The organism is Pseudomaricurvus alkylphenolicus (assembly GCF_011683955.1).
Classification (GTDB): domain Bacteria; phylum Pseudomonadota; class Gammaproteobacteria; order Pseudomonadales; family Cellvibrionaceae; genus Pseudomaricurvus; species Pseudomaricurvus alkylphenolicus.
The window spans coordinates 461,374-692,059 of record NZ_JAAQPI010000002.1 but is presented as its reverse complement, the minus strand read 5'-3'; the positions used below and the strand labels follow the sequence as shown (position 1 = coordinate 692,059).

Below are 230,686 nucleotides of genomic sequence, written 5' to 3'. Positions count from 1 at the left end.
CAACGGATTCCACACTGACGAAACCGTCAAGCGAATGCGTCTGGCAGGTTGGCAGATCCGACAGGTTATCTGCACAGTAGGAAGACCAGTTACCATCGCCATCGACAAACTGATACTGGCCATCGCGAGCACCATACAGGAAGGTGCCTCGTTCAGAACCGAAGACACGCTCTGAGGCACGGTAGCCGACTTCTACTGAGCGAATCGGCCCCCAGTCCAGATCAAATTCAAAATCGATCTTGTAGCTGTCAATTTCATCGGTGTAGGTATGTGGATACTCTTCGTAACGGGAGAGACGCATAGTATCCAGGTCAGTAAAGTCGGTGCTGAAAACGGCGTTTGGTGTTTCATCGCCGTTACCGGAGTAGGTCAGGGTCTGGCCATTGACTTCTTCCCAAGTATCCTGAGTCAGTGGATTGCCGTTGCTATCCAGACCCGTTGCCGTACCAAACTGGTAGGCATGCATAGTGGCCAGGCGGTCTTTACGGGTTTTTTCACCCTCACTGTGGGAGATATCCAGAGCAACGCGTGCGCGGTCTGTAATATTCCACTCCAGATTGAGGCCGTAGCTGTCGGCGTCCGCCTCGGTAGACTGGTCTTCGGTACGGGCTTCAAACCAGGGGCTGGAGTCGCCTGCCGTTTTCGGGTCAGTGATGGTAACGGTACCACCGTTCACAACTCCGCCGGAGATGTCTGCATCGCTCAGGGCGAAGGTATCGAGATTACTGCCGAGGCCACCCACGGTGATTCCGTGGCGGAAATCCTCAGATTCCAGCTCGGTTTTGAAGTAGTTAACTTCCGCTTTGAAATTTTCGTTAGGTTCCCAGACAACGTGTGCCAGGTAACCGTCGCGGATGTCATTACCGGTACCGGCCTGCCATTGAAAGGCACGTGCACGTTGCTCATCAACGCCGTCGCCGTCAACATCGCCGCTGCGGAAACCGATCTGTCCGTCCGCACCGGCGCGAGAACCGACAAAATTGTTTGGCTGCTCCAAGTGCGAATAGCCCAGGCTCACACCCAGGGTATCGTCCATGAATTTACCCATATACGACAGGCTGTAGCGTTCACCGCTTTCATCCGCACCCACATCTCCGGCGGCATCGTTAAAGGATGCACGGATATTGGCAGCAAAGTTGTGCTCTTTTTCTGCCAGCAGTGGATTGGCCGTTTTGAGTTCGACGGTGGCGGCCACGCCGCCTTCAATATGAGAAGCTTTGGGAGACTTATAGACAGCAGCCTGTGTAATCAACTCGGCGGGATACTGGTCAAAGGACATCCAGCGACTGTTTTCGGTGTAGGAACTGGTGGAAGCCTGTTCGCGACCATTGAGTGTGGTCTGGATAAAGTCGCCATTCATACCACGCACGTTAAGTTGTGAGGATTGTCCTGAATCACGTACTGTGGTTACACCTGGAATCCGTCCAAGGGCATCGGCAATAGACTGATCGGGCAAAGCGCCCATAGCACCGGCGTCTACCAGATCGGCAATAGTATCGGCTTCGCGCTTGGCGTCCAGCGAGTTAACGATACTGCGACGAATACCAAGTACTTCGATTTCTTCAATCGCCGCACTCATCTGCTCATCTTCGGTCGTCTCGGTCTGCGCCCAAACGGAAGTGGATGCTGCACTGGCGGCAATGGCCATAGACAGTAAGGTGGGTGCAAAACGTAGGTTTTTCTGTGACATCTCAGACATCCTCTCTTTGGAATGGCGTTGTTATGTTGTGAAGACATGTTAAGCGCGGTGGATCTGGCAAAACAATTGCTTGCATACGTATTCAGTCTTCCCCCCCTGCCGGCAACTTTTTTCACACCCGGCGGGGCGCCATTCAAGCCTGCTTCAGATACTGAAACTCCTTGTTTTATAAATACTTAGCGAATTTCACTTTTGAATCTTGGTGACTAAAAAGCGACGAATTTTTGTGTTTTCAGACCCTGCAAAAATGCATACGTATGTAGTCCCTTGCGGCTCAATTGAGCATTCACGTATCGTTTTAGCCTGAACACCGGAGTGCGATCTCGAAGCGCTCCGTAGAAAAATTATAGATCTGAATCAAGAGTGTTGGAGCGTAATCTATGGTGCAGGATAACTGGTGGCAGGGAGCGGTAATCTATCAGGTGTACCCACGCAGCCTGTACGATACCAATGGTGATGGTATCGGAGATATCGCCGGGATCATTGAAAAGATGGACTACATCGCCAGCCTTGGTGTGGATGCCATCTGGGTATCCCCCTTCTTTAAGTCTCCCATGAAAGACTTTGGCTACGATATTAGTGATTATCGGGATATCGATCCTATTTTTGGCACCCTGAAAGACTTTGACGACCTCATCGAGTGTGCCCACTCAGCAGGCGTAAAAGTGATTATCGACCAGGTACTCAGCCACACATCCGATCAACATGCCTGGTTTCAGGAAAGCCGCCAGAGCCGCGACAACGACAAGTCGGACTGGTATGTCTGGGCGGATGCCAATGAAGACGGGGGGCCTCCGAACAACTGGCTATCCATTTTTGGTGGCGGCGCCTGGCAATGGGAACCTCGCCGCGGTCAATACTTCCTGCATAACTTCCTCGACAGCCAGCCAGACTTGAATTATCACAACCCGGATGTCCAGCAGCAGATGCTGGAAGAAGTGGAGTTCTGGCTCAAGCGCGGTGTGGACGGGCTGCGTCTTGATGCGATCAATTTCTGCTTCCATGACGCTCAGTTGCGGGACAATCCTCCGAAGCCACCGCAAGAGCGCCAGGGTCGAGGCTTTAGTGAAGATAACCCCTATGCATTCCAGTACCACTACTACAACAACACGCAACCGGAAAACCTGGCGTTTCTGGAACGACTGCGCCAACGGCTGAATCGCTATCCGGGTGCGGTTGCCCTCGGTGAAATCTCTTCGGAGGATTCATTGGCCACCATGGCAGAGTACACCGAAGGGGATCATCGACTACACACGGCGTACAGTTTTGAATTATTGGTGGATGACTTCTCTGCCGACTATATTCGTTCAACGGTGGAAACATTGGAGCGTCGAATGGAAGGCGGCTGGCCCTGCTGGGCGGTTGGCAATCACGATGTCGCTCGGGTGATGAGCCGCTGGGGTAACGGCCAGCATAGCGAACAACTGCCTAAAATGATCAACGCCATGCTGGGATCGCTGCGCGGAGCGGTGTGCAGTTACCAGGGTGAGGAGCTGGGTTTGCCGGAAGCGGAGATTCCTTTTGAGCAGTTACAAGATCCCTACGGCATCGCATTCTGGCCCAATTTTAAAGGCCGGGACGGTTGTCGCACGCCTCTGCCCTGGCAGAGTGGCGAAACCAATGGTGGCTTTGGCACTACCGCCCCCTGGCTGCCGGTGCCACAATCCCATCGTGAAATCGCGGTGGATGTACAGGACAGTCAGCCCGATTCGACATTAAACCATTACAGACAGTTTCAACGCTGGCGTAAACAACAGATTGCCCTGCGCCTGGGAGACATTGAGTTTATGGATTCAGCGGATAACGTTCTGATGTTCCTGCGTCGACACCCGGAGCAGCAAGTTCTGGCGTGTTTTAACTTCAACAATTCAGCGATTCGTGTGGAGCTTCCTGCTGCGGTTAAATCAATGACCGGGCATGGTGGTTATGAATTGACTGTAGAAAATGCCGGCGTGCAATTGCCACCATTCGGAATATTTTTTGGGACGCTTTGACTGAGTGCCTAAACCAAAAAGCCCCGCATCCGAATGGAAGCGGGGCTTTTTTGTGTCCCTAAAATCGGGCTACTGGCAATTACGCCTGAGGACCGGCAGCCTCAATTTCAGCGCTGACGTTAAACTTCTTGATGTTCTCGGCGAACAGTCCTGCGAGCTTGCCTGCCGCATCATCGTAAGCACTTTTGTCAGACCAGGCTTCACGCGGGTTCAGGTACTTGCTGTCGACACCGGGAACCTCGGTAGGAATCTGCAGGTTCATGGTTTCCAGAGTCTCGGTGGCAACACCTTCCAGTGAACCGTTCTGACAAGCCGCTACGACGGCACGGGTGACAGGGATCGGGAAGCGCGAACCTTCGCCGCCAGGACCACCGCTGCCGCCGGTCCAGCCAGTGTTAACCAGGTATACGTTAGCATCGAACTCTTCAACACGCTTCATCAACAGCTCAGCGTATTCACGGGCAGGACGCGGCATAAACGGAGCACCGAAACAGGTGGAGAAAGCCGGGTTGATACCTGCGGCCGCGCCCATCTCAGTCGAGCCAACGCGAGCGGTGTAACCGGACAGGAAGTGGTAAGCCGCGGCTTCTTTGGACAGGATGGATACCGGAGGAATAACACCGGATACATCACAAGTCAGGAAAATAACGTTCTTGGGCTCACCGGCGCGGTTTTCTTCCACTCGCAGCTCAACGTGCTCCAGCGGGTAAGAACAGCGGCCGTTTTCTGTCAGGCTGGTGTCGGAGTAATCGGGTACACGCTGGTCATTGTGAACAACGTTTTCCACGATGGCGCCAAAGCGGATCGCATCCCAGATAACAGGTTCGTTTTTCTGTGACAGATCGATGGTCTTGGCGTAGCAGCCACCTTCCATGTTAAAGACAGCGCCCTTGGCCCAACCGTGCTCGTCGTCACCGATCAGGTAACGCTCAGGGTCAGCGGACAGAGTGGTCTTGCCGGTACCGGACAGACCGAAGAACAAGCAGGTGTCGCCTTCTTTGCCGACGTTGGCGGAACAGTGCATAGGCAGCACGTCTTTCTCAGGCAGCAGGAAGTTCTGTACAGCGAACATGGCTTTCTTCATTTCGCCGGCGTACTTGATGCCTGCCAGCAGTACCTTGCGAGCTGCAAAATTGACAATAACGACAGCTTCTGAGTTGGTGCCATCGCGCTCGGGCTCGCAGACAAAGTTGGCGGCGTGGAGAATGTTCCATTCTTCCTTAGCCTTGGGGTTGTAGTTGGCAGTACGGATAAACATGTTACGGCCGAACAGATTGTGCCAGGCGGTTTCGGTGGTCACTTTAACCGGCAGGTAGTGATCGGCATCTTCCGCAACGTGCAGATGGGAAACGAAGGTGTCCACCTGGGCAACGTGCTCTTCCACACGGCTCCACAGAGTATCAAACTTGTCGGCGGCGAAAGGACGGTTTACAGAACCCCAATCGATGCTTTCTGAGGTGGAGGGCTCGTCCACGGTGAAGCGGTCAGCGGGGGAACGACCGGTGCGCTTGCCGGTTTCACAAACCAGGGCACCGCTGTGGGCAAGGTAACCCTCACCGCGTTGCAGCGCCTGTTCGACCAACTCGGCAGAGGTGAGGTCGGTGTATACGGTCGGAGCCGTGTCATCAATCTGTGTCATTCGTTTGTAGTCCTGTCAGCTTGTGGCCTGTTGGCCTTTCGCAGCGGCCCTCATCGAATTGATTTGGAGCTGAAAAAGGCAGTCTGTATATCGTTATATCCCCCCCGGATGCATTGCCCGAGGGTTGGTCTGAATTTTGGGGGCGCTATTATGTCAGAAAACCAAATGCGAATCGATCCCGTATTGCCGCTTTTTTAATCAGCCCTGGAAGCGGCGGTCTGGTCAGTGAATGGGAGATTCCCTGTCGCCGAAAATCTCCTCCAGATCGGTACTCCCAAAGGCATATACCTGGTTACAGAACTGGCAGTTAATAGAGATCATATCCTGCTCACTCAGCAGCGCCTCAACTTCCTTGCGCCCCAGGGATACCAGGGCATTGGCGGAGCGCTCGCGAGAGCAGCTGCACTCAAACCGGACACCGACGGGGTCAAACATTCGGACTTCTTCTTCATTAAAAAGGCGATAGAGCAGATCGGCGTGATCCAGTTGCAGCAACTCTTCATTCTTGACCGTATCGGCCAACTGAGTCGCGGTTTCCCAGTGGTCCTGGTTTTCTTCTGCGCTGGCGCTGATTTGACGAGGCAGGGCCTGTAACATCAGGCCGCTGGAGGCCTGGTCGTCCGATGCCAGCCAAAACCGGGTCGCCAGTTGTTCGGATTGAGCAAAATAGTGCTCCAGACAGCCACTGAGATGAGGGCTATCCATAGGCACGATACCCTGGTAGCGCTCTCCCTTGTCGGGATCAATGATAATGGCGAGCATACCGGTACCGAGCAGCTGCTGCAGATTGGCGGACTCCAAGCCGCTGAAATCAGCGCCTTCGGCGGTTTGTACCACTGCCCTGACGGCCTTATGGTGGCTGCATTCGGCCATGATCAATGACAGCGGACCATCGCCACGGGCCTGCAAGGTCAGAATGCCATCGAATTTGAGTGTACTGGACAGCAGGCTCACTGCCGCCACGAATTCACCCAGCAGTGCCTGCACCAATGGGGGTAAACCCGGGTTATTAGCCAACACCTGTCGGTAGGTATCTTTCAAGGTGACCACTTCCCCGCGGATGTCGGTGTGGTCAAACAGGAATCGGTGCATCAAATCGGAACTGGACATGACTTTGGCTCGGTGCTGTATAGGCGGAATCGCGGGCGGCGATTCTACCACGGCAGATTTCCCGACCGCCAGATCACAGCAAGGCAGCGACCCGGCGATCAACGGGAATTGGCGGCACCGGGACAATGCTGCTGTATCTGCTGGCGAAAGGCCTCGGCCCTGCGCTCGCGCTCCTTCTCGGAGACAACCTCCTCACTGCCATCAGCCCTCCGAAACACGACCCGCCCCTGCATGCCCTTCAAAGCTCGGCGGGCACGCTCACACTGATTTTCGTGTTTTTGCCGCTGGAGTTGTTGCTGTTGTTGCTGCTGTTGTTCGTGTGCCAATTCGGCATCGGTCTTCTTTCGAAACAGGCGCTCCATTTTGGTGCGCTCGCGATTGCTCTCATCCACATTCACCGGTTTGAGATCATCAGAGATGTCCTCTGCCTCAGCTTGGGAGGGTCTCTTGTCGCTGTAATGAACGCGCCCCTGGTCATCCACCCACCGGTAAACTTCGGCCTTTATTGCCGCGCCAGGAAGAAGTACCAGCAACACGGCTGTCGTGATCAGTAAACGAGTAGACATAATGGACACCTTGAAATTAGCGAAGCCCCTGGGGCTCGGATTCAGATGTCAATTGACAGCCGTTGGCCCTGGGAACGCGATAGCGTGCAAGGATTTGAGCCTCGGTTGCCACCGCTTCAGCATGGTTAATGACCATCTGGTAGCCCTGATCATCCAGCAGTGTCGTAAACTCATGCTGGTTTTCGAGCACCAGACGGCAAAATTGCTCAAAGTCGCGAATAGGCTCGCCATTCACACTGCTGAGAATCCAGTTCTTCCAGTCGTGGTAGCCCAGATTCACATCGGCGGCTAACACCTTCAAGGCTACCACCAACTCTTGCTTCTCGGTACTGGAGCGACTATTTCGTGCATGGAGAAAGGATACGGGCGCCTGGCGATGCCAATCCCGCCCCCAGCGTTTGATCAGGTTCATATTGAGCGGTACAAACACCACGCCACCGTAGATAAGGTATTGTGGAATCTGCTCGAATTGCTGTGGTCGCACCAGGCTGTAGTTGCGATGGCCGGGGGCCACTTGCAAGGTAACCTTCATTTCCTCGCCGGCACGCACCAGATAGATGTCGACGTTGTCACCCCGGTGGTATTGGTCTATGGCATATTTGAAATTTGTCCGCAGGTTCTTGCGAAATTCAATGCTGCTGTCATCGGCAATTTTGTAGCCGTCAATGGCAACGATAACGTCATTGGGAAGCAATTTGCCGTCTGCAGGAGATCCCTCAAAGACATGTGCCACCAGCATTCCACCTCTGCGATCGGCGACACCATAGGCCTGCCGCATGGCCGGGCTGTCAAGCTCCTGAGATCGAAAGCCCAAGTCCGGGAAACCATCATGCTGGCCATCCTCAGCGTCCTTGAGCACATGTTTTATCACGCTTGGTGGCACAAAGTAGCCAAGGTTTTCTGCCCTTCCGCTGGTGTTTGCCTGCATGACCACACCGGCAATGCGATTATCGACTATCACCGGCCCGCCGCTATTGCCTGGATTGATGGCCGCATCGATCTGCCCTGCCAACAGGTAGCCGCCTGCGTGGGCGTAAAACTGATGTTCCACCCGGGACAATATGCCCTTGGTGATACTTAGGGTGGTGCCGCCAAAAGGATATCCAAATACGGACACCTCCTGCAGGGGCTCCGGCAGATCACCTATTTTCAGGGGCCGCAGCCCCTTGAAAAAGGATGGGTCCTCCACCTCTAAAAGGGCCAGATCTGCCTCGTGGGAGACAAAGGCGACCCGAGCCAGATATTTACGCGGATCGCCGTGCTTCTGCGCCTGGATATAGGTGGCATCAGCCACCACATGCGCATTGGTGAGGATTCGATTGCCTCTGATCACCGAGCCTGAGCCACTGCTCTGCTTCGCATTGAGCAGACTCCAGGGGGTAAAGTAGTCGGGCGGCGTGGAGGTCGTATGGATTTTGACCACTGCGTCCTTCAATCGCTCGATCTTTTTCGCGGTATCAGCGGCCACAGCTCCTTTGGACAGTCCAGATATGATCAGGACCAACAGGGCGAACCGGGAAAGACTGATAGAGTACTTCTTGGATTCCATAGGTGTTCCTTTCTTACGTCCTTCTTGCATCCTTTAACAGACAGCAGCACTAATCACCGGTGGCAGTGTCCTGCTCTCGAAAGCGGTGAATCTGGCGCCGCTGCTTTTTAGTGGGTCGGCGCTCGGTTTGAATGCCTGTGCCCCGCAACGCCTTGCGTTGGTCTGCCTCGGCCTGACGCTTGGCAATGCTCTGCTCGGTTTCCTTGTAAAGCAATGCCGCTTCCGGGGCACCACGGCGCTGATCAGACAGTGCCACCACTTCCACGGTCTTTTCGTCCCAGCCCTGGCGGATCGTCAGGCTCACACCGGTTTCGATTTCCTTGCTGGGTTTGATCCGTTGCCCCTCACAATGCACTTTGCCGCCATCGATCGCCTGCTTGGCGAGGCTGCGAGTTTTAAAGAATCGGGCCGCCCATAACCATTTGTCGATGCGCACACGCTGAAGTTCCGAAGCGCTCATACGGGCATAACCTCGTCGAAGTGATGAATGGCCGGATAGGCTTCTATATTTCGGTGCTCACGCTGGCTGTCGGGCTGATGCAGGCACAACAGGTGCCGAATCCCAAACTCTCGGGCGGAATCCAGGATTCTTACCGTATCATCAATAAACAGTGTGCGCTGGGGATCGAAGGGCTCTCTCTGGCGCAGTTGCTGCCAGAAGGCCTGGGCTTCCTTGGGTTGCTGAAACTCGTGAGAGGAAATCACCATATGCAGCCAGCGATCTATCTCCGTCACCTCCAGCTTGAGCCCCAGACTTTGAGGGTGGGCATTGGTAATCAATACCAATCGCTTATCCTGCCGCTGTAACGCCTGCAGAAACTCCACCACAAAAGGGCGAATCTGGATTTTATGCTGGATTTCCTGCTTCAGCGATAGAACATCCATTCCCAGAAACTCGGACCAGTACTCAAGGCAATACCAGTTCAGGGTGCCTTCGTGAGCTTTGATATGGGCGCTGAGCTTCTCCAACGCCTCAGCCTCAGTGATGCCATAGTGCTCGGCATAGCGCCTTGGCAGGTGGGTGAGCCAGAAGTAGTTGTCAAAATGCAAATCCAACAAGGTGCCGTCCATATCCAGCAGAACGGTATCTATGTTTTTCCAGTCAATCATGGTGCTTTTCAGTCGCTGCAGTCAGCGGCCAGTATGCCTGAAAAATGTCGATCATGTCGCCGTAGCGGGAGGAGAAAAGCTCGATATAATGGCGCTTTTACCCGGAGTCTGATGTGCCTCTACCTCCTCTGAGAGCCGAATCCCTGCTAGACCAGGTTATTGAACTGTGCCGAAAAGCCGGAGAGGCCATTTTGGAGGTCTACCACCACAGCGAGGGCTTTGATGTTGATACTAAATCCGATGATTCGCCGGTGACCGCAGCAGACCTGGCTGCTCACTCGATACTGGAACCGGGGCTACAGTCACTCTTGCCCAATGTTCCCGTGCTTTCCGAAGAAGGCACCATTCCCGACTACGAGGTGCGCCGACAGTGGCCACAATACTGGCTGATAGACCCACTGGACGGTACCAAAGAGTTTGTCAATCGCAACGGCGAATTCACCGTTAATGTTGCCTTTGTGCATGAGGGACGGCCTATTCTGGGTGTTGTCCATGTCCCGGTAACAGATGTGACTTATGGCGGCTATACAGACTCGACCGGCAAGGGGGTGGCATTCAAATGCGAACAGGGCCAGCGCCATGCTCTCCAAAGCCGCTCTGTTGAAGGTCTGGGCACCAGGGAGCGGCCGGTCATGGTTGTCGCCAGCCGCAATCACGGAGCGGCCGAGGTAGTGGCACTGTTGAACAGAGTCGGCGAACAATTGGGGGAAGTAAATACCCGCAGCCTGGGCAGCTCTCTCAAGCTGTGCCTGATCGCCGAAGGTGCGGCAGACCTCTATCCGCGACTGGCGCCCACCTGTGAGTGGGATACCGCCGCTGCTCAGGCCATCGTTGAAGCTGCCGGCGGAGCGGTGCTGAATGATCATTTTGAACCGCTGCAGTGCAACCAGGGCGAGAGTTTGCTGAATCCTCACTTCTTCGTGGTGGGAGACCCTCAGTTTGATTGGGCGGGGATTTTAGAGAGCTGATTAACCAGCTGAGGGCTCTAATTAACCAGCTGAGGGCTCTAAGTTAACCAGCTGAGGGCTCCTACCTGTAAAACACTCTGACGTTCTTGAGTAAAAACCGGGGAAATGCGGCCAAAAACCACCTGTAATGGGTGTTGGGCGCGACTTTCCTGCAACCGCTGTCTATGCTGAATGAAGGGCATCACGATGGTCGAGGTGCCCGGCAGCTCTGGGGAAAGCGTTATGAGTCACTCTGCAGCCACCTCTTTGGTCAATGTTGACGACCACAATTCCAGTGTTATGCGCGAACAGTTAATTCGAGAAATCACCGGCCTGGAGCGCAGGCTTGAACAATTGAAAATCAGCGATGGTCTGGTGGATTTTTCCCTGGAACAGACCTACAAGGAAATGATCCACTCCCGCCGGGAAATGCTCACCTCCCTGCCCATGGCCGGAGTCCGCTAAACAGCCCACTACCTGTACCGGGCCTTTGTCTTCAAGCGCCTGCCCTCGATGAGGGCAAGACGTGTTTATTGTGCCGAATAGATAACAGAGGCGACAAAAACGTTAACTGGTTCACGGAAAATTTGCCGCAGATCGATACTATACATGCTGTGAATTTGCTTCTCACACCGAACTAGTCAAACAAAGCTTCTCGCCCACAACAAAAAACCAATGGATTGACGCAGAGCACTGCGGAGGCGTGACCCATGATAGCTGGCAACCCTTCTCAAGCAGTAGAGCCTATACGCAAGGACGCGTTTACCACTCATTACCATAATCTTCGTGTCTCCCAGTCAGCCAGCGCCGACGAAATTCGCCGCGCCTACAAACAGCTGTGCCAGAAACATCACCCAGATAAGGCGCCCGGAGATGAGCGCCAGGTCAGACGCTTCCAATGTATCCACCGGGCCTATAGCGTTCTGTCTGACGAACACCAGCGCCGCTTGCATGACCAGTGGATTGAACGTCGACGTCGCCGTTGCGCGCCAACGCGTGCAAGTATCCCCTCCAGGGCACTCCCAGGCGACAGAGTCGCCGGTCTTCCCAACCCTACGCGCAAAGCGAACCTGCAACCCTACCGCGAAGTACTCACCACTCTGGAGGCCCATCGCCGCAGGCTTAGCGAAACCGCCCGGCAGCGAGCCCTGCGAGATGTGGAGGTTGCCGAGGCTCTCTCCAGGCAGCAACAAGCGCTGGAGAATCAAACGCTGGTGCGGGACCAATCGTTGCACCAGCCGTTGACTGACAACTCCAATCGGCGCCTGGTCATGATTGTCGCTGGACTGTCATTTGCCGTGCTGGCCCTTTGGCCGGTGACGGGAACACAGGACAATATCGACCATTATTCCCCTTCTCCCTCCGTGGTTACCCCGGCGGTCAGCAAACCTGTAATCGAGAAACCCATCGAACCCCTTGAGCACTCCGATGCCTGGGTTGCGGAAAATATCTTTTAGCCACGCATATTCGATCCCAATCCCAGCCTTGATCATTGAGTAATTTGGTCATTTTGATGGTCTATATTGGCGCTTCGTTACTCAAACTGGTGTTTGCCCGCAAGGACGATTATGCTTCAGACAACATTGCTGAAGGACCCAACCATGCCCGCCCCCGGCCCTGCAACCCGCCTCTGCCGATCATTATGGCTGCTGGTCCTGTGTTTACCGTTGGGTCTATCGCTGGGCCTTTATGCTTCCAAGGCCGCTGCCCTGACCATTATGGTGCTGGACAACCAGGGCGAACCGTTTGAGGGTGCCGTGGTTGAACTCCAGCACCCGAGCCTGACCCCCGCGGCCAATCCAGCCCAGGCCTCTATGGATCAGGTGAATAAACAGTTCAAACCACATGTGCTGGCCGTTCAGCAGGGCACTCCCGTAGTGTTTCCCAATTCCGATTCAATCAAACACCACGTCTATTCCTTTTCTGCCGCAAAACGTTTTCAGCTCAAGCTCTACAAGGAGCAACAACCCGATCCACTGATCTTCGACAAACCGGGTATCGTCGCTCTGGGGTGCAATGTTCACGACTGGATGGTGGGGTATATTTACGTTTCGCGTTCCCCCCAGTTCAGTCGCACCGATGAGAAAGGTCAGGCACACTTCGAAGTCCCAGACGGCAGTTATCAACTACAGGTGTGGCATCCACGTTTTCAGACGGACGATGTCAGTCGCCAGAAGCAAGTGGAAGGCAGCACAGGCGGCGTACAGGTCTACCAACTGCAGCACCCTTTGCATCCGAAGCTGAACAACGAGGCCGACGAGTTTGATGTTTACTGAACAGACCTCGCTGCAAAACAAAATTCTGGCAATCGTGGTGCTGATTCTGGTGCTCATCACCGCGCTGGTTTCGGTAACAACACTGTGGTCTGCCTACCAGCATTCCAGATCGCAATTGCAACAGAATTTCAACACCTCGCGGCAGGTGTTTCTCTACAAACTCAAGAACGATGGCAACACCCTCAGCGGCGCCCTGCAAAATGCCGCCAAAGACTTTAACACCAAGCAACTGATTGCCAGTGGACGTGAAGACCCGGAATCTTTGCAGGCTGTGATGGTCAGCCAGCAGGGTCGTGCCGGTGCCGACTTTACCCAGGTTTTCGACCAGCAAGAAGAGCCCTTGCTATCCAACGGAGGCCCCACAGGTTTGAGTCCTGCTGGCTTTGTTGAGGATGAAATCCACCTGCGTGGTGCCGATGGCCAGGTTTACCTGGTGGGCGCCAGCGGCGTTAAATTTTTGGAACAGCAGCCCAGCGTCGATGCCTGGCTGCTGATGGGCATCAACCTGCGGCGAATGATCGACGAACAGGTCCAAAAGCTGACGGGATTTGACGTTCATGTGTACGATGGAGATCGCTACGTGGTCGGCACCTCACCGATCAGCGCCAGCGATATCAACCACACTCTGAGCAGCCTTCCATTGGATACCAACAGCGAAGTGGATATCGGTGATCAAGCCCATATCGCTTTCCGCTTCCAGTCCAACCCCGAACACGGTGACGATATTTCATTTGTGTTCACGATCAAATCAAGCAGCGCCTTTCTGAATTTCACGCAACTCAGTGCACAAGTGGTATTGGAGCTGGCGCTGGCCATTGTGGCTGCGTTCTTTCTGTCTTTGTATCTATCGCGCAGTGTCACGCGACCGCTGCGAACCCTGGCCGACGTCGCCAAACGTATTGCAGGCGGCGATTACCACAGCCCAATCCCGTCGTTTAAGACCACGGAGGTACGGCACCTTTCCCAGGCCTTCGAAGGCATGCAGGCGGGTATTAACGCCCGTGAACAGGAAATCAACCAGCTCGCTTACTATGACTCCTTAACTGACTTGCCCAACCGCAACAGTTTTATTCGTACACTGCAGGACAAAATCGCCAGTGAGCCCGGGAAACCTTTCGCAGTAATGATGCTGGATCTGGACCGTTTTAAGGAAATCAACGATACCATTGGCCACAATTTCGGCGACCAATTGTTGAAACTCATCGCCTGTCGCCTCGAATCCCTGAGTCTTGCCGATGCTTTCTACGCCCACGTGGGCGGTGACGAATTCGCCATACTACTGCGCGATATCGACGGCTATGACGTCACTGCCGTAGTCAATCAATACACCAACCTGTTTGATCTGCCGTTCGACGTGGAAGGTGTTCATCTGGACGTCGATGCGAGTTTCGGATTGGCGCTTTATCCACAACACTCAGACAGTGCCTATGGCATGATGCAGTGCGCGGACATCGCTCTCTACAAGTGTAAAGAAAGTCATCACTCCAGCCTGACTTATCAGAGCGATTTCAACACGCTCTCCATCAAGCGGCTGAATTTGATGTCTGAGCTGCGTCTTGCCATCGAAAAAGATCAGCTGCAATTGTTTTACCAACCAAAATTGTGTTTACACACTCAGCACATCGTCAGTGTTGAATCACTGGTACGCTGGGTCCATCCCGAGCACGGCTTTATTAATCCTGACGACTTTATTCCACTGGCCGAACAAAGTGGCACCATTCGCGAGCTGACCCACTGGGCTATCAGCACCGCATTAAGACAACATTGCGAATGGCGTAAACAGGGTATTCGCCTGCGTTTCGCGGTGAATATTTCCGCACTGGATCTGGTGGATCTGTCGCTGCCCGCCTACGTCTCACAGCAACTCAGTGAGCATCGCGTGGATGCTCAATACCTGACGTTGGAGGTGACAGAAAGCGCCGTTATGAATGAGCCGGATGCGGCCATACGCGCGCTGGACATGCTTCGGCGCATGGGCATCAAACTGTCCATCGATGACTTTGGTACCGGTTATTCGTCTATGGCTTATCTAAAGCAAATGCCGGTGTCTGAACTCAAGGTGGACAAAGCCTTTGTTATGGATATGGCCAACAACAGTGACGATGCCAAGATCGTCAAGTCAACGGTCGACCTGGCACACAATCTGGGATTGTCCGTGGTTGCGGAAGGAGTTGAAGACGAACTGGCACTGGATATACTGCGTCAGTATCGAGTGGAGTTTGCTCAAGGCTATTTTATCGCCAAACCGATGAAACCCGCTGATTTTCAACAATGGATCGAACAGACCACCTACTGGAACCACGCTGATGAGGAATGCTCCTAAGGCCCAGCCCCTATTGTTCGCAGCCTGGTTGTGTTGCCTGTCGTCGATGGCTGTCGCGAAACTGCCGGAGGGTTTGGAGCTTAGCGGTTTCGCTCAACTTTCCTGGTCCAGCCACAGTAACGACACCCCCTGGCTGGGTAGTTGGTTGCGAGAAGGCACCGGCGTCACACGTTTTGACGAAGACGAAAACGGCTTGCAGTTCAACCAGGCGTTACTGGAAGCCAGTTACGATGTCAGTGATCACTGGAGTGCTCACCTGAGCCTGCTGGGTTACGACGATGGCGACCAGAGCCTTGGCGTTACCGAGGCCCATCTGGATTGGTCTCCTCTTGGTGACGGCTGGAAGCAACGCCTGCGTATCGGATTATTCTACCCGGTGATGTCGCTGGAAAATGTTGGCCCGGGCTGGCACAGCCCCTACACCTATACGTTTTCTGCGATCAACAGCTGGTTAGGCGAAGAATTAAGGGTAGCCGGTGCCGAATATCAATGGACCCGCCCGGGACGACGCTACAATTCTCCCCATACCTACACACTGGTGGGCTCCGTGTTCGCTCACAATGACGGCAATGGCACATTGTTGGCCTGGCGCGGCTGGGCGCTGCATGATCGCCAGACGCTGGCCGGTGAACGGGTGGCCTTTGCAAACTATTTGTCTTTCCGCGGCATGCTTGAGCGGCAGCCAAATTGGGTGGAGCCCCTTAAGGAAACTGACGATCGACCGGGTTATTACCTGGGCGGCCACTGGCGCTATCAGGGGCAAAGTGATGTGCGTCTCTATTACTATGATAATCGAGGTGACGGCGGCACCCTGGAGCCATCAGGTCAATATGCCTGGAACACCCGCTTCACCTCCCTGGCCTGGCAATACCGCTTTAATCGCCAGACCCGGCTCCTGGCCCAGTGGATGCAAGGAGCCACCGAGATGGGCAATCCGACGGTGGAGCTGGACTTCAGCTCCTGGTACCTGATGCTGAGCCACCGCTATCAAAAGCACCGCCTTAGCCTGCGTTACGATTGGTTCGACACCACCGAAACGGACCACTACCCCATGGATCCCAACGACAGCCAGGGCGACGCCTGGACGCTCACCTGGCGCTACCCGATCAATAAACACCTGCAGGTGGGCGCTGAATATCTGGAGGTCACCAGCGACAATGAAAATCGTAGGTTGTGGTATTGGCCCACCGAGGAGACTCAACGCCAACTGCAGCTGGTGCTAAGAGTTGGATTCTGATTTCTGAGAGTCCCCCCCTTCTGGCGCCTGTCACCCTTTTACGCATAAAATAGCCGCTCGGAGAGCTAATCCCCAGAGTCATCAGGATAATAATGAAGAATGTGGATCGAGACGTGGGCCACGTCTACGAACAATACCACAGCCAGATAAAACGCTTCCTGCAATCCAATCTGCGTTCCAATGAGGACGCGGAGGATCTGACGCAGGAGACTTTTTTGCGTTTTCAGAAACACCGTGACTCTGTGGACATGGCGCAATCAAAGAACTTTCTGTTCACGATTGCCCGCAACCTGATGATCGATCGTATTCGACACCGCAAGGTCAGCGAGGTAGATCCCGAAGCCGAAGTCGATGACATGATGGATCCGGTTTCGTCCGTGGAACGACAGGTGAGTGGACAGCAGGAGTATGATGCACTTTGCGCAGCAATAGAAAATTTGCCTCCAAAATGTCGGCGAGTATTTATTCTGCGAAAGTTTTATCACTTTTCCCACAAGGAGATTGCGGAAAAACTGGACTTATCCGTAAGTACTATAGAGAAACACCTGGTGGCCGGACTGGCCCGCTGCCAGGCCCATATGAAGAAGCACCGGCAGTCCGGCGAGCATGAGCAATAGATACATCAGGTAACCAGAGACCCACGATGGTGGACGCAGTGGAAGACACGGACAACATCCAGGACCAGGCTAGGCACTGGGTGATCAGATTGGATGGCGGCGAATTCAGCGCTGAGGACCAGACTCGCCTGGACAAATGGTTGCAAGACAGTGAGCAGCACCGCCAGGCCTTTGAAGAGGCACAAGCAGCCTGGGGCCTGATCGATGACTTCGCCGCATTGCCCGAGGCCCGTTCCAACCAGCTGCAAACGATGATTGACGCCGAGGGGATAGACGCGTTTGACCTCTATAGCATCCAGGCGCCGCCAGGCGTCGAATTCCTGAGCGATGAGCTAACGGCTCAGGTTTCTGCTTCCAATTTTGATGCACAGGAACAACCGGGCACTCTGGAGCAGCCGGCTATTCAAGCCGTCGCCCGACCGGCTGCAGGCATTGCCGACATCTCCGGTCCACGCAGCCACGCGTGGCGTCAAATGGCAACAGCAGCCGTTGTTGTACTGATGATCAGCTTCGGCTTCTATCAATTTGCGCCTCTGCCTGAGGGGCACTATCGCACGGATCGGGGCCAACAACTGACCCATGTACTGGAAGATGGCTCCACAATCACACTTAACACCGACAGTTATCTGGTGGTGGACTTCAGCGAAGATCAACGTCGGTTGGAATTGCGTTCCGGTGAGGCCTTCTTTGAGGTCGCCCACGACAGCAACCGACCCTTTGTCGTGGAAGCGGAAGGTGGTGCTGTGACCGCCGTCGGTACGGCATTCTGTGTCTATGATCGGGGTGATGACGTACAGGTGACGGTTACCGAGGGCATAGTCGAGGTCAGCGCGAGCGATTCCGGATTGACATCCTCAGAACAGCAACGTCTGTCGCTGAACCAGTCGCTGGTGTACCGCAGCGAATCTGAAGGCATCCATCTGGGACGGGTTACCGAACGCCCACCCCAAGAGGTCAGCCAGCGTCTGGCCTGGCGCCAACAAAAACTCTATTTTGACAACACCTCTTTGCAGTCATTCGTAGAACAGCTAAACCGCTATGGCGACGGCCGTATTGTCATTATGGATCCGGCTCTACAAGACCTTAGAATCGGCGGCGTATTTCCCACTGGCGATACAAAAACCGCACTTGCGGCTCTGGAAACCTCTTTTGATGTAGACGCGGTGGGCGTTACGCCTTACCTTACACTGCTCTACAAGAAAGAACCTGAGCACCAGTGAGCCCCACTCCGAACCCGGATTTTCTTAGAACACTTTTATTGACTCTTGCCCTCGGCAGTCTCACCGCGGGGCCGGTGCCAGTCTGGTCGGCGTCTGCCCAGCCCGGCCCGAACGCGAGCAGGCAGGCGCTTGTTCGCTTCGATATTCCCAGCCAACCACTCTCAAGCGCACTGCCACTGTTTATCCAACAATCCGGAGTGGACGCACTGATTTACGCCCACAGGGATCTCGGTGGTGCCATCAGCCAGGAGCTCATTGGAGAATTCCCCCTGTTGGATGCGTTGCAACATCTGCTGAGCGCCACTCGTCTCCAGGTTGAGGTATTGGGTGAGGGAGCCCTTGTCATTCGCCCAGGCAGTGGCAGGACCGCGCCACGCCCGCAGCGCGGTTCAGCTCCATTGCCGGCTGAACCGGCGGCAGAGGTCAGCCGCAGCAATCTGATAGAAGAGATCGTAACTATCGGAACCCGTGTCAGGGGCCATACTTCCTCCCAGGCTTCGGTGCCGGTTGATATCGTTGCCGGTGACATGCTGCAGCAGATTGGCACCTTCGGCCTGGGTGAGCGATTGCAGAGCCTGGCCCCCTCGTTCAACTTTTCTCGCACCACGGTCAGTGACGGCACCGACTTTGTGCGACCGGCGACGCTGCGCGGCTTAAGCCCGGACCAAATGCTGGTGCTGGTCAATGGCAAGCGTCGACACTCTCAGGCCCAGATTAACATTCAGCAGTCCGTTGGCCGCGGCTCTTCGGGTACCGATATCAACGCCATCCCACTGGTGGCCATTGAACGCGTAGAGGTGCTGCGTGATGGTGCCGCCGCCCAGTACGGCTCCGATGCCATTGCCGGGGTGATTAACATTGTTCTGAAGAATCGCTCCGAAGGCACCGAGCTTCAAGCCAGCTACGGCCAGAGCAAGGCCGGCGATGGCAATACCGCCGATCTCAATGTAAATACCGGTTGGACAATCGGCGAAGGGGGTTACTTTAACCTGAGCCTGCAATCGCTGCGCCGTCAACAGAGTAATCGAGCCGGTCTCGACCAACGCTTTGAACCTCCCCAGGTGAGTATGCGCATCGGTGAGGCAGAAAACGATTTTCAGGCGCTGTTTTTTAATGGCGCCCTGGATGTATCAGCGGGACAAGCCTATTGGTTTGGCGGTCTGTCACAGCGCGAAGGCCAATCGGCCGGTTTTTATCGCGCGGCTGGCGCCAGCCCCGAACAACCTCCCGTAAGCTCACGTTATGTTCCCGTATTATTCCCTCAGGGTTTCTTGCCGCTGCAGCAGGTTGAGGTCGATGACGAAAGCCTGACTCTGGGTTGGATCATGGAATTCTCCGAGCAATGGCAAATGGATGCCAGCCTGAGCTATGGCCGCAATCGCTTCACCCAGGGCACTCAGCGCTCCGTCAATGTCTCCCTGGGGGTCGACAGCCCAACATCAGCGGATAACGGTTATCTTGAATTCCAGCAATTGAGTGCCAACTGGGACCTGCGTGGCCAACTCAAAGGCTACTTGGCAACTCCCCTCTACCTGGCAGCGGGCGTTGAATACCGGGAGGAACAATACCGGGTGCGCAAGGGTGAATTTGCTTCCTATGCCTATGGGCCGGACGACAATTTCGACGTGTTTATCCCAAGCCCACTGGATCCCTGCCCCAATTGGCCCGATCCGGATGCCTGCCCGGACGGCAGTGAGCGCAACCCAGCCCAGGCTGGCATGCAGGCGTTCCCTGGATTTCGCTCCAATGTCAACGCCGATCGCGACAGCCTGGCGTTTTACCTGGATGCCGAAACTGATGTTACTGACAGGTTGCGACTGGGCGGCGCGCTTCGATTGGAGCGCTACGAAGACGTTGGGGCCAATGGCACGGGTAAATTGTCGTTTCGCTTTCAGGGCAATGATCGACTGGCGCTGCGGGGCGCCATTTCCAGTGGTTTTCGGGCACCCGGGCTCAATCAACGCGCCTTCACCAACGTGCTCACCAACATTGGCCCAGACCTGCTGACCGATACCCTGCACTCCGCTGAAGGCAGTGCCGCAAACACCGCACTGGGCGTACAACCACTGCAGGAAGAACGCTCCACCCATCTGAGCATGGGGCTGGTATGGACGCCCAAGAGTGCACTGAATGTCACCCTCGACTGGTACTATATCGACATTGAAGACCGCATTGTGATGACCGACGTCATCGCCGCAGACAGCGTCAGTTGCATCCTCGGCTCCCAGTGCGCGCTTGATCAGGTTTTGCAGGCCCTTAACCGGAATGTGGGTGCCGTGCAGTTTTTTACCAATGCTATAGATACCCAAACCCAAGGTGCCGATCTGGTCATCAGCGGCGATTGGGATCTGGGCATTCACGGGCTGTTACACCTGAACGCAACGGCTCACTACAATAAAACAGAAGTTAAGAATATATCCCCTCCGGCAGGTATTGAGGCCAAAGTTTTGTTTTCAGACGCCCAGGTGGACTTGATTGAAACCGGGCAACCGCGCCAGCGCTTGTCTCTGGTCGCCGATTGGGCCCTGGACCAATGGCAGGTCCGGCTTATGCTCAACCGTTACGGCAAAGTAAAGACCTCTTACTTTACAGAGCCTTCTCTCGGAGTCGATGTACCGGGCGCCGAAGACGAAGTCCATAAAAGTGGGGCCGCCTGGCTCACGGATGTCGATATCAGTTATCAGATTACCCCTTCCATCCGGGTTGCCATCGGCGCCAACAACCTTTTTGATGTGCAACCGGATAAATTGGCCTCCGACAGCGTGCCTTCGTTTATTACTGGCGGCAGTTTTGTCTATCCCTGGGAATCGACACCTTTTGGCATTCAGGGGGCTTTTTACTACACCCGTTTACAAGGGCAGTTCTGACCACCATCCGCTGTTTTTTGCTGTGAAATATCCATGTTTCCCCAAAAAGTTGAATTAGCAACTTTATCTTCAAATCTCTTCATTTCCGGCGAAAAGCTTTCAATTTCACTTCAAAAACCCTGAGTCCTCGCAATTTTGTTGCTCATGTCAATCTCCAGAAACGAATTTTGGTGCCATGGAAACCGCATCGTGACCGCTCGTCCATAGAGGATTTTTTCCGCTTCTTCGTAGTTACCGGAACAGGCCATCGAAAGGGGAGAGATCTCCCTGGCCAAATAAAAGTGATAACACCGATGTACACTGTGAGGAGACACTATGAGTCTGACCCCATCTTTTGCCACCCCTTCTTTTGCTAAAAGCCCACTGGCCCGAGCTATCATGCTGTCCGTGCTGGCAACCGGATTGACCGCAAACACGAGCCTGGTGGCCGGCGAGACCGAAATGGTACCGGGCCTCGAAATCGAAGAAGTGATTACCGTGGGTACCCGCGTACCGGGGCGTACCGCCACGGAAACCCCAGTCCCCGTAGACGTGATTAACAGCGACGCCATCGGTCGTACCGGAGCCACAGAAACCGGCGCACTGCTGCAGAAGCTGGCACCTTCCTTCAACTTCTCGCGCACTACGGTGAGTGACGGTACCGATATTGTTCGACCGGCAACGCTGCGTGGCCTCGGCCCCGATCAGGTGCTGGTGCTCGTCAACGGCAAACGCCGTCACTCCCAGGCACAAATCAATATTCAGCAGACTGTCGGCAGAGGCTCCTCCGGAACCGACATCAACTCCATCCCCACCAGCGCCATCGAGCGCATCGAAGTTCTGCGTGACGGCGCCGCCGCACAATACGGCTCCGATGCCATCGCCGGTGTTATCAACATTATTCTCAAGTCCCAGACTGAAACCACCGATGTCGGCGCCTACGTTGGCCAAACCAGCGAGAATGATGGCGACACGCTCACGCTGAATGCCAATACCGGTTTTGATATTGGCGATGGTGGCTACATCAACGTCACCGCTGAGGTTCGCGACCGCGATGCCACCAACCGCGCCCACGGTGATAACCGCTTCGAAGACGAACGTGTCAGCATGCGCATTGGCGATGCCGACTCTGAAAACGAGTATCTGTTCGTCAACGCCATGTTGCCCCTCGGCGAGGGCGAGCTCTATGCCTTTGGCGGTGTATCCCGCCGCGAAGGTGTCTCTGGCGGGTTCTATCGTTTCGCGGATTCTTCCCGCAATGTCAACGCGCTGTTCCCGAATGGGTTTCTGCCGTTGCAAACCACTCGGGTGGAAGACGACTCCTTCAGCTTTGGTTACCGCACCCAGTTGATCGGCGATTGGAACATGGACGCCAGCTTCACCTACGGCCGTAACGAATTTGAAAACGGCACCCAGCAGTCCGTCAATGTATCCCTGGGCGCCGACAGTCCCACCTCTGCCGATAACGGTGCGATCATCTTCGAACAAAAGACATTCAACCTGGACATAACCGGTGAGCTGTCGGTGGGCCTTCCGGACACTCTGTACGTCGCCGGTGGCGTTGAATACCGCGATGAGAGCTATGAAATCAACGAAGGTGATTTCCACTCATACGCCTATGGACCCAACGATGATTTCAGTGTGCCCATCTACGCGCCGGATGCTCCCACGGAACTGGCGCCCGCCGGCATGCAGGCCTACCCCGGTTTCCGTCCGGAAGTCACCACCAGTGAATCCCGAGACAACTACGCCCTGTATCTCGATGCGGAAACCAGCCTCACCGACGCCCTGTTGGTGGGCGCCGCCGTCCGCTATGAGGACTATAGCGATGTGGGCCCGAATACGACGGGCAAGCTGTCGTTCCGCTGGGATGTATTGGATGACTTCGCTCTGCGTGGTGCCATCTCTACCGGCTTCCGTGCGCCGGGCCTGAACCAGCGTGCCTTCACCTCTCTGTTCACCAACCTCGGTCCCAATGGACTGGCTCAAACCCTGCACGCACCTGAAGGTAGTGACGTCGCCCTGGCGCTGGGTGTGGATGAGCTCAAGGAGGAAACCTCCTTTAACACCAGTCTGGGATTTGTCTGGAACTGGGAAGAGCTCACGCTGACCGTCGATGCCTACTACGCAGAGATTGATGACCGCATTGTCTTGTCCGGCAATATCGTTCCCGAAGGCGGAGATTGTTCCGTGATTGGCAGCTGCCCGATTCGCGAAGCACTGGATCCACTGGGTTACGCCCAGACCCAGTTCTTTACCAACGCCATCGACACCAAAACCACCGGTGTTGATCTGGTGGCTGACTATGGTCTCGAATTGGACAGCTGGGGCAGCCTTGTCATTACCGGCGTGGTTCATTACAACCGCACCACGGTCGAAAATATCAACGCTCCGGATGGTATCGCCGAGCATATGATCTTTGACGAAGCCCAAGTGGACCTCACCGAAACCGGCCAGCCACGCCAGCGCTTCAGCCTCTCGTTTGCCTGGAACAAGGAAAACTGGGATGCCAATCTGCGCTTCAACCGCTACGGCAAGATCAAGACCTCCTACTTTACCGAGAGCCTGACCGGTGATGTGCCCATCGATGTGGATGGTGATGGTAGTGACGATTTCGTCGACACCGCGCGCAATGTCGGTGGTGTTTGGATCGCCGATTTGGATGTGAGCTACAACTTCGACAATGGCCTGCGTGTCACCGTCGGTGCTGACAACCTGTTCGACGAATACCCGGACAAGCTCAAGGTTGCAGCTGATGGTACACCGCTGACCGTTCCCGGCCTGATTACCGGTGGCAGCTTCTCCTACCCCTGGGAAGCCAGCCCCTTCGGCATCAATGGTCGCTTTGTTTACGGGCGCGTCAATTACTCATTCTAAATAGTCCGTCGCTATTGGCAGTCGCCAATCTGCATAGGCCAGGGCGGGGTTCTCCCGCCCTTTTTTCCTACATTTGTCCTCCGTTGCCCCTGCAGCCGCCCCCCTTGGCGACATAACCCTGCACTGTCTACACTAGTGAAGAGAGTGTATCGGCAAATCAATTATCGGACTGAACGGAATCGTGAAACTTCCATTGAGCTATAGGAGACGGTTGGGTTTGCTGTTTCTGTGTGCAGGCACAACTTCCTTCGCCGAGTCCAGGGTAGAACCGGACGAACTCTTTGCACTTTCACTCAAGGAGCTGACAGAGGTGGAAATCTCCACCGGAAGCCTGTACGGCAGTACCCTCAAAGACGCTCCTTCAGCGATTACTGTCATCCACCGTGAAGACATAGAACTGTCAGGTGCGCGAAATCTGGCTACGTTAATGGAACAACACGTTCCTGGCCTGTTGATCATGAACCACTCCGAGGGCAACAAGATCGGTCTCAGAGGCCATATCGCCGCCGAAAACTACAAACTTTTGTTACTGGTAAATGGTAAGAACCTCACCAATATGGTGTATGAAGGGGTCATTACCGAAATCGATCAATGGGAATTGGGTGATATCGAACGGGTCGAAGTGGTGAGCGGACCAGGCTCAGTGACCTATGGAACCGGTGCCATCGCGGGAGTCATCAATATCATCACAAAAAGTGCGAAGAACACAGTTCCCGCACTATCGGTCGGCGTTAGCTATAACGATACCTACAACAGCAAAGGCGTCAATCTTCAATACTCTCGGGCCTCTGACGACTGGGGGCTCTATTCGTATCTTTCTTACCGCGAAACCGAGGGCTTTGGCTCCCCTGATTACTTTAAACTCAATCCTGGCGAACCCAGCGACAATCGCCATATTGGCAAGGGGCCTGACGCCAGCGCCCCGCCACAGGATTATCTGGCCGACAGCCGCGGCCGTCCTCAGATCAAAGCGCATGTCGGCATTAACAAAGGCGACAGTTTCTCCGCCTGGTTGCGCTACACACAATCGGGACAAACCCGGTTCTTTACCGAGAAACAATGGAAGTTTGATGAGGAAGGCAACCCGGTAAAGACCGATAATGCGAACCGCTCGCAAACTCGCAGCCTGGCGCTGTCGATGGACTATCGCCATGAGCTGTCCAATAACAGTGTGTTGAATACCTCCCTGACGCTGGATTCACAGGAATATATCCGTTACCGCTACCTCAACCAGGGCGGAGCCAACAATATCAAAGACTATGCCTTCGCCCAGGACAGGATAACCGCCTCGGCATTGTATGATTTTCAACCGAACGAAAAGCTGAACGTGATCGCCGGCTATGAATACACTCATATTGACGTCGGCGCTCCCTGGGGCAAGAGCAGGGACCACCTCTGGATCAGGGAAGGTACGCACATCATCAGCAGCTGGGACAACAGCGTCTACACCCGCAATCCGGATCTCCTGGGACGTCCAAATCCCGATGATTTTCTGGAAGTCGGCCATGGGCTGAGTGTCGAGACGCACAGTCATTTGCTGGAGTCGCAATACGTTCTGTCAGATAGGCATAAGCTCTTCTACGCACATCGATTGGACTTCCCCAGCATTGCCGAAAGGATGTTCTCGCCAAGACTGTCCCTGGTGACGACATTGAACACCAATAGCACGCTGGTCACCTCAATTCAGCGCGCGCAGCGCATGATGCCATTGCGAGCTCAGTATCTGAACAATATTTCCGAAAACAGTTCGAAACTTGAAACCATCGACAGCCTGGAGCTTTCCTATACCGGCACTCTCACGGAGTCGACGTCGGTGAATCTTCGGGCTTATTACAATGACATCAAGGCGGTGGGATTTACCGGCAGTGAACTGGAGTTTTTAACAGACTATGAGCTATTTGGGTTTGAATTCAGTGCCACCTACCAGCGTGATAACCTGAAAGTCAGCCTGAGCCACGTGTTTTTGGAGCCCTTGGATGTCAACATGAACGACGATTTGAAAACGGGGAGCTCCAGAAACAATATCTCCTTCTCCGACTACTACTATTTTACTCGCAGGGGGATTCCCATCTTATTGGAGAGCTATGGTGACGGCCTGAACAATTGGCCGAAAAATATTACCAAGCTTATAGTCACCCGATCTTTCCTGAATCACCGTTTAAAAGCTCAGTTCAACGCCCAGATCTATTGGGATTTCGAGGGCTCATTCGATGAAATGAGGATGTACCAGACAGCCTATGACAGCTTCGACCGAAATACCTTGTCTGCCGCAGAGCAGTTGCAATTTGATCAACAATTTGAGGACTTCAAACAGGAAAGGTTGCTATTGGAAAATCAGGATGCCTTTGAGCTTGACTACAATTTGAGCGCGTCTCTGGTTTATCGCTGGTCAAACGCGAGCTCGCGAGACGTGCAGATCAAGGTCTTCGTGGAGAATCTCTTGCGCTCCAGCTACCGCTACAACGTCAGTACCGGCTCCAATCAAACAGCTCCTGAACGTCTGGAGTTTCTGGACAAGCCACGGGTGTTCGGTGCTTCTGTTCAAATGAGTTTCTAGACGATCTCTGGCCGCAAGCCTGAAATTCAGCGGGAGGGGTAATTAACGCCGGGGAGCACCATACCGGGAACGAAAAAAGGCTAGTAGGTGTTAACCTGCTAGCCTTTTAATTCGTACAAATCATGGTGCCCAGAGGCGGAATCGAACCACCGACACGGGGATTTTCAATCCCCTGCTCTACCGACTGAGCTATCTGGGCTTGGTCCTTTTCGACGCCAGGGCGTCTTCAGGAGGCGCGTATTAAACCTGTTGATCCCGATGGAGTCAAGGCTTAAATCACTGTTTTTGCCCACTTTTTTACTCACCTCCGCGGAAGGGGATAAATCGGTGTCGTTCTACCAGATTCAACCATCCTGCGACGGTGGCACGTACCCCTCTGCCGCATCGTAATCTCCACCCGAGAAAAACTTTTCCATCTGCTCACTCAGATAGGTACGTGCTGTCATGTCCATCATATTGAGGTGCTTTTCATTGATCAGCATCGTCTGGTGATGCATCCAGTCATTCCAGGCCTTTTGAGAAATAGTGTCGAAGAGCTCCTGCCCTTTGGCCCCCGGATAGGGCGGCGCCTGCAAGCCGGGTAATTCCTGTTGATATTTGCGGCAGAATACGGTGCGTGTCATAACGTTTATACATCCTGATGATTAAGGCCAGCGAGCTAGGCTACGGGTGCCAGCAAGCGGAGTTTTTCGAGCAACAGCTTGACCGGTGCCGCCAGCCCCAGATTGGCGGGTTGGTCTACATCATACCAACAAATGGCACGCTCCCCGACCGCTGAGATTTCGTCATTGAGATCCACAACCACCGGCGTGATATCGAGGTGATAGTGACTGAAGGTGTGGCGAAAGCCATCCCAGATTTCGCTAACGCGGGCAGTATCCCCGTACGTATCGTAGCAATGTTGCTGGACATCATGCTCCAGCGCCAGCTCTGGAAAACTCCACAAACCACCCCAGATGCCGCTGGCTGGGCGTTGCTCCAGCAGCCAGTCTCCTGCCGGATTTCGCAGCATCAGCAATTGCACTGTCTTGATCGGTTTATCCTTCTTGGGCTTCTTGCCGGGAAAGCGTTCAGGCTCGCCTTGCTGCAATGCCAGGCAAGAGCTATTCAATGGGCATTGATTACAGTCCGGTTTGCTGCGACGACAGACTATAGCCCCGAGATCCATCATAGCCTGAGTGTAATGATCGAATCGCTTTTTCGGAGTGTGAGCGTCTGCCAGCTGCCAAAGTCGGGACAGCACCTCGGACTTGCCGGGCCAGCCCTCAACGGCAAAATGCCGGGCGAGTACCCGTTTGACATTGCCGTCCAGAATAGGGGCTCTCAAGCCCATGGAAAGGCTGGCTATGGCCCCGGCGGTGGAGCGGCCAATACCGGGTAATGCTTCCAACAAATCAACATCTGTGGGGAATTCACCGTTGTATTGTTCGGTGACCGTCTGAGCGCATTTGTGCAGATTGCGGGCTCTGGCGTAGTAACCCAGCCCCGTCCAGAGGTGCAGAACATCATCTTGAGAGGCCGCGGCCAAATCTTCCACCGTCGGATAGTGCTCCATAAAGCGCTCAAAATATGGAATCACTGTCGCGACCTGAGTTTGCTGCAACATGATTTCCGAGACCCAAACCCGATAAGGGTTGACCTGTTGCTGCCAAGGCAGGTGTGTACGACCATACTGATCAAACCAGGCCAGGACCCGTGGTGCAAAATTCTTGAGTGTTGGCACAGCTGTCGCTTTTGTGTTGGCCGGCATCAGCGCTCCTCTAGGCTCTTTAAGGCATTTTCTTCGGGACCTATGACCCCTGCTGCAATCACGTGCGCAGTGTACCAAGCCAAGGGCATCACACAAATAAAACCCCAACATCAGTGCTATTTACAGCAATATTCATTGCAGTTACAAATAAGAATGCTTATCATCTGCGACCAGAAAAATGGCGTCCTATTGCTCAGCCCTGATTACGGCGCCGGACACTCGCATGTGGACAACGGCTGTCGATGAGGACACCATGAAAAAAAATTTGCTTCTCTTCAAAAAACTGATCTGTGGCGCATTGATTGCCGGCACCGCCTTTATCACCGGATGTGGTATGGGAGGTGATGGCTCGGCGACTCAGGCCGACCAGGCTACAACAATAACCGTGTACTCCTCACGCAAGGAACACTTGCTAAAACCCCTATTCGATCAGTACACCGCCGAAACCGGTGTTCAGATTCGTTACATCACCGATAAGGCTGGCGCTCTGATCCAACGACTCAGAGCAGAAGGCGCAACCACACCGGCAGATATGCTGATCACCGTCGATGTCGGTAATTTATGGCAGGCCACAGAACTCGGTTTATTGCAGCCAACCGAATCCACAACTCTGGACGCCAATATCCCGGCAGAACTGCGTGAATCCGAAAACCGCTGGGTTGGTCTCTCAGTGCGTGCCCGCACCATGGTATACAGTACCGATCGTGTGACTGAAGGTGAGCTGACCACCTATGAAGCCCTGGCCGCAGACACCTGGAGCGATCGTCTGTGCCTGCGCACCTCAAAGAAGGTTTACAACCAGTCCCTGGTTGCCAGCATGATTGACACTCTCGGTGCGGAACAGACAGAAACTGTTGTTCGAGGCTGGGTGGACAATCTGGCGACTGCACCCTTCTCCAATGACACCAAAGCCATGGAAGCCGTTATGGCGGGGCAGTGCGATGTCACCATAGTGAACACCTACTACTTTGGCCGCCTGAAGAAAAAGCAGCCTGACGCCGCCCTGGCGCTGTTCTGGCCTAACCAGGCAGACCGCGGTGTGCATATCAATGTTTCCGGAGGCGGTATCACCAAGCACGCGAAACAGCCGGAAGCCGCACGCAAGTTGCTGGAATGGCTGTCCAGCCCGGAAGCCCAGCGCAAACTGGCTGAGAACAATCAGGAATACCCCGCCAATGGTGGCGTGAAGCCCTCTGCGGAAGTGGCTTCCTGGGGCGAGTTCAAAGCCGACGCCATGCACGTGGAGGCTGCAGGACGCCTGCAGGCGGAAGCCGTCAAATTGATGGACCGCGCCGGCTATCTGTAATTGAATTCCCCTGCTTTGACTCAATTGCCCCGTACTGCCAGCGCCCACCGCTGGCGAGCGCGGTTGTGGCAACTGCCAACGCTGATGACAGCGGCATTGGTGCTGATGCCCATTACCGTGATCTTTCTGAGTTGGGGCAGTGACCAGACCGAAATCTGGCAACATTTGATCGAAACCCAGCTCGGCCGGCTACTGAAAAATACTCTGTTTCTGCTGCTGGGGGTCGGTATCTGGGTCATGCTGCTGGGGGTCAGCCTCGCCTGGCTGGTGGCATTGTGCGAGTTTCCCGGTCGCCGCTACCTGGATTGGGCTTTGATGCTGCCACTGGCCATCCCGACCTATGTCGTGGCTTTTGTCGCTCTGGGGCTGATGACCTATAGCGGCCCGCTGCACAGCTTGATCCGTGCCACCTTTGGTGAAGACGCCTGGTTCCCCGATATTCGCGGTCCGATTGGGGTGATCGCGGTGATGACCTGTGTGCTCTACCCCTATGTCTATATGCTGGCCCGCAGCGCCTTTCTGTCCCAGGGGCGCAACCTCATGGATGCCTCAAGACTGCTTGGGGTGAGCCCTTGGCGCAGCTTTTTTCGAGTGGCCCTGCCGATGGCACGCCCGGCTATTGCCGCGGGTACCTCACTGGCGCTGATGGAGACCCTTGCCGATTTTGGCGCGGTGGCAGTATTCAACTACGATACCTTTACCACGGCCATCTATAAGTCCTGGTTTGGGTTTTTCAGTCTGACAGCCGCTGCTCAGCTGGCCTCACTGCTATTGCTGTTTGTCGCCCTGGCGCTTTATACCGAACAACGGGCCAGGGGCGACGGCCGCTTGCATCAAAACCCCCGTCGTCAGCAAAGCGAGCGCTATCAGCTTCGAGGCAGCCGAGCCTGGCTGGCCAGCGGATATTGCAGCGTCGTGGTCCTCGTCGCTTTCTTGGTGCCCGTATTGCAATTACTGGCTTGGGTATGGGAAACCCGCGCCCAGGATATCAACGAGATTTATTGGAAACTCGTCGCTCACACCTTCAGTTTAGGGGGCATGGCCTCCCTGATCGCCGTGACTCTGGCGCTGCTGGTGGCCTATCACCAACGCTTGCAGAAACGCCACCATAACAACACCACAGAGCGATTGGCCACTCTGGGCTACGCCCTGCCGGGCTCCGTTCTGGCGGTAGGAATTATGCTCGCTTTTGCCTCGATTGATGCCGGGGTGATCAACCCTGTTCGGCAGTGGCTGGGACTGGCGCCAGCCCAGATTCTGCTCGGCAGCTTGTTCGCGCTGGTGCTTGCCTATGTGGTTCGGTTCTTCTCGGTCGCCTTTGGCCCCATCCAGTCGGGCTTCGCGCGAATCAAACCCAGTTATCAGGAAGCTGCGCAGATGTTAGGGTCTTCCCACTGGCAGGTTCTCAAACGCATCTACGTTCCACTGCTGACCCCCGGCATCTTTACCGCGCTGTTGCTGGTATTTGTGGATACCATGAAAGAGATGCCCGCCACTCTGCTCTTGAGACCCTTTGGCTGGGACACACTGGCAGTGCGAATCTATGAAATGACCTCCGAGGGGGAGTGGGAGCGCGCCGCCCTGCCCGCTCTGACGCTGGTGCTCATCAGTATTCCACCGGTGGTCATCATGATCCGTCGCAGCCGGGCCGTCAGCTGAACGAACGCCGTTCCCCAGTCAACCAAAACCCGTTACACTACGCGGTTTTAGGCCCTCAGCTGGCTGAATTCACAGAATTAACCCGAATTTGCGAGGAATACACCATGAGCGAAGTTCGCAACGAACTTAAGTACCTGTCCAGCCACGAGTGGGCTCGTGTAGAGGAAGACGGCACGGTTACCATCGGCATCACTGATCACGCCCAGGACAGCCTCGGCGACGTGGTTTATGTGGAAACTCCGGATGTCGGCAGCACCGTCAGTGCTGGCGAAGAGGCCGGCGTGGTTGAATCTGTCAAGGCAGCCTCGGACATTTACTCGCTGGTCAGCGGCGAAGTGATCGCTGTCAACGAAGCTTTGGAGGATGCACCGGAAACCGTCAATGAGTCGCCCTATGACGATGGCTGGTTCTTCAAAGTCAAGCCTACCGATCTGTCTGAGCTGGAAAAGGCGCTGGACGCTGAGGGTTACCAAGCCGTCTGTGAAGAAGACTAAGTACAAACTCCCATAGCACTGGAGTGGGTCAGCCGGTAGCAGCAGTCGCCACCGGCTGTTGGCGGCCCGCCGGCCTTACTTCTGCAGCACCAGCTGATTGAAGTAAAGATCCACCAGCTCGCTTTCTCCGTCTTCGGTCTCAAGAATATTGTGTATCGCCGCCAGGGCTTCCTGACGCAGAATTTCCTTTCCTTCCTGAGTGTCGAGGTTTTCTTCGCTCTGACGACTGAACAGCAAGATCAGATCATTGCGGATATAGGGCATGTGGTGACGGATGGAGTTGGCTCCGCTGGCACTGGACACCCTTACCGACAGCTCCGCCTTAAGGTAACGCAATCGCCCTTTACCCCCATAATTGACAACAAACGGGGGTTTTAGCGGAATATAAATGGCTTTTTGCAATACCGCCGCGCCTTCGCCACCTTCCTCCTGTGAAATTGCAGTGCCCGCCATCAGTGCCAGCATCAACGCCATCGCCCATCCAGTTGCCTGTTTCGCTAACACCTTACCAATGCTCCTTTTTGTCTATCCATTTTAAGGCGGTCTGATGAACCTGCCCCTGTTCTGTCCTCTATGATACCCGGTTCACTTGTGTTGTGTCGTTATTTCCCCTAGTGTAGCGCCAGTTTTTCAGACCCCAAAATTAAACCTCGATCTATGTTGAAAGGCTTTATCTGCCTGCTGCTATTTCAGCTACTGGGCGAAGCAGCGGTCGAATTGACTCGCAGCCCGGTACCCGGTCCGGTAGCCGGTATGCTTCTGCTCTTGGTGTGGCTGCTGATCAGCGGTGGCCCCAGCGATGATTTGAGCAACACCAGCCACTCGCTGGTGCAGTACCTCAGCTTGTTCTTTTTGCCCGCCGGCGTGGGTTTGTTCTTTCTTCCAGAGCATATTAGCGCTCAATGGCCCGCCATAGGCGCCGCTATGGTTGCGGGTACCCTGCTGTCTATGCTGTTCACCGGCTGGTTAGTGAAACGCCTGAGCGGAAAACGCGCGGCTTCGGGAGAGGGTTGAAGTTCTGGACAGTTTGCTCAATCAAATGCTCGAACTGGGGAGAAGTTTGCTTCATAAGCCTCTGTTTGGACTGCTATTAACACTGGCAGTTTATCAACTGGCGCTACTGCTTTATGAGCGTTGTGGCAAGCGCGCGTTTCTGCACCCGGTGGCGACCAGCGCCCTGGTGATTGCTCTGTTGCTGAAGTACTGGGGGGTACCTTACGCCCACTACCTGCAGGGAAACAAATTACTGGAGCTGTTGCTTGGTCCCACCACGGTTGCCCTGGCCATTCCCCTCTATAAGGAATTTCAACATCTGCGCCAATTGGCTCTGCCGGTCACACTCACCGTCATCATAGGCGGGCTCTTTGCCACCGCCAGTGCCCTGGCTATTGCCTGGTGGGTGGGCGCGTCCGATCAGGCATTACTTGCCCTGGCTCCAAAGACCATCACCACGCCTATGGCGATGGGCGTTGCGGAAAGTCTGGGCGCTCTGACGACACTGACAACGGGCGCAGTAGTGTTCACCGGCGTCATTGGTGTATTGCTCAGCCCAGTGGTTTTTTACGTGTTGCAACTCAAAGATCCCAGACTGCAAGGTGTTGTGCTGGGGCTCAACGCACACGGAGTCGGTACCGCCCGCAGCTTTGAGATGGGTGCTTCTGCCGGAGCCTTTGCCACACTCACCATGTGTTTATGCGGTAGCTTTCTGTCATTGACACTGCCTTATTTGATCCCCCTGGTTATCCATTAAGTCAGCATTTAGTGGATTGCGTTGATATTCGTCAAGGCACACCTCTCGATAGAGACTAAAGTAATCCCCAGATGTAAATTCTGACGATTGACACAAGTTTCACTTGCAGAGAGAAGCTGGATTTTCTATCTTGCTGGGACGGACTAAATTTGTCCGCCGATCATTTATAGTCAACAACCATAGCCATGAGCTAGACAACAAGAATTACCAAAAGCGTTAAGGAAGTAGTGCCATGCTTGAAAACTGTCAATCAGCCAAAGAACGTTGGGGCGGAGTCAGCGAGATTATTGATCGCTGGTTACAGGAACGACAGGAGTTGCTGGTTCGGTACTGTGGCCTTTCTGACGCCCCGGATAGCAGCGATGCCGCGCAGCAGCTGCAATCTGTCTGCCAGATACTGGTGGACTATGTCTCCGCCGGTCACTTTGAAGTCTATGACAAATTGATCAAGGAAGGCCGCGAATTCGAAGATGAGACTGCGCTGGAAGAAGCCAGCAAGCTATTCACTGCCATTGACCAGACAACCGAATTTGCTCTGGACTTTAATGACAAATACCTCGAAACCGACGATCTGGAAGCCCTGGCGCCGGACCTCTCCAAACTGGGCGAAGTGCTGGCGGTCCGCTTTGAAGCCGAAGACCGCATGATTGAGGTCCTTCATATCGCACACAAGGATCTGGTTGCCTGATCCCAATCCAATAACGCCTTTTCTTTTTTGATTCCCTGCCGATACAATCTGCAGGCGCCAACTCACTTGGGGTCGGCGCCGCTCTCGTACAGTATCGGGGATTCCCTATGATGAGTTCAGTCCAAACCTCCGGGGTTCTGCAGTGTTGCCGACAACTCTGCTATGGCCTCACGCTGGTGGTGCTGATCGTCGGTTGCAGTGACGGAATCGCTCCCAACTCGAGCTTCGAGGTCGCCGTCAAGGGAGCCCAGTCCGCATCAATATCGGATGATGGCAAACATACCATTGTGGGCTCTATTCACCACGGTGGCAGCCTATGGCGCAATGCCGATGGAGAACGCCTGTATAATTGGAATCACAAGCAGGGCGAATACACTACACTCCTGGCCAGTGACATCTCTGCTGACGGACGCTGGGGCATTACTGCAGGCCCCGAAGCAATCGTGCTCTGGGACACCAAAAGCGGTCAATCCCTGCGCTATTGGACGGCCCCGGACGAAATACTTTCCATCGCGCTGAGTGCTGACGGCCAACAAGCGCTGCTGGGACTGGAGAGTCACGGGGCCGTACTATTCAAACTGCACCAGGGTCGCATGGGCCATTCCTTTCCTCACGACAATCGGGTCAGGAGCGTGGACTTCAGCCGCGACGGAAGCCTGGCGATCACCGGATCAGAGGACTATACCGCCGCCGTCTGGGACGTGAGCAGCGGCCGCAAACTGCATGAGGTTGAGCATGAGGACGATGTGCAAATGGTGGCACTCAGTCCGGATGGCAGGCTCGCTCTCTCAGCCGCCAAATATGATCGGGCACTGGTGTGGGAAACCGCCACTGGCAAAGTTCTGGGTGAGGTTCCCCTGGCCGCAGAGAAGCTCCGGCGTGGTGTGCGTTTTACGGCGGCCCGCTTCAGCGACGATGGTAAACAATTACTTACTGGTCGCCCGGATCAGATAGTGCAGCTGTGGGATACAACCAGCCTCACTCCACTGGCCAAGTGGAAGGTGCCCAAGAGAGATGCGTGGAAGCCGACCAGTGCCGCCATCGTCGCCGTGGGCTTCGATACTAAGGGCGGTTATGTGGCCGTCGCCTCCAACGGTTTTGTCCACCGCCTCAAGCGCTGAACGCCAGCGTAGGGTATCAAATAGATTGTCCAAGTAATTCATCGACCAACTTGCCCAGTAAGATCAATGCCCGTTCTAATTCAAGGCACCAGGGCCGCGCCAGGCTCAGGCGCAAGTTGTGACCATACTGGGCACCGCCAAAAACTGCCCCAGGCATAAAGGCGATACCTTTCGCCAGAGCCCGCTCCAGCAACTCCATCGCCGACAAGTTCTCAGGTAGAGACAGCCACAGTAGATAACCTCCCAGGGGTTGACTGACCTGAGTCCCCTCCGGAAACTCCCTGGCAATCAAATGCCGGGCACGCTCCAGGTTTTGCGCATACTCTTGACGAACACGAATCAGGTGCTTGTCAAAATGGCCGCTCTGCAGATAGTCCGTCAACTGTAGTTGAGGCAAAGCAGCGGTACCGGTAGTCGTGGCTCGCTGGCGCTCCATCAATCGTTCACGCTGAGTACCGGCAACAACCCAACCCAGCCTCAAGCCGGGAGACAGCGATTTCGAAAACGATGAACAATAGATCACCCGGTTGTCCGTATCCTCTGCCCTAAGAGGCACAGGTCGATCGCATTCCCGGTGCCACAACTCACCGAAGATATCGTCCTCAATAATAGTAAAATCGGCTTGCCTGGCCAGAGCCAGCATCTGTCGGCGGGCATCAACTGGCATCAGGCTACCGCTGGGATTACTGAACGAAGGCGCGCAGAGAAAGGCCTTGATTGGCCACCTTTGCGTGGCGGCGGTCAATGCCCCGACATCCGCCCCGCGGTCCACATGACTCTCAATTCTGACCACTTTCAAACCCAGACTCTCCGAAGCCTGCAGAAAGCCGTAGTAACAGGGTGACTCCACTGCGATCACATCACCCGGCTGTGTCAGCGACTGCAGAGTGATCAGTACCGCCTCCTGACAGCCGTTGGTGATCACCACGTCATCGGGTTCGATCAGACAACCGAGCCGACTCATATGCAACGCGATTTGACGGCGTAGCTGCGGTTCCCCCGGAGAACTGCAGAGCTTGAGTGTGCCATCGAATTGATTGCGCAATATCCGGTTGGCTGAAGCTTTGAGCTGGCTGGCAGGCTGCAATTTGGGATCGGGAAGCGCGAGATCCAGGTGAACGCAATCCCTGGAACGGGTAAGCGCAAAAATGCGGGCAAGCGTAGCACTCATATGCAGGCGTGTCGGTTTGATGCTCTGACCCGGCCCCGGGATTGATGGCGAGCGGGTTAGCGGAGGAGAAACATAAAACCCGGACTTGTGTCGCGATTCGACCAGACCATCGCGCTCCAGACACTGATAGGCGCTGACAGCAGTAGAAACGCTAACGCCCAGACGCGACGACAACTGTCTGACAGAAGGCATCCGCTCACCGTAACGGTATACCCCCTGTTCAATCTGGGCACGTAATTCCAGAGCAATGTTCCGGTAAAGCGTCATCCGTCGTCCCCGTCTGTACTGCATTGATTTTCAACTATCTGTATCTGTATCGCATCACTGTGGATTTGTAAACTTCAATCCATGTTTCCCCACCATTGAAAACAGGAGCAGCAGCCAATGCCATTGCCCATTTATCAGATTGATGCCTTTACCTCACATCGCTTTCAAGGAAATCCAGCGGCAGTGGTTGTCCTGGACAGGTGGCTCGAGCAGGAGCTGATGCAAGCGATTGCGGCAGAAAACAACCTCGCCGAAACCGCGTTTATCTGTGGGGATGTCTCAGACGGCGATTTTGGTATTCGGTGGTTTACCCCCAGCCAGGAAGTAGACTTATGCGGTCATGCCACTCTGGCCAGTGCCTGGGTGCTATACCGGAAGATGCAGTGGCAAGCCCCCGCCATTCGCTTCCAGAGCCGAAGTGGAGAACTGATGGTGACCCGAGAGGGCCAGGGTTTGGCACTGGACTTTCCCGCTCGACCGCCAGTGGATGCAGCCTTGCCAATAGGCTTGTTGGACGCTCTGGGAGTGAAACAGACCGTTTATACTGGTCAGGCTCGCGACTGGTTGGTGGTTTTGGAATCCGAACAGGAAGTAGCCCGCCTTCAACCTGACTTCGGCGCCTTGCTGTCCTGTACCTCACAAGCCGTGATCGTGACAGCAAGGGGAGAAGAGTGTGACTTTGTCTCGCGCTTTTTCGCCCCGGGTGTGGGAATCAATGAAGACCCTGTCACCGGATCAGCCCATTGTACGTTGGTCCCCTATTGGGCAGATCAATTGGACAAGTCCGAACTCTTCGGCCGGCAGATTTCTGCTCGCCAGGGAGAGCTGCGCTGTCGACTGACACCCGCCGAGGCTCAGTTCAGGGTTATGATGTGGGGAGAAGCCGTGCTTTATTTGGAGGGCACCATAGAAGTGGGATGATGCTCGCCTGAATGGTTAGAGAGGCAGATCTTGAACGGTGAAATCGATTCAAGCGCTGGTGTCCTGTCAGGTTAATTCGTGGAGATTGGCCCAATTTATTTCATCGAATTAGCCAGACAGGACACCGGCCTTGGCGTAAATTACTGAGCGTTAGCCTTAAGCAGCTCTATCTCAAACACCAGAGTTGCATTAGGGCCTATGTCTCCGCCTGCACCGGCGGGGCCGTATGCCAGATCAGAGGGAATATAGACTTCCCACTTGGAGCCCTCCGCCATCAGCAGTAAGGCCTCGGTCCAACCGGGAATAACCTGGGTCACACCAAACGTCGCCGGTTCACCGCGGCGGTATGAACTGTCAAATTCTGTACCATCCAGCAAGGTGCCCCGGTAATGCACAGAAACCTGACTGCTCTTATTGGGTTTGTTGCCATTACCAGGTGTCAGCACTTTGTACTGTAGACCGGAGGGCGTTATTTTTACGCCATCCTTCTTGGCATTGGCGGCCAAAAAGGCCTCGCCTTCTTTACGGTTGGCATCACCCACAACCTTCATCGCTTCGTTATGTTTGGCTCGTTGCATGTCCTGCAGCGCCCGCATAGCGCTTTGCATTTCCTCCTCAGTCAGCGCCGGCTGCCGTCCCTCCAATGCGTCGCTGAGAGCTTTGGCCATGACTTCAACATTGACTTCTACCTGATCACTCCTGAACTTCTGACCAATGTTGTAGCCGAAGATGTAACTGACGCGGTCAGTGACCGTCTCCAGCTCATTTGCCCCCACGACTGGGGTAGCGGCGAACAACACTGCGGCAGTGCTGCTCAAAATCAGTTGTTTTAACATGCTGTATTCCTAATTAGGGATATTTCGTGACCGTCGCTGACGACTCAGGTCATTCTCGGCAATGAACCTCAACAAACCCATCACCGGCAAAGGCGGTGCTTGGACCGCGACTTTCCGGTGTTGTTCAAATTTGCTCCGGGCCCGTTATCATTGCTGTTCCAACATCTCCGAGCGCTGGTCCATTAGCTGTTGCACGTTGCGGGCATCGTCCATCATCTTCTGCACCTGGTCTGGAGAGACGGTGAGAGGCAATGGTACCCCAGGCAGATCATTGTCAGTAGCCGGCTGAGACTTTTTTTGTTGTTCCGACTGTTTTTGAGGTAACCCCTGAATGAGATTGGTATCGGGATTGATATCCAGAGATTGGGCATCAATACCTTCAGGGGGGGTATCGGAGTAGCGCCATGATCCGTCTTTATCTCGCCATTTGTAGACTCGGGTTGGTGCCGAACTGTCGCCGCTGAAGTCCGGCAATGCCTGGTTCACCCCACCGGTTAACCGCTGCCATAGCGCAGATGGATACCAATCCGGATTGATTGTCATCCAGGGTTGACCATCCGGACGCTTGAGAAAAAAAGGAGCAACCAACCCCACGACCAGAATCAGTAACATGGATTTGATCATCCACTTCATCACAACGTCTCCCAAATCTCTGCAAGATGAACTGCATCAAACTCAACCATTCATTGTCGAACGGAAGCCGTCACAGAACCAGTTTTTTTTGCAATTTTGCTGGCTTTATTCTGACCAAGACATACAATTCTTCATCAAAGATGGGTATTATTCGCCCACCTAATTATTACCAGCCGATACCTGAAAAAAACTAGAGGAAATGCTCCATGGCAGCTCGCAAAAAAGTACTCGATCCCGTTGTCGATCTGGAATCGCAAATCGCCAAGCTCAAAGTTCAACTGGATAAAGCACGGGCCAAAAAAGCCAGCGATGCCAGCAAAGCGGTAGCAAAGGCTACTAAAGCCAGTACCGCCGCTCAGAAAAAACTGGCAGCACTTCGTACCAAACAGAATGCTGCTCAGGCGACTGCCAAATCCAAGAAAACCGCTGCGGCAAAAAAGCAGCTGGAAAAAGCCAAGTCCGCACTGGCTACTCAAAAAGACCTGGCCGCCGCTGCCAAGGCAGCTGTCGCTGATGCCAAAAACAGTTTGAAGTCTATTACCGAAGCGAATAAAGGCGCTGCCGCAATCGACAAAGTCGTTAACAAGCTGCAGAAGGAGCAAGCTAAAGTTGCCGCCAAGGCTGCCAAAGCTCAGGCGAAGAAGGATGCCGCTGCCGCCAAAGCCGCCGCCAAGAAAGAGGCCGCCGCCAAGAAAGCCGCTGCTAAAAAAGAAGCCGCCGCTGCCAAAAAGGCCGCTGCCGCAGCCAAAGCTGCAGCGAAGAAGGAAGCCGCAGCCAAAAAAGCCGCTGCTAAAAAGACTGCTGCCAAGAAAGCTACCGTGAAGAAAAGCGCGGCTAAGAAAGCACCGGCCAAAAAGGCCAGCGCCAAGCCGGCGGCCAAGAAGAGCGCCGCAAAGAAAGCCACCAAGGCACCCGCTAAAAAAGCGGCCGCAAAAGCTCCCGCTAAGAAGGCAGCCGTCAAGAAAACTGCAGCCAAGCCCGCCGCCAAAAAAACCACAGCTAAAAAAGCCCCGGTGAAGAAGGCGGCAGCCAAAGCGGCTCCTGCCAAGAAGGCAGCTCCCAAGAAAACCACAGCCAAGAAAGCTGCTCCTAAGAAAGCTGCTCCCAAGAAGGCTGCCGCTCCAGCTGCCCCTAAAGCCGAAGCCAAGCCGGCAGTGAAGAAAGCAGCGGCCAAGAAGCCGGCGGTTGCGAAACCCGCTGTCAAAAAAGCCGAAGTGAAGAGCGAAGCTCCCAAGGCTCCTGCAAAAGCTCCTGAGACCAAGCCGGCACCGGTAGTTGCCCCTCCAGCGGCGCAAAAGCCTGTAGAAGTTAAACCTGCTGCGCCTGCTCCCAAAGTTGAAGCACCTGCTGCTCCCAAGGTCAGCGAGAAGCCAGTAGAAAAAGCGGCGGCACCCGTTGTCGAAAAGCCCGCCGTTGAGAGCAAGCCAGCAGCCCCGGCAGCTGCAGAAAAGCCAGTTGAGAAACCTGCGGCCGAGTCCAAGCCCATCAGCCCCAGCCTGTTTGGCGGTGACCTCTAAGCCAATGCGCAGCCCCTCTCTTTAATCTTCGAGGCCCGGATATAAGGCCCAAGGCCCCGGAAGCACAACCTGCTTCCGGGGCCTTTGTATGTAAGCCTCCTTTGATTAATTACCTTGCGCTATGGTCCACACCGCTGCATATCTCCCTCAGTGTGGGCAGATGCTGCAATGCAGATTGGCCCAGGATCTGGCGGGTGTATTCCCAGGTCAAACCAGTTGCCCCGTAAGCCTCCTGATCGGCTACCAATGATTCAAGCTGATTTAATTCTGCCCGTTCCGCCCGAATCTCCCAACTCTGCAACCGTTTCCGCCAGGCAGCCCAACTGCCCTGTTTTGACAGGGATCTACGCCATAATCTGAGGGGCGCTACCAACCCACAGTGCCACCTGTTCGCTCTTCTCTGCCCCTGTCGCAACAACTTCGTATCAAAGGTTCTTCCGCTCTGATCCAACCACAGGCACCAAAGTAATAGGCAAATGTTCACACCATGCCCGTCCTGCAAACGCAGGCACAGAGACTCCATACCCGGCGCTGCATACAACCTAATGCTGTATTGCCAGAGGCCACTGCTTGAATTGTTGCTCTCCGGGAACTCGTTTGTGCTGGGGTTCATGGCCGTATTGGGTTGGGATAAGAGTTGGAATCATCGCCGTGGAGGCATGATAGAATGCCCGCCATGATTACACTACACGACGTAAACTTACAGCGCGGCAGCAAAATTCTCCTGCAAGAGGCGCAGCTCAGACTCCATGATGGCCATAAGGTGGGCCTGGTCGGTGCAAACGGAACCGGTAAGAGTACGCTGTTCAAGATGCTCAGTGGTGAACTTGCCGCCGACCAGGGGGAATGCAATATCCCCTCGGGTTGGCGCATTGCCCATATGGCGCAGGAGGTCTCTCACAGCGATCTAAGCGCTCTGGATTATGTGCTTGACGGTGATGCACGCTTTCGCCAGTTACAGGCCGAGATAGAACAAGGCGGCCAAAACGGACAGTGTGGTGAGCAGCTGGGACGACTGTACGCAGAGTTCGAGTCAATTGATGGATATACTGCAGAGACCCGCGCCCAATCTTTGATGAATGGCCTTGGATTTGCCGCCACAGACGGAGAGCGACCCGTGCGGGATTTTTCCGGAGGCTGGCGTATTCGCCTGAATCTCGCACAGGCATTGATGTGCCCGGCAGACCTGCTGTTACTCGATGAGCCCACCAACCACTTGGACCTGGATACGACCTGGTGGCTGGAACAGCGGTTGCAGCAATTCAAGGGGACGCTACTGATTATCTCCCATGACCGGGACTTTCTCGACAGTACGGTGAACCATATCGTGCACATCGAGCATCAGAAACTCAATCTCTACAGTGGCAGCTATTCCTCCTTTGAGCGCCAGCGCGCAGAACGCCTCGCCCAACAGCAACAGATGTTTGAACGCCAGCAAACCCAGATTGCCGAGATTGAGCGCTTTGTGGCCCGCTTTCGAGCGAAAGCCACCAAAGCCCGGCAGGCTCAGAGCCGGCTTAAGGCACTGGAGCGCCTTGAACGTATCGCCCCTGCGCATGTGGATTCACCCTTCCAGTTTCAAATTCCCTGCGCGGATAAGACCTCACAACCCCTTCTGCAACTGGTGGATGCCAGTATCGGTTACGACGCCAGCCCGATTTTGTCATCGGTGAACCTTCGGATCGAACCCGACAGCCGACTGGGGCTACTGGGGCCCAACGGAGCCGGCAAATCCACCCTGATAAAAGCGCTGGTAGGTGAGTTACCTCTGATTGGCGGGCAGCGAACCGCGGGCGAGAACCTGGCTGTGGGCTATTTCAATCAGCACCAATTGGAATCACTGGATTTGCATGCCAGCGCGGCCCTTCACATCCAGCGGCTCTCCCCCTCAGTAAGAGAGCAGGAGGTCCGAAATTTCCTGGGTGGGTTCGGTTTTCACGGAGACCGTGCCTTTGAAGTGATTCAGCACTTTTCCGGTGGCGAAAAGGCCCGGCTTGCGTTGGCGTTGATTGCCTGGCAAAAGCCCAATTTATTACTGCTGGACGAGCCTACCAACCACCTGGACCTGGATATGCGTGAGGCCCTGACCCTGGCGCTGCAAACCTATCCGGGTGCCGTGCTGGTTATCTCCCACGACCGGCATCTGCTGCGCAATACCGTGGATGAGTTTTGGTTAATTGCCGATGGCCGCGCAGACCAGTTCGACGGTGACCTGGATGATTACCACAGGTGGCTCGATAATCGTGAAGATACGCCGCCAGCCAGTGAGGAAAAATCAGAACCTCGCCAGGACCGGCGCGAACAGCGCCAACAAGCGGCGGCTCAGCGCAAGCAACTGCAGCCCCTGCGCAAAAAGCTTCAGGCAGCTGAACGTCAGGTGGACAAATGGCAAACCCAATGTGACGAAATTGAGCAGCAATTGGCCGACACCAGCCTCTATGACGCCGATCGCAAAGATGACCTTCAAGGCTTGCTTAAGCGCCAGGGCGAACTTCGCCAGCGGTTGGATACCGCGGAAGAAGAATGGATGTTGTTGAGCGAGGAGTACGAAATGCTGGAGCAGCAGGTTCGGGAAGGATAGTAAAGAATCCGCCTTCCCGATAAACGCCTATCAGGCCAATTCCAGCACCTTGTTAACCAGTTTGCTGATGCCGGCGTTGGCTTCGCTGATGCGACCGGCCAGCATATAGGCTGCGGTGGTGACCAGCTTGCGCTCAGCATCTACGGCAATCTCTTCCACCGGAGTGTCGACGTGCTTCGCCCCCATGCACTCCACAGCAGCGGCGGTATCGGCATCATTGCCAATGGTGCAGCTCACACCCTCTCCCAGAAGAGCGGCAGACATGACCGGTGAAATGCAAATCAGACCAACTGGCTTGTTCTGTGCTGCCATAGCGCCGGTGAAGGCCTTTAGATCTTCATTGACCGTCATATCACTGCCGTTAACGGCAAAGTCACACAGATTCTTGGCTGCGCCAAAACCGCCGGGAACGACCATGGCATCAAAATCATCAGCACTGGCCTTCTTCAGATCCTGAACAGCCCCGCGAGCAATACGAGCCGCTTCCACCAGCACGCGCCGGGTTTCTCCCTCAGCCACCTCCCCGGTCAGATGATTCACCACATGCAGTTGCTCAATATCCGGCGCGAAGCATTGCACTTCGGCTCCCTGCTGATCCAAACACAGTAACGTCAGAACAGCCTCGTGAATTTCAGAACCGTCATAAACACCGCTGCCGGCCAGAATTACTGCTACCTTCTTTGACATAAGACAAACCCTCTCATCGTTGAGGACCCACCGGTCCCGTTAATGTGTCATATTGTAGGGATTCAGGTATCGCTGTCCAAGGAGATTGAGCATGGTTCCTTCAATGTTACTGGTGGTGATTGATCCCACTACCGAGCAGCAACCGGCGTTAAAACGGGGAGAACAATTGGCGGTGGATTGTGGCGCTCGCCTGCATCTGTTTTGTTGCGACTATCAGGAAGATATTTCGCAGTTCGCATCGCGCAAGGACGCCAAACACCATACGCTCTGCCAAAGCCGGGAGCGCCTGGAACAACTGGCCAGGCCCCTGCGCGAAGAAGGTCTTTCAGTAACCACCGAGGCCTACTGGAACCACAACTGGGAGCAATCGGTTATTCACGCCTGTGCCCGAATTGGCGCGGATATGGTGATCAAAACCAGCTTTCCTCACAGCCGCTTGGAACGCCAGCTGACTCATACCTCGGACTATTCCTTGTTGCGCCACGCCCCCTGCGCGACCTTGCTGATCCACGACCAAAGTCCGTGGCTGCAGCAGCGGATATTGGCCGCTGTTACGATTGATACCGGCGACGTGGAACACGATCTGCTGAACAATGCCATTATCACGGAAGCGCAGCGTTTAGCGTTGGCAACCCGTTCGGAATTGCATCTGGTGGCAGCTCTGGATGCAACCGCAGATATGGCCGATATTTTGGGCCTGATGCAGGATGAAGAAGAAAAAACAGATGATGAGGACTTGCTCAGTCAACGCTTTGGCGTAGACCGGGACCGTATTCACATCCACCAAGGCTCGGCGAAAGACGTGATTGTGGATGTGGCCAATAACCTCAATATTGACGCCCTGGTGATGGGCACCGTAGCACGCAAAGGCTTGCAGGCCGCTTTGCTCGGCAACACCGCGGAAAAAGTACTGGATGCCGTGGATATGGATGTTCTGACGGTTAACTGAACGGATACCGGGGCCTGCAGGCCCCGGTGAATGCAGTCTCATTATCTGCCTGAAGGCAGACTATCAACGCTCCTGCATGGTTTTTACCTGGGCACTGATTTCCGCGACGACACGGCGATTGGCAGCTCTGCCCTCAGCTGTGTCATTGCTGGCGATGGGCTGTTCTTCTCCGTAGCCTTTACCACTGACGCGACTGGCTTCAATGCCGTATTCAGTGACCAAAACTTTGGCGACCGCATCTGCACGGCGCTGAGACAGCTGCTTGTTGTAGTCGGCAGCACCGCGGGCATCGGTATGACCCTGAACCTCGACTTGGGTATTGGCGTATTGGTTCATGAAATCAGCCACCTGACGGATCTCTTCGAAGAACTCGGGTTTGACCACGTCACTGTCGTTGTCAAAGTTAACCCGCAGCTCAATGGAGACCTTCTCGGTCAATACCAGGGGGCAGCCTTTTGCATCCACCTTCAGGTTACGAGCGGTGTTCGGGCACTCATCCATGTAGTCATAGACGCCATCGCGATCACTGTCGAGTGGACAGCCACGACCGTCAACGGGCGCCCCGGCTGGGGTATTGGGGCAGGCATCCGCACTGTCCAGAACACCATCGCCATCGCTGTCGATCTCGCGAGTGACAGGCGTCGCAGTTGCACTCTTGCCCAGAGCGTAGTTAAGCCCCAGCTGCAATCCAAAATCGGTATCTTCGTGGTCGAGACTGTTAAAAGCACGCAGATCGCCGCGGAAGCCAAGGCGATCAGTGAGTGCTCGCTTAACGCCAAGCCCTAGATTGATACGAGTTTCGTCTACCTCGTCAAAGTTATCGGGGTCAAAGGTCATATCACCGACACCTGCGACCAGAAAAGGCGTCCAGTCGCCGCGTTTCGCAAAATGGTAAAGCGCGTCAAGTCGATACTCAGTGGCGTCAACATCGATATTGAGGTCTTCAGCCTCGGTACTGGCCTCCGTCCACCAGGCTTCCAGGGTCCACCTGGGATTGATCACGTATCCCAATCCCAACCCCAGGAAAGCGTCATCATCGATATCACGCTCACCGTCAAAGAGGTGGTAACCGAGCGCGCCGTTAAGTTCGAATTGGTGGTCATCCGCATAAACGCCTGCGGAGGTGATAACGGTGGTCAGGCCGATGACTGCGGCCAACCGGTTTAGCTTGATCATGGAGTTGCTCCTTGCTCTTTGATTTTGTGTTCTTGTTGTTTGGCGCCCGCTTTGGTGAGGGGCGCGATAGGGTTCCAAATATCCTCAAGACTCCTGACGCAAAGCCGCCATGAATTGATCGGCGGCCGCAATGGAAGTCTCCATATCTTTGATCAATACCGCCACCTCACGCTTGAGGTTGCTAAATTCGCCCTTGAGTGAGGCGATGGCCCGGGCGTTGAGATTGTGTTTCAGATACAGTGTTTGATCTCGCAATGTATCCAGCACCGGTGCCATTTTCTTCTCCGCTGCACGCATTGCTGTCAGCATGGTTTGGTAACGCCGGCGAGTGTCTCGCAGCTTCGATTCACTTTGACGACGGAGACTTTTGTTGCTGTATTGCTCCAGCTCATCAGACCATTCATCGAACAGGGCCTCCGCCACATTTTCCACACCGTCGATGCGGGCACTCAGGGCCTCGGCACGCGACAGGCTGTCTTCGTATTCATCATTGATCAGGTTATAGGTTTTTTCCAGTTCGCCACCGTCAAAGTTCAGTTCGTGGGTAAAGCGCTCCAACGCGGAAGAAAACTGCTCCTTGGCATCCACTTGCGCTTCTCGCACCTCTTCGATCCGGTCGACGAGGATGTCGCGCTTGTGAAAGCCGACCTTTTCCATGGCGCCGTAGTAAGCACTTTCACATCCGGCCAGTGTCAACAGCAGCGACACCCCCAGAAGAATTCGTTTTGTCATGACGAGCTTCCCTTTCTTGATTTCAGGCTGAGGAGCACTGGCTCCCGGTGCGGGCAGTATGGGCTGCAATACCAATGGCGGCAAGTGACAGCGGTGTGAAGGCCGGCATTACCTGCGTTAAGACAAGAATATTGTAGAAGGATTTGAGTCGCCCCCACAGAGGGGGCGGGACTGTTTTAACAGGATTTTACAAACAGTAAATCCCAAACTCCGTGGCCAAGTCGTTCGCCACGCTTTTCAAACTTGGTGATGGGACGGTGATCAGGCCTGGGTGAATACTGGTATTCACCGGCACAGTTTTCGATACCTTCGGTCGCCGACAGAACTTCCATCATGTGTTCCGCGTAGGGCTCCCAGTCGGTGGCCATGTGAATCATGCCACCGGGTTTGAGCTTGGAGAGAATATTCTGAACAAACGCCGGTTGAACAATACGCCGTTTATTGTGCTTTTTCTTGTGCCAGGGATCCGGAAAATACAGCTGGAAGCGATCCAGGCTGGCGTCCGCAATGCAGTCTTCAAGCACATCAATGGCATCTGCCATATAGACGCGCAGGTTGGATACTTCCTGTTTGCCGGCATTATTAATCAAAGCGCCAACGCCCGGCGGGTGCACCTCGATACCGATAAAGTCCTTATCTGCTTCAGCCTGGGCCATCTGCAATAGGGAGTCCCCCATACCGAAACCAATCTCCAGTACGACGGGGGCCTGACGACCAAAGGTGTCTTGCGCAATCAGGGGGCCATCAAACAGGCTCAGCCCAAATTGAGGCCAATAGGAATCAAAGGCTTTCTTTTGGCCCACGGTAATGCGGCCGCCCCGAATAACATAGCTGCGAATGGACTTCTTCTTGTATTCGGGTTTGATTTCGTAGGTTTCTGACATGATCTTGCGGGAATTGAGATTACAAATTTGAGATTACTGAAGCGCCTGCTACCGGGGTCAGATCGGTGACGTTGGCATTCGCCAGGAGGCAACAAAAAGGCAAATCCAACCGACCATAAAGCTGACCCCTCCCAGTGGCGTGACAGGTCCTAACCAGCGTGGACCGCCCAGTGCCAGGGCATAGAGACTGCCGGAAAATAGCAGTATGCCTACGACAAAGGCGATCCCCGCCCATAGGAACATACCCGATTCGGGAAAACGCAGCAGTAACAGGGCAACCAGTATCAGAGCCAATGTGTGGTAAAACTGGTATTGCACGCCGGTCTGGAAGGCGGAGAGCATGGCCGCATCCACCCGCCCCTTAAGCCCGTGGGCGGCGAATGCACCAAGGACGACAGCCAGCAATCCGCTAACAGAAGCCAATACCAGTAGCTGTTTCGCCATTTCGTGAGGCTCCGATAAAAGCCGCGTATTGTAGTGCGATGATCAGAAAAAGGACAGACACAAAAACGCCGCTGAATCAGCGGCGTTCGGGAGATAATGCCGTTTGTCCGGATGACTCCGAACTGCTGTCAGGCTTCCATCGCCACACGCACCTTTTTCATGGCGTTTTTCTCAAGTTGGCGAATACGCTCGGCAGACACCCCATACTGGGCAGCCAACTCATGCAATGTGGCTTTGTCTTCGTTTAACCAGCGTTGCTGAATGATATCCCGGGAACGGTCATCCAGGCCCTCCAGAGCTTGTGTAAGGCTGTTAACGCTGCTTTCTTGCCAGTCCGCCTGCTCCAGCTGGTGGGCGGGGTCAAAGCGCTTGTCTTCCAGATAGTGAGCCGGTGCCTGGTAGGCGGTGTCATCGTCGTCATCCGCGCCAGCGTCAAAGGCCGCATCGTAGGCCGACAGGCGACCTTCCATCTCGCGAACCTGTTTAACATCGACGTTAAGATCGCTGGCTACAGCCTCGGCTTCGTCATTGGTGAGCCAGGCCAGGCGTTTTTTGGCACCACGCAGGTTGAAGAACAGTTTGCGCTGGGCCTTGGTGGTCGCCACTTTAACAATACGCCAGTTGCGCAGAATGAACTCGTGCATCTCGGCTTTAATCCAGTGCACCGCAAAGGACACCAGACGAACGCCTTTTTCCGGGTTGAAGCGCTTGACCGCTTTCATCAACCCTACGTTGCCTTCCTGGATCAGGTCAGCCTGAGAGAGGCCATAGCCGGAATAGGTTTTGGCAATATGCACGACGAATCGCAGGTGGGCCATAACCAGGCGCCGCGCGGCGTCCAGGTCCTGATGGTAGTAGAGCTCTTCCGCCAGACGCTTTTCTTCTTCGGCGGACAGAACGGCAAAGCCGTTAACGGCCTGTACATACGCGTTGAGGTTCGCCCCCGGTGCGAGTACTCCTACAGGCTGCAGGCTGGTTCCCATGGATTCGTCTCCAATGAAATTTGTCAAAAAAACGGACTGAGTTTAGCACTCCTTGGATTAGAGCGCTAACTCTGGCAAAAGTTTCCGGTTAATTGTTTAAATTCAAGCAGTTAAGAATTGTTAACAGCTCTCGATATAGAGTTGAAGGTGGTCAATTGGGGGTCAAGACTGCCAAACCCAGGGAGAGAACGGGGGTCATCAGGGCTCAATCGCACCCAAATGTCGCCCCACTGCCAACCAGGCACCCAACCACCCGACCAGGGTTCCCGTAAGCACCAGCAGCAGACTTCCGGAAAATCCCAGCCCCTGAAGACTGTAATCACTTTGATAGCTGCTGGCCAGGGAGGCTACGGCCCCCGAGAGGGAAAACAGAAGTACAAGTACCATCACCAGCGCCAGTAAACCACCCCCAAGGCCATACCAAAGCCCCGTGTAAAGGAACGGACGACGTACAAAGGCATCGCTGCCTCCGACCAGTTTGATGATGGTGATTTCATCGCGCCGGTTCTCAATAGCCAGTCGGATGGTATTACCGATCACCAGCACTACCCCCAGGGCCAATAGCGCCCCAACCACCAGAGCAATACGCTCTCCCAGGGTCAGTATGCCTTGCAACCGCTCGATCCAGGCCCGATCGAACAGGACCTCATCCACAATTTTTAACTGCGCCAGCTGCTCACCCAGCAACCCGAGATCCGCGGCACTGATCCCCGCTGCAGGGGTCAGAAGCAACGTCGGAGGAAGGGGGTTGTTGTCGAGGCCGCTCAACGCACTGCCCATGCCGGATTCCATCTCGAACTGCCGCAGTGCCTGCTCTGGACTGACATACTCGAGGGCAGCAACATCTTGCCGAAGGCGCAGTTTTTGCTGCAACGCCTCCACCGCCTGGGGGCGAGCTCTCTGGTTAAGAAACAGGGTAATCTGGGGAGCGCCGTCCCAGCGCTGGCCAATCACTTTGAGGTTATCGAGACTGGTAAATAATGTCGCCGGCAGAGCCAGGGCCACAGCGATAACCAGCCAGGTCATGAGGCTTTGCAGTGGGGTGCTCAAGAGCCTTTTTAGGCTGTCCCTGGCGCTGAATCGATGATGGTCCAGATAGCTTTGCCAGCGGTCGCGTAGCTGGTTGCGATGCATGACCGCTCCTTCCGTACGCCTGGCGCGGGTCTGTGGGCGGCGGTCCTCGCCTGAGCGATCAGGCGTTTTCTGTGTTCGCTGCACCTTGCAACTCCCCGTCGTGAACCAGCTCTCCCTTGGACAAACCCAATACCCGCCGCTTGAGACGACGAATCAGGTCGATATCGTGGCTGGCGATCATGACAGAGACACCGACATCATTGAACTGCCGAAATAAAGTCATGATTTCGCTGGAAAGCGCGGGATCGAGGTTACCGGTGGGTTCATCCGCCAGCAACAGGCGGGGCTTGTTCACCACCGCTCTGGCGATACCCACCCGTTGTTGTTCGCCGCCAGACAAAACGATGGGATTCTGCTTTTCTTTTGTCAACAGCCCCACTTTGTCCAGCGCGGCCCTCACGCGCCGAGCCGCCTCCCTGGGGTGGTAACCCTCGATCACCAGGGGCAAGGCCACATTGTCATAGACGCTGCGATCAAACAGCAGCTGGTGATTCTGGAACACCACCCCAATACGTCGCCGCAACAGGGGAATCTGACTGGCCGGCAAACGATTGAGGTTTTGGCCGTTCACCAGAACTTGTCCCTGGGTAGCTCGCTCCATCAGCATTATCAGCTTTAGCAGCGTGCTCTTGCCCGCACCTGAGTGCCCGGTGAGAAACACCATTTCTCCGGCTCCCACCTCAAAGCTGACACGGCTCAGGGCCTCGTAGCCCCCGGCATAGCGCATGCTTACCTGGTCAAAGCGAATCACTGTTGCTAGGTCTCATCACTGAACAGTGCCTGGACGAACGCATCGGCTTCAAACGGTTGCAGATCGTCAATCCCTTCGCCCACACCAATAAAGCGCACTGGAATACCGAATTTCTGGCTCAGGGCAAAGATCACCCCTCCTTTTGCAGTCCCATCCAGTTTGGTCAGAGCCATGCCGGTGACCTTGGCGGCATCGATAAACTGCTCGGCCTGATTGAGGGCGTTCTGGCCTGTACCGGCATCAAGTACCAACAGCACCTCGTGAGGTGCCGTATTATCAAGCTTGGCCATCACGCGCTTGACCTTGGACAGCTCTTCCATAAGGTTGGCCTTGTTATGAAGGCGCCCGGCGGTATCGGCGATCACCACGTCCACGCCCTTGGCTTGTGCCGAGGCCACCGCATCGTAAATCACCGAAGCGCTGTCCGCGCCGGTGTGCTGCGCCACAACCGGCACCTGATTGCGCTCGCCCCAGACCTGCAGCTGCTCGACCGCTGCTGCCCGGAAGGTGTCTCCCGCCGCCAGCATCACACTCTTACCCTGCCCCTGGAAACGTCGGGCCAGTTTGCCAATGGTGGTGGTTTTACCCACACCATTGACACCAACGACTAAGATGACATAGGGCTTCTTTTCCTCAAGCTGAAGAGGGGATTCCACTTTCTTCAAAAGCTCCATTAACGATTCCTTCAGCGCTTCGTAGAGCGCCTGAGGATCCGATAATTGCTTTCTTTCCACCCGCTCGGTCAGCTTGTCAATAATGTCGGTGGTCGCCTCCAGGCCCACATCAGCAACCAGCAGCTGGGTTTCTATCTCTTCCAGCAGGTCGTCATCGATCTCTTTCTTGCCCAGGAACAGCAGCCCCAGGCCCTCAGCAAAATTGGCGCTGGTACGTGACAACCCGGCTTTGATACGCGCCCAGATGCTTTCCTTGCTTTTGGGTTTTTCCTTTTCACCCAGCGATACCGGCGCGGATTCGACCGCGCGCTCCGCCTCAGCACTCTCCGGGATCGTTGCCTGTGGCGTCGGATCTGGCGGTTGCTGAGTGTCACTGCTCTGGGTATCCGAGGTCACCTCAGGTCGGTTAAACCGCGAGAAGAACCCCTTTTTCGGGGGAGGCTCATTACCGGAACCGGATTCTGGGGCGTGTTCGCCGTTTACGGCCGGGGTCGTCTCCGCTTCCTGCCCGGACTGGCTGCTTTTGCCGTCCTTTTTGAATCGATCAAAGAAACTACTGCTCACGCTGGTCCTCAAGGCTGTACAATCCCAGCCACATATTCAAAAGCATGCATTCTACCGGCTAAGAGAGGCCGGGGGCAGCCCCCGATTCAACATCAAGCTTGAGGTACATCGTTGAAAAACTCCCGACGAGCTGCCGCCAGGGCCGGCAAGCGTGGCGGCGGCCAGGCCGGAAATGGTCAAATGAGAATTATTGGAGGGCAGTGGCGCGGTCGAAAATTGCCAATAGTCACCGCCCAGGGACTTCGTCCAACCGGGGATCGCATTCGAGAGACGCTGTTTAATTGGCTGGCACCCGACCTTCCCGGTGCACGCTGCCTGGACCTGTTTGCCGGTTCCGGCGCCCTGGGGCTGGAGGCACTTTCGCGGGGAGCTCATGAGGTGACTCTGGTGGAGTTAAACCCCGAGGCGGCACAGCAGCTGCGGGACAACCTGGCCATGCTGGGCCGAAATAACCCACAAGATCTCCAGGCGCGGGTGATTCAGGCTGACTCTCTGCAATGGCTAGAGACACAGCCTCCTACCCCTTACGACGTGCTATTTATAGACCCCCCCTTTGGGGCCGACCTGTGGTCAACCAGTATTGATGCATTGGAGCAACACGGCTGGCTCAGTCATCAGGCTGCAATTTATTTGGAATCTCCGGCAGATACACTGATCACAGTACCAAAGGACTGGGACTTGCACCGAGAGAAACGTGCAGGAGAGGTTTGTTACCGGCTCTATTACCGGCAAGTTTGAGCATAAGTGGCCTAAATACCCAACAGAAAGACCGCAGGGGTTTTGTGCTACCGTCGCAAATTGTTTACTATCGCGCCTCCCAAAGGATTATTGACGATATTGATCCGGCACAAAGTGAGAGATTTTCCAATGAAACACGTGGTATATCCCGGCACCTTTGATCCTATTACCAATGGCCATATCGATCTGGTTGAGCGCGCCTGCCGACTGTTCGACAAGGTAACGGTCGCCATTGCTGCCAGTACCAAGAAGAACCCTCTGTTCACCCTGGAAGAGCGGGTTGAACAAGTCAACAAAGTCCTGGCCCACCTGGACAATGTCGACATTTGCGGCTTCGACATATTGCTGGCCGATCTGGTCAAACAGAAGCAGGCCAACGGCGTACTCCGCGGTTTGCGGGCGGTATCGGACTTTGAATACGAATTTCAGCTGGCCAACATGAACCGCGCCCTGATGCCGGAGATGGAAAGCCTGTTTCTGACGCCTGCAGAGCACCTTTCCTACATATCTTCCTCCCTGGTGCGGGAGATCGCCTCTCTGGGCGGGGATGTGTCAAAATTTGTCCACCCCTTGATCGCCGAAGACTTGAAGGTCAAATTCGGCTGATCGCCAGCGTTGCTGTCAGGCTGATTAAGCCCCGTTCAGGGGCTTAATTGAGCGCGCTATTCAATGGTTTGCTTGTAACCGGCCTGCGTGCATCCCAGACAGCGCACAAAGGTGGCTTTCCCCGGCCCCACAACCAAGGTGTCGGCTGCCTGCATCATATTGCCTCCAGCGGCGGAAAATGGCAGCGATACCACCCACACGGCGGAACCGACGATCGTGGTAGCCAGTAGTACAGGCCGAACCACCAGAAGATCCGTGGTCATAGCCAGTGCAGAGGGGTCTTCTTCCACCTTGTTGATACCCTCCTCCCCCAGACTCAAGGGGCTGATGGCCAAGCAACTCGCCAGGACCAAAGCCTTATACCTGCGCATATGTCTCAACACAATTATCTCCTTATTCCAGTGTGATTCGGTCAATTCTGTATCCGGTGCCAAGTAAAGTGTAGCAGCAACAGACCCGGATTATGGCAGCTCAGCGCTGGCAGTGACTACAGTAGACCGTGGACCGCTGCCCCAGGCGTATTTCTTTGAGAGGTCGATCACACTCTCTGCAGGGCTTACCGGTTCGGCCGTACACCAAGAGCTGTTGTTGGAAGTAACCCGGCTTGCCATCCCCGCCAACAAAGTCCCGAAGGGTTGTTCCGCCCTGCTCAATGGCACGAGCCAACACAGCTTTGATTTCGCTGGCCAAACGTCGATAGCGTTCTTTGGAGATTCTGCCAGCCGCCGAAGTGGGCCGAATTCCCGCGCTGAACAAGGCTTCATTGGCGTAGATATTTCCCACTCCCACCACTATCTTGCTGTCCATAATAAAGGTTTTGACCGCCTGTTTGCGCTTACGTGAACGCTGATAGAGAAGGTCACCGCTGAAGGTGTCGCTGAGGGGCTCCGGACCCAGATGCTCGATCAGGGGATGATGTTCCGGCTCCTCCTCTGTAAACAAAACGGCTCCAAAGCGACGGGGGTCATTTAGACGAAGCACGGCTTTGGCACCAAAATCGATATCGACATGATCATGGTAGCCAGCGTCTTCGCGGCGCGACACGATGCGCAGACTGCCAGACATTCCCAAGTGCAGTATCAGAGTTCCCGTGGAAAATCCCAGTAGTAAGTACTTACCTCTGCGCAAAACAGCCTGGAGCTTTCTGCCTTCCAGCTGACTGGCAAGATCATCGGGTACGGGCCAGCGCAAGCTTGGCTGCCGCACAGTCACCGCCTGCACCGGTCGACCAAGAATGTGGGGCTCGATGCCCCGCCGGGTTGTTTCCACTTCTGGCAGTTCTGGCATGTCGATTTTCCTGTAAATAAAAAACCCGGCGCATGGCCGGGTTTTTCAGAGGCAAAAGTAAGAAAGGCTCTTACTTGATTTTGCCTTCCTTATACATAACGTGCTTACGAACCACTGGATCGTATTTTTTGATTTCCATCTTTTCTGGAGTGTTGCGCTTGTTCTTATCGGTCGTGTAGAAGTGACCGGTACCAGCACTGGAGTTCAGACGGATTTTTTCGCGTGCACCTTTAGCCATGATTCAGCTCCTTATACCTTCTCACCGCGAGCGCGGATGTCGCTCAGTACGGACTCAATGCCCTTCTTGTCGATGATGCGCATGCCTTTAGAGGATACACGCAGCTTAACAAAGCGCTTCTCGGACTCTACCCAGAAACGGTGAGAGTGCAGGTTAGGCAAAAAACGACGCTTGGTGTGGTTTTTTGCGTGGGATACATTGTTACCGGTTACTGGACGCTTACCAGTGACCTGACATACCTTAGACATCTTATTGCCTCGTTTAAACAGATCATCGCTGCCTTGGCAGCAATTAAATAAAACTTCAGTCGAAATCAGCGACTCAATTGCCTTCTATACCGCCTTCAAACTGGGCCAAACCCTGCTGAAACCGAGAAGGGTTGAAGCCCTGAGTCAAGCAACAAGCTTCAAACAAAATTGGGGTCCGTCGCAGAGAGCGGCGTTTTATACCAGAACGATGGATCAATAGCAAATAATCAGCCGGTTTTTTGCTCAGCGCCACGCTCAAACATTGGTCCGGACAGCTGTGCCCCAAGCGGCCCAATTGCAGTAAAGGCTACAATAGCCCTCGCTCGGCAAAAGACACCACCTCGCCATCCCCGACGACCAGATGATCCAGTACGCGAATATCCACCAGGGCCAGCGCCTGTTGCAGCCGTTGTGTAATGCGCCTGTCGGCCTGGCTGGGCTGGGCCTCACCAGATGGATGGTTGTGAGCCAGTATCACCGCCGCCGCATTGGCCTCCAGAGCGGTTTTCACCACTTCCCGCGGGTATACGCTGGTGCCGTCTATGGTGCCCTGAAACAGTTCCTGGTAACGCAGCAGGCGATGGCGGTTATCCAGCAACAGCAAACTGAAAACCTCTCTGGGTTGGTGTCGCATTTCCGCTGTCAGGTAGGCGCGTACGGCTTCCGGGCTGTCAAAGAGGGTACTGGATTGCATGATTTCTGCTAAATGCCGTCGCCCCATCTCCAGCACCGCCTGCAGTTGGGCAAACTTGGCCTGTCCTAACCCTCGTGCACCACAGAATTGGTCCTGATCGGCCTCCAGTATTGGCCTCAGGCCGCCAAACTGGGCCAGCAGCTCTCTGGCCAGGTCCACTGCCGATCTTCCGGCACAACCTGTGCGCAGGAAAATGGCCAATAATTCGGCATCAGAGAGTACCGACGCCCCTTTTTCCAGTAATTTTTCCCGTGGCCGCTCCTGTGCGGGCCAATCGCGAATACTCATTATCAACATCCCTGTGATGAGCGATCCATATTTCCTATAATGCTGCCATTATTGCGTCAGATATTTTCACCCATTTCGTCGTAATGCTATCTTTAGTGCCACTAATTATGTTGCAGGTCAGAACAAAGCATGAGTTCACTCACCAATAAACAGATACTGCTGGGCGTTACAGGCGGCATTGCCGCGTACAAGAGCGCCGAGCTTATCCGGCGTCTCCAGGATCAGGGCGCCAGTGTCAGGGTGATCATGACGCCTGCTGCGCAGGAATTTATCACCCCTTTGACGCTACAGGCTCTTTCGGGCAATCCCGTCCATACCACTTTGCTCGATCCGGAAGCCGAGGCGGGAATGGGGCACATCGAGCTTGCCCGCTGGGCGGACTTGCTGCTGGTGGCTCCGGCATCCGCCGACTTTATCGCCCGCCTGGTACAGGGCCAGGGTGATGACCTGCTGACCACCGCCTGTCTCGCAACCCCGGCTCCTCTGTGCCTCGCTCCCGCCATGAACCAGGGCATGTGGAGTAATCTGGCCACTCAGGACAACCTCAAATGCCTGGCGGAGCGCGGGATTCGTTGTTTTGGTCCGGCCGAAGGCAGCCAGGCCTGTGGCGACGTGGGGCCGGGCCGAATGCTCGAGCCCGACCAGTTGGTAGAACTGGCAGCCGCTCAGTTTGAATCCGGCATTCTGGCGGGCAGATCCGTCGTGATCACCGCGGGGCCCACTCGCGAGGCTATAGACCCTGTCCGTTATATCAGTAATCACAGCTCTGGAAAAATGGGTTATGCGCTGGCCGAAGCCGCCCGTGACGCCGGTGCCAGAGTGACATTGATCAGTGGCCCCACCCGGCTGCCTGAGCCCGAGCGATGCCGGTTTGTGGCTGTTGATAGTGCCGAGCAAATGTACCAAGCCAGTCTTGATGCTCTCTCGGATTGCGATATGTTTATTGCCTCCGCCGCCGTGGCCGATTACAGGCCGGCAAACGCAGCTGAGCAAAAAATCAAGAAAACCGGTCAAGACACGATGGTTCTGGAACTGGTTAAAAACCCGGACATCGTAACGGCTGTTGCTGCCAGTGATAATCGCCCTTTTACGGTTGGTTTTGCCGCTGAAACCCAGGATGTGACCAGCTATGCCCGGGACAAACTGGTACGTAAAAAGCTCGACGTTGTGATTGCCAACGATGTCTCCCGCGGCGATATCGGCTTTAATAGTGATGATAACGAAGTAACGATTGTCTGGCCCGAAAACGAGGAGAGCCTGTCACCGCGCAGTAAAACTCAGCTTGCCCGGGATTTGATTGTCAGGCTGGCGCAGGCCGTAAACTCCGATTAACCGAGCGGGTTAATCCGCTAGACGAGACCAGGGTGTACCGCCACCCCAACCTGGTATTTGAAAAAGGAATTCAGAGTGGTTCTGAAAAAGAAGCTCAGAGAAGCCCCCGCCGCCACTCGTCGGCTGCCCCTCGTAACCATTTTATGCCTTCTTTTAGTTGTATCCCTGGTGATTGGCAGCGGTCTGTGGAGCTATGACCGCTGGATTATCAAAGAACAGGATCAGCGCCTGAGGGACCTGACCGCCCAACAGGCCCAACAAAGGGCTTCCGATGTTGCCATCTATCTCAAACAACAACAGAAACAACTGGCGCAGTTCGCCAAGCGAGGCTCGTTACGGCAGGGATTACAAAATAATGATCAGCAACTGCTGCAATCTCTGTCCCAGAGTCTGGGGTCGGCGTTTGATCAACTGATGTCAATTCGAGTGCTCGACTTAAGACGCAATAACCTGCTATCGGGCACCCCAGGGCCTCTCAGCTTTACTGAGCTGGATATGATCAACCGCGCCGAACAGGGAAAAGCCGTTCCACCGGAGGCACTCAGAAAAGACAAGGGCTGGTCCCTGCTGCTGATTGCCCCCGTCATCGCTGACGGATCAGAAGAGCCGATTGGCACTCTGTTGCTGACGTTAACCACCGATGATTTGTTCAAGCGTATTGCTGCCATGCAGCCTGGATTGGGTCAGACCCAGCTCTATCGCAGTGCCAAGCTCAAACCACTGTTGATTTATCAGAGCGGGGAGGGAAACAAGGCACTGAGCGCAACCAGCAGTATTTCCGACAGCGTCTGGCAGATTCAGTTTTCCCCTTCCAGAAAACTGGCGGATCAAGTGGCCATGAGCCCGGTGCTGCTATTGACAGCACATGCCTTGGTAGGGGCGATTCTGCTCGCCTTGGGTTACTGGTTGACAGGGCGTGTAGATCCTGCACGTCAGCCATTGCCTCCATCCAGGCCCGCAGCGGCTCCAAAACCCAAAGCGGAGGCTGTACCTGAACAGACCGCGGCTGAAGAGAACATCAGTAACCCGATTTATCAGGAACAGGATATTCTCGATATCCAACTGGCTGAAGAGGATGAAGGCCTGCTGGGGCTTGAAGAACGTGAACGCCCGCAAGCCGCCGTAGCATCTTCTCCCCCTGTAACGGAGAACTTACCGGCACATATTTTTCGCGCCTATGACATCCGCGGTATCGCGGAGACTGAAATCACGCCGACTCTGGCCAGGAAAGTGGGTACGGCGCTGGGCAGTATGGCGCTGGATGCCGGTGAAAGTTGCATGTTTGTCGCCCGTGATGGTCGTCTTCACAGCCCGGAACTGACCGACGAGCTCGTCAGTGGCATCCTTAGCAGCGGTTGTAACGCGATCAACCTGGGAGCCGTGCCCACGCCTCTGATGTATTTTGCCACTTGTGAATTACCGGAAAGCAGCAGTGGCGTTATGGTGACCGCCAGCCACAACAGCGGCGAGTACAACGGCTTTAAGATGGTCATTGCCGGTAAAACACTGCTGGATGACGGTGTGCTGGCAGTGAAGTCCAGAATTGAACAGGGCGAGTTACGCAGCGGTCAGGGCGAGGAGTCCTCACAGCAGGTTATCCCTGAGTATATAGACCGGGTCTTCTCAGACGTGGCTCTGGCCGGCGACGTAAAACTGGTCATCGACGCGGGTAATGGCATTACCGGCGAAGTCGCACCGCTACTGTTCGAAGAACTCGGCTGTGACGTTGAACCGCTGTACTGCAACGTCGACGGCAACTTTCCGAACCACGACCCGGACCCCACGGTGGAGGAGAATCTCTCAGACCTTATCGAAGCGGTTAAGACCTCGGGCGCTGATTTGGGCCTGGCGCTGGATGGGGATGGTGACAGATTGGTGATTGTCACCCCAGGCGGACAAATTATCTGGCCCGACCGCCTGCTGATGCTGTTCGCCAAAGATATCGTCTCACGCAATCCCGGCGCTGATGTACTCTTCGATGTAAAATGCACCCGTGAACTGAACTCCCTTGTCAGCAGCTATGGCGGCCGCCCGATCATGTGGAAAACCGGCCACTCGCAAATGAAAACTAAAATGCAGGAAACCGGAGCCCTGATCGGCGGAGAACTATCGGGGCATATCTTCATCAAAGACCGCTGGTATGGTTTTGATGACGGTATGTACGCCTGCGCACGGCTGCTGGAAATCATGACATTGAGAGACCAGGATATAGACTCTCTGTTTGATGGCTTTCCAGCCTTGCCGTCAACGCCCGAGCTTAGAGTTCCGATCGCCGAAGACCGTAAGTTCGCTGTGGTCCAGGAATTGATCAGTAACGGCAACTTTCAGAATGGCAAACCCATTACACTGGACGGATTGCGAGTGGATTTTGCCAAAGGCTGGGGGTTGGTGAGGGCCTCAAACACTTCCGCTGCACTGACGCTGCGCTTTGAAGCAGAAACCGAAGCTGTGTTGGAACAGGTCCAGCAGCTGTTTAAACGTGAGCTATTGAAGATCGATAGCGAACTCGATCTCCCTTTTTAAATTAGAAACACACTAAAGCAGGTTTACCATGTCACTTACCCGCGATGATGCCATCAACGTAGCCAATGTTTTGACTGAGGCTTTACCCTATATTCAGCGCTTTACCAATCGTACCGTCGTGGTCAAGTTCGGTGGCAACGCCATGGTGGACGAAGCATTGCAAAACAGCTTCGCCCGGGACGTTGTACTGATGAAGCTGGTCGGCATGAATCCTATTGTTGTTCACGGTGGTGGCCCACAGATTGGTGATTTGCTCAACAAGCTCAATATTCACTCCGAATTTGTCGATGGAATGCGAGTCACGGACAGCGCCACCATGGATGTTGTCGAAATGGTGTTGGGCGCTTCTGTTAACAAGCAGATTGTAAATCTGATCAATCGCAATGGAGGCCAGGCCATTGGCGTAACCGGCAAAGACGGGCAACTGATCCGCGCCCGCCAACTCAAAGTTACCCGCAACAGCCCGGATATGGAAGCGCCTGAAATCATCGATATTGGTCATGTGGGTGAGGTTTCCTCCATCAATACCTCTGTGATCGATATGCTACTGAACAGTGACTTTATCCCGGTCATTGCACCCATAGGTGTGGACCGCGAAGGTAACTCCTATAACATCAATGCTGATCTGGTAGCCGGCAAAATTGCAGAAGTGCTGCAGGCCGAGAAGCTTATGCTGCTAACCAACGTTGCCGGCCTGCAAGACAAGTCGGGCAAGGTGTTGACCGGCCTCACCACCCGGGAGGTGGATGCCCTGATCGAGGATGGCACCATTTACGGGGGTATGCTGCCCAAAATCGGTTGCGCACTGGATGCCGTCAAAGGGGGTGTCACCAGCGCCCACATTATTGATGGCCGGGTAAATCACGCCGTATTGCTTGAAATCTTTACCGACGAAGGGGTGGGAACACTGATCACCAATAAGCAATAACCCCTTATTGACATTGAGGAAATTGGCCAGGGCAAATGGTCAATTTCCAGAATCTCTGTATTGATGCCGCTCCTCTAACTCGCTAGGATAGCGTGTGCGTACTTGAGCCGCTGAGATATTCAGACCCGAGGAAGCAGCTAACCGGCAGGCCGGCAATCAAGGATTTATCAAACGCAGGATTTACGACGCTTTCGCTATTCGAGGCGAAGGGGGAGTTATTGTTTACAAGGCCAAGCAAGCAACATTATGAGCAAACCCAGCACCAAAGTTTCCCGCCGACAGCAAATTCTCGAGTCTCTGGCACACATGTTGGAAGTGTCCCCTGGAGCCCGTATCACCACGGCCGCTCTGGCCAAGGAAGTCGGGGTATCGGAAGCTGCTCTATACCGTCATTTTCCCAGCAAATCCAAGATGTTTGAGGGGCTGATCGAGTTTATTGAGGAGACCCTTTTCACCCGCATTAACCTGATCATCAATGATGAATCCTCCGCACTGGCCCGCTGCAACAAGATCATTTATCTCCTGTTAACCTTTACCGAACGCAACCCTGGCATAACACGATTGCTTACCGGAGACGCACTGACCGGTGAAACTGAGCGCCTGAGAGCACGGGTAGCCCAACTGTTCGATCGGCTCGAAACCCAAATCAAGCAGATTTTGAGAGAAGCCGAGATCCGGGAAGGGGTTCGCCCGACATTGCCTGTCACCGCCGCCGCCAATCTGTTGATGGCAACGGCGGAAGGACGCATCGCGCAGTTTGTGCGCAGCGAGTTCAAGCGCCCTCCCACCGAATCCTGGGAAGAGCAGTGGCCGGTATTGGTCAATGGCTTTTTTCGCGAAGCCCTGCAACCTATCAATTAGGCAATCAGGTCAAAAATCAGCCAGCCGAGCTTGCTATCCCTTAGTGGCTGTGGGGTTGCTCGCGCGATCTAAGGGAATTGCTGTTTGCCACGACATATTGATCTACACTTTAACAGTACCATCAGGCGCTGAAGCGGTCGGAATTATGCCGGGAACGATTCTTGTCATTGAAGACAATCCTGATAACCGCAAGCTGGTTACGTGGATTCTGGAAGATGAGGACTACGAAGTGGTCTGTGCCGAAACTGCGGAGGAAGGGCTTGAGTTGTTGCTCGACAACCACTTCGATGCCGTATTGATGGATATTTCCCTGCCGGGTATCGATGGCAAAGAGGCAACTCGGCGTATTCGGGCTCAACCACGATGGCAAGAGCTGCCGATCCTGGCATTAACCGCCCACGCTATTAAAGGCGAACATGAGTCAATCCTGGCCTCCGGAGTGACGGACCTGCTTACCAAACCGCTCGATGAGGGCTTGCTACTGGAGCAGCTCAGCACTTTGGTGCCGAGCCGATGAGTTTGGGAACTAACCAACCATGAAGCGGATACTCGTAGTCGACGACATGGAAGACAACATCAAGGCGCTGAGCTTTGATTTGTTGGATGATGGCTATGAGGTGGCCACCGCTCTATCGGGCCACCAGGCTCTATTGGATATCCAGCAGCAGCAGCCTGATCTAATCCTGCTGGACCTGATGATGCCGGAAATGGATGGCTTTGAGGTTTGCCGTCGACTGCAGGAAAACCCCCTGCGCCGGGAAATCCCTATTATCGTGGTTTCCGCGCTGGACGATCACGAGAGCATTGTCCGGGCTCTGGATCTCGGTGCCCAGGACTATGTTACCAAACCCTACTATTACCCTATTATCGCTGCCCGTATTCGCGCCGCTTTGCGCCAGAAACGGGAGCGAGACCTGCTGCTGCAACTCAATCGCGATCTGGATGAAGCCAGACAGATGGCGGAGGCGGGAATGCGTGCAAAAAGTACCTTCCTTACCAATATCAGCCATGAAGTTCGCACCCCCATCAATGGCATCACAGGTATGGCCCACCTGCTGAAAAGCGGCAAGCTGGACAAAGAACAGCAGGAGTATGTCAGCACCATTGAACTGGTGAGTGACAATCTCTTAAATATGATCGACGAGATCCTGGATTACTCCAAGATCGAATCGGGCGATATTCATGTGGCGGACGACCTTTTCAATCTGCGCGACTGCCTGGACCATGCAACACGCTCAGTAAAAGATAATTGCCGCCAAAAACGCCTGGCGATGGATATCGTATTGAGCCAGGATCTGGATCGCAATTACCGCGGGGACAGTGGTCGCGTACAGCAGATTCTGCACCATCTGTTGCACAACGCCATGAAATTTACCAATCAGGGCGGCATTACTCTGAGGGTGCTTCCCTGCACCGAACCTGCAAAGGACGACCTGCACCAACGAATTCAGTTCGAGGTTGAGGACACCGGCATTGGATTCGATGCCAGCCGCCTGGAAACGCTGCTCGGCTCCTTTTCCCAGGCGGACGACTCCACTCAGCGACGCTACGGTGGCACAGGCCTTGGGCTGGCAGTGTGTTATCAGCTTGTGGATCATATGGGCGGGCACATAGAGCTGGAGAGCCGACCAGGCCAGGGCACTCACGTTGTACTGAATCTGCCCTTTGGTATTGCACCGGTAGAAGAGCCCGTTACACCAGGCTGGCACGGGCTGGAAGACAAGAATTGCCTGATACTCAGTGAACAGCCCGAAGCAGAGGTACACGTAGAGCAGGCTATGCTGAGTTTTGGCTGTCACACCGAAATTCTTCCGCTGAGTGAACCTTTCGCCTCGAACCTGAGTTCATTGGTCAGTGGCCATACCACTCCCGATTTCATCATAATACGCAACCCTGAGCAGTCCTTTACCCCGCTGTTACCGGAGCTGCGGAGCATCGGCAAACTCAACGAATGTCCCTGTTTTATGATCAGCCCGATTGAATGGGATGGAGAAACAGAAAGTGGATACGATGCAACTCTGGAGTGGCCCCCTCAATTCAATGAGTGGTACCACACCATCCACGATATTTTGCACCCGGTAAGCAACTACGATAGTCAGCCTGCCAAGCAACCACACCTCCCAATCCTTTTGGCGGAAGATAATATTGTTAATCAGAAGGTGGCGGCGAAGATTCTCGATAACCTCGGCTACCAAGTCGATATTGTGTCCAATGGGTTGGACGCCGTCGATGCCGTCAAGCACAAAGAATATGGGTTAATCCTGATGGATTGCCAGATGCCGGATATGGATGGCTACGAAGCAACCATTAATATTCGCCAACTTCAGGGCCTGGAACGCCATCTGCCAATTATTGCCCTGACTGCACACGCCATGCGGGGTGAGCGCGAACGCTGCCTGGCAGCCGGCATGGACGATTATCTGACGAAACCCATCAAAATACCCATGCTGCGTGATACCCTGCAGCATTGGTTCAAAACCCTGGAAGATTGATCGGGCATATTCACTCTTCCAGAATACAGCGGTTTCTTCCCTCTTCCTTGGCGCGATACAGCAGCTTGTCAGCCCGGGCGAACGCCTTTTCGGCAGTATCGCCCTCCTTGAGCGTCACTATTCCCATGGACAAGGTGACCTTGACCGGATCCTGCTTGAACCGAAATGGTGTTTCAGCAATTACCGACCGAATTTTGTCCATGAGAGCAAAGCCGTCCTGCGGCTCAGTTTCAGGTAACAAAATCACAAACTCTTCGCCTCCATATCTGGCCATAAAGTCCACTTCACGCAGGCGTTGGGAGATGGCTTTGCTCAGCACCTGCAGCACTCTGTCACCCGCCTGGTGCCCATAGGTATCATTGATGCGTTTAAAGTGGTCAATATCCGTCACAACCACTGTGAGAGCATTTCCATAACGTTGCCATCGACTCCATTCGAGGTGCATCCTCTGGTTGTAGGCTTCTCGATTGGGTAGGCCTGTGAGTGCGTCGGTAACCGCCTTTTGCCGGGCAGCTTCAAGCTCTTCTCTGGCGCTGGCAGCTTGTTGCTGAGCTGTGGTTAACTGTTGCGAGAGCTGCTTTAATTGCGCCACCAGATCGTCGTCACCCTGGGCTTGCTGTTTCTTTTTAAGAGCGTCATTGATGGCCTGCAAGTGAGTATTGATGTCTTGTTTGAGCTGATTAACCTCTGTTGCCACCGCCACGGACTGCCCTAAGGAACCAAGTTGATGCTGTAGCGTCTGCTCAAATTGCCGCTCCAACTGCTGGTTTTGCTGTTGCTGGTCGATGGTGCCGCCCAGTCCCGAAAGTATGGATTCCAACACTCCGTGCAAATGCTTTAGATGTTCCCGGTACTCTTCGTCGGCGAGTAGATAAGCCTGTAGCACCAGATCCCGAATATCCTCCAAGGTTGGAACCAGTTCGTACCAGTTCAGACCCCGTTCGAGACGTTCACGGGCGTCCAGTGCTTTTTGTTCGGTGCAATCGACCGGCTCAACCCGATCCAGCAGGTCCGTCAATACGTGAAATACTTTGTCCGAAATACGGGAAAAAGCCGGCTCATGGACAGGCCGCTGGAACACTGCCTCTTTTTGAGCCTCTTCATCCACTTCCTCGCGGGTCTGGAGCTGTCCTTCCAGGGGCTGCGTCTCTGCTACTTGGGAAGTTTGTTCCGGGGCTTGCTCGGTATGATCGGGCTCTTTCGAAACATGTTCAGTGGTTTCGGTATTTTCGCGAGTTGGTGTTTCACTACCTTTATCAGCTGATTTCGGGGCACTCGCTTCTTTATCATCATCCCTGGTTTGTTCACGACTGCCCCGTCCTAGCAAGCGGCCAATGAAGCCCTGGGCGGGTTCCACGCCAGATTCACTAAAAGCCTTTTGCTGCAACTCGGCAAACTGAGATAACAGCAGGGGAAGATCGGAATCGGCTGCATGCTTTAACCGCTTGGAGAAACTCTTTACCTCGGCTGCCGCCTGGCCGGCATAGGGCAGAAGTCCCTTGGCCAGTTCGCCAAGCTCCTCCAGAGTTCGACCGGCACGCTGCTCCCTATCCTTTTCAAACCTGAGGACAATTGCCTCAAGCCCTTCGACCACCCGCTCCAATCCTGCGCTATCACCCTTCTTCAGGTGGCCTCTGAGCCCTCTTAGACCTGAATCAAGCTCCGGGTCCTGTCCTTCTGCCGCCAGGCTTACCCGCACGAGCATACGTCGCATCAATTCATGCTGTTGTTGATGGTGTTTTTGCTGTCGCTCATGCTCGTCCAGAGCATCCAGGTACTTCTCTCGCCAATCGGTAGTACTCGTCATACGGCTTCCCTATGCCAGAGTGGTCATTGCAAATGATCATTATAGTCGGCCAGGTCGGCACGATGATCTGGAAAGCTTGCCGCAATTGACTCTTGAGTGAAAGCGTGAGGGTAACTGTGCGCGAGGGGCGCGAGGGGTAATTAGAGGAGGAGGGGGCCACCACAGACGGGAGAGTGGTGGCCAAATTTCAGAAATCAGCTCTTCTCTGCACGGATTTTAGCAATCAGGTAATCGGCAACCTTCAGCATTTGCTGCTGACCGCCCGCCATTCGGGCGCTAATACGGTATTGACCGTTGACGACCATTTCCGGTGTGCCGGTTATCTTGTAGCTGCGGGCCCTGGCATCAGCCTGTTTGACCTGGCTGGTCACACCGAAGGAATTGAATGCTTTAACAAACTTGCTGCGATCCACACCCTGAGCTGCAAAGAAATCTGCTAGAGCATCGATGTTTGACAGCTTTTTGCGTTCGAGATTAAGCGCATTAAACAGAGGCTGGTGAACCTTGTCCAGAACACCTAATGCCTTGGCGGTATAGAAAGCCCGGGCATGAATCTCCATGTCGTTGTTCCACATGGCCGGAGACTGTTGAAAATCCACATCCGTGCCCTGTTGTTTCTGCCATTGATGAACCATGGGTTCAAAGCGGAAACAGTGTCCACAACCGTACCAGAACACTTCGGTGACCTCGATTTTGTTGGGGTTGCGGGTGCGAACCGGGTTATCGAGCACAACGTAGTGCTTACCTTCCTGGAAGCCGGAATTGGAGGCCGGGCCTTCTGCACAGGCCATCAGGGAAAACATCAGGGCAAAAATTGCCGCCAGTACACGCATAACAGAGCTCCATAGATGCGATTGATAGTGATCGACTTACGTCTGACATATGACAGCGCATATTATTGAGGTTCCCGAGGAACTTCAATTTCCAGTCACCTGAAATGATTCTCCACAGACGTCATGAACCGAAACTGAATCGGCGCCCTGAAGAGTCCGGCAGGCACAAAAAAAGCGGCTTACGCCGCTTTTTTCTTATCACCCGGTTTAGTTCAAACCAGCGATATAGTTCGCTACTGCCTTGATTTCGGCGTCGCTCATATGCTGGGCCACCTGGCGCATGATTTTTGAATCGCCGTCATTGACCCGGTTACCGGCGCGGAAGTCGCGCAGCTGCTTCTCAATATAGTCTGCATGCTGGCCACTGAGACGAGGGTAACCTGCTGGAGAGTTGCCCAGGCCACGGGGAGAGTGACAGCCCGTACAGGCAGGCATACCTACACTTGGATTACCCGCGCGGAAGACTTTCTGACCGAGCTCCAGGCCGTCAACTTCAATGCCGGAGTTTACGCGTACCTTCAACTCCTTGGCACCGGAAAGCTGCAGGGGCTTCTGATCAAAGAACGCCGCCATATCCGCCAGATCCTGATCGCTCATATTGTCCAGCAGACCTGTCATCTCGACTATTTTCCGGCTACCGGACTTGATGTCTTGCAGCTGCTTGATCAAATACTTCTCACCCAGACCAGCCAATTTAGGGAAGTTGGGGGCAGGGCTATTGCCGTCAGCTCCGTGGCAGGCCGCACATACCGCAACCTTGGCTTCACCCGCTGCCGCATCACCCGCAGCCACGGCTCCTTGAGCAGCGGCGATCAAACCTACGGCCATCACTGCCTGTTTGAAGATGTTTTTCATTGGCTAATCCGTCAAATTAATCATCAAATAAACTGTTGTTGGTGTACCGACTACCGGCCCGATAGCCGAACGCGATACAATGAGCGCCGCTGGCGGCAGACAAAAACCGCGACATTATATACTAACCGCCTGAAATCTCACTCTTTTTGCAGGGTTATGCTTTGAGCCGAATCATTTACTCTTCCAACGATCCCCAAGTTGATGAAGAAACAACCAAATCTGGCGTCCACAAGATTGCCTTTAATAAAGCTGCATTTACTCAAAGCGCTCCATCGATTCGCCAATGCCCGCCGGATGAGGGTGCCGAAGTGGCGTTTGCCGGCCGCTCCAATGCCGGCAAATCCAGCGCCATTAATACGTTGACGGCCAACCACAAGCTCGCACGCACCAGTAAAACGCCTGGACGAACCCAACTCATCAATTTTTTCCAGCTTTCAGAGCAACAGAGGCTGGTTGACCTGCCCGGATATGGATACGCCAAGGTCCCCCTTAAAATGAAACAGGAGTGGGAACGCAATCTCTCGGAATACCTGCAGGAACGTCGATGCCTTAAGGGTATGGTCCTTCTAATGGACTGTCGCCATCCAATGCAGGAATTTGACACTATGATGCTCAATTGGGCCATAGAGGCGGAAATGCCGGTGCATATTCTGTTGACCAAAGCCGACAAGCTCAAAAAAGGCCCCGCAAATGCTACCCTTTTAGCCGTTCGCAAACACCTCTCTGAAGCTCAGGTCGATGATCTGGTGAGTGCCCAGCTGTTCTCTGCCCTCAAAAAAACGGGACTGGATCAGCTGAAGAAAACGCTCAACCATTGGTTGCATCTCTCATCAGAAACATTGTGACCAACGAGTCTGCAAGGGCGACAAGCCTTATTCCAAATCGCTATAATGTTTTTTGAATCGTTGGATATTTCTACGACTTGTCGGTCGCGAGTGTATTCCCGTGAAATTCTGAGACATTGCCTTCACTGGATGACACTTAGGGACTTACCCCTAAATTCTGTCTTTGGCTTCCAAGCCAGTGAGAATTTTGACGGTTTCCAGTAGGGGAACATCAGAATTAAATAGGTGCTTTGGCCAGATATGATCCCCCGGTGGCCAAAATCCCGACTACACTGACAACAACAGGATAAGACCTTTCCAACAATAATAACGCCCATTGAGAGAGGAAAACGTATGCGCTGTTCGCCCCTGTCCCTGACAGCAGCGATTGCCCTTGCATTGGCCAGTCAATCATCTTTCGCTGACTCAGAAACGGAAGAAATGCTGGTTTATGCTCAAAAACGGGCTCAAACCATTCTGGAGGTTCCCGTGTCTGTGGCCTCCTATGGAGAAGATTTATTGGTGCAGGCACAAGTCCGCAATCTTGGCGATCTGCAGCAGGTTGCACCCAGCCTGGTTTTTAACAGCTCAACAGGCGCCACTCAATCGATTATGACCATCCGCGGCATCGGCACCGCCGGGCAGAATTCCGGTCTGGAACAGTCCGTCGGTGTGTTTATCGACGGTGTATACCGCGGTCGCCCCGGCTCCGCCCTGAGCGATTTTGTGGATATAGAAAGCGTTGAAGTCTTGCGAGGTCCGCAGGGCACACTATTTGGCCGCAACACTTCTGCTGGGGTTATCAGCGTTCGCACCCGCAAGCCATCTTATGAATTTGGTGGCAACCTGAGTTTCAGTGCCGGAGATATCGGATATCGTCAACTCAAGGCCAGTGTGACCGGCCCATTAATCGAAGGTACCCTGGCGTACCGATTGTCTGCGACCTGGCAAGAGCGCGACGGTCTGGTAGAAGATGACGTGACCGGAGACGAGTATCACAACAAGGATCGCAGTACGGTTCGCGCCCAGTTGCTGTGGGATTTTGATGACGATACCTCTCTGCAAATTTCCGTGGACTACACCGAAACTGATGAGTCTTGCTGTATTGCCTCGCCAGTCTTTTACGGCAGCGCAGGCACCACCCTGTTTATCGGTGGCCCCGGCTTGGGTGCCATTAATCCGGCCTTCAGTAGTTTTGGCATATTTGCCGCTCTGCAGGACGGCACTCCCGGAGTCTATGCCGCACCCGAATTTACCTTTAATGGTGGCGGACTGTCGACATACCCCGATCCCGGTCGCTACAAGGTCAGTGCAACCCCTGGTATCGGCGCGGACGACAGTTTTATAGATGGCGGTATTTCAGCGGTATTTCAAACATCCCTGAACCAATCCATGGATCTGACGGCGATAGCGGCTCACCGCATTTTTGAAACCGCGCCCTTCAATGATGTGGACCAAACCTCTGCGGACATATGGAACGCCGGACGTGGTCAGGACATTGAGGAAAACTCCTTTGAACTGCGCCTGTCCTACAGTCAGGAGAAATTGGACTGGACCGTCGGCTTTTACTACTTCGACCAGGCCATCGATGCCCGGGGCGATTTCGCCTGGGGAGCCGATGCCTCCAATTATCTGGCCCAGGTGGGGATTGCCCGCCTTGCCGGTCTGGCGGCGGCAGGAGTTCCCGGCTCCGTCGGTGATATTCTCCTGACCGGCCTGGTGGGTGTGGATTCAAACGGCCCCGGTGGTGCCGCCAATCCGGGCAACTGGTTCCCGTCAGCGGGGCTTGCAGGCACCGGTTATCACGAGGACATTGAGTATAAGGCCGAGAGTGTTGCGGCCTTCGGCCAGGCTACCTGGCATCTGACTGACGCCCTCAGTTTCACCTTCGGCGTTCGATATTCCGAGGAGGAAAAAGAGGCAGACTACGAAGTTACCAGCACCGACCCTTACTCGCAGATCAATCTGTTGGATATCAGCCCGGCGCTGTTCTACGCCCTGCGTCCTCTCCAGTTGCACCCCCCCGTTGGCGCCACCAGCGACAGCTATGACGACGACAATCTGTCTTTTGCCACCAGCCTGAACTACGAATTGTCGAAAACCTTGTCGGTCTATGGCCGTTACGCCCAGGGCTACAAGGCCGGCGGTCTTAACCTCAATGGCGGTATTGGTCAGGACCCCGGTAACCCGGTCGCGGACCTGACGAATAACCGCTTTGATGCAGAGGAAACCGAGTCTTTCGAAATCGGCGTTAAGAGCTACTTGCTGGATCGGACGCTGCAGTTGAATGCAACCGTGTTCTACCAGACGGTTGAAGACTTCCAGGCCAACTCTTTTGACGGTGTCGGCTTCACCCTGAAGAATGCCGGTGAAATTGACGGCAAAGGACTGGAGCTGGACTATACCTGGACGCCGACGGAAAACTGGGTGTTAACTGGTGGTCTGGTGTTACAGGATATCGAGTACGGCGAATTTGAAGACGGCTCTACCACAGCAGCTCAGCAGGAAGCTGCGGGGTTGCCAGCCCGTGCCTTGGGCATGGTACCTCCGCAAGACCTTACAGGTGAGACACCCAACTTTGTGTCCGATATCACCTACGCCGGTAGCGTTACCTACCTGCACAATATCGACTCCGACCTGCAACTGAGAATCGGTACCAGCTATCGTTTCCGCTCGGATTACACAACAGGACAGGACAACGATGACTACACCGAAAACGACGACTATTGGATTTTCAACGCCAACATCACCCTGGCGGGTGCCGATGACGCCTGGGCACTTGAACTCTGGGGTAAGAATCTGACGGATGAAGAGGTGATTAATATCGGTTTTGATACACCGTTGCAAACCGGCAGTTTCAGCGCTTTTATGGAAGAACCCATGACTTGGGGTGTTACCGGGCGAATGAAATTCTAGTTGACCAACGAAAAGTGCCCGGCGGCCTTGGGGAAACCGTCGGGCACAAAACCGACAGCCTTGGGGACGCTGTCGGCAAGCCAGCGACGCAGTGTCCTGAGCGTCGCCATCTAGAACCAGTTCTGTTCAATTTTTAGACGCTCAATTTCATCTTCAGTTCCCCACCACTCTATCTCATCCAGTTTCAGTAAACCAAAACCTAAAGTAGTGGTTAACTGCAAATTCAAGCCAAAAAAAAGCCCTGGATAACCAGGGCGCTTTTATTGAGAAAGCGGTCGGCCATGCGGCCTCTAAGTAAGGAGAGCAAGACACCATGAAATATCTTGATTACTGAGACCGGGCCTTTCTTGCAAAGTTCAGGGATGACTCTTTGGATACCGCAATTTGTCCTGAATAGACCCATTTACTGCTCTTTAATCTCTAATGGGCTTCTTCCCAATTTTCTCCGATGCCCACTTCCACCAGCAGCGGTACATCCAGACTCATGGCAGCTTCCATTTTGTCCTTCAATCCCTGACAGACAGCATCCAGATCTTTTTCCGCAACTTCCAGCACCAGTTCATCGTGAACCTGCATCATCATTCTGGCGTCCAGGCCGGATTCTGTCAGCCAGGCGTCCACATCCAGCATGGCGAGTTTGATAATATCCGCCGCTGTACCCTGCATGGGCGCATTGATTGCCGTGCGCTCTGCCGCCTGGCGCCGCATACCGTTGCGGGAATTGATTTCAGGCAGGTAGAGACGACGTCCTTTCAGGGTTTCCACATAGCCGTTCTCGGCGGCTTCACTGCGGGTGGTTTCCATATATCGCTGAACGCCCGGGTAGCGTTGAAAATACAGGTCGATGTATTGCTGTGCCTCATGGCGCCCCAGGTGCAGCTGTTTTGCCAACCCGAAGGCGGACATACCATAGATCAACCCGAAATTAATGGCTTTGGCACTGCGCCTTTGGTCGTCGCTGACCTGATCCAGGTTCACACCAAACACCTCGGCGGCGGTGGCTCTGTGGACATCCATACCCTCTGCAAAGGCGCGCTGCAGGTTTTCATCACCTGAGAGGTGAGCCATGATACGCAGCTCGATCTGGGAATAATCGGCAGCAACGACCTTGTAACCCGCCGGGGCTACAAAGGCCTTACGAATACGACGACCCTCTTCGGTACGTATGGGAATGTTTTGCAGGTTCGGATCTGTCGAGGACAGACGCCCCGTAGCCGTAACCGCCTGATGGTAGGACGTGTGTACGCGCCCAGTAGCAGGTTTCACCATTTTCGGAAGCTTGTCCGTATAGGTGGATTTGAGCTTGGAAAGCCCCCGGTACTCAATCAGCAATGCCGGCAATTCGTAATCCAGGGCCAGTTCCTGCAACACCTCCTCCGCAGTGGACGGCGCGCCCTTGGGTGTCTTTTTAATCACCGGCAGTTCAAGCTTTTCGAACAGAATCGCCCCCAGCTGCTTGGTAGACCCCAGGTTAAACTCCTCACCTGCCAGTTCATAGGCCTGCTTCTCTAGGGCCTGCAGGCGTTCGGTGATTTCGTGGCTTTGCTGTCCCAGCATATTAGAGTCGATCAAGGCTCCATTGCGCTCAATTCGTGACAATACACTGAGTAGCGGCAATTCAATTTCGTCAAACACGCGTTGCAGAGAGGCAATTCGAGCCAGCTGGGGTGATAGCGTCTGATGCAATCTCAATGTGATGTCCGCGTCTTCAGCGGCATAGGGACCCGCCTGATCCAGAGGAATCTGATTGAACGTGAGTTGCTTGGCCCCTTTACCGGCAATATCCTCAAAATGAATCGTCTGGTGATCCAGGTGCTTTTCCGCCAGGGTGTCCATGTCATGACGACTTCCCGCAGAGTTGAGCACGTAGGATTCCAGCATAGTGTCATAGGCAATTCCCTGCAGATCCACGTCATGGTTCGCCAACACACTCTTGTCGTATTTCAGGTTTTGACCCACTTTTCTGATGCCTGGATTTTCCAATAGCGGACGCAACTGCTCCCAGACCCAGTCTTCGGGCAGCTGCTCCGGCGCATCCAGATAGTCGTGCCCAAAGGGAACGTAGGCAGCCTCTCCAGCCTCGATGGCAAAAGACACCCCCACAACCCGGGCTTCCATATAGTCAAGACTCGTGGTTTCTGTGTCGAAGGCAAACAGATCGGCCTGTTTTAACCGTTCTATCCAGTTGAGAAACGATGTTTTGTCGAGAACCGTTTCGTAATGAACTTCGCTGACTTGCGGGGGAGCAACCGTCTCCCCGTCACCCGTGTCTTGTGTGCTTGTCTGACCACCCTGCGCCGGCTCCGCACCACTCAGCTCCTTGATCCAGGTTTTAAACTCCATCTCCTGGAACAGCGCCATCAGGCCATCTTCATTTCTGGCGGTCATGGCCAGGTCGCGGGGCCCTACCTCCAGTTCCACGTCGGTCTTGATGGTTGCCAATTCGTAGGACAAGTAAGCGGAGTCGCGGTGTTCGGAGAGTTTTTCCGGCATTTTCTTGGCACCGCGAAAGCCCAACTCGCGTATTGCCTCCAGATCTCCGTAGATCGCATCCAAACCGCCCAGGCTCTGTAGAAGCGCCAAGGCGGTTTTTTCACCCACGCCCGGTACTCCGGGAATGTTGTCCACTTTATCCCCCATCAGTGCCAGAAAATCGATGATGAGGTCCGCCGGAATGCCAAACTTGTTCACCACCCCGTCCAGATCCATCACCGTATCGGTCATGGTATTCACCAGCGTAACGTGTTCACTCACCAACTGCGCCATGTCCTTGTCGCCCGTGGACACTACCACATCGACCCCCTGCTCTGTGGCCTGGCGTGCCAGCGTGCCGATAACATCATCTGCTTCCACACCATCAATAATAAGCAGGGGCATTCCCATCGCACGAATGATGTTGTGAATGGGCTCTATCTGGACCCTTAAATCGTCTGGCATGGGAGGACGATTGGCTTTGTATTCAGGATAGATGTCGTCGCGAAAGGTTTTGCCCTTGGCATCGAATATCACGGCGACAACACTGCCGGGATAGTCCTTATCCATTCGGCGAAGCATATTGATCACCCCTTTGACCGCTCCGGTAGGGTTGCCCTTCGAGTTCGTCAGGGGTGGCAGGGCGTGGTAGGCGCGGTACAGATAAGAGGATCCATCCACCAGGATCAGGGGGGCTTTAGACATGCTGGGTTCCGTTGTCCGTTTATTACTGGGTGCGTTGTTACCAGAAACGTTATCACCAGGAGATATTGTTACTGGAAAACGTCGCTACTGGAAAAATGGTTGCTGGAATCTCAATGGCTACGGCGATTCCGGGTGCCGCTATTCTCTAACAGCGAGAATTGAAGGACAAATGCAATTGAATTTGCAGAGAATTCCGCCGGTAACACTTTTTAACATTCGCTTAACCAACCCCGCATAGTGTTACTTATACGTTACCAACCACTATATATAGTGTTACCACTGTTAATTTGTGTAGGCTCGCCCCACAAACGGGAAGAAATATGTGCCATTGCACAAAAAAAGTGCTGGCATCACTGACACCATTCCGTTACCATGCGTAACACAAAGTAACAAAACAACTGATCAGCAGGTTCCAAGCCCTGGTGATCGGAATCAACCACCTCAACGGAGGACCTCATCATGAAAAAACTTGGTTTTCTGCTCGCTCTTGCACTGTTCGCTAACGGCGCTATGGCTAATAAGGTTGGTTCCAGCTACTCCAACGTTGCTGTCATCGTTGCAGAGACTGGCGCCAGCTCAAGCTGGGCAACTAAAGAAATTATGCTTGCTGAGCAAAATGCTCAGAAGATGGAAGAAACACTGGAAGCCGCCAACGAAAAGCTGGCTTCCAAGCTGGAACAGCGCTTTAACCGTATGCTTGAAGCCTCTAGCCAGCAGTAACAGTCAACTCTCCTCTTGGCGTTGTAATTAATTATTCATCGCTCTTCCCTGCACTGGGCTCTCACTCTCTCCTCCCTATTACCAGTGCAGGGTTCTTTTTGCCCATCGCCCCTTTTCAATAAGCACAGCTCCTGAACTCGTCATAGAGATTGATCAGTAGCAATTTGTAACTGGTCACACCAACGCCTAACAGGTCCACCTCCCGCATCTGCAGCTGCTCACGATTGGCGAAGCTGGTCATCCACTTACGCTTGTGTCCTTTGACAATCAGCAGACAGTCGCCGTTTTCCAGCTGCTGGCCCGCACGCCAAAGGCTGCGTGCCCCCGGCGCAATCTCGGGAGAATGGGAAAGAACAATAGGTGCGGGCAGATCCACGTATTCCAGAAAGTGACCGTAGGCCTGATGATCTACTGCGTAGGCACGGCGGGATGTTTCGATACTGGTTACTGAGCTGGGCGGCGGTAACAGTCGTAGCAGAGCTTCTGCCTCCCGCTGGGCGTTCGTTCTGTAGAATTCCCGATTCTGGGGATCCAACTCTGACAACTGTAAGGAAATTGCGTACAACACCGGTATCGCATGAGTGCCATTCAGCCAGAGGTGCTGTTCGTGATGGTTATCATGCGCGTGATCTGAGGAGTGGCGACCCTGGTCGGGCAAGCTCAATACACCTTCCATGGAAACTTGACGAGTATTTACCGCAAGCTCCTGCAAGTAGGGCTCCAGACTCGGCCCCACCCAGAGTAACAAATCCGACTGTGCCAATTGTCGTCTGTCAGATACGGAAAACGCAAAGTCGTGAGGAGTTTGCCCTTCTCCCAATAGAACACGGGATTCTACCTTCCCTTCAGTCACCAAATCCAACAACAGCGCCAATGGCTGTACACTGCTAATCACGCGAACCGGTTCTGAACCTCCGTGAACCCGGATGGCAACAGATACCAGGAACAATATAAGGAGAAGACTTTTCAAACCGTACAATGGGATACACCAGACAAAAAGATAGTGTTATATAATAACATACCTTTGTAATTGCAGGCTCTTCCAATGCCCCCTTCAGGCTCCCCAATATCACCATCGATTGCTTCCCGTCTTCATGACCACAATCATTGCATCAGTACCGCGATGGAAACCGCGCAACGTATCTGTAGTGACAATGGTGTGCGGCTGACCCAGCTTAGGGAGCAGGTGCTTCGCTTGATATGGCAAAGCCACAGACCCTTGGGTGCCTACGCCCTGATGGAGATGCTGGCCGAGCAATCCACGCGCCGGGTCGCGCCACCGACGGTGTACCGCGCGCTGGAGTTCTTGTTGGAGCAAGGCCTGATTCACCGAATTAATACGCTGAATGCCTTCGTCGGCTGTACTCATCCGCAGGGTGATCATGACAATAACTTTATGATCTGTGAGGAATGCGGCGTTGCCATCGAGTTCTGCACAGAGAAAATACAGCACGATATAAAAGATTCCGCCGCCCAGTTCAACTTCACCATCAAGGCACAATCAATCGAATTGGTAGGCTTATGCCAGGCCTGCACAGGGAACAAAGATGAGTGAACTGCTGATAAAAGCAACCGATCTCTGCCTGGAATTTGGTGACCGACGGGTGCTGGACCGGGTATCCATACAGATGCATCGAGGCGAAATTGTGACCTTGATCGGCCCCAATGGTGCGGGTAAAACATCATTGGTACGTATCGCATTGGGCTTGCAACATCCGTCTTCTGGAGAGCTTTGGCGGCGAACGGCGCTTAAAATCGGTTATATGCCGCAGAAGTTACATATCGAACCCAGCCTGCCGCTTTCAGTCAGGCGCTTCCTGCAGTTGGCTCAACAAGATCCCACTGACATTGAAGAGTCACTGCAACTGACCGGCATCAGTCACCTGCTCAATAGCCCAATGGCTCGCCTGTCGGGCGGTGAAACCCAGAGAGTACTCCTGGCTCGCGCCTTGTTGCGCGCCCCGGATCTGCTGGTATTGGATGAACCGGTACAAGGTGTTGACGTCGCAGGGCAGGCCAAGCTCTACCAGCTGATAACGGACATCCGCAATCACAAAGGTTGTGGTGTGTTGATGGTTTCCCACGATCTGCATCTGGTAATGGCCGCTACCGATACCGTCGTTTGCCTCAACCAACACGTTTGCTGTCACGGTCACCCGGAAAGCGTCAGCGAAGACCCCGCGTACTTGGAACTGTTTGGCCAAGCGGCCCATTCCGGAGTCGCCGTTTATACCCACCACCATGACCACGACCATGACATACACGGTGAGATGGAACATCGGGGGTCCTGCGAGAACCAACAACATGCCTGAGTTTATCTTATTCGCACTGCTTAGCGGTTGTGGAGTTGCGGTGATGGCTGGGCCGCTGGGTTGCTTTGCAGTCTGGCGGCGCATGGCCTACTTCGGAGACACCCTGGCTCACTCTGCCCTCACTGGTGTAGCCCTGGGCCTGATTTTGGCGGTCAATATCAATTTAGCAGTAACCGTGTTTTGTCTGTTATTGGCATTATTGCTGGTGCTGCTACAACACAATCGCAGTATTGCCACAGACACCCTACTGGGCATTTTGTCCCACTCCATGCTGGCCCTGGGGTTGGTCACTGTCAGCGTATTTGGCGATGGCCGCATCGATCTCTACGGCTACCTGTTTGGGGACCTGCTGGCGGCAACGACGGATGATTTGGTCACGATTGCCATCACTGCAGGTATCGTCCTTCCGTTATTGATTTGGCTCTGGCGACCTTTGTTATCGATCACAGTCCATGAAGAGTTGGCATTAGTGGAGGGCATCCGTGTTGCATGGGTAAGAACGACTCTGATGTTGATGATGGCGCTGCTGATAGCGGTTGCGATGAAAGTTGTTGGCGTTTTGCTGATTACTGCGCTATTGATTATTCCGGCAGCCGCCAGCCGGCGGCTGGTTCAGACTCCTGAACAAATGGCGATTCTTGCCAGCCTCATCGCTATGGGCGCCATTGTCGGTGGTTTGGCGATCTCCTTTTTTTGGGATACGCCAGCTGGGCCTTCAGCAGTACTCTGCACCAGTGTATGCTTCTGCCTGAGCATGCTGAAAAAACCAGCGATTTAGCCCCAAAAAAGTTGAATGGTTTCAGGGATCAAAGGTCGTCACGATTGACTGCAATGTAAGCTTCACCCTGGCAGTATCCAGCGGAGGTTTTATAAATCCGTGGTAGTGACCAAAGGGGTTCACCAACGCGATGTTTGTGCTGTGGTCCACCGTATAGTCCATTGCTCCCGGCCCCTGCCTGACCTTCACAAAAGCCATATTCAGCTGATTGGCCAGGCGTTTGATTTCCAGAAATTCACCGGTCAAGCCAACAAACTCGGGGTCAAAATAAGCCATATACTGATTCAGTTGCTCGCTGGTATCCCGAGCGGGGTCCACACTCACCAGCACAAACTGAGTTTTAGCGGCAATCTCGGGCTTGAGCTGCGCCTTCACATCTTTCATCAATGACAAGGTGGCTGGACACACATCGGGACACGAGGTGAATCCAAAAAACATCAACGACCACTTGCCCTTTAGCTGCTCCAGAGCAAATGATTCCCCATGCTGATTCTGCAGGCTAAAGTCTTTGAAAATACGCGGTTGGTCAAAGACATAGGTCCCATTGGCCCTCAATTCAATGGGGCTGAGTACCCTTGGGGTTGTAATTTTGTTTAGAAATCCGGCCATAACCAACGTCACAAACACGCCTATGGCCAGCAAAGTCAGGTAAATGCCCTTTCGCTGTTGAGGGGTTTTATCATGCGGGGGAGCGGCAAACGGCGGCTCCAGTGTGTCAGTCGTTGTCATGATTCAATTAAGGGTGGCCATGAGTGGGTTTGCCGGCAGCAGATAGTGATCAGCCAACATGATCACAAACAATGCCATCAGATAAATAATGGAGTACTTGAAGGTGTCCATACCCAGTTTGGAATCGTCGCTCATTAACAGGCGAACGGCCCAGTACAGGAAGCCGCCGCCCAGCACAACCGCACCAAGCAGGTAGAGCCAGTTAAACATTCCCGTCGCGTAAGGCAGCAGCGTGACTGCGAAAAGGATTAGTGTGTAAAGCAGAATATGTATTTTGGTGTAACGCTCGCCATGAGTAACCGGCAGCATAGGAATGTCGGCGTTGGCATATTCGTCTTTGCGATAAACCGCCAACGCCCAAAAATGAGGGGGTGTCCAGGCGAATATAATCAGTACCAGCAACAACCCATGACCGCCCACTTCACCCGTCACCGCTGTCCAGCCCAGCAACGGAGGCGCAGCACCGGCGATGCCACCAATGACAATATTCTGGGGAGTCGCCCGCTTGAGGAACAGGGTGTAGACCACCGCATAGCCGAGCAGGGATGCCAATGTCAGCCAAGCCGTCAATGCGTTGACAAATATGAGCAATATGCTCATACCCAGCAGTCCGGTGGCCAGTGCAAATAAAGACGCAGGCAGCGGCGCCACTCTGCCCGTGGCGACAGGGCGATTGAAGGTCCGCATCATCTTTTGGTCGATCTGTCGGTCCACCAAGTGATTAACTGTTGCTGCAGAACCCGCGCACAATGCAATACCCAGATTACCGAGAATAAAGATATCCAGAGGAACCATACCTGGTACGGCCAGCAGCATACCAATCGCCGATGTGAGAATCATCAGTGCCACGACGTTAGGTTTGCAGAGTTCCAGGTAATCCCGCCAGCCCGCTTCCGAGTCGGAGAAGACAGACGAAAACCCGACGTCCGCGGCGGCGCCTGTTACGATCTTTTCATTATCCATGCTGTCTCTCCTTGTCCGGATTGTGCCGACTGTGCGCTGGCATCATATCCCAGCGCCTCTCTCTGTAAATGGTAATTGACGGTAACCAGCACCAATAGCAGTAAAGCACCGCCGACGTTGTGGGCAACGGCAACGGCGAGTGGTAAGGCCGCCATAATATTGGTCACACCCAAGCTGACTTGAATAAGCAACATAAAGGTGAGTACCTGTGATAAACGTTGGAGCGTCCCTATCCTGCTGCGCCACAGAAACAGTGCCAGCGTCAGGACGATCAAGGTAACAATAATCGCTCCAATCCGGTGGGAAAGATGAATCGCGGTCCGTGCTTCGTTGTCCATCAGACCGCCCAAATAGTTGGGGCCCAACTGCTGAGCAATGTTAAAACCTTCCCGAAAATCGGTTTTGGGCAACCATTCGCCATGGCAGGTGGGAAAATCGATACAGGCCAAAGCGGCATAGTTAGAGCTGGTCCATCCTCCCAAAGCAACCTGTAGAACGACAACAGCCAGCCCCAGAACAGCGAGCGTGCGCAGGCGAGTGAGGCAACTGCGTGAAAGTCGCGCAGAGAGGGAAAGGGTTTGTTGGACACCCCCACGGCCACGATACCAAAGTCGTAAGAAAAGCAGCCAGGTTAGCGACAGGGTTGCAAAGCCACCCAGTAGGTGAGCGGTAACCACTTGCGGCCAGAGCTTTAACGTCACCGTCCACATTCCAAACGCGGCTTGAATCGTAACGAGTATGACCAAAAACCAGGGTAATTTTAGAGGTGTTTTCGATTCACTCTCGGCACCTGAACGACGTGCACGAGTGGCCAGGATTGCCATCGCAAGAATAACCAGGCCCAGTGTGCCCGCAAAGTAGCGGTGTACCATTTCCGGCCAGGTTTTGTCAGTGTCGACGGGCGCATCCGGAAATGCCTGTTCTGCTGCTTGAATTTCGCTGTTGGTTTGAGGCCACAACAATTGACCATAACAGCCGGGCCAATCGGGGCAGCCCAAACCGGCATCAACCAATCTTGTAAAAGCTCCCAACGCCACCACGACGGAAGCCAGTGCACAGGCAAACAATGTTAGCCGGGTTTGAGAAGAAAGTTTACGCGACCTTTCCATACCTACCTCAGTCTTCGTAGGAATACTTGAGCAGACGTTTGATATCTTCCAGTAAATCAGCTCCCTCATGGCCGTCATCAAAGCTCATCATGGCAAAGCCTTCCTGGTCTACGAGATACACGCGAGCGCCATCCGCCTGATGTTCTGCACCGTTGGTGCTGGCCAGGGTATCCTGCCACTCGCCCAAGCTGGTCGTGGCCGCGACCAGTTTCGGATGGTCACGCTGCAAGGTCTGCAGCAGTTCCTGACTGTAGTTGCCGTCCACATTTAGAAAGACGCGTTCGACCCGACGGGCTTTCTCTCCGAGGCGAATGTGTACCTGACGAGTCAGGTATAACATGTCTCTACATTGATCAGCGCAGTAGTTGTCTCCGACGATCAGCATTCTCCAGCGTTTTTTTCCTTCCCAGAGATTCAGGCTTGAGCCCTGTGAATCGTTGATATTCAGAGCCGTAATTGACGTGGCTGGCAGCAACAAGTCACCACGATTGACTGTTCCCGTGGGTATTCCCCATCCCGTGGCGTAAATAAAGTAGGCCAGCGCCATGGGAGCACCGATAATGCCAAACAGCAGCCAGCTAACCCAGGGCTTGGCGGTTTCAGAGGTATTGGGGTGGGCAGACATTTCAGCCGCCATGACTCACTCCTTTATTGTTATTATTTAACAGACTGATCACATTGGTATTGGCCGCGAACAGGGCGAGCACCAGAACCGAGGCCATCGCAAACCACTGTACCGCATATCCATGGTGTTTGGCAGGGCTTGTACTGACATATTTCCAATCTGTTTCCAGTGCAGCGGAGTCCTCCGCAAACAACCGGAGCTCCCAAGGCAGAACCGCTTGGCCCAGCTGATCCGCCATTAATTCAAGCTCGACTTGTTGCAGTCGAATTGGCCATTCCGAGTCAGCTGTCTCATTGTTAATCATGCGGTTGTAACTGCTCCGAAAAAGGTGGCCCTGCAGAGCGATGTTTGAGGAAGGAAATTGAAGTTCAGGCAATTCACTTCTGAGCTGAGGCGCTTTGATCCAGCCCCTGTTTACCAGCAGCGTTCCACCTTCTCTGAGATAAAACGGTGCGATGACTTCATATCCAACGCGACCTTGAAACACACGATTATCAATAAGCCAATAGCGCTCTGCATCAAAATGTCCGCTGGCGATCACGGTTCTGTGTTGAAGGTCGTCGGAGGAAGAGAGTTGATTCAGCTCTATGGCAGGTTGGGATCGACGCTGCTGTAAAATCTCAAGAATTTCCTGTTTTTCCGCTGCCCGTTGCAGTTGCCAGTACCCAAGCCGCAGCAGAATCGGAAGCAGCAACAAACCGAGAAAAACAATTTTCCAATTGAAAGTAAACCGAAGTTGGCTAAATACACCCAAAACCATCTCGCCTAACTCTGAGCCTGCTACAATCAGGTACCACCCTATTTATGACCGGGATACCTTTTTTATGTGGCTGAAAATCATCATCGTTATCTTATTTATCGCTGTACTCGTCAGCCTGAGCAGCGCACTGGTTTTTCTCCTGAAAGATATGGGTTCGCGATCCAAGCGTACCCTTTATGCCCTGGGCATTCGTGTCGGACTGGCCGCCACGCTTCTGGCTTGCATTTTTTACGGCTTGGCCACCGGTCAGCTGGGGAGTTCCGCCCCTTGGGATGCCGGCCCCAGAAACCAGAGCGGGCAATCCCATCAGCCACTTTCCCCGGAGTAATTAACCGAGGATATACACAAAGATAAACAAGCCAACCCAGACAACATCCACAAAATGCCAATACCAACTGGCCGCTTCAAAGCCAAAGCAGTCGTCGTGCTTAAAGTGTCCCTTGCGCACTGATCGAAGGAACATGACCAACAACATAAAGGTTCCCAAGGTGACGTGGGCTCCGTGAAAACCGGTTAACATAAAGAACGTGGTGCCGTAGATACCGGTATCGAGCGTCAGCCCCATTTTGGTATAAGCCTGAATATATTCTTCGACCTGCAGGACGAGGAAGATGATGCCCAAAGCGACGGTCAGACCCAACCAGAAGTTAAATGCCTTGCGGTTATCGTCTTTCAAGCCGTTGTGAGCCAGATGCACCGTAACCGAAGAGGTCATCAAAATGACAGTGTTCCAGAAGGGCAGCCAGGTCCAGAGCGAATCGACATGGCCATAACTCATGCTCTGTTCGGGACCGGTGACTTTGGCGGCGTCTCCGTTAACTGCCATGTCAGGCGTCGTCATCAGCGGCCAGGACGCTTCGAATCCATTCCACAAGATTTCATTCGTCGCAGCCCCTGCCCCCTCTCCACTTAACCACGGAAGAGCAAACGCGCGGACGTAAAACAGCGCTCCAAAAAACGCTGCGAAGAACATCACTTCGCTGAAGATAAACCAGCCCATCCCCCATACGTAGGACTTTTTCAACTGTGCGCTGTTCATCCCTCGTATATTTTCAGAGATGACGGCGGAAAACCATTGCCATAGCACGAAAGCAAACACCAGGCCGCCGCAAAACAGAATGGTTGGCCCCGTATCATCACCATTGAGCCAGTTGGCGGCTCCAAATACGGTTAAAAATAATCCCAGGGATGCAAAGATGGGCAACTTACTTTGCTCTGGTACGTAATAGGTTCCTTCACTAGACATGTTGCTACCCCGCCTACTCTTTGTCTGTGCAATTCGACTTTGCTTCAGTTGTTATTGCGATTGCTGTGGTTGCGGTTTTAATCCCCATTCAGGGACTGGTTGAAGCCAGTTCGATCTTGTCCGTGATATCAAACAGCGTATAGGACAAGGTGATGGTATGTACCTGCTTGGGAACATCCTGATCGACGATAAACCTCAGGGGTAATTCGGCGTTCTCCCCACCATCCAGCGGCTGTTGGTTAAAACAAAAACATTCGGTTTTGTGAAAATATTCGGCGGCCTTGAAGGGCACAACACTGGGAACCGCCTGAGCAACCATGGTCTCGCCCGTCGGGTTAAAGGCGAGATACCTGACCTCAACCTCCTGCCCCGGATGGACCTCCATGCTTTGCACCTCGGGTTTAAATCCCCAGGGCATGCTCTCATTATTGGTTGCCAGAAACTGGACTTTGACGACCCGGCTGGTGTCCACCACTACCTCTGTCGCCTGATACTGACCTCCGGTCTTGCCGTTCAAGCCTGTGACTTCACAAAAAAGATTGTAGAGTGGCGGCATAACGTAGAGTGCAAACAGAAACATCATGACAGAGGTTGCCAGCAGCTTTGCCAGCAACACCCGGTTAGACTGTTTGATCGATTGCGTCATGCGTCAGTACCGCCGTCAACTCACCTATTTCACATCCGGTGGTGTGGAAAAGGTGTGGTAAGGTGCCGGTGAAGGCACAGTCCATTCCAGACCTTCCGGATTTTCCCAGACCTCGTCAGTTGCCTTACGACCACCCCGAATGGTGGCGATCACATTGAACAGGAACAGGATCTGAGCAGCACCAAACAGGAAGGCGCCGACACTTGCATACATGTTGAAATCGGCAAACTGCAGCGCATAATCCGGAATCCGTCGCGGCATGCCGGCCAGCCCTACGAAGTGCATGGGGAAGAAGGTCAGGTTGAGACCGATAAACGCCATCCAAAAATGGGTTTTGCCCATAACTTCGTTGTACATGTTGCCACACCACTTGGGCAACCAGTAATAAACTGCCGCCGTAATGGAAAAGATAGCTCCGGGCACCAGCACATAGTGGAAGTGTGCAACGACAAAATAGGTGTCGTGATACTGGAAGTCCGCCGGGGCAATCGCCAGCATCAAACCGGAGAAGCCACCGATGGTAAACAGGATAACGAAGGCAATCGAAAACAACATGGGCGTTTCAAAGGTCATAGATCCTTTGAACATGGTGGTAACCCAGTTAAACACCTTAACCCCTGTCGGTACTGCAATTAGCATGGTGGCATACATAAAGAACAATTCACCCGCGACCGGCATACCTACTGTAAACATGTGGTGAGCCCACACGATAAAGCTGAGGAAGGCGATGGAGCTGGTAGCGTATACCATGGACGCGTAACCAAACAAAGGCTTGCGGGCAAAGGTGGGAATGATCTGACTGACCACACCAAAGGCCGGCAGGATCATGATGTACACTTCGGGGTGCCCAAAGAACCAGAACACATGCTGGAACAACACCGGATCACCACCACCGGCCGCATCAAAGAAGCTGGTACCGAAGTGGATATCCATCAGCATCATGGTCACCACGCCCGCGAGTACCGGCATAACGGCAATCAGCAGGTAGGCGGTAATCAGCCAGGTCCATACAAACAGAGGCATCTTCATCATGGTCATGCCGGGAGCACGCATGTTGAGGATGGTAGCAATGATATTGATCGCTCCCATAATCGAACTGGCGCCCATGATATGCACGGCAAAGATGAAGAAGGTTACACTGGGCGGCGCGTAGGTGGTGGACAAAGGTGCGTAGAAGGTCCAGCCGAAGTTAGGTGCACCGCCTTCCATAAACAGAGTGGATGCCAACATCGCGAACGCGAAAGGCAAAATCCAGAAGCTCCAGTTGTTCATCCGTGGCAATGCCATATCCGGGGCACCGATCATCATCGGCACCATCCAGTTGGCAAGGCCGACAAACGCCGGCATCACTGCACCAAACACCATGACCAGGCCGTGCATGGTTGTCATCTGGTTGAAGAATTCCGGTTCAACAATTTGCAAACCGGGTTCGAACAGTTCGGCGCGAATCACCAGTGCGAAAACGCCGCCGAGCAAAAACATGGCAAAACTGAACCAGAGGTACATGGTGCCGATGTCTTTGTGGTTGGTGGTATACAACCACCGGGTAATTCCTTTAGCAGGACCGTGTGCCATTGTTTACCCCTCCCTATTGACCCTGTTTGAATTTGAGAACATCAATGGGTTGAATCGAATCACCCATGTTGTTGCCAAACGCATTTCGTTGATAGGTAACGACACTGGCAATATCCACTTCGGAAAGCTGTGGACCATAGGCCTGCATCGCGGGATTCTTGCTACTGCCGTTGACCACCATATCCAGGTGACCGTTCATGCCGCCGGTAGCAATGGCACTGGCTTTGATGGCTGGAAAGACACCAGGTACGCCTTCGCCGCCAGACTGGTGACAGGCAACACACACCGTGCCATAGACTTTCTCACCCTGGGCGTAGAGTTCATCAAAGGTAAAGGTTTTTTCCGTCAGGGCTTTCAGCGCAGCCGCCTGCTCGCGCTTGGCAACCAGCCAGGCATCGTACTCAGGTTGTGGCAGGGCCTTGACGACAATGGGCATAAAGCCGTGGTCCTTACCGCAGAGTTCCGCACACTGGCCACGGTAGATGCCGGGCTCATCCACATAAGTCCAACTTTCATTGACGTAGCCAGGAATAGCATCTTTCTTGACCGCCAGTTCAGGCACCCACCAGGCGTGGATGACATCGGCAGCGGTAATCAGGAAGCGAACCTTTTTCTTTACCGGAATAATCAGCGGTTCGTCTACCTCGAGGAGATAATTGGGCCCCTTGGGCACACGGTTCTCAATCTCATCGCGGGAAGTACTGAGATTGCTGAAGAAGCTGACATCTTCCCCCAGATACTCGTACTTCCACTTCCACTGGTAGCCGGTGATGATAATGTCCATATCGGCGTCTTCAGTGTCGTAGATTTTCAGCAAGGTATTGGTGGCGGGTATCGCCATGACAATCAGGATCAGAAACGGGACAACGGTCCAGATAATTTCCAGCGTGGTACTTTCATGGAAATTGGACGCCTTGGCTCCCTGGGACTTGCGGTGCACGATCATGGTGTAAAACATCACACCAAAAACCACAACACCAATACCTACGCACCACCAGAAAATATCCATGTGGAGCCCGTAGATATCTCGGCTTACCGGGGTGACCCCCTGAGTCATGTTCACGCCCCAGCGCTCGATCTCGTCTGCCAAAGCTGATTGACTCAGCCCGGTTAAGAGTACGAGCAGGCAGGCGAACAGCCGTTTCACTCTAATACACATCGCCTTTAGTTCTCCGTGTAGTTCAGAACCACTGCCGACACGGTGAGTGACGATTGCGGCTCGCATTATTTTTATGTTCTACAACGAGAGTTGGTGTACGCGGATAATTCCCCCACCGCTGGCACCCGGGCGTTATTCGAATTGTCTTGTCTGTATCAAAGGCTCTTAATTGTGTATTCGTGAGTTCGGGTAAAGCGCGGACGAGGACGGACAAAGGCATTCACCGTTTGGCCTGACCTTACTCGGCACATTTTCCTTCTGCTCGCCAGAGTTTTTATTCTGGGCGTAATACCAGGATCAAGAGCTCCTTTCACACTGATACATCTAGCGCGACCTGCTTTTTACAGCGGGCAATACCGGCAACACTTGTCGACGTCCAGGAGGTACAACCAACAAAATGCGGCAAAATGTCGCAACTACTACACCCCAAGATTAGCCACAAGGGTTGATCTGAGTCAATATTTTTATTTCGTTTTGTTCTGTCCGATTTTTGTACAATTCTATTTTATTTGGTTAATTTCAACCGTTTAGGGGCCACTGACGTACAATGGCGCCACTTGAATTTAATTCCAAAAGACACCCGTTGATGCCTCGATTGCAGCACAAATCCGTACTGGCACTGGCCTGGCCGCTGATCCTGAGCAATATTTCGGTGCCGCTGTTGGGCATGGTGGATACCGCAATTTTGGGTCATCTGCCACAAGCCCAATACCTGAGTGCCGTAGCGGTCGGTGCGAGTATTCTGTCTATTGTTTTCTGGGCCATGGGGTTTCTGCGCATGGGCATCACAGGGTTGGCAGCCCAGGCCTGGGGACAACAGAATCACATTCAGCTTGATGCCCTGCTGATGAGAAGTGCAGTGTTGGCGGTAGTAGTCGGATTGTTATTGATGGCCATACGCACACCGCTACTGGGTATCAGCCTTACCCTCATGCAACCCTCAGCAGAAGCAGCTGCATTGGCTCAAAGTTATGGTGAGATCCGTATGCTGGGAGCGCCGGCGGTTCTGCTCAACTTTGTCATCGTGGGATGGTTTATCGGCCGGCAAAATACCCGGGTGCCCATGCTTATAGTATTGACGACCAATGTCATCAATATTCTGTTGGATGTGGTGTTCATTCTCGGCCTGGAACTCAACAGCGACGGCGCCGCCCTGGCAACGCTGTGTGCCGAAGTCAGTGGTCTCTGTATCGGGATTATCTGTGTCCTACGGGCAGAGCCGCGTATGCTGGAACGCTTGCGACAGGTTTCAATTTCAAACTGGCGACACTACCGGCGATTACTGGGTGTGAATCGACACCTGTTCATTCGCACAGCCTGCCTGCTGTTTACAATCGCCTTTTTCACGGCACAAGGCTCTCGCCAGGGTGATTCAACCCTGGCAGCCAACAGCATTATATTTCAACTGTTAATGCTCTTGTCTTACGGATTGGACGGTATTGCCCACTCCGCTGAAGCACTGGTAGGCAAAGCCTTTGGTCGCAGAGATCCAAAGCTGTTTAGCGAGATACTGGCAACCACCGGTGTCTGGAGCCTGGTTATCGCTGTTGGCATGAGTCTGTTTTTTTGGATCGCTCAAGGCTGGCTGATCTCTCTGTTCACTGATATTCAGAATGTGTTGGAGATTCTGAATATTTACTTCGTTTGGCTCTATGCATTGCCGTTGCTGTGCGTCTGGGCATTCTGGCTTGATGGCGTTTACATCGGCGCCGGTGGCAGTCGGGTGATGCAATATTCGATGATGTTTTCTGTCTTTATAGTATTTCTACCCAGCTGGTGGCTAAGTCAGAGCTGGCAAAACCATGGTTTATGGCTGGCATTCAGTCTGTTTAATCTGTCCCGCGGTGTGACCCTCGCACTATGCCTACCCAGTTTACGCGGTCGTCTTAGCCGCGAACCGACGTCTTTATGAATTAATGATCTGAGTGTCGGCTTGTTTTTATCCAAACTTCGTTTATCTTAAATAGAGTTTGCCGGTAAAAAGCTCAAAGTCCGGCAATTGGGGGCATAAATAACGATAAATTCAGCAAGTGTTTAATTTCCCTATGGATATGAAAGACGTGGACGCCATACGAGAGACGATAAAACTGGCGAAAGCACATGAATCAAAAACCGGGCATTTGGGGACCATTCTCAATCGAGAAATTCCCAATCTGCATAACTCAATCCGTCTTCCGCAAGACAATGCCGTGCAAGCTCTGCTGGATTTTGTTACCCGATATATTGAACATGTGCCCGACTTTGTCGAAGCCATTTCCCACGTAACCAACGAAGCCAAGGTGTTCGAATATGCCGAGGTATTTCTGAAAATTGCCAAAGATTACTTTCTGCATCCACCTGAAATTGTCGAAGGTCACTTCGGCATGGATGCATTGATGGACGAAGCTTATCTTGCCCACCGCCTGATGGAAGAAATCAACGACCGGTTTATCAGCCACTGTGGCACGCCGCTCGCACCCATGGATATGACCCGCTCCAATTTGATCGTGCATCACCTGATTGGAGAGCCGTTTGCCAACGAACTGGACCAGGCAGTGCAGTACTCGGTGGAATTGTGTATGAGCAAAGAGAAGGTTTTTGAAGCAGAGGCATTCCAGCAATATCTGTCGGAACACCGCCACAAGGGTTGGGGCAAAGAGCTGCAGCAATGGCCTTGCCTGGCGACTGACTTAGCCATCTCACTGGACTTTTCCGGCTCCAGCGAGGATATGAGCGATACTGCGTCGGAGCCAGAAGGCGGCACCGTTCACTGATCGCGAATCACTTGGCCAAGAACCGCAAAAGGTTGGTTACGTACACTCACTGGGCACCCTGCCAAGTTGCAGGGTCAGCCTTCATTTGTCGCCGCTTTTGAGCGGCGGAAACTGCAGCACCTGAACTTCGGATTTCTTTTCCTCTTCAGTCTTATTCACTCTTGTTTCCAGTTCACGAACCTGTTGCTGGAATCGCATTTCATCCACAAAGCCACATCTGACACATTCGCGGTAATCCTTTCCTTCTTTTTCGTAGACTACGATCTTGTCCATCTCGGAACAGCGGGGACACACGGCTCCGGCTATAAATCGTCGCTTGCTGTCGAACGCCATTGGGTTACCTCTTTGTTAACATCAGCCTTCGATACCACTGTGTCTTAACAGGGCATCGGGTTTGGGTTCCCGCCCGCGAAAATTGCGGAACAACTCCATGGCTTCGCGGGAACCCCCTTGTTGCAGAACTTCTTCCATAAAGCTGCGGCCTGTATCTGTATTAAAAATACCTTCCTCCTCAAACCTGGAAAAGGCATCACTGGATAAGACCTCTGCCCATTTATAGCTGTAATATCCGGCCGCATATCCGCCGGCAAAAATATGTGAAAAGCTGTTTTGAAAACGATTAAAGGCCGGCGGAATAACCACTGCAACGCGCTCTCTCACAGAATCCAGCACGGTCTGTACAGGTTCGGGGTTATCTGGCTGATAATTTTTATGCAGGCGAAAATCGAATAGCGCGAACTCAATCTGCCGCAGCATTTGCATGGCAGACTGGAAATTTTTGGCGAGCAACAGGTTGTCCAGCAGTTGCCGGGGCAGGGGCTCACCAGTTTCGTGGTGACCGGATAACAGCTCTATCACCTCTGCCTGCCAGCACCAGTTTTCTAGAAACTGGCTGGGCAATTCCACGGCGTCCCACGCGACGCCATTAATACCACTGACAGCTGCCGTATTAATGCGCGTGAGCATGTGATGCAGGCCGTGTCCGAATTCGTGGAACAGGGTGACCACCTCATCGTGGGTCAGCAGTGCCGGTTTGTCACCCAACGCCGGGGTAAAGTTACACGTCAGGTAGGCGACAGGGAGCTGCTGATGGTCCTCAGAGGTGATACGCCTTACTCGACACTCGTCCATCCAGGCACCACCGCGTTTTTTAGGCCGGGCGTAGAGATCCAGGTAAAAGTGAGCAATGACTTCTCCTTCCTGCCTGACATCATAGAATCTCACATCCTCGTGCCAGAGTTCGACATTGCCTTCCTGAATATGGATATCAAATAGGCGGGATACCACTTCGAACATGCCAGCGACAACCTTATTGGCAGGGAAATAAGGGCGAAGCTGTTCCTGGGAAACCGAGTAACGTTCCTGTTTCAGCTTTTCGCTGTAGTAAGCCAGATCCCACGCCTGCAGATCTTCCAGTTTGTCTATTTGCGTGGCAAATTCGCGTAACTCCTGAATGTCTCGCTCGGCTTGAGCGCGACTTTTAGCGGCCAACTCAAGCAGAAAGCTTTCAACCTGGTCGCAGGTTTCCGCCATTTTGGTCGCCAGTGAACGCTCCGCGTAATTATTGAAGCCCAACAATTGCGCCATTTCGTGTCTCAGTGACAGAATTTCATCAATCAGGGGAGCATTGTCCCACTGACCGGCATTGGGGCCGGTCTCAGAGGCTCGGGTGGTGTAGGCCTGGTACATCTCTTCGCGCAGCTGACGATTGTCAGCATGTGTCATTACTGCGAGATAGGATGGAATATCCAGTGTCAGGCGATAGCCTTGCTGGTCGCTTTCCTGCGCCGCCTGCTGCGCCAAAGCCAGGGCATTGTCCGGCAACCCGCTGAGTTCGGACGAATCATCAATCAGCTTATGCCACCCCTGGGTGGCATCGAGTACATTGTTGGAAAACTGAGTGCTCAGCTCCGAGAGGCGTTGTTTCAGCTCACTGAAGCGTTGTTTCTTGGCCTCGGGTAATGCCACTCCAGCAAGTCGAAAGTCTCTCAGGGCATGGTTGATCGAGGTTTGTCGGTCATAGGACAGCCCTTCAAAGTCCTTGCCATCCGCCAGAGCCTGGTAAGCGCTGAACAATTCGTGATTCTGACCAACCTCTGTGCCATAGGCGGTCAGTTTCGCCAGACTGCTGGTATAGGCTTCCCGAAGCTCGTCGGTATTGCACACAGCATTGAGATGACTGACCGGCGACCATGCCTTGTTAAGTTGATCGTCCAGCTCTTCAAGTGGATCCACCAGACTGTTCCAGCTGACCTCTCCAGTAGTATTGTTGGCCAGCACCTGCGCCAGATTGTCCCTGCAACGCTGCAACAGCTCGTCGATCGCCGGCTCCACATGGGAAACCTCAATACTGGCAAAGGGCGGCAACTTGGCATTACCAAGCAGTGGATTGGACGGAGCGGAAGTCATGATCGGGCGAGCCTCAGGCTGTTACACAGTAACCCGTAATGATACACCCACTTGTGTCAGATTTGGGGGCTTCAATTAGGCTGGTGTCTGGATTCAGAAGTTCGTATATTTTGAGAAACTATTCTCACCGGAGCGGTTTTATGCAGTCCCCTACTTCAACCTCCCCTGTATCCGCCTTTCAGGGTAACTCTCCACAACTGGGCCAACGGGTGTTTATAGACCCCAGCGCCCGCGTCATTGGCAATGTGCACATCGGAGATGACAGCTCCATCTGGCCGATGGTTTCGGCAAGAGGGGATATGCACAAGATTCAAATCGGCAAGCGCACCAGCATCCAGGATAACACCGTGTTGCACATCACCCACGCCGGTCCCTTCAACCCCGATGGCTGGCCATTGACGATTGGTGACGATGTCACCGTGGGACACAGTGTGACATTGCACGGATGCACCATCGGTAACCGGGTATTGGTAGGTATGGGCGCCATTGTGATGGATGGTGCTATCGTGGAGGACGACGTAGTGATAGCCGCCGGAGCTTTGGTGCCGCCAGGTAAACGCCTGCTCAGTGGTCGACTCTATGTGGGCTCACCCTGCAGCGAGGCCCGAGAGCTAAAAGAAAAAGAATTCGAGTACTTTGCCTATTCCTCCAACAACTACGTCAAGCTCAAAGACCAATATCTGGCCGAAATGGCTCGCCCCTAGATGATTTACTGTTGAACAGTATGAATGATGGGCACCAACTCAAGAGCTTCAGGCCTTGAGTTGGTCTCGCAGAGCTTCGATAACAGGCACAACCCGGGGTCGAACCTCTCGCCATAACTCGAAGGCTTCAGCAGCCTGGCCAACCAGCATTCCCAGGCCATCGGCAACGGCGGCCGCGCCCTGCTGCTCTGCCCACCTCAAAAATACCGTAGGCTCAGCGCCATACATCATGTCGTAACACCGGGCACCCGGCGCCAGGAGATCCTCCGGCAGTGGCGGCAAGTCTCCCGCCAGGCTGGCAGAGGTGCCATTGATCACCAGGTCGAACTGCTCGTCTTCGAGATCATCAAAGCCACAAGCCTGAAGTTTACCAAAGCTCTTGAATTCGCGAACCAGAGTCAAAGCCTTGGCGACCGTGCGATTGGCAACGACCAGCTGCGCCGGCCCCTGTTCCAGCAGCGGCTGCAGCACGCCGCGGACAGCCCCCCCCGCTCCTAGCACCAGCACCCGCTGATCGGCAATGGGCCATCCCAGAATATCGACAATATCGGATACCATACCCGCGCCATCGGTGTTGTCACCGAGAATACGGCCGTCTTCTAGACGCTTGAGTGTGTTTACGGCGCCGGCAGTGCGAGCCCTTTCGGTCAACTCATGGGCGTAGTCAAAGGCATCAATCTTAAAGGGTACGGTGATATTAAGCCCGCAGCCTCCGGCGAGGAAAAACGCATCTGCCGCCGCTTTAAACCCATCTTCTTCAACCAGTTGTTTCTGGTAATCGATGTTTTGTCCGGTTTCGGTGGCAAATGCCGCATGGATTTGAGGGGATTTGGATTGAGCAATGGGATTGCCGTACACCAGATATCGATCCATAGTTACACCCACTCCTGAGGCTGCAGATACACTTCCGTCAGCTCGGCTTCAGGGGAACCCGGCTGGGGTTGCCAATCGTATTCCCAGCGCACCAGAGGGGGTAATGACATTAAAATCGACTCGGTACGTCCACCCGTCTGCAAACCGAATAATGTTCCGCGATCAAACACCAGGTTAAATTCCACATAACGGCCCCGACGATAGAGCTGAAACTGTCGCTCCCGCTCTCCAAAAGGTTGGTTCTTGCGCCTTGCCATAATCGGTTGGTAGGCGGCAACATAGCTGTCACCGACAGCCCTCATAAAAGCAAAGCTTTGCTCGAACCCGAGTTCATTAAAGTCATCAAAAAACAGGCCGCCCACGCCTCTGGGCTCGTCCCGGTGTTTGAGATAGAAGTACTCATCACACCATCGTTTCAAGCGGGGATAGAGGTCATCACCAAAGGGGGTACAAGCGTTGCGGGCTGTCCGGTGCCAATGTTGGCAATCCTCGCGATTGCCATAATAGGGCGTAAGATCGTAACCGCCGCCAAACCACCAAACCGGGTCTTCCCCTTCCTTTTCAGCAATAAAGAACCGCACATTGGCATGACTGGTAGGGACATAGGGGTTGTTAGGATGAATCACCAGAGACACCCCCATGGCTTCAAACGAACGGCCTGCCAGTTCCGGGCGATGCGCCGTGGCTGAAGCCGGCATCTGCTTGCCAAAAACGTGGGAAAAATTCACTCCCCCCTTTTCAATCACTGCGCCATCGTTAATGACTCTGGAGCGGCCACCGCCGCCCTCCTGCCGTGTCCAGCTGTCTTCAATAAATGTGGCACTGCCATCTTCAGACTGGAGCTGTTGGCAAATGCTGTCCTGCAGTGCCAGCAGGTACTGTTTAACGGCTTCTTTATCGGGTTGAGTCATGATTTACCTGTTATTACCACAATTACTACTTGGATGATCTCGGCTGGCTTAGCTCGCGCGTATGATAGAGCCGGTTACCAGATCTCTGATTTCGGTCGGTTTAGCCTGCAGACCCACGGCACCTGGTGCCAACGCGGCGAGGCTGTCCCCAAAGTAACGGCGGACCTGCCACGAATGCAGCGCCGGTGCCTTGCCCTGAGGATTGGCGGAGGTTGATACGATGGGCCCGCCCACCGCTCTACAAAGGGCGGAAACCACCGGGTGGGCGCTGACCCGCAAAGCTACGCTGGTGTGCTGCCCCTTGACCCACTCAGGTACCTGATTGCGCAGATCCGGCACCAGCCAAGTGAGTGGCCCCGGCCAGCCTTGGTGCAGCTGTTGTCGTTGCTCCACCGTAAGCGGGCGCAGCAAAGGCTCGATTTGATCCATACTCGCGGCTACCAGAATCAGGCCTTTTTCAACATCCCGTCGTTTCATGGCCAGCAGCTTGTAGACTGCCTGATCATTATGGGGATCACACCCCACTCCCCAAACTGCCTCGGTGGGGTATGCAATGACCTCACCAGCTACCAGGGCACGGGCAGCCGCCTGCAATTTTGGATTGAAAAACCAGTCCATAGAGTACACCTGCTGAAAGACGAAATGCGACAAAAGCCGGAAAATTACCTTAAGCTGTTAGCCAGGACAACCAAAACCTGAGGTTTTGGGGGCGCCTTAGAAACCAGTTTATCAGTCGGGGATACCCGCTTGGAGCTGTATCCGCTAGATAGGTGAAGACTACTCTTGAAGGCGGGTATATCCCCCTCCCTGTTGGCGAATCAATCCTTTGAGTTCCATTGTCATCAGCGTGGCAAGAAGTTCATGGGAGGATTTTCCGGTTTGGGCCAGCAATTGATCAAGATTGGTTGGGTCGAACCCAATCAACTTCCAGAGCACTCGCTCATCTTGCTCCAGAACCTGCTCCTGGTCCGCAAGTTCTTGCTGCCCCGCCGGATCGGCGCAGGATCCGATCCAACCGTGTAACTGTTTGGCAATGTCTTCGCCCGTTTCCACCAGCGTCGCCCCGTCTCGAATCAGGGAATGACAACCACGACTCAACGGATGATGAATGGAGCCGGGAATGGCGAAGACTTCCCGGTTCTGCTCCATCGCCAACCGGGCTGTGATTAGGGAGCCACTCCTTAAAGCGGCTTCTACCACCAACACGCCCAGACTCAGGCCGCTTATGATGCGGTTTCGCCGGGGAAAGTTGGAGGCATGGCCGGAAGTTCCCGGATTAAACTCGCTGACCAGAGCACCGCCGGATTCTATAATCTGCTCGGCCAGCCTCACATTTCGGGCCGGATAAGGCCGGTCGATGCCTGTCCCCAATACCGCAAGTGTCAGCCCCTGGCCTGCCAATGCTCCCTGGTGAGCCGCAGTATCTATGCCCAGTGCCAGTCCACTGCAAATGCCTATGCCCGCTTTTGCCAGGAAACGACTGAACGCCAAGGCATTGTCCCGACCCTCAACACTGGCGCGGCGGCTGCCGACAACTGCCAGCTGGGGCAGTGACAGCGCCGCGGGATCACCGCGAACATACAGAGCGGGAGGTGGATCGGAGATTTCGATCAAAAGCGGTGGATAGTCACTGTCCAGGTGAGTTATCAGACGGACCCCCAGAGGCAGCAGTTTGCCGCGATCTTCGCAATATCGTCGCCACAGCTTGCTGTCTTCACGGCGGCGATAGAATTCGTAAAATTCCCCGTGACAGCGATTGGGCAGGTAACGCAGCAGGGTGTTCAGCGGTTGGTTGAGTAGGGGTTGTATTCTCAAACAGTGCTTATGCAGACGCCAGTAGACCGCCGCTGTTATGCCGGGCAGGTATTGGAGGAATGCTGCCTGGTGCCGCGGGCATTCCGGGTTGGCATGGAGGCCATCGAATTCCATTTCCATGACATCGTCCTTGATGTGGATGATTAACAATCAGCGGGGATCCCAGCCGAAGCTAAAACCCCCGTTCCTTACTTGCTGTGCCCGGAATGGTCAGGGACGACGCACGATATCCAGAACCGCCAGAGGCCGCGATGCCTCCAGCACCAGCGCGAAACTCATCTTTTCAAAGGTGCGAAAGACCATCAGCAGACCCGCTTTTTCCTCGGGAAGCCGGATGATATCACCCTGGATACGGTCGCGGACTGCACCGCCCTCTTTGTAGATTGCCATCACATTGCCAATCTCCAGACCTTCGCGTTCACCGCGGTTGATAACGACGACGTCCATGCGCCCAACCTGGTTGAGCCCCCCTTCAACCGCCATAATCAGCCCTTCAACTTCCTCCTTCGGAAGTGATGGGAAGAAGGTAGAGTCAACAGCACGCTCCTCATGAGGTAACAGCCGATCGGTAATGCGGATTTCCTCGGTCGTCCGAGTCACCGCGAAGGTGCCTACCTCCCCAGACAGATCCCTCATTTTGACGGTGCCGATATCCAGCGCCTGCAAGCCCAAGAGCTCACGTGTCTCCGGGTCAACAAAAGTCTGTCCCGCCCGGTAAACGCCGTAGACGTTGACGTCGTTGTTGTATTCACCGCGTGCGTAAAGTTCGTCGCCCGCACCAACAACCAGGTGATCCTCAGCCCCCGTCAACACATAGGGCGCCGCCTCCAGCTCCTCTCGAGATACCACCCGGCTGCGAGTCAGGAATTTATCGATCGCGTCCAGCGGAATTGCCGGGATTGCCGTTCCCACAGGAGCATATCGAATCTTGGGCTCTAATCTGGATTCACCGGGGGACATCTTATAGGTCCTGGAGGCCACACCGCGTTCAACCGTAAGGCGCGGTTTGCCGTCCAGATAAATCAAAGTGATCACATCACCCGGATAAATCAGATGTGGATTCTCAATTTGTGGATTAACGTGCCAGATCTCTGGCCACATCCAGGGGTTCTTGAGAAACGTCTCCGATATATCCCAGAGGGTATCGCCCTTGACCACCGTGTATCGATCCGGGTGGGAGTCCTTAAGACGCACTTCCTGGGCCTGTGACAGCGCCGAAAGAAGCACCGCGAATAGCACTACAGTGAGTTTTTTCATAGAAACCGATCCTGTTGTATTCGGTCCGTGAGCCGATAACCGTTATAATAGCCCACCTGGACACGAGTGCTGGTTCCATTTGCGATCCGAGTGGCCAGGGCCCCAAGGCTCGAACACCCGCAGAATAGCACGAGATTCCGTTCTATTCCGGCTGCATAAATACAGTATGATTCATAATGTTAGCAGCGCTTGTTATCTTTTTACTAGAAGTTTGTCACAAAGGCTTATGGCGATATTAAACATTTTGGAATTTCCTGATCCCCGTCTGCGCACTGAGGCTAAACCCGTGGAAGAGGTGGATGACTCCATTCGCCAGCTGATCGACGATATGTTCGAAACCATGTACGACGCTCCCGGCATCGGATTGGCCGCCACTCAGGTCAATGTCCATAAGCAGGTGGTTGTTATGGATATCTCTGAAGATCAGAGCGATCCACTGGTCTTTATAAACCCGGAAGTGGAAGTGTTGGATGACAATACCTTGCCCTACGATGAGGGATGTCTTTCTGTGCCCGGCTTTTATGAGACCATAGATCGTCCGTCTAATATTGTCGTCAGGGCACTGGACCGCAATGGCGAGCCATATACCCTGGAACCTGACGGTTTATTGGCCACCTGTATTCAGCACGAGCTGGACCACCTCAAGGGCAAGCTGTTCGTGGATTATATCTCTCCCATTAAACGCCAACGTATCCGCAAAAAGTTGGAAAAAGCTCATCGCCAACAGGCGTAATTATCTCCGCTTCATTTCAGGGACCCGACATGCGCCTCATTTTTGCCGGTACGCCGGAGTTTGCCGCTCATCACCTGCAGATCTTAATCGACAGTGAACATGAGTTGGTGGGTGTTTACACACAGCCAGATCGCCGTGCAGGAAGGGGTAAGAAGCTGGTTGCCAGCCCCGTAAAACAGCTGGCCGAGCAGCATCAGCTGCCTGTCTTTCAGCCGGTTTCCTTAAAAGACGAGGCCGAGCAACAGCAGTTGCGCTCACTCAATGCTGATGTGATGGTGGTGGTGGCCTACGGTCTGCTTTTGCCACAACCTATTCTGGATGCACCCCGCTTTGGCTGTATCAATGTCCATGCGTCACTGTTGCCCCGATGGCGCGGAGCGGCCCCGATCCAAAGGGCCGTGGAGGCGGGTGATAGCGAATCCGGTATTACCATTATGCAGATGGATATAGGTTTGGATACCGGGGATATGTTGGTCAAAGTGAACTGCCCTATTGAGCCGGCGGAGACAGGTGGCAGCCTGCACGACAAATTGATGCACCTGGGTGGCCCGGCTTTGCTGGACGCTCTGAACCAAATTGAACAACAAACCCTGCAGCCTGAAAAACAGAATGACGCAGAAGCCAACTACGCCAATAAATTAAGCAAGGAAGAAGCCGCCGTAGACTGGCAGAAACCCGCCAGAGAACTGCTGCGCCAGATCCACGCATTTAATCCTTTTCCTGTAGCCTATTTTCAGGAGGGGAACGACCGCATCCGCATCTGGCAGGCGACTGTGGACAATTCCGACGGCACTCCTGGTACCATTTTAAGCAGCGGTTGCGATGGTCTGGTGGTGGCTTGTGGCGAACACTCTCTGCGAATGACGGAAATTCAGTTACCCGGAAAAAAACCGGCCGCCATTCGGGATATCCTCAACGGCCATGGTGCACGTTTTGCCACTGGACGAAACCTCGCATGACCACACCGGTTCGCGCCCAGGCCGCATTAACGCTCAATAGTGTCATACAACAGCAGCTGTCTCTTGCCAGCCTGATGACGCCGGCTTTGCAACAGGTGGACACTGATGATCGAGCGCTATTGCAGGAGCTTTGTTTTGGTTGCTGCCGGTGGCAACCGCAGTTGCAGGCGATTCTCAACCGTTTGATGGAAAAACCACTCAAGCACAAGGATGGCGATATTCACTCATTATTGCTGATTGGGCTCTATCAGCTGATTCATACCCGCATTGCGGATCATGCAGCGATACACCTTACTGTGGAAGCCTGTGCAGCACTGAAAAAGCCCTGGGCGCAAAAGCTGGTCAACGGTGTACTGAGGAGCTTCCAGCGGCTTCGGGAGGAACTGGCGCAGGCGCTTGCCACCAGCCCAGCCTATACCTCCGCACACCCCAATTGGCTTCGCAAGGCAATTGACGGGTTCTGGCCGGACAAGGCTGACGATATTTTTGCCGCCAATAACCGCTATCCACCTTTTACCCTCAGACTTAACCTCGCTCGAACCGAGCGCGGCGACTATCTGAATTCACTGCAGGCACAGGGGTTCAGCGCAGAGGCAACTGAATTCAGCCCCTATGGGATTACCCTGACACAGGCCTCTGACGTGCATACAATACCGGGCTTTGATCAGGGGATAGTGAGCGTCCAGGATGAAGCTGCGCAGCTGAGTGCGGATTTATTGGCACCACAACCGGGAGAAACCGTACTGGATGCTTGTTGTGCTCCCGGTGGAAAGACGGGTCACTTGCTCGAAATTCAGCCCAAATTAAGTCGCCTGGTTGCGCTTGATCTGGAGCAACGCCGACTTGAGCGTGTAAAGGATAATCTGCAGCGGTTGGGTCTCACTGCAGAAATTGTCTGCCATGATGCTCAACAGATACAAGACTGGTGGGACGGAGAGCTCTTTGATCGTATTTTGCTCGATGCTCCTTGTTCTGCCACTGGTGTGATTCGCCGTCATCCGGATATTAAACTACTGCGTAAAGCGACGGATATTGCTAAGCTTGCGAGCTTGCAGCTGAGCCTTTTGAAGGCACTTTGGACAACGCTCAGACCCGGCGGTCGCCTGGTTTACGCCACCTGTTCAATACTGCCAACGGAAAACACCCAAGTGATCGAAGCCTTTGTAGAACAGCAGCCTGACGCCATTCATCGCCCGATTGACGCACCTTGGGGACTGGCGCAAAAGTACGGGCGGCAGCTGTTACCACAACAACAAGGACATGATGGGTTTTATTATGCCTGTCTGGAAAAAACTCGTTAGGACACTGTAGGGTTTTGCATAACAACCAGGTCAGTGAGAGACCATGAAAATCATTATTTTGGGGGCCGGCCAGGTTGGCGGCACATTGGCGCAAAACCTGGCCAATGAGGCCAATGACATCACGGTGGTCGACACCGATGAAGCTCGATTGCGAGAGCTTCGAGACCGGCTGGATATTGGTGTTGTCACGGGAGAGGCATCACACCCGGGTGTATTGATGCAGGCCGGCATCGAAGACGCCGACATGCTGATTGCCGTTACCAACAACGACGAAATCAACATGATCGCCTGCCAGGTTTCCTACAGCCTGTTTCGAACGCCCACCAAAATTGCCCGAGTGCGTGCTAATGCGTATCTCAACCAGCCCAAACTCTTCGGCAACGACGCCATCCCCATTGACGTGTTGATCAGCCCGGAACGATTGGTTTCCGATTATGTCTTTCGTCTCATAGAACACCCCGGTGCCCTGCAGGTGCTCGACTTTGCCGATGGCAAGGTACAGCTGGTGGCGGTCAAAGCCTATTATGGCGGGCCGCTCGTCGGTCAGGAATTGAGCTTTCTGAGACAACATATGCCCTCCGTGGACACCCGTGTAGCCGCAATCTACCGACGCGACCGGGCGATCACTCCCGAAGGTTCAACGGTTATCGAAGCCGACGATGAAGTGTTTTTTATCGCCGCCAAGTCCGATATTCGAGCCGTCATGAGCGAACTGCGCCGGTTGGAAAACCAGTACAAGCGCATCGTAATCGCCGGTGGTGGCAATATCGGTTTCAGCCTGGCCAAAAAGCTCGAGTCCCGCTACAGCGTAAAGTTGATCGAATTCTACGAACAGCGTTGCCGCTATCTGTCGGAGCGGCTTCATCGCACCATTGTGCTTCACGGCAGTGCCTCAGATCAGGAGATGCTGCTGGAGGAGAATATCGAGGATACGGATGTCTTTCTGGCGCTCACCAACGACGATGAAGCGAATATCATGTCGTCGATGCTGGCCAAACGCCTCGGTGCGCGAAAGGTCATGACGCTGATCAACAACCCCGCCTATGTTGATCTGGTTCAGGGCGGAGAAATCGACATCGCCATTTCTCCCCAGACCACCACCATCGGCAGCCTGCTCACCCACGTCAGGCGCGGTGATATCGTCAATGTGCACTCCTTACGACGGGGAGCGGCCGAAGCCATTGAAGTGATTGCCCACGGCGACAAACGTACCTCAAAGGTGGTGGGTAAGGCCATTGAAGATATCGACCTGCCGGCCGGCGCCAGCATTGGTGCGATCTTGCGGGAAACCGACAAAGGCAGCGAAGTTCTGATCGCACACGACGATATTGTGGTGGAAACCGGGGATCATGTCATTGTGTTCCTGGTGGATAAACGTCACACCAAGGATATTGAGCAACTCTTCCAGGTGGGCTTTACGTTCTTCTGAGAGTAGGAGCTGTATGCACTTCACCATCATATTTCGTATTCTCGGCATCCTGTTAATGCTGTTCAGCCTGACCCTGTTTCCGCCGATTCTGGTATCACTGTGGTTTGCGGATGAAAACCAGACGGCCTTTTGGCTGGCCTTTGGCATTACCTTTGTGACGGGTTTGCTGGCCTGGATGCCGGTACACAATATCAAACAGGATCTGCGAACCCGCGACGGGTTTCTGGTAACCGCGCTGTTTTGGTCGGTGCTGGGGCTTTTCGGGTCTTTGCCGTTTATGTTCTCCAACGGCCTGCAACTTTCTTTTGTGGACGCGGCCTTCGAATCACTTTCCGGCCTTACTACCACTGGCGCGACGGTGATTACCGGGCTCGATGTCCTGCCGAAGTCCATTCTCTATTACCGCCAACAACTCCAGTGGCTCGGCGGTATCGGTATCATTGTGATTGCTGTGGCAATTTTGCCAATGCTGGGTATCGGGGGAATGCAGTTGTACCGGGCTGAGACCCCAGGGCCGGTCAAGGACAGTAAACTCACGCCCCGCATTACCGAGACCGCCAAAGCCCTGTTTCTGATTTACCTGGGCCTCACTATTGTCTGTGCCTTGAGCTATTGGATGGCGGGGATGACGCTGTTTGATGCTATCTGTCACGCCTACGCCACCGTCGCAATTGGTGGGTTTTCCACCCATGATGCCAGTATCGGTTTCTTTCAAAGTGACGCCATCATGGCTATCTGTGTGTTCTTTATGGTGGCGTCAGGAGTGAATTTTGCCCTGCATTTCTACAGCTTTCAGGAACGCCGCCTGACTCATTACCTTCGAGATCCTGAGTTCCAATTGTATATTGGCGTGATTTTGCTTGGCTGTGTCCTGACAGTCGGCATGCTGTACTTGTTTGGTACCTTCAATCTGCACGACAGTCTGAGCCATGGTGTTTTTCAATTGGTTTCTATTCTGACCACCACAGGCTTTGCTACCACGGATTTCAGCGCCTGGCCAAATGTGCTGCCCTTTATGCTGTTTTACTTCGCGTTTATGGGGGGCTGTGCAGGTTCTACGGGGGGTGGAATCAAGGTGATCCGAATCCTGCTGATCTTCAAACAGGGCGTACGCGAAATTCAACGTCTGATCCACCCCAATGCGGTTATCCCCATCAAAGTGGGTAATACCAGCGTCTCAGATCGAGTCGTCGATGCTGTCTGGGGTTTCTTTTCGGTTTATGTATTCGCCTACTTCACCATGTTTCTGGTGCTCATCGGTACCGGCCTGGATGTCATCACAGCTTTCTTTGCTGTGGGTGCGTGCATCAACAACCTGGGCCCAGGGTTGGGTCAGGTTGCGGCACATTACGGCGATATCAATGATACAGCCAAATGGGTGCTGTGCTTCGCGATGCTGCTGGGGCGCCTCGAGGTGTTTACGCTTCTGGTCCTGTTTAGTCCAATGTTCTGGAAAAGATGAATTGTACGCCATCACCTGCTAGTCTATAGCTGTAGATTGCACTAGTCTTAAAAAGATAATAACCTTACCAACTCTAAGTCTTATTACGCAAGCTTACAGAAATTGGATAGCCATTTTTTAAGACACCAAGATTCCAAATACACTCGGAAAGTGGTTCGCAGCGAAGAGTCATCATTGGAGATCAAAACCGGAAATTCCACCTGTGAACATTAGCGCCCCGTATGATCGATGACAAAGTCCGTTCTATTGTCTCCAGCCTGTCGTCCGCCCATGGCAAGGAGTTCTTCAGCACGATTGTGCAAGCTCTCGCCAAAGCCATTGAAGCAGACCATACCTATGTTGCAACCCTGAGTCCGAATTATTCCGAGGCCACCACCATTGCCTATGCCGCAGGCCCGGACCTGACCGACAATTTCAGCTACTCCCTCAAGGACACGCCCTGCGCGGATGTTTGTAATGACAGTGTCTGCGTCTATAACGGTGGGGCTCAGAATGCCTACCCCAACGATCAACTGTTGGTGGATATGGGCATTGATGCCTATGTGGGTACTCCGCTTACTGACAGCAAAGGCCAGGTAATGGGTATCCTGGTTGCACTCTATGCCGAATCCATCGAGAACGTACAGAGTGCCGAGGCATTATTCCTGTTATTTTCCGGTCTTATCGCCGGCGAATTGGAACGACGGCAGAGTCAGCGGCAACTCAATATTCACCAGACCATGATTGATGCCTTGGGTGAAGGTGTGCTGCTTACCAACGAGCGGGTGGAAATCCTCTACGCCAATCCTGCGTTTAGCCGTATCAGTGGATACTCTCTGGAGGAAGCTTTAGGCAAGTCACCGGGATCGCTGCTGAAGTCGGGACTGCATGATCGCGAGTTTTACGACGCCATGTGGGCCGACCTCAACACCAAAGGCACCTGGTCTGGGGAAATCCTCAACCGGAAAAAATCCGGTGAAACCTACACAGAGTGGTTGATGCTGCACCGTTTTACCGAACCTGAAAGTGGCAAGAGCCACTACATGGCCATTTTTCATGATATCAGTGATCTAAAGCAAGCCCAGAAACAGATTCGGCAACGGGAACACTACGATCTGCTAACCAATATCCCCAATCGTCAGCTGTTGCTTGATCGCATCGAGCAACAACGTCTATTGATGGATCGGCAGCACACCAAAGCTGCTCTTCTGTGTATCAGCCTGGATAACTTTCGCGACATCAATACCACTCTGGGCCACAATGTCGGTGATTTGTTGTTGCAAAAGATCGCCCGACGCCTCGGTCAACACACTCGCCAGTCAGACACACTGGCCCGTATCGGAGGCGATGAATTTGCTTTGCTGATGCCTATTCTGGACGATATGGTCAATGCAGAAACTGTTGCATTGCACATTCTCGATGCCATCAATGCGCCATTTTTAATCAGTGATCATGTGATTGAGATCACCGCCTCCATTGGTATTGCCATATGCCCGGACGACGCTCATAGCTCTCTGGACCTGATAAACAAGGCGGACCAGGCTGCCGATCACGCCAAACACAGCGGCAAGAACTGCTTTCACTTTTTCACACACGAATTACAACAACGCAGCCACCGCAAGTTGCTGTTGAAAAACGCCCTCGGTAAAGCCCTGCACAAGCGGGAGCTGAACGTATTCTTCCAACCGATTGTCAATATTGCCTCCGGCGAGGTGGAGAAGTGTGAAGCACTGATTCGCTGGCAACTGGATGGAGAATTTGTGTCGCCGGAGGAGTTCATTCCCATTGCCGAAGAGTTTCGGCTGGCGCGCAGTCTGGGCAGGTTTGTACTGGAGGAGAGTTGTCGTCTGATTCAGCGCCTGGATTCCCTGCAACTCCAACCGGTAACCATTGCCGTCAACCGCTCCATTGCTGAGTTCCCAGACGATGGGAATCAGTACCATGACTGGCTCGGGATCATTAAAGAGGAAGGCGTGGAACACCAACGCATCAGCTTTGAAATCACCGAAAGCATACTGGCCCCCGAAAACCGGAGTTTTGCGGAGTACCTGTACCGCCTCAAAGAGGCGGGATGCAGTATTTCACTGGACGATTTTGGCACCGGTTACTCGTCATTGAGTTATCTGCGCAATTTTCCAGTGGATTATTTGAAAATAGACCGTTCTTTTGTCGCTGATTTGGAAAGTGATAACGACGCACTAACACTGGTTTCCACCATTATTGCGATGAGTAAGGCACTGGGTATACGCACAATCGCGGAGGGGGTCGAAACCGAAGGTCAGCTTTCCATTCTCAAAAACATGAATTGCGACCTGATCCAGGGCTACTACTTCTCTCGCCCCCTGCCTGGCCCGGATCTGCTGGATTACCTCAAAGCGCATCCGCGTCGGGCTAATACATAGTCAGGGTAATACTAGTTTTTGTAGCGCCGCGGCATTCCCTCCGGCTGACGCCGAAATCGTTTGTACTCCCATTGATACTGCTCGGGCACTCCGTTCACACAGTTTTCCACTGTTCGGTTGAGCGCCACCAAGGCTTCCGACTGATCCGATGAATATACGCCCGGATCCGCTTCCAGAAAATGAATCTCAAACCCGCCTTTAATCCTCTGCGCATAGGCTGCGATCACCAGGCAATCTGAGCGCGAGCGCAGATTGTCAACCAGTGTCATGGTTAAGGCCGGCACCCCATAAAACGGAGCAAAGTCTCCTCCACTGGCCTCGGGCACCTGATCGGGCAAGATCCCGGTAAAACCACCGTTTTTGATCACTTTGAGCAGTGCGGCTACTCCACGGCGATTGGTAGGTACCAGTTTCGCGCCCACCTTTTCCCGGCTTTGACGGATAATGGGTTCCAATGCGGCCATCTCCGGAGGTTGATATAAACTGGTAATATCGGCCACATCCGATAAATACAGGCCCAACACCTCCCAGTTACCCAAATGCGGTGCCAAAAGAACCACCCCACGGCCCTGATCCAGGGATTGCTGCAATAACTCGCCGTTATGAACCCTGAGAATCCTCCCCTTTACCCACTCATAGGGTCGCAACCAGACGGCACCGGTTTCAGCCATGAGTTTTCCCGTCTCTATCACGCTCTGGCGCGCCAGTCGTTCGCGGTCAGCGGCCTCCATGTCAGGGAAACAGAGACTCAGGTTCTCCCGGGTTACTTTGATCATCCGAGTCTTCAGAATCACGCAAAGAACCCCTACCCAGGCCCCCAATATCCGGCTGATTTCCAAAGGCAGCTTTGAGGAGGCTTTCAATAGCCCCACCGCAATGGATTCCTTTAGGCGGCCGGCGCTGGAGTTGGCGGTTTCTGTCGACATGTTGCGTTCACAATCATTAAAGAAGGGCTGCGAAGCTTACCCAAAGGCCCGGAAATCAACAACTTTCTGGCTTATTGAAGACAAATTTCCGGGATGCCCCCAGAAATGACGCCTATGCATTGGTGCTACCTCCGGGCTGGGGCTATAATCGCGGGCTTGATTTTCACTCAACCATATATTGCCGGAGGGACAGGCAGCCGTGTCTGAGACCAACTCACCCGATGCCAGCACTTTTCAAGGGCTGATTATCGCGCTTCAACAATTCTGGGCCCGCCAGGGCTGTGTCGTACTTCAACCTCTGGATATGGAGGTGGGCGCGGGTACTTTCCATCCGGCAACTTTCTTGCGTGCTATCGGCCCTGAGACCTGGAACGCGGCCTATGTTCAGCCCAGCCGTCGCCCAACCGACGGCCGCTACGGTGAAAACCCCAACCGCCTTCAGCACTATTACCAGTATCAGGTGGTGCTGAAACCCTCCCCCAGCAATATTCAGGAGCTCTACCTGGACTCTCTTCGTGAGCTGGGCATAGACCCGGGCATCCACGATATTCGCTTTGTGGAAGACAACTGGGAGTCACCCACCCTTGGAGCCTGGGGCCTGGGCTGGGAGGTGTGGCTCAATGGTATGGAAGTTACCCAGTTCACCTACTTCCAACAAGTGGGTGGTCTGGAATGCTATCCCGTGACCGGTGAGATTACCTACGGTCTGGAGCGTATTGCCATGTACCTGCAGGGAGTGGATTCCATCTATGATCTGGTGTGGACGGTGGGTCCGGACGGCAACAAGGTGACCTACGGTGACGTGTTCCACCAAAATGAAGTGGAGATGTCCCGTTACAACTTTGAAGAAGCCGATACTGACTTCCTGTTCCAGGCATTTGATCAGTACGAGCGCGACAGTCAGCGACTGATTGAAAAGAATCTGCCGCTGCCCGCCTACGAGATGGTGATGAAGGCCTCTCACGCCTTTAACCTGCTGGACGCCCGCCATGCCATCTCGGTTACCGAGCGCCAGCGCTACATTCTTCGGGTACGCACCCTCGCCAGAGGCGTTGCCCAGTGCTATTTCGATGCACGAAAAGAGTTGGGCTTCCCTCTGGCGGAGGCTTCCATTAGAGAACAGGTTCTGCAGCAATGTGCAGAGGAAGAACAAGCCAATGGAGGTGAACAGTAATCATGGCTAAGGATTTTCTGGTCGAACTGGGCACCGAAGAACTGCCTCCGGTTGCGCTAAAGAAATTGATGTTGGCTTTTTCTCAAGGTATCGAACAAGGCCTCAAGCAGCAAAATGTAAACTTTGCGGCCATTGAGCCTTACGCGGCTCCCCGGCGTCTGTCGGTTGTAGTGCGCGAGTTGGAAGAACAGACTCCGGTTAAAGATGTTGTGGTCTGGGGCCCACCGGCAAAAATTGCCTTTGATGGAGACGGTAAACCGACCAAGGCCGCGGAAGCCTTCGCCGGTAAAAATGGTACAACCGTCGATCAATTGGCCACCGAAAACGACGGTAAGGCCGATAAACTGGTGTTTCGCTCCCAGGCAGGCGGCGAACTGACCACCGGATTGTTGCCAGAAATTGTAGAGCAGTCTTTGAATGCTCTGCCGATTCCCAAGCGCATGAGATGGGGTGCCAGTCGCACAGAATTTGTCCGTCCTGTGCACTGGTTGGTGATGCTGTTGGGTGATGAGATCGTCGATGCCGAAATTCTGGGCCTGCACGCCTCCCGGGAAACACGTGGCCATCGCTTTCACTACAATCAGCCATTGCTGGTGGAGAATGCCGCCGATTACTTGGACAAACTGCCCAATACCGCTTATGTGATGGTAGATTTCCAACAGCGTCAGGAAACCATTCGCCAACAGGTCGAGGCCGAAGCTGAGCGGATTGGTGGGGTCGCTGTCATTGACCAGGATTTGCTGGACGAAGTTACCGCTCTGGTGGAGTGGCCCGTCGCCCTCACAGGACGCTTTGAAGAGAGATTTCTCGAAGTGCCGGCAGAAGCCCTGATCTATTCCATGAAGGAGCATCAGAAATACTTCCCTGTGGTCGATAAGCAGGGCGAACTGATGCCGAACTTTATTACCGTATCCAATATTGAGAGTCGTGACCCGGCGCAAGTCATCGACGGTAACGAACGTGTCATTCGTCCACGCCTGTCCGACGCGGCCTTTTTCTTTGAAACCGACAAGAAAACCAGCCTGTGTGAGTTTCGCGAGCGCCTCAAACCCATCGTATTTCAGGCGCAACTGGGCTCTATTTTTGATAAAACCGAGCGCGTCGCTTCCCTGGCGTCCGAAATAGCTACGCAGATGGGAGCCGACGCCGACAAAGCCCGCCAGGCTGCGCAGCTGTGTAAGTCTGACCTGGTTTCCGATATGGTCGGCGAATTTGACAAGATGCAGGGTACGGCCGGCTACTACTACGCCGTCAATGAAGATCTGGACAGCGAAGTAGCCCTGGCCCTGAAAGAACATTACCAGCCAAAGTTTGCTGGCGACAGCCTGCCATCGACCGATACCGGCACCATTATTGCGCTGGCCGACCGTATAGATACTCTGAGTGGTATTTTTGGTATTGGTCAGAAGCCAACAGGATCAAAGGATCCTTTCGGGCTGCGCCGGTCCAGCCTTGGCGCTCTGCGTCTGCTGGTTGAGAAAAACCTGACGCTGGATCTGAAGGCCCTTCTCAATAGCGCGATCCAGTTACACGGTAAGAATATTGCTAAACCCGAAGAGACACTGGAAACCGCGTTTGCCTATATGGTCGAGCGATTCCGTGCCTGGTATGAAGAAGACAATATCGCTGTTGAAGTATTCCTGGCGGTTCACGCCAAACAGCTGACACAACCGCTCGATATTGATCGTCGCGTGAAAGCGGTCAATGCGTTTAACCAGTTGCCACAAGCGCAAGCACTGGCGGCTGCCAATAAACGTGTTTCCAATATTCTCGCCAAAGTGGAAGGAGAAATTCCTACCGAGCTCAATACCGAGTTATTGCAGGAAGACGCTGAAAAAGCGTTGGCTGAAGCACTGGATGCAAAGTCCGCTGCAGTAGAACCTCTGTTCGCCGCCGCAAATTACGAGCAGGCGCTGGCAACCCTGGCCGACTTGCGCGAACCTGTGGATGCGTTCTTTGACAATGTGATGGTCATGGCCGATGACCTGGCATTGCGCAACAATCGTATCGCGTTATTGAGCCGACTTCGCAATCTGTTTTTGCAGGTGGCAGATATTTCTCTGCTGGTGCCGAGTAAGTAAGACGGTTGCGGAACTTTTATGAAGCTGGTCATTCTGGATAGAGACGGAGTCATTAACTGTGACTCCGATCACTACGTAAAGTCTGCTGATGAGTTTGTGCTGATAGAGGGCAGCGCGGAAGCCATCGCGAAATTGCATCAAGCGGGCTTTACCGTCGTCGTTGCGACGAACCAGTCTGGCCTTTCACGCGGTCTGTTTGATCTGGACGATCTTGAGGCTATGCACGATAAGCTTCAACAAGCCGTAGAACAAGCCGGCGGTGAACTTGCCGGTATCTTTTACTGCCCTCACGGCCCCGATGATGACTGTCCCTGCCGTAAACCTCGGGCTGGACTCATTGATGCCATTGAAGCCGAGTTAGAGATCTGCGCTGCAGGTTCACCTCTTGTTGGCGACAGTCTGCGAGATCTCGAAGCCGGATTAAAAAAGGGTTGTGAACCCATTCTGGTGAAAACTGGAAAGGGAGAGCGAACTCTTGCAAAACTGGCTGATAGCGACAATGAACGTTTTCAGAATTTGCCAGTATTCACCAACTTGCAACAGGCCGTGCTCTATATTCTCGACCAATATGCCTCTCCAGACTCCCGCGAATAGACCATGTTGTTAATTCGATCTCTCCTGTTTTATCTTTGCTTTGCCAGCGGCGCTATTTTTTTCGGGCTGTTGAGCTTGCCCCTAATGTTGTGTCCCTATCCCTTTCGATCCCGCGTTTTAATGGGTTTTAATTTCTGGGTATTGTGGTCACTCAAAATACTTTGCGGTGTGCGTTATACCGTCAAGGGATTGGAGAATATTCCCAAAGACCAAGCCATTGTCATTCTGGCGAAACATCAATCCACTTGGGAGACCATGTTTTTGCAGATGCAATTCCACCCCACTTCGACCATCTTGAAGCGAGAGCTGTTTCGCATTCCATTTTTTGGTTGGGGACTCGCTGCATTGCGGCCTATACCCATCGACCGCAGCAACCCGAGAAAGGCTCTCAAGCAGGTTAAGACTGTGGGTGGACAACGTCTGTCCGAGGGCAACAATGTGCTGGTGTTCCCGGAAGGCACCCGAACACCTTATGGCGAGGTTGGCAATTACGCTCGCAGCGGTGCCGACATCGCATTGGCTAGTGGTGTGCCCTTAATACCCGTTGCCCATAACTCCGGACGCTGCTGGCCCATGCACACCCTGGTCAAATACCCCGGTACGGTTACCGTTTCTATCGGTAAACCACTGGATGCCAGTGAAAGCTGCAGTAAGAAGATGACGGCAGCGGCCAAGGAATGGATTGAAGGGGAAATTGCGTCGATGGAATAAGGGCGGCAGCTGACCGTCTAGCGCTTGGTTTGCTTATGCCGATACATCGCCTGATCGGCCTCAGACAGCAGCTCATCGATATCCAAGCCCTGCATCAATGCGTAACCGGCGCTGACTTCGATCTGGGGTAAGTCTCTCTCTTTCAGGTTTTTCAGCAGGTTTGATCTGATACGAACATTGATCTGCTCAAAATCGTCTGGATCCTTGACCATTACCAGTGCGGTAAATTCATCTCCGCCAATACGACCAACGATATCGCTGTCACGTACACTATCTCGAATCGCATCTGCCAAGGCAACCAACACATTGTCACCGGTTTCGTGACCATATTGGTCATTAACCGTTTTAAATTCGTCCAGATCCAGATAAAGCATCCCGACCTCTACCTCCATACGATGAGCAAGCTTTAGTCGTTGCTCCGCCAGAATGCGGTAGCCTCGCCGATTGTATAGATTGGTGAGTTCGTCTGACATGGCCAGCTCATGCAAATTCTCATAGGCGTGAATAAGCTCCAGATCGGCTTCCAGGATATCTCTTAGTTGATGAATCAGCTTGATATAGGTATCGCTGTAATTTGTTTTTCGAAAGTCCATCACACAGAAGGTGCCAAAGGGTGAACCGTCGGGCCAATGTACCGGGACACCCAAATAAGAGCGAAAACCGTCTTCGGTGACCTCAGTGTTGGTGTCCCAACAAGGATCGAGGGGAGCATCCTTTACATAGAGGGCCTCACCGTTCTCAACAATCTTTCGACAGAATATATTGGCGTCAGGGTCAATAATTCCACCAGCGGGATAGGGATTGGATTCCTGTTGACTGGCGATGGTTACCTGAAAACCCGCCTCGGTGTATTGCACCAGAAACCCGGCCGGCGCATCAAATAGCTCTGACAGCAAATTTACGGTTCGCTGCCATTTTTCCAAGGATATGAGGCTGTCTTTGTTGCCCAAAACCCACTGTTGCTGATCTAACATTGGGGGATACCACTGCTGTCGATGGAGAAACTTCTGGCAAAATAAAGCTATGGCATTGATTATAGCGGGGATTTCGGAGTTCTTAAGAAAAGAAAAGCCCCGATTAACGGGGCTTCGATAACATCAAAAGGGCTTAAACATCCAAATTGGCAACGGCGAGAGCATTGGTTTCAATAAAGTCTCGACGTGGCTCAACCTGATCGCCCATCAAAGTGGTGAAAATTTGATCAGCTGCGATCGCATCCTCCACGGTTACCTGCAGCATACGGCGGGTTTCAGGATCCATGGTGGTTTCCCACAGTTGCTCCGGATTCATCTCACCAAGCCCCTTGTAACGCTGCACATTGTAGCCTCGGCGAGATTCCACCATAAGCCACTCAAGCGCTTCTTTGAAACTGGTGGTTTCACGACGGCGTTCGCCCCTTTGGATGTAACCCCCTTCTTCGATCAGGCCCTCAAGGCGTTCACCCAAAGCGACAATAGACGCGTATTCACCGGACATAAAGAAGTCTCGAGAAAGCGTATAGTCGGTTGGTACACCATGAGCAGTGATCCGTATAACAGGCAGAAATTCGTGGCGTTCCTCATCTTCTTTAACAATGACTTCATAACGATGACTGCCACTGCCACTTTTGTTTGTCAATTCTGACAATAAACCTTCAGCCCAACTCTCAATTTGAGCCTGATCAGACAACTGCTGTTCTGCCACAGAAGGTAGATAGATTAGCTGTTCCAGGACTTCCGAGGGATAGAGTCGAGAAAGTCTATCGATAGTTGCCATTACCTGGCGATAGGCTTCAACCAGCCCCTGCAGCCCTTCTCCCGAAATTCCCGGTGCCTCTGCGTTGACATGAAGTGATGCTCCTTCCAGTGCCGCCTGAGTAAGAAACTGCGTCAGTGCCAACTCGTCTTTCAGGTACTGTTCCTGCTTGCCTTTGCTGATTTTGTAAAGCGGTGGTTGGGCAATGTAGATGTGGCCACGCTCAACCAGTTCACGCATCTGGCGGAAGAAGAAAGTCAGTAACAATGTACGGATATGGGAGCCGTCCACATCCGCGTCGGTCATGATAATGATGCTGTGGTAGCGTAGCTTATCCGGATCAAACTCTTGATTACCGATACCACATCCCAGTGCGGTGATCAGTGTTCCCACTTCAGCACTGGATAACATCTTGTCAAAGCGTGCCTTTTCTACGTTAAGGATCTTACCTTTGAGTGGAAGAATAGCTTGGGTTTTACGTGCGCGCCCCTGCTTGGCTGAACCACCTGCCGAGTCTCCCTCCACCAGATAAAGTTCGGAAAGTGCCGGATCTTTTTCCTGACAGTCTGCCAACTTCCCGGGCAATCCAGCAATGTCCAATGCCCCTTTGCGACGAGTCATTTCGCGAGCCTTACGGGCCGCTTCACGGGCTTTGGCAGCCTCAATCATTTTGCCTACAACAGCTTTGGCTTCTTGAGGGTTTTCCAATAAGTAATCGGCAAAGGCAACACCCATCTCCTGCTCAACTGCCGTTTTCACTTCAGAAGAAACCAGTTTATCTTTGGTTTGAGAAGAGAATTTCGGATCGGGGACTTTTACCGAAATGATGGCGGTTAAACCCTCCCGAGCATCGTCACCGGTTGTATTTACCTTATCTTTTTTACCCAGACCTTCGCGCTCGATATAGCCATTCAGCCCACGGGTTAAGGATGCTCTGAAACCCGCCAAGTGCGTTCCCCCATCTCTTTGAGGGATGTTGTTGGTATAACAAAAAATATTTTCCTGGAAGCTGTCGTTCCACTGCAACGCGACTTCTACCCCCACACCATCTTCTTCTCGGACGGTACTGAAGTGCATCACCTGATTGATAGGTGTCTTGTTTTGGTTGAGATACTCAACGAAGGCTTTGAGACCACCTTCATACTCATAGATCTCTTCTTTGCCACTTCGCTCATCTTTCAGGACAATCCGAACACCGGAGTTCAAAAAGGAGAGCTCTCGAAGGCGTTTGGCCAAATGATCAAAGTGAAATTCGATGTTCGTAAAAGTGTCTGCCGAGGGATGAAAATGTACCTCGGTGCCCTGTGCTTCTGTTTCACCGACAACACTAAGTGGAGCTTCGGGTACGCCGTGGTGGTAAATTTGCTCGTGAACTTTTCCATCTCGGCGAATAGTCAGTTTCAGCTTGGAAGAAAGAGCATTTACTACGGAAACCCCTACTCCATGCAGTCCACCGGATACCTTATAGGTATTGTCGTCGAATTTACCACCTGCATGAAGCACGGTCATGATCACTTCTGCAGCAGAAACCCCTTCTTCTTCGTGAATCTCAGTAGGAATTCCACGACCATTGTCGGAGACAGACACAGATTCGTCGGGATGAATCACTACTTTGATTTCAGAGCAGTAGCCCGCCAGAGCTTCATCAATCGAGTTATCGACAATCTCAAACACCATATGATGGAGACCTGTACCATCATCTGTGTCGCCAATATACATCCCTGGGCGCTTACGAACAGCGTCCAGACCTTTAAGCACCTTAATGCTGGACGAATCGTAAGAAGTCTCTTCGGTCATATTTCACTCCGGATAAACTGTAAAAGCCTGAGTTTAGGCAGTTACAGTGATCATATTGTTCTAATTCGTAATCTTTCAGTCACTTCTCTAGTCAAGGAGTGCCTGAAGACATTTTAGTCTTGTGTTAGAGAGGGACTGTGTTGATCTCCGCCCCTTCCTGTTGAATGGCACCATGTTTCACGTGGAACACTCTGTGGCTGTCCGGTAACTTGCCGGCAGTTCTCCATGCATCCAGCAATATATTCTTTTCCACTCCAGTAACAAATATCTGCGTCTCCATTCGAGACAACCATTCAGCAAGTTGACTGCGAAATCTCGCATCAAGCTCAGCAGGTAAATCATCAATCAGATATAGACAACCACGCTTTCTGGTTTCGTAGAAAACCATCCCTTGTGCAATCAAGAGTGCACTGACCACAATTTTTTGCTGTCCTCTGGATAAGAGTTCCACAGCAGGCTGTTTCTCGACAAGAACACGTATATCTGCCCGATGAGGCCCTTGCCGTGTGTAACCCAGTTCCCTATCCCTATCCAGATGCTGTAACAGCAAGTCTGAGTAATCGGTGTCCTTGTCCCAGCCCCTGTAATAGGAGAGACGAACCCCTTTTAAACCCTCAAACTCCGAAATCAGTTGCTTGAATACTGTCTCAAGTAATCGAAAGCTTGAGTGCCTAAAGTGGTCCAGTCGATTCGCCAGGAGAGCGATTTCCCGGTCCCAAGGAGCCATAAGCAAAGGGTCAATTTTATCACGTCTGAGCAGGCTATTGCGCTGTTTAAGGCACTTTTCGTAAGACCTCCAGGCTTGATAAAACTCATGTTCCACGTGAAACACCAGCCAATCAATGTACTTCCTTCTTTCAACCGGTCCTCCTTCCAAGAGCTGAAAAGAGTGGCCATTCATGATTCGTATCGGAAGGGTTTCGGCAAGTTGAGCTGCAGATGAACAGTTTTTCCCGCCCATCTTTATAACCGCCTGTCCATTCCTGTGCCGATTAATACCAACCGGTATTGCAGTTCCCCCACATTCCACCTGTCCGAACACGGTGTAATCCTCTGCTTCATGCTGGATCATGTGTTTGTATTTTCGTGATCGAAAGGAACGCCCTAATGAGAGAATGCTGATGCTTTCTAACAGACTGGTTTTGCCACTGCCATTGTCGCCATAGATGATATTGAGCTGTGGAGACAGCTCAATATCTACGGCTTGCAGATTACGGAAGGAAGTAGCCGACAAGCGGCGGAGGGTCATAAGGTTAATTCAGATCTAATTTGGAATCACAGACGCATTGGCATGACTACGTACACGGAATCACCACCTTCCGGCTCTTCCAACAAAGCACTGCTGTTTGAATCTGCCAATGTCATCTTAACGTTGTCGGAGCTCAATACGCCGGTCACATCCTGCAGATAACTGACATTAAAGCCAATTTCCAATTGATCGCCGGAATAGTCAACGGCCACTTGTTCTTCGGCTTCCTCCTGTTCCGGGTTATTGGCAACTATCGTTAATTGGCCATCCGTTAACAGCAGACGTACGCCTCGATATTTTTCATTCGAAAGAATTGCGGTACGGCCAAAAGCCTGGCGCAGCTCTTCGCGATCACCAAATACCTGCTTATCGCCCCCCCGCGGCAGAACTCTTTCATAGTCCGGGAATTTCCCATCCACCAATTTGGAGGTGAAGGTATAGTCTTCAGTGGCGACACGGATGTGATTGCTACCCAGTGTCACATCAACATTACCTTGTCCATCGAGCAATCTGGCAAGCTCCACAACCCCTTTTCTTGGCAAAATCGCCTGTACCTTAGCCTCACAGGAAACAGAAACCGCGCGAGTACACATCGCCAGACGGTGGCCATCAGTGGCTACCGCCCGCAGTTGCCCTTCTTGAACTTCCCACAGCATGCCGTTCAAGTAATAGCGAACATCCTGCTGTGCCATCGCAAAACCGGTTCTATCAATCAGGCGCTTGATATCCTGTTGCTCACAGCTAAATTGAAGGTCGCCATTACCTTGCTCAACATTGGGAAAATCATTGGCGGGAAGCGTTGAAAGTGTGAATCGACTACGCCCCGACTTTAATATAACTCTTTGATTTTCTTCACTAAATTGAAGAATTGCGTCATCCGGTAAGGATCGGCAAATATCGACGAGCTTACGGGCGGGAACGGTCAGCTCACCTGCCTCGCCCGCTTCATCCAACTGCACACGAGCCACAATTTCGACTTCCAGGTCCGTTCCTGTCAAAGACAAACGATTGTCCTCCAGGACCAGCAACACATTGGCGAGCACCGGTAAAGTCTGGCGACGCTCCACCACACCGGCAACCAGTTGCAGAGGTTTGAGGATTGCTTCTCGAGATACACTGAATTTCATGGCAAGGTCTCTTAAGGTTCTTTCCTGGTAGTAGATTCCAGTATTATGGGATTTGTTATTGTGTCTTCCGTAGCGGTGATATCACCTAGGATGTCAACGAACGCTGCAGGTTTTTCCAATCTTCACGCATGTCGGCGTCTTCTTCCCGCAATTCCTTGATTTTACGACAAGCATGCAGAACAGTGGTATGGTCTCGTCCACCAAATGCTTCACCTATTTCAGGTAAGCTGTGATTGGTCAATTCTTTTGCCAGAGACATCGCCACTTGTCGGGGTCGGGCCACCGATCGACTGCGACGTTTTGACAGAATGTCGCTGACTTTGATCTTGTAATATTCCGCCACAACACGTTGAATATTGTCGATACTGACCTGCTTATCTTGCAGCGCCAATAAATCCTTAAGCGCTTCCCTGACTAAGGGAACGTCTATATCGCGACCCGTAAAATGCGCGTTTGCAATAACTCGTTTCAGGGCACCTTCCAATTCACGAACATTGGAACGAATCCTTTGAGCAATAAAAAAGGCGGCATCATTAGGAAGGTGCATATTGGCCTGATCCGCCTTCTTCATCAAGATGGCTACGCGGGTTTCCAGTTCCGGTGGTTCAATTGCCACCGTTAACCCCCAACCAAATCGACTCTTAAGGCGCTCTTCCAGACCATTGATCTCTTTGGGATAACGATCACAGGTGAGAATGATCTGTTGCCCGCCTTCCAACAACGCATTGAACGTATGGAAAAATTCTTCCTGAGAACGCTCTTTTCCGGCAAAGAATTGAATGTCGTCGATCAATAATGCATCGACAGATCGATAATACCGCTTGAAGTCATTGATGGCGTTAAGCTGAAGTGCTTTAACCATATCGGCAACAAAACGCTCCGAATGAAGGTAAACCACTTTGGCATTGGGGTTTTTATCAACCAGTGCATTACCCACGGCATGCATCAGGTGGGTCTTACCTAACCCCACCCCGCCGTATATAAATAGAGGGTTGTATGCACCACCCGGATTCTCTGCAACCTGGCGTGCGGCAGCAAGACCCAGCTGGTTGGACTTGCCCTCAACAAAACTCGGAAAGGTAAAACCCTCATTGAGGTAGTTGCGGTGCTTTAAACCGCCCTCAACTTCAATTGTTGTCGCTCGCTCCCCGGTATTGGCAGACGGCATGCTCAGATTATCTGAGGTTCCCACTCCCGAGGATTGAGGTCCCGGGCTTTGGGGCTTTGTCGCCGGAAGACTATAAGCGCCACTTTCGACTTGAATAGCTCCCCTATCGGCCAGTGGTGGAGCAATCAAATCCTGTACGCTAGTGACCGTATCGGTTGACGATGGCAGGGATGTGGTAGCCGGCGATGTCATCGCGGGAGGCGCAATTGGTGCTGGCTCAGACTGAATCATCCGAGATACCGGTCGTCGCTGATAGCGGCCAACACTTCCCTGAGCAGCCACTGTCAGCTCTACTTGAAAGCCAATATGTGCACCATGCTCGCCGGCGAGTTCTTGGATACGATTGAGAAACTTGTCATTGACCCAATCAAGAACGAATCGATTTGGCGCTATTAACTTTAAGTGATGATCAGCAGACTGAGCATCCACTTTTAGTGGACGAATCCAAGTATTAAATTGTTGTGACGGTAACTCATTCTGTAGCGAGTCTGCGCACTTTTTCCAGAGAGTATCTGGCAAAACGTCCCCCTCAACAGCAGCCCACGGCCACTGCCTGACACCCAAAAATATTCAACTTTATTGATCGGAAAGGGGAGCTATTTTACGCCCAATTCACCCTACTTATCCACAAAAAAAACCGTATAATTTTCAAACAATCTGAAAATAACTGATGAAAATCAGTGAGTTACAATTTAATGGCATTTAACAAAAATTACAGACACGCGACAAGGTATCAACACCTCTTTCTGGGGTTGTTGATAACTCTGTTGAAAACCTATTGGCAACCTGAACGAAATTTGGGTGCAATATGTGATGGGTGAATTCTTAGGGTTGGTACCGGAAAAAGCGCTTTTGGTGTTTGCTTTTGGGTGGGGAATTCTTTAAAATCGCGCCTCTTTTTTCCGCGTAGTCAAAAATTGGGTGCAACGGAGCCGACGGCAACGCCTTCAAGCTTCAATGTCAACCAGTCGGATTGCGCTTCATTTATATATGACAGACTCAATCGGCAGGTAAAGTCTCATGAAAAGAACCTTTCAGCCTAGCGTTTTGAAGCGCAAGCGCACCCACGGTTTCCGTGCTCGTATGGCCACTAAAAACGGTCGCAAGATCCTGGCTCGTCGTCGCGCCAAGGGTCGTAAAGACCTGGCAGCCTGATCAAGCGGTAATCATTACCGGTTGTTCCTGCTTTATATATGGGTGTGATGGCCCTGCGCTATCACCCCATAAGCTGACGTCGTTATTCAGTCTAACTTCCTTCTTGTTACTTAGGTCCCGGTGTGCCGAGCAAGACTTTTCCAAAGTCCCTTCGATTGCTCAACGCTAGTGACTTTCAATCCGTCTTTGACGATGCGCCTGTTCGCGCACCTCATCCTCAGGTTTTGATACTTTCTCGCCCCAACGAAAAGAGTTATCCCAGATTGGGCCTGGTCATCGCCAAGAAAAATATTCGCCTCGCCGTACAACGCAATCGAATCAAGCGTATACTTCGCGAAACTTTTCGACAGCATCAGGATCAGCTGGGTGGATTGGATGCCATTGTTCTGGCAAGGAGAGGTCTTGATGAACTCTCAAACCCTGAGCTGCACAAGCTGCTGAATAAACAATGGCAGCGAATCATAAAGAAGTGCGCTAAAAAGCCCGCTGCTGACAAGAATCAGGCATAATATGGCCGCTTTGCTGGCTCAGCCAGGAATAAGTCTCATTACTCGGACTCGTGACGACAATCAACAGGCCTAGGCTCATGAAGATCATCGGGATCACATTGATACGCCTCTATCGATATTTCCTCAGCCCATGGGTAGGCAATCAATGTCGCTTTTATCCCACGTGTTCCCATTATGGTGAGGAAGCCATTGAGCATTACGGACTTTTAAAAGGCAGTGTCATGACTATCAGACGCCTATTGAAATGCCACCCCTGGCACCCCGGCGGCATCGATCCGGTGCCGGTCCCAAAAGCATCAAAATCAACAACCACGGCAGTAAATTAACATGGATTGGCAACGCACCCTTATTTTGGGCGCCATCGCGGTGGTGTCCCTGCTGTTGATCAACGAGTGGGGCGATTTTCAGGATCGCAACCGCCCGCAGGTTTCGCAGCAGACCACCGTCACCACTACGGCACCCCAGACAGCGGCCCCTCAGGACAACACTTTTGAAGGCGACATTCCGTCTCCATCAGTAGCGACTTCATCTGCGGACATTGCTGAAACCCCCGCCTCCACGCAACTTATCGAAGTCGAGACGGACACGCTGTCAGTATTGATCGATCCAACCGGTGGCGACATTGTCAAAGTCGCCTTGTTGGAACAGCTGGCTTCTCTTGATACACCGGATGAACCCTTCACTCTACTGAATCGCACAGAGCACACGGTCTATATCGCTCAAAGCGGTTTAATTGGTCCCAACGCAACAGACACCGCACGGGGTCGTCCTCTGTTTCGCAGCGCGCGGCAACATTACCGACTTGAAGACGGTAGTGATCAACTCAATGTCGATCTCGAGCTCCAACAGGGAGATACCCGTATTGTGAAACGGTTTGTCTTCAGACGCGGAGACAATCTGGTTGATCTTGAATACCACATCGACAATCGCAACTCCCCCAATGCCTGGCAAGCTGGCTTGTTTGCGCAGATCAAACGCGACAGCCACAACCCCGTTGTGGTCGATGGTTTCGGCATACAACCCTATTTGGGAGCAGCGCTGACAACGGCCGAGGAAAACTACAAAAAGCTCGACTTTGGTGACCTGGCCGATGAAGACATGGTCAGACGGGGAGGATTCAAGACCACTATCCAGGGTGGTTGGATCGCTATGGTCCAGCACTACTTCCTCAGCGCCTGGATTCCGGTCCAGGACCAGGAAAACAGCTATCATCTGCGCAAAAGCGGTGGCGACATCTTCCTGCTGGGATTCAAAGGCCCTCAGATCAGCATCGCTGCCGGAAGCGAGGGAATCATACAAGCTTCCTTTTATGCGGGCCCCAAGAACATCGATCGGTTAGAGGTGATTGCCCCCTATCTTGATTTGACGGTGGATTATGGCTGGCTTTGGTGGATTGCAAAACCGCTGTTCCAATTCTTGAACTTTATCTACGGATTGCTTGGCAGCTGGGGCTGGTCCATTATCGCCCTGACCGTCATTATCAAGCTGGTGTTCTTCCCGCTGTCTGCAGCGAGTTATCGCTCCATGGCCAAAATGCGCAAGTTTGGTCCGGAAATGCAGCGCATGAAAGAGCTCTATGGGGATGATCGCCAGAAGATGTCCCAGGAAATGATGAAGCTCTACCAGAAGGAAAAGATTAATCCTCTAGGTGGTTGCCTTCCGATCCTGGTTCAAATGCCAGTGTTTATCGCCCTCTACTGGGTGCTGATGGAAAGTGTTGAACTGCGTCACACGCCTTTCCTGGGGTGGATTGATGATTTGTCCGTTAAGGATCCCTACTTTATATTGCCGTTGATTATGGGCATTACCATGTGGGTTCAGCAGAAACTTAACCCGACCCCGCCGGATCCTACTCAAGCGCGTATCATGCAGATGATGCCGTTTGTTTTCACCTTTATGTTCCTGTGGTTCCCGGCCGGTCTGGTACTGTATTGGGTGGTGAACAATACCCTCTCCATTGCCCAGCAGTATGTGATTACCAAGCAAATTGAATCTGGTGAAAAGGACTGACTGTCCCCAAACCAAACATTTGATTGCGAAAAGGCCAATTCCTGAAAGGGAATTGGCCTTTTTTGCGACTGTCGCCACGATCCGACACAATAAAACTTCAGACAACACCCGCTTATAGAGCCTGCTATGACACAGTCCCTGTCCAACACTACCGACACCATTGCCGCTATAGCCACCGCCCCCGGAAAAGGAGGCGTTGGTATCGTCAGGGTTTCCGGGCCAGGGGCTGGTGCCATCGCTCGCGAAATGGTGTCTCAGGATCTCAGCCCCAGAAAAGCCCACTATGGTCCATTTCTGGATGCCAGCGGTGAGGCACTGGACGAAGGGCTCGCCCTCTTCTTTCCCGCTCCAAATTCCTTTACTGGTGAAGATGTACTTGAGCTGCAGGGCCACGGTGGTCCGGTGATACTGGATTGCCTTTTGCGTCGCGTATTGCAGCTGGGAGCACGTATGGCTGCTCCAGGTGAGTTCTCAGAGCGTGCTTTTCTCAATGACAAGATGGATCTCGCCCAGGCTGAGGCCATCGCTGATCTGATTGATGCCTCTACTGAGCAGGCTGCACGCAATGCACTTCACTCTCTACAGGGGGCTTTTTCCAATGAGATTGGCAAACTGGTTGAGGCGCTGATTCAGCTCAGAATCTATGTGGAAGCGGCAATCGATTTTCCAGAGGAAGAGATCGATTTTCTTGCCGATGGCAAAGTTGCCAGTGACCTGTCACAGGTTTTGGAACAACTGCTACAGGTAAAAACGCAGGCTCGACAAGGGGCACTTATGCGAGAAGGCATGAGCGTTGTGATTGCCGGACGGCCCAATGCGGGCAAATCCAGCTTGCTGAACGCCCTGTCCGGACGCGACAGCGCCATTGTAACTCATATTGAAGGAACCACCCGTGATGTCCTGCGGGAACATATTCATATCGATGGCATGCCTCTGCATATTATCGACACTGCCGGACTCAGAGAGAGTCCGGATGAAGTGGAGCAGATCGGCATTGAACGCGCCTGGCAGGAAATCCGACGTGCCGACCGCATTTTAATGGTGGTGGATTCCACCACTACCGACTCAAAAGATGCCCGACAGATCTGGCCGGAGTTCGTCAACGAGCTCGAAGACACTTCGCATCTGACACTAGTACTGAACAAAAGCGACCTCAGCCTGCAACCCGGTTTCCAGGTCAATGATCTGAACATGGACGGAGAAAACCCAGTATTGATGCTCTCCGCCAAATCCGGCGATGGTATAGACAAACTCAAAGAGCACCTTAAACAGTGCATGGGTTTCACCGGTACCACTGAAGGTGGATTCACCGCACGCCGTCGGCATCTGGATGCTCTGGATCGAGCGCAACAGTTACTGCTGACCGGCCAGCAGCAGCTTCAGGTGATGGGTGCGGGTGAACTTCTGGCTGAAGATCTCCGCCAGGCACAAAACGCCCTGGGCGAGATCACCGGGCAATTCACTCCGGATGAATTATTAGGGCGTATCTTTTCGAGCTTTTGCATCGGGAAATAATTTCCCAGACTCCCTGATTTCCCCGGATTTTGTTACACCTCGGTCTGCCAGGCGAATTGCCTGGTGGCTTACACTTGTCCCCATTTCTTGAAATCAAAGACACGAAAGGCGGTTACCAAGGGGTTGTGGATAAAACTATTCAGACTTTTCATACGCTGGGAAACCTAAGTTACCGCTTTTATCCACAATTACTCACAACTTTATCCCATAACTTAATGAAATTTAAGAGTTTTGCACCATCGACTCCCCTGTCCTGTGGAAAACCCCGGGAATAGCGTGAGTAAAATCCGGGAGCAAAAATGTGGATAACCATGGAATTGTGTCTCTCTGTGTATAACCGCACTTTTCATCAGCAGCTTTCCATCAGTTTTTGATCATATAATACCGCCTGCATGCAGCACTTATGAATTCTTTAACCTCTTGTAATTAAAGGACTTTAATGGGTTATCAACAGATAAATGCGAGCCTATATAAAACAACAATAAACATACTTATATCTCTAATTCATATATTTATCTTTTTATTCTCTTAAGTTGAATAAGTCTCCATGTAAAAAAACTCCGCTGGAATTTTGAACAACTCACAAACGCGACATATAATGTGCGGCCTTTTTTTCGCTCCCTCTTGAGAATCAAACATGGATTACCCGAAGCACTACGATGTTATTGTGATTGGCGGTGGCCACGCGGGCACAGAGGCTTGTCTGGCAGCGGCACGGATGGGCTGTAAAACTCTCCTGTTGACCCACAACATCGAAACACTCGGGCAAATGAGCTGTAACCCTGCCATTGGGGGCATAGGCAAAAGTCACCTGGTCAAAGAGATCGATGCTCTAGGCGGCGCCATGGCCCTGGCGACAGATCGAGGGGGTATTCAATTTCGTGTCTTGAATGCTCGAAAAGGCCCAGCGGTAAGAGCGACCCGTGCTCAGGCTGACCGTGTCCTGTACAAAGCCGCAATTCGTGAAACACTGGAGAACCAACCAAACCTGGATATCTTTCAGCAGGCAGCAGATGATTTAATCGTTGAAGGTCAGCAGGTTCGTGGTGTAGTCACCCAGATGGGACTGCGCTTCTTTGCACCGGCTGTGGTTCTGACTGTGGGGACTTTTCTGGGAGGGAAAATCCACATCGGCCTGGAAAATCACTCCGGTGGGCGGGCGGGAGATCCACCATCCATTGCTCTGGCCCAACGCCTCAGGGAACTGCCACTGACCGTGGATCGCCTCAAGACAGGCACTCCCCCAAGAATTGATGCCCGCAGCGTCAACTTTGAGGGGCTTGAGCAGCAATTTGGTGATACTCCTGAACCAGTGATGTCCTACCTGGGTAAAGTTGAAGATCATCCTCGCCAGGTATGCTGTTGGATCACCCACACCAACGACAGAACCCACGACATTATTCGCGCTGGCCTTGACCGTTCTCCGATGTACACGGGCGTGATCGATGGTGTCGGTCCGCGCTATTGCCCATCGGTGGAAGACAAGGTCCATCGGTTCTCTGATAAAAACTCCCATCAGGTATTTATTGAGCCTGAGGGCCTGACCACCCACGAACTCTATCCCAATGGGATATCCACCAGCTTGCCATTTGATGTGCAGCTGGATCTGGTTCATTCCATCAAGGGGTTCGAAAATGCCCACATTACTCGCCCCGGTTACGCCATTGAATATGACTTCTTTGATCCCAGAGATCTGAAGTACAGCCTCGAAAACAAGCATGTCGATGGCCTTTACTTCGCAGGGCAAATCAATGGAACTACGGGCTACGAAGAAGCTGGCGCACAAGGGTTGTTGGCAGGAGCAAATGCGGCATTGAGAGCCAAAGATCTGGAACACTGGTGTCCCAGACGCGATGAAGCCTATATTGGCGTGCTGGTCGATGATCTGATTACCATGGGGACTCAAGAGCCCTATCGCATGTTTACCAGCCGTGCCGAATACCGGTTACTGCTGCGTGAAGACAATGCCGATTTGAGATTGACCGAAAAAGGCCGGGAGCTGGGACTGATCGACGATGCCCGATGGGCCTATTTCTGCGAAAAACGAGAATCCATTGCATTGGAACAGCAACGCCTCAAAGACACCTGGGTTCAGGCCGGCAGCCCAGAGGCGGCCAGCCTGGAACCCAAACTGACTTCTAAGCTGACTCGCGAATACAGCCTTTTCGACCTGCTTAAGCGTCCCGAGTTGACCTATGATGACCTGGCATCTCTCAAGGGAGAGGCTCAGGCAGACCCTCAAGTCAGGGAGCAGGTTCAGATTGACGCAAAATACGCGGGATACATTGAGCGCCAGCAGGATGATATCCAGCGTTTGCGCCAACACGAAAACACAGCGATTCCGGCGGATTTTGATTTTGACGCGGTGGAAGGTCTTTCCAACGAAGTGAAGCAAAAGCTCATTGCGGCCCGCCCTGAGACGCTGGCCAGGGCATCTCGGATTCAGGGCGTCACCCCTGCCGCGGTGTCACTGCTGCTGATCTACCTGAAGAAACATGGGTTGTTGAAAAAGCAGGCGGCAGTGTGACTCAAGTGGACGAAAGCGTTCTGCGCACGCGGCTCCTCAAGGGCGCCGCCAAAATGGATGTCAATCTGAGCGACCAACAGTGCGATCAGCTCTTGGCCTATCTCAAATTGTTCGACAAGTGGAACCGGACCTACAATTTGTCCGCTATTCGCGATATTGAGCAAATGCTGGGGCGTCACCTGCTCGATAGCCTCAGTGTCGTGCCCTACATTTCTGGTCGACGGCTGATAGATGTGGGCACCGGAGGTGGTTTGCCAGGTATCCCGCTGGCCATTATGTTCCCCGAACGGAGTTTCACGCTGCTCGACAGCAATGGCAAAAAAACCCGTTTTTTGTTTCAGGTGAAAACTGAGTTAAATCTGGCCAATGTGGATGTCGTGAACACCCGTGTGGAGCGTTTTCAGCCCCCGGAGCTCTTTGATGGCGTGATCAGCCGGGCCTTTGCCAGCCTTGAGGACATGGTCACGGGCTGCCATCACCTGCTTGATCCCGGTGGTGTCTTTTACGCCATGAAAGGGATCTACCCCAACGATGAGTTGAGTGCACTGGAAAAAAGCTATAAGGTTTCTGATTCTTACCCCTTGCAGGTTCCCAACGAAGAAGGCGAGCGTCATTTGCTGGTAATAACCGCCGGCGAATAAACGCGGTAACGCCCATGGTGCATATGGATGCGCCAAATTGGTGCAAGGGCGTTCCATCCAGAGTGACATCAAAGCAGGACACGAACTTGAGCAGAAAATACGCCATCGCCAACCAAAAAGGGGGAGTCGGCAAGACCACCACGTGCGTTAACCTGGCAGCCTCTCTGGCGGCGACCAAAAAGCGGGTTCTGCTGGTTGATCTGGATCCTCAGGGCAATGCCACCATGGGTAGTGGTGTTGACAAAAACGCTCTGGATCTGTCGGTTTATGAAGTGCTGGTTGGTGCCTGCAAACCGGAAGACGCCACCGTAGAATCTCCCTCGGGCAAATACGATGTTCTTCCCGCCAATGGTGACCTCACCGCTGCGGAAGTGGAAATGTTGTCGCTGGATCACAAGGAAATCCGCCTGCGCAAAGCGCTGGACCTGGTCGATGATGACTATGATTACGTCATCGTCGACTGCCCGCCATCCCTCAATATGCTGACCCTCAATGCTCTTGCCGCCTGTGATGGCGTGATTATCCCCATGCAGTGTGAGTACTATGCATTGGAAGGGTTGTCGGCACTGATTAACACCATCAACCAGATTCAGTCTGTTCTCAATCCGCAATTGGTCATCGAAGGCATCCTGCGGACAATGTATGATCCGCGCAACAGCTTGACCAACGACGTTTCCGCTCAATTGAGCGATTATTTTGGCGACCGTCTCTACCGCACCTGTGTGCCTCGCAATGTGCGTCTGGCAGAGGCCCCCAGTTTTGGACAGCCGGCGCTTGCCTACGACCGCCAGTCAAAAGGGGCTATCGCCTATCTGGCGCTGGCTGGAGAAATTCTGCGTCGCCATGAAGCCCAGCCCACAGCTGTTGGTGCTTGAGCCAATCTGAACATCAAGCTAACCCTAGAACAAACGCTGGCGCCAAGCCCAAGCGAGCGTCGCAAAAACAGGAACAAACAACATCATGGCAGCAAAACGAAAAGGATTGGGACGTGGACTCGACGCCCTCTTGGGTGGCGCAAGCGGAACCAATGCCAGTGAGGCCATCGCTGCAGTGACCTCCCCTGAGGAAGGGGGCGATGGCAGGCTGGCAGAGCTGCCTGTAACCGCTATTCAGAGAGGCAAATACCAGCCTCGCCGGGATATCCACCCCGAAGCACTGGAAGAATTGGCCGATTCCATTCGGGCGCAAGGGGTTATGCAGCCGATTGTGGTGCGTTCGGTTGGTGCTGATCAGTACGAAATCATCGCCGGAGAGCGGCGTTGGCGCGCTACTCAATTGGCGGGGCTGGACACCATTCCCTGTGTTATTAGAGAGGTTTCCGATGAAGCCGCCATCGCCATGGCGCTCATCGAGAACATTCAGCGCGAAGACCTTAATCCCATGGAAGAGGCCCTTGCCCTGAAACGTCTTCAGGATGAGTTTGAATTGACTCATCAGGAGGTCGCCAAGGCCGTTGGCAAATCCAGAACCACAGTAACCAATCTGTTACGCCTGATCTCCCTCACTGAAGACGTTAAGACCATGCTTGAGCACGGTGACCTGGAAATGGGGCATGCCAGATCGATGTTGTCGCTTGAGGCCGATGAACAAAAGTCCATCGCTCGCCAGGTTGTGGCCAAGGGGTTATCTGTGCGCCAGACAGAAGCTTTGGTGCGCAAAATTCAACAGGCTCAACCCAGTGTCAAAGCGGCATCCCCGTCCAATCCCGATCTGGATAAGCTACAGGAATCGCTCAGTCGCCAGGTGGGAGTCGCTGTGTCCATTTCCCAGGGCGCCAAAGGCAAGGGAAAATTGGTTTTGAACTATCGCAACGACACCGAGCTGCAAAGTATCCTCAGCCAGCTTGGCTACAAGCCCTAGTGTGTTTGGATGGCCTGGAGCACCAGATAGTGTGTTCCCCCGTTCACTATCGAAGGTGATCGTAGTTCATACGGCGTATATTCTTACATCATTGGGCTTGTCAGCCCTTGATTTCAGTTGATTGACACGCACCTACCCCCTATAATTCGCGTCGCCCGATTTGATGGCAAAATGAGCCGAAAATGGGGTGTAAAGGTGCAGAGCTAACGGAGTGTTGGCCCGGAGCGATACCAGAGAAGTCCGCCTTGGCTAGCATAAAACGACCTCCCGTCTTCAGAGTTGCAGTGATTCAGCTGGCCTGTCTGGTGCCAGTGAGCGCATGCCTGACGGTGGTTAACACGAACCTGGCCGTCTCGCTACTCGCGGGTGGTCTGATAGCGGTCATTCCACATCTCTATTTCACCCTTTACGCCTTTCGCTACATGGGGGCACGGGCCTCCAATCAGATAGCACGCTCATTTTACCGTGGGGAAACCGGGAAATTCCTGTTGACGCTCGTGGGATTTGGCTGTGCATTCGCCGGCCTGACCCAGCTGCGCCCGCTGGCACTGTTCTCAGGCTATCTGTTGATGCTGATCCTGCAGTGGTGGTTGGTGGCCCGCGCGGTCCGGCAATAGCGAACGTCCATTCCCCAATCGCGGTTGACGTATTTTAAGAAGTTTTAAAAGCCCGGTTTCCCGATCGGAGACGGTTTTTAAAACTTAAAGGTGCTTGAGACAACTATGGCAAGCGAAGAACTCACTCAAACGGGTTATATTCAACACCACCTGCAAAACATGGCCTATGGCAAACTGCCAGCCGGTTATGAGCGCGCAGATGGTACCGTCCTCCAGGAAGCTACCTGGACCCTGGCCCACTCCTATCAGGAGGCCGCGGACATGGGCTTTTGGGCTGTCCACCTGGACACTCTGGGCTGGTCCATCGGTCTGGGGCTGATTTTCTCATTCCTGTTTTCAAAAGCAGCCAAAAGTGCCACCACCGGTGTTCCTTCCGGCTTGCAAAGCTTTGTTGAAATGATCGTGGAATTCGTCGACGGCGTCGTCAAAGACACCTTCCACCACACCAACAAGCTGGTCGCCCCTATGGCACTGACCATTTTTGTCTGGGTATTCCTGATGAACCTGATGGATCTGGTGCCCATCGACTGGCTGCCTCTGGGCGCTCAGGTGGTCTCCGGTGATCCGCACCTGTTCTTCAAGGTCGTGCCTACTACCGATCCCAACGCCACCCTGGGCATGGCGATCGGCGTGTTCCTGCTGATGATCGGTTTCAGTATCAAAAACAAGGGTTTCGGTGGTTTCATGCGTGAACTGGCGCTACACCCTTTTAACCACCCTGTGATGATTCCATTCAACCTGTTCCTGGAACTGGTTGGTCTGATCGCCAAGCCTATCTCTCTGGGCCTGCGACTGTTCGGCAACCTCTACGCCGGTGAAATGATCTTTATCCTGATTGCTCTGCTGTACTCTGGCGGTCTGGTATTGGGCGTCTTTGGCGCCGGTCTGCAGTGGATGTGGGCGGTATTCCACATTCTGGTAATTACCCTGCAGGCTTTTGTGTTTATGGTTTTGACCACTGTTTACATGGCCATGGCACACGATGTGGACGAGCATCACTAAGCTCCGCTCACAGAGTCAGCGGTAAAAGATTTACTTTTAACTTCAACCTTTAAACCTTTAAACCTTTGAAAATTGGAGAAAACAATGGAAGCACTTGGTTTGGTATACGTAGCGAGCGCACTGCTGATCGGTCTGGGCGCACTGGGTACTGCGATCGGTTTTGGTACTCTGGGCGGCAAGCTGCTGGAAGGTTCTGCGCGTCAGCCTGAGCAAGGTCCCGCTCTGCAGGGCAAAATGTTCCTGATGGCTGGTCTGCTCGACGCCGTTCCTATGATCGGTGTTGGTATCGGCATGTACCTGATCTTTGTTGTTGCACCTGGCCTGGCAGGCTAATAACACCTCTGTCTTTATAACCTTTCCTTAAAGAACAATGAGGTGTCGGTGTGAACATTAATTTGACTTTGATTGGCCAAACGATCTCGTTTGCGTTCTTCGTGTGGTTCTGCATGAAGTTCGTCTGGCCTGCGCTTATGTCCATTATGGAAGAGCGTGAAAAGAAAATCGCCGATGGTCTGGAAGCTGCTGATCGTGCTGATAAGGATCTTGAGCTGGCTCAGAAAAAAGCCACCGCTCAACTCCGTGAAGCCAAAGAAGAAGCAGCAGCCATTATTGAGCAGGCTAACAAGCGTGCTAACCAGATTGTTGAAGAAGCTAAGGACCAGGCCGTTGCCGAAGGCAACCGTCTGAAAGCTGCGGCTGAGGCACAAATTGAGCAGGAAGTTAACCGCGCTAAAGAAGAATTGCGTGGCAAGGTTGCTGTTCTGGCGCTGGCCGGTGCTGAAAAGGTACTGGGCGCGTCCATCGACGAAAACGCTAACAGCGAGCTGGTAAACCAGTTAGCCGCCGAACTGTAAGTGAGGTAAATCATGGCCGAACTTACTACTCTAGCCAGACCTTACGCCAAGGCCGCATTTGAATTTGCCGATGCGGCTGGCGACTTGCAAAAGTGGTCTGACATGTTAGCGCTTGCTGCTGCGGTGTCGCAGCAGGACGGAATGATCAAGGCCCTGTCTTCTCCGAGCCTGACCGCCGATAACAAAGCCAAGGCTTTTGTTGAGGTGTGCGGTGAGGAGCTCAACGAGAAGGCAGCCAATCTGGTGTCCGCACTGGCCATGAATGGGCGTTTGGCACTGCTGCCTGAAATCCAGGCACTGTACGAACAGCACAAGGCCCAGCGCGAACAGTCCGTCGATGTGGAAGTGACCACAGCGTTCGAACTATCCGGCGAATTGCAAGATAAATTGGCGAAGGCACTGAGTGCCAAGCTGAACCGCGAAGTGACTCTGTCCTCCAGTGTGGACAAAGCCATTCTGGGTGGCGCCCTGGTACGTGCAGGCGACACAGTGATCGACGGTTCGGTGCGAGGTCGTCTGGCCAAGCTCGCCGAAGCAATGAACTCCTGATTCGGCCCGCGGCCGAATAGGAATTGAGGAACAGAGCATGCAGCAACTGAATCCTTCTGAAATCAGTGACATTATCAAGCAGCGCATCGACGGTCTCGATGTCTCTGCCAAAGCCCAGAATGAGGGCACCGTCGTTTCTGTAACTGACGGTATTATTCGTATTCACGGTCTCGAAGACGTGATGTACGGTGAAATGATCGAGTTTGAAGGTGGTGTCTACGGTATGGCACTTAACCTTGAGCGCAACAGTGTTGGTGCGGTAGTACTGGGTGAATACGAAGGCGTGGCCGAAGGCCAGACCTGTAAGTGCACCGGCCGCATCCTGGAAGTCCCTGTTGGTGACGAGCTGCTCGGTCGCGTTGTAGACGCGTTGGGTAACCCCATCGACGGTAAGGGCCCCATTGGTAACACTAAAACCGATGCCATCGAAAAAATCGCCCCAGGCGTAATTGACCGTAAGTCGGTAGACGAGCCGGTTCAATTCGGTCTGAAGTCGGTTGACTCCATGGTACCGGTGGGTCGTGGCCAGCGTGAGCTGATCATTGGTGACCGCCAGACCGGTAAAACCGCCATTGCGGTTGATGCCATCATCAACCAGAAAGGCTCCGGCATTAAGTGTATCTACGTTGCGGTTGGCCAGAAGGCTTCTTCTATCGCTTCCGTAGTGCGTAAGCTGGAAGAGCACGGCGCGATGGATCACACCATTGTTGTCGCGGCTACCGCCTCCGATCCTGCAGCCATGCAGTTCCTGGCACCGTTTGCCGGCACTACCATGGGTGAGTACTTCCGTGATCGCGGTCAGGATGCCCTGATTGTGCACGACGACCTGACCAAGCAGGCTTGGGCGTATCGCCAGATCTCCCTGCTGCTGCGTCGTCCGCCCGGTCGTGAAGCATACCCTGGTGACGTATTCTACTTGCACTCACGTCTATTGGAGCGCGCCTCCCGCGTTAATGCTGAATACGTCGAGAAGTTCACCAACGGTGAAGTGAAAGGCGAGACCGGTTCTCTGACTGCTCTGCCAATCATTGAAACCCAGGCCGGTGACGTATCCGCGTTTGTACCGACCAACGTAATCTCCATTACTGACGGTCAGATCTTCCTGGAAACCGACATGTTTAACGCAGGTATCCGTCCTGCGATGAACGCCGGTATCTCCGTATCCCGTGTGGGTGGTTCTGCCCAGACCAAGGTGATCAAGAAGCTGTCCGGTGGTATTCGTACCGCACTGGCCCAGTACCGTGAATTGGCGGCGTTCTCTCAGTTCGCTTCTGATCTGGACGATGCCACCAAGGCTCAGTTGGACCACGGTGAGCGCGTAACCGAGTTGATGAAACAGAAGCAGTACGCACCTCTCAGCATTGCTGAAATGGGTGTGATTCTGTACGCCGCCAACGAAGGTCACCTGCAAGACGTCGCCGTCGCCAAAGTTGGTGATTTCGAAGCTGCCTTGCTTTCTTACATGAACAGCGAACACGCTGAACTGATGAAGAAAGTGAATGAAACCGGTAACTACAATGATGAAATTGAGTCCGGCTTCAAAGCGGCCCTGGAGAAATTCAAGTCTACCCAGACTTGGTAAGCGGTCTCACCGGGAGCTTGCATTGCAAGCCCCTGGTGTCATGACACTCACTTGAATTTATTCGGGGACCGGTAATGGCAAGCGGAAAAGAGATTCGTACTCAGATAACGAGTATTAAAAATACGCAGAAAATCACCAGCGCCATGGAAATGGTCGCGGCGAGTAAAATGCGTAAAGCGCAAGACCGCATGCAGCTTGGTAAACCTTACGCCCAGCGTATTCGCTCGGTGGTAGGTCACATTGCCAGCGCCAATCCGGAATACAAGCACTTGTTTATGCAGCAGCGCGAAATCAAACGCGTTGGCTTTATTCTGGTATCAACCGATCGTGGCCTGTGTGGTGGTTTGAACATTAACCTGTTCAAAGCCGCTATTCGCGACATGAAAGGTTTTCACGATCAGGAAGTCGAGATCGACCTGTGCCTGATCGGCGCCAAGGCTGCCGCCTTCTTTAATAGTTATGGCGGCAATGTAGTTGCTGCTGTGCGCGATCTTGGTGAAGATCCAAGCGTTTCCGATCTGATCGGCAGCGTGAAAATTATGCTCGACAGCTACGCTGATGGCACGATTGACCAACTGTTCCTTGTGGGTAATGAGTTCGTAAATACCATGACCCAGAAGCCATTTGTTCAGCAGTTGTTGCCTTTGCTGGCTGACAAAGATGAAAAGCTGCAACACAGCTGGGATTACTTGTACGAGCCAGAAGCAGCGGAGCTGCTCGAAGGTTTGTTAACTCGTTACATTGAGTCACAAGTGTATCAGGCTGTCGTAGAGAACGGCGCATGTGAAATGGCTGCTCGTATGTTGGCGATGAAGAACGCCACCGATAATGCGGGTGACCTGATTGACGATCTGGAGCTTGTTTACAACAAGGCCCGTCAGGCTGCGATTACGCAGGAACTGTCGGAGATCGTAAGTGGCGCCGCGGCGGTTTGATCGAGCTTGTAATTGAATTCTAAACTTTGTAATTGAGGATCCGAACATGAGTAGCGGACGTATCGTACAAATTATTGGTGCGGTTATCGATGTGGAATTTCCACGCGATTCCGTACCCAAGGTATACGACGCCTTGACTGTGACTGAAAAGGGTCTGACCCTGGAAGTTCAGCAGCAGTTGGGTGATGGTGTCGTACGCGCAATCGCCATGGGTTCTTCCGAAGGTGTAAGCCGTGGCTTGACCGTCGAGAACACCAATGCCCCTATCTCCGTACCTGTAGGTGCTGAGACCCTGGGTCGCATTATGGACGTATTGGGCAATCCCATTGACGAAGCTGGCCCCATCGGTGAGCAAGAGCGCAGTGCTATTCACCGCAAGGCTCCTGCCTACGACGAACTGGCCGCTTCTGAAGACCTGCTGGAAACCGGCATTAAGGTTATCGACCTGGTTTGTCCTTTCGCCAAGGGTGGTAAGGTCGGCCTCTTCGGTGGTGCCGGCGTTGGTAAAACCGTAAACATGATGGAGCTGATCAACAACATCGCCAAGGCCCACAGTGGTCTGTCCGTATTTGCTGGTGTTGGTGAGCGTACTCGTGAAGGTAACGACTTCTACTACGAGATGGAAGAATCCAACGTATTGGATAAAGTTGCCATGGTTTACGGCCAGATGAATGAGCCCCCCGGTAACCGTCTGCGTGTAGCACTGACTGGCCTGACCATGGCTGAGAAGTTCCGTGACGAAGGTAAAGACGTACTGTTGTTCGTCGATAACATTTACCGTTATACCCTGGCGGGTACCGAAGTATCGGCACTGCTGGGTCGTATGCCTTCTGCGGTGGGTTACCAGCCAACGCTGGCTGAAGAAATGGGTGTTCTGCAGGAACGTATTACTTCCACCAAGACCGGTTCTATTACCTCGGTTCAGGCAGTATACGTACCCGCGGATGACTTGACTGACCCGTCTCCTGCCACCACCTTTGCTCACCTGGACTCCACCGTTGTACTGAGCCGTGACATTGCCTCCAAGGGTATCTACCCGGCGATCGATCCACTGGACTCTACCTCACGTCAGCTGGACCCTCTGATCATCGGTGAAGAACACTACAGCATTGCTCGTGGCGTACAGTCTGTACTGCAGCGTTACAAAGAGTTGAAGGACATCATTGCGATCCTGGGTATGGACGAACTGTCTGAAGAAGATAAGCAGACCGTTTCCCGCGCCCGTAAGATCGAGCGATTCCTGTCTCAGCCTTTCCACGTGGCGGAAGTATTTACCGGTTCTCCTGGTAAGTACGTGGCTCTGAAAGACACGCTGTCCGGCTTTAAAGGCATTTTGGCCGGTGAGTACGATGATCTGCCAGAGCAGGCCTTCTACATGGTTGGCGGCATCGACGAAGTCGTTGAGAAAGCCAAGAACCTGTAAGGCGTTCCCTTAAGCCAGGTTGTGGATAAGTTGTTAATGTTTACACTGACGAATTATCCACAGCCGCGAAAGAGGCAAGAGATATGGCTATGACTGTCCACTGTGACATCGTTAGCGCAGAAGAAGAGATCTTCTCCGGCCTGGTGGAAATGGTGATTGCCGCAGGTACTGAGGGTGACGTGGGTATTGCCTATGGTCACGCTCCCCTGCTCACCGGTTTGCAGCCAGGTCCCATCCGTGTCATCAAACAGGATGGAGTTGAAGAGGTTTATTACGTTTCCGGCGGTTATTTGGAGGTTCAGCCCTACCAGGTAAGCGTTCTGGCGGATACTGCTCTTCGTGCCGACGATATGGATGAAGCAGCCGCTCTGGAAGCCAAGCGTGAGGCTGAACATGCACTGGCGAATCAAAGCGGCGACTTTGATTATTCCCGTGCAGCCACTCAATTGGCGGAAGCTGCTGCGCAGCTGCGTACCATCCAGGCCATTCGCAAGAAGCTGGGATAATATTTCAGCATCTGGCCTGTGAATGGGTCGCATCTTAAAAAGGGTAGCGTTCGCTGCCCTTTTTTCTTTTTAGGCCCCAATCGTATAGAGTCATAATAAGAATCTGAATGCACCGGTAACCTGTGGTGTATCTGCCAGATCAGGAAGGTAAATCAGCCATGCTAGATATTGTTGTTCTTGCCGCGGGCCAAGGTACTCGAATGAAGTCCAGTCTGCCCAAAGTCCTTCACCCCATCGGCGGTAAACCCATGTTGGGCCATGTATTGGACAGTGCCCGGCAATTGGGAGATGCCAAAATACACTTGGTGGTCGGTCATGGCAGCGAACGGGTACAGGAATCATTTGCTGCTGCAGACGTCGACTTCGTGTCGCAGACAGAGCAATTGGGAACTGGCCACGCGGTTCAACAGGCCCTGCCTGTATTAAGGCAAAATTCAACCGTATTGATTCTTTACGGAGATGTCCCGCTAACCCCCTCCTCTCTGTTGAAGCAACTTGTGGATTGTGTGTCCGAAGACAGCATGGGATTGCTGACAGTAAACTTAAAGGACCCCACCGGCTACGGACGAATTATCCGCAATGATCAGCACGATGTAGTCGCTATTGTGGAGCAAAAAGACGCCACTGAAGAACAGCTGGTCATTCGCGAAGGTAATACCGGCATGATGGCTGTTGCCAGCGAGGACCTTAAGCGCTGGCTGCCGGCGTTAAGCGCAGAAAACGCCCAGGGCGAATACTATCTTACCGATATCATTGCCATGGCTCAGGCTGAGGGCAAGCGTATAGTGACAGAGAAGGTGGAAAACGAATATCTGGTGCAGGGCGTCAACAACCGGCACCAGCAAGCTCAGCTTGAGCGCTACTACCAACTCAGCCAAGCAGAGCAGCTGATGCAGGCCGGGGTGACCCTGTTGGATCCAGAGCGCTTTGATTGTCGTGGCAGTCTGTCTGTCGGACGGGATGTGGTCATTGATGTGAATTGCGTGTTTGAAGGTGATGTTATCTTAGGTGATGGAGTGGTGGTGGGGGCCAATTGTGTCATCGGCAACTGCAGCATTGGCACGGGCACCCAGATCAAGCCATTCACCTCTATTGATGGTGCGCAGATGGCTGAAGACTGCGACATTGGTCCCTATGCCAGAGTTCGTCCTGGAACTGTTTTGGCAAAAGGTGCCAAGCTTGGCAACTTTGTGGAAACCAAAAAGGCCAATATCGGTGAGGGCAGCAAGGTCAATCATCTTACCTATATTGGAGACAGCGATATCGGTTCCAAGGTTAATGTGGGCGCAGGTACCATCACCTGTAACTATGATGGAGTGAACAAATCCAAAACCACGATCGGGGACGGGGCGTTTATCGGTTCCAACTCGAGTCTGGTAGCTCCTGTCACAATCGGCGCGGGTGCCACGGTGGGGGCGGGATCCACAGTTACCAGTGAAGTCCCGGATGATCACTTGGGTGTCGCCCGAGGCAAGCAGCGTAATATCAAAAACTGGAAGCGACCGGTCAAACAGTAACCGGTCCCATACAAAGGAATTGAGTCTATGTGTGGAATTGTCGGCGCCGCCGCTCAGCGCAACGTCAGCAAAATTCTGCTGGAAGGGCTGAAGCGCCTCGAATACAGAGGTTACGACTCGGCCGGTTTGGCGGTCATTGAAGAACAGGCAATCGGCCTGCGCAAAGCGGTCGGTAAAGTTTCGGAACTGGTCAACAAATTCGATCAAGACCCGATCAAGGGTATTGTGGGGATTGCCCATACCCGCTGGGCTACCCATGGTGCACCCAGCGAAATCAACGCTCATCCACATTCTTCAGATCATATCGCTGTTGTGCACAATGGCATTATTGAAAACCATGAAGAATTGCGTCAACAGCTTAAAGACAAGGGCTATGATTTTGTTTCTGAAACCGATACAGAAGTCGTTGCACACCTTATCCACAGCTTTTTCATAGAAAGTGGTTGTTTAAAAACGGCACTTCGTCAAGCTGTTGGCAGCTTTGATGGTGCCTATGCCCTGGGCGTGATCTCAGCGCAGCAACCGGATACGGTGGTGTGCGCGCGCAGCGGCAGCCCCCTAGTGGTGGGTGTAGGCATTGATGAGAACTTCATCGCATCGGATCAACTGGCTCTCCGCCAGGTGACGGATCGCTTCATATTCCTGGAAGAAGGCGATCTTGCTGAAGTGACCACTGAAGCTATTCGGATATTTGACCAACAGGGTGAATCTGTAGAGCGGCCCGTGGTTCAACTTACAGATGTAGAAGAGTCTGCGGATAAGGGCGAGTATCGCCACTACATGCTCAAGGAAATTCACGAACAACCTCGAGTATTGGGCAACACCCTGCAGGGTCGGGTCAGCAAACATTCGGTATTGGAAGAAGCGTTTGGCGCTGAGGCCAAGGCCATCTTTGATCAGGTGGAAGCGATACAGATTCTCGCCTGTGGTACTTCCTACCACGCCGGAATGATCGCCAAGTACTGGTTTGAAGATTGGGCTGGCATTCCCTGCGCTGTGGAAGTGGCCAGCGAGTATCGATATCGCAAAACCGTGGTGCGGCCAAATACCCTGTTTGTCAGTGTGTCACAGTCTGGAGAAACGGCGGATACACTGGCCGCGCTGAGAGGCAGTGAGGGCTATCTCGCGAGCCTGACAGTGTGCAACGTCGCCAACAGCTCCCTCGTCAGAGAGTCTGATCTGTGCCTGATGACACTGGCCGGACCCGAGATTGGCGTTGCGTCCACCAAGGCGTTCACTACCCAGTTGGTGGCACTGCAATTGTTGGTTATTGCGCTGGGTCGCCGGGCAAAAATGACACCAGAGAAAGAAACGGAATTGGTGCAAGCCCTGCACGCTCTGCCTGAGCTGTGCGAAAAGGTCTTGAAGCTCGACGCAGAAATCCAGCAGCTCAGCGAAGCCTTCTCGGAAAAACATCATGCGTTGTTCCTGGGGCGGGGTGTGGAATATCCCGTTGCCAAAGAAGGGGCATTGAAACTCAAGGAGATCTCATACATCCACGCAGAGGCGTACCCCGCCGGTGAATTGAAACACGGGCCATTGGCACTGGTGGACAGTGACATGCCTGTGGTGGCCGTTGCCCCCAACGACCAACTGCTTGAAAAGCTCAAATCCAATTTGGAGGAAGTACAGGCTCGGGGAGGCAAATTGTTTGTTTTTGCAGATGAACAGTCCGGGTTTGCCAACGACGACAATACCACTGTGCTGCTACTGCCCGATGTGCCAGGAAGTATTGCGCCCATAATCTACACACTGCCCTTGCAACTCCTGTCCTATCACGTCGCCATATTAAAGGGCACGGATGTGGATCAACCCCGCAATCTGGCCAAGTCGGTTACCGTCGAATAATTTCCAACGGCCTGATGCCCTCTGTGACGCAATGGTCACAGAGGGCCCGCTAAGCTGTAGACTTGCGAAACCGGCCAAAATACCTCGGGTTGTGGAGGTTTTGGTCATTGAGGAACACTCCTGGAGCGGCGATAGTGATAAAGCTTCTTGAAGGAGTACCTTCATTGATCTGGTCGAGGTTTCTATGATCCCTTCTCCCTGCCCTTCCTTTTTTCGAGTGGTATGGGGTTGGCAGAAGCAACGCTTTTTGACCAGCAGGGGCCTGTGGGTGTTGCACTGCAAACCCTGTTAATCACCGAATTGGACGGTTAAAAACCATCGGGATCTTAATCCACTGGCGGCAGGAACTTGTAGCCCACACCATAGACCGACTGGATCAATTCTTCCTGGCTTAACTCCTGGCAAATTTTCTTGCGGAGCTTTTTTATATGGCTGTCAATGGTACGCTCACTGACGACACGGTGATCGTTATACATGGCATCCATTAACTGGTTTCTTGAAAATATACGGCCTGGCTCATTGATCATGAGACTCATCAATTGAAATTCCAGGGCGGTCAGTGCCAAATGTTTGCTACCACAATGTAACTGATAGGTGTCGCTATCGAGATAAACACTGGATGCCGTCTGTTGTGATGAACGGGGTCGTAGACGCCGAAGAATGGTCTTAACGCGCGCGACTACCTCCCGAGGACTATAGGGCTTGCACACGTAATCATCCGCACCCAGCTCCAACCCCAAGAGGCGATCAATTTCTTCCACACGCGCTGTCAGCATCATAATGGGCAAGTCACTGAATTGACGTATTTCCCGGCAGATGGTCATACCGTCTTTTCCCGGGAGCATCAAATCCAGCAGCACAAATACGGGCTGGTTCTGTTTCACCCAGGCTATCACGTCATTACCTTCGTAGAGACAGTGGCACTCGAATCCCTCCGGCGTCAAATAGTCGCGTAGCAAGTGAGCCAGCTTGATTTCGTCTTCAACGATTAACAGTTTTTCTTTCATATCACGCTGTCCGGGGCAAGGTAACTTCGATAGCCAGTCCGCCGAGTTCAGACTTCAGGGCTTGAATATGGCCATCGTGAGCCAACACGATCCGCTCACAAATGGCGAGACCCAAGCCGGTGCTGACAGGATTTGCACCGTCACTGCGACGTCTGGCGACGTCCTGTCTATAGAGCGGATCAAAAATTTGCTCAAGCTCGGACTCTTCAACGCCAGGGCCGGAATCTTCAACTTTCAATCTCCATAGACTGTCTTGTTGACTTAGATTCACCCGTATTTCTCCTGGCTGATCACAGTATTTGGCACAATTGCTCAGCAAATTATCGAGTAGCTGTTGCAGGCGCCCTCGATCTCCCCAGAACTCTTCCTCGGTTTCCGATAAGGTCCATTTCAGTTCTAATTCCTTTTCGGACAACAGTACCGAATGCTTCTGACAAATTTGTACTACCAATTCTTCCAATGACAGAGATTGTTTGCGGTAATTCAGGCTGCCCAGGTCACTGGCATTCAGTTCATGAAGATCATTGATCAGGCGTTGCAGATGCAGAATTTCCTGGTAGATGGAGTCTATGGTTTCCGGGGTGGCTTCTCGAATACCGTCTATAAGTGCTTCCAATTCACCTCGAAGAATACTCACCGGTGTGCGCAATTCGTGAGATACATCCGCCATCCAGCGCTTGCGACTCTTGTCATTGTTTTCAAGGGTACGTGCCAGTTCATTAAAGTCTCTGGCGAGAGCTCCCAGTTCGTCGCTGCGTCCATCGGGTAGAGAGAGACGATATTCCCCTTGGGTCAGTTCAGAGGCGGCACTGGCCAATTTACGAATGGGATTGAGAAAATGCCTGGCCAAGGGGATGGCCAGCAAACTGGTTATCAGCAGGATCAACCCTGCAATCAGCAGCAAATCTTTCTGCTGCTGTTGCAAAAACTGCAGCTCATATCCGTCCGTGATCTCCTGCCGTTTGGCAATGCCGAACCAACCCACGATCTCTCCGTTCAGTTCAATGGGTACAAGGGTCGCTTCATTGAGTGGCAAGCGGCCGGTAACGATCGTTTGGGAGGCATCATAAAGCGCAATACGCGGTGGTCTGTGAGGCGGTGGACGGTGAGGGCTGTCTCCTGCGGGTCTCCTGCCTTGGGATTGACGTTGGAAATGAGGCGGACGTTGACCACCTGTATCGGGCCCCCTGGGGGGCCTGTGGCGTGGTCCGGGGCGCAGGTGATTCCGTGATTCACCGCCGTCTTCGCGCGAACTGTAACGGCGCATATAGTCCTGCAGCAGGAACTGATTGCCCTTCAATGTATGCCAGCCGCCATGGCGGCGATATAACTCAGCCAGCGGCTGCGCCAGGGGTTCTATATGTTGCTGTTGGCGGGTATTGACGTAGTCGACCATGCCCTCGCGGATACTCCATTGCACCAAAGCCACCATGCCTGCAATCAGGGCGCTTCCCGCCAATAGCAGGGCGACAATCAATTTGGTGCGGATACTCATGGTGTATTAATAACTGGCGATCAATGGATACAGCATATCCACAGAGCGGAATTGCTTCCACACCGGCGAGACATTTCCACAATGGTTCCACAATTTCAGCGACGGTCTTCCGGCTGAATTCGCAGTGGGCGCAGACCCTGTTTGAGCTTGAACAAGTGGTCCTGAAGTTCGGAGCCTTTGCGCTGAGCCACGCCAATGGCCAGCACATCAATCATGACAAGGTGGGCTATGCGGGAGGATAGAGGTGTATAGATTTCAATATCTTCCTCTACGTCCACCACAATGGGAATGGTGGCGTTCTGAATGACCGGGGTGCCGCTGGGGGCAATGGCAATGGCTATTCCCCCGGCCTGCTTCACCATGTCCATGGAGTGAATCAATGCCTTGGTGCGGCCACTTTGTGAAATAGCCACAATCACGTCTCCAGGCTGCATGGACATGGCAGACATATTCTGGATGTGTGGGTCGGAGTGAGCAGCTGTGGCCAGTTGCAGTCGGAAGAACTTGTGCTGGGCATCGGCAGCCACAGCACCGGAGGCGCCAAAACCGTAAAACTCCACCCGGTTGGCGTTGCAGATCGCCGACACGGCTTTATCCAGGACGGATGCATCGAGCTTGTCGCGAACCTGCAGCAAGGTATCGATAGTGGAATCGAACACCTTGTGACTGAAGTCAGCGATTGAATCCTGATCGGTTACTGCAATCTGGCCGAAACTGGGGCTGGCGGCCAATTGTTGGGCGAGGTTAAGTTTGAAGTCCTGAAAGCCGTCGCAGCCAATGGCTCGACAAAATCGCACCACGGTGGGTTCACTGACTTGCGCTTCGCTGGCGAGATCCACAATGCGCATATGGATAATGTCCGTCGGGTTTTTGAGGACATAGTCGGCTACCTTGCGCTCGGATTTGCGCATGGTCTCCAGCGCTTCGCTGATGCGCATGGTCAGTTCTGCTGGCTTCACTCTCGGGATTCCGTCGTTTGTCGCAAACTCTAGTTGCTAACTCTATTTGCAAAGCTCTTGTTTCAAATCGCGACCGCTGGTGTAAGAAGCGGCGGGTTTATCCACAGGTACTCCTGCCTAGAAGGAGCGCAAGCCGCCTATGGTAAAAAAATCATGTAGTAAACGCACGCAATATCTGTAATTTTGCTACAAGAAGATTCTTGTCAGTGCTTATATGTACATTTTTACAGTGCCCTTGCTAGAATGGCCGCCATGGACGTTTCCCCGATACTCGATAACCTCAATGATGCCCAGCGCCAGGCGGTAACCGCAGCGCCCTGTAACCAGCTGATTCTGGCAGGGGCCGGCAGCGGCAAAACCCGGGTGCTGGTACATCGTATCGCCTGGCTGATACAAGTAGAGCAGGTTTCCCCTTACTCCATTCTGGCGGTCACCTTTACCAACAAAGCAGCGCGTGAAATGCGCGGGCGCATCGAAGAGCTGCTGGGGCTCAACCCGCGCGGAATGTGGGTGGGCACCTTCCACGGCATTGCTCACCGGCTGTTGAAGGCCCACTGGCAAGAGGCCGGTTTGCCCCAGAACTTCCAGATTCTTGATAGCGATGATCAACTGAGATTGATCAAGCGGGTTTCGCAACAGCTGGGGCTGGATGAAAAGCGATGGCCGCCCCGCCAGTCACAGTGGTTTATCAATGCCCAAAAAGATGAAGGTCTGAGGCCGGACTACATCCAACAGACCGGAGACCCCTACGTTACTACCATGGTCCGTATCTACCGAGAGTACGAAGCCGCCTGTGAACGCGGTGGCATGGTGGACTTCGGCGAATTACTGCTTCGCTCCCATGAGGTATGGCTGAACAAGCCCGATATCCTCGCCCATTACCAGCAGCGTTTTCCGTTTATTCTGGTGGACGAGTTCCAGGATACCAACACCATCCAGTATGCCTGGTTGCGGGTATTGGCCGGAAAGCAATGCCGGGTAACGGCAGTTGGTGACGACGATCAGTCAATTTATGGCTGGCGTGGTGCCAAGATCGAAAACATCCAGCGTTTCGAAGATGACTTTACGGGTACAGAGACGGTTCGACTGGAACAAAACTACCGCTCTACCGCTACCATCCTGGACGCCGCCAACGCTGTCATTGCCAATAACCAGGGGCGCCTGGGCAAGACACTTCACACCGATGGAGAAAAGGGGCAGCCCATTGGACTCTACGCCGCCTTCAATGAGCAGGACGAAGCCCGTTACATAGTCGACTCCATTGAGGATTGGGTGCGCCAGGGTCGAAGCCGGGCCGACAGCGCCATCTTGTACCGCTCCAATGCTCAATCCCGGGTGCTCGAAGAGGCGCTGCTGAGAGAAGGCATCCCCTACCGGATCTATGGAGGGCAACGCTTCTATGAGCGCCTGGAAATTCGCAATGCCCTCGCCTACCTGCGTCTGATGGCCAGTCGCCACGATGATGCCGCTTTCGAGCGGGTTATCAACACACCGACTCGCGGCATCGGTGCCAAAACTGTGGATAACATTCGGCTGTTTGCCCGGGAACAAGGCTGTTCACTGTGGCAGGCGGCGGTGCAGATGGTAAATAACAAAGGATTGAGTGCCAGAGCAGGTAACGCCGTGCTGGCCTTTTTGCAGCTTGTGGATAAGTTGCAGGGCGACACTGTGGATCAGACACTCGATGCCATAGTGGATGTGGTGATCCGCGATTCCGGCCTCTACGATTTCCACAAGTCGGAAAAAGGTGAAAAAGGCCAGGCTCGCATTGAAAACCTCGAAGAACTCGTCAATGCCTGCCGGGCCTTTGATAACGAAGATCCGGAGACTCCGGACCTCAATGCCTTTTTGGATACCGCAGCGCTGGACGCCGGTGATACTCAAGCGGATGAACACGAGGAGGCAGTGCAGTTGATGACGCTGCATTCGGCAAAAGGCCTGGAGTTTCCCCTGGTGTTTCTGGCCGGTGCGGAAGAAAACCTGTTTCCGCACCGAATGTCCGCCGAAGAACCCGGCCGCCTGGAGGAAGAACGCCGCCTTTGCTATGTGGGGATTACCAGGGCTATGGAGCAACTGGTGATCAGCTATGCCGAAAGCCGTCGTATGCACGGCCAGGACAATTACAACTCCATCTCGCGGTTTGTGCGCGAAATCCCACCGCAATTGATTGAAGAAGTGCGCCTCAAAAACACCGTATCTCGCCCAGTCAGCTTCCAGAGGGGGCAGTATCAGGAGGACGAGTTCAGCAACTCTGTGAATAAGTCCCTCAGCGACGAAGACGCATCCACAGGTTTTTACCTGGGTCAGCGAGTCAAGCATTCCATATTTGGTGAAGGTGTGATTTTGCAGTTTGAAGGTGATGGTAATAAGGCGCGAGTACAGGTAAATTTCGACGACCAAGGCTCCAAGTGGCTGGTGTTGCAATTTGCCAAGCTGGAGGCGCTCTAATCTCGCTCAAACGCAGTTGCACACAACAATAAACAAGGACAGACACAGCGGAAAATTTCCATGCAAAACCCTTCTTCAACTCGCCTGCAGCCCGCCATTATACTGGGCTTGGTTGCTCTGGTTCTGGTCTTGTTCTGGCTCCTGGTAGCTGCCAGGATCAATAACACCGGTTATGGCAACAACGCCAGTCTCTCCGGTTCGACACCAGAATCCATCCAATCCGAGCAGCGTTTTCACTGGAAACTGGTCACCACCTGGCCCAAGAACTTCCCTGGATTGGGCTCAGCCGCCACCAACTTCTCCCGCCTGGTGGAAGAGATGAGCGAGGGGCGTTTGACGGTCTCTGTCTATGGTGCCGGTGAGCTGGTGCCGGCACTCGGGGTGTTTGATGCAGTGTCGTCAGGCAGTGTTGAGGCCGGTCACGGTGCCGCCTATTACTGGAAAGGCAAAAACACAGCGACGCAGTTCTTTACGTCTGTGCCATTTGGCATGAACGCCCAGGAAATGAACGGTTGGCTATACTACGGCGGCGGTATGGAGCTGTGGAGGGAGGTATATGCCCCGTTTAATATCGTACCCTTTGCGGCCGGCAATACCGGTATACAGATGGCGGGTTGGTTCAACCGGGAAATCAACTCCATGGAAGACATCAAGGGGTTAAAAATGCGCATCCCCGGCCTGGGGGGAGAAGTTTGGAATCGAGCTGGTGGATCCTCCATTAATATTCCCGGTGGAGAGCTTTACACGGCCCTCCAGACAGGAGTGATTGATGCTACCGAGTGGGTTGGCCCATACAACGATTTGGCATTTGGCTTTTATCAGGTGGCAAAGTATTACTATTACCCCGGCTGGCACGAAACCGGCTCTACCCTGGAGCTGATTGTCAACAAAGACGCGCTTGAGGCGTTACCCAAAGATCTGCAGGTGATTGTGGAAACTGCAGCCCGTATGTCTAATCAGGACATGCTGGATGAGTTCACCGGCCGCAACAACACGGCACTGCAGGAACTTATCCACAAGCACAAGGTTGATGTCAGACCTATCCCCAAACCGGTTCTGGATGAGTTACGTACCATTGCCCACCAGATTTACCAGGAGGAGGCGGACAAAAATCCCGACTTTAAACGGGTTTACGACGCCTACCGTAATTTCCAGCAGGGAGTGGAAACCTACCACAAGGTATCTGAGCAGGCGTATTACGAGATCAGGGACTGAACTCCCAGCCCCGGAGCTTCCGGGGCGGGCGGTACTGCCTCAGCGATCAATCGGGCGGGTACGGCCATTATCGTCAATGGCGACATAGACGAAGGTACCTTCCGTCACCTTATAGCGTTCACCGGTTTCAGCGGAATAGAGCCATACATCCACCAGGATTCGAATCGAGGAGCGCCCTGTCTCCAGCACTTCGGCATAGCAGCTGACGGTGGCACCGACGGGAACGGGTCGCAGGAACGCCATGCTGCCAGCTGCAACGGTGGTTACCCGGCCACAGGCGATTGAGCTGGCCTTGATTGACCCGGCCAAATCCATCTGCGACATCAGCCAGCCGCCAAAAATATCCCCATTGGGGTTGGTATAGGCGGGCATGGCCAGGGTTTGCAGGGTCAGTTCACCGGTGGGAATCGGCTCCTCGTCCAAATCGTCGTAGTTATCAGTCATTGTTGCAGTTCTCTGAAAAATCTAGTGCATTTGCCCCGGCAGCCAGGTGACCAGTTGAGGCCAGACGGCAAGTGCAGACATAAGCCCCAATTGGAGCACAATAAACGGAATCACGCCACGATAAATGTCCGATGTGGCCACTGACTCGGGCGCCACACCGCGTAAATAAAACAAGGCGAAACCAAAAGGTGGGGTCAGAAACGAGGTTTGCAAGTTAAGAGCTATCATTATTCCCAGCCAAACCGGGTCGAGACCCATCGCCAGCAGCACTGGCCCCACGATAGGCACAACCACAAAGGTGATCTCGATAAAATCCAAAATAAACCCGAGTAAAAAGATCACCAGCATGACGATCAAGGTGGCGGAGACGACGCCACCGGGCAGGCTGTTGAAGAATTCGGTAATCATCTCCTCACCGCCGAATCCTCTGAACACCAGTGAGAACAGGGACGCACCAATCAGGATGGTAAACACCATGGCGGTGACTTCAGTGGTGGAGCGGGCAATGTCGGCCAGCATTGCCCGGCTCAGTGCACCTTTTTGCCATGCCAGCAGGGTGGCACCCAGGGCACCGACTCCGGCAGCTTCAGTAGGTGTGGCGGCGCCGCTGATGATGGAACCCAATACCAATACAATCAGCAAGACCGGGGGCAAGAGGCTCGACAGCAATTCAGCGGTGCTGACATCGTCCTGCTGATCTTCGTCCTGGCCACGGGGGGCAATATCCGGGCTTCGAATGGAGGTAAACAGCAGATAAACGATATAGAGGCCGACCAGTAGAACACCTGGAATGATCGCACCCACAAACAGGTCCCCTACTGACACCGGCTGTGGATTAAAAATGCCCATCTTCAGCTGTGCCTGTTGATAGGCACTGGAAAGAATATCCCCAAGCAGTACCAAGGCAATGGAGGGGGGGATAATCTGGCCCAGGGTGCCGGTGGCGCAGATGGTACCGGTGGCCAGTGAGGGGCTGTATCCCCGTTTTAACATCGCCGGTAATGACATCAGGCCCATGGTGACAACGGTAGCGCCGACGATTCCCGTGCAGGCTGCCAGCAGCATGCCCACAATAACCACCGAAATACCCATACCTGCAGGCAGACGCCCACACAGCCTCGCCATATTATTGAGCAACTGTTCCGCCAATTGCGAGCGCTCAAGCATTACACCCATCAGCACGAACAGCGGTACGGCAATCAGCGTGTAATTGTTCATAGTGCCGAACATGCGGTCAGGAAAGGCCTTTAACAGACTGGCATCGAAGTGACCGGCAACAATACCCAGCCCGGCACACAGCAGCGCGGTGCCCGCCAGTGTAAAAGCGACGGAATAGCCGATCATCAGACACATGCACACCAGCAGAAACATCAGCAGGGGCAGCACTTCCAGCATTACGCGCCCTCCCCTTCCAGCTGCGGCTGAGTGAGGGTCAGCAGTCCCCGCAACACCTCTGCGATACCCTGCAGCGAAAGCGTTATGGCGGCCAGGGGAATCAGGCTCTTAAGCAAATAAACGGCAGGAATGCCATCCGCGTTGGGGGAGCCCTCCTTAATGCGCCAGGCGCTGACGACAAAATCCCAGCTATATATAAGAATAAAGAGACTCACTGGCAGCAGAAACAGAAGGCTGCCCAGGGCATTTACCCAGGCTTGTTGCTCCCGATTGAAGCGTCGGTAAAAGATGTCCACTCTTACGTGACCATCCCGCTGTAGGGTAAATGCAGCGCCGAGAAGGAATACCATGGCATGCAGATAGCCGATAGACTCCTGTAGGGCGATGGAACCTATCGAAAAGCCGTAGCGTAACAGCACGATCAGGCAGGTCAGCGCCATCATTGCCAGAGTCAGCCAGGCCACCACACGCCCGGTAAACTCAGAAAAGGCGTCGATCAGCCCCACTACAGCGTCGATCCGGGTCCCTTTATTGGACGACATTCTGAAAGCCTCTTTCTTTATTATGGTTAGGTTATAAAATCCGAGGGCGCAGTATACCTGAATCCGTTCACGGGCCCGTAACTTTCCCCCTCTGGCCGGGCCCACAACCGGCATATCCATGGGCATCATCCCCCTGCCGGTTTGTAACAGTTCTGTAATATTTCTTTCATATAGTTGTCACCGTCGAAACCTAGCATCGTCTGCGGTGTAAGAATTAGGGCGACTACACAAAGACCAGCCCGAATATAGCTCCCAGGAGGATACTGTGAAAAAAACACTGATGATCGCAACCGTAGCGGCTACCGCTATGAGTGCACAATTTGCCACTGCAGCGCGTGACTATATTAGCATCGTTGGTTCTTCAACCGTTTACCCATTCGCGACTGTTGTCGCCGAGCGTTTCGGTAAGAGCACCAACTATAAGACTCCCAAGATCGAATCCACTGGATCCGGTGGTGGTATGAAGCTGTTTTGCCAGGGCGTTGGTATCAGCCACCCGGACATCACCAATGCTTCCCGTCGTATCAAGTCTTCTGAGTTCAAGATGTGTCAGGAAAATGGCGTTAAGGGCATCGTGGAAGTTCTGATCGGTTATGACGGCATTGTGATCGGCAACTCTTCCAAGGCCAAGCAAATGAAGCTGACCCGCAAGGACATCTTCCTGGCCCTGGCCAAGCAGGTTCCCAACCCCAACGGTTCCGAGACCTTGGTAGACAACCCTTACAAGACCTGGAAAGACGTAAACCCGGCTCTCCCCAACACCAAGATTGAGGTTCTGGGCCCACCTCCGACTTCCGGTACTCGCGATGCATTCCAGGAGCTGGCTCTGGAAGGTGGTTGTAAGAAGTTTGACTGGATCAAAGCGATGAAGAAGAAGGACAAGAAGCAGTACAAGAAGATCTGTCGTACTGTTCGTGAAGACGGTCCTTACATCGAAGCCGGTGAGAACGACAACCTGATCGTTCAAAAGCTGAATGCCAACAAGAAAGCTTTGGGCATCTTCGGTTTCTCGTTCCTGGACCAGAATGCCGACAAGATTCAGGGTTCTATGGTAGATGGCAAGAATCCTACTTTCGAGTCAATCGCCGAGGGTTCCTACCCTGTTTCCCGTCCGCTGTATTTCTACGTCAAGAAGGACCACGTAGGTACCATTCCTGGCATGAAGGAGTATCTGGCTGAATTCACCAGTGAAAAGGCGTTCGGTGAAGAAGGTTACCTGAGCGAGAAAGGTATGATCCCTCTGGGCACTCCAGAGCGTGCCAAAGTTGCGTCTGATGTGAAAACCTTGAAAAATCTGGCCATGTAATACCAGATTTTAAGACAGGGTTTTCCAATAGCCTGGCTGGGTTCGGACCCGGTCAGGCTATTTTGGTGAAAGGGATTGAGAATATTCAAAAGTTAATCGTCAAACAGGTTCAATTCGTAGAAAATAGCGCACCCGCATAGTAGCGGTCTCAATTGTTTAACAGAGCGCAAGTTAGAATTCTTTGAAAAAGCAGCCCAGGCCGGCTTTCTCAAAGGCATCTGCTACGCCAAATGTGAATTACTTAACCCTGGAATATTTATGGATACATCCACGTTACTCGCCACGCTGATGATTCTGATCGCGGTGGCCTACGTACTGGGTCGAGGGCGCTCCATTGCCCTGGCGGACACCAGTGGTCGCGGTTATGCCAACCTCAATTCACTGCCCTTCTACTATGGAATGCTTACCGCTCTGTGGTGTGGTATTCCGAGTCTGGTATTGGTGGGCGCCTGGTTGATGTTTGATGCCACAATTATTGACCAGCTGTTGATCCAGCAACTTCCAGATGATATTCGTTCTCTGCCTGCAGCAGAATTGGGGCTGGTGTTAAACACCATCAATAACATTGCCGAAGGCAATATGGTCGGCAGCGAGCCGGCACCCTATATGGCAGCTGCGGCCGACACCCTGAATCGTTTGCGCACGACCAGCCAGATGGCTATGACGGTTGCCGCTGTCACCTGCGGTATGCTGCTGGCCATTTTTGCCTGGATTCGCATTAACCCGGCGCAAAAAGCCCGCTTGCAGGTTGAAACAGCATTCAAGTTGATTTTGCTGGCGTGCTCCATGATCGCCATCTTTACCACGGTTGGTATTGTCTTTTCGGTCATCTTCGAATCATTGCGTTTTTTCCAATCCGTTCCGGTCTTTGATTTCCTGTTTGGGCTGCACTGGAGCCCACAAATGGCTATCCGTGCCGACCAGGTCGGCAGCTCCGGGGCGTTCGGTGCCATTCCACTGTTTGCCGGAACCATGCTGATCTCCGTAATAGCACTGATAGTCGCCGTACCCACCGGACTGATGGCAGCGATCTACCTGTCAGAGTATGCCAGTGCCCGGGTTCGCTCGATGGTTAAGCCTCTACTGGAAGTCCTTGCCGGTATTCCTACGGTTGTATACGGATTCTTTGCGGCACTGACCGTGGCTCCATTTATCAGAGACAGCGGCGCCTGGACGTTTGAGTTTCTCGGTCTGCAAATGGCCATTTCATCAGAGAGTGCCCTGGCTGCAGGCCTGGTTATGGGCGTGATGATTATCCCGTTTGTTTCTTCACTGTCTGATGACGTGATCAATGCCGTTCCTCAGTCTCTGCGTGACGGCTCTTTCGGGCTCGGGGCCACCCAGTCCGAGACTATCAAACAAGTTGTGATTCCCGCCGCCTTACCCGGCATCGTTGGCGGTGTCTTGCTGGCGGCCTCCCGGGCGATCGGCGAAACCATGATTGTGGTGATGGCCGCCGGACTGGCAGCAAACCTGACGGCCAACCCACTGGAATCGGTGACCACGGTCACGGTTCAAATTGTGACCCTGCTGGTGGGAGACCAGGAATTCGACAGCCCCAAGACTCTGGCAGCCTTCGCGCTGGGCCTGATGTTGTTTGTGGTTACCCTGGCGCTGAACTACTTCGCGCTGCATGTGGTGAAGAAGTATCGAGAGCAGTATGAATAAGGACCAGGAACAGATCATGACTACTGAAACCTCGGGCCAAAAGCCCAACACCATCGACCTGGTCAACAAAAACCTGGCCAAACGCTATCGAGCGGAAAAACGCTTTCGTTTTTATGGCTTGGCCTCCATTGCATTTGGCGTACTTTGCCTAGTGTTCCTGTTTACCGACATTATCGGTAAGGGGCACAGTGCTTTTCTGCAGACCTACGTCAAGTTGAACGTGGACCTGAGCGCAGAAGCCCTGGACATCAGTGACATCAACGATCCGAACCAACTGGCCGGAGCCAATTATCAGGGCGTCCTCAAGGCTGCGTTGAGAGAGCGCTTCCCGGAAGTCTCCGGTCGTCGCACCAAACGCAAGCTCTACGGCACTGTCAGTAATGGCGCCGGCTTCGAGGTGCGTCAGATGGTGGAAGCCGATCCCAGCCTGATCGGACAAAAAATTGATGTCTGGGTGCATGCCGACGATGACATCGATACCTATTATAAAAGCCGGGCCGCCGACGGCAGTGGCGCTTATACCGGTCGCATGAGCGAGCAGCAGATCGGTTGGATCGAAGCTCTGATCGCCGACGGTGCCATCGAAAAGCGCTTTAATACCACCTTCTTTAACGCGGGTGATTCCCGCGAGCCGGAACAGGCAGGTATTCGCGGCGCCATTGTTGGTTCGCTGTTGACTCTGTTGGTGACGCTGGCTCTATCCTTCCCGATTGGTGTTGCGGCCGCGGTTTATCTGGAAGAGTACGCCAAGAAGAACAAGTTCACTGAGTTTATTGAGGTGAACATCAACAATCTGGCTGCCGTGCCTTCTATTATCTTTGGTCTGTTGGGCTTGGCCATTTTTATTAACTTCTTTGAGATGCCACGCTCGATTCCGCTGGTGGGTGGATTTGTACTGACGCTGATGACCCTGCCGACCATCATTATCTCCAGTCGCGCCGCCATCAAAGCGGTGCCTCCTTCTATTCGCGAAGCTGCTCTGGGTATCGGTGCCTCCAAGATGCAGGTGATTTTGCACCACGTATTGCCGCTGGCCATGCCCGGCATGCTGACCGGGGCGATTATCGGCATGGCCCAGGCACTGGGTGAAACTGCACCATTGCTGATGATTGGTATGGTGGCCTTTATTGTGGATGTACCGGGCGGCATTGCCGACCCGGCTACCGTGCTGCCGGTGCAGATTTTTCTGTGGTCGGACAGCCCGGAGCGAGCGTTTGTTGAGCGGACTTCCGCTGCAATCATGGTGCTGCTGGCATTTCTGATTACCATGAACGCCCTGGCGGTGTGGTTGCGCAAGCGCCTCGAAAGACGCTGGTAAGTAGGGCTGGTAATGCAACCGCCCAGAATCAAGAGACGAATTAACGGCCGAGAGGTGATACAGTGGAAGCCATAGCCGAGAAGAAAACAGACATAACTGAAAACCGGGAAATTGAAGTGACGGGTGAATCCGTAATTAAGGACGTTGAATCCATTGAGACAGTGGGGCTGCCCTTTGTCGACAATGCCAAAATGAGCATGCGCGATGTCAACGTTTTCTACGGTGACAAGCAAGCCATCTTTAACGTAGGCCTGGACATCGGCAAACATGAAGTGGTTGCGATGATCGGGCCTTCCGGTTGCGGTAAATCCACGTTTCTGCGTTGCCTGAACCGTATGAACGACACCATCGACATCTGTCGGGTTGACGGCAGTCTGCAGTTGGAAGGCCAGGACATCTATGATCCGAAGTTGGATGTTGTGCCTCTGCGCGCGCGGGTGGGCATGGTATTCCAGAAGCCCAACCCTTTCCCCAAATCCATTTACGACAATGTTGCGTACGGCCCTCGTGTTCATGGACTGGTGAGCCGCCGCTCTGAACTTGACGAAATCGTTGAGACCAGCCTGCAAAAAGCCGGTCTTTGGGAGGAAGTGAAGGATCGTTTGCAGGCTCCGGGAACCGGCTTGTCCGGTGGTCAGCAGCAGCGTCTGTGCATTGCCCGTACCATTGCTGTCAGCCCTGAAGTGATCCTCATGGACGAACCCTGTTCCGCACTCGATCCCATTGCCACGGCGAAAATCGAAGAACTGATTGCCGAGCTGAGCGAGAATTTCACCATTGCTATTGTGACCCACTCCATGCAGCAGGCTGCCCGTGTATCCAATCGTACTGCCTACTTCCATTTGGGCAAACTGATCGAAGTGAACGATACTGAAAAGGTATTCACCAACCCCGATCACGATTTGACAGAAGCCTATATCACCGGTCGCTTTGGTTAACAGGAGAAAGACGCCATGGACAAACTCAACCTTGATCAGCATATTTCCCAGCAGTTCAACGCCGATCTGGAAGAGCTGAAAACCCAGTTGCTGGAAATGGGTGGTGTGGTCGAGCAACAGACCATCAATGCAGTAAAAGCGATTACCACCGCCGACGGCGAATTGGCCGAGCAGGTTATCGTGGTTGAAGAGGAAGTGGACGAGCGCGAAATGAAGCTCGATGAAGCTTGCACCACGGTTCTGGCTCGCCGCCAACCCGCCGCCTCAGACCTGCGTATGGTATTGGCGGTAGCAAAGATTACCCGGGATCTGGAGCGAATGGGTGATGAAGCTCAAAAGATCGCCAAGATGTCTATCCATCTCAATGAAGATGGTGAGGCGCCGCGGGGTTATGTGGAGCTGCGCCACATTGGTTCCATCGTACATCAAATGGTGATTACCACTCTCGATGCTTTTGCCCGCTTTGATGTGGACACCGCCGTCAAAGTTGCCCAGGAAGACAAACGCGTGGATCAGGAATACAAAACAGCCATGCGTGAACTCGCCACCTATATGATGGAAGATCCACGTTCTATCTCTCGTGTGATGAACATTATCTGGGCGCTGCGCTCCCTGGAGCGTATTGGCGACCACGCTCGCAATATCGCGGAGCACGTGATCTATCTGGTGAAAGGGCTGGATGTTCGCCATATCAGCGTCAAGGAAATGAAGCGACAGCTGAAAGATAAATGATGGACTTGGGGCGCGGTCAAAACTGCGCCCCGCCAATCAGCGGGTCCATTTTCACCCTGATCGCCTTAGGGTTATTCAACCTTTGTTCTCCCCTGGCAGTACTAGATTGCCATGATTCCCAGACAAGACTTGGGAAGTGCCAATTCCCGTCGTATAATTCCCTGCGTCTTGGAGTGTCACAGCTATAAAGCAATCATTCTTATAATTACGGGTTATACATGACTAAATGGTTCCTAATTCTGCTGAGTGTCGGCCTGGTTGCCTGCGGCAATGACTCAGCCATTCGCAACATGGACGACTACGAACTGGCGCAGCGTTATGGTGAGTGTCTGGACCGTAAACCCACTGCGCCGGGCAAGGCCCAGGCCTGTGAAAACCTGCGCAAGGAATGCAAACGCCGCAAAGAAGAGCTGGGCTCTTTTGTGTGCCGGTCCTACTAAAGGCCGCTTTTATCAATAGAGAAGAGATAGGGCGGAATAACCGCCCCTTTCATTGTCATTGTTGCTGTGTGGCAGCTGGTGCCAACTGCTGCAGATATTCCTGGGAACGCTTACCCAGTTCCCCCCCGCCCTGAGCAGATTGCCTGAAATACACGACAGCGGAGTTCTTGTCTCCCTGTTCCAATTTGATTTCCCCCAGATAAAAAGCCGCGGCCTGAGTTGGCAGCATTTTGCTGCTCATGATCAAATCCTGTTCGGCGCGATCAACAAAACCCAAGGCTTTGGTTGCTACACCACGGCCCAGCAAGGGTAAGAAGTACTCTGGGTAGAGTTCATGGGCGCGTTTAAAGTGCTTAATCGCCTTATCATAGCGTTTGTTATGAAGCTCCAGCTGGCCGGCAGTCGCGTAGAACAGGGGCTCCCGGGGCTGCTTGTCTATGGCTTGTTGCAGCAGCTGTTGCGCCGCATCAAAGTTCTTTTCTGAAGCGGCCTTTTGGGCCTTCTGGTGTAATTCATAGGCAGGTTGATTGCGCGTCACCGTTGCCATGGCTCGCTGGTAGCGCTGGCGATGGCGTTCGCCCGGGGTCAGTTTTGAGGCCTTGACACGGTTGGCATCCACACGTTGCTGCGATGGCGGGTGACTGGCAAACAAGCCTTCCAGCCAGTTGCTCTGACGCCCTTCGGCAAGCCGGACAAAGGTCTGTTGCAACTCCACCGCCGCTTCCGGTTCATAACCAGCACGAGCCATATACAGCATGCCGTAATCGTCAGCCTGAAGCTCCTGATCGCGTCCGTAGCTGGCCTGGTACAAAGCCGAACCCAACTGTACGCCGGTACCCACCAGATCGCCGTAGCCACTATTGCGCCCGGCGGCCACGGCCAACTGCCCGCCGATGCCGATCAGCATGCTCTGGGTCATTTGTTGAGCACTGTGACGGGCAGCGGCGTGAACGATTTCATGTCCCAGAACCGCTGCCAGTTGGGCTTCATCCTCAAGATGAACCATGAGCCCGCGATTGATGGCGATCTTGCCGCCAGGCAGTGCCCAGGCATTGGGCACATCGTTATTGAGAACCACAAACTCATAGGGAAGATCGGGTTGATGACTGACGGCCGCAAGCTTTTGGCCCACTTCGGTGACATAGCGGCTCAGCTCCGGATCCAAGGTATAGATTCCGCCCTGGCTCTGTTGACTGGGGCCGTACTGGCGAGCGCCAATGGCCAGCTCCTGTGCGGGTGAAATGGCGCTAAATTCCGACTTTCCGGTAACCGGGTTGGTTGAACAGGCGGCTAACACCGACAGAGTCAGCATTAATCCACACAGGCGGATAATCTTCACCATACAAATCTCCATATCTGCAACAATTGCGTATAATGCGACCATTTTAACAATGAAGCGGAAACTTATGTCCAACGCATTGCAGGTAATTGAGCTCTTTGCCGGAATTGGCCCCGACGGTAAGCCCGTGGCCGAGCGTCTGCAGGTGATTATCCAGGAAGACAACAGCTGTCAGCTGGTCAAGTCACCGGCCTTTATCAAAGGCATCGCCAGTGGGGATGTGATCAAGCTGGAGAAAGGCAGCCAGGAATTTACGCTGCTCAAACGCAGTGGCAATTTGTCGATTCGCGTATTCTGCCGTGGCGACAGCGGAGAACTGGCTGATCGATTGACTCCGCCGCTGGAAAAACTGGGCGGTGAGCTGGACATTGAAACACCCCGTATGCTGGTTTACAGCATCCATGTCAGTTGTGGGTTTCAACAAATTGAAGAAATTCTCAACAGGGCGGTAAGTGATGATGTGGCTTGGGTGTATGGCAATGTATACGACCCGGCCGATGGCACGACCCCTCTCAATTGGTGGCAGGACATTCTCAAGCCGGAATAGCCCGAATTGCTGGGCAAACATGACTGTTGCGACTCTGAGCCCGGCGACAGCCCAGGGTCAACAATTAACCCCGAGTGATCTTAACCGCTCTGAATCCCAGAGCCCCGATGAACTTCCTCGCACAACGGAAACCAACCTATGCTTCTGGTCATTTCACCCGCCAAAAACCTGGACTACGATACTCCGAGCAAGACCAAGCAGCACACCCAGCCAGAATTGTTGGACGATGCCCAGCTGCTGATTAATGAATTACGTGATCTTGCGCCCCAGGAGATCTCTTCGCTGATGAGTATCAGCGATAAACTTGGCGTTCTTAATTATGATCGTTTTCAGGAGTGGCAGACCCCGTTTGATAGGGATAATGCCAAGCAGGCGGTACTGGCCTTTAATGGCGATGTGTACTCCGGGCTCGAAGCCACCAGCTTCAAAGCCGACGATTTCAAATTCGCCCAAAAGCATCTGCGTATCCTCTCGGGACTCTACGGTTTGCTTCGTCCCTTGGACTTGATGCAACCTTATCGCCTGGAAATGGGTACCAGGTTTGCCAACCAGAGAGGAAAAGACCTCTACAGTTTTTGGGATGACCGTATCACTGAGGCCCTGAACCGCCAGCTAAAGACTCTAAAGTCTGAAGTTCTGGTGAACTTGGCCTCCAACGAGTACTTTAAATCGGTGAAACCCAAATCCCTGAACGCCCAGGTGATTACTCCCGTTTTCAAGGACTGGAAAGGTGATAAATACAAAATCATCAGCTTCTATGCCAAGAAAGCGCGCGGCCTGATGTGCTCCTATGCCATTCGCAACCGCATCACCCAGGTCGAAGACCTGAAGGGCTTTGACAGCGAAGGCTACAGCTACAACGAGGCTATGTCCTCGGAGAAAGAGTGGGTATTTACACGCCAATTGGAAAGCTAACGCTTCCGGCTAAAGTTGGGTTACTCTTGGGAGAAACAATAGAGTAACCCTATGGCAATCCGATTCCTGGTTGTGGATGACGCAAGCTTTATCCGCGACATGGTCAAAAAACAGCTGCGAGACCGTATCCCCGGCTCCGAAATCTATGACGCCAATGATGGTCACAGAGCGATTGCACAGCTGAAAAAGCAGCGTGTGGATGTGATTCTCAGCGACTGGGAAATGCCCGGTATGAGCGGCGAAGAGCTGCTGCGCTGGGTGCGTGAGCAAGAGGCTTATAAAGACACACCTTTTATCATGGTCACCAGCCGAGGCGATCGTGACCATGTGGTCAAGGCAGTACAATCCGGCGTTTCTGACTTTATCACCAAGCCCTTCACCTCAGACGAGTTGGTGAAAAAGACCGTAAAGCAACTGGCGAAGATCGGCAAATCACCCAAGGATGCCATCAAGCTGGCCAGCAGTGGCGATCGCGTTGCTTTTGCTTCCGTTGACGTGCTCACCGGTGGGCAAGAGAGTAAACCACAGAAGAGCAATGGCCAGAGGGCTGGCGGCGCCGCAAGCAGCGACAGTGTTCAGGCTCTCACCAACCCCAAAGCCGCAGCCAAGCCCGAACCCAAGGCAGCCCCCAAGCCTCGAAAATCGGCCAAAACCACGGCTCAATTGCGTTTTCCCAATGGCACCTGCGCCTGTGTCGTGCGGGATATGTCACTACAGGCCTTGAGCGGGCTGATGCAACGGAGCGATACCCTGCCGACTCTGTTTGATCAGGCGGTGGTGGATATTGAGACCGGTGATGGTCAGGTAGCTCGGGTTAATGGCTATCTCAGCTCTATTGCCGCCGGCGAGAGTAAGGTGGATACCCAGATTATCAAGGTGACGGTTCGATTTGTGGATAACGATCCGGATAAGTTTGAAGCGCTTTCGAAATTTATTGCCAAAATCCGTTGATTCGACACTCGCCCTTTCAGTTTGACAGCCACAATTATGGACAAACCCTTTTCCCAGGCCTGTGAAAACAACAAGCAACCGATTCTACAGGTACTGCAATCGCTGTTGCCCCGAGCTACCAACGCCAGGGTTCTGGAGGTTGGCAGCGGCACTGGGCAGCACGCTGTATTTTTCGCGCAAGCTCTGTCCCATGTCACCTGGCAAACCAGTGACCTGCCCTACAATCATCCTGGCATTCTGAGTTGGCTGCGGGATTACCCGGGCAACAATCTACTGCCGCCACTGGTGCTGGATGTGTCTCAACCGCAGTGGCCCGCAGGCCCTTTCGATGCCATCTTTACCGCCAATACGCTGCATATCATGGCCTGGGAGCGAGTGCCTGATTTGCTGCGCGGTGCCGCCAGTGTATTGGTTGAGGGTGGTCTTCTGATTATCTATGGCCCGTTTAACTACAACGGTCAGTACACCAGTCCCAGCAACGCCCGCTTTGACCAGTGGCTGTTACAGCAATCCCCCGATAGCGCCATCCGCGACTTTGAGGCAGTACGTGACACAGCCTCGGGCCTGGGGCTGGCGGTTCAACAAGACATTGCCATGCCGGCCAACAATCGGATATTGGTGTTCCACCGTCAGTCCGACTGACGAAATGGCAGATAGCTGGCACAGTCTTCCCGGTAGTCGTTAATGCCGGGGGTCTCTCTGTGTAGAAAATCCTCGATGGCGGCAGAGAATCTGGGGTCGGCGATCCAATGCTGAGACCAGGTCAGCGTCGGTTCAAAGCCCCGCTGAATTTTGTGTTCGCCCTGGGCGCCGGGATCAAAGCGGCAGAGACCCTTCTCTATGGCAAACTCGATGCCCTGGTAATAGCAGGCCTCAAAGTGCAGGCCGGGCACCTCTTCCAAACAACCCCAGTAGCGGCCGTAAAGGCTGTTCTCGTCAAACAGGCACAGAGCGCTGGCGATTCTTTCCCCCTTTAATGCGGCGGTGACCATAAGCACTTGTTCCCCCAGATTGGCAGCCAGGGCCTGAAAGAATTCCCGGTTGAGATAACCAGTACCGCCGCTGCGCTTGAGATAGGTGGTGTGGTAGTGCAAATAGAACTGGTCCCAGTCCTCTTTGGTGATGGCTTTGCCCACCAGTCGATCCAACTGAATATGGTAATCACGGACCTGCTGGCGCTCGCGACGAACGGCCTTGCGTTTGCGGGAATTAAAGTGACCGAGGAAGTCCGCAAAGTCGGCATAGCCACGGTTAACCCAATGAAATTGGCAACCGCGACGTTCCAGGGTCACCTGATCATTCCAAAAGGGACGATCTTCCTCCCGGTGAAACAGACAGTGCCAGCTGCTGATCCCCTGCTCCTGACAATGGTGATTGAGGAATTCGCTAATGTGCTGATAGACCTCGGAGGCATCAACGTGATTGGCGATACCAATACGGGCACCCGTGGCCGGCGTAAAGGGAATGGCACTCAGCAACTTGGGGTAATAGTCCAAACCGTTGCGGCGGTAGGCGTCCGCCCAGGCCCAGTCGAACACATACTCACCATAGGAGTGAAACTTCAAATACAGTGGCATGGCAGCTACCACCTTATCACCCCGTCGCAACAACAGATGCTGGGGTTTCCAGCCACTTTCTTGGCTGGTACAGCCGCTGTCTTCCAGTGCGGCGAAAAACCCATGCCTGTGGAAAGGACTATTGTCGGGCCAAAGCTCGTCCCAATCTGATGCAGAAATATCGTGGATGGAATTCAACAATGCGACTTTATAGAAGTGCTGCTCTGTCATGACTGATGGGCTGCCTTTCGTTGCTCGATAACTTGTTGATACCCTTCTCTATAGCTGGGATACGAGAATCGGAATCCACTGTCGAGCAGCCGCTGGTTCCGACAGCGCTTTCCGGTGACTTGATCTGATGTTGGCTGAGTTGTGTTCACACCCTCAGGCTGCATTTGACGGCCGATCCATTGGTGTACCTCATGGGTTGGGGTAGGCTCCATATCACTGGCCAGGTACAGATTGTCCAGCGTGCATCCCGCTCGATGACTCTCGATCAGGTGCGCCAACACACGTGCGCAGTCGTCGGCGTGAATCCGATTGCTGTAAGCTGTCGAGTTCGTAGCTGTGCGTCCACCCTGCTCACGCAATTGAGACTCGACCAGGCGCAGTGTGCGTTCCCTGCCAGGGCCGTAGATACCGGAAAAGCGTACTATGACGGACTGACAGGGCATGCTGGCAGCCAGGGATTCTGCCTCAAGCAGTCGACGGGCGGCATAGCCGCCAGCTCCGGTTTTGCTGTGTTCATCCACCCATTGCCCCTGGTCCTGTGGATAAACCCGGGTGCTGGATACATACAACAGTAATCGAGGGGCTTGCCGGTGTTTCCAGAGCTCCAGCAGATTCTGCAGACTCTCCACATAAGCCTGTCGATAACCTTCATCACTGCGTTCAGAGGGTGTCATTGTAACCACCACCACTTGCACTTCTTCGGGTATGGCATCGAGCAGCTGCCCGGGATCACAGATGTCAGCCTGGTTTATCAGCAGATTCTGCGGTCTTTGGTTTAGCAGTGAAGCAGGGATTGAGCGCCGAATTCCAGTGATCGCATAGCGCTCAACATCGAGCAGCCTGGCCAACCTCAGGCCCAGATCTCCGCAACCCAGAATGGCAACGGGGCTGATTAATGGCGATGGTGACGATTTCAAAGATTTACCTCTCTAATCCGACAAACTTATCAATTACTTGCTATCTAATAGTTCTCGTCAATGAAAGCTCTGTGCCACAATAAGGATGTCATTCACTGGCATGGATTTCCCCAATGACACTAACAGAACTTCGATACATTGTGACCTTGGCTCAGGAACAGCATTTTGGCCGTGCTGCCGAACGCTGTTTTGTTTCGCAGCCGACATTGAGCATCGCGGTAAAAAAGCTCGAAGACGAATTGGGGGTTGCCCTGTTTGAGCGCTCCAAAAGCCGGGTTCAGTCCACACCCCTGGGTGAGCAGATTATTGCACAGGCCCAGCAGGTGCTTGAACAGACCGCCGCTATCAAAGAAATGGCGAGTGCGGGTAAGGATCAATTGAGCAGCCCACTGAATGTGGGGGCGATATTTACGATCGGACCGTTTCTGTTTCCGCACTTTATCCCCCAATTGCAGGAACTGGCTCCCAGCATGTCCCTCTATGTGGAGGAAGGATACACCGCCACTTTGCGTCAGCGGCTGCGCAAAGGTGAGCTCGATGCCATTCTTGTGGCCTTGCCGTTTACCGAACCTGACGTTGTCACCCAGCCGCTCTACGACGAACCCTTTGTGGTGCTGATGGAACGCAGTCATCCCCTCGCCAGCCAAAGAGCTATTGCACCGGAAGATCTCGACGGCCATGACGTGCTGTTGCTGGGTGACGGTCACTGTTTTCGAGACCAGGTGCTGGAAGCTGTCCCCAACCTGCAGCCCAGCCTTGAAAACCACAGCCAAACGCACACCCGTACCGCTGCAGAGGGCAGTTCGCTGGATACACTCAAGCATATGGTTGCCTCAGGCCTGGGTATCACCATTTTACCTATGTCTGCGGCGGTAGCCCCGCTTTATGCCCCCAATGTTCTGGTGACCCGACCATTCGCGGACCCTTCTCCACAACGTACAGTTGCACTGGCATGGCGTGCCAGCTTCCCCCGCCACAAGGCCATTGACGTGTTGCGTCAGGCGATTAACCAGTGCCAGATCAATCACTGATGAACAGCGGGCTTAAGTCGGGCGGTTCAGCCCGGCAGCAGCGGCCTTGTCTGTCCCAGGTGGAGGTGACGGCACTTAAGGGCGTCGGTAAGCAACTGGCACAAAAGCTCGGTCGCTTGCAGATCCACACCGTGCAGGATCTGTTGTTCCACCTCCCTCTACGATACATGGATCGCACCCGGGTTACTCCGATTGGTGCGGTTGCGCCCCTGGCCAATGTGGTTATTGAGGGAGAAATCAAAGCCTGCGATGTGGTGTACGGCAAGCGTCGCAGCCTGATGTGTCGCCTGCAGGATGGTACCGGCACCATTACCTTGCGATTTTTTCACTTTTCCGGCGCTCAAAAAAAGCGTCTGCAACCGGGGGTCAAACTGCGTTGCTTCGGTGAAAGCCGGCGTGGGGCTTCGGGGCTTGAGCTCTACCATCCGGAATACGATTATCTTGACGCTGACCAGCCGATAGCCCTTGAGGCCCGGTTAACACCGGTCTACCCAGCCACCGATGGAGTTACCCAACAACGCCTGCGCAGCCTCACGGAGCAAGCTCTGGCGCTGATCGATGACTACTCCCTGCAGGAGCTGATTCCCGACGATGCCTGGCGCAGGCAGCCCTATCCCCTGCGCGAAGCCCTGGAGTATCTGCACCATCCGCCGAAGGAAGCGCCTATCGACAAGCTACTCGAAGGTACGCACCCGTTTCAGCAACGTCTGGCATTTGAGGAGCTGCTGGCGCACCATCTCAGCATGTTAAGAATTCGCCAGCGGATTCAAGCGGCAGGTGCAACGGCATTGGCACCGGTACCGGATCTGCAGCGCCGCTTTCTGCAACAGCTCGGTTTTTCATTGACGGGTGCCCAGGCCAGAGTCAGTGCCGAAATCAGTGCCGATCTGTCGCGACCCGTGCCTATGCTCAGACTGGTGCAGGGCGATGTCGGGTCCGGCAAGACAGTAGTGGCCGCCCTGGCTGCAATACAAGCCGTGGGCAATGGTATGCAGGCGGCGATTATGGCCCCGACCGAGATACTGGCGGAGCAACATCGGGCCAGTTTTACCCGCTGGTTGGAACCTCTTGGAATCTCTGTTGGCTGGTTGAGTGGAAAACAAAAAGCCACCGAGCGTCGTGAACAATTGACAGCCATCGAATCCGGCGAGGTGCAGGTAGTGGTAGGCACCCATGCCCTGTTTCAGGAGGAGGTGCGCTTTTCTCATCTGGGGCTGACCATTATCGATGAGCAACACCGATTTGGTGTTGATCAGCGCCTGGCGTTGCGTAACAAAGCCAGCGACGGTGGCCGTTCTCATCAGTTGATCATGACGGCCACGCCCATTCCCCGCACCCTGGCGATGAGCGTGTATGCCGATTTGGATTGCTCTGTGATCAACGAGTTGCCACCGGGGCGTACACCGGTGAAAACTGTTGCCATTAGCCAGGAGCGCCGGCAACAGGTGATTGAGCGCGTCCATGCCGCCTGTCAGGAGGGCCGGCAAGCCTATTGGGTCTGTACGCTGATTGAAGAATCCGAGGTGCTGGAGGCTCAGGCGGCAGAAGCCGTCACTGATGCCCTGCGAAACCTGTTACCCGATGTGGGTATCGGTCTGGTGCATGGGCGCATGAAAGCAGCTGAAAAAGACCAGCAAATGCGAGCGTTCAAAACCGGTGAACTGCAACTTTTGGTTGCGACCACGGTGATCGAGGTCGGGGTGGATGTGCCCAATGCCAGTCTGATGATTATCGAGAATCCCGAGAGGTTGGGTTTGGCTCAGCTGCATCAGCTGCGAGGGCGGGTGGGTCGTGGCAGCGCAGAGAGTCACTGTGTGTTGCTGCATGGTGCTCCGCTTTCGAACCAGGGGCGTGAACGCTTGACGGCCATGCGTGAAACCAGTGATGGTTTTGTCATTGCCGAGAAAGACCTTCAACTGCGGGGACCGGGTGAGGTGCTGGGCACGCGCCAAACCGGAGAAGTCCAATTTAGGCTGGCCGATCTGCAGCGGGATGGACACTTGTTGCCGCGAATAAAAGAAGTGGCGTCGTACATCCTAACAAGTCATTCGGATGTAGTAGATGCCTTGATTCTGCGATGGTTAGGCGATAGTGAAAACTATGCCAGTGTGTGATATTAATGTCCGCTGTGACTCGGTAGGGTCAGTACGATTAGCTACACTTGAAAGCGATACGAAGTAGTATGCTGTGTCGCCTTTTAACGAAGGGCCGGCCGTGTGTTAGTGAGCCATTTAGGATGATCATTTCAAGCTGACAGGTGGTCTGACGCCCCTTCACTTGGAAGGCGCTTTAGAGGAGAAAAGTTTTGCCAGTTCCGGCCAGTGTTAAACAGCTGCTGGAGAAACAGAATGTTGACTATTCCGTTTCTGCGGCAGATGAAAGCCATGAAAGTCTGCTCCATGAGCAGCGCATGAGAATAGCCGGGGCGGCGAAGTCTCTGATCATGCAGGATGGCCAGGGACGTGTACAGGTCGTCACGCCCGCTAACTGCATGCTAGATATCGACCTGGCGAACCAGCAAATGGGGCGCACTCTTCGGCCCACTACCCGTCTGGAGCTGCGCGGTTTTTTTGATAAACATCAGCTGGCCAGTGTTCCGGCACTGCCGAAGCTGGCGGGGATGGAAACCCTGGTCGACAGCCGCTTGATGGAACAGGAAACCGTATTGCTGGATTCCGGTGCCGGTGATCTGATTGAGGTGGCCAAAGCAGATTTCGCCACCATGGTTGCCGGTGCCAAGGTGGCTGATGTCTGTATTCCCTTGCCGCAACTGGAAGCCAACTTTCAAGCCTCCGGAAGCGACGAGGAAGACATCCTCGACGCGGTCAAGAACTTTACCACCCTGCGTATCAAGCAGCGACTGGAGGAGACTCTCGAACTCCCCCCACTGCCGGAAACGGCACAGCGTATTATCAAACTGCGGGTCGATCCCAACGCCGATATCAGTGATCTGGCTAATATTGTGGAAACTGACCCCAGTCTCGCGGCCCAGGTGGTGAGCTGGGCGGCATCTCCCTATTACTCAGCGCCGGGAAAAATCAAATCCATCCACGATGCCATAGTGCGCGTGCTGGGTTTTGACATGGTGCTGAACCTGGCTTTGGGTCTGGCGCTTGGTAAAACCATGAGCATGCCCAAAGACGGGCCGGCAGGCGCCACCCCCTACTGGCAACAGGCGGTGTACACGGCGGCTACCGTTGAAGGTTTGGTCACCGCCATTCCGCGGGAAAACCGTCCGGGTTTTGGTATGGCCTATCTGTCAGGTCTGCTGCACAACTTTGGTTGGCTGGTATTGGCTGAGGTGTTCCCGCCTCATTTCAGCACCATATGTCGCTATATGGAGGCCAACACACAGGTGCCGGCTCACTTGATTGAGCAGCATGTATTGGGGGTTACCCGCGAGCAGTTGTCCAGCTGGTTGATGCGACTCTGGAATATGCCTGAAGAGGTGGTTGTAGCCCTGCGCCAGCAGAGTAATGCACAGTGCGACATGGAGTACGGAGAGTATGCCAAGCTACTGTTCGTAGCTCAGCGGCTGCTGCAACAGCGGGGTATTGGCCAGGGGCCTCAGCTGGAGATCCCTCTGGAGGTCTATCACCAGCTGCATTTGGACCCCGAAAAGGCCCAGCAAACGGTAGATAATATTCTTGAGTCGTCGGACGACCTCGACAATATCGCTCACCAGCTCAACGGCTGAGCATTAATACCGCCCGGCGTTTGCGCCGGGCGGCTGTCAGACTGGTTTAACCTCTATTCCTGCGCAGTTCTGGTGGACACTACGTTGCCACCCTTGCCCTCATTCTCATCACTATCGTCTCGATGGAAGGTATCGGAGTCCCACAGTTGTTCGCTCTTGGCCACGCTCAAGGTGACCATGGAATCTCCGGTGACATTGACAGCCGTACGGATCATGTCCAGCAGTCGATCCACACCGATAATCAGCGCAATCCCTTCGACAGGCAGTCCCACCTGTTGTAACACCATCGCCAGGGTAATCAGGCCAACACCGGGTACACCGGCGGTACCCACAGAGGCCAGGGTCGCGGTGAGAATAACCGTCATATAACCACCCAGACCGATATCGATCTGATACGCCTGGGCGATAAAGGCGGTGGCAACCCCCTGCATGATGGCGGTGCCGTCCATATTGATGGTGGCTCCCAGAGGAATGGTAAATGAGGCCACGCGATTGTCGATACCCAGTTTTTCCTCGGCGGTGCGCAGAGTAACGGGCAGAGTGGCGCTGCTGGAGGAGGTACTGAAGGCGAACATCATGACCGGGGAAGAACCGTTTGATGCTCAGACCGGTGAGAACTTTCAGCATGCTGGCGTATACGCCGAAACAGTGCAGTGCCAGGGCCAGTACCACCGTGCCGAAATACAGTCCCAACTCGATAATGGCGCTGGCGCCGAGGCCGGCAAACAGTTTGGCCAGCAGGCAGAACACCCCAAACGGTGCCAGCTCCATGAGGATACCCACCATCTTCATGATGATTTCGTTCATATCCTCAAACCAGACCCGCACCCGCTGCCCGGCTTCGCCTGAACGGGACACCGCAATGCCCATCAGCAGTGAAAACACGATCACCTGCAGCATGTTGCCTTCGGCCATAGCCTGGACCGGGTTGCTGGGGAAGATATCCACAATCACGTCTTTCAGAGAAGGCGCGGCCTTGGCAGCAAATGTGCTGGCTTCCCCGAGGCCAATCCCATCGCCGGGACGAATCATTGTGCCCAGCAGCAGAGCAATGGTAATGGCCACCGCCGTCGTGAACATATAAAGTGCCAGCGTTTTCCCCGCCATGGCGCCCATACGGGAGTTGCTGCCGAGGCTGCTGGCACCGCAGACCAAAGAGACAAACACCAGGGGTACGACCAGCAGCTTCAGGGATGCTACAAAAATGCGCCCTATGGCGTCGAATACGCCGACGACGATGAAGTCATCCAGCCAGTGATTGAACGTTGCCCCCAGCAGACCACTGCTGGCGCTCAGATTGATCAAAATACCGACACCCAGGCCGGCCACCATGGCAATCAGGATTCGTGCGGTAAGGCTCATCGGAACACCCAATCCTTGTAGTTAAAACTATTGCGACTAAAACGAAAGCTTATAAACCAAAAAACGAAAGCCTTCGCTTTCGTTCTGCTGGAATGCTGCTTGTTTTGACCTTTTGGCCGGGTAAGATATCCCCGGTGAAGGATCAACGTCTTAATTTACTGCGTCTTTCAGCGCTTTACCGGGCTTGAAACCCACAGAGTTACTGGCCGGGATCTCAATAGTTTCACCCGTCTTGGGGCTGCGGCCGGTGCGGGCTGCGCGGTGGCGTTGGGAAAAGGAGCCAAAACCGATCAGGCTGACGGTGTCCTCGCGGCTCAAGGCATTGGTGATTTCATCGAGAATGGCGGAAACCACATCGTTGGCCTTGTCTTTCGGCAAATCCGCGGTATCAGCTACTGCTTCTACCAAATCGCTCTTATGCATAGCTAAATCCTTATTTGTAGGGTGATTTTTGTTATTATCGCGACGCATTAAATCAATTGGCATTCGGGCGGTAAAGTCTTTATTGCCGCAAACGACCGAAATTGTCGAACTTGTTGGAATATATGTCCTCCAGTAGCTGCCCCAACTTTCAACTCGATCAATGGTACCCGGCAACCGCACTGACGCCTGCACCTCCGCAACTGCATCAATGGCTCAGTGACGGCGGTTCTCTGACGGCTCGCCTTGTCGCTCACAGTCAGGGGCAGTTCGCAGTTCAGGTATTAAGCCAGCGCTGGGGCCGGTGCCACTTATCGGAAGCCAATGCCCTGGGTATTGCCCCCAGGGCCCGGGTGTTAGTACGAGAAGTGATTTTGCGGGGCAAGGGTCAGCCCTGGGTGTACGCGCGAAGTATCCTGCCTTGGCAGTCGCTGACTGGCCCATTGCGCAGACTTCGACGGTTTGACGCCCAGCCACTGGGTGGCTGGCTGTTTCGTCAGCCCAGCCTGCAGCGCCATCCAATGCAGGCATCCTGTTTTGCTCCTGGAGATAAGCGCCTGGGGCGTGCACTTAAGGAGCAGTTGTCGGAGTGGCCATTAACAAAACCGCTTTGGGGGCGCCGATCCGTGTTTTCCGTCTATGGCAAACCGCTGTTAGTGGGCGAAGTCTTTCTACCTGATTTTGTGGCAACATTGGCCCCAAAAGACCCACCGCCCCAACTGGAGCTTTATGTTCCATCAACATCCCAAGAAGAAGACTGCCACTATGCCTGACGCCGGATTCCAAGCCAGATTTCGGGAAAACCTGCCCCATTATTGGCAACTGATGCGATTTCACCGCCCGATTGGCACTTTATTGCTCCTGTGGCCAACATTGTGGGGGCTCTGGTTCGCCGCAGAAGGGGTTCCCAGGCTCGATATTCTGATCATCTTTGTATTGGGGGTGGTACTGATGCGGGCGGCAGGCTGTGTCATTAACGACTATGCCGACAGGAAAGTGGATGGCTTTGTCAAACGGACTCAGGATCGACCCCTGGCAACCGGCAAGATATCCCCTAAAGCGGCACTTAGACTGTTTGCCGGTCTGTGTCTGGTGTCCTTTGGCCTGGTTTTACTCACCAACAGCCTGACGGTCGTGTTGTCTTTCGGAGCCCTCGCTCTGGCTGCCTGTTATCCGTTTATGAAACGCTATACCCACCTGCCCCAGCTGGTGCTGGGAGCGGCCTTTTCCTGGAGTATTCCCATGGCCTTTGCCGCTCAAAATGGAGAGGTGCGACATGAGGCCTGGTTATTGTTTGTTGCAGCGGTTGTCTGGACGGTGGTCTACGATACCTTCTATGCCATGGTAGATCGCGATGATGACCTCCGAATCGGAGTAAAATCCACCGCCATTCTGTTTGGTGAACAGGACCGTCTGATCACCGGTTGCCTGCAATTACTGACCCTGATAACGCTGGTCATGGTGGGCGACCGTTTTGATATGGGTTTTTTTTATGACCTTGGTCTGATAGCGGCAACCGCACTGTTTATTTATCAGCAATTTCTTATCCGATTACGTCAACGGGACGACTGCTTCAAAGCATTTCTCAATAATAATTGGGTGGGTATGGTCATTTTTATAGGTATTTTGGTCGATTACGCCGTGAGCTGATGTCCTTTCCGGGACTGGTTTTTAGGTTCTGTTGACTGCTTTTTGGTCCAAGTGGGCCTTTCTTGGTCTATAGTCTGTCACAAAACATTCACGAAAGTGTTATTAAATGCGGTCATCGAGAAAACAGCAAAGGCAGAAACGATGCCCCAGAAAACGATACTGATAGTCGACGATGAGGCCCCAATCCGCGACATGTTGCGCGTGGCGTTGGAGATGGCCGATTATCACTGCATGGAAGCCAAAGACGCTCAGCAAGCTCACAGCCTGATCGTTGATCGTAGACCGGATCTGGTGCTCCTGGATTGGATGCTCCCCGGAACCAGCGGCATCGAATTGGCCCGCCGTCTCAAGCGCGACGACGTCACCTCGCAGGTGCCCATTATCATGCTCACGGCCAAGGGTGAGGAAGATAACAAGGTTCAGGGCCTGGAGGTCGGTGCGGATGACTATATTACCAAGCCCTTTTCTCCCAGGGAGCTGGTTGCGCGGCTGAAGGCCGTTCTGCGGCGCACGGATACCCTGGCGGAGAGTGCTCCCATCACCGTGGAGGGGCTCACCCTGGACCCCATCAGCCATCGCGTTACCATTAATGATGAGCCGGTACAGATGGGTCCCACCGAGTATCGCCTGCTGGAGTTCTTCCTCACCCACCAGGAGCGCGTCTACACCCGCAGCCAGCTGCTGGATCACGTCTGGGGCGGCAACGTCTATGTCGAGGAACGTACCGTGGATGTGCACATTCGACGTCTTCGCAAAGCATTGCAGCTTGATGAGCACGACCGTTTTGTCCAAACTGTGCGCGGCGCCGGATACCGCTTTTCCGTCAAGGTAACTGCCAAAGAGAGCTGAGCTGTTCAGCGGGCAAGACCATAGACCAATAGCCAGCCGTCGCTAAATATTGAATACTGCCCGGTAGCCCTGCGCCCGCCGGGCTTTTCTTATCTTGATCTGACGGATTCTCGCTAAGATCCTCGCTATATAGGACAGAGGCTTTGAATAGAGGCTTTGCTGCCGAGATACGCCGAGTGGTGGTGTTTACCCTGCTCTGCACGCTGTTCGGCTTGATGAATGGCTACCTCACCTGGACCCTGATTATTGGCGGAGCCGTTTACATGGTGTGGATGCTCTACCAGATCCATCGCCTGGACGTGTGGCTGCGCCAATCCCGCTTTCGCCAGCCCCCAGACGCCAGCGGTATCTGGGGCGATGTATTCGATAGCATCACTCGCCTGCAGAAGCGCCAGCAACGGGAGAAAAACCTGTTACAGTCTGTGGTGAGGCGTGGCCAGGAAACCACCGCAGCGCTGCGTGACGGTATTATCCTGTTGGACAATAAAGGCAATATCGAATGGTTTAACGAGGCGGCCAAGCAGCTGCTCAGTCTGCGCAAGCAAGACCAGGGACATGCCCTGGTGAACTACATCCGTCACCCCGGCTTTATCCAATTTATGGAGAAAGGCGATTTTAGCGAATCGCTGGATCTACCAGCGCCCCGCTCCGAAGACACCCGCCTGCAATATCAGGTGACCTCTTTTGGCCAGGGTGAGTGCCTGGTCATCGTTCGGGATGTGACGCGTCTCTATAAACTCGAACTCATGCGCAAGGACTTTGTTGCCAACGTCTCTCACGAGCTGCGAACTCCCCTGACCGTGATTCGCGGTTACGTCGAGACCCTGGGTATGAGCCCGGATTTACCTGACAACTGGCGGCGGGCACTGCAGCAGATGGAGCAGCAGAGCCTGCGTATGACAGCACTGATAAACGACCTGATCGCGTTGTCCAAGCTGGAGACTGACGACAATGGCGGTAATCACCGGGCGCTGGCCTTGCAGCCACTGTTGCAAATGATCACCAACGACGCCGTGGCCTTATCCGGTAACCGCGATCATCAGTTTGCCCTGCAGTGCCCCGATGATCTGGAGGTGCTTGGCAGCGAAAAAGAGCTGCACAGCGCTTTTTCCAATTTGGTGTTTAACGCCGTTAAGTATTCACCGGATAACACCGAAGTATCGATCAAGGTTAAACAAACCTCGCAAACACTGGAGGTGGCGATCAAAGACCAGGGAGAGGGTATCGACCCGGTGCATTTGCCTCGTTTGACCGAGCGGTTTTATCGGGTGGATAGCAGTCGCCAAAGTGAAAGTGGCGGTACCGGCCTGGGCCTGGCCATTGTCAAACACGTGCTGCTAAGACACGGAGCCAAACTGGAGATTAAAAGCCAGATTGGCCAGGGCAGTACGTTTACCTGTGTCTTTCCTGCCAATCGTATCGCTGAGGCGCCGGCGCGAAGACGCAATCCGGCGTTGGACGTCTCACCTTGAAAGAGTACTAGAGCACCATCACCCCGTCAGCTTCCACCATGGCTCCCTTGGGCAATTGTTTTACGCCAACGGCAGCACGCGCGGGGTAAGGCTCTTCAAAGTATTGAGCCATCACCTCGTTAACGATGGGGAAGTTGCTCAGATCCTCCAGGAATATCCCCAATTTGACGATATCGCCCAATGAGCCGCCAGCGGCTTCACAGACAGCGCTCAGGTTCTTGAACATCTGATGTGCCTGCGCGGCAAAATCCCCGTCCACCAGCTCCATGGTCTCAGGGTCCAGCGGAATCTGGCCGGACAAATACACCGTATTGTTGACTTTCACGGCTTGGGAATAGGTGCCGATAGCGGCGGGCGCGTTTTCGGTGCTGATGATAGCCTTATTGGTGGTCATGGCGAAGCTTCCTTAATTCTTGCTGCGGCTGATCTTGATAACCGCACTGAGCAATTTCAGGCGGCGGATGATGTTGGCCAGGTGCACCCGGTTGTGCACGCCGACGCAGAATTTGATGACGGAGTTGTGAGCATCCCGTTCGTCCACGTTGATTTGTTCAATATTGCCACCCAGCTCCGAAATTCGTGTTGCCAGACTGGCAATAATGCCTCTCTCGGATTCCACCTCGACCCGCAGGTCTGCCAGAAACTCTCCGGTGACAGTGGGCGCCCAGTTTACGGAGCTGATCTTTTCCGGATTGTCCCTCAGATCCGCAATATTGCGACAGGTATCGCGATGGACGACAAGCCCCTTACCGGCACTGATATGGCCCAGGATCGGATCTCCGGGAATGGGCCGGCAACAGCGTGCAAAACTGATCATCAAGCCGTCGGTGGAGTCGATCATCAGAGGTGAATAGATATTGGCGCTACCTGCGCTCGATTGGCCCTCAGCCACCAGAATTTTGGCCACTGCCTGGGCGATACGGTTGCCGAGGCCGATATCCTCCAACAATGCATCCAGGGTTGAACAGTTGGTTGCGCTGAGCAGCTGTTCGGTTTGTTCCTCTGACAGTTGGCTCAGGTCGACACCCTCGTCATTCAGGGCTCGGGATAGCATGCGGCGACCCAACTCAATGGACTCGTGATGACGCTGGTTCTTCAAAAAGTGTCTGATACCGCTGCGTGCCCTGCCAGAGGTCACGAAGTTGAGCCAGTTGGGATTAGGCTGAGCGCCGGGGGATGTCACAATGTGGATTTTCTGCCCGCTCTTGAGAGGTTGGGACAAGGGCGCCAGGCGGTCGTTAATACGACAGGCGACGCACTGGTGACCCACATCGGTGTGTACGGCGTAGGCGAAGTCAACGGGTGTGGCTCCCGCCGGCAGCTCCACAATACGCCCCTTGGGGGTGAACACATAGACTTCGTCCGGGAACAGGTCGACCTTAACGTTCTCGATAAACTCCATGGAGTCGCCGGCCCGTTGCTGCATCTCCAGCAGGCCCTGAATCCACTGCCGGGCTCTGGCGTGGGTACCGGTGGGCAGCTCGTCGCCCCCATCGGACTTATAGAGCCAGTGAGCGGCAATGCCTGAATTGGCCATCTCGTCCATTTCTTTGGTGCGTATCTGCACCTCAATGGGAACCCCGTGCATACCCACTAAAACTGTGTGCAGGGACTGGTATCCATTGGCCTTGGGAATGGCGATGTAGTCTTTAAACTCGCTGATAACGGGTTTGTACAGGTTGTGTACGGCACCCAGAGCCCGATAGCAGGTATCCACGCTGTCGACGATGATGCGAAACGCGTAGACGTCCATGATTTCTTTAAAGGACTTCTTTTTGTTGCGCATCTTCAGGTAGATGCTGTAGAGGTGTTTTTCCCGACCGATCACCAGGGAGTTGATGTTCTCTCTCTCCAGACGCAGCTCTATGGCGTTCTGAATCTTCTCCACCAGCTCTTTGCGGTTACCGCGTGCTGTCTTCAGTGCAGTCTGCAAGCGCTCACTGCGAAGTGGATGCATGGCGGCAAAACCGCGATTTTCCAATTCCAGGCGGATGTTATTCATACCCAGTCGCTGTGCGATGGGGGCATAAATTTCCAGGGTTTCCTTGGCGATGCGGCGTTTTTTCTCGGGCTTCAAAGGCCCCAGTGTGCGCATGTTGTGGAGTCGGTCGGCCAGCTTAACCAGAATGACGCGAATATCCTTGGCCATGGCCAGGGCCATTTTCTGAAAGTTTTCAGCCTGTTTCTGGGCTTGGGTTTCAAACTCAAACTGGGTCAGCTTACTGACGCCATCCACCAGATCTGCCACCGCTTCGCCGAACTGCTCGGACAGAGCCTCTTTGGAAATGGTGGTATCTTCAATGACATCATGGAGCATGGCAGCCATCAGGCTTTGATGGTCCATATGCATGCCGGCCAGGATATTGGCAACTTCCAGGGGGTGGGTGACGTAGGGTTCACCGCTGCGGCGCTTCTGGCCGTCGTGAGCTTGTTCGGCGTAGTAGTACGCGCGCTTGACGCGGTTAATCTGCTGGGGTTCGAGGTAGGAGGAGAGCCGGTGGCCCAAAGACTCAAGTGTCTGCATCGGAGTCCTGTTCGGTGGTTATCCTGAGGGGGACAACCCGCCTGGAGCCCCCTCAGTGACGGTTACAGCTGCGGCGCGCTTTCGTCGATGACCAGTTCTTGAAAGTCATCCTGCTCTTCTTTCTGGTTCAGGATGCTGGCGTCCACGAAGCCCTCTTCAATTTCGCGCAGGGCAATAACCGTGGGTTTGTCGTTTTCTTCCTCGACAAACGGGTCCTTGCCCTCAACGGCGATCTGGCGGGCGCGCTTGCTGCTTACCAAAACCAGTTCGAAGCGGTTATCAACGTGATCGAGACAATCTTCAACAGTAATACGTGCCATTTGTGTGCCTTACAAGTTCATTACTTTAGCCAGTTTAGACCCTGGCCCGCAAAAAGTCGGCCAGTGTACGCAAATCGATCAATCAGGACAATAGCTCGGACAATAATTGTTGGTGTCGTTGCTGTTGTCGGTCCAATGTCAGGCGCTGACTGACGAGAATCGCCTTGAGTTCGTCCAAAGCCGTGTCGAAATCGTCATTGATGACGATAAATTGCCCCTCGACATAGTGGGACATCTCGCTGATCGCCTCTTTCATGCGGGCATCAATAATACTGGTGTCGTCCTGACCGCGTCCGGTCAGGCGCCGTACCAGCTCCTGACGCGATGGCGGCAGTATAAACAGGCTCACGGTGTCGCCAATGAGCTTGCGCACCTGCTCGGCACCTTGCCAGTCGATTTCAAGAATCACATCAACACCGCTGTTGAGCGTGTCTTCCACCCACTGGGTAGAGGTGCCATAGAGGTTGCCGAACACCTCGGCGTGCTCAAGAAAGGCATTGTCGTCAACCATCGACGTGAAGGTGTCGCGATCCACGAAGTGATAATTCACACCGTCTAGCTCACCGGGTCTCATGGTGCGGGTCGTATGCGATACGGATACCCGGACACTGTCCATGGATTCAATCAGCGCTTTGACCAGGCTGGTCTTGCCGGCGCCGGAGGGGGCGGAAACGGTATATAAAGTACCTCGAGAACTCATGCAAAGGCCCTGAAGCTGGAATATTGTCTATAGAAAGAGTTTCATAAGAATTAAAGGGTAATGGCCGGTGTGGGGTATGCCGAGTCATTCGATGTTCTGAATCTGCTCTCGCATTTGCTCAATCAACACCTTGAGCTCCACCGCCGCCTGCGTAGTATCGCTGACAATGGACTTGGAGGACAGAGTATTGGCCTCGCGATTGAGTTCCTGCATCAGAAAGTCGAGCCGGCGACCGACGCTGCCTTTTTGCGACAGTGCCCGTCGAACCTCCGAGACGTGGGTGTCGAGGCGATCCAACTCCTCGTCCACATCGACCTTCTGGGCGAGATACACCATCTCCTGCTCCAATCTGTCCTGATCGAGCTCGGCTTTGAGGCTCTCGAGCTTTTCCAGAATGCGCTCGCGCTGGCCATTGAGAATGTCCGGTAGCTTGGCGCGTACCTGTACCACCTGCTGAGCAATGCCATCGAGGCGCTGTTCGATCAGTTGCTTCAGCTCGGCACCTTCTCTGGAACGGTGTTCGATAAGAGTTTCCACCGTTTTGTCGAACAGCGCCAAAGCCTGTTTGAAAAGCTCTTCACGATCCACCTGGCTATCAGCCAGCACACCCGGCCAGCGCAGCAACTCCAGAGGGCTTACCGGGGCCGGATTACTCATATGGGGGCGGATATCATCGAGCGCTTTAGAGAGCTGAGCCACCAGCGCCTGGTTGACACTGAGGCCACCCGCTCCGTCCGCATCGCCGAGTTGATAATTAAAAGAAACCTCAACTTTCCCCCGAGACAGTTTCTTGCGCAGCTTTTCCCTCAGTGCCGGCTCCAGCTCCCGCACCAGCTCCGGCAGCCTGAAGTGAGGCTCCAGAAAGCGATGGTTCACGCTGCGGATTTCCCACGTCAGCGAGCCCCATGGAAATTTGGCTTCCTGCCGGGCAAAGCCAGTCATACTGCAAGGCATAGTGTTTCCTTATTCTCTGGAAGTATTCAGCTGGCGCAATAGTATCACAGACCCTTGGCGGGTTCGGCTATAATGCCGGCTATTTGCGCATTAGGAATAGACACCATGCAACGACCCAGTGGCCGCAGCGCCGACAGCCTGCGAGACATTCGCATTACCCGCCAATTCACCCGCCATGCCGAAGGCTCTGTACTGGTGGAGTTTGGAGACACCAAGGTGATTTGTACCGCTAGCGTGGAGGAAGGGGTACCCCGTTTTATGCGTGGCGAGGGGCGTGGTTGGGTAACGGCTGAATACGGCATGTTGCCTCGCTCCACCGGGACTCGTATGGACCGGGAGGCGGCCCGTGGCAAGCAAGGGGGGCGCACGGTGGAAATTCAGCGTCTGATCGGCCGTTCTCTGCGTGCGGCTGTGGATATGGAAGCCCTTGGAGAAAACACTATTCGCATAGATTGTGATGTGATCCAGGCCGATGGCGGAACCCGCACCGCCTCAATCACCGGTGCCTGTGTGGCCCTGGCGGATGCCATCAACTACTTAAAACAGGCCGGCAAAGTCTCTGGTGAGCCCCTGCAGCGCATGATTGCCTCGGTATCGGTGGGCATCTATGAAGCTACCCCAGTGCTGGATCTGGATTATCCGGAAGACTCCAATGCCGACACTGACATGAATATCGTGATGGGCGATGATGGCGGCATCATAGAGATTCAGGGCACGGCAGAGGCCGAACCCTTTACGGAAGCGGAATTTAGCGCCATGCTGTTACTGGCAAAGAAGGGTATTTCTGAACTCACCCGCCTGCAAAAAGAGGCCCTCGCCGAGGGCTGATATACAGGGCAACCAGTTCACGGGACAATCTCTAACAGGAAATCTTCACGGGACAACCATGGCAGGTGCTCGGTGAAAGGCAACAGGCCAGCAGGCCAGAGACGGCGACATAACGACTTGGCGGTGATCCCGGGATTGACTGCCGGTCTGTCGTTGGCCGCTTTGCTGATTGCAACTTTGGTCACTATAAGTGCCGCCATGGCGAGCTTCAGCGCCCGCGCTGACAGTGGCACTCAGAGTTTGCAGGAACACGACTGGAATCACACCATTCCCAAAGTGATCTTCGCCACCCGCCAGCAACAACCCATCACCAGCGCCCCCTCCTCTGTCACGATTATCACGCGGGAGATGATTCAGGCGCAGGGCGCCTTTCATTTGGCAGGGATCCTGCGCCTGGTTCCCGGTTTTCAGGTGTTCTTGAGCAATGGTTCCACATTTGGAGTGACGCCCCATGGGTTTAGCGACCGCGATCCCAGGCGCCTGGAAGTCAGAGTCAATGGCCGCTCCGCGTATTTACCCCAGTTGGCATCGGTGGCCTGGGAATCACTGGGTGTACTCCCCGAAGATGTGGACTATATCGAAGTGGTGCGGGGCTCCAATGTACCGGCTTATGGTTCCAATGCGATTCTTGGCGCCGTGAATATCGTTACCCGCAACCCGGTGGTTGCTGCCGGCAGCCGTATCGATATCACCAGCGGTGACGCTCAAACCCGGATTGCCAGTTTTAGCCACAGTGCCAAACTGACGGACAGTGAACTGCTGTTACGCGGGGCCTACAAAGAAAGTCACGGTTTTGACGGCGTCGATGATGCCGCCCATATGGGCCATCTGGTCGCCAGCGGAGTATTCACCCCCAATTTGAGTCACTCCCTGGAGTTCGAGATGGGCCTTAGCCAGGGTGACTTTGGTGTGGGTGACGGCGATCATCTCGATGAGTTTACCAATGATGACCGCCACGCCTTCTGGGTCAATGGTCGTTGGAAGTACTTCAGCAGTGACGATCAACATTGGAATTTCGGATTGTCCTGGGCGGACTATCGTTATGAAAACAGTCGCCCGGTGTTGCTCTCATCTCTGTTGCAGGTGCCACCTGCCTGGATACCACTCTTGGTGCCAGGGCATGAAGACGAAGCATTGGAACTGGAAACTGGCCGCAGGGATTTCGCGGTATTCAATGCCGAGCTGGAACATCATCTGGAGTGGCAATCGGGCCAGCAGTTGGTGTGGGGGCTGGGTGCCCGGGGAGACCTGCTTCACACGGATCACTTTGTCCGCGGAGATGGCAAGGTCGATACCTGGGTTTATTACCTATTCGCCAACGTCAATAAACCACTGAACCGCCGCTGGGAGATGAACGGTGGTTTTATGCTGGAGAAAAAGAACGGATTCGACGCAGAATTGTCTCCCCGATTGGCTTTGAACTATCATTACCGGCCCGGCCAGCATCTGAGGATCAGTGCGACCCGTGCCTATCGGCAACCGGCTCTGATGGAGTCAGACCGGCTGTGGACCGTCCGTTTTGCAGATGGAGACCTCGTGGATCTGGTTCACAGTTCTGACCCTGATATCGGTTCAGAGCAGGTCGATACTCTGGAAATTGGCTACCTGGGTTTTTGGGGACAGGGGCGCTGGAGCCTTGATATAAAGCTGTTCCAGGAACAGGTACGCGATGCGATCGATGGTATCGATACCAACGAGAATAGCTGTTCTGTCCTCCTCACGGGAATAGAAGCCCTGCTGCGCCGCTATTGCCAAAGCTTTTTTGTGGATGGAGACTACGGTGCACCCTTCGATAAACGGCAACGGGTTTTTACCAATAGCGGCAATTGGGAAACCGACGGACTGGAGGCAGAACTCAGCTATAAACTGGATGACAGCCGCTCCTTGAGACTGACCTATGCCTATCTGGAGAGCGAGGGAAGCAGGATCAAGAGCCTTGAAGATGGCCTGAGTTTTGGTGATTACGAGGACGCTGTACCGCGGCACAGTGCCAGCTTGCTGTTAACGCAGGCATTGGGCAACCACTGGAGATTCAATGGGTTTGCCCACTATGTTGACCAGGTGGCCTGGCGTTCGGGAACGGATGTGGATAGTTACACTCGGCTGGATCTCAATCTGGGCCGTACATGGCGTTGGGCGAACAACGAAGCTGAACTGACCCTGACGCTGCAGAATGTCGCAGATGCTGATTACCTGGAGTTTCAGCGTAACAATCATTTTGGCCGCCGTGCCTTCATCAGCTTTTCTTTGGCGTGGCCATGAGTATCATTGCGATGATGGCCTCAGCGGTATCCACCGGGCAGATTTCACGTTACCGGTGCAGTATATTGGATGTAGTCTCTGATGCAGGAAGCACAGTGAAAGGATGATGATGGAAGTCAAAGGAGTGAAATTCGGTTTTAAGGCGTTGCTGAATAGCTCGTTTGGATTGCTGTTGCTGCTGGTTGGGATGTGGGTGCAGGCCGATGCAATGGTGCCGGCAGCCCGGGAAGCGGCGACCGCCTCCAAGTCGATTACCGTCGTACTCAGCGGCGATTCAGGTCTTTACCAGCGTTCATTGGCGGCATTGAAGCGACATTTGCCGACAACAATGGAAGTCGAATCTCTGACTCTGGAGCAGATCGCTTCCGGCGAACGCCAATTGTCAGCCAATGACTTTGTGGTGACGGTAGGTGCAAAGGCGGCTGAGCAGGTCATGGCTACCGCTACCGAGGCCAGGCAACTTAGTATTCTGCTGCCATCGAGCACCTTTTATGATTTGGCAAAGCAATATCCACAGTCCGCTCAGCGTCTCGACGGCGGTCGCTTATCGGCGATATTCCTCGACCAGCCTGCCAGGCGCCAACTGAATCTGGCGCGATTGATCAACCCGAATCTGAAGGCGATAGGGACTCTCTACGACATTCGCTCCCAGCAGTTGGTTCAACAATTGTCGGAAGTCGCCGGGGGCACGGATATAGAGTTCCGTTCCAGACGCTTATTGCCCAGCGACAATCCGATTGCAGTGCTGCGGGAGATGTACAGAGATATTGATGTCTTCCTGGCCGTTCCCGGTAAGTACATTTTTAACCGCTCAACCGCCAAGTGGATGTTATACCTGAGTTATCGCAACCGTAAGCCGTTGTTGGGATTCTCTGAAGACTACGTCACGGCGGGCGCGCTGGCCGCTGTCTACTCCAACCCCGAGCAAATTGCGGGTGAGGCCGGATCCTGGCTTCAAGAATGCCTTGATTCCGGCAAGCCTCTGCCCCCGCCAAGCCACCCCAGTATTTTCTCGGTATCGGTTAACCGTGAGGTGGCGAGTCGGATGGGGCTCGGTTCTCTGATCGCCGCTCGCCTGGAATCCCAGTTGAAAGCGCAGGAGCAGTTACCGTGAACTTGAGTATCCGCCTGCGTACACTGATATCGGTCATGGTGCCGCTGATGCTACTGGGGTTGATTCTCGGCTTTTATTTTATCAGTGCCCGAATCGATGACGCCCGTGCCGAGCAGGAGGCCGAGGGCCAGCGCTTTGCACAGTATCTTGGTGCCGCCAGTGAATTTAATCTGCTTTCCGGTAACCGCAAGGCACTGCAGGACTTCGTTGATGCCAATACCCGGGTATCGGACCTGGTGAAGTCCATGATCCTGGTGGATAACAACGGCCAGGTGATTGTCAGTGCCGGAGATCGTGCCGATGTGCAGCGCACGCTGGTCTGTTTTTATGACAAAGCGGCCTGTGAGCGATATACCACACGCATGTTTTTCCACAAACCGGTGGTTCCGGAGGGTATATCACTGAGTGAAAATCCGGAGCTTTTGTCGGAAGAAGACCTCGCATCCGAAGAGGAAAGTTACGGTCATATTGCGTTTCTCTACGATACACGCCCGCTGGAGCAACTGCAGCGTACTCTGTTGATCGACGGGTTGCTGATCAGCGCAGCTGCGGCACTGGTTGCGGGATTGATCGCCCTGGTTTCCGCCGAGGCATTTGCGCGCCCGATTTCCAATCTGCTCAGTGTGGTTAAGCGGATCCAGCACGGCGATCTCTCAGCCCGGGCACAGATGTTGGGGGGCGGAGAGCTGCGCCAGCTGGAAGAAGGTATCAATACCATGGCGGTGCAGGTCGAGCAGGCCAATATGGATTTGCAGGCGAAAGTGGAAAACGCCACATCAGAATTACTGCAAACTCTGGCGGAACTGCGTATCAAAAACCGCGATCTGGAAGAAGCGCGCAACAACGCTGAAGAAGCCAGCCGGGTGAAAGATTTATTTCTGGCGCGAATGAGTCATGAGCTGCGTACGCCGCTGTCTTCGGTGATTGGATACTTGCGCCTGCTTGAAGATACCGAAGACCCGGACAAGCGGCGCGAGTACGGAGAGGTGATTGACCAGGCCTCCAGTATCCTGCTCACCACCATTGACGACATTCTCGACTTTATTCGCCTGGAAGATGGCTCCATTCGGCTGGAAAGGCGCGACTTTGATTTGCACAGCTGCCTGCACAACCTGGTATCGATGCAGCAGCCCCAGGCCCAGCGCAAGCAACTGAAGATGGACTGCCACCTTGATGATTCCGTACCCAGGTTTATTCGCGGTGACTCCGTGCGGCTGTCTCAAATTGTGACGAATCTCCTTAGCAACGCCATCAAATTTACCGAAGTTGGTCGTGTCAGCTTAACCGCCAAAGGTATTGTCGCCAGTGCCAATACACTGAGACTTCAACTCAAGGTAAAAGATACCGGTATCGGTATCGCACTCGATCAGCAAAAACAGCTGTTCAAACCATTTGTTCAGGCAGAAGACAGCATATCGCGCCGTTTTGGTGGCAGTGGCCTGGGACTGTCCATTACACAAAAGCTGGCGCAATACATGAACGGTGAGGTATCCCTGGTAAGTGCTCCCGATGAAGGCGTTGAAGTTACCGTGACTGTTGAGCTGCAAACCGCAGACAGTGCCACCGTGGAGATACAAAACACGCCTGTGCCGGCGGCGGGACTGAACCTGAAAGTCTTGGTGGTTGAAGACAATGACCTTAACCGTCAGCTCATTGTTACGCAGCTTCAGGACGCTGGCGCCACGGTCGAGGACACGGCTACCGGCAGTGAGGCATTGGATATTCTCAAGGTAAAACACTTTGACCTGATCTTGATGGACGTTCATATGCCGGGTATGGACGGTATCGCGCTCGCCAGTGCCATTCATTATCTGGGCGTACGTTGTCCGGTGTATGCCTTGACGGCCAATATCACCGGGAGCGAAGAATCCCAGCTGCGCAGTGTGGGAGTAGAGCAAATTCTCTACAAACCCATCGAAGAGTCCCTGCTATGTGAAATACTCAGTGGTCTCGCTCGTTCCGGACCATCGGAGGTCACGGCACCGGTGGTGCCGGTTACCACCCTGCCTGCAGAGGTGTCTGATTCCATTGAAGACCCGGACAGCGATCCGGAGACAACCCGACTGGTGTTGCCAACGGGCATAGAACCGGAGGCGATCTATGAGGAGTTTCACACGTTGCTGCACAATGTGCTCCATTACCTGGAAGAAAAACGCTGGGACCGTCTGTTCGAGGACGCACACAAACTGCTGGGATCCGCCCAAATGTTTACACGAGGCCAGCTTGTGACAATGGTTCTGGACTTGGAAAACGCAGCTCGAGACCAAGACGAAGCCGCCGTTACGTCGAATCTGGCAAGGGTTCAGCACGAACTCAATGAGCTTATTGAACGCAGTGGTCCGGTGACACCGCTCTAGTGTCGTGAATCCGAAGTTCATTGAAAAATTCCCTCGCCAAAAATTGGATAACGGCGTTGGCTGAGCTTGACGTTGCCTGGTTTGCCTTCTGATATTTATTGAATATTAATTCGGTTGTAAGGCTTTTTTTTCTGAGTTAAAGTAGAGCCAACTTCACCATTTCTCTTCTGTTCTCGCTATGGATTATTACATTGCATGGTCGGACTGGGTCAGCACCGCAGCTGTCTGGCAGGACTATTTCCGTGGCGAGGATGCCGATCCTCGCTGACGAGTCTGTTTCTCCCTACCTGTTGACAGGCTTCCGTGTCTGCCGTTTTCCTGCTTGTGTTTCAGACCCGGGTGGCACGGGGGTTCTTATAAAGGCGTAGCTGGCTGAAATCCAGTGACTGGCTTTAGAGGATTCTCATGAATACGTTCAACCGGCATTCCCGGTGGCGATGCATACACAATGGTGATCTGTCATGAATCGATCACTGCAAATTGGACTCTTACTGGCGGTAACGCTACACGCCTTTGATGAAATGGCCCTGGTCATTGCGCTTCCCACCATCAGCAAAGATCTGGGAGGTGGCGAATGGTATGGTGTGACCCTGGCAGCCTACGTACTGGCGGCGCTGGTCTCCACAGTCTGGTCAGGAGACTGGCTCGATCGACACGGTCCCTCGGGCGTGTTTCGCGTGGCCTTGCTGGCGTTCGCTTTGGGCCTCGGCTTGGCCGTGGTATCCGACTCCATGGGGGTGTTTGTCATCGCCAGGGCACTGCAGGGATTTGGTGGTGGCATCGCCTTTACGGTTGCCTATAGCGTGACTAACCGGCTGTGTCCTGAGGAGCACAAATCCCGAATGGTAGCCTGGCTGGATAGTGCCTGGTTACTGCCGTCTTTGCTGGCGCCCGCCGTGGGTGGTCTGCTGGTGGAGCACTGGAGCTGGCGAGGCTTGTTCTGGCTGCAGATGCCACTGCTGGGAGTATTGGCGCTGCTGTTGATGAAGCCCCTGCGCGGACTCGAACGCACACCGCAATCGCCCAATTTCAATGCCTTGTGGAACGCCCTGCGCATCGGTGGCTGTTGTATGTTGATGGTATTGGTGACTTCTACCCCATTAAGCCCATTGTGGCTGCTGGTACCCATCAGCGCTTTGCTGTTGTGGCGTCCACTCAATCGGGCCTTGCCGCAACAATGGTGGCGCATGCGAACCACCCTGCCGCTCTCATTGATTTTGCATGGAGGCATATTCTTCGTGTTCTACGGTCTTGAGTCATTTCTGCCTCTCTACCTGATCGATGCACGGGGTATGGGTGTCACGGCGACGGGGCTGGCCTTTACCGGCGCAGCCTTTACCTGGGTGGCAGCATCGTTTCTGCAGTCGTCCTCGAAAATCAATATGACTCACAGGAACTCTTTACTGTGGGGGCTTGGCTTGTTTGCCTTGGCCATTGGGCTCATGGCTTTGCTGCTCTTGCCTGTGGCGCCCACCTGGACCATCTATCCGGCCTGGGCCATGGCGGGATTTGGTATGGGCTTGGCCTACAACGCTGTGGCAACCGCCGCTATGCTGGCGACCGAACCAGGCAAGGAAGGAGCGACGGCAACTGGCACGGGCTTGATGGACAGCATTGGCATTGGTCTGGCGGTGGGCATAGGCGGGGCCATCAAAAATCAAGTGGGATACCAGGGCGGCGGCCTTGATCTGGCAATGGGCCTGATTGGCGCCCTCATGCTGCTGGTCACTCTGGTGTCCCTGTGGTTGATTTGGAGACGCTTTCCCCAGCTCAACAGCAGCGAGATTTATCGAAATCAGCCGTTGCCCATAGGGCGGGAGAAGACCAAAACTGCTATACCCTTTTAGGTTATTCGAACTGACAAATGGGTTCGATACACTGAATGTTTCTGAACACTGGCCCTGCTAGGGCAAACAACACCAACCGGGTGGCGGAGTACCCGACTGTAGCCGCTACAGACCCAAAGGAGATAGACATGAAAGATTGCAGACAATTCTATATCGATGGCCAGTGGGTTGATCCGATGCAAGCCAATGATTTCCCAGTGGAAAACCCTTCCACCGAAGAGCAGGTAGCCGTCATTACCCTGGGCACGGCAGAGGATGTGGACAAGGCGGTGGCAGCGGCACGCAGAGCCTTTGACAGCTTCGGCTTTAGCAGCCGCGAAGAGCGCATTGAACTGCTGGAAAAGCTGCTGGCGGTTTACAAGGAGCGCTACGATGAAATGGCTGAGGCCATCAGTGTCGAAATGGGAGCACCTGTGGACTTCGCCGCGGCGGACCAGGCCGACTGTGGTCGCGGACATATCGCCACAGCGCTGAAAGCTCTAAAGAGTTTTGAGTTTGAACACCAGAGCGCCAATGCCAGGATTGTAAAAGAGCCCGTGGGGGTTTGCGGTTTTATCACCCCCTGGAACTGGCCAATCAATCAGATCGCCTGCAAGGTCGCCCCCGCCCTGGCGACCGGTTGTACTATGGTTCTCAAGCCCAGTGAAATTGCACCGCTGTCCGCGCACGTGTTCAGCGATATGATTCATCAAGCCGGCTTTCCTGCCGGTGTTTACAATATGATTCATGGTGACGGTCCGGGTGTGGGGGCGGCCATCTCCTCCCACCGCGATATCGATATGGTGTCCTTTACCGGCTCTACCCGCGCAGGTACCGCTATCTCCCGCGCTGCCGCAGATACCGTAAAACGCGTTGCACTGGAACTGGGAGGCAAATCTCCCAACATCATCTTTGACGATACCGATCTGGAAAAAGCGGTCACCCGTGGTGTGGTCCACTGCATGGACAATGTTGGCCAGTCCTGCAACGCCCCCACCCGTATGCTGGTGCCTGCCGATCGTTATGAAGAAGCCGTGGAAATCGCCGCCCGAGCAGCCAACGAAGTCAAAGTTGGCAAGTCAGACCAGCATGGTGATCACATTGGTCCTCTGGTTAGCCGTCCCCATTTTGAAAAAGTTCAGGGAATGATACAGGCAGCCATCGAGGAAGGTGCCCGCGTGGCGGCCGGCGGTCCTGGCAAGCCGGAAGGACTGGAAACCGGTTACTTTACCAAACCCACGGTGTTCGCCGACGTGAATAACAAGATGAACATCGCCCGCGAAGAGGTGTTTGGCCCGGTTCTGGCCATGATTCCCTACCAGACCGAAGAAGAGGCCATCGAGATCGCCAACGATACCCCTTATGGACTGGCGGCCTACGTGCAGAGCGATGACGAAGAGCGCGTCGCCCGCGTCACCCGTCGTTTGCGGGCGGGTATGGTTCGGGTGAATGGTGCCCCCCACATCTACAGCTCACCGTTTGGTGGCTACAAGCAGTCAGGAAATGGTCGCGAGTGGGGCGAATATGGCTTTGATGATTTCCTGGAGACCAAAGCCATTAGTCAACCTATGGGGTGACAGAGTCGCCATAAGGCACTTTTGGGTTGAACATCAGGCCTGGTCGGATTCCTTCGAGGCCTGACTATCGCCCGGAGCATGGCTTTGCACCAGAGCGGCGATCATCGTTTTAAGGTCTTCAAGACTGCGCTTGGAGCGAACGGTTTTCTGCGAAACCACTGACAGCAATACGGCATGGGTGGTTTCAAGGTAGATCCGCCCGACGCGCTCCAGCTCGTTTCGTGAGCCTTTAAGCTGCAGGCGCTCGAAGATATTAGCCAGTTTGGAGATCACCAGATAGTCATGCTCTTCATCGAGACGGCGCAGCTCGGGAATGGCCCACAACGCCTGGGTCAGCGGCAGCACCGCTCGCTGGGCTTTGTAAACTGCCAGCATCCGGTTAATGGCTTTGTCCACAAACTGGTTCGGAGTCATGGTTTCCACCGCAAAGGACTCCATGTCGTTCATGGCGATAGTCATTTCTTCCAGCCAGCGCTCACCGAGGGCATACATGATGGCGTGTTTATTGGGGAAGTAGTGATACAGAGATCCCACGGAGATGCCCAACTCCTTGGCGATCAAAATGGTGGTCAGATCGTCAATGCCCACTTCTTCGAGGAGACGGGCCGTGATATCGAGAATCTGCTGCGTGCGCTCACGGGCGCGTTGCTGAATCGGCTGACGGCGGGGATTTAGCGCATTCATGCGCTTTTCTTGGCGCTCTCTGGGCATCTGTGGGTGTTCTCTCGCAACCCGGCCGGGTGACTGGGGTTGGTAGTTGGGTTTCAAAGGCGCTAATAGTACCGACAAATGGTTCTCGCTCACAGCTTTTTGGTGCGGCGCAATGGGAACCTATTTGCCCTGACGTTCAGGGGTGACGGTTGATTTATCAGCAGCAATTCAATAAACTGAATAATAATTCGGTTTGTTGTCGGGATACTCCCGAATTAACAGCTTAACTCTATGGTTTACACTGAATTATAGACACTTAATAACATGGTCGATATTGGCCATCAGGATTATAAAACCGAATTAATATTCGTTTATTGGTGCGGAATAATGGGCTAAAGCACTTGCGCCAGAATGAATAGACTTGAGGTAAACGAAAATATGACAGACTGCAAACCGTTGAAAATTGGACTGGTTGCCGATTGCAAAATGATTGGCCCTCATCCCTTTCATGCCATTGGTGACAAATACATAAGAGCTGTCACTGAAGCTATGGAAGCCATTCCTGTGCTTATCCCGGCTATGGGTGACAGGCATCTGCTGGAAGCCTTTCTGGCCGATATCGACGGTTTGCTGTTAACCGGCTCTCCCAGCAACATAGAACCCCATCACTACAATGGTGAAGTGGCCAAAGAGCCAATGCACGACCCGGCACGTGACGCCACAACTTTGCCTCTGATTGGTATGGCACTGGAAGCGGATGTACCGCTGCTGGGAATCTGTCGGGGTTTCCAGGAGATCAACGTTGCCATGGGCGGCACCTTGCATCAGCGTGTACAGGAACTGCCAGGAATGATGGACCATCGTGAAGACCCGGAACAACCACTGGAGGTGCAGTATGGACCCGCGCACCCGGTAACCTTGGAAAGCGGCGGTTTGCTGCAAACGCTTAATAACGCAGATCGCGCTGAGGTGAACAGTATCCACCAACAGGGAATCCACAAGCTGGCGCCCGGTTTGGCGGTCGAAGCCCGTGCAGAAGACGGACTGATTGAGGCGTTTCGAGCTGATCTCGGCGAGCGTTTTATTCTGGGCGTCCAGTGGCACCCGGAGTGGAAAGTGATGAACAACCCCTTCTACCAGAGCATCTTCGGAGCCTTCAAATCCGCCTGCGAGAAGCGTCGCCGCTGAGGTTTAACCCAGCGGCGTAACTCAACTACTCTGAGAAGTACCCTATCGATGACAATACATTAACGCGGCCTGGCATCCCATTGGAGCCACCGCACGATCGCACTGCGATAGCAAAGGCATACTATGGATACCATTAATCACTGGCTCAACGAGCACAACATTACCGAAGTTGAATGTCTGGTGCCGGACATGACCGGCAATGCCCGGGGCAAGTTTGTTCCGGCGGACAAATTCTACAAAGAAGAGACACGGCTGCCTGAGAGCATCCTCCTGCAGTCGGTCACTGGCGGTTACCCGGACGAATACGACGATATCCTGGGGGTCACGGACAGTGACATGTTTCTGCGCCCTGATCCCGGCGCTATGCGCTTGGTCCCCTGGGCCAAAGACCCGACGGCTCAGATCATTCACGACTGTGTAACCCGCGACGGCGAGTTGCATCCACTGTCCAGTCGCGGTGTCTTAAAGCGGGTTTTATCGCTGTATGAGCAGGAAGGTTGGAAACCTGTTGTTGCTCCGGAAGTGGAGTTCTATCTGGTGCAACAGGCCACTGATCCCGATTCTGAACTCAGGGCTCCGGCTGGACGATCCGGGCGCGCTGAAGTCATGCGTCGCTCCTATACCATTGACGCCATCAACGAATTCGATCCGTTGATTGAAGACATGTTCGATTACTGTGAGGCGATGGGACTTGATGTTGACTCCCTGATTGATGAGACCGGTGCCGCGCAAATGGAGCTGAATTTTCTTCACGGTGATGCGTTGAACCTGGCTGATCAGGTGTTTACCTTCAAGCGCACCTTGCGCGAAACAGCCATGCAACACGGTGTGTTTGCCACCTTTATGGCAAAGCCGATGGAGAAAGAACCAGGCAGTTCCATGCACATCCACCAGAGCATTGTGGATGCCAATACCGGCAAAAATATCTTTGTCGATGGCGCCGGTAATGAGAACCAGCTGTTTCGACATTATATCGGTGGCCTGCAGAAATTCACTAAACACGCGATGCCTTTCTACGCGCCCAATGTGAATTCCTATCGCCGTTTTACCCGGGATATCGCGGCACCGATTAATCTCAATTGGGGATACGACAATCGCACCACCGGCATTCGTGTGCCGGACAGTTCACCACAGGCGAAACGCGTAGAAAACCGCTTTGCTGGCGTTGATGTGAATCCTTATCTTGCGTTTGCGGCGACTCTGGCCTCGGGATTTCTGGGTATGAAGTTGCAGATTGAACCCAGTGCACCCTGTGAAGGCAACTCCTACGATGAGGATATCGAAGTCGCTCGTACCCTGGAGCACGCGGCTCGCCTTCTCGACGAATGTCAGGAACTGCGCGACATTCTGGGCAACACTTTTGTCGATGCCTATGTTGCTGTTAAGGCGTCGGAATACGAAGAGTTTAACAAGGTGATCAGCTCCTGGGAGCGTGAACATCTGTTGCTTAACGTCTGACCCCGTTTACCCAATCCATTTAAAATTTGAATACATTTATGGCCCCGTTTCCGACGGGGCCACAGAGAGGTATTACCATGACTAATACAGAGCAATTACAAAAACTTGATCGTCAACACCACTTGCACCCGTTTACCGACCAGGGAGATTTAAATCAGCGCGGCACACGAATTATCAGTCGTGCGGACGGCGTTTATTTGTGGGATAGCGAAGGGCACAAGATGCTCGACGGCATGGCAGGACTCTGGTGTGTGGCCGTTGGTTATGGCCGTAAGGAGTTGGCCGATGTCGCTCACCAGCAGATGCTGGAGCTGCCTTACTACAACAGCTTTTTTCAATGCACGACTCCTCCGGCAATTTTACTTGCCCGGAAGTTGGCGGAAGTCGCCCCTGAGCATGTCAACAATGTGTTTTTTACCGGTTCCGGCTCCGAGTCCAATGACACGGTGTTGCGTTTGGTAAGACATTACTGGGCGGTGCAGGGCAAGCCGGAGAAATCCGTCATTATCAGCCGTAAGAATGCTTATCACGGCTCGACGGTTGCAGGTGCAAGCCTGGGTGGCATGGGCTATATGCATAAGCAAGGTGGTCTGCCAATTCCCGGTATCGAGCATATCGATCAGCCCTACTGGTTCGCAGAGGGTGACGATCTGTCGCCGGAGGAGTTTGGTTTGCAGCGCGCCCGCCAGCTGGAAGAGAAAATTCTGGAACTGGGTGTGGATAAAGTGGCTGCATTTATCGGTGAACCCCTGCAGGGGGCTGGCGGCGTTATTATTCCGCCGTCTAGCTACTGGCCGGAAATTCAGCGTATCTGTGACAAGTACGGTATTTTGTTAATTGCTGATGAAGTGATTTGTGGATTTGGCCGTACCGGTAATTGGTTCGGTTCTGAAACCTTTGGAATCAAGCCCGATTTCATGCCTATCGCCAAAGGGTTATCCTCCGGCTATCTTCCAATCGGTGGTGTTCTGTTTAGCGATCGCGTGGCAGAGGTATTGAAGACCGATGGTGGTGAGATTAATCACGGCTACACCTATTCCGGTCACCCTGCTGCGGCTGCAGTGGCACTGAAGAATCTGGAGATCATACAGGAAGAAAATCTGGTCGAACGGGTTGCAGAGGATACCGGGCCTTATCTACAACAGCGCTGGCAGGAACTTGCCGATCATCCGATTGTGGGAGAAACCCGCGGTGTGGGTTTGGTTTGTGCATTGGAGTTGGTGAAGGACAAGTTCACTCGTGAGCGTTTGGCTCCTGATGGTAAAGCCGGTGGACTGTGTCGTGATTTCTGTACCGCCAACGGTCTGATTATGCGGGCTACGGGCGACATCATGCTGATTTCACCTCCGTTGGTGATCACCAGAGATGAAATTGATGAGCTGATTGAAAAAGCCAAGAAGTCTTTGGACGATACTTTGGCTGCTATTGAAAAAGGAGCGCTGGAAGACGATGAGTAATGGAATGAGTGTCGATAAGATTTCGATGATTGGTTGTGATCGGGTTGACTCAGAGTCTTATCTTCCCGATGCCGAGAAGATTGTCGAGGGTAATCCGGCTCAAACGCTTTGGCACTGTTACGACAGTAAGGATCAAACCTTTGGTGCGGGCATATGGCAGGGTGAGCCTGGCACCCATCGCGTGAACTATACCGAGGAAGAGGTTTGCTTCTTGTTGCAAGGCCGCGTTGTTGTAACGGATAACGAGGGCAATACCAAAGAACTCAATCAGGGAGATATGTTTGCGATTCCGGCTGGTTTCCAGGGCACATGGACAACGATTGAATCGGCCAAAAAGCTCTACGTTATCTACGAAAAATAGGGGCTTTATGTAGCATTAGATCGTCCGCTGGGTGCCATAACCGGAAGTTGGCAGGCAGCCCTTTCGTGCGCTAGTTCGAGTGGTATTTGAATGAGTTGTGTGCCACGCCCCGGCCCGATGGGGTGCCCCTTTCCAGAACGGGTCGCAGCCTCTGCGCGTTGGCCCGATCGCTCCGAGACTCGCTGGGAAACGCTCAAAACTCTCCGCGAAAACATCGGGCCAACGCGCAGAGGCTAAGCGCGCCCTGAGTGTTCTGGAAAGGGGCACCCCATCGGGCCTTAATCCTGAGAAATAAATGCGTTATCGAGAAATCCGTACCTATTATTGTCGGATACTTCTCCATACTACCGGTTCAAAGCTGCGACGTTTAGAACGAAAAAGTAGGCCTACCTCGGTCTAAAGGGTGGCTGGGTGTTCGTTTGAGGCGCATTTAAGCGGACGCTGAAGGAGTCAGGGAGACAAGCGTTTTTTGCTTGGCTCCCTGGGGACTGAAGGGAGGCAGGAGGGCCGGCCGCGCGCGCCTCAAACGGACACCCAGCCGCCCGTTGTGGCACAGAACCAGCAGCCCCTTTCGCCCTCTCCGCAAAGAAAAACCTCTATCAAAAAACCAAATTCCAACGGCAGCTTATGGCACGAAGCGGGGTTAACCAAAGTCAAAATTCAAGCGAGCTTCCGATACACCGAAAGCCCCAAACTACAGATTAGTCAGCCAACCGACCCAATATTTCTCTCATGGGAGCAAGCTCCGTTTCGAAGTTCTTCCAATAGGCCAAAGCCGATCGGTAAATGGGTTTGCGTACCTGCTCAGAACTTGAAGTGACAACAGCCCTTTCGGTCTTGTGGAAAGTGAGGCAATCTTCTTCAAACGGCAATTCACAGAAATCCAGTACTTTGCGGACATTGGTTTCCAGATCTTCTACTACTGACTCATACTGGACATCCAGAATTCGCCCGGGCATGACTTGGTGCCAGTGCTTCACCAGTCTGTCGTAATCCACATAGTAGCGAGCCAGATCTGCCTGGCTGTAAGTGAACTCCTGTCCCATTGCCCAAAGCTGTTTAAAGCAACCCAGACAGGAGTCCATCGGGTGCCGTCGGGCGTTTATGATTTTGGCATTGGGAAAGCACAGTGCAATCAAGCCGGCATAGAAAAAGTTGTTGGGCAATTTGTCGATAAAATAGGACAGACCCTGCTTACGATGAAAAGCGGCCTTTTGCAGATATTGATCACGAATATGTTGAAGCTGTTGTCGGGTGAGTTCCGTCAAACCACGGGGGAATGGCAGAGAAGCCATGGCTTGATTGCCAAGATGTAAACTGCGGGCAAGTCGAGGTATATAAGACAGTTCCTGGGTGCCTTCCACCTGTGAATGGCTGGCAAGAATCTGTTCCTGTAGTGTCGAGCCGGAACGGGGCAGGCTGACCACGAAAATGGGCGTTACGCCTGAGTCATCGGTCAGCCGGTTTTGCTGATAAAAGTCTTCGGTGAAACACTCGATCAGTTCATCGGTTTCCAGTCGGTTCTTTTCTGCACTATAGCCAACGTATTTCTTCTGTAAGCGATTGGCACTGTCGTATGCCTCAAACGCCTGGCTATATTGTTGTCGATGTTCCAATGCTTTCCCCAGGGCATATCCAAAATACACCCGGTTTTTATCGCTTAGTGTGGTGGAGCTCAACATCGTCTTCATGGTTCCCACTTCGGTGTCTGAGAAGGAGAATGTCTTCATATCAGACAGTGACCAGTAGGCTTCGCCATAGCTTTCATCGGTATTAATACAGCGGCGCAATATTTCGATGGCCTGCTGCTGTTGGCCAATGGTTTTTAGCGCAAAGCCGAGTTGTGACATGGCCTGGGTAAATTCCGGTTGGGCAGCCAGCGCTTGCTGCAGTATGTCAATGGCTTTGTCGTAGTCGTACTGTTTGCTGTAGGCATTGGCGGTCAGGACCTGGGTTTCCCCAATGTTGCGATTGATTTCCCGGCTTCTCTGCAGACTTTTTAAAGCCTCTGCGGGTCTGTCCTGGAAAATCTGCGCCCGTGCCAATCCATTCCAGGCGCGGTGGCTTTCGGGAATACGTTGCAGAATGGTTCGGAAGAGCTTTTCCGCACGGATGGCTTTATGTTCGGAAACGGTATAGTCAGCCAGCAGGGAGATCACCACCAGATTACCTGGGTCTGCCTTCAAAATGTCCTGACAGCGGGCTTCCATGGCGTCAAACTGTTTTTGTCGGTAGAGCTCTAATGCTTCCTCCACAGAGGCTTTGATGTCTTCACGCTGCTGCAGTTGCGGGGCCAGCGCAGCGGCAGCCTCTTCATCACCGAGGCCCTCCAACACATCGTAGAGTACTCGTCGAGCACTATGAAGGCGCTTGTCCAGCTTAAGGGCTTGCTGCAGGTGTTCTCTGGCGTCGTTCAGTTCTTGCTGCTGATACAGCAGTTTGCCCAGATCGGCCTGTGCGTGAGCGTAGTCGGGGGCCAAACTCAGGACTTTTTCGAAGCTCTTGCGGGCGAGATCAAGATTTCCCTTCTGGTGGTGAATTTGCGCCGACAGACGCAAACCATTGACGTCATTGGGGTTGATAGCCAGCAGCTTTTGACAGCCGTTCTGTGCGGCGTCGAATTCGCCCTGTTTAAAGTGTTCGAGCGATTGAAAGAATATCTCGCGAGGATTCATAGGCTCGTGATTCACAACATTGGATTCGCAATATCTACCCGAAAGTATTGCACCGCACGGGGGAGAAAAAAAGGGCCGGTGGTTACCGGCCCGTGGAAGCGTCACAGAGGAGACAAAATCAGAATTGGTAGCCGAGATTGATACCAATGCGTCGGGGTTCAGTCATGCCAATCTGGTGTGCCGGCAGGTTGGCCTCTGCAGCTACCGGTGTGCCGTAGTTAAATTCATCGGTAAGATTGTTTACCCACAGGCTGGCACTCCAGTTTTCGTCACTTTGATAGCCGATACGCAGGTTGGTCTCATTGAACGATTCGGTTTCGTAGGTACCACTACCACTGAAGTCGCCAAAGCCGGGTGAGCCACTGAGGTAGAAATTCTCCAGGGTGATGTAGGCATCACCGTTTGCCAGGGGCAGGTTGTAGGTGGCGATCAATGCCGAGCTGAAGTCAACGGAGCCCGGCAACTGGGCGTCCTTGCGGCAACCTACGGATTCACAGAAAACATCATTGGGCTCTTCCAGGGCCGTATCAGACCAGGCAACTCCCCAGTAGATGTCCAGATTTTCAGTGGGCAGAACCCGCATGCTCACTTCGACACCCTCACCCACGGCATCACCGGCGTTGGCCAGGCGAATTTGCGATCCGATCGCGTAGACGGCCTGCATGCCGTCAAACTGGTAGCGGTAGTAACTGGCGTCAAACTGCAGGCGATCATCCCACCACATGGATTTCAGGCCCACTTCAAAGCTGACAACTTCTTCCTCGTCAAACTCGCTCAGTGTGGCACCAAATTCAGAGGCGTCAGCACCGTCGACATCGGCGGCGGTCAGTCCCTCTGGAAGTGTCAGGTCAAAGGTGTTAAACCCACCGGCTTTGTATCCGCTGGAAAGGTTCACAAATGCTGACATATTTTCATCGACTTCGTAGTTGAGGGCCAGGCGCATGGAAAGGTTATCCCAGGTGCGGTCACCCTCGACAAAGTCTGAACTGTAGAATGGAAAGCTGTACCAGAAGTAATTGCGATCCGCACCACCAAATCTGGTTTTAAAGTCACGGCTGTCTTCGGTATAGCGGGCACCAACAGTCACGTCTAACTTATCAGTTGCGGCCCAGGTGGCGTCGCCATAGATGCCCCAGCCTTCATAGTCGCCCTCGGCGTCCACCGAGTCGTTGCGTACACCGATACCCGGGCCGTAATCAGAGTAGCCGATGTATTCATAATAGCTGTTGCAATCGCTGACTTCGTCTGCGGCCTCCGGTGCACCAGCGTCACCCGCATAAGCGGCGAATATGCTCTCGCACATTGCATCTTCATCGTAAGTCTGGTCGAAGCGGGCTTCGATTTCCTCACGGTAGGTCGAGACACCGAGGAACCAGGTGACCGCTCCCTCACTGTCATAGTTCAGGCGAAATTCCTGGCTGAAATAGGATTGCTCTTGCTCCTGAAAATAGCTGAACAGGTGCGCGCCGGTACCATCGAAGTCTTCGACATAGGTGTAATTGTGACCACGCAGACCGGTGATGGAAGTCAGACTGTAGTGATCGCTGAGTTCAAATTCGAGATTAAGGCTGGCACCCCAGACTTCCCCTTCATCGCGCAGTTGGTCGCTGGGAATGTCGGAGCGAATCTGGTCTCTGTCACCAGTGATGGTATTGAGTCCAAGGCGCCCCAGTCCTGCGGAAATACCGCTTCCATCGTCGTAAGCCCGGTAATAGCTGGGCGCGACCAGACGATCTTCGTATTCCAGTACCAAGGTGCCGGAGAAACTGTCACCTTCATAGCTAAAGCTGGCGCGTCCGGCAAAAACATCTTCCCCACCGATATGACCACCGTCTTCCAGGTTCTTGATCCAGTCGTCTTGCTGGCGGTTATACACAGCAAAGCGCGAGGCCAGTTGATCTGTTAAAGGAACATTCAGGACACCCACAAATTCCTGATATCCGTCTTCGCCAAGGCCCAGTTCCACACTGCCGCCAAAGTCTTGCTCAGGCGCTTGGGTATGCATGCTGATTGCGCCGGCAGAGGCGTTGCGGCCAAACAGGGTACCCTGCGGCCCTTTGACCACTTCAACACGGTTCATATCATAGAGGCTGGTCACCGCACCACCGGTGCGACCGAGATAGATGCCATTCTGATAGGTACCCACTGAGGGCTCGGCGCCAATGCCAAAACCGTTAGTGCTGATACCACGGATGTTGATGGAATCCATAAAGCTGTCGTTGCTGTCACCGGACATGCCGGGGGTCATGACGGCGATTTGTTTGGCGTCCTGCATCTGCGCGTTCTTCATCATTTCGCCACTAAAGGCGGATACGCTGATGGGCACGTCCTGCAGGCTCTGTTCACGTTTCTGTGCAGTGACTATCACTTCTTCGATAGCCCAACCGTTTTCTTCAGCTATGACGGATGCACTGAGCGTCATGCCAATGGCCAGGGGCAGTGCCCGATGTCTGAAACAGCGGCTTTTGTTCATCTTTCTCTTCCTCTATAGGGTAGTGTTGATGTTCTCTTTGTTCTCATCTGTAAACAGATTGTGGTTATCTTGTAGTGGGTCTAGAGTTTGTCTCTCAGTGAGTAATAAAGCATGCCCGCCACCAGCCCGGGCCAGCGCAGCAGCGTGCCGCCAGGAAAGGTATGGGTGGGGTAATCGGCCATCACGTCAAAGCGCTCGGCGGTTCCGGCAACCGCTTCGGCCAATAGCTTGCCGGCCATTGTGGCGGTGGGAACGCCGTGTCCGGAATAACCCTGGGCATAAAACACATTGTCGCTGAGGCGACCAAAGTGCGGCATGCGATTGAGGGTGATGGCCAGTGTGCCGCCCCAGGCGTAGTCAATGCGTGTATTCTGCAGTTGGGGGTAAACCCGCAGCATATATTTGCGCACGAAAGACTTCATATCCCTGGGAAAACGACTGGTGTAATTCTCACCGCCACCAAATAACAACCGGTTATCACCGGACAGCTTCCAGTAATTGATGACGAACAGGGAATCGGCCACGGCCGTATCGTCCCGGATCAGTTCACGGCAAAGTTCATCACTGAGTGGCTCGGTGGCAAGCACAAAATTGTTTATGGGCATGATCTTGCCTGCCATGCGCGGCTCCAGTTTGCCCAGGTAGCCATTGCAGCCCAGAACCACAAATTTGGCCTTCACTCTGCCTCTGGCTGTGGTGACAATGGGGTTGCTGCCATCGCTGTAATTCACAACCCGGCTGTTTTCGAAGATACGAACGCCGGCGTCGGCACAGGCTCTGCCCAGACCCAGTGCAAAGTTGAGGGGATGCAGATGGCAGGAAAAGCTGTCCAGGGTGCCACAATGGTAGTTGTCCGAACCAACGAGCTGGCGGACTTCATCCTTATCGACAAAACGAATGGCGTCGTAATCGTAATTCTTCTGCAGAAACTCAGCCTCCTGCAGGTACTCGTCGCGCAGGCTGGCCTTGTGGGCTGTGTGCAAGATACCGGGTTTCAGGTCGCATTGAATCTGATGTTTCTCGATCAGATCTTTTACCGTTTGTACGGCTTCCAGACTCAGATCCCACATCATGCGCGCTTTTTCCCGGCCGACTTTGGCTTCCAGGGAGTGCTGATCCAGACGCTGGCCCGTACCAACGTGGCCTCCGTTACGGCCAGAAGCCCCCCAGCCTACTCGCTCGGCCTCCAGCAACACCACCTTGTAGCCTCTTTCGGCCAGGTGCAGGGCTGAAGACAAGCCCGTATAGCCTCCCCCGATGACGCAGACATCCGCATCGACTTCCCCCTCTAATGCAGGAAAGTCGCGCAGGGCATTGGCGCTGGCGGCATAGTAGGAGTCCACGTGCCGACTGAGTGGACTGGGGGCAATGGCTGTCATGCAGAACCTCTGGTTAATCTCTACTGGCTAAGGGTATTCCCGAGCGTGGGAATCAAAAGTTATCCGAATTAATATTCAGTAATATTTGAATAATACTTCGGTTTGTGGCTAAATCATAGACACCTCTTGAGCGATTGGCAACCATTGGTTTTGCGCTTAAAAGGCTGTTGCGAAGTCGCAGCCTGGATGGTTATAAATGATGGTTATAAATAAGAGCTATAAAACGCCGACTTTTGGCCAGGCGCCAAAAGTCAGGACTAAACTGATAGAGCGAATTGAGAGAGTAAAGGCTGAATGAATATGGTGGATACCGGAGCGACCCAACGTCGCCCCCTACCCTGGTTTCAGATATTCAAGTACACGGTGTATGGATTGTTGATGTTCAACACCTGGCAGTTTTTTCTGGAAGATTTTGGGGCAAGCCAACACTTGTTTAACGGCGGAATCACCTGGTCCACCCTGATTGAGGGTTACGCCGCCACCATTGATACGGCATCCTGGGTGTTACTTCTGTTGCTGTTCGAACTCGAGACCTCCATTCTGTCTGACGAGCGACTGCAGGGGCGGGTGAAGTGGTTTGTCGGGGCTGCCAAAGGGGTCTGCTATGGATTTATTCTCTATTCGCTCTATGGGTACATCAGCAAATTCATACTGATGCACAATTTTGAGCCTTCGACCATCACCGATCTCTGTTCCCACTTGCCTCAACAGCTGGCGTTTATGACCAGTCTTAACGAGTTCACATCGCTGACTGCCGCCAATTGCGCCAGCCTGCCCTCTTCCAGCCAGTTCTTCTCTCTACCTGAAACCCAGGCGGTAGCTGACAGTAACAGTCTGCAATTGGCTCAGAACCTCGCAACCGTTGACGTGGTAAACGCCAGTAATTGGGTATTGATTGTCATTATTCTGCAGATTGACGTCTTGCTGCAGCTTCGCGGGCAATTAACCGGTCACTTTATGAAAGTCACAGGTGTGATTAAAGCCATCCTCTATACCGTACTGATAGGGTGTGCTGTTTACTGGGGCTTTGATGGCAGTTTTCTGGACTTTTGGGACGCGTTTTTGTGGATCGTCGCCTTTGCCTTTATTGAACTCAATATCTTTGAGTGGCATGCAGAAACCGAAGAAGAGGCGATTAAAGAGGCCGGTTGAGCCTCTTTTTATCGAGCTCATCGACTCGCCGGCTAAAGGTGATGTCGCGCTCGGTTGCAAATACCGCGCGCTGGATCGTCATGTGCAGCTGTTTGATACCCACGGCAAACTGGCCCGATGGAGAGCCATCGACCCGCACGGCCAAACGATAGGATTTGCCCGGTTGAAGTTGTTTTGGCGCTGGCGACACACTTAACACCGGGTATTGGTTACCGCGGCTATCGGTGACTTCAATCAGATTATGGTGGGAGAGCTTTGCCGGCACCTCCTTGCCATAGCGGGACACATTCACATCCAGATAAAACACGGTCTGGGAGCTGTGGCGGGTGTTCTTGCCGACCTTTTGTTTGCTGTACTCCGTGACCACCTGATGCAACTGTACATCCAGGCTCTGAGTGCGTACCTGTTGCTTGGCCACCATCGGAGTGTTGCCAATAAACTCCCATTGGCCGTCATCCTTGAGCTTCACGCGGGTGCCATCTTCGCTGGTTGCAAAGCGATCATTGGACAGGTATTCCCAGTTACCGTCGGATTTGAGTAGCACTTTACGGCCATCGTCCGCTGTTGCCCGAATGTCCCCGGCTGAAGTCAGACAAGGCAGAGAACTAATTAACACGGCGGATAACAGGTGAGGCAAGCGACTGGCGGTCACGAGGGCGATCCTTCTTTTGGTGAACAGGTATTGAGTAGGGGTATTGCTGCATGGACACCTTAAAGGCTGTCGAGCAGACTGTCGAGAGTGGCGCGCCCCTTGGCCAGGTTTTTCTCGGGGCAATTGTCGCCAAAGCCTTCGCGCTCTATATCCTCCTCGGGCAGCTCTTCCAGAAAACGGCTGGGAGTCGTTTCCCAGATTTCGCCGTACTGTTTGCGCTTGGCAGCGAGGGTCATGTGCAGCACCTTCTTGGCGCGGGTAATCCCGACATAGGCCAGGCGACGTTCCTCTTCCACATTGTTGTCTTCGATACTGGAGCGGTGGGGCAGCAGGTCTTCTTCCATGCCGACGAGAAACACGTAGGGGAACTCAAGGCCTTTGGAGGCGTGCAGGGTCATCATCTGCACCTGATCAAACTCCTCTTCTTCCTCTGACTGACGCTCAAGCATGTCACGCAGCATCAGTTTATTGATGGCGCTTTCGAGACTGCCGCTGCCGTCTTCCGCGTCGTCCCGCTCAATGATGTTGCGGATGGAATCGATCAGGTACCACACATTTTCCATACGCTTTTCCGCCACTTTGGGACTGGAGGCGTTCTGATGCAGCCAGGATTCATAGTCGATATCTTCCACCAGCTCGCGAATCGCAGCCACGGGGTTTGAACTGCGGCTATTGTCCGACACCTGCAGCAACCAGTGACTGAACCGCAGGATTCTGTCCAGACTCTGTTTGGATATGTGGCCCTGTACACCGAGTTCCTGGCAGGCACTGAACAGGCTGATTTCCCGTTCGTTGGCATATCGACCCAAGGCTTCCAGTGTGCTGGTGCCGATCTGGCGGCGTGGTGTATTGATGATGCGCAGGAAGGCATTGTCGTCGTCAGGATTCACCACCAGCCGCAGGTAGGCCATGATGTCCTTGATCTCAGTTTTGGAGAAAAATGAGCTGCCGCCACTGATGTTGTAGGGAATCTGGTGTTGTTGCAGCTTCAGTTCCAACAATCTGGCCTGATGGTTGCCTCGGTAGAGAATGGCAAAATCCCCAAACCGCGCGCTGCGTGTCTGTCGCTGGGTAAAAATCTCAGTGGCCACCCGCTCGGCTTCCGAGTCCTCGTTGGCACAGCGGATAAGCCGCAAACTCTCTCCCATACCCATGTCACTCCAAAGGGCTTTCTCAAATTCGTGAGGGTTATGGGCGATGAGGTGATTGGCACATTTCAGGATTCGGCTGGTGGAGCGGTAGTTTTGTTCCAGTTTGATCAATCTGAGGTTGGGGAAATCCTGGCGCAACAATGCCAGGTTCTCAGGCCTGGCACCGCGCCAGGCATAGATAGACTGATCGTCGTCTCCCACCACGGTGAGGGCGCCTCGATCACCAATCAAGAGTTTGACCAGCAGGTATTGGCTTGAGTTGGTGTCTTGGTACTCGTCGACCAAAAGATATCGAATCTTGCTCTGCCAGCGTTGCAGGACCTCGGGGTGGTCCATAAACAACTGGGCCGGGATCAGGATCAGGTCATCAAAATCGACGGAATTGTAGGCCAGCAGAGCGGAGTTGTACTGCTTATAGATAAGCGCAATTCGTTCTTCTCCCGCGCTTTGGGCTCGGCTGAGGGCATGATCCGGTGCAATCAGATCATTCTTCCAGTTAGAGATCTGGTGCTGCACAAGATCCAGGTGGTCGGAATCCAGATCACCATCCTTGAGCATCAACTCTTTTAGCAGAGATCTGGCATCTTCCTGGTCAAAGATGGAAAAGCCGGGTTTGAAACCGAGGGTTTTCAGTTCGCGCCGAATGATATTGAGTCCGAGGTTGTGAAAGGTGGAGACGGTCAGGCCCTTGCTGGCGCTGCCTCTGACCAGGCCGGAGACCCGTTCTTTCATTTCCCGAGCGGCCTTATTGGTAAAAGTCAGCGCCGCAATGTGGCGGGCTTGCAGACCACATTCCTCAATCAAATAGGCAATTTTACGGGTGATGACGCTGGTTTTGCCGCTGCCGGCACCCGCGAGCACCAGACTGGGGCCGTCAATGTAGTGCACAGCTTCGCGCTGGCGCGGATTCAGTTTGGCCATATCACCCTGGAAATACTAGAGAGAAGAGCAGTGAAAAATCGAAGGCGGGATTGTAACAAGGCACCGTGATCATCAAAACTCCTAAACATGACCGGCAGGGTTATCAGTGCTCTTTATATAGCTAAATCGAACAAAGGGTGGGCTAAAGGAACTTGTTGTCATATGGCCGTTTGGCCGGTTCAAACTGCTTCGGAGGTGGTGTAGAGTGGCTGGCACCTGGAATATTACAACCAAATAACAACTACTTACGGGCAAACGCACTGGCGCCAGCTGGATCGGCACCTTTCACAGGACATGGATACATTCATCAAGATACTGCTTATTAATCGGCAGGAGTCCGAATACCAGTCGATCCGAAATCTGCTGGCTCAGGTACACCATACCGATTACCTCTTGACCTGGGTCGACCGGCTGGATCGGGCACTGGAAGAGACCCTGTCCGAGCACTTTGACGTTATTCTGCTCGATTATCACTGGCCCAGCGGCGATGCTGCGGATGTGCTCACTGGTGCCAGGGCTCAAGGGTGCAAAGTCCCCATCATCGTGATGACCAATGAAATGGAAGCCGATGTGGATCGCTCGGCGATTCGGGCAGGGGCCTCCGACTACCTCATTAAAGGCCGTATCGATTGCCAGTTGTTGGAGCGAACCTTGCGTTATGCCATTGAACGCAAAGCGGCCGAACACAAACTGGCTCGCTTGGCCCACTATGACCCTCTGACCGGCATTCCCAATCGCATTCTGTTTCGCGACCGGCTGGAACATGCCATTTTGCTGGCTGAGCGTGATCAGGCGCCTTTTACCTTAATGTACCTGGATCTGGATGGCTTCAAGCAGGTAAATGACAATTTTGGCCATGATGCTGGCGACGAACTGATCCGGACATGCGCGCAACGGCTGTGTGACTGCATGCGCAAGAGTGATTCCGTGGCTCGCATTGGCGGCGACGAATTCACCCTGTTGCTGGAGCATACCGAATCAACAGGAGATATCGCCCATATTGCAGAGAAAGTGATCGATGTGCTTGCATGCCCTTTCCAGATTGGCAGCCACCAGGTCATGATCGGTTGCAGCATTGGTATTGCTGTCTACCCGGAGGCAGGCAGTGACATCAACACGCTGCAAAAGCATGCCGATATGGCAATGTATGAAGCCAAGCAGTTTCGTGGCAGCCACTACCACTTTTTTACCGAGGAGCTAAATCGCGAGGCACGTCGGCAATTGCAGCTGGAGTCGGATTTGCAACGGGCCCTGCGCCGACAGGAATTTGTCCTTTATTATCAACCTCGCGTTGACCTTCGATCAGGTGAGGTCGTGGCGCTGGAGGCGTTGCTGCGTTGGTCCCATCCGGAGCGGGGGCTGGTGCACCCACAGGAGTTCATGCCCGTTGCGGAAGAAACAGGACTTATTGTGCCATTGGGTTATTGGGTGCTGCGCCAGGCGATCGAAGACCTCAAGCGCATTCAGGCAGAGGGCCTGGGGCAGCTCAAAATGGCCATTAATCTCTCTTTGCGCCAGTTCAGCGACGATCTTCTGGTCGAACGAATTGGCAATATCGTCCGTGATACCGGCGCCAACCCGGTGCAGCTGGAATTTGAGATCACCGAGACCGCCCTGCGCCACAGTCCGGAGCAAGTAGAGCAATGCATGAAATCTCTGGCGACAATCGGCTGCCGCTTCACCTTGGATGACTTTGGCAGTGGCTACTCGTCTCTGCGTAACCTACAGCGCCTGCCCCTGAGTGCCCTGAAGATAGAACGCCAGCTGGTGGAAAACCTCTGTCGCAGTAGCGAGCAGGCCCTCCTGGTGTCATCTATGGTGGCACTCGGCCGCAGTCTGGGTAAACAGGTGATTGCAGAGGGTGTGGAGAATCAGCGCCAGCTGGAGCTTCTGCGCCAATTTGGTTGCCATCAGTTCCAGGGTTTTCATGGTTATCGACCCAGCAGTTACCACGTACTCTGTGAGATTCTCAGCGCCCGTTTGGTCAGCAATTGCCAATAAATTCGGCGCGAGGCCACAACCATGATGGATGGGCACCAATCAGGCAGACGTATCCATCTGACGATCCAGATTGCGGTAGTTCAAGGCCTCAATTAAATGACGCTCTGCCAGTTGTTCGTCGTCATTCAAGTCGGCGATGGTGCGAGCCACTTTAATGACACGATGCAATCCCCTGGCGGAAAACCCCAAAGTCAGCATGGCGTGCTCCAGAATTTGCTGCTGGCGTTCGTTCAGTGGGCACAGCTGCTGCAGCTGCCTTGGGCTTAGTTGAGCGTTACAGCAACCCTGCCGTTGGAACTGTTTTAATCTGGCCTCGGTCACTCGTATCCTGACCTGCGAAGACGACTCCCCTTGGGCGGGGCTGTAGAGTTCACCCTTTTCCAATGGCAACACCGGAACATGCAGATCGATGCGGTCCAATAATGGCCCCGAGATACGATTGCGATAACGCTGGATATCGTTGGCACTGCACTGGCAGCGCTGTTTTCGGGTGGGGTCATTATGATACCCGCAGGGGCAGGGATTCATGGCTGCTACGAGCTGGAAGCGGGCCGGGAAGTCCACTTGGGCGCTGGCCCTGGAAATGCGTATGGCACCACACTCCAAGGGTTCTCTCAGGACCTCGAGTACCCGTCGCTGAAACTCTGGAAGCTCATCCAGAAATAGCACTCCCTGATGGGCCAAAGAGATCTCTCCGGGTTTGGGGTCTGACCCTCCGCCCACCAGAGACACGGCTGATGCCGTATGGTGAGGTGCCGCAAAAGGACGAGCCGGGTAATCTGCCAGAGGTGTGGAACGAGTTAACGACTGAATACAGGCGACCTCAATGGCCTCCGATTTTTCCAGTTCTGGCAACAGCCCCGGCAGCCGTGAGGCCAGCATGGATTTACCGGTACCGGGGGGACCAAACAGCAGTAGGTGGTGATTTCCCGCGGCAGCGACCTCCAATGCTCTCTTGGCCTGAGCCTGACCTTTAACGTCACGCAGATCCGCTGCCGACCGCCCCAATTCTGATGTACTTGAGCCCTCACCGGCAAGAACAGGTTCGATGGGCTTCTCGCCACTCAGGTGCGCCGCTACCTGAAGCAGGCTCAAACCGCCCAACACCCGTGTACTTTCGCTCAAACAAGCTTCTTTGGCATTGGTCTCGGGGCAAATCAGAGCCCGCCCCAGTTGCCCTACCGCCAGCGCTGCGGGCAGGCAACCGGGCACCGGCCTCAGATCGCCATTGAGTGCCAGTTCCCCCAAGAACTCCACGGAGTCGCAGGTGTCCGCAGGTAATTGCCCGGACGCGATAAGAATGCCAAGAGCAATGGGCAGATCAAACTGCCCACCGCCTTTCGGCAGATCCGCCGGGGCAAGATTGATCGTGATACGCCGGCTGGGGAAGTCGAACTGGCTATTAATGATGGCGCTGCGGACTCGATCTTTCGACTCTTTTACCGCGGTTTCAGCCATGCCCACGATGTTAAGTGCGGGCAAGCCGTTGGAAAGATGTACCTCAACCGTGACCGGAGGAGCCTGCACACCCAGTCGGGCACGGCTGTGGAGAGTGGCCAGTGACATAACAGCATCCTGCTTGGATTTCCTTTGACTACAACAATGTCACAGCATAAGAAAGGCGGTGCCGGATTGCCCAGCGTTCAATCCCCGGGAAACGGGTTAAACCGGCCGTTTTCTGGTCATTTCAAACAATAGTCTGAGTCTTCAGCTTTGCTGCTCCAGTTCCGCCAGTTGGCGCTCCAATTGTTCCAGCTTTTCCCGTGTGCGCTGCAGCACCGCCTGTTGCGCATCGAATTCCGCCCGGGAAACCAGATTCATGCGTCTCAGGGTGGATTCCAGCAGGCTGCGCAGCTCTTTTTCAGGCAAATCTGCCGTCGAGGTTGGCAGCAGGATTTTGAGGTCGTTAAACAGACTCTTGGCGAGTTGGTCAATCATGAAAATTTCCGTCAGGAAGCCACTTCTTTAAAGCTGACAATCTTACCGCATCCGTTCTAATAACGCCCTTTAATCAGATGCACCACTTTTGTGCGCATCATGGTGCAGGCGACTAGAATCTGCACCAGGGGCGGGCTTCTTCGCCTGCTTCTTCATTGAGGAATGCGCCGTCATAGTGCGGTACGTCTATAACTCAATGATTTATATGGGAATTTTAAAGTTGGCAAGTTATGTGCTAATACAGGGCAAGTCGTTTTAACGCATAACAAGCTGAAAATAGCGGTGCCGACTTGACCATGAATTCCAGAACAACTTTGTGAAACGAGAGGAAGATAAAATGAAAAAGATGACCCAACTAGCGGCTGCAATTGCACTGGCTACCGGCGCTATGAGCGCTGCTCCTGTAATGGCGGAAGGCAGCTGGTCTGCCAATGTCGGCTACGCTTCCGAATACTACTACCGTGGTTTCTTCCAGAAGAACAGCTCCGCCTCTGCTGGTATCGATTACGAAAATGGCGGTTTCTACGTAGGTGCCTGGACTGCTGATGTAGGTGATGGCCTGGAAGTAGACGGGTACTTTGGTTATGGCATCGAAACCGAGTCCGGTTTCAGTGCTTCACTGGGTTTCACCGGCTACTACTACACCGGTGACTTCGACGAAACCTACGAGGAAGTTAACTTTGGTCTGGGCTATGGCATTGCCAGCCTGGAATACAGCGTCGGTACCTACGATGATCCGGCCGAAGAGCAGGACTACAGCTTTGCTGCCCTGACTCTGGAGCACAACGGCTTCTACGCCAAGTACGGTACTTTCGGCAAGGACTTCGAAGGTGACTATTTCGAAGCTGGGTACGGCACCGAAATTGGTGGCTTTGACGCAGGTATCTCCTTCATCTTCCCAGACGAAGATATTGCCGGCGATGAAGACGAAGCCATCGTTTTCTCAATCGGCAAGTCTTTCGACCTGTAAAACTTCTCACTAATTGGAAACGGCCGGGCTTCATGCCCGGCTCTTCTGAATCAAGGCGACGCGAGGTCCGCGTCATTAAAGGAGCCTAACAATGAAACTGGTAACAGCAATCATCAAGCCTTTTATGCTGGACGCGGTTCGTGAAGCGCTTTCAGAAATCGGTGTACAGGGTATCACTGTCACTGAAGTCAAAGGTTTCGGACGTCAGAAAGGCCACACCGAACTCTACCGAGGAGCAGAGTACGTTGTGGACTTTTTGCCAAAAACCAAATTGGAAGTTGCCGTCAGCGACGACCAGGTTGATACCGTCGTGGAAGCGGTGAGCAAAGCTGCACACAGCGGCAAAATCGGTGATGGCAAAATCTTTGTCTCATCTCTGGAACAGGTTGTTCGTATTCGTACCGGCGAGACCGGCGAAGACGCACTGTAAATTCTAAATATTACTTTCCCGGAGAAACGCAATGGAAAACTCTATTTTCGAATTGCAGTACGCCCTGGACACCTTTTATTTCTTGGTGTGCGGCGCACTGGTTATGTGGATGGCAGCTGGTTTTGCCATGCTCGAAGCGGGTTTGGTCCGCTCTAAAAACACCACTGAAATTCTTACCAAAAACGTCGCCCTGTTTGCGGTGTCCTGCACCATGTACCTGGTTTGTGGTTATCACCTCATGTACGGTGGCGACTGGTTCCTGTCCGGCATTGTCGCCGACGGTGTAGCCGGTGCTGAAGAGCCTGCGACCTACGCACCTTCCGCCGACTTCTTCTTCCAGGTTGTGTTTGTTGCAACCGCCATGTCCATCGTTTCCGGTGCTGTTGCCGAACGTATGAAGCTGTGGGCTTTCCTGGCATTCGCCGTGGTAATGACCGGCGTGATCTATCCAATGGAAGGCGCCTGGACTTGGGGCGGCGAAGCCGTATTTGGCATGTACACCCTGGGCGACCTGGGTTTCTCTGACTTTGCCGGTTCCGGTATTGTTCACATGGCAGGTGCCGCTGCTGCTCTGGCTGGTGTTCTGTTGCTGGGCGCTCGTAAGGGCAAGTATGGCAAGAACGGTGAAGTCAATGCGATCCCCGGTGCCAACCTGCCTCTGGCAACTCTGGGTACCTTCATCCTGTGGATGGGCTGGTTCGGTTTCAACGGTGGTTCCGTACTGGCGACCGCTTCTGTTGAGTCCGCCAACTCCGTTGCCGTGGTATTCATGAACACCAACGCCGCTGCTGCCGGTGGTCTGATTGCTGCTCTGATTGTTGCTCGCATCCTGTTCGGCAAGGCTGATTTGACCATGGCGCTGAACGGCGCGTTGGCCGGTCTGGTTGCCATCACCGCTGAGCCTTCCACGCCTTCTGCTCTGCAGGCAACTCTGTTTGGTGCCCTGGGTGGTGTGCTGGTTGTATTCAGCATCCTCACTCTGGACAAGCTGAAGATCGATGATCCTGTTGGTGCCATCTCTGTTCACGGTGTGGTTGGTCTGCTGGGTCTGATCCTGGTGCCCTTCACCAATGACGGTGCCAGCCTGTCTGGTCAGCTGATCGGAGCTGCAACTATCTTTATCTGGGTATTTGCTACCAGCATGATCGTTTGGGCTATCCTCAAGGCAGTTATGGGTATCCGTATCTCTGAAGAAGAGGAGTTCAACGGTGCCGACCTGGCTGAGTGTGGTATGGAAGCTTATCCGGAATTTACCACCAAGTAAGGTTCGCTCTGTGTGACACCCTGCCGGACAGATTGTTGTTCGGCACACGAAAACCGGTTGCTGATGCAACCGGTTTTTTTATGTACAGGATGTACGGTATTCCGCGAGAGCCATGGAAGGCGGTAGCGGTTATGTACAGGATGTACGGTATTCCGCGAGAGCCATGGAAGGCGGTAGCGGTTATGTACAGGATGTACGGCTTCTTGAGCGGTTTGAGCCAGGTCAACAGCAATGGCATCAGGGTCGCTTTTAGGGCAACAGCCATGGTAATGTACGCACCACGACAGTGCTGTTCACCCAGGCAGCCCAAGGCCGAAAAACGCACCTGCCGACAACAAATAAGAAGGAATTCATTAATGAAACTAGTGACTGCTGTTATCAAGCCTTTCAAACTGGACGACGTGCGTGCGGCACTTTCCGAAGTGGGCGTACAAGGTATGACCGTCACCGAGGTTAAAGGTTTTGGTCGTCAGAAAGGCCACACCGAGCTCTATCGCGGTGCCGAATATGTGGTGGATTTCCTGCCTAAAGTGAAGCTGGAACTCGCTATTGATGACTCCATGGTGGAGCAGAGTGTCGAAGCCATCACCAAGGCTGCTCAGACCGGCAAAATCGGCGACGGCAAAATCTTTATCACCAATCTTGAAGAAATTATCCGTATCCGTACCGGTGAGACCGGCAGCGACGCGGTCTGATTCTGCATCGATCCCGCATTGAGGCGTTGCTGTCTCTCAGTCCGCCTCCCTGCGCTCTCTGACTATCATCATTTCAGCGCTATTTACCTTCAGCTGAACAGGCTTCCAGCCTGATCGACTGTTGGTTGGGGGCAGTGCTGAGGAATTGTTCCAGATCCCCTTGCCAACCTAACAGGCCAGCCAGCTCATCCGGGATTGAGTCATCATTCGCCAGATAGCAGCCAAGAATAAACCAGTGGCCAGCTTGCCGATGGCAAAAAAAACTTTCGTCTATCACACAGATGCCCCGTTGACGCTTGATCTCCCTTGCAAACAGTCCATCTGCCATTCTGATCACCTTGCCGGCGGTGTCATAAATGGGTGTGGTGCCAGAACCACAACTGGGTGAGCGAGCTTTAAGTATTCCGCAGACAATATCACTTCCCTTTTGGCACCAGTCGTCGGCGACCTGTTGGAGAGCGGGATCAACCCGCAGTGAACTGTCTTCGACCCCGAGAAGCCTTTGATCGTGGCCGCTTTCGACCCATTGCACCGGCGGCCTGGGAACACCCAGACCGGCAGCAACCTCTGGGCACAGGCGCTGCACCCGCAGATGCGACTCCAGCAACGGCATGAGGTCGGGTAAAGCTTTGTCTGTGCCGTCATAACGTACGCGATCCCCTGCGAGGCAGGCGCTCACCAGAATGCCAGGTCGGGGCCGCTGCGCCAGGGCAGCGGGCAAATGGAATTTGGCACCCATGTACAATCTCCAAGGCTGGCCTGAGCAAGCAGGCAAGTAATAACTACTCTGACAGAATACCTTCTAAATCTAGATCAAAATAGCCTAAAAAATTCACCGATTATCGGTGGAAAATGACACGAAAATTGAACTATAAATAACGGCGATTGCGGTCTCGGCTGTAGTCAAAACCTGCAAAAGAGACTTGTCCTAACAGCGATTTTACGGCCTTAGGGCCGCCAGAGAGATGTGGAAGGTTCGTCACAATGAGTCAGGATATTTTCGAAGGAAAAAACGAGCGTCCTGAGGAACACACGGTGGGTGCTCGCAAGAAAGAAAGAGACCAGCTGCAGGCCGAAATCGAAGCGTTTTTGGCCAAAGGCGGCAAAATCGAGAAGGTTGATCCGCACGTTACCGCGGATCCTCCTCAGAAGCCCGGTAATAACTACACCAGCCGCCCGATTTAATCAGGGGAGATCATCGTCCTCTGTGGACGATTGCCGTTGTGCCCTTGGGTGGGCTGAGTCGTAAACCTTGGCCAGATGTTGGAAGTCCAAATGGGTATAGATCTGCGTGGTGGCCAGGTCGCTGTGCCCCAACAGCTCCTGCACGGTGCGCAGGTCGCCGCTGGATTCCAGCAGATGGCTGGCAAAGGAGTGGCGGAGCATATGAGGGTGGACCGGCTGCTCAAGCCCCTGTTTGATACTTAGGCGTTCAAACCGGGATTGTATACTACGGTTGGTCAGACGCTTACCAGAGCGGGAGGTGAAAACGGCCTCCACCTCTCCGCAGTCTGCCCGTTGCATCTGCTGCCAGTTGCGCAGGGCCTCAAGCGCGTACTGGCCTATTGGCAGATCCCTTGTCTTGCGCCCTTTCCCCATCACCCTCACTTGGCCCTGGTTCAGGTCCAGGTCCCGCCAATCGAGCTGACTCAACTCACTCAGGCGCAGGCCGGAAGAGTAGAACAGCTCTACACAGGCTCGATCTCTCAAGGATAGAAAATCATCGCCCAAAACTTCTACAAATCGGGTTGCCTGATCGGCATCCAGTGCTTTGGGTAAAGTCTTTGCGGCCTTTGGAGCCTGGATACCTGTGCAGGGATTCACCTCGACCCAGTGCCGTTTGAGGCAAAACTGGAACAGGCTGCGCACTGCAGAAAGCCAGCGTTGCAGGCTGCGAGGGCTTAATCCCTTGCGGTGTAACGCGCCCAAACAGCTGCGAATATGGTGATGGCGGCAATCGGACAACAGCAGCCCTTGATCATCAGCAAACTTCAACAGCCGCCTGAGATCACGCTCGTAGTTTTCCAGGGTATATATAGAGGCTTGACGCTCAACCCGGAGAAATTCAAGAAAGCACCCAGCAGCATGGTCTACCGTAGTAACGTCGGTGTCCATTGCCGGTTCCTCCCGTTCAGCCGTTGATCGAAAGTAGCTTAGGACTCGAGATGTGGCGGCAGAATGCGGTTCAGCACTTCGCCGATGTAGCTCAGAAACAGCGTACCCATGCTTGAGGCGTAATAGTGAGGGTCGCGATTGGCAATGGCCAGTAAACCAAAGCTGTTGCCATGAATCAGAGGAACCAGCGCCATTGAACCCACAGCGCTGCTGTGATCGGGGAACAGGTAGGCGACTTCGGCGGCGTTAAATGAACCACAAAGCGGTTTGTTGCTCTTGAGAATCTGGGCAATGTGTTCGCGGGCCTTGCTCAGTGGTTCAACTCTGGCGGCAGAGTTGGGCAAGCGAGCGGGATCGCCGTATATCAGCAGTGTGGTGTAGTGAATCTTAAAATCATTGCCGAAGCTGTACATGAGTGCATCGACGGTGTCTTCCAGTGTTTTTCCCTGTAGCAGTGCCAACACCAGGCGTTTGGTTTTATCAAACAGCCGGTCGTTGTCACGGGCGTTGTCCAGCAGCTTGCTGAGCCGGTGGCGCATGTCCATGTTGCGCTCCCTTAATATCGACACCTGCCGTTCCACCAGGGAGATGGCCTGACCGCTCTCATGGGGAAGGCGCAAATCCGCCAGCAGGCCGGGCTGTTTCACAAAAAAGTCCGGATGTTGGCGCAGGTACTCCACCACCTGTTCTTCAGTGATGGCGCTTTCGGTATCAATAAGGGTTTGATCGCTCATGTGTTATATCTTGATCTGTCCGTGGAAGACGGAGGTGGCCGGTCCCGCCATCATGACAGAGTGCCCTTCACCCTGCCAGTCAATGGTCAGACTCCCCCCCGGCAAATTGACCTTTACCCTGGAGTCTAACAGGTCGCGCAAGCGCCCCGCTACCACAGCAGCACAGGCACCGGTGCCGCAGGCCAGAGTTTCTCCCGCCCCGCGTTCATAGACCCGCAGATTGATCTCGTTGCGTGACACCACCTCCATAAAGCCGGCGTTGACGCGCTGGGGGAATTGACGGTGGGATTCCACCGCCGGCCCCCAGGTTTCCACCGGGGCGGTTTTGATGTTTTCCACCAGGGTGACCGCGTGAGGGTTACCCATGGAGACCGCGCCAATGTCCAGCACGGTATCCTCCAACTCCAGTGAGTATATGGCGTTACGTCTGTCTGCATTGAACGGAAGGTCCGACGGCTCCAGTCGCGGCGCGCCCATATCCACCAGGACTTCGCCGTTCTCCTGAACTTTCAGGGTCATGAGTCCGTTGGCGGTTTCCACCACAATGCTGCGACGACCGGTCAGACGACGGTCGGTGACAAAGCGGGCAAAACAGCGCGCGCCGTTGCCGCAATTCTCCACTTCAGAACCGTCGGCGTTGTATATTCGGTAGCGAAAATCCACATCCGGGCTCTGTGGTACTTCGACGATCAGCACCTGGTCACAGCCGATGCCAAAGCGGCGGTCTGCCAGTTTACGTACCTTGTCGGCATTCAACTTGACCCGCTGGCTAATCGCATCGATAACGACGAAGTCGTTACCGAGACCGTGCATTTTGGTAAATCGCAATCTCACGAATGGATCCTTATTGACCTACTTGGATTCCGGCAACAACTGTTCACCTCGTGTGAGGTCCGCCAGGCTTTCACGGGCTCTGATCAGATGAGCTTGATCGCCACTGACCATCACTTCTGCCGCCCTGGGTCGACTGTTGTAGTTCGAGCTCATGGTGAAACCGTAGGCGCCACTCGACATCAGTGCCAGCAAATCACCCACTTGCAGGTCCAATTGCCGCTCTTTGGCGAGAAAATCGCCGGTTTCACACACCGGGCCAACCAGATCCCAGGTCAGGGTGTCTTCTCCCGAACGGGCTTCCACGGGTTTTACTTCCTGCCAGGCCTGGTAGAGGGACGGGCGGATGTTGTCATTCATTGCCGCGTCAATAATGGCGAAATTGCGGTGTTCGGTGGGTTTGAGGTATTCCACCTTCGTCACCAGAACGCCGGCGTTGGCGGCAATGGAGCGGCCGGGTTCGAAGATCAGGGCCAGCTCGCGTTGCCCCAGGCGTTGTTTAATAGCTGCCATATAGTCGGCAACGGCCGGAGGTTGTTCGTCGCCGTAGGTTACGCCGAGGCCGCCGCCAAGGTCCAGGTGCTCAATCACTATGCCCTGTTCCGCCAGCTGGTCTACCAATGCCAGGACTCTGTCGAGTGCATCCACAAACGGAGTCAGTTCGGTCAGCTGTGAACCGATATGGCAGTCGACACCCACTACTTTTAGCGATGGCAGCTCGGCAGCGCGGGCGTACACCCGGGGCGCCTGAGTAATATCGATGCCGAATTTGTTCTCTTTCAGGCCGGTGGAAATATAGGGATGGGTATTGGCATCAACATCCGGGTTCACCCGCAGTGATACCTGGGCCTGCTTGCCAATGTCTGCGGCGACCTGTGCCAGGACCTCGAGCTCGGCCTCGGATTCGACATTAAAACAGTGGACGCCAACCTCAAGTGCCCGACGCATCTCCGCCGGCGTCTTGCCCACACCGGAGAATACCACCTTGGCCGGATCGCCGCCGGCTAACAGTACTCGCTCCAGCTCTCCTTCAGACACAATATCGAAGCCGGCACCCTGGCGGGCCAGCAAATTGAGGATGGCAATGTTGGAGTTCGCCTTGACGGCATAACATACCAGGCCCGGATGATCGCCCAAGGCGTTGGCGTAGTCTTGGTAGCGGCGGCTGAATGCCTCTTCGCTGTAGACGTAAAGCGGTGTGCCGAAACGGGCGGCCAGTTCATTCAGCGGCAGGGATTCGGCGTGCAGCCGGCCATTGCGCTGTTCAAAATATTCATTGGGGGTGTTCATGTCGGGTCAATTCGTGTGTTGCTTAAACATCGGCAGGGGCCAGTAGGGTCCCTGAGTTATTACGCCGAGAGTGCCTTTACGGCATCAGCTGGGACTGTTGTTCGGGCTGAGGCAGGCGCAAAGGCCCCTTTTGTCCACAACCGGCCATGCCCACGGCAAACAGTGCAATCAAGGATAATATAGCCAGGTGTTTCATGGGGTCTCCAGCGGTCCTGATGGCGGGCGGGCGCCCGGGAATGGGTCAAGCCGGGTAGTATACCGGTGTAAGGCTGCCGGGCGCCAGCATCCTCACAGATCTTGCAGGGCGCGGTTCAAGCGTTGTTCGAGTTGTTGCTTCAGGCGCAGGTAGTCCACGGTCTGTAGAGGTTCTGCGGATGACAAGCGGCAGCCGCTGAGATCGAGATCTGTAATGTAGCAGGGGTAACGCTCGCCATGCCGGCGTCGCTCCAGGATACTCTCGGCCAGGCGTTGATAGATGTCGGCACCATGGTCGTTGCTGTGGAACTCCTGGTCGTCGCAATAAATCGAGTAGACCATGTCCTCCCCGGCTTCGTTACTGGCGATTACCTGAATATCGAAAAAGCCCAGGTTATTCAGATCTGTATTGGCGTGGCGCCTTTCAGCAAAGAAGTGGCCTTCCAGTTGCCGCAATTCATAAAACTCTATGGGATACACCCCAAAGCAATCTCCGCTGCTCAATGACAGGCACAGACGCTCGGCAGAGGCTCTGAGAAAACGGTGCAGAGGTCTCAATAAAGTCTGTTCATCGTGAAAACCAATGTGCGCCGCAAACAAGGAGTGGCGTTCATCCAACACATAGAGGTCTACCCCATCGCCCTGGCGGTGATACCCCACCTGAATGGCCTCAGTTGCAGGTAAAGCACACATGGCTCTAAGCGGATGAGGGGGATCGGTCAGGGATAGCTGGTCCAGCTGTATCGGACTGAGTTGTTGTTGCGGTTGGCTGAGGAGCTCCAGCAATTGCGGCAGGCTTTCGGCACCTTGACAGCTCAGATGCGAATCACGCATCTGCCAACAGTGAAAGTGACCGCTGTGCTGCAGCACGAAGCGGGTTTGGGAAGGATGAATTCCACTGTGATAGCAGCTGGCCAGCTGCGCGAACAATTGTTCAAGTCTCTGCTTAAGCAGCGCCGAATGACTGCCGGAGTGACAAAATACCTGCATCGCAGGCAGTTTGGTGGCAGTACCGGGAGGCAGTTGTTGTAAGTACTCGCTTACACAATCTGCCAGGGCATCTCTATCATCTTGAAAGCTATGTACCAGTACTTCGTTCCAGGAGTTTCGTACCAGAAGATGCAAGTCACCCAGCAGGTGCCCCGGCGGTTTTCCGGCATTGAACGGGTCCAGTTCCAACTTCGGACTGCTACTTTGCAGCTCGGTGGGTTGAGACAGATTGACCAGCAGCAGTATGGATTCAGGCTGGGGTTTGCGTTCAAATGCGCTCTGTTGTGCGCTGGGCATGGGTAAGGGTAGCCACTGGTTTAAGGCCTGCCAGAGCCCTCTCAGCAGATAGGCCTGGCCCCGCAGTGGTTGGATTAACAGCTCCGAGGTATCCCCCAGCAGACCATTACAGTAGGCCCAGGCGATCAGGTCCGCGGCTGAACGTGTCGTTTTCAGGGGCACATGGGCTGGCAGGCTATTGTGGTTGCTCTGCGCCTGCAATTGCCAGCGAGATTCTCCGGTTTTGCCTTTGGGTAGCTGGCTGGCCATCAATCCGGTTTCAACCAGGTTCTCTGTAATGCCTGGATTAATCCAGTCCACTTTGTCCGCTTTGCGTTCAAATGCTGCATAGAGTTTGCGCCCGAGAATGGCGACCTCGCGGGCCAGCGGTGGAGAATCCGGGCAATGACCTCGAACAAATTCGGACAAAATCCGATAACCGTTGAGCAACTCTGACACCAGTTGCTGTCGCTCGATGAGGACTTGTGGTGAACGCCACTGGCGGCGCCGGTCCAGGTGTTGTAATTGCGCTTTGTTCCAATCCCAATCACTCACGATCTGCCCAAGCAAATGGCGTTGCCACGAGGCCGGAGAGGTGGCGGGAGGCCGTGACAGGGCCTTATTGACCTTGAAATAGAAACAGCGGCGCACCAACTCCAAGCGGCGCTGTTGATCGTGTCGCACAAGGTAATCTTCCAGTGTTCGGTAGATCAACAGGTAAGGGTCAAGCTGGTCGATGTCGGTGCATTCGCTCTGTATCCGACGTTTGAACTCCTGGGCCAGTAGCCGTGAATCCGGATACTGGCTGGCATATACCTCCAGCAGCAATAATTTCAGGATGGACTTATATGGGGAAACGATGCCTTTATAAAGCTGCCAGATTGCAGCCGTTACAAATTCCACCAGGGGAATGGTGGGTAGCCCCCCCAAGTCGATGACCTCATCGCTGCGCAGGAATTTCCGCTTTAACAGAAGCTCTGTGTACTGCTGATATCGGTGTTCTTGCTCTGCGGGTACGAACCACCATAGTGGATAACGCCCGGCCAGGCAGATGGCGGTGCGATAGAATTCGTCCAACAACAGATGGTGTTGGCTGGCGCCGCTGGATTCCTCCGACAGTGGCACGGTTTCTCCCTGTCGAAATCGCTCGGCGTCCATCGGGAAGAAACACACTTCGAGCCCTTGTTCTGCAGCCCAGGTCTGCAATCGCTCGCACTTTGCCTGCAACAACTGCAGTTGTTTGGTGTCCAGGTCGGAACGGTGACAGACCCACACATCCATATCGCTGCTGCGACTCTGGCCAACGGTGCCGATACTGCCCATGATAAACAGCGCCTCGATGGCTTGCTGGCGCGACGCCAGCCGCTCGTAGCGAAATCCTCTCGATAACTGGCGTGCCCGGTCCAGGCTTCCCCGGTCAGGTGTGAATTGGCACACTCCACAGGGCGTGTCTCGATTGACGTATCCGGGCAAGACCGGGTGATTGACGTGAAACAACAGCGGCAGAAGATCAAACAGCCGTTGCTGGCGTGCATTGAGGCTGGCACGCGTGCGTTGCAGTCGCTGCTGATTGACGCTCAAAAAGGCTCGACGATATTGCCTCAGGCGCAAGCCGTCGATACCCAGCTCTTGGTGCAGATTTGAAGAAGTGGCCATGGTTGCCGCATCATGGACGAACAAAGGAGGTCTGTGCGTCAGTGTACCACTGAATTCATCTCTCAGTCGCTGGTGGTGTGAGCCTGATCTGCAAGGTGGTGAGCGAGGGTCTTATAGAGCAATTGCGGGTTCACCGGTTTGGTGATGTAGTCATCCATACCGGCCTCGAGACAACGCTGGCGGTCACCCTGCAGAGCGTGGGCGGTCATGGCGATAATCGGAATGGAGCCCTGTTTGCCGTCTTTGCGAATGCGGCGGGTGGCTTCGTAGCCGTCCACTTCCGGCATCTCCATGTCCATCAGTATCGCCCCGAAGTGCCCGATGGGCTGGCGTTGCAATTGCTCAATGGCTTCAAGTCCATTGTTGGCAACAATGACTTCAACCCGCTTCTTTTTGAGGATGCCGATGGCCACTTTCTGATTTACCAGATTGTCCTCGGCCAGCAACACTCGTGCCCCCGCCAGCACTGTGTCCAGGGTTTCGTTAGACATCTCCTGGGGTTGTTCGAACAATTTTTCGCCAAAGGCCAGTGCCACCGCGTCAAACATCCGCGACGGGGTAACGGGCTTGTTGATAAATCCATCTATGTTGATCAGGGGGTGCTCTGAAGCAATGTCATTGCGGCTATAACTGGAGATCAGAATGGTTTTAGGTTTCTGGGCAATACCATTGTGTTCCCGGATAAGCTTGCATCCTTCGAGACCATTGATGCGTGGCATCTTGTAATCCATAAATACCAGTTCATAACCGCTACCGGGTTGTCGGTTGGCTTCGGTCAGTAAAGTGATGGCTTCTTCGGCGCTGGTGACGGTATCCACATTCAGTTTTAGGGATTTGGCGGTATTTTCCAGAACCGCCAGGGCACTGTGGTGGTCGTCAACAATCAGTGTACGAAGGTTGTGATAACGCTGCGGTTCGTGGCGAACCGGCTGCTCACCCAGCTGGCTACGGTCAAAACTGGCGTTAAAGGTAAAGCAGCTGCCCTTGCCTTTTTCGCTCTGCACCTGCAGTTCGCCGCCCATTTGATCGACAAGGTATTTGCAAATGGTCAACCCCAGACCTGTACCACCAAAGCGCCGGGATGTGGACTCGTCAGCCTGGGTAAAAGGGTCAAACAAGTGCTGCAATTTTTCACTGTCGATCCCTAAACCACTGTCCACCACCGAAAATTCCAGTTCTACGTTTTGCCCGTTTCTCTTCTGACCACGGCGCAGCTTCTTGCGGGTTCGGACGATAATTTCTCCGCCGCTATCGGTGAATTTGACGGCATTGTCGATCAGGTTGTGGAGGATCTGATGCAAGCGCCGGGAATCCCCTTTGATAAATCGCGGGACATCGTGGGCAATATCAAATATGAGCTCGATATTCTTCTCATCGGCCTTTTGAGAGTTGGCGTTAGACAGTTGGTCATAAACATTGTCGAGATCGAAGTGAGCGTTTTCCAGCAGGTACTTGCCCGACTCCAATTTGGAGAAGTCGAGAATTTCATCAATGATATGCAACAGGCTGGCGGCGGCATCGTTGATGTTAGTGAGATAATTCTTTTGCTTGTGATCGAGCTGGGTGTCCCGAAGTAAATGGCCCATGCCGATGATGGCATTCATGGGGGTGCGAATTTCATGGCTCATCCGCGTCAGGAATTCGTTTTTGGTCTGGTTGGCAGCGATGGCTTCCACTTTGGCCTGGCGTAATTCGGCCTGTGCCTGCTTAAATTGGGTGATGTCCGCATTAATGCCTACGCAACGGGTGGGATTGCCCTCGCTATCAAAATCGATGTATTTCGAGCGACTGTAAATCCACAGTATCCGACCGGACTTGTGGCGCATGCGGAACTCGCATTGCACCACATCCAGTCGGTTCTTTAGTCCCTGTTCGGCCACATTGCGCAGATAATTGACGTCTTCCGGGTACATCAGTTGGGTTTGGAAGGCGGAATAGGTTTCCTCCACCTCACCTGGCTGGTACCCCAGCATGCGCAGATAGCTCTCGCTGAAATGGATGGAATTATCCACCAGATTCCAATCCCAGAGCCCGTCTCGACTGGCCTCGAGCGCATGGTTATAGCGTTTGTCGCTCTCTTCCAGAGAACGGGTCATGCGATTGCGACTGACGGACCGGGCCAGGGCATCGGCAATAATCTGGGCGGCTTCGAGCAAGCGTTGCGACCAATCACCGTGTCCTTGATGGCAAGCCAAAGTCAGCAGACCGTCAAGATGTTCCTGGTAGTGGATCGGAATAGCCACCACCGATGTGATACCCAGTTGTTGCAGCTTTTCCAGCAGTGGTTCGTCGACTTGTCCAGACTTGTGGCGGTTAATGACCAGGGGCTGATTACTTCCCAACAACCCTTCCAGAATTGGATAAAGAGATAGGGTTTCGCCATTAAACCCGTAGTCTTCTTCATCCCCGTCAGCGCTCCAGAGGCAAACCTGGGAGAAGTGCTCGGAACCGCTGTCTCGCAGCCGCAACACAGCTCGGTCGGCACCAAAGAACTCCCCCAGTGACTGCAGGGTTCTCTCGATATTGCTCCAGCAATCGTCTTCCAATAGTTGCCTCAGGGTATGGCGCATCCACTGTTCTGTCTGAGCAATGGATGCCTGTTCCAGTTGCTCGCGTTTGATGCGGTCGATATCGCTGATACTGCCGATAATATGACTGGCCTGTCCGTCCTCCGAGCAATCCAATACTTTGACATGTAGCTGGAACCAGCGGGGCTCACCACTGCTGTTAACCAGCTGTAGCTCGGCACTGTAGTCCTCGGCGTTGAGAATACAGTGCTTAAAAGCCTGGCGAATGCGCTCTCGATCGCAGTCGGCGATGCACTCGCGAATAAAATCCTTATTGGGAGAGGTGGGCGGGTAGCCCAGGGCCTCAGCGGAATTGTCGCTGTAGACGATGCCGCGCCCATCGTTGCGCCAGCTGAAGCAAGCGGTCCGGGTGGTGCGCAGTAGAATGTTGGTGATGCTGTTGCTGTCGCCAGAATCATCCTGTTTGAGCCGCGAATCCAACTGTGCTTCCAGTTCACGTATGCGCTGCCGCAATTGTTCGGGGCTAAATCCGTTCTCTGCCATAGACGCCATGTACCAGTAGGTTAGCGGTTGGTCTCAACATCTCACCGTTACAAAACGACTGCTCGCAAAGTACCCCTCCTTTTTGCAGGCAGTCCTTTAAGCTTAGTTGAGAAACGCAGGTTTGCCAGTGGAGTCCGGTGTAGAGAGAGTTAATTAGCGTAAAGCTTTGTGGCAGGGTGGTGACTGTGTTGGTCAGCACAGTCACCTTGTGAGTTGAAAGGGTTATGAACGTCCGGTCAGTGTTGCCAGTGCCTGGGTGGCGGCCTGGCGTACCTGGTTGGGTGCTGTGCCGCCGACATGATCGCGTGCTGCCACAGAGCCTTCCAGAGTCAGTACGTCAAAGACATCGGAGTCAATATCAGTGCTGAACTGCTGCAATTCCTCCAGGGTCATTTCGGACAGATCTCTCCCCTGTTCGATACCAAAGGCAACCGATTTGCCGACAATTTCGTGGGCATCCCGAAAAGCCACACCGCGACGTACCAGGTAATCGGCCAGATCAGTGGCGGTGGAAAAGCCGCGTCGAGCAGCCTCCAGCATGGCATCGCGTTTGGCTTCAATCGCCGGGACCATATCGGCAAAGGCACGCAGACAATCCTTGACCGTATCAACGGCGTCAAACAGGGGCTCTTTGTCTTCCTGATTGTCCTTGTTGTAGGCCAGGGGCTGGGACTTCATCAAAGTCAGCAGGCTGATCAAATGGCCATTGACGCGGCCGGTCTTGCCGCGCACCAGTTCAGGTACATCCGGGTTTTTCTTCTGCGGCATAATTGAGGAGCCGGTGCAGAAACGGTCCGGCAGATCAATAAAGTTAAACTGGGCGGATGTCCATAGAACCAGCTCTTCCGACATACGAGAGAGGTGGGTCAGAAGCAAACTGGCAAAACTGCAGAATTCGATGGCGAAGTCACGGTCCGACACAGAATCGAGGCTGTTGCGGGTGGGTTGCTCAAACCCCAGCAGCTTTGCGGTCAGTTCGCGATCGATCGGATAGGTGGTGCCCGCCAGGGCCGCTGCGCCCAGAGGTGACTGGTTAACACGCTTGCGACAGTCAAGCAGACGGCCGTAGTCGCGCTCAAGCATTTCGTTCCAGGCCAAAAGGTGGTGACCGAAAGTCACGGGTTGTGCCGTTTGCAGGTGGGTGAAGCCTGGCATGATGGTATCGGCTTCGGTTTCAGCCAATTGCACCATGCCGGTCTGCAAGCGTGTCAATTCAGCGGAAATAGCGTCTATTTCATCCCGCAGCCACAGTCGAATATCGGTTGCCACCTGGTCATTGCGAGAACGACCGGTATGCAGCTTCTTGCCGGTAATGCCAATTTTGGCGGTCAGTGCGGATTCCACGTTCATATGAACATCTTCGAGGGGGATCGACCATTCGATGGTACCTGCCTCAATCTCCGTCTGGACTTCATTGAGCCCCTCGATGATCTGATCGCGTTCCTCTGTGGTCAGAACTCCGGCAGTTTCCAGCATAGTGGCATGGGCGATCGAACCCTGAATGTCGTGGCGATAGAGGCGCTGGTCAAACTGGATGGAAGCGGTGAAACGTTGCACAAAGGCATCCGTGGCTTCGCTGAAACGGCCGCCCCACTGCTGGTTTGTTTTTTCGTCCTGACTCATGGAAATGACTCTCTGAATAACGGGTAGAATGCGTCGAAAGCCCGGTAGCGGCAACAACGTCCGCTCACTGCAGCAGTGCGTTGATTACCCCCTCCGGGAAAAGCTGGCTATTATAGCTCAGCTGAATGCAAATGAGGGTTATTGCTCAATGCCTGACAACTTCCGGTTTTCGGTACGCGATCCCGAGCCTTTTCTGCCCAATCTGTGCGCAATACAAGCAGTTTTTATGCTGGTGTTACTCGGCGAGCTGCTGGCTGTGGCATTAACCGTCGCCGACAGCGGCCTGGAACACTTCAATTGGGGGGGGCTGGGGCTTAGATCCTTCCTCATTTTGTGGATCTTCCTTCTCAGCGCTGCCAGCCTCTGCCCTCTGCGTCTGTGGCTTGGGGGGTTACCGTCAGCTTTGGCTGGTGCCGTGAGTTATTTACTGGTGCTGGCGGTGACATTGCTTTGCACGGTGACGGGCCTCTGGATATTGGACGGCTGGCAAAGTCGAGATGGGATGCGTGCCCTCGAAAGCCTGTTGCTCGCAGCCATATTTGCCGGCGTTCTATTACGCTATCTCTATTTACAGCAGCAATTGCACAACCAACAGCAGGCTGAGCTGCGCGCGCGCATACAGGCGCTGCAGTCCAGGATTCAGCCTCACTTTCTGTTTAATTCGATGAACAGCATTGCCAGTCTGATATCGGTGGAGCCGGAAAAAGCCGAAAAGCTTGTGGAGGATCTGTGTGAGTTGTTTCGCGCCAGTTTGGCGGAACCGGGGCAGGTCCCGCTTAACGAAGAGCTGCTGCTTTGTCGGCATTACATGTCTATTGAGCAGGTGAGGTTGGGCTCCCGATTGCAAGTGAAATGGCACTTGTCGCCAGGGCTTGAGAAAGGCGACAATGATGTGCGCATCCCCCGATTGCTGCTGCAACCGCTGCTGGAAAATGCCATTCAGCACGGTATTGCGCCGATTCCGGAGGGGGGCACCGTGCAGGTCCGCGCTGAGGTCCGCGATGGCCGCCTGGAGCTGGAGGTGACCAATCCCCTGCCGGCCCAACCGGCCCAACCGGGTAACCAGATGGCGCTGACCAATATTCATAACCGCCTGCAAGCGTTGTTCGGGAATCGGGCGACCTTTAAGACTCAGGTGCAAAACGGGGAGTTTTCCGCTTATCTGGCCTATCCGGTTGATGGCTATCTGGCGGAGGAGTCAGCCGGCTGATACGGCTGCAAAAGGATGATGCTATGGATGTGGTGATCGTAGACGATGAGCCCCTTGCCAGAGACCGGCTAAAGCGGATGTTGGCCGATGAGCCTGACTTTCGGGTGGTGGCAGAAGTTTCCAGTGGCGACCGGGTTATGGCGGCGGTCATGGAGCATGACCCGGATATCGTACTGCTGGATATACATATGCCCGGTGAAAGTGGTCTGTTGGCGGCACAACAATTGGTGGATTTGGAAGATCCTCCAGCGGTGATCTTCTGTACGGCTTATGAGCAGCACGCACTGGAGGCCTTTGGTGTCAATGCCGTCGACTATCTGCTGAAGCCCGTACGCAAGGAAAAGTTGCTCGCCGCAATGCAGCAAGCCTGTAATCTCAACAAGGCACAGCGCCAAACGCTGAATCAAGGCAGTGAAGGTCGACCCCATATCAGTGCGCGCACTCGCCGCGGCGTGGAATTAATCCCGATCGAGCAAATCCACTTTTTTGCCGCTGACCACAAGTACGTCACCGTCTATCACCGTGAGGGAGAGACGCTGATCGACGATACCCTTAAAGAACTGGAACAATCGCTGGGCGAGCGCTTTGTAAGAGTTCATCGCAACGCACTGGTCGCGTTGAACCGGATCGAGGCCATGGAGAAAGGTGCCAATGGACAATTTGTCCTGCGCCTGACAGGCACGCAACAGCGACCGGTGGTCAGTCGCCGCCATGTCGCCGCCCTGCGTCAATTGTTGACGGGCGCAGCTGCCCCTTAGAGGTGCCCTGCGGTTGGTTTTCAACAGTTTATCAAAGCCGCCGCGGCGCCCGAAAAAGCCTGCTGTGGAAGATAAGACCAAGCGATAGGAGATGTTGAACGGTAGCTTTGGTATTATGCCGCTTCAAATGCACACCCTGCCAACCCCCCGGAATCTGAGCCCCGCGACATGACCATACGCCCTACCCGCCCCCTGAGAATCGCCACCCGCAAAAGCGCACTCGCACTGTGGCAGGCTGAATACGTGAAGGCTGAGCTGGAGCGTCACCATCCGCAGCTCACGGTAGAGCTGGTTCCCATGACCAGCCGTGGCGACAAAATCCTTGATGTGCCACTCGCCAAGGTGGGAGGCAAAGGGCTGTTTGTCAAAGAGCTCGAGCACGCGTTGCTCAGCGACGAAGCCGATATCGCCGTGCACTCGATGAAAGATGTTCCCATGGAGTTTCCCCAGGGGCTGGGATTGGCGGTGATCTGCCCGCGAGAAGACCCGCGCGATGCCTTCGTTTCCAACCGCTTTGAGACGCTTGCGGCGTTGCCAGCCGGCAGTGTCGTCGGAACCTCCAGTCTGCGTCGTCAATGCCAGTTGTTGGCCAAACGACCTGATCTGCAGGTGAAATTTCTGCGAGGCAACGTCAACACCCGTTTGCAGAAACTCGACGATGGCGATTACGACGCGATTATTCTGGCCACCGCCGGATTGTTGAGACTGGAGATGGCCGATCGCATTCGTGAGCGTATTGCTCCGGAATTCAGTTTGCCCGCCGGTGGTCAGGGAGCGGTGGGTATCGAAACCCGTAGCAATGATGAAGAGGTGCTGGCGTTGTTGCAGCCGTTGCACTGCCAAACCACGGCACAACAGGTCTTGGCCGAACGGGCCATGAACCGCCGTCTTGAAGGTGGATGCCAGGTGCCGATCGGTGGCTACGCGGTTCACGAAGGCGACCAGCTCTGGCTGCGGGGGCTGGTGGGTAAACCCGATGGCAGTGTGATGCTGGAGGACGACGTTCGCGGTCCGGTTGCCGATGCCGAACGCTTGGGGACAGAGCTGGCCGAACGGCTATTGAAGGCGGGGGCCGGAGACATCCTGTCAGAAGTCTATGGTGATCAACCCCGTGAATGAGGGAGACAGCTCCCCTTTGAGCGGTGTTCGGGTATTGAATACGCGACCGGATGCGCAGGCGGAAAAGTGGGATCAGTGTTTGAGGCAATCGGGGGCCACCACCTTAAGGGCGGCATTAATACAGATTGAACCCATCACTGAGCAGGATACAGAGGCCTGGAAGACTATTGGCTTCCGGATGCAAAGCCTGAGCAGTTACCAGCACTTGATCTTTGTCAGCCAAAATGCGGTTCGTCATGCTGAGCCCTGGCTGCAGCGCTATTGGCCTGCGGGACCAGGCCCACATTTGCACGCAGTGGGTGGAGCTACGGCAAAGGCGATAAAGGCTCTCAAGGTCATAGAGGCGCGGGGCCTGGAGGTAGCCGAGCCCGGTGGCAGTATGAACAGTGAGGCGTTGCTGGCACAGCCGACTCTGCAAGCATTGGCCGGTCAACGGGTTATGATACTCCGGGGTCAGGGAGGGCGAACCTTGCTGGGAGACACATTGCAGCAACGGGGCGCCAAAGTTGATTACTGCGAGCTTTATCGCCGTTGCTTCCCCCAAGGGGTTGTTTCTGAGCTGCTTAAAGGGCGTTGGGGGCGGTCCACTGACGTGGTGGCGGTGCACAGTGGTGAAGGCCTGCTGAACTGGGATCGGGTCATTGCCGAACTGGGTCAAGGTGACTGGCGCAATCTCCCCGTGTTGCTGCCAGGAGAACGCGTAGCCAGGCTGGCCAGGGAAAAAGATTTTAACACTCTGCTGGTGGCCGAGAGCGCCGCTGACCAGACTATGCTGGAACAACTGCTGGTTTGGCGACAACAGCAGACATGTGGATAACGCGGAATCATTACAAGGAATACCAACAACATCATGAGCGAAGAGCGCAATTCCGACGAGCAAGTCGAAGATGTATCCGGGGTGGCCGTTGCAGATATTGCGGAACCCATCAAGGATTCGGAGGCATCTGAGCCCAAACAGGATAAAACAGCGACGAGCCGTGCACCGCTGTGGCTGGTGGCACTGGTGGTTGTTATGTTGCTGGCGATGACAGGCACCGGTTATCTGGGGTGGAACTGGCTACAACAACAAACTCAGCAGCAACAGGCCTGGCGTTCATCACTGCAGCAACAACAACAACAACTCACACAGGCGCGCAGTCAATTGCAGGAGGTTGCCCAACAGCAACGCAGTCAGGTACAAGATTGGCAGAATGGCCTTCAGGGGCTGGACCAGCGCCTGCAACAACACAGCCGCCGGCTGCGCAGCCTGGCGACAACCAGCCGCGAAGACTGGCTGTTGGCGGAGGCGGAATATCTCTTGCGTCTGGCCAGCCAGAGACTATTGATGGAGCGCGGACCCAGCGGTGCTCTCGCTCTGTTGCAGGCGGCGGACAAAATACTGGTGGAGATGGATGACGACGAACTGTTTCCTGTACGTGACAAGCTGGCGCGGGATATCGCTGCGCTGAAGTTGGCGCCAGCTATTGATCGCAGCGGTCTCTATTTACAGATTGATGCCCTCTCCGAACAGATTATGCAGTTGCCTCAAACGCCACGCTACCAAAGACCCTTGCAGGAATCTGTCAGCGATGCTGCAGCCCCTGCACCAGAAGGCTTCTGGCCAAACCTCAAAAGCCACTTCTTCTCGGCTATGGATCGCTTTGCCAGCCAGGTGCAATACCGCCGCCATGACAAACCACTGCCGCCTCTGCTGCCTCCCGATGGCGGCAGTTATCTGCGCCAGAACCTTCGCTTCAAGCTGGAGCAGGCTCAGTTGGCATTGTTGAGAGAGGAATCATCCATCTATCGACACAGCCTGGAGCAGGCTGTCTCAACATTGCGTCAGTTCTTCCCTATGCAATCGCGGGCGCAAACGATTGCCAATGAGCTGCAGCAACTATCCGGTCAAGCCGTTCGCACCGACCTGCCTAGTCTTGGTGGTTCACTCAGTGCTTTGCAAGAATACATAGAACGGCTGCACCTGCTGGATGCCACCGCCGGTCAGCCTCAGCTGCGCGAAGAGCCCGGCACCGATGAGGGAGGGCAGTAAGGTGAAGTGGCTGTTCTTTGCTCTGGTTCTCGCCCTGTTCGGGGGCAATGTGTTGTACCAATGGATGTTGAACCAGCCCAGCTATTTACTGATTGTGATCGGGCATCACTCCTGGGAAACCAGTGTCTGGTTTGCCCTGATCATGCTGGCGCTGACGGTATTTTTGATCTGGTTCGGCTTGTGGTTATTGCGGGGAGGCTTTCGCGGCATTGGCAACCAGCTGCAGAAAGTATTTGTGGGCGCAGAAGTTCGGGGACAGCGCCAGACGGCCGCCGGGCTGATTTACTTTATCGAGGGCAATTGGCGCCAGGCGCTCAGGCTGCTAACCCGATCGGCGCCGGTCTCCAGCGCACCCCTGGTGAATTATCTGGGGGCAGCTCGCAGTGCCTACGAACTCGGCGACGAGCAACAGGCCAATAGTATGCTGGCCAAGGCAGAAGAGGAAAACCCTAATGCCGGCCTCGCGGTAGCCTTGACTCAGGCACGTATGCAGCTGCTGGCAAAAAAATATGAACAGTGTGCCGCGACCCTGGAACGCGCACGCAAGCTGTCACCAAAGCATCCCGTGGTGCTGGATCTGCTGCGTCAGGTGCTGGAACAATTGCAGGATTGGCAGGGCCTGGAAAAAATTCTGCCACAGTTAAAGCGGCAGAATGTGGTGGATGAGCACGAGTTAGAGCGGTTGTCGCGTTTGGTTTATATCCGACAGTTGCAACAGGCCGGACAACAGGACTTTAGCGCGGACGCCATCGAGAGCGCCTGGCAAAAAGTCCCCAAAAACTGGCGCCAGTCCCCGGAGGTGGTACTGATATACGTAAAACTGCTGGAGGCTGAAAAGGCAGCCATCAATGCTGAAAGCACTTTGCGCAAAGTATTGCAGAAGCAGTGGAACAGTCAATTGGTGCTCTATTACGGCTTGCTCAAGGGTGCCGATGTACAGCGCCAGCTGCTCACGGCTGAAGGCTGGCTCAAGGAGCGGCCGGGCAATGCGGAACTGTTGTTGACTCTAGGACGCCTGTGCATGCGCAACCAGCTCTGGGGCAAAGCCAGGGACTATTTCGAAAGCAGCCTGAAAATCCAGGGATCACCGGAGGCATTTGCGGAAATGGCGCGATTGCTGGCACATCTGGGTGAACATAAACGCAGCACCGAATACTACCAGCAGGGCTTGCTGCTCACGGCCGATCACCTGCCGGATTTGCCGATGCCGGAGGTTCGAAATGGATGAGGACATTCCAATGGATGCCAGTGAGTTAAAAGGCAAGCGCGGCATACGCCGGGTCATCAATGCCTTTGGCTATTCTCTCAATGGCTTTGCCATGGCCTGGAAAAATGAGGCTGCCTTTCGCCAGGAGATCACACTCGGAGCGATACTCCTGCCGCTGGCACTGTGGCTGGATGTGTCACAGCTGGAACGCATTGCCATGATTGCCTGTCTGGCACTGGTGATTATTGTTGAATTGCTGAACAGCGCGGTAGAGGCCGCAATTGATCGCATTGGCACCGACCACCATGAGCTCAGCGGCCGGGCCAAAGACCTCGGCTCTGCCGCTGTTCTGGTAAGCCTGTTGCTAACGCTGTATGTGTGGGGTGTGATCCTGTTCGAGCGCTTCAGTCACCTGCTGAGTTGAGGTTTATGGGTCAATGCCCAAACTGTCCCAGATATCGTCCACCCTTTGCTTGACCTCGGGGCTCATGACAATGGGTTCGCCCCACTCCCGTTCTGTTTCGCCGGGCCATTTATTGGTGGCATCCAGCCCCATTTTCGAACCCAACCCCGAGACCGGCGAGGCGAAATCCAGATAGTCGATAGGGGTATTGTCGACCAGCGTCGTATCGCGGATGGGGTCCATTCGGGTGGTAATCGCCCAGATCACATCGTTCCAATCTCTGGCGTTAACATCGTCGTCCGTAACTATCACGAATTTGGTGTACATAAACTGTCGCAGGAATGACCAAACCCCCATCATCACCCGTTTGGCGTGGCCGGGGTACTGCTTTTTCATGGTCACCACTGCCAGGCGATAGGAGCAGCCCTCCGGTGGCAGATAAAAGTCGACAATTTCGGGAAACTGCTTCTGCAGAATGGGGACGAACACTTCGTTAAGTGCGACACCCAGAACCGCCGGTTCATCCGGTGGACGACCCGTATAAGTACTGTGGTAGATGGGATCGCGACGATGGGTGATTTTTTCTACCGTAAAGACCGGGAAGCGATCGACTTCGTTGTAGTAGCCCGTGTGATCACCAAATGGACCTTCGTCGGCCATGTCGTCCGGGTATATAAACCCTTCCAGCACAAACTCCGCCGAGGCCGGAACCTGCAAGTCATTGGTGCGGCTTTTGATGACTTCGGTCTTGTCGCCTCTCAGTAGCCCGGCAAAGGCGTATTCGCTTAAAGTATCGGGTACCGGCGTCACTGCACCGAGAATGGTAGCAGGATCCGCACCCAATGCCACAGAAACCGGATAGGGTTCTCCGGGATGTTGCTGCTGCCATTCCCTGAAATCCAGGGCGCCGCCCCGGTGGGAAAGCCAGCGCATGATCAAACGATTCTTGCC

At 53.8% G+C, this 230,686-nt stretch carries 203 protein-coding genes, 1 tRNA gene and 1 pseudogene (2 of these 205 running past the window's edge); 115 read left to right on the top strand and 90 right to left on the bottom strand.

Features of this window, described 5'->3' with window-relative positions:
- A protein-coding gene (locus HBA55_RS08390) for a TonB-dependent receptor (protein WP_166989325.1) crosses the window boundary here: on the bottom strand, window positions 1–1,690 show its 5' portion. It extends 1,217 nt beyond the left edge of the window; only the first 1,690 of its 2,907 coding nucleotides appear in the window; the start codon lies at window positions 1,688–1,690; its stop codon lies off the left edge, out of view.
- A gap of 389 nt (window positions 1,691–2,079) precedes the next feature.
- Here HBA55_RS08390 and HBA55_RS08385 point away from each other — a divergent pair, with 389 nt between their 5' ends.
- Window positions 2,080–3,693: an alpha-glucosidase family protein gene (locus tag HBA55_RS08385; RefSeq protein ID WP_166989323.1), complete on the top strand. Its 1,614-nt coding sequence runs from the start codon at window positions 2,080–2,082 to the stop codon at window positions 3,691–3,693.
- Window positions 3,694–3,772: 79 nt separating this feature from the next.
- Here the strand turns inward: HBA55_RS08385 and HBA55_RS08380 are convergent, their stop codons facing one another.
- From HBA55_RS08380 to yrfG, 6 genes are all read right to left on the bottom strand, one after another.
- Window positions 3,773–5,332 (bottom strand): phosphoenolpyruvate carboxykinase, encoded by a 1,560-nt coding sequence (locus HBA55_RS08380; protein ID WP_166989321.1) that lies wholly within the window; start codon window positions 5,330–5,332, stop codon window positions 3,773–3,775.
- Window positions 5,333–5,554: 222 nt separating this feature from the next.
- Complete coding sequence (gene hslO / locus HBA55_RS08375; RefSeq protein ID WP_166989318.1) at window positions 5,555–6,442, bottom strand: Hsp33 family molecular chaperone HslO; 888 nt, start codon at window positions 6,440–6,442, stop codon at window positions 5,555–5,557.
- A gap of 98 nt (window positions 6,443–6,540) precedes the next feature.
- Window positions 6,541–7,008 carry a DUF4124 domain-containing protein gene (locus tag HBA55_RS08370; protein WP_166989316.1) on the bottom strand — a complete coding sequence of 156 codons (468 nt, stop codon included), beginning with the start codon at window positions 7,006–7,008 and terminating at the stop codon, window positions 6,541–6,543.
- 16 nt (window positions 7,009–7,024) lie between these two features.
- Window positions 7,025–8,557 (bottom strand): S1C family serine protease, encoded by a 1,533-nt coding sequence (locus HBA55_RS08365; RefSeq protein ID WP_166989314.1) that lies wholly within the window; start codon window positions 8,555–8,557, stop codon window positions 7,025–7,027.
- A 49-nt stretch (window positions 8,558–8,606) separates the two neighbouring features.
- On the bottom strand, window positions 8,607–9,017 hold the full coding sequence (locus tag HBA55_RS08360) for an RNA-binding S4 domain-containing protein (protein ID WP_166989312.1): 411 nt from the start codon (window positions 9,015–9,017) through the stop codon (window positions 8,607–8,609).
- Window positions 9,014–9,667: a GMP/IMP nucleotidase gene (yrfG, locus tag HBA55_RS08355; RefSeq protein WP_166989310.1), complete on the bottom strand. Its 654-nt coding sequence runs from the start codon at window positions 9,665–9,667 to the stop codon at window positions 9,014–9,016. Before yrfG ends, HBA55_RS08360 begins: the two co-directional genes overlap by 4 nt.
- Before the next feature lie 113 nt (window positions 9,668–9,780).
- Between yrfG and cysQ the strand changes: the two genes are divergently transcribed.
- The 11 genes from cysQ (at window position 9,781) to HBA55_RS08300 (ending at window position 26,567) form a co-directional block, all read left to right on the top strand.
- The gene (cysQ, locus tag HBA55_RS08350; protein ID WP_338109377.1) at window positions 9,781–10,635 is read left to right on the top strand and encodes a 3'(2'),5'-bisphosphate nucleotidase CysQ; all 855 of its coding nucleotides are present in this window, start codon (window positions 9,781–9,783) and stop codon (window positions 10,633–10,635) included.
- A 222-nt stretch (window positions 10,636–10,857) separates the two neighbouring features.
- On the top strand, window positions 10,858–11,079 hold the full coding sequence (locus HBA55_RS08345; protein WP_166989308.1) for a hypothetical protein: 222 nt from the start codon (window positions 10,858–10,860) through the stop codon (window positions 11,077–11,079).
- 245 nt (window positions 11,080–11,324) lie between these two features.
- Complete coding sequence (locus HBA55_RS08340; protein WP_166989306.1) at window positions 11,325–12,071, top strand: J domain-containing protein; 747 nt, start codon at window positions 11,325–11,327, stop codon at window positions 12,069–12,071.
- Window positions 12,072–12,182: 111 nt separating this feature from the next.
- Window positions 12,183–12,890, top strand: a complete 708-nt coding sequence (locus tag HBA55_RS08335) for a methylamine utilization protein (protein ID WP_166989304.1) — start codon at window positions 12,183–12,185, stop codon at window positions 12,888–12,890.
- The gene (locus tag HBA55_RS08330; protein ID WP_166989302.1) at window positions 12,880–15,213 is read left to right on the top strand and encodes a putative bifunctional diguanylate cyclase/phosphodiesterase; all 2,334 of its coding nucleotides are present in this window, start codon (window positions 12,880–12,882) and stop codon (window positions 15,211–15,213) included. Before HBA55_RS08335 ends, HBA55_RS08330 begins: the two co-directional genes overlap by 11 nt.
- On the top strand, window positions 15,197–16,450 hold the full coding sequence (locus HBA55_RS08325; RefSeq protein ID WP_166989300.1) for a hypothetical protein: 1,254 nt from the start codon (window positions 15,197–15,199) through the stop codon (window positions 16,448–16,450). Before HBA55_RS08330 ends, HBA55_RS08325 begins: the two co-directional genes overlap by 17 nt.
- A 92-nt stretch (window positions 16,451–16,542) precedes the next feature.
- On the top strand, window positions 16,543–17,067 hold the full coding sequence (locus HBA55_RS08320) for an RNA polymerase sigma factor (RefSeq protein ID WP_166989298.1): 525 nt from the start codon (window positions 16,543–16,545) through the stop codon (window positions 17,065–17,067).
- Between the two features lie 26 nt (window positions 17,068–17,093).
- Window positions 17,094–18,287 carry a FecR family protein gene (locus HBA55_RS08315; RefSeq protein WP_166989296.1) on the top strand — a complete coding sequence of 398 codons (1,194 nt, stop codon included), beginning with the start codon at window positions 17,094–17,096 and terminating at the stop codon, window positions 18,285–18,287.
- Between the two features lie 38 nt (window positions 18,288–18,325).
- Window positions 18,326–21,154, top strand: a complete 2,829-nt coding sequence (locus HBA55_RS08310; RefSeq protein ID WP_166989294.1) for a TonB-dependent receptor plug domain-containing protein — start codon at window positions 18,326–18,328, stop codon at window positions 21,152–21,154.
- 315 nt (window positions 21,155–21,469) lie between these two features.
- Entirely contained in the window at window positions 21,470–24,010 is a 2,541-nt protein-coding gene (locus HBA55_RS08305; RefSeq protein ID WP_166989292.1) for a TonB-dependent receptor plug domain-containing protein, read from the top strand.
- Window positions 24,011–24,227: 217 nt separating this feature from the next.
- Complete coding sequence (locus HBA55_RS08300) at window positions 24,228–26,567, top strand: TonB-dependent receptor plug domain-containing protein (RefSeq protein ID WP_166989290.1); 2,340 nt, start codon at window positions 24,228–24,230, stop codon at window positions 26,565–26,567.
- 123 nt (window positions 26,568–26,690) lie between these two features.
- Here the strand turns inward: HBA55_RS08300 and HBA55_RS08295 are convergent.
- The 3 genes from HBA55_RS08295 to mutY all read right to left on the bottom strand — a co-directional run bounded on the left by HBA55_RS08295 (window position 26,691) and on the right by mutY (window position 28,317).
- Window positions 26,691–26,766, bottom strand: a tRNA-Phe gene (locus HBA55_RS08295).
- A 145-nt stretch (window positions 26,767–26,911) separates the two neighbouring features.
- On the bottom strand, window positions 26,912–27,190 hold the full coding sequence (locus tag HBA55_RS08290; protein WP_166989288.1) for an oxidative damage protection protein: 279 nt from the start codon (window positions 27,188–27,190) through the stop codon (window positions 26,912–26,914).
- Between the two features lie 35 nt (window positions 27,191–27,225).
- A complete protein-coding gene (gene mutY, locus HBA55_RS08285) occupies window positions 27,226–28,317 on the bottom strand; it encodes an A/G-specific adenine glycosylase (protein WP_166989286.1) in 1,092 nt (363 codons plus the stop codon).
- Between the two features lie 253 nt (window positions 28,318–28,570).
- On the opposite strand from mutY, the gene HBA55_RS08280 reads away from it, so the two are divergent.
- The 3 genes from HBA55_RS08280 (at window position 28,571) to gcvH (ending at window position 31,776) form a co-directional block, all read left to right on the top strand.
- Window positions 28,571–29,623, top strand: a complete 1,053-nt coding sequence (locus tag HBA55_RS08280; RefSeq protein WP_206019607.1) for an extracellular solute-binding protein — start codon at window positions 28,571–28,573, stop codon at window positions 29,621–29,623.
- A 15-nt stretch (window positions 29,624–29,638) separates the two neighbouring features.
- On the top strand, window positions 29,639–31,282 hold the full coding sequence (locus HBA55_RS08275; RefSeq protein ID WP_206019606.1) for an ABC transporter permease: 1,644 nt from the start codon (window positions 29,639–29,641) through the stop codon (window positions 31,280–31,282).
- 104 nt (window positions 31,283–31,386) lie between these two features.
- Window positions 31,387–31,776, top strand: coding sequence for a glycine cleavage system protein GcvH (gcvH, locus tag HBA55_RS08270; RefSeq protein ID WP_166989284.1), 390 nt, complete (start codon window positions 31,387–31,389; stop codon window positions 31,774–31,776).
- Between the two features lie 75 nt (window positions 31,777–31,851).
- Here the strand turns inward: gcvH and HBA55_RS08265 are convergent, their stop codons facing one another.
- Window positions 31,852–32,280: a flagellar basal body-associated FliL family protein gene (locus HBA55_RS08265; RefSeq protein WP_338109376.1), complete on the bottom strand. Its 429-nt coding sequence runs from the start codon at window positions 32,278–32,280 to the stop codon at window positions 31,852–31,854.
- 153 nt (window positions 32,281–32,433) lie between these two features.
- Between HBA55_RS08265 and HBA55_RS08260 the strand changes: the two genes are divergently transcribed.
- The 4 genes from HBA55_RS08260 to HBA55_RS08245 all read left to right on the top strand — a co-directional run bounded on the left by HBA55_RS08260 (window position 32,434) and on the right by HBA55_RS08245 (window position 35,335).
- Window positions 32,434–32,790: a CidA/LrgA family protein gene (locus tag HBA55_RS08260; RefSeq protein WP_166989282.1), complete on the top strand. Its 357-nt coding sequence runs from the start codon at window positions 32,434–32,436 to the stop codon at window positions 32,788–32,790.
- A 46-nt stretch (window positions 32,791–32,836) separates the two neighbouring features.
- The gene (locus HBA55_RS08255; protein WP_166989280.1) at window positions 32,837–33,526 is read left to right on the top strand and encodes an LrgB family protein; all 690 of its coding nucleotides are present in this window, start codon (window positions 32,837–32,839) and stop codon (window positions 33,524–33,526) included.
- A gap of 232 nt (window positions 33,527–33,758) precedes the next feature.
- Complete coding sequence (rsd, locus tag HBA55_RS08250) at window positions 33,759–34,214, top strand: sigma D regulator (protein WP_166989278.1); 456 nt, start codon at window positions 33,759–33,761, stop codon at window positions 34,212–34,214.
- 107 nt (window positions 34,215–34,321) lie between these two features.
- Window positions 34,322–35,335, top strand: coding sequence for a WD40 repeat domain-containing protein (locus HBA55_RS08245; RefSeq protein ID WP_240945948.1), 1,014 nt, complete (start codon window positions 34,322–34,324; stop codon window positions 35,333–35,335).
- Window positions 35,336–35,351: 16 nt separating this feature from the next.
- On the opposite strand, the gene HBA55_RS08240 is transcribed toward HBA55_RS08245, so the two are convergent.
- Window positions 35,352–36,773, bottom strand: a complete 1,422-nt coding sequence (locus HBA55_RS08240; RefSeq protein WP_166989276.1) for an aminotransferase-like domain-containing protein — start codon at window positions 36,771–36,773, stop codon at window positions 35,352–35,354.
- A 117-nt stretch (window positions 36,774–36,890) separates the two neighbouring features.
- Between HBA55_RS08240 and HBA55_RS08235 the strand changes: the two genes are divergently transcribed.
- On the top strand, window positions 36,891–37,694 hold the full coding sequence (locus tag HBA55_RS08235) for a PhzF family phenazine biosynthesis protein (RefSeq protein WP_166989274.1): 804 nt from the start codon (window positions 36,891–36,893) through the stop codon (window positions 37,692–37,694).
- A gap of 140 nt (window positions 37,695–37,834) precedes the next feature.
- Here the strand turns inward: HBA55_RS08235 and HBA55_RS08230 are convergent, their stop codons facing one another.
- A complete protein-coding gene (locus HBA55_RS08230; protein ID WP_166989271.1) occupies window positions 37,835–38,530 on the bottom strand; it encodes a BamJ family beta-barrel-assembly machinery protein in 696 nt (231 codons plus the stop codon).
- A 147-nt stretch (window positions 38,531–38,677) separates the two neighbouring features.
- Window positions 38,678–39,163 (bottom strand): DUF4124 domain-containing protein, encoded by a 486-nt coding sequence (locus HBA55_RS08225; RefSeq protein WP_166989269.1) that lies wholly within the window; start codon window positions 39,161–39,163, stop codon window positions 38,678–38,680.
- A 206-nt stretch (window positions 39,164–39,369) separates the two neighbouring features.
- Between HBA55_RS08225 and HBA55_RS08220 the strand changes: the two genes are divergently transcribed.
- On the top strand, window positions 39,370–40,680 hold the full coding sequence (locus HBA55_RS08220; RefSeq protein ID WP_166989267.1) for a hypothetical protein: 1,311 nt from the start codon (window positions 39,370–39,372) through the stop codon (window positions 40,678–40,680).
- A gap of 109 nt (window positions 40,681–40,789) precedes the next feature.
- On the opposite strand, the gene HBA55_RS38165 is transcribed toward HBA55_RS08220, so the two are convergent.
- Window positions 40,790–41,293: a TIGR02444 family protein gene (locus tag HBA55_RS38165; RefSeq protein ID WP_166989265.1), complete on the bottom strand. Its 504-nt coding sequence runs from the start codon at window positions 41,291–41,293 to the stop codon at window positions 40,790–40,792.
- Between the two features lie 63 nt (window positions 41,294–41,356).
- Between HBA55_RS38165 and HBA55_RS08210 the strand changes: the two genes are divergently transcribed.
- Window positions 41,357–43,261 (top strand): ABC-F family ATP-binding cassette domain-containing protein, encoded by a 1,905-nt coding sequence (locus tag HBA55_RS08210; protein WP_166989263.1) that lies wholly within the window; start codon window positions 41,357–41,359, stop codon window positions 43,259–43,261.
- 30 nt (window positions 43,262–43,291) lie between these two features.
- Here the strand turns inward: HBA55_RS08210 and elbB are convergent, their stop codons facing one another.
- Complete coding sequence (gene elbB / locus HBA55_RS08205; protein WP_166989261.1) at window positions 43,292–43,948, bottom strand: isoprenoid biosynthesis glyoxalase ElbB; 657 nt, start codon at window positions 43,946–43,948, stop codon at window positions 43,292–43,294.
- 91 nt (window positions 43,949–44,039) lie between these two features.
- On the opposite strand from elbB, the gene HBA55_RS08200 reads away from it, so the two are divergent.
- A complete protein-coding gene (locus HBA55_RS08200; RefSeq protein ID WP_166989259.1) occupies window positions 44,040–44,897 on the top strand; it encodes a universal stress protein in 858 nt (285 codons plus the stop codon).
- 63 nt (window positions 44,898–44,960) lie between these two features.
- Here the strand turns inward: HBA55_RS08200 and HBA55_RS08195 are convergent, their stop codons facing one another.
- From HBA55_RS08195 to ftsY, 8 genes are all read right to left on the bottom strand, one after another.
- Window positions 44,961–46,073 (bottom strand): OmpA family protein, encoded by a 1,113-nt coding sequence (locus tag HBA55_RS08195; protein WP_166989257.1) that lies wholly within the window; start codon window positions 46,071–46,073, stop codon window positions 44,961–44,963.
- Between the two features lie 84 nt (window positions 46,074–46,157).
- Complete coding sequence (locus HBA55_RS08190) at window positions 46,158–46,805, bottom strand: DUF2959 domain-containing protein (RefSeq protein ID WP_166989255.1); 648 nt, start codon at window positions 46,803–46,805, stop codon at window positions 46,158–46,160.
- Between the two features lie 176 nt (window positions 46,806–46,981).
- Window positions 46,982–47,671: a tRNA (guanosine(46)-N7)-methyltransferase TrmB gene (gene trmB, locus HBA55_RS08185; protein ID WP_166989562.1), complete on the bottom strand. Its 690-nt coding sequence runs from the start codon at window positions 47,669–47,671 to the stop codon at window positions 46,982–46,984.
- Window positions 47,672–47,746: 75 nt separating this feature from the next.
- Window positions 47,747–48,133, bottom strand: coding sequence for a DUF423 domain-containing protein (locus HBA55_RS08180; protein ID WP_166989253.1), 387 nt, complete (start codon window positions 48,131–48,133; stop codon window positions 47,747–47,749).
- Window positions 48,134–48,261: 128 nt separating this feature from the next.
- Window positions 48,262–49,116 (bottom strand): RNA polymerase sigma factor RpoH, encoded by an 855-nt coding sequence (gene rpoH, locus HBA55_RS08175; RefSeq protein WP_166989251.1) that lies wholly within the window; start codon window positions 49,114–49,116, stop codon window positions 48,262–48,264.
- A gap of 198 nt (window positions 49,117–49,314) precedes the next feature.
- Window positions 49,315–50,334, bottom strand: a complete 1,020-nt coding sequence (gene ftsX / locus HBA55_RS08170; protein WP_338109375.1) for a permease-like cell division protein FtsX — start codon at window positions 50,332–50,334, stop codon at window positions 49,315–49,317.
- The gene (gene ftsE, locus HBA55_RS08165) at window positions 50,309–51,001 is read right to left on the bottom strand and encodes a cell division ATP-binding protein FtsE (RefSeq protein WP_166989249.1); all 693 of its coding nucleotides are present in this window, start codon (window positions 50,999–51,001) and stop codon (window positions 50,309–50,311) included. Before ftsE ends, ftsX begins: the two co-directional genes overlap by 26 nt.
- A gap of 5 nt (window positions 51,002–51,006) precedes the next feature.
- On the bottom strand, window positions 51,007–52,008 hold the full coding sequence (gene ftsY / locus HBA55_RS08160; protein ID WP_420821495.1) for a signal recognition particle-docking protein FtsY: 1,002 nt from the start codon (window positions 52,006–52,008) through the stop codon (window positions 51,007–51,009).
- A 411-nt stretch (window positions 52,009–52,419) separates the two neighbouring features.
- Here ftsY and rsmD point away from each other — a divergent pair, with 411 nt between their 5' ends.
- Window positions 52,420–52,977, top strand: coding sequence for a 16S rRNA (guanine(966)-N(2))-methyltransferase RsmD (gene rsmD / locus HBA55_RS08155; protein WP_166989245.1), 558 nt, complete (start codon window positions 52,420–52,422; stop codon window positions 52,975–52,977).
- A gap of 129 nt (window positions 52,978–53,106) precedes the next feature.
- On the top strand, window positions 53,107–53,583 hold the full coding sequence (coaD, locus tag HBA55_RS08150; protein ID WP_166989243.1) for a pantetheine-phosphate adenylyltransferase: 477 nt from the start codon (window positions 53,107–53,109) through the stop codon (window positions 53,581–53,583).
- A 56-nt stretch (window positions 53,584–53,639) separates the two neighbouring features.
- Here the strand turns inward: coaD and HBA55_RS08145 are convergent, their stop codons facing one another.
- The 5 genes from HBA55_RS08145 to radC form a co-directional block, all read right to left on the bottom strand.
- Window positions 53,640–53,966 carry a hypothetical protein gene (locus HBA55_RS08145; protein WP_338109374.1) on the bottom strand — a complete coding sequence of 109 codons (327 nt, stop codon included), beginning with the start codon at window positions 53,964–53,966 and terminating at the stop codon, window positions 53,640–53,642.
- 88 nt (window positions 53,967–54,054) lie between these two features.
- The gene (gene mutM, locus HBA55_RS08140; protein WP_166989241.1) at window positions 54,055–54,870 is read right to left on the bottom strand and encodes a bifunctional DNA-formamidopyrimidine glycosylase/DNA-(apurinic or apyrimidinic site) lyase; all 816 of its coding nucleotides are present in this window, start codon (window positions 54,868–54,870) and stop codon (window positions 54,055–54,057) included.
- A gap of 70 nt (window positions 54,871–54,940) precedes the next feature.
- Entirely contained in the window at window positions 54,941–55,108 is a 168-nt protein-coding gene (rpmG, locus tag HBA55_RS08135; RefSeq protein ID WP_166989239.1) for a 50S ribosomal protein L33, read from the bottom strand.
- Between the two features lie 11 nt (window positions 55,109–55,119).
- Window positions 55,120–55,356 carry a 50S ribosomal protein L28 gene (rpmB, locus tag HBA55_RS08130; RefSeq protein WP_166989237.1) on the bottom strand — a complete coding sequence of 79 codons (237 nt, stop codon included), beginning with the start codon at window positions 55,354–55,356 and terminating at the stop codon, window positions 55,120–55,122.
- 307 nt (window positions 55,357–55,663) lie between these two features.
- Entirely contained in the window at window positions 55,664–56,338 is a 675-nt protein-coding gene (gene radC, locus HBA55_RS08125; protein ID WP_166989235.1) for a RadC family protein, read from the bottom strand.
- A 129-nt stretch (window positions 56,339–56,467) separates the two neighbouring features.
- Between radC and coaBC the strand changes: the two genes are divergently transcribed.
- The 6 genes from coaBC to HBA55_RS08095 all read left to right on the top strand — a co-directional run bounded on the left by coaBC (window position 56,468) and on the right by HBA55_RS08095 (window position 64,474).
- The gene (gene coaBC, locus HBA55_RS08120) at window positions 56,468–57,670 is read left to right on the top strand and encodes a bifunctional phosphopantothenoylcysteine decarboxylase/phosphopantothenate--cysteine ligase CoaBC (protein WP_166989233.1); all 1,203 of its coding nucleotides are present in this window, start codon (window positions 56,468–56,470) and stop codon (window positions 57,668–57,670) included.
- A gap of 75 nt (window positions 57,671–57,745) precedes the next feature.
- Window positions 57,746–60,193, top strand: coding sequence for a phosphohexomutase domain-containing protein (locus HBA55_RS08115; RefSeq protein ID WP_166989231.1), 2,448 nt, complete (start codon window positions 57,746–57,748; stop codon window positions 60,191–60,193).
- 28 nt (window positions 60,194–60,221) lie between these two features.
- Window positions 60,222–61,121: an acetylglutamate kinase gene (gene argB, locus HBA55_RS08110; protein ID WP_166989229.1), complete on the top strand. Its 900-nt coding sequence runs from the start codon at window positions 60,222–60,224 to the stop codon at window positions 61,119–61,121.
- Window positions 61,122–61,367: 246 nt separating this feature from the next.
- The gene (slmA, locus tag HBA55_RS08105) at window positions 61,368–61,982 is read left to right on the top strand and encodes a nucleoid occlusion factor SlmA (protein ID WP_166989227.1); all 615 of its coding nucleotides are present in this window, start codon (window positions 61,368–61,370) and stop codon (window positions 61,980–61,982) included.
- Window positions 61,983–62,127: 145 nt separating this feature from the next.
- Window positions 62,128–62,499, top strand: a complete 372-nt coding sequence (locus HBA55_RS08100; protein WP_166989225.1) for a response regulator — start codon at window positions 62,128–62,130, stop codon at window positions 62,497–62,499.
- Window positions 62,500–62,518: 19 nt separating this feature from the next.
- Window positions 62,519–64,474 (top strand): response regulator, encoded by a 1,956-nt coding sequence (locus tag HBA55_RS08095; protein WP_166989223.1) that lies wholly within the window; start codon window positions 62,519–62,521, stop codon window positions 64,472–64,474.
- Window positions 64,475–64,484: 10 nt separating this feature from the next.
- On the opposite strand, the gene HBA55_RS08090 is transcribed toward HBA55_RS08095, so the two are convergent.
- The 3 genes from HBA55_RS08090 to HBA55_RS08080 all read right to left on the bottom strand — a co-directional run bounded on the left by HBA55_RS08090 (window position 64,485) and on the right by HBA55_RS08080 (window position 67,969).
- Complete coding sequence (locus HBA55_RS08090; protein ID WP_166989221.1) at window positions 64,485–66,281, bottom strand: sensor domain-containing diguanylate cyclase; 1,797 nt, start codon at window positions 66,279–66,281, stop codon at window positions 64,485–64,487.
- 194 nt (window positions 66,282–66,475) lie between these two features.
- Window positions 66,476–67,114 carry a thiol:disulfide interchange protein DsbA/DsbL gene (locus tag HBA55_RS08085; RefSeq protein ID WP_166989219.1) on the bottom strand — a complete coding sequence of 213 codons (639 nt, stop codon included), beginning with the start codon at window positions 67,112–67,114 and terminating at the stop codon, window positions 66,476–66,478.
- A 207-nt stretch (window positions 67,115–67,321) separates the two neighbouring features.
- Window positions 67,322–67,969 (bottom strand): c-type cytochrome, encoded by a 648-nt coding sequence (locus tag HBA55_RS08080; RefSeq protein ID WP_166989217.1) that lies wholly within the window; start codon window positions 67,967–67,969, stop codon window positions 67,322–67,324.
- Window positions 67,970–68,139: 170 nt separating this feature from the next.
- On the opposite strand from HBA55_RS08080, the gene yihA reads away from it, so the two are divergent.
- Together yihA and HBA55_RS08070 are read left to right on the top strand one after the other, a co-directional pair.
- Window positions 68,140–68,814, top strand: a complete 675-nt coding sequence (gene yihA / locus HBA55_RS08075) for a ribosome biogenesis GTP-binding protein YihA/YsxC (RefSeq protein WP_420821494.1) — start codon at window positions 68,140–68,142, stop codon at window positions 68,812–68,814.
- A 333-nt stretch (window positions 68,815–69,147) separates the two neighbouring features.
- The gene (locus HBA55_RS08070; protein WP_166989215.1) at window positions 69,148–71,709 is read left to right on the top strand and encodes a TonB-dependent receptor; all 2,562 of its coding nucleotides are present in this window, start codon (window positions 69,148–69,150) and stop codon (window positions 71,707–71,709) included.
- Between the two features lie 420 nt (window positions 71,710–72,129).
- Here the strand turns inward: HBA55_RS08070 and polA are convergent, their stop codons facing one another.
- Window positions 72,130–74,886, bottom strand: a complete 2,757-nt coding sequence (gene polA / locus HBA55_RS08065; RefSeq protein WP_166989212.1) for a DNA polymerase I — start codon at window positions 74,884–74,886, stop codon at window positions 72,130–72,132.
- On the opposite strand from polA, the gene HBA55_RS08060 reads away from it, so the two are divergent.
- Together HBA55_RS08060 and HBA55_RS08055 are read left to right on the top strand one after the other, a co-directional pair.
- Window positions 74,885–75,124 (top strand): hypothetical protein, encoded by a 240-nt coding sequence (locus HBA55_RS08060; protein ID WP_166989210.1) that lies wholly within the window; start codon window positions 74,885–74,887, stop codon window positions 75,122–75,124. The two genes, polA and HBA55_RS08060, sit on opposite strands and share 2 nt — an antisense overlap.
- Before the next feature lie 221 nt (window positions 75,125–75,345).
- Window positions 75,346–75,606, top strand: coding sequence for a hypothetical protein (locus tag HBA55_RS08055; RefSeq protein ID WP_166989208.1), 261 nt, complete (start codon window positions 75,346–75,348; stop codon window positions 75,604–75,606).
- A gap of 115 nt (window positions 75,607–75,721) precedes the next feature.
- Here the strand turns inward: HBA55_RS08055 and HBA55_RS08050 are convergent, their stop codons facing one another.
- On the bottom strand, window positions 75,722–76,501 hold the full coding sequence (locus HBA55_RS08050) for a metal ABC transporter solute-binding protein, Zn/Mn family (RefSeq protein WP_166989206.1): 780 nt from the start codon (window positions 76,499–76,501) through the stop codon (window positions 75,722–75,724).
- Between the two features lie 228 nt (window positions 76,502–76,729).
- Between HBA55_RS08050 and HBA55_RS08045 the strand changes: the two genes are divergently transcribed.
- From HBA55_RS08045 to znuB, 3 genes are read left to right on the top strand one after another with little or no spacing between them, the layout of a single operon-like run.
- Window positions 76,730–77,161 (top strand): Fur family transcriptional regulator, encoded by a 432-nt coding sequence (locus tag HBA55_RS08045; RefSeq protein ID WP_277345536.1) that lies wholly within the window; start codon window positions 76,730–76,732, stop codon window positions 77,159–77,161.
- Window positions 77,154–77,918 (top strand): zinc ABC transporter ATP-binding protein ZnuC, encoded by a 765-nt coding sequence (znuC, locus tag HBA55_RS08040; RefSeq protein ID WP_166989202.1) that lies wholly within the window; start codon window positions 77,154–77,156, stop codon window positions 77,916–77,918. The genes HBA55_RS08045 and znuC overlap by 8 nt, the downstream gene beginning before the upstream one ends.
- Window positions 77,911–78,696 carry a zinc ABC transporter permease subunit ZnuB gene (gene znuB / locus HBA55_RS08035; protein WP_166989200.1) on the top strand — a complete coding sequence of 262 codons (786 nt, stop codon included), beginning with the start codon at window positions 77,911–77,913 and terminating at the stop codon, window positions 78,694–78,696. The genes znuC and znuB overlap by 8 nt, the downstream gene beginning before the upstream one ends.
- Before the next feature lie 21 nt (window positions 78,697–78,717).
- Here the strand turns inward: znuB and HBA55_RS08030 are convergent, their stop codons facing one another.
- From HBA55_RS08030 to HBA55_RS08010, 5 genes are read right to left on the bottom strand one after another with little or no spacing between them, the layout of a single operon-like run.
- A complete protein-coding gene (locus tag HBA55_RS08030; protein ID WP_166989198.1) occupies window positions 78,718–79,425 on the bottom strand; it encodes an SCO family protein in 708 nt (235 codons plus the stop codon).
- Window positions 79,426–79,428: 3 nt separating this feature from the next.
- Window positions 79,429–80,388 (bottom strand): heme o synthase, encoded by a 960-nt coding sequence (cyoE, locus tag HBA55_RS08025; RefSeq protein ID WP_166989196.1) that lies wholly within the window; start codon window positions 80,386–80,388, stop codon window positions 79,429–79,431.
- Window positions 80,367–81,497, bottom strand: coding sequence for a COX15/CtaA family protein (locus HBA55_RS08020; RefSeq protein ID WP_166989194.1), 1,131 nt, complete (start codon window positions 81,495–81,497; stop codon window positions 80,367–80,369). Before HBA55_RS08020 ends, cyoE begins: the two co-directional genes overlap by 22 nt.
- 7 nt (window positions 81,498–81,504) lie before the next feature.
- Window positions 81,505–82,134: an SCO family protein gene (locus HBA55_RS08015; protein ID WP_166989192.1), complete on the bottom strand. Its 630-nt coding sequence runs from the start codon at window positions 82,132–82,134 to the stop codon at window positions 81,505–81,507.
- On the bottom strand, window positions 82,124–82,876 hold the full coding sequence (locus HBA55_RS08010; RefSeq protein ID WP_166989190.1) for an SURF1 family protein: 753 nt from the start codon (window positions 82,874–82,876) through the stop codon (window positions 82,124–82,126). The genes HBA55_RS08015 and HBA55_RS08010 overlap by 11 nt, the downstream gene beginning before the upstream one ends.
- Window positions 82,877–82,946: 70 nt before the next feature.
- On the opposite strand from HBA55_RS08010, the gene HBA55_RS08005 reads away from it, so the two are divergent.
- On the top strand, window positions 82,947–83,210 hold the full coding sequence (locus HBA55_RS08005; RefSeq protein ID WP_166989188.1) for a twin transmembrane helix small protein: 264 nt from the start codon (window positions 82,947–82,949) through the stop codon (window positions 83,208–83,210).
- On the opposite strand, the gene HBA55_RS08000 is transcribed toward HBA55_RS08005, so the two are convergent.
- From HBA55_RS08000 to coxB, 4 genes are all read right to left on the bottom strand, one after another.
- Window positions 83,211–84,128, bottom strand: a complete 918-nt coding sequence (locus HBA55_RS08000; protein WP_166989186.1) for a cytochrome c oxidase subunit 3 — start codon at window positions 84,126–84,128, stop codon at window positions 83,211–83,213.
- Between the two features lie 88 nt (window positions 84,129–84,216).
- Complete coding sequence (locus HBA55_RS07995; protein WP_166989184.1) at window positions 84,217–84,774, bottom strand: cytochrome c oxidase assembly protein; 558 nt, start codon at window positions 84,772–84,774, stop codon at window positions 84,217–84,219.
- 24 nt (window positions 84,775–84,798) lie between these two features.
- On the bottom strand, window positions 84,799–86,349 hold the full coding sequence (ctaD, locus tag HBA55_RS07990; protein WP_166989182.1) for a cytochrome c oxidase subunit I: 1,551 nt from the start codon (window positions 86,347–86,349) through the stop codon (window positions 84,799–84,801).
- A 13-nt stretch (window positions 86,350–86,362) separates the two neighbouring features.
- Complete coding sequence (gene coxB / locus HBA55_RS07985) at window positions 86,363–87,508, bottom strand: cytochrome c oxidase subunit II (RefSeq protein ID WP_166989554.1); 1,146 nt, start codon at window positions 87,506–87,508, stop codon at window positions 86,363–86,365.
- A 586-nt stretch (window positions 87,509–88,094) separates the two neighbouring features.
- Here coxB and HBA55_RS07980 point away from each other — a divergent pair.
- Both HBA55_RS07980 and HBA55_RS07975 read left to right on the top strand, forming a co-directional pair.
- The gene (locus tag HBA55_RS07980) at window positions 88,095–89,420 is read left to right on the top strand and encodes an MATE family efflux transporter (RefSeq protein WP_166989180.1); all 1,326 of its coding nucleotides are present in this window, start codon (window positions 88,095–88,097) and stop codon (window positions 89,418–89,420) included.
- A 133-nt stretch (window positions 89,421–89,553) separates the two neighbouring features.
- Entirely contained in the window at window positions 89,554–90,261 is a 708-nt protein-coding gene (locus tag HBA55_RS07975; RefSeq protein ID WP_166989178.1) for a hypothetical protein, read from the top strand.
- Window positions 90,262–90,342: 81 nt separating this feature from the next.
- On the opposite strand, the gene HBA55_RS07970 is transcribed toward HBA55_RS07975, so the two are convergent.
- A complete protein-coding gene (locus HBA55_RS07970) occupies window positions 90,343–90,594 on the bottom strand; it encodes a YheV family putative zinc ribbon protein (RefSeq protein ID WP_166989176.1) in 252 nt (83 codons plus the stop codon).
- A 21-nt stretch (window positions 90,595–90,615) separates the two neighbouring features.
- Entirely contained in the window at window positions 90,616–92,670 is a 2,055-nt protein-coding gene (gene prlC, locus HBA55_RS07965; RefSeq protein WP_166989174.1) for an oligopeptidase A, read from the bottom strand.
- 140 nt (window positions 92,671–92,810) lie between these two features.
- Here prlC and HBA55_RS07960 point away from each other — a divergent pair, with 140 nt between their 5' ends.
- Entirely contained in the window at window positions 92,811–93,374 is a 564-nt protein-coding gene (locus tag HBA55_RS07960; RefSeq protein ID WP_166989172.1) for a gamma carbonic anhydrase family protein, read from the top strand.
- A 48-nt stretch (window positions 93,375–93,422) separates the two neighbouring features.
- Here the strand turns inward: HBA55_RS07960 and aroE are convergent, their stop codons facing one another.
- The 5 genes from aroE to HBA55_RS07935 all read right to left on the bottom strand — a co-directional run bounded on the left by aroE (window position 93,423) and on the right by HBA55_RS07935 (window position 98,230).
- Complete coding sequence (gene aroE / locus HBA55_RS07955) at window positions 93,423–94,247, bottom strand: shikimate dehydrogenase (protein WP_206019602.1); 825 nt, start codon at window positions 94,245–94,247, stop codon at window positions 93,423–93,425.
- Window positions 94,248–94,249: 2 nt separating this feature from the next.
- The gene (gene hemF, locus HBA55_RS07950) at window positions 94,250–95,158 is read right to left on the bottom strand and encodes an oxygen-dependent coproporphyrinogen oxidase (protein WP_166989168.1); all 909 of its coding nucleotides are present in this window, start codon (window positions 95,156–95,158) and stop codon (window positions 94,250–94,252) included.
- A gap of 48 nt (window positions 95,159–95,206) precedes the next feature.
- Window positions 95,207–95,776 carry an L-threonylcarbamoyladenylate synthase type 1 TsaC gene (tsaC, locus tag HBA55_RS07945; protein ID WP_166989166.1) on the bottom strand — a complete coding sequence of 190 codons (570 nt, stop codon included), beginning with the start codon at window positions 95,774–95,776 and terminating at the stop codon, window positions 95,207–95,209.
- Window positions 95,777–95,935: 159 nt separating this feature from the next.
- Entirely contained in the window at window positions 95,936–97,123 is a 1,188-nt protein-coding gene (gene dprA, locus HBA55_RS07940; RefSeq protein ID WP_240945947.1) for a DNA-processing protein DprA, read from the bottom strand.
- 60 nt (window positions 97,124–97,183) lie between these two features.
- Entirely contained in the window at window positions 97,184–98,230 is a 1,047-nt protein-coding gene (locus HBA55_RS07935; protein WP_166989164.1) for a LysM peptidoglycan-binding domain-containing protein, read from the bottom strand.
- Between the two features lie 226 nt (window positions 98,231–98,456).
- Between HBA55_RS07935 and def the strand changes: the two genes are divergently transcribed.
- The 6 genes from def (at window position 98,457) to HBA55_RS07905 (ending at window position 106,495) form a co-directional block, all read left to right on the top strand.
- Window positions 98,457–98,963, top strand: a complete 507-nt coding sequence (gene def, locus HBA55_RS07930) for a peptide deformylase (RefSeq protein ID WP_166989162.1) — start codon at window positions 98,457–98,459, stop codon at window positions 98,961–98,963.
- Window positions 98,964–98,992: 29 nt separating this feature from the next.
- Window positions 98,993–99,922 (top strand): methionyl-tRNA formyltransferase, encoded by a 930-nt coding sequence (gene fmt / locus HBA55_RS07925; protein WP_166989159.1) that lies wholly within the window; start codon window positions 98,993–98,995, stop codon window positions 99,920–99,922.
- A complete protein-coding gene (rsmB, locus tag HBA55_RS07920) occupies window positions 99,919–101,223 on the top strand; it encodes a 16S rRNA (cytosine(967)-C(5))-methyltransferase RsmB (protein WP_166989156.1) in 1,305 nt (434 codons plus the stop codon). The genes fmt and rsmB overlap by 4 nt, the downstream gene beginning before the upstream one ends.
- Window positions 101,224–101,266: 43 nt before the next feature.
- Complete coding sequence (gene trkA / locus HBA55_RS07915) at window positions 101,267–102,652, top strand: Trk system potassium transporter TrkA (protein WP_166989154.1); 1,386 nt, start codon at window positions 101,267–101,269, stop codon at window positions 102,650–102,652.
- 13 nt (window positions 102,653–102,665) lie between these two features.
- Entirely contained in the window at window positions 102,666–104,114 is a 1,449-nt protein-coding gene (locus tag HBA55_RS07910; RefSeq protein ID WP_166989150.1) for a TrkH family potassium uptake protein, read from the top strand.
- Window positions 104,115–104,335: 221 nt separating this feature from the next.
- Window positions 104,336–106,495 (top strand): putative bifunctional diguanylate cyclase/phosphodiesterase, encoded by a 2,160-nt coding sequence (locus HBA55_RS07905; RefSeq protein ID WP_166989146.1) that lies wholly within the window; start codon window positions 104,336–104,338, stop codon window positions 106,493–106,495.
- Window positions 106,496–106,506: 11 nt separating this feature from the next.
- Here HBA55_RS07905 and HBA55_RS07900 read toward each other — a convergent pair whose 3' ends face one another.
- Window positions 106,507–107,421 (bottom strand): lysophospholipid acyltransferase family protein, encoded by a 915-nt coding sequence (locus HBA55_RS07900; protein WP_166989142.1) that lies wholly within the window; start codon window positions 107,419–107,421, stop codon window positions 106,507–106,509.
- A 199-nt stretch (window positions 107,422–107,620) separates the two neighbouring features.
- Here HBA55_RS07900 and glyQ point away from each other — a divergent pair, with 199 nt between their 5' ends.
- From glyQ to HBA55_RS07880, 4 genes are read left to right on the top strand one after another with little or no spacing between them, the layout of a single operon-like run.
- The gene (glyQ, locus tag HBA55_RS07895) at window positions 107,621–108,595 is read left to right on the top strand and encodes a glycine--tRNA ligase subunit alpha (RefSeq protein WP_166989139.1); all 975 of its coding nucleotides are present in this window, start codon (window positions 107,621–107,623) and stop codon (window positions 108,593–108,595) included.
- A gap of 2 nt (window positions 108,596–108,597) precedes the next feature.
- On the top strand, window positions 108,598–110,676 hold the full coding sequence (gene glyS / locus HBA55_RS07890; protein ID WP_166989135.1) for a glycine--tRNA ligase subunit beta: 2,079 nt from the start codon (window positions 108,598–108,600) through the stop codon (window positions 110,674–110,676).
- Window positions 110,677–110,694: 18 nt separating this feature from the next.
- Entirely contained in the window at window positions 110,695–111,270 is a 576-nt protein-coding gene (gene gmhB, locus HBA55_RS07885; RefSeq protein WP_166989132.1) for a D-glycero-beta-D-manno-heptose 1,7-bisphosphate 7-phosphatase, read from the top strand.
- A gap of 3 nt (window positions 111,271–111,273) precedes the next feature.
- Window positions 111,274–111,981, top strand: coding sequence for a lysophospholipid acyltransferase family protein (locus tag HBA55_RS07880; RefSeq protein WP_166989130.1), 708 nt, complete (start codon window positions 111,274–111,276; stop codon window positions 111,979–111,981).
- 17 nt (window positions 111,982–111,998) lie between these two features.
- Here HBA55_RS07880 and HBA55_RS07875 read toward each other — a convergent pair whose 3' ends face one another.
- The 5 genes from HBA55_RS07875 to dnaA form a co-directional block, all read right to left on the bottom strand.
- Window positions 111,999–112,955 (bottom strand): sensor domain-containing diguanylate cyclase, encoded by a 957-nt coding sequence (locus tag HBA55_RS07875; protein WP_166989128.1) that lies wholly within the window; start codon window positions 112,953–112,955, stop codon window positions 111,999–112,001.
- Between the two features lie 133 nt (window positions 112,956–113,088).
- Window positions 113,089–115,512: a DNA topoisomerase (ATP-hydrolyzing) subunit B gene (gyrB, locus tag HBA55_RS07870; protein WP_166989125.1), complete on the bottom strand. Its 2,424-nt coding sequence runs from the start codon at window positions 115,510–115,512 to the stop codon at window positions 113,089–113,091.
- A gap of 124 nt (window positions 115,513–115,636) precedes the next feature.
- Window positions 115,637–116,761, bottom strand: a complete 1,125-nt coding sequence (gene recF / locus HBA55_RS07865) for a DNA replication/repair protein RecF (RefSeq protein WP_166989123.1) — start codon at window positions 116,759–116,761, stop codon at window positions 115,637–115,639.
- Window positions 116,762–116,787: 26 nt separating this feature from the next.
- Window positions 116,788–117,888, bottom strand: a complete 1,101-nt coding sequence (gene dnaN, locus HBA55_RS07860) for a DNA polymerase III subunit beta (RefSeq protein WP_166989121.1) — start codon at window positions 117,886–117,888, stop codon at window positions 116,788–116,790.
- A gap of 85 nt (window positions 117,889–117,973) precedes the next feature.
- On the bottom strand, window positions 117,974–119,575 hold the full coding sequence (gene dnaA, locus HBA55_RS07855) for a chromosomal replication initiator protein DnaA (protein WP_166989119.1): 1,602 nt from the start codon (window positions 119,573–119,575) through the stop codon (window positions 117,974–117,976).
- Between the two features lie 501 nt (window positions 119,576–120,076).
- Between dnaA and rpmH the strand changes: the two genes are divergently transcribed.
- The 20 genes from rpmH (at window position 120,077) to glmS (ending at window position 140,106) form a co-directional block, all read left to right on the top strand.
- Window positions 120,077–120,211, top strand: a complete 135-nt coding sequence (gene rpmH, locus HBA55_RS07850; RefSeq protein ID WP_166989117.1) for a 50S ribosomal protein L34 — start codon at window positions 120,077–120,079, stop codon at window positions 120,209–120,211.
- A gap of 122 nt (window positions 120,212–120,333) precedes the next feature.
- Window positions 120,334–120,720, top strand: a complete 387-nt coding sequence (gene rnpA, locus HBA55_RS07845; RefSeq protein ID WP_166989116.1) for a ribonuclease P protein component — start codon at window positions 120,334–120,336, stop codon at window positions 120,718–120,720.
- A 77-nt stretch (window positions 120,721–120,797) separates the two neighbouring features.
- Window positions 120,798–121,046: a membrane protein insertion efficiency factor YidD gene (gene yidD / locus HBA55_RS07840; RefSeq protein ID WP_166989114.1), complete on the top strand. Its 249-nt coding sequence runs from the start codon at window positions 120,798–120,800 to the stop codon at window positions 121,044–121,046.
- Window position 121,047: 1 nt separating this feature from the next.
- The gene (yidC, locus tag HBA55_RS07835) at window positions 121,048–122,730 is read left to right on the top strand and encodes a membrane protein insertase YidC (RefSeq protein WP_166989112.1); all 1,683 of its coding nucleotides are present in this window, start codon (window positions 121,048–121,050) and stop codon (window positions 122,728–122,730) included.
- 126 nt (window positions 122,731–122,856) lie between these two features.
- On the top strand, window positions 122,857–124,245 hold the full coding sequence (mnmE, locus tag HBA55_RS07830) for a tRNA uridine-5-carboxymethylaminomethyl(34) synthesis GTPase MnmE (RefSeq protein ID WP_166989110.1): 1,389 nt from the start codon (window positions 122,857–122,859) through the stop codon (window positions 124,243–124,245).
- 637 nt (window positions 124,246–124,882) lie between these two features.
- The gene (gene mnmG, locus HBA55_RS07825; protein ID WP_166989107.1) at window positions 124,883–126,772 is read left to right on the top strand and encodes a tRNA uridine-5-carboxymethylaminomethyl(34) synthesis enzyme MnmG; all 1,890 of its coding nucleotides are present in this window, start codon (window positions 124,883–124,885) and stop codon (window positions 126,770–126,772) included.
- A gap of 53 nt (window positions 126,773–126,825) precedes the next feature.
- Window positions 126,826–127,413, top strand: coding sequence for a 16S rRNA (guanine(527)-N(7))-methyltransferase RsmG (gene rsmG / locus HBA55_RS07820; RefSeq protein ID WP_206019667.1), 588 nt, complete (start codon window positions 126,826–126,828; stop codon window positions 127,411–127,413).
- Between the two features lie 86 nt (window positions 127,414–127,499).
- Window positions 127,500–128,288, top strand: a complete 789-nt coding sequence (locus HBA55_RS07815) for a ParA family protein (protein WP_166989102.1) — start codon at window positions 127,500–127,502, stop codon at window positions 128,286–128,288.
- Between the two features lie 85 nt (window positions 128,289–128,373).
- Window positions 128,374–129,273 carry a ParB/RepB/Spo0J family partition protein gene (locus HBA55_RS07810; RefSeq protein ID WP_166989100.1) on the top strand — a complete coding sequence of 300 codons (900 nt, stop codon included), beginning with the start codon at window positions 128,374–128,376 and terminating at the stop codon, window positions 129,271–129,273.
- 245 nt (window positions 129,274–129,518) lie between these two features.
- Window positions 129,519–129,890 (top strand): ATP synthase subunit I, encoded by a 372-nt coding sequence (locus HBA55_RS07805; protein ID WP_206019599.1) that lies wholly within the window; start codon window positions 129,519–129,521, stop codon window positions 129,888–129,890.
- A gap of 105 nt (window positions 129,891–129,995) precedes the next feature.
- Entirely contained in the window at window positions 129,996–130,892 is an 897-nt protein-coding gene (gene atpB / locus HBA55_RS07800; RefSeq protein WP_166989096.1) for a F0F1 ATP synthase subunit A, read from the top strand.
- An 84-nt stretch (window positions 130,893–130,976) separates the two neighbouring features.
- Window positions 130,977–131,225, top strand: coding sequence for a F0F1 ATP synthase subunit C (gene atpE / locus HBA55_RS07795; protein WP_166989094.1), 249 nt, complete (start codon window positions 130,977–130,979; stop codon window positions 131,223–131,225).
- Window positions 131,226–131,275: 50 nt separating this feature from the next.
- The gene (locus HBA55_RS07790; RefSeq protein ID WP_166989092.1) at window positions 131,276–131,746 is read left to right on the top strand and encodes a F0F1 ATP synthase subunit B; all 471 of its coding nucleotides are present in this window, start codon (window positions 131,276–131,278) and stop codon (window positions 131,744–131,746) included.
- Between the two features lie 12 nt (window positions 131,747–131,758).
- Window positions 131,759–132,295, top strand: a complete 537-nt coding sequence (locus HBA55_RS07785) for a F0F1 ATP synthase subunit delta (protein ID WP_166989090.1) — start codon at window positions 131,759–131,761, stop codon at window positions 132,293–132,295.
- Between the two features lie 37 nt (window positions 132,296–132,332).
- Window positions 132,333–133,877 carry a F0F1 ATP synthase subunit alpha gene (gene atpA, locus HBA55_RS07780; protein WP_166989087.1) on the top strand — a complete coding sequence of 515 codons (1,545 nt, stop codon included), beginning with the start codon at window positions 132,333–132,335 and terminating at the stop codon, window positions 133,875–133,877.
- A 74-nt stretch (window positions 133,878–133,951) separates the two neighbouring features.
- Window positions 133,952–134,812 carry a F0F1 ATP synthase subunit gamma gene (gene atpG, locus HBA55_RS07775; RefSeq protein ID WP_166989085.1) on the top strand — a complete coding sequence of 287 codons (861 nt, stop codon included), beginning with the start codon at window positions 133,952–133,954 and terminating at the stop codon, window positions 134,810–134,812.
- A gap of 46 nt (window positions 134,813–134,858) precedes the next feature.
- Complete coding sequence (gene atpD, locus HBA55_RS07770) at window positions 134,859–136,235, top strand: F0F1 ATP synthase subunit beta (protein ID WP_166989083.1); 1,377 nt, start codon at window positions 134,859–134,861, stop codon at window positions 136,233–136,235.
- Window positions 136,236–136,318: 83 nt separating this feature from the next.
- The gene (locus HBA55_RS07765) at window positions 136,319–136,741 is read left to right on the top strand and encodes a F0F1 ATP synthase subunit epsilon (protein ID WP_166989082.1); all 423 of its coding nucleotides are present in this window, start codon (window positions 136,319–136,321) and stop codon (window positions 136,739–136,741) included.
- Window positions 136,742–136,899: 158 nt separating this feature from the next.
- Window positions 136,900–138,258: a bifunctional UDP-N-acetylglucosamine diphosphorylase/glucosamine-1-phosphate N-acetyltransferase GlmU gene (gene glmU, locus HBA55_RS07760; protein WP_166989080.1), complete on the top strand. Its 1,359-nt coding sequence runs from the start codon at window positions 136,900–136,902 to the stop codon at window positions 138,256–138,258.
- 27 nt (window positions 138,259–138,285) lie between these two features.
- The gene (gene glmS, locus HBA55_RS07755) at window positions 138,286–140,106 is read left to right on the top strand and encodes a glutamine--fructose-6-phosphate transaminase (isomerizing) (protein ID WP_166989078.1); all 1,821 of its coding nucleotides are present in this window, start codon (window positions 138,286–138,288) and stop codon (window positions 140,104–140,106) included.
- A gap of 326 nt (window positions 140,107–140,432) precedes the next feature.
- Here glmS and HBA55_RS07750 read toward each other — a convergent pair whose 3' ends face one another.
- From HBA55_RS07750 to hexR, 3 genes are all read right to left on the bottom strand, one after another.
- Complete coding sequence (locus HBA55_RS07750; protein WP_166989076.1) at window positions 140,433–141,113, bottom strand: response regulator; 681 nt, start codon at window positions 141,111–141,113, stop codon at window positions 140,433–140,435.
- A 1-nt stretch (window position 141,114) separates the two neighbouring features.
- Window positions 141,115–142,608, bottom strand: a complete 1,494-nt coding sequence (locus tag HBA55_RS07745) for an ATP-binding protein (protein ID WP_166989074.1) — start codon at window positions 142,606–142,608, stop codon at window positions 141,115–141,117.
- Between the two features lie 95 nt (window positions 142,609–142,703).
- Window positions 142,704–143,567 carry a transcriptional regulator HexR gene (gene hexR / locus HBA55_RS07740; protein WP_476704290.1) on the bottom strand — a complete coding sequence of 288 codons (864 nt, stop codon included), beginning with the start codon at window positions 143,565–143,567 and terminating at the stop codon, window positions 142,704–142,706.
- A gap of 252 nt (window positions 143,568–143,819) precedes the next feature.
- Between hexR and uvrD the strand changes: the two genes are divergently transcribed.
- Window positions 143,820–146,015, top strand: coding sequence for a DNA helicase II (gene uvrD / locus HBA55_RS07735; RefSeq protein WP_166989072.1), 2,196 nt, complete (start codon window positions 143,820–143,822; stop codon window positions 146,013–146,015).
- A gap of 60 nt (window positions 146,016–146,075) precedes the next feature.
- On the top strand, window positions 146,076–147,230 hold the full coding sequence (locus HBA55_RS07730) for a TRAP transporter substrate-binding protein (protein ID WP_166989070.1): 1,155 nt from the start codon (window positions 146,076–146,078) through the stop codon (window positions 147,228–147,230).
- Between the two features lie 39 nt (window positions 147,231–147,269).
- On the opposite strand, the gene HBA55_RS07725 is transcribed toward HBA55_RS07730, so the two are convergent.
- Genes HBA55_RS07725 through HBA55_RS07715 form a run of 3 tightly spaced genes read right to left on the bottom strand, consistent with a single transcriptional unit; the run spans window position 147,270 to window position 149,611 of the window.
- Window positions 147,270–147,674: an acyl-CoA thioesterase gene (locus tag HBA55_RS07725; protein WP_166989068.1), complete on the bottom strand. Its 405-nt coding sequence runs from the start codon at window positions 147,672–147,674 to the stop codon at window positions 147,270–147,272.
- Between the two features lie 21 nt (window positions 147,675–147,695).
- Entirely contained in the window at window positions 147,696–149,069 is a 1,374-nt protein-coding gene (locus HBA55_RS07720; RefSeq protein WP_166989066.1) for a TRAP transporter large permease, read from the bottom strand.
- Window positions 149,069–149,611, bottom strand: a complete 543-nt coding sequence (locus HBA55_RS07715; protein ID WP_166989064.1) for a TRAP transporter small permease subunit — start codon at window positions 149,609–149,611, stop codon at window positions 149,069–149,071. Before HBA55_RS07715 ends, HBA55_RS07720 begins: the two co-directional genes overlap by 1 nt.
- A gap of 265 nt (window positions 149,612–149,876) precedes the next feature.
- On the opposite strand from HBA55_RS07715, the gene HBA55_RS07710 reads away from it, so the two are divergent.
- From HBA55_RS07710 to HBA55_RS07685, 6 genes are all read left to right on the top strand, one after another.
- A complete protein-coding gene (locus HBA55_RS07710; RefSeq protein ID WP_166989062.1) occupies window positions 149,877–150,917 on the top strand; it encodes a substrate-binding domain-containing protein in 1,041 nt (346 codons plus the stop codon).
- 258 nt (window positions 150,918–151,175) lie between these two features.
- Complete coding sequence (gene pstC / locus HBA55_RS07705; protein WP_166989060.1) at window positions 151,176–152,585, top strand: phosphate ABC transporter permease subunit PstC; 1,410 nt, start codon at window positions 151,176–151,178, stop codon at window positions 152,583–152,585.
- Between the two features lie 16 nt (window positions 152,586–152,601).
- Window positions 152,602–153,903, top strand: coding sequence for a phosphate ABC transporter permease PstA (gene pstA, locus HBA55_RS07700; protein WP_166989058.1), 1,302 nt, complete (start codon window positions 152,602–152,604; stop codon window positions 153,901–153,903).
- A 191-nt stretch (window positions 153,904–154,094) separates the two neighbouring features.
- Window positions 154,095–154,841: a phosphate ABC transporter ATP-binding protein PstB gene (gene pstB / locus HBA55_RS07695; protein ID WP_206019662.1), complete on the top strand. Its 747-nt coding sequence runs from the start codon at window positions 154,095–154,097 to the stop codon at window positions 154,839–154,841.
- Between the two features lie 15 nt (window positions 154,842–154,856).
- Window positions 154,857–155,573, top strand: a complete 717-nt coding sequence (gene phoU / locus HBA55_RS07690; RefSeq protein WP_166989056.1) for a phosphate signaling complex protein PhoU — start codon at window positions 154,857–154,859, stop codon at window positions 155,571–155,573.
- 218 nt (window positions 155,574–155,791) lie between these two features.
- Window positions 155,792–156,013: a hypothetical protein gene (locus HBA55_RS07685; RefSeq protein ID WP_166989054.1), complete on the top strand. Its 222-nt coding sequence runs from the start codon at window positions 155,792–155,794 to the stop codon at window positions 156,011–156,013.
- A gap of 55 nt (window positions 156,014–156,068) precedes the next feature.
- Here HBA55_RS07685 and HBA55_RS07680 read toward each other — a convergent pair whose 3' ends face one another.
- Window positions 156,069–157,355: a M48 family metalloprotease gene (locus tag HBA55_RS07680; protein WP_166989052.1), complete on the bottom strand. Its 1,287-nt coding sequence runs from the start codon at window positions 157,353–157,355 to the stop codon at window positions 156,069–156,071.
- A gap of 64 nt (window positions 157,356–157,419) precedes the next feature.
- Between HBA55_RS07680 and HBA55_RS07675 the strand changes: the two genes are divergently transcribed.
- The 4 genes from HBA55_RS07675 (at window position 157,420) to HBA55_RS07660 (ending at window position 160,407) form a co-directional block, all read left to right on the top strand.
- Window positions 157,420–157,899, top strand: a complete 480-nt coding sequence (locus HBA55_RS07675; RefSeq protein ID WP_166989050.1) for a DUF4265 domain-containing protein — start codon at window positions 157,420–157,422, stop codon at window positions 157,897–157,899.
- 138 nt (window positions 157,900–158,037) lie between these two features.
- On the top strand, window positions 158,038–158,814 hold the full coding sequence (gene yaaA / locus HBA55_RS07670; RefSeq protein ID WP_166989048.1) for a peroxide stress protein YaaA: 777 nt from the start codon (window positions 158,038–158,040) through the stop codon (window positions 158,812–158,814).
- 51 nt (window positions 158,815–158,865) lie between these two features.
- Window positions 158,866–159,765: a response regulator gene (locus tag HBA55_RS07665; protein WP_166989046.1), complete on the top strand. Its 900-nt coding sequence runs from the start codon at window positions 158,866–158,868 to the stop codon at window positions 159,763–159,765.
- A gap of 36 nt (window positions 159,766–159,801) precedes the next feature.
- Window positions 159,802–160,407: a DUF938 domain-containing protein gene (locus tag HBA55_RS07660; protein ID WP_166989044.1), complete on the top strand. Its 606-nt coding sequence runs from the start codon at window positions 159,802–159,804 to the stop codon at window positions 160,405–160,407.
- Here HBA55_RS07660 and HBA55_RS07655 read toward each other — a convergent pair.
- On the bottom strand, window positions 160,395–161,552 hold the full coding sequence (locus tag HBA55_RS07655) for a GNAT family N-acetyltransferase (protein WP_166989042.1): 1,158 nt from the start codon (window positions 161,550–161,552) through the stop codon (window positions 160,395–160,397). The genes HBA55_RS07660 and HBA55_RS07655 overlap by 13 nt on opposite strands.
- Window positions 161,549–162,469 (bottom strand): NAD-dependent epimerase/dehydratase family protein, encoded by a 921-nt coding sequence (locus tag HBA55_RS07650; RefSeq protein WP_166989040.1) that lies wholly within the window; start codon window positions 162,467–162,469, stop codon window positions 161,549–161,551. The genes HBA55_RS07655 and HBA55_RS07650 overlap by 4 nt, the downstream gene beginning before the upstream one ends.
- Window positions 162,470–162,582: 113 nt before the next feature.
- Between HBA55_RS07650 and HBA55_RS07645 the strand changes: the two genes are divergently transcribed.
- The 3 genes from HBA55_RS07645 to HBA55_RS07635 all read left to right on the top strand — a co-directional run bounded on the left by HBA55_RS07645 (window position 162,583) and on the right by HBA55_RS07635 (window position 167,197).
- Window positions 162,583–163,500, top strand: a complete 918-nt coding sequence (locus HBA55_RS07645) for a hydrogen peroxide-inducible genes activator (RefSeq protein ID WP_166989037.1) — start codon at window positions 162,583–162,585, stop codon at window positions 163,498–163,500.
- A complete protein-coding gene (gene recG / locus HBA55_RS07640; protein WP_166989545.1) occupies window positions 163,500–165,614 on the top strand; it encodes an ATP-dependent DNA helicase RecG in 2,115 nt (704 codons plus the stop codon). The genes HBA55_RS07645 and recG overlap by 1 nt, the downstream gene beginning before the upstream one ends.
- 191 nt (window positions 165,615–165,805) lie before the next feature.
- Window positions 165,806–167,197 carry an HDOD domain-containing protein gene (locus tag HBA55_RS07635; protein WP_166989035.1) on the top strand — a complete coding sequence of 464 codons (1,392 nt, stop codon included), beginning with the start codon at window positions 165,806–165,808 and terminating at the stop codon, window positions 167,195–167,197.
- A gap of 53 nt (window positions 167,198–167,250) precedes the next feature.
- On the opposite strand, the pseudogene HBA55_RS07630 reads toward HBA55_RS07635, so the two are convergent.
- Together HBA55_RS07630 and HBA55_RS07625 are read right to left on the bottom strand one after the other, a co-directional pair.
- Window positions 167,251–168,529 (bottom strand): annotated as a pseudogene (locus HBA55_RS07630) (dicarboxylate/amino acid:cation symporter).
- A gap of 180 nt (window positions 168,530–168,709) precedes the next feature.
- Window positions 168,710–168,982, bottom strand: coding sequence for an HU family DNA-binding protein (locus HBA55_RS07625; RefSeq protein ID WP_166989033.1), 273 nt, complete (start codon window positions 168,980–168,982; stop codon window positions 168,710–168,712).
- 122 nt (window positions 168,983–169,104) lie between these two features.
- Between HBA55_RS07625 and HBA55_RS07620 the strand changes: the two genes are divergently transcribed.
- The 4 genes from HBA55_RS07620 (at window position 169,105) to phoR (ending at window position 172,950) form a co-directional block, all read left to right on the top strand.
- The gene (locus HBA55_RS07620) at window positions 169,105–169,752 is read left to right on the top strand and encodes a chorismate--pyruvate lyase family protein (RefSeq protein WP_166989031.1); all 648 of its coding nucleotides are present in this window, start codon (window positions 169,105–169,107) and stop codon (window positions 169,750–169,752) included.
- On the top strand, window positions 169,745–170,629 hold the full coding sequence (gene ubiA / locus HBA55_RS07615) for a 4-hydroxybenzoate octaprenyltransferase (RefSeq protein ID WP_166989029.1): 885 nt from the start codon (window positions 169,745–169,747) through the stop codon (window positions 170,627–170,629). The genes HBA55_RS07620 and ubiA overlap by 8 nt, the downstream gene beginning before the upstream one ends.
- A gap of 141 nt (window positions 170,630–170,770) precedes the next feature.
- Window positions 170,771–171,478, top strand: a complete 708-nt coding sequence (phoB, locus tag HBA55_RS07610; RefSeq protein ID WP_166989027.1) for a phosphate regulon transcriptional regulator PhoB — start codon at window positions 170,771–170,773, stop codon at window positions 171,476–171,478.
- A 143-nt stretch (window positions 171,479–171,621) separates the two neighbouring features.
- Window positions 171,622–172,950 carry a phosphate regulon sensor histidine kinase PhoR gene (phoR, locus tag HBA55_RS07605; RefSeq protein ID WP_166989025.1) on the top strand — a complete coding sequence of 443 codons (1,329 nt, stop codon included), beginning with the start codon at window positions 171,622–171,624 and terminating at the stop codon, window positions 172,948–172,950.
- 7 nt (window positions 172,951–172,957) lie between these two features.
- Here phoR and HBA55_RS07600 read toward each other — a convergent pair whose 3' ends face one another.
- The 5 genes from HBA55_RS07600 to HBA55_RS07580 all read right to left on the bottom strand — a co-directional run bounded on the left by HBA55_RS07600 (window position 172,958) and on the right by HBA55_RS07580 (window position 177,448).
- Complete coding sequence (locus HBA55_RS07600; RefSeq protein WP_166989023.1) at window positions 172,958–173,344, bottom strand: RidA family protein; 387 nt, start codon at window positions 173,342–173,344, stop codon at window positions 172,958–172,960.
- 12 nt (window positions 173,345–173,356) lie between these two features.
- Window positions 173,357–175,474 carry a bifunctional GTP diphosphokinase/guanosine-3',5'-bis pyrophosphate 3'-pyrophosphohydrolase gene (gene spoT, locus HBA55_RS07595; protein WP_166989021.1) on the bottom strand — a complete coding sequence of 706 codons (2,118 nt, stop codon included), beginning with the start codon at window positions 175,472–175,474 and terminating at the stop codon, window positions 173,357–173,359.
- A gap of 62 nt (window positions 175,475–175,536) precedes the next feature.
- Complete coding sequence (rpoZ, locus tag HBA55_RS07590; RefSeq protein ID WP_166989019.1) at window positions 175,537–175,794, bottom strand: DNA-directed RNA polymerase subunit omega; 258 nt, start codon at window positions 175,792–175,794, stop codon at window positions 175,537–175,539.
- Between the two features lie 82 nt (window positions 175,795–175,876).
- Complete coding sequence (gene gmk / locus HBA55_RS07585) at window positions 175,877–176,494, bottom strand: guanylate kinase (RefSeq protein ID WP_166989017.1); 618 nt, start codon at window positions 176,492–176,494, stop codon at window positions 175,877–175,879.
- Between the two features lie 84 nt (window positions 176,495–176,578).
- Window positions 176,579–177,448 (bottom strand): YicC/YloC family endoribonuclease, encoded by an 870-nt coding sequence (locus HBA55_RS07580; protein WP_166989015.1) that lies wholly within the window; start codon window positions 177,446–177,448, stop codon window positions 176,579–176,581.
- Window positions 177,449–177,553: 105 nt separating this feature from the next.
- On the opposite strand from HBA55_RS07580, the gene rph reads away from it, so the two are divergent.
- The 6 genes from rph to HBA55_RS07550 all read left to right on the top strand — a co-directional run bounded on the left by rph (window position 177,554) and on the right by HBA55_RS07550 (window position 187,412).
- Window positions 177,554–178,276 (top strand): ribonuclease PH, encoded by a 723-nt coding sequence (gene rph, locus HBA55_RS07575; RefSeq protein ID WP_166989013.1) that lies wholly within the window; start codon window positions 177,554–177,556, stop codon window positions 178,274–178,276.
- 72 nt (window positions 178,277–178,348) lie between these two features.
- On the top strand, window positions 178,349–180,538 hold the full coding sequence (locus tag HBA55_RS07570) for a TonB-dependent receptor domain-containing protein (RefSeq protein ID WP_166989011.1): 2,190 nt from the start codon (window positions 178,349–178,351) through the stop codon (window positions 180,536–180,538).
- A 103-nt stretch (window positions 180,539–180,641) separates the two neighbouring features.
- Window positions 180,642–181,652 (top strand): ABC transporter substrate-binding protein, encoded by a 1,011-nt coding sequence (locus HBA55_RS07565; RefSeq protein WP_166989009.1) that lies wholly within the window; start codon window positions 180,642–180,644, stop codon window positions 181,650–181,652.
- Window positions 181,649–184,009, top strand: coding sequence for an ATP-binding protein (locus HBA55_RS07560; RefSeq protein ID WP_166989007.1), 2,361 nt, complete (start codon window positions 181,649–181,651; stop codon window positions 184,007–184,009). Before HBA55_RS07565 ends, HBA55_RS07560 begins: the two co-directional genes overlap by 4 nt.
- A 461-nt stretch (window positions 184,010–184,470) precedes the next feature.
- Window positions 184,471–185,856 carry an MFS transporter gene (locus tag HBA55_RS07555; RefSeq protein ID WP_166989005.1) on the top strand — a complete coding sequence of 462 codons (1,386 nt, stop codon included), beginning with the start codon at window positions 184,471–184,473 and terminating at the stop codon, window positions 185,854–185,856.
- Window positions 185,857–185,984: 128 nt separating this feature from the next.
- Window positions 185,985–187,412 carry an aldehyde dehydrogenase family protein gene (locus HBA55_RS07550; protein WP_166989003.1) on the top strand — a complete coding sequence of 476 codons (1,428 nt, stop codon included), beginning with the start codon at window positions 185,985–185,987 and terminating at the stop codon, window positions 187,410–187,412.
- 33 nt (window positions 187,413–187,445) lie between these two features.
- Here the strand turns inward: HBA55_RS07550 and HBA55_RS07545 are convergent, their stop codons facing one another.
- Window positions 187,446–188,096: a TetR/AcrR family transcriptional regulator gene (locus HBA55_RS07545; protein WP_240945946.1), complete on the bottom strand. Its 651-nt coding sequence runs from the start codon at window positions 188,094–188,096 to the stop codon at window positions 187,446–187,448.
- Window positions 188,097–188,501: 405 nt separating this feature from the next.
- Between HBA55_RS07545 and HBA55_RS07540 the strand changes: the two genes are divergently transcribed.
- The 4 genes from HBA55_RS07540 (at window position 188,502) to HBA55_RS07525 (ending at window position 192,527) form a co-directional block, all read left to right on the top strand.
- Window positions 188,502–189,251, top strand: coding sequence for a gamma-glutamyl-gamma-aminobutyrate hydrolase family protein (locus tag HBA55_RS07540; protein WP_166988999.1), 750 nt, complete (start codon window positions 188,502–188,504; stop codon window positions 189,249–189,251).
- Window positions 189,252–189,374: 123 nt separating this feature from the next.
- Window positions 189,375–190,709 (top strand): glutamine synthetase family protein, encoded by a 1,335-nt coding sequence (locus tag HBA55_RS07535; protein WP_166988997.1) that lies wholly within the window; start codon window positions 189,375–189,377, stop codon window positions 190,707–190,709.
- Window positions 190,710–190,786: 77 nt separating this feature from the next.
- Window positions 190,787–192,166, top strand: a complete 1,380-nt coding sequence (locus HBA55_RS07530; RefSeq protein WP_166988995.1) for an aspartate aminotransferase family protein — start codon at window positions 190,787–190,789, stop codon at window positions 192,164–192,166.
- Window positions 192,167–192,170: 4 nt separating this feature from the next.
- The gene (locus HBA55_RS07525; protein WP_166988993.1) at window positions 192,171–192,527 is read left to right on the top strand and encodes a cupin domain-containing protein; all 357 of its coding nucleotides are present in this window, start codon (window positions 192,171–192,173) and stop codon (window positions 192,525–192,527) included.
- A 701-nt stretch (window positions 192,528–193,228) separates the two neighbouring features.
- On the opposite strand, the gene HBA55_RS07520 is transcribed toward HBA55_RS07525, so the two are convergent.
- The 3 genes from HBA55_RS07520 to HBA55_RS07510 all read right to left on the bottom strand — a co-directional run bounded on the left by HBA55_RS07520 (window position 193,229) and on the right by HBA55_RS07510 (window position 199,054).
- Window positions 193,229–195,202: a tetratricopeptide repeat-containing sulfotransferase family protein gene (locus HBA55_RS07520; RefSeq protein ID WP_166988991.1), complete on the bottom strand. Its 1,974-nt coding sequence runs from the start codon at window positions 195,200–195,202 to the stop codon at window positions 193,229–193,231.
- A 118-nt stretch (window positions 195,203–195,320) separates the two neighbouring features.
- Window positions 195,321–197,675 (bottom strand): TonB-dependent receptor, encoded by a 2,355-nt coding sequence (locus HBA55_RS07515; protein ID WP_166988988.1) that lies wholly within the window; start codon window positions 197,673–197,675, stop codon window positions 195,321–195,323.
- Between the two features lie 80 nt (window positions 197,676–197,755).
- Window positions 197,756–199,054: an NAD(P)/FAD-dependent oxidoreductase gene (locus HBA55_RS07510; RefSeq protein ID WP_166988986.1), complete on the bottom strand. Its 1,299-nt coding sequence runs from the start codon at window positions 199,052–199,054 to the stop codon at window positions 197,756–197,758.
- A 294-nt stretch (window positions 199,055–199,348) separates the two neighbouring features.
- Here HBA55_RS07510 and HBA55_RS07505 point away from each other — a divergent pair, with 294 nt between their 5' ends.
- Entirely contained in the window at window positions 199,349–200,206 is an 858-nt protein-coding gene (locus HBA55_RS07505; RefSeq protein ID WP_166988984.1) for a hypothetical protein, read from the top strand.
- On the opposite strand, the gene HBA55_RS07500 is transcribed toward HBA55_RS07505, so the two are convergent.
- Window positions 200,190–200,858 (bottom strand): hypothetical protein, encoded by a 669-nt coding sequence (locus HBA55_RS07500; protein WP_166988982.1) that lies wholly within the window; start codon window positions 200,856–200,858, stop codon window positions 200,190–200,192. The two genes, HBA55_RS07505 and HBA55_RS07500, sit on opposite strands and share 17 nt — an antisense overlap.
- A 59-nt stretch (window positions 200,859–200,917) precedes the next feature.
- Window positions 200,918–202,930: a DNA helicase Rep gene (gene rep / locus HBA55_RS07495; protein ID WP_166988980.1), complete on the bottom strand. Its 2,013-nt coding sequence runs from the start codon at window positions 202,928–202,930 to the stop codon at window positions 200,918–200,920.
- Between the two features lie 294 nt (window positions 202,931–203,224).
- Here rep and HBA55_RS07490 point away from each other — a divergent pair, with 294 nt between their 5' ends.
- The gene (locus HBA55_RS07490; RefSeq protein ID WP_166988978.1) at window positions 203,225–204,931 is read left to right on the top strand and encodes a putative bifunctional diguanylate cyclase/phosphodiesterase; all 1,707 of its coding nucleotides are present in this window, start codon (window positions 203,225–203,227) and stop codon (window positions 204,929–204,931) included.
- Between the two features lie 39 nt (window positions 204,932–204,970).
- On the opposite strand, the gene HBA55_RS07485 is transcribed toward HBA55_RS07490, so the two are convergent.
- Together HBA55_RS07485 and HBA55_RS07480 are read right to left on the bottom strand one after the other, a co-directional pair.
- Window positions 204,971–206,497, bottom strand: coding sequence for a YifB family Mg chelatase-like AAA ATPase (locus HBA55_RS07485; protein WP_166988976.1), 1,527 nt, complete (start codon window positions 206,495–206,497; stop codon window positions 204,971–204,973).
- 141 nt (window positions 206,498–206,638) lie between these two features.
- Window positions 206,639–206,869, bottom strand: a complete 231-nt coding sequence (locus HBA55_RS07480) for an accessory factor UbiK family protein (RefSeq protein ID WP_166988974.1) — start codon at window positions 206,867–206,869, stop codon at window positions 206,639–206,641.
- Window positions 206,870–207,206: 337 nt separating this feature from the next.
- On the opposite strand from HBA55_RS07480, the gene HBA55_RS07475 reads away from it, so the two are divergent.
- The 4 genes from HBA55_RS07475 (at window position 207,207) to HBA55_RS07460 (ending at window position 210,228) form a co-directional block, all read left to right on the top strand.
- The gene (locus tag HBA55_RS07475; RefSeq protein WP_166988972.1) at window positions 207,207–207,839 is read left to right on the top strand and encodes a TorF family putative porin; all 633 of its coding nucleotides are present in this window, start codon (window positions 207,207–207,209) and stop codon (window positions 207,837–207,839) included.
- A 91-nt stretch (window positions 207,840–207,930) separates the two neighbouring features.
- A complete protein-coding gene (gene glnK / locus HBA55_RS07470) occupies window positions 207,931–208,269 on the top strand; it encodes a P-II family nitrogen regulator (RefSeq protein WP_166988970.1) in 339 nt (112 codons plus the stop codon).
- 31 nt (window positions 208,270–208,300) lie between these two features.
- Window positions 208,301–209,533, top strand: coding sequence for an ammonium transporter (locus HBA55_RS07465; protein ID WP_166988968.1), 1,233 nt, complete (start codon window positions 208,301–208,303; stop codon window positions 209,531–209,533).
- A 356-nt stretch (window positions 209,534–209,889) separates the two neighbouring features.
- A complete protein-coding gene (locus HBA55_RS07460; protein ID WP_166988966.1) occupies window positions 209,890–210,228 on the top strand; it encodes a P-II family nitrogen regulator in 339 nt (112 codons plus the stop codon).
- Between the two features lie 79 nt (window positions 210,229–210,307).
- Here the strand turns inward: HBA55_RS07460 and HBA55_RS07455 are convergent, their stop codons facing one another.
- Window positions 210,308–210,967, bottom strand: a complete 660-nt coding sequence (locus HBA55_RS07455) for a 2-thiouracil desulfurase family protein (RefSeq protein WP_166988964.1) — start codon at window positions 210,965–210,967, stop codon at window positions 210,308–210,310.
- Between the two features lie 245 nt (window positions 210,968–211,212).
- Here HBA55_RS07455 and HBA55_RS07450 point away from each other — a divergent pair, with 245 nt between their 5' ends.
- Complete coding sequence (locus tag HBA55_RS07450) at window positions 211,213–211,413, top strand: hypothetical protein (protein ID WP_166988962.1); 201 nt, start codon at window positions 211,213–211,215, stop codon at window positions 211,411–211,413.
- Here HBA55_RS07450 and xerC read toward each other — a convergent pair whose 3' ends face one another.
- The 8 genes from xerC to argH all read right to left on the bottom strand — a co-directional run bounded on the left by xerC (window position 211,414) and on the right by argH (window position 223,009).
- Window positions 211,414–212,343 (bottom strand): tyrosine recombinase XerC, encoded by a 930-nt coding sequence (gene xerC / locus HBA55_RS07445; protein ID WP_166988960.1) that lies wholly within the window; start codon window positions 212,341–212,343, stop codon window positions 211,414–211,416.
- Window positions 212,344–212,381: 38 nt separating this feature from the next.
- Entirely contained in the window at window positions 212,382–213,077 is a 696-nt protein-coding gene (locus tag HBA55_RS07440) for a DUF484 family protein (protein ID WP_166988958.1), read from the bottom strand.
- 3 nt (window positions 213,078–213,080) lie between these two features.
- On the bottom strand, window positions 213,081–213,911 hold the full coding sequence (gene dapF / locus HBA55_RS07435) for a diaminopimelate epimerase (protein ID WP_166988956.1): 831 nt from the start codon (window positions 213,909–213,911) through the stop codon (window positions 213,081–213,083).
- 18 nt (window positions 213,912–213,929) lie between these two features.
- Complete coding sequence (lysA, locus tag HBA55_RS07430; RefSeq protein ID WP_166988954.1) at window positions 213,930–215,198, bottom strand: diaminopimelate decarboxylase; 1,269 nt, start codon at window positions 215,196–215,198, stop codon at window positions 213,930–213,932.
- A gap of 76 nt (window positions 215,199–215,274) precedes the next feature.
- A complete protein-coding gene (lptM, locus tag HBA55_RS07425; RefSeq protein WP_166988952.1) occupies window positions 215,275–215,394 on the bottom strand; it encodes an LPS translocon maturation chaperone LptM in 120 nt (39 codons plus the stop codon).
- A 92-nt stretch (window positions 215,395–215,486) separates the two neighbouring features.
- Window positions 215,487–218,315, bottom strand: a complete 2,829-nt coding sequence (locus HBA55_RS07420) for a class I adenylate cyclase (protein ID WP_166988950.1) — start codon at window positions 218,313–218,315, stop codon at window positions 215,487–215,489.
- 62 nt (window positions 218,316–218,377) lie between these two features.
- On the bottom strand, window positions 218,378–221,386 hold the full coding sequence (locus HBA55_RS07415) for a response regulator (protein WP_166988948.1): 3,009 nt from the start codon (window positions 221,384–221,386) through the stop codon (window positions 218,378–218,380).
- A gap of 222 nt (window positions 221,387–221,608) precedes the next feature.
- The gene (gene argH / locus HBA55_RS07410) at window positions 221,609–223,009 is read right to left on the bottom strand and encodes an argininosuccinate lyase (protein WP_166988946.1); all 1,401 of its coding nucleotides are present in this window, start codon (window positions 223,007–223,009) and stop codon (window positions 221,609–221,611) included.
- Window positions 223,010–223,157: 148 nt separating this feature from the next.
- Between argH and HBA55_RS07405 the strand changes: the two genes are divergently transcribed.
- The 7 genes from HBA55_RS07405 (at window position 223,158) to HBA55_RS07375 (ending at window position 229,756) form a co-directional block, all read left to right on the top strand.
- Window positions 223,158–224,219 carry a sensor histidine kinase gene (locus tag HBA55_RS07405; RefSeq protein WP_166988944.1) on the top strand — a complete coding sequence of 354 codons (1,062 nt, stop codon included), beginning with the start codon at window positions 223,158–223,160 and terminating at the stop codon, window positions 224,217–224,219.
- Window positions 224,220–224,242: 23 nt separating this feature from the next.
- Window positions 224,243–224,977 carry a LytR/AlgR family response regulator transcription factor gene (locus HBA55_RS07400; RefSeq protein WP_166988937.1) on the top strand — a complete coding sequence of 245 codons (735 nt, stop codon included), beginning with the start codon at window positions 224,243–224,245 and terminating at the stop codon, window positions 224,975–224,977.
- A gap of 168 nt (window positions 224,978–225,145) precedes the next feature.
- Window positions 225,146–226,096, top strand: a complete 951-nt coding sequence (gene hemC, locus HBA55_RS07395) for a hydroxymethylbilane synthase (RefSeq protein WP_166988935.1) — start codon at window positions 225,146–225,148, stop codon at window positions 226,094–226,096.
- A complete protein-coding gene (locus HBA55_RS07390; protein WP_166988933.1) occupies window positions 226,074–226,913 on the top strand; it encodes a uroporphyrinogen-III synthase in 840 nt (279 codons plus the stop codon). The genes hemC and HBA55_RS07390 overlap by 23 nt, the downstream gene beginning before the upstream one ends.
- Before the next feature lie 33 nt (window positions 226,914–226,946).
- The gene (locus tag HBA55_RS07385) at window positions 226,947–228,125 is read left to right on the top strand and encodes a uroporphyrinogen-III C-methyltransferase (protein WP_166988930.1); all 1,179 of its coding nucleotides are present in this window, start codon (window positions 226,947–226,949) and stop codon (window positions 228,123–228,125) included.
- 1 nt (window position 228,126) lies between these two features.
- Window positions 228,127–229,353, top strand: a complete 1,227-nt coding sequence (locus HBA55_RS07380; protein WP_166988928.1) for a heme biosynthesis HemY N-terminal domain-containing protein — start codon at window positions 228,127–228,129, stop codon at window positions 229,351–229,353.
- A complete protein-coding gene (locus tag HBA55_RS07375) occupies window positions 229,346–229,756 on the top strand; it encodes a diacylglycerol kinase (protein WP_240945945.1) in 411 nt (136 codons plus the stop codon). The genes HBA55_RS07380 and HBA55_RS07375 overlap by 8 nt, the downstream gene beginning before the upstream one ends.
- 3 nt (window positions 229,757–229,759) lie before the next feature.
- On the opposite strand, the gene ubiD is transcribed toward HBA55_RS07375, so the two are convergent.
- Window positions 229,760–230,686, bottom strand: the 3' portion of a protein-coding gene (ubiD, locus tag HBA55_RS07370; protein WP_166988926.1) for a 4-hydroxy-3-polyprenylbenzoate decarboxylase. It continues 543 nt past the right edge of the window; the window shows 927 of its 1,470 coding nt (coding positions 544–1,470); the start codon falls outside the window, past its right edge — the gene reads right to left on this strand; it ends in the stop codon at window positions 229,760–229,762.

Bases quoted from the DNA above. Each gene is read 5' to 3' on its own strand.
- HBA55_RS08385 (WP_166989323.1), top strand. From the start codon at position 2,080: ATGGTGCAGGATAACTGGTGGCAGGGAGCGGTAATCTATCAGGTGTAC.
- HBA55_RS08380 (WP_166989321.1), bottom strand. From the start codon at position 5,332: ATGACACAGATTGATGACACGGCTCCGACCGTATACACCGACCTCACC.
- hslO (WP_166989318.1), bottom strand. From the start codon at position 6,442: ATGTCCAGTTCCGATTTGATGCACCGATTCCTGTTTGACCACACCGAC.
- HBA55_RS08370 (WP_166989316.1), bottom strand. From the start codon at position 7,008: ATGTCTACTCGTTTACTGATCACGACAGCCGTGTTGCTGGTACTTCTT.
- HBA55_RS08365 (WP_166989314.1), bottom strand. From the start codon at position 8,557: ATGGAATCCAAGAAGTACTCTATCAGTCTTTCCCGGTTCGCCCTGTTG.
- HBA55_RS08360 (WP_166989312.1), bottom strand. From the start codon at position 9,017: ATGAGCGCTTCGGAACTTCAGCGTGTGCGCATCGACAAATGGTTATGG.
- yrfG (WP_166989310.1), bottom strand. From the start codon at position 9,667: ATGATTGACTGGAAAAACATAGATACCGTTCTGCTGGATATGGACGGC.
- HBA55_RS08345 (WP_166989308.1), top strand. From the start codon at position 10,858: ATGAGTCACTCTGCAGCCACCTCTTTGGTCAATGTTGACGACCACAAT.
- HBA55_RS08340 (WP_166989306.1), top strand. From the start codon at position 11,325: ATGATAGCTGGCAACCCTTCTCAAGCAGTAGAGCCTATACGCAAGGAC.
- HBA55_RS08335 (WP_166989304.1), top strand. From the start codon at position 12,183: ATGCTTCAGACAACATTGCTGAAGGACCCAACCATGCCCGCCCCCGGC.
- HBA55_RS08330 (WP_166989302.1), top strand. From the start codon at position 12,880: ATGTTTACTGAACAGACCTCGCTGCAAAACAAAATTCTGGCAATCGTG.
- HBA55_RS08325 (WP_166989300.1), top strand. From the start codon at position 15,197: ATGAGGAATGCTCCTAAGGCCCAGCCCCTATTGTTCGCAGCCTGGTTG.
- HBA55_RS08320 (WP_166989298.1), top strand. From the start codon at position 16,543: ATGAAGAATGTGGATCGAGACGTGGGCCACGTCTACGAACAATACCAC.
- HBA55_RS08315 (WP_166989296.1), top strand. From the start codon at position 17,094: ATGGTGGACGCAGTGGAAGACACGGACAACATCCAGGACCAGGCTAGG.
- HBA55_RS08305 (WP_166989292.1), top strand. From the start codon at position 21,470: ATGAGTCTGACCCCATCTTTTGCCACCCCTTCTTTTGCTAAAAGCCCA.
- HBA55_RS08290 (WP_166989288.1), bottom strand. From the start codon at position 27,190: ATGACACGCACCGTATTCTGCCGCAAATATCAACAGGAATTACCCGGC.
- mutY (WP_166989286.1), bottom strand. From the start codon at position 28,317: ATGCCGGCCAACACAAAAGCGACAGCTGTGCCAACACTCAAGAATTTT.
- HBA55_RS08280 (WP_206019607.1), top strand. From the start codon at position 28,571: ATGAAAAAAAATTTGCTTCTCTTCAAAAAACTGATCTGTGGCGCATTG.
- gcvH (WP_166989284.1), top strand. From the start codon at position 31,387: ATGAGCGAAGTTCGCAACGAACTTAAGTACCTGTCCAGCCACGAGTGG.
- HBA55_RS08260 (WP_166989282.1), top strand. From the start codon at position 32,434: ATGTTGAAAGGCTTTATCTGCCTGCTGCTATTTCAGCTACTGGGCGAA.
- rsd (WP_166989278.1), top strand. From the start codon at position 33,759: ATGCTTGAAAACTGTCAATCAGCCAAAGAACGTTGGGGCGGAGTCAGC.
- HBA55_RS08245 (WP_240945948.1), top strand. From the start codon at position 34,322: ATGATGAGTTCAGTCCAAACCTCCGGGGTTCTGCAGTGTTGCCGACAA.
- HBA55_RS08240 (WP_166989276.1), bottom strand. From the start codon at position 36,773: ATGACGCTTTACCGGAACATTGCTCTGGAATTACGTGCCCAGATTGAA.
- HBA55_RS08235 (WP_166989274.1), top strand. From the start codon at position 36,891: ATGCCATTGCCCATTTATCAGATTGATGCCTTTACCTCACATCGCTTT.
- HBA55_RS08230 (WP_166989271.1), bottom strand. From the start codon at position 38,530: ATGTTAAAACAACTGATTTTGAGCAGCACTGCCGCAGTGTTGTTCGCC.
- HBA55_RS08225 (WP_166989269.1), bottom strand. From the start codon at position 39,163: ATGAAGTGGATGATCAAATCCATGTTACTGATTCTGGTCGTGGGGTTG.
- HBA55_RS08220 (WP_166989267.1), top strand. From the start codon at position 39,370: ATGGCAGCTCGCAAAAAAGTACTCGATCCCGTTGTCGATCTGGAATCG.
- HBA55_RS38165 (WP_166989265.1), bottom strand. From the start codon at position 41,293: ATGAACCCCAGCACAAACGAGTTCCCGGAGAGCAACAATTCAAGCAGT.
- HBA55_RS08210 (WP_166989263.1), top strand. From the start codon at position 41,357: ATGATTACACTACACGACGTAAACTTACAGCGCGGCAGCAAAATTCTC.
- elbB (WP_166989261.1), bottom strand. From the start codon at position 43,948: ATGTCAAAGAAGGTAGCAGTAATTCTGGCCGGCAGCGGTGTTTATGAC.
- HBA55_RS08200 (WP_166989259.1), top strand. From the start codon at position 44,040: ATGGTTCCTTCAATGTTACTGGTGGTGATTGATCCCACTACCGAGCAG.
- HBA55_RS08195 (WP_166989257.1), bottom strand. From the start codon at position 46,073: ATGATCAAGCTAAACCGGTTGGCCGCAGTCATCGGCCTGACCACCGTT.
- HBA55_RS08190 (WP_166989255.1), bottom strand. From the start codon at position 46,805: ATGACAAAACGAATTCTTCTGGGGGTGTCGCTGCTGTTGACACTGGCC.
- HBA55_RS08180 (WP_166989253.1), bottom strand. From the start codon at position 48,133: ATGGCGAAACAGCTACTGGTATTGGCTTCTGTTAGCGGATTGCTGGCT.
- rpoH (WP_166989251.1), bottom strand. From the start codon at position 49,116: ATGGGAACCAGCCTGCAGCCTGTAGGAGTACTCGCACCGGGGGCGAAC.
- rsmD (WP_166989245.1), top strand. From the start codon at position 52,420: ATGAGAATTATTGGAGGGCAGTGGCGCGGTCGAAAATTGCCAATAGTC.
- coaD (WP_166989243.1), top strand. From the start codon at position 53,107: ATGAAACACGTGGTATATCCCGGCACCTTTGATCCTATTACCAATGGC.
- mutM (WP_166989241.1), bottom strand. From the start codon at position 54,870: ATGCCAGAACTGCCAGAAGTGGAAACAACCCGGCGGGGCATCGAGCCC.
- rpmG (WP_166989239.1), bottom strand. From the start codon at position 55,108: ATGGCTAAAGGTGCACGCGAAAAAATCCGTCTGAACTCCAGTGCTGGT.
- rpmB (WP_166989237.1), bottom strand. From the start codon at position 55,356: ATGTCTAAGGTATGTCAGGTCACTGGTAAGCGTCCAGTAACCGGTAAC.
- radC (WP_166989235.1), bottom strand. From the start codon at position 56,338: ATGAGTATTCGCGATTGGCCCGCACAGGAGCGGCCACGGGAAAAATTA.
- coaBC (WP_166989233.1), top strand. From the start codon at position 56,468: ATGAGTTCACTCACCAATAAACAGATACTGCTGGGCGTTACAGGCGGC.
- argB (WP_166989229.1), top strand. From the start codon at position 60,222: ATGTCACTTACCCGCGATGATGCCATCAACGTAGCCAATGTTTTGACT.
- slmA (WP_166989227.1), top strand. From the start codon at position 61,368: ATGAGCAAACCCAGCACCAAAGTTTCCCGCCGACAGCAAATTCTCGAG.
- HBA55_RS08100 (WP_166989225.1), top strand. From the start codon at position 62,128: ATGCCGGGAACGATTCTTGTCATTGAAGACAATCCTGATAACCGCAAG.
- HBA55_RS08095 (WP_166989223.1), top strand. From the start codon at position 62,519: ATGAAGCGGATACTCGTAGTCGACGACATGGAAGACAACATCAAGGCG.
- HBA55_RS08090 (WP_166989221.1), bottom strand. From the start codon at position 66,281: ATGACGAGTACTACCGATTGGCGAGAGAAGTACCTGGATGCTCTGGAC.
- HBA55_RS08085 (WP_166989219.1), bottom strand. From the start codon at position 67,114: ATGCGTGTACTGGCGGCAATTTTTGCCCTGATGTTTTCCCTGATGGCC.
- HBA55_RS08080 (WP_166989217.1), bottom strand. From the start codon at position 67,969: ATGAAAAACATCTTCAAACAGGCAGTGATGGCCGTAGGTTTGATCGCC.
- HBA55_RS08070 (WP_166989215.1), top strand. From the start codon at position 69,148: ATGCGCTGTTCGCCCCTGTCCCTGACAGCAGCGATTGCCCTTGCATTG.
- HBA55_RS08060 (WP_166989210.1), top strand. From the start codon at position 74,885: ATGCTGGGTTCCGTTGTCCGTTTATTACTGGGTGCGTTGTTACCAGAA.
- polA (WP_166989212.1), bottom strand. From the start codon at position 74,886: ATGTCTAAAGCCCCCCTGATCCTGGTGGATGGATCCTCTTATCTGTAC.
- HBA55_RS08055 (WP_166989208.1), top strand. From the start codon at position 75,346: ATGAAAAAACTTGGTTTTCTGCTCGCTCTTGCACTGTTCGCTAACGGC.
- HBA55_RS08045 (WP_277345536.1), top strand. From the start codon at position 76,730: ATGGAAACCGCGCAACGTATCTGTAGTGACAATGGTGTGCGGCTGACC.
- znuC (WP_166989202.1), top strand. From the start codon at position 77,154: ATGAGTGAACTGCTGATAAAAGCAACCGATCTCTGCCTGGAATTTGGT.
- znuB (WP_166989200.1), top strand. From the start codon at position 77,911: ATGCCTGAGTTTATCTTATTCGCACTGCTTAGCGGTTGTGGAGTTGCG.
- HBA55_RS08030 (WP_166989198.1), bottom strand. From the start codon at position 79,425: ATGACAACGACTGACACACTGGAGCCGCCGTTTGCCGCTCCCCCGCAT.
- cyoE (WP_166989196.1), bottom strand. From the start codon at position 80,388: ATGGATAATGAAAAGATCGTAACAGGCGCCGCCGCGGACGTCGGGTTT.
- HBA55_RS08020 (WP_166989194.1), bottom strand. From the start codon at position 81,497: ATGGAAAGGTCGCGTAAACTTTCTTCTCAAACCCGGCTAACATTGTTT.
- HBA55_RS08015 (WP_166989192.1), bottom strand. From the start codon at position 82,134: ATGGCGGCTGAAATGTCTGCCCACCCCAATACCTCTGAAACCGCCAAG.
- HBA55_RS08005 (WP_166989188.1), top strand. From the start codon at position 82,947: ATGTGGCTGAAAATCATCATCGTTATCTTATTTATCGCTGTACTCGTC.
- HBA55_RS08000 (WP_166989186.1), bottom strand. From the start codon at position 84,128: ATGTCTAGTGAAGGAACCTATTACGTACCAGAGCAAAGTAAGTTGCCC.
- HBA55_RS07995 (WP_166989184.1), bottom strand. From the start codon at position 84,774: ATGACGCAATCGATCAAACAGTCTAACCGGGTGTTGCTGGCAAAGCTG.
- ctaD (WP_166989182.1), bottom strand. From the start codon at position 86,349: ATGGCACACGGTCCTGCTAAAGGAATTACCCGGTGGTTGTATACCACC.
- coxB (WP_166989554.1), bottom strand. From the start codon at position 87,508: ATGTGTATTAGAGTGAAACGGCTGTTCGCCTGCCTGCTCGTACTCTTA.
- HBA55_RS07980 (WP_166989180.1), top strand. From the start codon at position 88,095: ATGCCTCGATTGCAGCACAAATCCGTACTGGCACTGGCCTGGCCGCTG.
- HBA55_RS07975 (WP_166989178.1), top strand. From the start codon at position 89,554: ATGGATATGAAAGACGTGGACGCCATACGAGAGACGATAAAACTGGCG.
- HBA55_RS07970 (WP_166989176.1), bottom strand. From the start codon at position 90,594: ATGGCGTTCGACAGCAAGCGACGATTTATAGCCGGAGCCGTGTGTCCC.
- prlC (WP_166989174.1), bottom strand. From the start codon at position 92,670: ATGACTTCCGCTCCGTCCAATCCACTGCTTGGTAATGCCAAGTTGCCG.
- HBA55_RS07960 (WP_166989172.1), top strand. From the start codon at position 92,811: ATGCAGTCCCCTACTTCAACCTCCCCTGTATCCGCCTTTCAGGGTAAC.
- aroE (WP_206019602.1), bottom strand. From the start codon at position 94,247: ATGGATCGATATCTGGTGTACGGCAATCCCATTGCTCAATCCAAATCC.
- hemF (WP_166989168.1), bottom strand. From the start codon at position 95,158: ATGACTCAACCCGATAAAGAAGCCGTTAAACAGTACCTGCTGGCACTG.
- tsaC (WP_166989166.1), bottom strand. From the start codon at position 95,776: ATGGACTGGTTTTTCAATCCAAAATTGCAGGCGGCTGCCCGTGCCCTG.
- HBA55_RS07935 (WP_166989164.1), bottom strand. From the start codon at position 98,230: ATGAAAAAACTCACTGTAGTGCTATTCGCGGTGCTTCTTTCGGCGCTG.
- def (WP_166989162.1), top strand. From the start codon at position 98,457: ATGGCGATATTAAACATTTTGGAATTTCCTGATCCCCGTCTGCGCACT.
- fmt (WP_166989159.1), top strand. From the start codon at position 98,993: ATGCGCCTCATTTTTGCCGGTACGCCGGAGTTTGCCGCTCATCACCTG.
- rsmB (WP_166989156.1), top strand. From the start codon at position 99,919: ATGACCACACCGGTTCGCGCCCAGGCCGCATTAACGCTCAATAGTGTC.
- trkA (WP_166989154.1), top strand. From the start codon at position 101,267: ATGAAAATCATTATTTTGGGGGCCGGCCAGGTTGGCGGCACATTGGCG.
- HBA55_RS07910 (WP_166989150.1), top strand. From the start codon at position 102,666: ATGCACTTCACCATCATATTTCGTATTCTCGGCATCCTGTTAATGCTG.
- HBA55_RS07905 (WP_166989146.1), top strand. From the start codon at position 104,336: ATGATCGATGACAAAGTCCGTTCTATTGTCTCCAGCCTGTCGTCCGCC.
- HBA55_RS07900 (WP_166989142.1), bottom strand. From the start codon at position 107,421: ATGTCGACAGAAACCGCCAACTCCAGCGCCGGCCGCCTAAAGGAATCC.
- glyS (WP_166989135.1), top strand. From the start codon at position 108,598: ATGGCTAAGGATTTTCTGGTCGAACTGGGCACCGAAGAACTGCCTCCG.
- gmhB (WP_166989132.1), top strand. From the start codon at position 110,695: ATGAAGCTGGTCATTCTGGATAGAGACGGAGTCATTAACTGTGACTCC.
- HBA55_RS07880 (WP_166989130.1), top strand. From the start codon at position 111,274: ATGTTGTTAATTCGATCTCTCCTGTTTTATCTTTGCTTTGCCAGCGGC.
- HBA55_RS07875 (WP_166989128.1), bottom strand. From the start codon at position 112,955: ATGTTAGATCAGCAACAGTGGGTTTTGGGCAACAAAGACAGCCTCATA.
- gyrB (WP_166989125.1), bottom strand. From the start codon at position 115,512: ATGACCGAAGAGACTTCTTACGATTCGTCCAGCATTAAGGTGCTTAAA.
- recF (WP_166989123.1), bottom strand. From the start codon at position 116,761: ATGACCCTCCGCCGCTTGTCGGCTACTTCCTTCCGTAATCTGCAAGCC.
- dnaN (WP_166989121.1), bottom strand. From the start codon at position 117,888: ATGAAATTCAGTGTATCTCGAGAAGCAATCCTCAAACCTCTGCAACTG.
- rpmH (WP_166989117.1), top strand. From the start codon at position 120,077: ATGAAAAGAACCTTTCAGCCTAGCGTTTTGAAGCGCAAGCGCACCCAC.
- yidD (WP_166989114.1), top strand. From the start codon at position 120,798: ATGAAGATCATCGGGATCACATTGATACGCCTCTATCGATATTTCCTC.
- yidC (WP_166989112.1), top strand. From the start codon at position 121,048: ATGGATTGGCAACGCACCCTTATTTTGGGCGCCATCGCGGTGGTGTCC.
- mnmE (WP_166989110.1), top strand. From the start codon at position 122,857: ATGACACAGTCCCTGTCCAACACTACCGACACCATTGCCGCTATAGCC.
- mnmG (WP_166989107.1), top strand. From the start codon at position 124,883: ATGGATTACCCGAAGCACTACGATGTTATTGTGATTGGCGGTGGCCAC.
- rsmG (WP_206019667.1), top strand. From the start codon at position 126,826: ATGGATGTCAATCTGAGCGACCAACAGTGCGATCAGCTCTTGGCCTAT.
- HBA55_RS07810 (WP_166989100.1), top strand. From the start codon at position 128,374: ATGGCAGCAAAACGAAAAGGATTGGGACGTGGACTCGACGCCCTCTTG.
- atpB (WP_166989096.1), top strand. From the start codon at position 129,996: ATGGCAAGCGAAGAACTCACTCAAACGGGTTATATTCAACACCACCTG.
- atpE (WP_166989094.1), top strand. From the start codon at position 130,977: ATGGAAGCACTTGGTTTGGTATACGTAGCGAGCGCACTGCTGATCGGT.
- HBA55_RS07785 (WP_166989090.1), top strand. From the start codon at position 131,759: ATGGCCGAACTTACTACTCTAGCCAGACCTTACGCCAAGGCCGCATTT.
- atpA (WP_166989087.1), top strand. From the start codon at position 132,333: ATGCAGCAACTGAATCCTTCTGAAATCAGTGACATTATCAAGCAGCGC.
- atpG (WP_166989085.1), top strand. From the start codon at position 133,952: ATGGCAAGCGGAAAAGAGATTCGTACTCAGATAACGAGTATTAAAAAT.
- atpD (WP_166989083.1), top strand. From the start codon at position 134,859: ATGAGTAGCGGACGTATCGTACAAATTATTGGTGCGGTTATCGATGTG.
- HBA55_RS07765 (WP_166989082.1), top strand. From the start codon at position 136,319: ATGGCTATGACTGTCCACTGTGACATCGTTAGCGCAGAAGAAGAGATC.
- glmU (WP_166989080.1), top strand. From the start codon at position 136,900: ATGCTAGATATTGTTGTTCTTGCCGCGGGCCAAGGTACTCGAATGAAG.
- glmS (WP_166989078.1), top strand. From the start codon at position 138,286: ATGTGTGGAATTGTCGGCGCCGCCGCTCAGCGCAACGTCAGCAAAATT.
- HBA55_RS07750 (WP_166989076.1), bottom strand. From the start codon at position 141,113: ATGAAAGAAAAACTGTTAATCGTTGAAGACGAAATCAAGCTGGCTCAC.
- HBA55_RS07745 (WP_166989074.1), bottom strand. From the start codon at position 142,608: ATGAGTATCCGCACCAAATTGATTGTCGCCCTGCTATTGGCGGGAAGC.
- uvrD (WP_166989072.1), top strand. From the start codon at position 143,820: ATGGACGTTTCCCCGATACTCGATAACCTCAATGATGCCCAGCGCCAG.
- HBA55_RS07730 (WP_166989070.1), top strand. From the start codon at position 146,076: ATGCAAAACCCTTCTTCAACTCGCCTGCAGCCCGCCATTATACTGGGC.
- HBA55_RS07725 (WP_166989068.1), bottom strand. From the start codon at position 147,674: ATGACTGATAACTACGACGATTTGGACGAGGAGCCGATTCCCACCGGT.
- HBA55_RS07720 (WP_166989066.1), bottom strand. From the start codon at position 149,069: ATGCTGGAAGTGCTGCCCCTGCTGATGTTTCTGCTGGTGTGCATGTGT.
- HBA55_RS07715 (WP_166989064.1), bottom strand. From the start codon at position 149,611: ATGTCGTCCAATAAAGGGACCCGGATCGACGCTGTAGTGGGGCTGATC.
- pstC (WP_166989060.1), top strand. From the start codon at position 151,176: ATGGATACATCCACGTTACTCGCCACGCTGATGATTCTGATCGCGGTG.
- pstA (WP_166989058.1), top strand. From the start codon at position 152,602: ATGACTACTGAAACCTCGGGCCAAAAGCCCAACACCATCGACCTGGTC.
- pstB (WP_206019662.1), top strand. From the start codon at position 154,095: ATGAGCATGCGCGATGTCAACGTTTTCTACGGTGACAAGCAAGCCATC.
- phoU (WP_166989056.1), top strand. From the start codon at position 154,857: ATGGACAAACTCAACCTTGATCAGCATATTTCCCAGCAGTTCAACGCC.
- HBA55_RS07685 (WP_166989054.1), top strand. From the start codon at position 155,792: ATGACTAAATGGTTCCTAATTCTGCTGAGTGTCGGCCTGGTTGCCTGC.
- HBA55_RS07680 (WP_166989052.1), bottom strand. From the start codon at position 157,355: ATGGTGAAGATTATCCGCCTGTGTGGATTAATGCTGACTCTGTCGGTG.
- HBA55_RS07675 (WP_166989050.1), top strand. From the start codon at position 157,420: ATGTCCAACGCATTGCAGGTAATTGAGCTCTTTGCCGGAATTGGCCCC.
- yaaA (WP_166989048.1), top strand. From the start codon at position 158,038: ATGCTTCTGGTCATTTCACCCGCCAAAAACCTGGACTACGATACTCCG.
- HBA55_RS07665 (WP_166989046.1), top strand. From the start codon at position 158,866: ATGGCAATCCGATTCCTGGTTGTGGATGACGCAAGCTTTATCCGCGAC.
- HBA55_RS07660 (WP_166989044.1), top strand. From the start codon at position 159,802: ATGGACAAACCCTTTTCCCAGGCCTGTGAAAACAACAAGCAACCGATT.
- HBA55_RS07655 (WP_166989042.1), bottom strand. From the start codon at position 161,552: ATGACAGAGCAGCACTTCTATAAAGTCGCATTGTTGAATTCCATCCAC.
- HBA55_RS07645 (WP_166989037.1), top strand. From the start codon at position 162,583: ATGACACTAACAGAACTTCGATACATTGTGACCTTGGCTCAGGAACAG.
- recG (WP_166989545.1), top strand. From the start codon at position 163,500: ATGAACAGCGGGCTTAAGTCGGGCGGTTCAGCCCGGCAGCAGCGGCCT.
- HBA55_RS07625 (WP_166989033.1), bottom strand. From the start codon at position 168,982: ATGCATAAGAGCGATTTGGTAGAAGCAGTAGCTGATACCGCGGATTTG.
- HBA55_RS07620 (WP_166989031.1), top strand. From the start codon at position 169,105: ATGTCCTCCAGTAGCTGCCCCAACTTTCAACTCGATCAATGGTACCCG.
- ubiA (WP_166989029.1), top strand. From the start codon at position 169,745: ATGCCTGACGCCGGATTCCAAGCCAGATTTCGGGAAAACCTGCCCCAT.
- phoB (WP_166989027.1), top strand. From the start codon at position 170,771: ATGCCCCAGAAAACGATACTGATAGTCGACGATGAGGCCCCAATCCGC.
- HBA55_RS07600 (WP_166989023.1), bottom strand. From the start codon at position 173,344: ATGACCACCAATAAGGCTATCATCAGCACCGAAAACGCGCCCGCCGCT.
- spoT (WP_166989021.1), bottom strand. From the start codon at position 175,474: ATGCAGACACTTGAGTCTTTGGGCCACCGGCTCTCCTCCTACCTCGAA.
- rpoZ (WP_166989019.1), bottom strand. From the start codon at position 175,794: ATGGCACGTATTACTGTTGAAGATTGTCTCGATCACGTTGATAACCGC.
- gmk (WP_166989017.1), bottom strand. From the start codon at position 176,494: ATGAGTTCTCGAGGTACTTTATATACCGTTTCCGCCCCCTCCGGCGCC.
- HBA55_RS07580 (WP_166989015.1), bottom strand. From the start codon at position 177,448: ATGCCTTGCAGTATGACTGGCTTTGCCCGGCAGGAAGCCAAATTTCCA.
- rph (WP_166989013.1), top strand. From the start codon at position 177,554: ATGCAACGACCCAGTGGCCGCAGCGCCGACAGCCTGCGAGACATTCGC.
- HBA55_RS07565 (WP_166989009.1), top strand. From the start codon at position 180,642: ATGATGATGGAAGTCAAAGGAGTGAAATTCGGTTTTAAGGCGTTGCTG.
- HBA55_RS07555 (WP_166989005.1), top strand. From the start codon at position 184,471: ATGAATCGATCACTGCAAATTGGACTCTTACTGGCGGTAACGCTACAC.
- HBA55_RS07550 (WP_166989003.1), top strand. From the start codon at position 185,985: ATGAAAGATTGCAGACAATTCTATATCGATGGCCAGTGGGTTGATCCG.
- HBA55_RS07545 (WP_240945946.1), bottom strand. From the start codon at position 188,096: ATGAATGCGCTAAATCCCCGCCGTCAGCCGATTCAGCAACGCGCCCGT.
- HBA55_RS07540 (WP_166988999.1), top strand. From the start codon at position 188,502: ATGACAGACTGCAAACCGTTGAAAATTGGACTGGTTGCCGATTGCAAA.
- HBA55_RS07535 (WP_166988997.1), top strand. From the start codon at position 189,375: ATGGATACCATTAATCACTGGCTCAACGAGCACAACATTACCGAAGTT.
- HBA55_RS07530 (WP_166988995.1), top strand. From the start codon at position 190,787: ATGACTAATACAGAGCAATTACAAAAACTTGATCGTCAACACCACTTG.
- HBA55_RS07525 (WP_166988993.1), top strand. From the start codon at position 192,171: ATGAGTGTCGATAAGATTTCGATGATTGGTTGTGATCGGGTTGACTCA.
- HBA55_RS07520 (WP_166988991.1), bottom strand. From the start codon at position 195,202: ATGAATCCTCGCGAGATATTCTTTCAATCGCTCGAACACTTTAAACAG.
- HBA55_RS07515 (WP_166988988.1), bottom strand. From the start codon at position 197,675: ATGAACAAAAGCCGCTGTTTCAGACATCGGGCACTGCCCCTGGCCATT.
- HBA55_RS07510 (WP_166988986.1), bottom strand. From the start codon at position 199,054: ATGACAGCCATTGCCCCCAGTCCACTCAGTCGGCACGTGGACTCCTAC.
- HBA55_RS07505 (WP_166988984.1), top strand. From the start codon at position 199,349: ATGAATATGGTGGATACCGGAGCGACCCAACGTCGCCCCCTACCCTGG.
- rep (WP_166988980.1), bottom strand. From the start codon at position 202,930: ATGGCCAAACTGAATCCGCGCCAGCGCGAAGCTGTGCACTACATTGAC.
- HBA55_RS07490 (WP_166988978.1), top strand. From the start codon at position 203,225: ATGGATACATTCATCAAGATACTGCTTATTAATCGGCAGGAGTCCGAA.
- HBA55_RS07485 (WP_166988976.1), bottom strand. From the start codon at position 206,497: ATGTCACTGGCCACTCTCCACAGCCGTGCCCGACTGGGTGTGCAGGCT.
- HBA55_RS07480 (WP_166988974.1), bottom strand. From the start codon at position 206,869: ATGATTGACCAACTCGCCAAGAGTCTGTTTAACGACCTCAAAATCCTG.
- HBA55_RS07475 (WP_166988972.1), top strand. From the start codon at position 207,207: ATGAAAAAGATGACCCAACTAGCGGCTGCAATTGCACTGGCTACCGGC.
- glnK (WP_166988970.1), top strand. From the start codon at position 207,931: ATGAAACTGGTAACAGCAATCATCAAGCCTTTTATGCTGGACGCGGTT.
- HBA55_RS07465 (WP_166988968.1), top strand. From the start codon at position 208,301: ATGGAAAACTCTATTTTCGAATTGCAGTACGCCCTGGACACCTTTTAT.
- HBA55_RS07460 (WP_166988966.1), top strand. From the start codon at position 209,890: ATGAAACTAGTGACTGCTGTTATCAAGCCTTTCAAACTGGACGACGTG.
- HBA55_RS07455 (WP_166988964.1), bottom strand. From the start codon at position 210,967: ATGGGTGCCAAATTCCATTTGCCCGCTGCCCTGGCGCAGCGGCCCCGA.
- HBA55_RS07450 (WP_166988962.1), top strand. From the start codon at position 211,213: ATGAGTCAGGATATTTTCGAAGGAAAAAACGAGCGTCCTGAGGAACAC.
- xerC (WP_166988960.1), bottom strand. From the start codon at position 212,343: ATGGACACCGACGTTACTACGGTAGACCATGCTGCTGGGTGCTTTCTT.
- HBA55_RS07440 (WP_166988958.1), bottom strand. From the start codon at position 213,077: ATGAGCGATCAAACCCTTATTGATACCGAAAGCGCCATCACTGAAGAA.
- lysA (WP_166988954.1), bottom strand. From the start codon at position 215,198: ATGAACACCCCCAATGAATATTTTGAACAGCGCAATGGCCGGCTGCAC.
- lptM (WP_166988952.1), bottom strand. From the start codon at position 215,394: ATGAAACACCTGGCTATATTATCCTTGATTGCACTGTTTGCCGTGGGC.
- HBA55_RS07420 (WP_166988950.1), bottom strand. From the start codon at position 218,315: ATGGCCACTTCTTCAAATCTGCACCAAGAGCTGGGTATCGACGGCTTG.
- HBA55_RS07415 (WP_166988948.1), bottom strand. From the start codon at position 221,386: ATGGCAGAGAACGGATTTAGCCCCGAACAATTGCGGCAGCGCATACGT.
- argH (WP_166988946.1), bottom strand. From the start codon at position 223,009: ATGAGTCAGGACGAAAAAACAAACCAGCAGTGGGGCGGCCGTTTCAGC.
- HBA55_RS07405 (WP_166988944.1), top strand. From the start codon at position 223,158: ATGCCTGACAACTTCCGGTTTTCGGTACGCGATCCCGAGCCTTTTCTG.
- HBA55_RS07400 (WP_166988937.1), top strand. From the start codon at position 224,243: ATGGATGTGGTGATCGTAGACGATGAGCCCCTTGCCAGAGACCGGCTA.
- hemC (WP_166988935.1), top strand. From the start codon at position 225,146: ATGACCATACGCCCTACCCGCCCCCTGAGAATCGCCACCCGCAAAAGC.
- HBA55_RS07390 (WP_166988933.1), top strand. From the start codon at position 226,074: ATGGTGATCAACCCCGTGAATGAGGGAGACAGCTCCCCTTTGAGCGGT.
- HBA55_RS07385 (WP_166988930.1), top strand. From the start codon at position 226,947: ATGAGCGAAGAGCGCAATTCCGACGAGCAAGTCGAAGATGTATCCGGG.
- HBA55_RS07375 (WP_240945945.1), top strand. From the start codon at position 229,346: ATGGATGAGGACATTCCAATGGATGCCAGTGAGTTAAAAGGCAAGCGC.